This window comes from Flavobacterium chilense (assembly GCF_001602525.1).
In the GTDB taxonomy this organism is placed as follows: Bacteria; Bacteroidota; Bacteroidia; order Flavobacteriales; family Flavobacteriaceae; genus Flavobacterium; species Flavobacterium chilense.
On the sequence record NZ_LSYT01000005.1, the window covers coordinates 57672 to 288357 of the forward strand.

A 230686-nucleotide genomic window follows, 5' to 3' on the forward strand; every position below is an offset into this window, starting at 1 on the left:
TTAAATCTGAATATTTTCCAGATTTCCTCATTATCTTTTTCATCAAACAGCCTTAGATTTTTGGTAATCGAAACATATTTCATTTTACCGTTTTCTCGATACCAATAGCCAAATTCTTTGTATGAACCAGAGTAAATACGATCTCCTTCGATTAAAATCGAACGAATAATGGTTTTATTAGGAAGTGAGTATTTTTCCCATACTACGCCATCATATCGCAATAAATAATGATTGTTAGCAAAATACATGGCTTTATCATTACCCTGAGCCACGTTCCAGATTTGATTATCGCCCTGATAATCTGATTTATTATAGTTTTCTACGAAAGGAAGTAATTCTTGTGCCTGGATCTGTAAAGCGATGAAAAAGAAGAAAACTGATTTTAAAAGTATCGATTTCAAGATATTTAGATTTATGTATCAAAGGTACTGACAAATATTTAATCTTAAAGCATAAAAAAACTCCTCGATGGAGGAGTTTTTTTATGCTTTATATGCATTTAAAGTTCACTATGCAACAAATGGTAAACCTGATTGGCAATTTCGTATTCTTCGTCTGTTGGTATAACTAAAACTTTTGTTCTTGAATCCGGCTTATTGATTTCTCTGATTTGTTTAGAGCGAATTTGGTTTTTATCATCGTCTACACCAATTCCGAAATATTCCATATCTGTGCAAACCAATTTTCGCATGTATGATGAATTTTCTCCTATTCCGGCTGTAAAAACAATAGCATCTAAACCGTTTAATGCTGCAGTATAAGCTCCGATCGTTTTTTTGATTCTGTAAGCGTTCATTAATAAAGCCAACTGGCAATCGGCATTTCCTTTTTCTGCTTCTGATTCAATATCACGTAAATCGCTATAGCCCGTAAGTCCAAGCATTCCGCTTTGTTTCAACAAAATCGCATTTACTTCATCAGGCGTATAGCCTAAATTTTTAATCATATAAAAAACAATAGACTGATCAATATCGCCAGAACGTGTACCCATTATTAACCCATTTGAAGGCGAAAAACCCATTGTGGTGTCTATACACTTTCCGTCTTTAATAGCTGCCATACTGCAACCGTTTCCTAAATGAATGGTTATAATTTTAGAATTATGCTCTAAAAAGTCAATTGCTTTTTCAGAAACATATTTGTGGCTTGTACCATGAAAACCATAAACACGCACTTTATTTTCGGTCAGAAGGTAGTTTGGAATGGCATATTTATATGCTATCTCAGGCATGGTCTGATGAAAAGCGGTATCAAAAACAGCAATTTGCTCAGCTGAACTAAAAATTTCCTCTGCCACATTAATTCCTTCTAAATTGGCGGGATTATGCAAAGGCGCCAATTCAAAAAGTTGTTTGATTTTTGCTTTTACTTTTTCGTCAATTTTTACTGTATTACTAAAATCACTACCGCCATGTACTACACGATGTCCAACTGCTGCAATTTCTGAAGTTGATTTTATAACGCCTTTTTCTGCATCTAAAAGCAGATTGGCTACTTTTTGCAATCCAACTTTATGAGTTGGGATAGGCAGCGTTTCTTCAATTGTATTCGATGCTGTCTTAAATGATACATTCGAAGTTTCCAGTCCAATTCTGTCGATCATACCTGAACAAATCACTTCGTTTGTTGGCATGACCATTAATTGATATTTTATTGATGAACTTCCTGAGTTTATTATTAATATTTTCATTTCTTTTTAAGTTGCTAAGGTTCTGAGATGCTAAGATTCTAAGGCTCGTAGTTTTATTTTTAATTGAATATTGCTGGGATTAGCACGCTGAAGATGCGTATTTTCTTCGTAAAGACATGGATTAAAACGGATCTTTTTTTTCCAAAATAAAATCCGTGTAAATCTGCGTTTTCGCATAGCGAATCAGTCTCATCCGCGTTCTATTTTTAATTTTTAATTCTAAAATTTTAATTGACTAAAGTCCCTGTGCCTGAATTGCTGTAATGACAACTGTATTGATAATATCATCTACAGTACAACCACGGCTTAAATCGTTTACAGGTTTGTTTAACCCCTGCAACATTGGTCCAATAGCCAAAGCACCGGTTTCTCTTTGTACTGCTTTGTATGTATTGTTTCCGGTATTTAAATCAGGAAAAATAAGTACACTCGCCTGCCCTGCTACTTCAGAATCCGGCATTTTGCTTTTTCCAACGGCACGATCTACCGCAGCATCGTACTGAATTGGTCCTTCGATTTTTAAATCCGGACGTTTTTGTTTTACAATTTCTGTGGCTGTACGTACTTTTTCAACCTCATCTCCTTTTCCGGATGATCCTGAAGAATACGAAAGCATTGCTATTTTAGGTTCAATTCCGAAAGCTGAACTGGAATCAGCTGATGAAATCGCGATTTCTGCCAATTGTTCTGCTGTTGGGTTTGGATTAATCGCACAGTCTCCAAATACCGAAACACGATCTTCTAAACACATAAAGAATACGGATGAAACTACAGATGAATTTGGTTTTGTTTTAATGAATTGTAATGCAGGTAAAATAGTATGTTGTGTGGTATGGGCTGCACCAGAAACCATTCCGTCAGCGTGGCCTTTGTACACCATCATTGTACCGAAATACGAAACGTCTTCCATTAAATCTCTTGCCATGGTTATGCTCACATTTTTTGCCTTTCGAAGCTCATAATAGGTATTTGCATAATCTTCGTAATCTTTTGATTCAATTGGATTGATAATATTTACTTTAGAAAAATCTAATGAAATTCCTAATTCAGCAACCTTGCTTTCAATTTGTTTTTTGTCTCCAATAATTGAAATATCAACAACATCCATTGACAGAAGCCTTGAAGCTGCAATAATGATCCTGTCATCATTTCCTTCCGGCAGAACAATATGTTTACGATGCTGTCTGGCTCTTTTAACCATGTTGTACTGAAACATTTTTGGCGTCATACCTTCGGCTACAAAAGTGATCAGACGTTCTGATAAATCATCTATTTGCACATATTTTTCAAAAGTACTGATCGATGTTTCTATTTTATGGGTATTGTTGGCATAAATCTCAGATTTTATCGCACCAATTCTGTTGGTAATATGATAGGTTCCACCATCAACAGCAATTATGGGAACAATAGCAGAAAGTCCTTCGATAAGCTTTAAAATACTCTCCTCAGGCACAATATTACCTGTTAGGATAATTCCTGATATTGTGGGATAATTAGCCGATTCATTGGCTTGTAAAGCGCCTAAAATAATATCCGAACGATCACCCGGAGTAATCACCAGTGCATTATCATGCAAATGAACCAAATAGTTATGCAATTGCATTGCTCCAACGCTAAAATGCCCGATTTCATTGTTCAGATAATTTTCTCCAAACAAAACCTTGGCATCGAGTTCATTTACGATTTCCTGCATGGTTGGATTGTTTAAACTCGAAATCAGCGGAATTGTATTGATCAATACGCTTTCAGGTAAACTTTTCTGAAGACTTTTAGTCACCAGTTCTATATTTTCGGGCTGTACTTTATTGGCAAAAACAGATAAAACTTCAACCTCTTTTACCTTAAATGAATCATAAACCAAATACAGGCTGTCAACTAATTCTTCTAATGTTTTTCCTACTCCGGAACCAATAATAATGGTTGGAATTCCTAGGTTTTTTGCAATCAAAACATTCAAATCTAATTCGATCGAAGTTCCCTCGCCTGTAAAGCTCGTACCTTCGACCAAAACAAAATCAAAACGTTCTTCGAGTTTTTTATATTTCTCAATAATTAAGTCTAAAACTTCGCCTATTTTTCCTTTATTTTTCTTTTTGATCAATTTGCTTTTTGTGATCGCAAAGGCATCTTCAAATTTAATATCAAGATTAAAATAAGAGAGAACTGTCTCGATATGATTATCTAATTCTCCGTCAACAAAATCCTCCACTATAGGTCTAAAATATCCTACTCTTGCCGTTTTTCCAATCAGAATGCTCATCAAACCGAGTGTAATAATCGATTTTCCGCTATTTTGATCGCTGGTGGCAATATATATCGCTTTACTCATAATTTATATTTTGAAACTAAACAAATGTCGTGTAAATAGTATTTTTTATAGATAAAGAAACGTTAAAACCAACGTCTTTTTTTGAAATAGATAATTAAAGCTATCACCAGAAAAATCATCGCAATCATAACACTGTGATAGCCATATTTATATTTAAGTTCAGGCATATTCTCAAAGTTCATTCCGTACACTCCCACAATAAAAGTAAGCGGAATAAATATGGCGGAGATAATGGTAAGTGTCTTCATAATCTCATTCATTTTTCGGCTTTGTTCCGAGAAATAAAAGTTAGAAGCACTTTCTAATGAACTCATATCTGATTCGATTTGCTCTAAAAGTTCTAAACTTTTTTGATGCAGACGAATGAAAAAATTAAAGGTATCTTTTTGAATTAGATTGCTTGTATCATCATCTTTAATGGTTTTTAAATAATACAAGGAATCTCTAAGCGGAACTATGGAGCGCTTTAGGAAATTAAAATTATCACGATGATTTTCAATTTTTTCCAGTATTACAGGATCGGCACCTTTTTTCGTTAAATTAATTAACTCTTCAAGTTTCTCCTCTTCATCTTCAATTGTAATATAAAAGTTTTCGATTATCGCATCTAATAACAGATAGAGTAAATAATCTACTTTTTTGGTTCTTACGATGCCGGCATGTGTACGAAGTCGCTCGCGAATATGAGTAAAGAAATCGCTTCGTTTTTCCTGAAACGAGAACAAGATTCCGTCTTTCAGAATAAAACTAATTTGTTCAACACTAATATTATCGGAATATTCAGAGGGCAACAGCGATTTTATATTAAAAAATAAAATATCCTTTTGCTCTTCAAGTTTAGTTCGTTTGGTAGTATTTAAAATATCGGCTAATAAAAAATCATCTAACTTAAAATGTTCACCAATTGTTTTAAGCAAACCAATATCGTTTAAGCCATGAACATTGAGCCAGTTATTCTTTGTGTAATCAAAACAAGAATTTAATGCTGCTACTGTAAACTTATCATATTCAACAACATCGTTATCATCATATACAAAAAGCTGCATCTCTGTTTCATGCTCTTTATGTGTTCCTGTATACTCTAAAGTAATATGTTGCAGCTTACGTCCTTTCTTGTATTTTATCTTTCTCATTCAAAAATATTTACAATAGTAATATTACGAAAAAGAATCCGAAAAGGAAATGACAATTGTCATTTTGTGACTCACATCAGTATAAAAAAAGCACAAAAAAAAGACGCACAATTATGTACGTCTTTTAAAACATTAAATGCTAATACAATAATTATGGTGTTGTAATAACTTTATATGACAAGTTGGTAAATACACCATTTTTTACCTCAACAATATTTGGAGTTACTACTTTAGTTTGTAATGTTCCAACTTTCTCTGAAGTAAAGCTAAAAGTTCCTGAAACCGTTTTTTTGTCAGCATCCATAGAAGTTATGGTTATTTTTCCGGTTTTAACGAAATGCTCAGTATATGTATTTCCATCAATTAAATAAGTATTTATGAACAATGCATCCATATCATCATTATCTTCATCAAAACTATAAGCTTTAAGTGGCATCACATCAGTTGTTGTAAGCGAGCTCACACACGCTAATGACAACATTTGGGAATTGTCCTGAATATTGATATCAAAACGCTGTTGGTTTTCGCTTTTTACTTTTATTAAAGTGACACTGTTCACTTTTGTTGCGTTCCATGCTGTACCATTTATAGTAGCCGAAGCGGAGTTATTACTATTGTTATCAATGCCGTCATCGCTGCTGCATCCTGCAAATAAAATGGTTAGAAAGACTAACCCAAGGTTTAAGATTTTTTTCATTGGTGGTATTTGTTTTACGTTAATTTTTATCAAAACTAAAATAAAACCAAATCATAACTTTGCGGAAAACCTCATTTTGGGCATTTTTCATACAAATCCTTTTAGACATCCACCTTTTAAGCTGATTTACAGTAAGTTATTTTAAAAATAAGCACAAAAAAACCGAGTCATTTCTGACTCGGTTTTCTATCTTAATACTTTGTACTAATTACTTAATACTAAAGAATTATTTTACCTCTTCGAATTCAACGTCTTCAACATTGTCTCCAGATTGCTCTTGTTGTGGAGCAGCTTGTTGACCTTGTTCACCACCTTGAGCGTACATTGCTTCTGTAGCTGTTTTCCAAGCTGCATTTACATTGTCTAATCCTTTTTGGATTGCATCAAGATCTTGAGATTGGTGAGCCATTCTCAATTCAGTTAAAGCATATTCGATAGCTGTTTTGTGCTCATCTGTCAATTTATCTCCCAATTCTTTCAATTGACTTTCAGTTTGGAAAATAGTACTGTCAGCTTCGTTCAATTTCTCAGCTCTTTCTTTTGCGATTCTGTCAGCATCAGCATTAGCTTCAGCATCTTTTTTCATTTTTTCGATTTCTTCAGCTGTTAAACCAGAAGAAGCTTCGATACGGATATCGTGAGATTTTCCAGTTCCTTTATCAGTTGCAGAAACTTTGATGATACCATTAGCATCGATATCGAAAGTTACTTCGATTTGAGGAACTCCTCTTGGTGCTGGTGGAATACCATCTAAGTGGAAACGACCGATAGTTTTGTTATCAGCAGCCATTGCTCTTTCTCCTTGTAATACGTGGATTTCAACAGATGGTTGAGAATCAGCAGCAGTAGAGAATACTTGAGATTTTTTAGTTGGGATAGTTGTGTTAGACTCGATTAATTTAGTCAATACACCACCCATAGTTTCGATACCTAAAGAAAGAGGTGTTACGTCAAGTAACAATACATCTTTTACATCTCCAGATAAAACTCCACCTTGAATAGCAGCTCCAATAGCAACAACCTCATCAGGGTTAACACCTTTAGATGCTTTTTTACCGAAGAATTTTTCAACTTCGTCAGCGATTCTTGGCATACGAGTAGAACCTCCAACAAGGATTACTTCGTCGATATCAGATGTAGATAAACCTGCATCTTTTAATGCTTTAGCAACTGGCTCCATAGAACGTTTTACTAAAGTATCAGATAATTGCTCAAATTTAGCTCTTGATAATTTTTTCACTAAGTGTTTTGGTCCAGAAGCAGTAGCAGTTACGTATGGTAAGTTGATTTCTGTTTCAGCAGAAGATGATAATTCAATCTTAGCTTTCTCAGCAGCTTCTTTCAAACGTTGTAATGACATTGGATCTAAACGCAAATCAATACCTTCTTCAGTTTTGAATTCGTCAGCTAACCAGTCAATAATAACCTGGTCAAAATCATCACCACCTAAGTGAGTATCACCATTTGTAGATAATACTTCGAATACACCGTCTCCTAATTCAAGAACAGAGATATCAAAAGTACCTCCACCTAAATCGTAAACAGCAATTTTTTGATCAGTTCCTTTTTTATCTAATCCGTAAGCAAGTGCAGCAGCAGTTGGCTCGTTGATGATACGCATAACTTTAAGACCAGCAATTTCACCAGCTTCTTTAGTAGCCTGACGTTGTGCATCGTTAAAGTAAGCAGGAACAGTAATAACTGCTTCAGTTACAGTTTGACCTAAATAGTCTTCAGCAGTTTTTTTCATTTTTTGAAGTGTCATTGCAGACAATTCCTGAGCAGTGTATAAACGACCGTCAATATCCACACGTGGAGTATTGTTGTCACCTTTTACAACACTGTAAGGAACTCTTTTTGCCTCATCCTGAGTTTCAGCAAAAGTGTGTCCCATAAAACGTTTAATAGAAGCAATCGTTTTTGTAGGATTCGTTACTGCTTGTCTTTTTGCAGGATCACCCACTTTAATTTCTCCACCTTCAACAAAAGCGATGATAGATGGTGTAGTTCTTTTTCCTTCTGCGTTAGGGATAACAACTGCTTCGTTACCTTCCATTACAGAAACACAAGAGTTCGTCGTACCTAAGTCAATTCCGATTATTTTACCCATTTTTTATATATTTAATTTTTGATTTAATTTTATAACTCAGGTGGCATAAGTCAATCTTTGTGCCAATATAAAAAACCAAAGTAAATTGTCAGTTTTCATATTGGCACACTAATAATCATCTGACAACATGACATTTTTAAGGACTGACATACGTGGCATATCAGTACTTTACATGTCATTCCTAAGGAGCTTCTTCCTGCTATACGCTATATCTTTTATGGCGAACCCCGCCATAAAAGGATACCGCTTCTATCAGGGCTAGAACAATCGTTGATATAATTATATCTTACATGTCATCAATAAACAAAAAAACATTATTGTCCTACTCTTTTTTACTTTATCAAATACATCAAAATTACATCTGTCTAAAACTATTACGTCAATGAAACATTTCATAAGAAAAAGATTATATTTGAAAAATCTTTAATAAAATTATTTATTAGAGTTGAGACTGATATTTTACTACTACTGATTTTATACAAATTTTGATATTTTTAATCTTTGCAGCCAGAACCGAATTAAACCAAATTATAATGAATAAACTAATTACATTATGTATATTGATTTTCTCAATGCAATCTTGTGAAAATAGCTCTAAAAGAAATGTGGATTCTTACCAAAAAAACGATAATACAGATGAACAAATTAAAGAAAAAGATCGAGCGATTACAAGAAGTCTGTCTGCAAAATTTGATAATGATAATTTAGTCGATGATTTTAAGATTGAAAAAAATGAGGATGAAATAGTTCAAAATGTACTTTCAATTTTTCTGTCTTCGCAGAAGAAAGAGATTAAAATTAACCTGATAAATAATAGCATTCTGTATAATAATAAAGAATCAATTTATTACACATTATTTACCGTAACCGAAAAAAAAATATGCATCGTTACTCTTAGATATGCCAATCAAAAATCAATCCCGAATATCTCGGGAGAAAAGAAAAATTTAATAGAAAAAATAAAGTACCGTTTTGATAATAAAAATCATAAAATCAGAGTGATTGGATATGAATTATCCTATCAGAGAAACACAAAATTCATTACAAAATCTTTCAACTTCATTACTGGAAAATACATAGCCATCCAAAAAGATAATGGAAAAAACTCTACTATGAGTGGCTGGGCAGCAGAACTTGAAAATGTTTATGCAGAAAATTGGGATTTTCCATTTTTACGTGATAAGATCTTTTGGTACGGAAACGAAATCGAATAATATCCATTGCAAAAAGATCTTTCGGTTTCCGATCTGGATGCAAATTTAATTAATAATAATTTTGTCTTATTACTTCTATTTTCCTCAGAATGTTATTCTTTAAGCTCTATTAATCTTAATAACAATACAATCAAATTCATTAACACTGAACCAGACTATAAAAAAGATCCTAAATGATAAGACGAACTGAATTATTTGTTAGGAAAACAGCATATATTTGAAAAACATTAAAAATATATTTGATAATGGAAATTGATAAAATTAGATGGCTAAATTATAAAGATCCGGATATAATATCAAAAGTTGACAAAATTATCTTTAAAAATCTGAATGAAAGCAAATTGCTGGTTTAAACAAAAATTAAAGCAATAATGGAAAACTACAGCATCATTATACTTATTCTGGCCATCGTTATAGGGCTATCTGCTTTTGCAGATAAAGTAAAATTACCATATCCTATCCTACTTGTTATTGTAGGCGTTGCAATTGGTTTTATACCTACCATGACCGAAATTCAGATCAATCCGGAGATAATTTTTCTAATCTTTCTGCCTCCATTATTATATGATGCTTCTTTTAATATCTCCCCAAAAGATTTCAAAACCAATATTAATACCATTAGTACACTTGCAATATCTTTAGTTTTTCTTACCACGCTTGGTATCGCAGTTGTAGCTCATTTTACAATTCCCGGAATGAGCTGGCCATTAGCATTTGTACTAGGCTCCATACTTTCTGCTACAGATGCCGTTGCAGCCATAAGCATCACAAAAGGGCTAAAAATATCGCATAAAACAATTACCATACTTGAAGGTGAAAGTTTAATCAATGATGCATCTGCTCTAGTAGCGTATCGTTTTGCAGTAGCCGCTGTAATGGGATCGGCTTTTATAATCTGGAAAGCTACTCTTGAATTTATACTGTTATTAGGAGGTGGTTTTTTAGTAGGTTTTGTTATGGCTAAAATTTTAAGCTTTATACTTACCAGAGTACATAAAAATGTAAATGTTACGATTAGTTTTATGCTCTTAATGCCCTTTGTTACTTATCTTGTAGCGGAGAATCTACAGGTTTCAGGAGTAATTGCAGTCGTTATTTTAGGATTAGCAATTGCGCGTTTCAGTAAAAAAATATTCCCGGAAAGTTTAAAAAACCAATCCAGAAACCTTTGGGACATTATCATCTTTTTATTAAACGGATTAATCTTTATCTTAATCGGACTCAACTTTCGTTACATCTTAAAAGATATTGACGATCATATGATCCTGCCGTATATTGGTTATGCCGTAATAATTACCATTGTCGCGCTATTGATTAGAATGGCGAGAATATTTCTTCAGAAAATTAATCTTCAAAAAGCATTTCAAAACACCAAACGAAAAAGAAAAGTAAGCGAACACGCGCTTTTAGATTTCAATAATAGTATTATTTTAAGCTGGTCCGGAATGCGTGGGATTGTTTCTCTTGCCATCGCCATTGGTATCCCAAAAGTTTTGGAAGACAGAACACCTTTTCCGGAACGAACCGTTATTATATTTATTTCCGTAGCTGTTGTTTTATTAACCCTTATCGGACAAGGACTTACTTTACCATGGATTGTTAAAAAATTAAGCATCGAAAAAGAAGAACAGTCGAAAATCTAAACATAAACCAATTACAAATACAGAAAAATCAAAAACATGAATAGCGAATTAAAAAGCCATTTTGACGAATTTGAAAAACCAGTTATAATCAGAAGAAAACTTCTGCCATGGTGGATTAAAACATTTTGCTGGATTTTTATGATTTTAGGCGTTTGTGCCATAAGCGCCTTAATTGGAAACTTATTTACATCAAATATTCAATTATCTCTTTATGGTTTTTCCAGTAATTATGCTTATTCAGGAACCGGACTTTTTATCATCGCAATTGCTGTATTCAAAGGTTTTGCTGCCTATTCACTTTGGTTTGAAAAACCTAATGCCATTTCGATAGGTAAAATTGATGCGATTTGCGGAATTGTAATTTGCCTGGCATCTATGTTTATTCATCCTTTTACCAGCGATGACGGTCACTTCCCGATTCGCTTAGAAATACTACTTCTGATTCCCTATTACATAAAATTAAACAAAATAGAGTACGAATGGGATAATCTGGAAAGCTTAGAATAGAACGTCCTCTATTTTTCAGGCAAATTTCATTTCGGCAATTTAATATGAATCAGACAAAGGTTATGAACCAGCTTTGTCAAACAAGACTTTGAATTTTCTCTTAAACAGTTTCCATTTTTATTCGTAATTTCGGTTTCTCATTAAAATTACAAATACAAAATGGCTTCATTTACTAAAGAATTATCTTTTCGCTGGTCAGATCTTGATCCAAATTTTCACGTTCGTCATAGCGCTTATTACGATTTTGGCGCACAACATCGTATCGAAATCCTAGAAGAACTGGGTTTAACTTTAAAAGTGATGCAAACAGAAGGTTTTGGACCTGTTTTGTTTAGAGAAGAATGCATCTTCAGAAAAGAACTAAAACTTTCTGACAAGATATTCATCCACACCAAAACTTCAAAAATGAAAGCCGATGCCTCACGTTGGTCTATCATTCACGAATTCAGAAAAGAAGATGATACCCTTTGTGCCGTTATTACAGTCGATGGTGCCTGGATGGACACAAAACTAAGAAAACTAGCTTCTCCAACACCTGAAATCGCGATACAGGCTTTGAGTATTTTTCCTAAAAGTGATGACTTTGTCGGACTTTAAAAATTAATCTGATTGGTTACAAATTATCAAATCCAAAAAACACATTTAAAACAATTGCTTTTTGGATTTTTTTAAAATAAAAGTTATGATCGATTATTTAAAAGACTTTAGAATTGGTATTTTCATTGCAATTATAGCCATAATTACAATTGTTTTGGGTGCGATTACAGACAAGGTACTTCGTTATCTTTTGTATCGTAAACAAACCAATAAAGAATATGACGCAACCGGATTCAGATTTCTAAAACACCTGATTATAACCATAATTTATATTTTAGGATTTGCCTTTGCTTTAATACAAATTCCGGAATTTAGAATTATTGGACATTCTTTTCTGGCCGGAGCTGGAGTTATTTCTCTGGTTGCCGGTCTTGCATCGCAACAAGCTTTAAGCAATATTGTAAGCGGAATATTTCTGGTGATTTTTAAACCTTTCCGAATTAACGATAAAATTACCATCAACAATTTTGTGGGTACAGTCGAAGACATCAATTTAAGACAAGTCGTCTTAAAAGACGCTGAAAATAACCGAATCATCATTCCAAATTCAGTAATTAGTGCCCAGATTATTGTCAACACCAATATGAACGACACAAAATGTTGTAAAGTAATCGAAATTGGCGTTGGATACGATTCAAATATCGAAAATGCCTTGGCAATCATTCAGGACGAAATCGCCAAACATCCTTTTTTTATTGACACACGAACAGCCGAAAATAAAAAGCAAAAAGTTCCATTAGTGATTGCACGTGTGGTAGCTTTGGCAGATTCAAGCGTACAATTAAAAGCATGGGCGTGGGCAAAAAATTCCACAGATGGTTTTGTCATGTATTGTGATTTACTACAAAGCATTAAAAAACGTTTCGACGAGGCAAAAATCGACATTCCTTATCCACAAAGAGTGGTCACAGTAAAAAATAATACAAATGAAACCTTCGGAAAGTAAACCAATCGAAACCCTGCATCTCTTCCCTATTCTGGATAGCTTGCTAATTGACCTTTTGAAATCATTAACCGAAGAAGAATGGAATGCGAAAACAGTTGCTAAAAAATGGACTGTAAAAGACATCTCTTCACATTTACTCGATGGAAATTTAAGAGGTTTATCGATTTCCAGAGATCAGTATTTTGGAGAAAAACCTGAAAACATAAACTCATACAGCGATTTGGTTGATTTTCTGAATCAGCTTAATATGACCTGGACAAATGCGACAAAAAGACTCAGTCCAAACGTCATCATTAGTTTATTAGAAACTACAGGAAAAGAATATTATGAGCATTTACAAACATTAAATCCTTTTGAAAATGCTATCTTTTCAGTTGCCTGGGCAGGTGAAGAAACGTCATTAAACTGGTTTCATATTGCGCGCGAGTACACTGAAAAATTTCTTCATCAGCAACAAATCAGGGATGCTGTTGGAAAACCAGCGCTTTTTACCAAAGATTTATTTTATCCCTTCATTCATACCTTTATGCAGGCTTTACCAAATGCATACAGAAATACAAATGCGAAAAACGGTACAGTTATAAGTTTAATTGTTACCACTTCAATTGGCGGACAATGGAGCATTATTAAAGAAGATGAAATCTGGAAATTTATCGATACTCCTGCCCAATCTGATGCCATCATAAAAATTGATCCAAATGATGCCTGGCTTTTATTTTCTAAAGGAATGACTTCTACAGATGCAAAAGAAAAAGTAGAAATCATTGGCGATACAACTCTCGCCGAAACAGCTTTGCATATTGTAGCCGTTATGGCATAAATCACATCTTAATTGTTTTTTCTGATAAATTTAAGGTTATAATTTTTGCTTTTAAAATGGTTTAGTTTTAATTTAGAGATCCCTAATAAATACCATTCAAAAATGAAAACCATAAAATTTATAATCTTACTACTTCCCTTTTTATGTTTTTCGCAACAGGAAAATATAAAGGCTCTCGATATCAATTTAACCAATTACGAATATCCTTTTCCTGTACAATTTTTAGAACTGAGCAATCAGCAGCAGAATCTTAAAATGGCGTACATGGATATTAAACCGGAAAAGTATAACAACAAAAATATTGTTTTACTTCACGGAAAAAACTTTAACGGAGCTTATTGGGAAACGACAATAAAAGCACTGAGAAAAGAAGGTTTCAGAGTAATAGTTCCCGATCAGATTGGTTTTGGAAAATCATCTAAACCAGATCATTTTCAATACACTTTTCAGCAATTTGCCCAAAATACCAAAAAATTACTGGATCATTTAGGAATAGAGAAAACAACTATTTTGGGACATTCTATGGGCGGAATGTTAGCTACAAGATTTGCCTTAATGTATCCGGAAACTACTGAAAAATTAGTGCTGGAAAATCCAATTGGTTTAGAAGACTGGAAACTCATTGTACCTTACAAACCAGTAGACTGGTGGTATGAATCAGAATTAAAACAAAACTATCAAAATATAAAAAGCTATCAGATGGCGAATTATTATGATGGAAAATGGAATGCTGATTTCCAGAAATGGGCAGAACTTGGCGCCGGATGGACATCGGCTCCTGATTATGCTAAAGTTGCCTGGAACTCTGCTTTGATGTACGACATGATTTTTACACAACCCGTTTTGTATGAATTCAAAAACATCAAAAGTCCAACCCTTTTAATTATCGGAACCAGAGATAAAACAGCCATTGGAAAACCTTTAGTATCAGAAGAAATTAGAAAAACAATGGGAAATTATTTAGAATTGGGAAAGAAAACTCAAAAAGCAATTCCAAACTCCAACTTAGTCGAAGTTCCTAATACCGGGCATTTGCCCCATATTGAATCTTTTGATCAATTTATAAAACCATTAATCGTATTTTTGAAATAATATTTTTTTTATGCCATCAATTTTGTGGCAAACTTTAACTTAAAAACTAAAACACATGTTTACAATTGAACAAATAAAAGAAGCGCATGCTAAAGTACAAAGCGGTGCAGATTTTCCAAATTATATACAAGATTTGATTATTTTGGGCGTAAAAGGTTATGATACCTTTGTACATAACGGCAACGTAGAATATTATGGAGTTAATAATTACAAAGTTTCATCTGACGAAAAATATGCTGAAATTGAGGTTGCTCCTGTCGCCAACAAAGAACGTTTTATTGAATTTTTAGTCATGCATCAGGATGGACAAACCGATTATTTGACATTTTGCAAACATGCCGCGCAATCCGGAATTGCAAAATGGCGTGTTGACATCATCGAAATGACCTGTACTTATTTTGACAAAGCAGATAACGAAATACTCATCGAGAAAATCCCTTCTTAATTTTTATCCAGCCAACCAATAACAGGGTAAATAACCACTATTTACCCACTTTTAACTTTTTTTACTGTGAAAACAATATTCGCTCTAGCCCTTTCTACCATTTTATTTGCCTGTAACTCCAACCAAAAGGATCATAAAATAAATCAACCAAAAAAAGAAACACCAACTGAAAAAGTTGCCGATAAAAAAAGCAAAAAAGATACTATTTATGAACTAATGTCTGCATACGACGATCCTAAAATGGCTAATCAAATAATTGATAATAAGAAAACATTAAAGGAGCTTTCGGACAAACAGGTATTTTTAGACATTCAGACAAAATTACTTCCAAAACTACCTATTGAACAACAAACTTTTTTTCAGGAAAACCCAGATTACGAATTAATTTCACTGGCAAAAGGAAGCCTGTTTGAAAAAAACAGCAACGACTTTGCTTTTATTGTTTATGATAAAAAGAAGAATAAAATTTCGATTCTGTTCTATAATGGTGTAACAGATAAATATGTTAAACTGCATGAAGACATAAAAGTCATAGACGGTTTTAGAACTGAAGTTTCCGACGACTATCCTAGTGGATCACCCGAATATCAATTTGCAAATGACTTTTTAATTTACGACCAAAGTCAACTTGAAAAAAGTACCAATACTTATTTAGAATATCCTCAAATTAAAATTACTGACATATCAAAAGACGAAGATTTTGTATTAAAGCACGGATCTTTTGCAAAAAAAGCTTCAAAAACAAATTTAGCCCATACATTTTGCATCGCCACAAGCAATGTTTACAGCAATTGGGATTGCTTGCAATACAACAAAACAAACAATACTTTTTTATATTTTTATACACAGGCTTTTGCAGATTAGTAATATTTAAAATGATTTAAAGAAAAAACAACCAAAGAGACCTAAATGTCAGATCAAATTTTGCTCCGTACCACTCCTAAAGATCTTTTACAATCAAAAGCTTCTTTTTTCAGAAAAATCATTCTGATGATCCTGTTTTCAATTTGTTTTTCAGGTTTTGCACAAAATAAAAAAGCAAATTCTAAATTTAAAGTAATTGCTTTTTATACAGCCAAAAACGACCAGGCTCATATCAGTTTTGTACATGAAGCAAATAAGTGGTTTCCAAAAATAGCACAGGAAAATCATTTTGAATATGATTCGACCAGCAATTGGGACAACCTGAATGCAAAGTTTTTAGCCCAATATAAAGTTGTTTTATTTTTAGACACCAGACCCGAAACACCAAACCAGCGGGAAGCTTTCCAGAAATATATGGAAAACGGAGGCGGCTTTATTGGGTTCCACTTTTCTGCCTTCGCATTAAATGGTTCTGCTTATACACAAAACTGGAATTGGTATCACAATACTTTTCTGGGTTCCGGTGAATATGGCAGCAATACCTGGCGACCAACATCGGCAGTTTTACGAATTGAAAGCCAACATCCTGTAACTAAAAACATCTCAAAAACATTCAAATCAGCACCAAACGAATGGTACAGATGGAGTAATGATTTGAGAAAAAATCCCGATATAAAAATACTTGTTGCGATTGATGACAGTAGTTTTCCGCTGGGAACAGGCCCAAAACCAAACGAAATCTGGCATGAAGGTTATTATCCGGTAGTCTGGACAAACAAGAATTATAAAATGCTTTATGTCAATATGGGACACAATGATATTGATTACGAAAACAAAACCAATAAAACCCTTTCGTATACTTTTGAAAATAAAGTACAAAGTCAGCTCATTGTCAATGCATTGCTTTGGATGGGAAATTCTAAAAAATAAATGTACTAAAAGATGTCAAATATACTTTCGCCAATTATAGATCCTGAAGACTTACTAAAAATAAAAGATTCTTCTGCAGTAGTTTTAATCGATGCCAGAGCCGGAATCAATGCTAACGAAAATTATCAAAAAGAACATCTTAAAGATGCTCGTTTTGTAGATTTAAATAAAGATTTAGCAACCGTCGAAAATCCGGTAAACGGCGGAAGACATCCTTTACCATCTTTAGAAAAATTTTCGAAAGTACTTGCTAAACTCGGGATTTCACCCAAAAGTCATGTCATCATTTATGACGATAAAAACGGGTCAAACGCTGCTGCCCGATTTTGGTGGATGCTCCGAGCCATAGAACATGAAAAAGTTCAGGTTTTAAACGGAGGTTTACAAGCTGCTATAAAAACCGGATATCCAACAAGCTCAGAAATCGAAAATTTTGAACCTGCTGAAAATTATTCAATTCCTGAATGGAAATTGGGTATAGCCGATATTAATGAAGTTGAAAGAGCCCGAAATAGCAACGAAAACATTGTAATTGATGTAAGAGACAAAAACAGATTTGATGGCTTAACAGAACCGCTTGATTTAATCGCAGGACATATTCCGGGCGCAATAAATATCCCGTTTAGTGAAAACTTAGACGAAAATGGATTTTATAAACCAGCAGAAGTTTTAGCAGAAAAATATTCAAAAATTACAGAAAATAAAAATTCTGAAAATATAATCGTGCATTGTGGTTCAGGCGTTACAGCCTGTCATACTTTGCTAGCGATGGATTATGCAGGACTTGCAATTCCAAAACTTTATGTAGGATCCTGGAGCGAATGGTCAAGAAACGATCGCGAATTGGCAACAAAATAAAACATTGTTTTTGATACTAACACATAGAAACATAATTTTTATGTGTGTAAATAAAGAATACAAAAAGAAACACGTTTCTTACACATAGCTATGTTTGTTTAAATAAGTGAAACGCCTATTTTAAAATTTACAAAAACTATGTTTCTATGTGTTAAGAATACCAACAACAGTTTTAAAATACAAATACAAAATGCAACATTGGGATATACTTTTATCAAATCAGGTAAATAAAAAAGCTTTTATAGAAACATTACTTTCCGGCGAAGCCAAAGGAGAATTAGCCGTTTTTAACAACCAAAAAGGAATTTTGTTCTCAGACATCGCCATCGAGAAATTTATCGAAAAAGAATACCAATATGATATCGTCGAAGCCGCTCCGGATTCACACAGACAACTGAGAACCTTTTCATCAGGCGAACGTAAAAAAGAGTTTTTAAAATATTGCATCAATCAAAATCCTGATTTTATCATTTTTGATAATCCCTTTGATCATTTAGATCAGGCTTCGCGTGTAACCCTGGCGCAATCTCTTGAAAAACTAACCAATACTATTGCCATTATCCAACTAGTCAATCGTGTTGTTGATGTTTTGGATTTTGTTCCCAATAAAGCCCAAATCAAAGACAATACATTCGAGTTACATCCTGTTTTAAAAACAGAAAATCACTTTAAAACCCTGAATACGTCAGCAATTCCAAAAGCGATAGAACCACATTCCTTCCACGAAAGTGTATTAATCAAAATGGATCATGTTTCTGTAAGTTATGACGACCGAAAAATTGTAGACAACATTTCATGGACTATAAAACAAGGCGAATTCTGGCAGTTAATTGGTCCAAACGGTTCCGGAAAAAGCACTATTTTATCCTTAATTACAGGAGATAACCCAAAAGGATTTGGGCAAAATTTATATTTATTCGGAAGAAAAAAAGGAACTGGCGAGAGCGTTTGGGACATCAAAAAACAAATTGGAATTTTCACTACTTCAATGACAGATCTGTTCCAAAAAGGACACACCTTAGAAGAAATGATACTTTCCGGCTTTTTTGACTCTATTGGTCTTTACATCGAACCAACCACTTTACAAAAACAAACTGTAGCCCAATGGCTTGAAGTAATTGAAATGAGTCATTTACGTAAAAAACGTTTTATCGATCTTTCAATCGGTCAGCAAAGAGTTGCCTTAATTGTTCGTGCCGTTCTTAAACATCCGCCATTATTGATTTTAGATGAACCTGTAGAAGGTTTAGACGACGAAAATGTCGATTTGGTTATTCAGTTAATCAATACCATAAAACAAGAAACAAATGTTAGTATTTTATACGTTTCGCATCGTATAGAATCCGGCCTTGCTCCTACTTCGGTTTTTGAACTTTTGCCAAATCCAACAGGATCAATTGGTAAAATAAAATACCACTCGGAGTTAAATTAAAAACAAAATGAAAATAAAATATATCCTGGTATTAGCATTACCTCTGCTCATTACTTCGTGTTGCAATACAATTTCGACAACAAAAACAGCATACAAAATAAGCGAAACCACTGCCCTGAAATCCAACTGGAATTTCAATTCTAAAGAATGGTTTCTCGAAAAAGACACCTTAACAGGAACCGGAGGTCCAATGCATTGGGGCGTAATCGAATCTAAAAAGAAGCTTCCGGCAAATTACGAAATCACGTTTAATGCAAACATGACCAAAGAGTCTTTGTTTGAAATCATGTTAAACATTGATAAAGAAAATTACATCAGGACTTACTTATATCAAATCGATCAGAATATTGTAATTGGTAAAGGTGTTTACCACAAAAACAGTGACGAATATGATAAACGAGGCGGTCCAACATTATTTAAAAAAGTAATGAAACTGGAAAATAACAAATGGTATTCGATAAAGATTAAGGTTCAAAACAACCAATTATACTTCTCAGTTGACAACACCAGCTTTTTAGAATGTTCAATCGAAAAAAGCAATTTAAGCCCAAAAGGAAAGCTAGGTTTCATCACAAACGGCGAAGTCAAAATAACTGACTTAACAATTAAAGCCATTCAATAAGTTTTAACCATTCAGGGATTAAGAAAATTAAGTTCAACGGTTAACTAACTTAATCTCTTAATAGTAAAATAAAAAAAGCTCCCAACAGGAGCTTTTTTTACTATAAAATTATCTAATTGACCAATTATCACATTATCTAATTAATTCTCTTCATCTTCAGTATTATGCGATTTCACATAATTACGCCATTTCTCTAAACAATCCTGAAAATCCTGAGGCAACTCCGTATCAAAACGCATCATTTCGCCTGTATTTGGATGCACAAAACCAAGTGTTTTAGCATGAAGCGCCTGACGAGGTAAAGCTTTAAAACAATTCTCTATAAACTGTTTGTATTTTGTAAACGTAGTTCCTTTCAAAATCAAATGACCACCGTAACGCTCGTCGTTAAACAACGGATGCCCAATGTGTTTCATGTGAGCACGAATCTGGTGTGTTCTTCCTGTTTCCAGTTTACAGGAAATCAAAGTCACATATCCAAAACGCTCCAAAACTTTATAATGGGTAATCGCAGGTTTTCCAATCTCAGGATCAGCAAAAACAGCCATTTGCATACGATCTTTCAAATGTCTGGCAAGGTTACCTTCAATCGTTCCTTCTTCTTCAGCAACATTTCCCCAAACCAGAGCGATATACTCACGTTCAGATGTTTTGGCCTCAAATTGTTTCGCCAGGTGTGTCATCGCAGCTTCAGTTTTTGCCACCACCAAAAGTCCGGATGTATCCTTATCAATTCGGTGTACCAATCCCGGGCGTTCGCTACTGTTCATTGGCAAATTATCAAAATGATGTGCCAAAGCATTTACCAAAGTTCCTGTATAGTTTCCGTGACCAGGATGCACCACCATTCCCGGCTCTTTATTAATCAGCAACAAAGCTTCATCTTCATAAACAATATTCAACGGAATATCTTCCGGAAGAATATGGTTTTCAAATGGCGGATGTGATAACATTACCGTTACTACATCAAATGGTTTAACCTTATAATTTGATTTTACCGGAATATCATTTACAAAGATATTTCCTTCAGTTGCAGCGTTCTGAATTTTATTTCGTGTTGCATTCTGAATCAAATTCATTAAATATTTGTCAATACGCAAAAGCGCCTGACCTTTAGGGACTTCAAATCTGAAATGTTCGAATAATTCGTCTTCCAGATCTAAATTTTCAATATTATTGCTCATCTTTTGGGGTTTCAGTAGTTGGTGCAGCTGTACTGTCTGCAGCCTGACCTTCATCTTCATAAGTTGCTTTTCCGTCTCCTAAAACCAAGTCGATTTTTGAAGCTTTCAACACACGATCTCCTACTTTTAAATTTCTTCCTTTATAACGCATTTCCAAAACCATATCTTTTCCAAGATTCGGAATATATGTAATCGTTCCTGCCTCAAGCCCTAAAGCTTTTAAAGTTGGAACCGCCTCACGATATGTTTTCTCAATCAAATCAGGGATTCTGACAGATGAAAAACCAGATGCATTAATTTTAATATATATTTTTCTTCCCACTTTAACCATCGTTCCCGGCAACGGATCCTGCTCAACAACGCTGTATTTTGGAAATTCACTTCTATAATCAACACTGTCCAAAAGCACATAATCTAAATCCAGTTCATCTAATTTTGCCTCCACTTGCTCTTCAGTTAGTTTAGCCAAATTTGGAACCGCAATTTCGTGTCCGTGATCAGTTGTAAAAGTCAACCAATGCATAAACAAATAACCCAAAACCGCAATAATAGCAGCCGCACTCAATACTTGTAAAAAAAACACCCGGCTAGTTAAATACTTACGTAAACTCATATATTTATTTTTAGTTGACGCAAAGATAAAGCTATTTCGTTTCAAAAAAAATGATAATTTTGTTTAAAACAAGAAAGCTTTTAATACAGGTTATGATAAGGAGCTGTTTCCTGCTGTCCGCTATATCTTTTATGGCGAACACCGCCACAAAAGGATGTCGCTCCCATCAGGGCTAAGAGTTCAGTTTTCATAAGATTATTTTCGGCACTATTTGTCAGACTGATTGAAGCCGAAGTTCTTCAAAGTGAATTTGAATTAGTGAAAATTCTAGGCAAAACCTTAAATAAATAAACGATTAAATAAATAAACATCATAAAATGAAAAACATAGCCATCATCATGGGCGGATATTCAAGCGAATATAAAATTTCGCTTATCAGCGGAAACGTTGTTTATCAATATCTTGACAAAACAAAATACAACGGGTTCCGTATTCACATTTTTAAAGAAAAGTGGGTATATGTAGACGAAAAAGATGCTGAATATGCAATCGATAAAAATGATTTCTCTGTAACGGTAAACGACCAGAAAATTACTTTTGACTGTGTTTTCAACGCCATTCACGGAACTCCGGGCGAAGACGGTTTAATGCAGGCTTATTTTGAATTATTAGATATTCCGCAATCGTCTTGCGATTATTATCAGGCAGCACTTACCTTCAATAAACGTGATTTACTATCTGTATTAAAACCATACGGAATCAAAACAGCGATTTCTTATTACCTGAACAAAGGCGATGTTATTAATACACAGGAAATTGTAAAAAAAGTAGGTTTACCATGTTTTGTAAAACCAAATAAAGCAGGTTCAAGCTTTGGAATTTCAAAAGTAAAAACCGAAGCCGAATTACCAATTGCCATCGAAGTAGCTTACAAAGAAGACAACGAAATTATCATCGAAAGTTTCCTTGACGGAACCGAAGTTTCTGTTGGAGTAATTAATTATCAGGGAGAAATCAAAGTATTACCAATTACAGAAATTGTTTCTGATAATGATTTCTTTGATTACGAAGCCAAATACGAAGGAAAATCACAAGAAATCACACCGGCAAGAATCTCAGACGAACTAACTCAAAAAGTAGCTGAAACTGCCAAACGTGCTTATGAAGTGCTAAAAATGAAAGGGTTCTCCAGAAGTGAATTTATCATCGTTAACAATGAACCACATATGTTAGAAATGAATACCATTCCGGGATTAACCACCGAAAGTTTGATTCCGCAGCAAGCAAAAGCAGCCGGAATTTCTCTGGAAGATTTATTCACCAATGCAATTGAACTAGCTCTTTCTTAAAGAGGCTAAGATACTAAGGTGCTAAGATTCTAAGATTTTAGCACCTTATTTTTTCAATTATAAAGTTAAACGAAGTCGAAGTTTACCTTTGAACCTAAAAAAACTTAGTCCTTTAGAATCTCAAAACCTTAGAAACTTTAAAGAAATGCGAAAAGCCATATTCCCGGGATCATTTGACCCTATTACACTTGGACATGAAGACATTATTAAAAGAGGAATTTCTCTTTTTGATGAAATTGTAATCGCAATTGGTGTCAATGCCGAAAAGAAATACATGTTTTCACTCGAAGAAAGAAAACGTTTCATCGAAGAAACCTTCAAAGACGAACCTAAAATTTCGGTTATCACTTACGAAGGTTTAACGATTGATTTAGCACATAAACAAAAAGCACATTTTATATTAAGAGGTTTGCGTAACCCCGCCGATTTTGAATTCGAAAAAGCCATAGCCCATACCAACAGACGTCTTTCTAAAATCGAAACTGTATTTCTGTTAACCGCTGCAAAAACATCTTATATCAGTTCAAGCATTGTTCGTGATGTATTGCGTAATGGCGGTGAGTACGAAATGCTGGTACCGGATGCGGTTAGGGTGAAGAAGTAATTCAAAAAGAATTATTGCTAAGAAAGAGACAAATTATATCTTTCAAAGTGATTCAGCTATTGTATTGAGATTGCTTCGTTCCTCGCAATGATAAAAAAACACCCTCAAAAATAACAAACTTGCACGCGAAGCAAATTATAAGTAATTTCGCATTTTTAAAACAAACAACAAATAATGAGTATCGAGAGAGAATTAAGCAAACGAAGCGGATCTAAATGTGAACTTTGCGGTAATGAAGAAAATTTAAAAGTTTATCAAGTTCTGCCAACTAAAAAAGGTGGAATTGATGAAGCTGTATTAGCCTGTAACACTTGTATTGATCAGATTGAAAACCCGGAAAAAACAGATTTAAATCACTGGAGATGTCTTAATGACAGCATGTGGAATGAAAACGTTGCGGTACAAGTCGTTGCCTGGAGAATGTTAAGCCGTATGCGTGCAGCAGGCTGGCCTCAGGAATTGCTGGACATGATGTATTTAGACGAAGATACCCTTGCATGGGCTCAAGCAACAGGAGAAGGCGAAGACGATGAAAACAAAATTATTCACCGTGATAGTAATGGAGTAATCTTAGAACACGGAGATTCTGTAGTTTTAATCAAAGATCTTAAAGTAAAAGGATCGAGTATGGTTGCCAAACAAGGAACTGCCGTACGTAACATCCGTTTAGACCACGAAAATGCCGAATATATTGAAGGAAAAGTAGACGGTCAACAAATTGTAATCATCACACAATACGTGAAGAAAATATAGTTTTTTTGAGGTACTAAGTTGCTAAGATTCTGAGGGGCTAAGTTTTTATTTTTTTTGCCAAAACTCTCAAGTTAACAAACCTGAAACCTGAAACTTTAAACAAAAAACTCAAACCTGAAACAATATAAAAAAGGCTATTCAAAATCTCGAATAGCCTTTTTTAATACGGTATTTTAAAGTAAATTATTTTTGGAATAATTTATTGATCTGATCTTTTACAAATGGCTCAGAAACGCTGCTTGTTGCAGAAGAAGCTTCTTTAGAAGAAACCATAAACTGAACTGTAGCTTTTTCAGGAATTACACTTCCTGTGTAGTGCAACCAAATATAGTTATTAGGCAATTCTAATTTGATATCATATAAAGGACTTGCAGAAAAACCATTAATAATGATATTGTAAAGACTTGTGTAATCATTGTTAACATTTTTGAATGTAAACTTTCTCAAACTTGAAGACTCATCATCATTCTGAATACTTGTATAATAAACAGTATATTCATCTCCAATTTTTTGAATATAGTTGTTATTTACTTTTCCTAATTTTTCAACCGGTACAGTTTCAATAACCTTAATTTGTGCAAAAGACACAACACTAAACAACAAAATGGCAATCGTAATAATTCTTTTCATAATTAATTTGGGGTTTATTATTTACCGGTACAAGAAACGCAGAAAATATGATAAATTAAAGCCTTATCCGTTAATTTATTAACAATAAATTAAGATTGCTCTTTGAAATCAATTTAAAACAACATTTATCCCCAAATAAAATACTGAAAATCAACAAAATAAGACTAGGTTAAACACATCAAATCTACCAAAGAATTTAGCTAAAATCAGCATTTAAAAAGCCTGTAAACATCATAAATTAACAGCTTTTTTATTACAATAAATACATCTTAACTTTCAAAAAATCGTCAGCTTAAACAAAGTTGTCATTCAAAAAAACTGAAATCCGAAACCTGAAGCAAAAAACTATCTCTCCTCCTCTTTCTTCACTACTTTACGGGCAACTTCAATTTTAAATTTCTTGCCTTTCATTTTTTCGTCTTTTACATTCTTAAGTAAATCTTTTACCTTATTGTATTTTACAGCAGCAAACGAAATAAAGTCTTTTACTTCTATCAAACCTAAATCGCCTTTTTCCAGTTTTCCTTTTTGAGAAAAGAACCCCACAATATCAATTTTATTCAGTTTTGTTTTCTTTCCGCCACTAATATAAATAGTTTGAAATTCTGGTGGCTTAGGCAAAGTAGTTGCGTTTTCGACCTGTAAAACCTCCATTCCGTAGTCAATATAATCCAGTTTTTTTTCACTTTCGTGAATAATAATATAAGCCGTTCCGGTAGCCTGCATACGCGCTGTACGACCATTACGGTGTGTAAACTCATCTTCTTTTAAAGGCAAATGATAATGAATAACATGTTTCATCTCGGGAATATCCAAACCACGGGCAGCCAAATCTGTTGTGATGAGGTAACTCATGCTTCCGTTTCTAAACTGAATCAAAGCACGTTCGCGCTCTTCCTGATCCATTCCGCCATGATAATAAGTAGCGTAAATTCCTTTTTCGTTTAAAGTATCACTGATTCTCTCCGCCGCATCACGGTGATTACAAAATATGATTGCCGATTGTGATTTCAGGGAACAAATCAAATTAAACAAACTTTCCAGTTTATCTTTTGCAGGCGAAACCACCATCTTCATCGAAAGATTCGTTTTTTCTTCTTCCTCAGGAATAAAATCTAAAACTGTCGGGTTTACTACTCGTGTATATTTCGGAATTTCAATATCAGAAGTTGCCGAAACCAAAACACGTTTGTTTAGTTTAGTGAGTTTTCCAATGATATAAGACATTTGCTCATGGAAACCCAATTGCAATGATTTATCGAATTCATCCAGAATTAAAGTCTGGATTTTATCTGTCCTGAAAGTTTCCCTGTCGATATGATCGGCGATTCTTCCGGGCGTTCCAATTAAAACAGCCGGAGGATTACTAAGGTTTTTAATTTCAGTATCGATCGAATGTCCGCCGTAACAAATATTTACCTTATAATCTGTACCCATTTTTTTCCAAACCTGTTCGATTTGTAAACCTAATTCGCGCGAAGGCACTAAAATTAAGCATTGAACCGAAAGAATTTCAGGTTGTAACAGTTCTAAAACAGGCAATAAAAAAGCCAGGGTTTTTCCTGAACCTGTAGGAGAAAGTAACAAAACATTATTATCGTTTAAAATTGCATCCTGAGCAACTTCCTGCATTTCGTTTAGGCTCTCAATTCCTAAGTTCGAAAGTATATTGTTGGAATGGTGTTTTTTATTCATTTTGCAAAAGTAGTCAAAATAGTTTTTGTTTCAGGTTTTGTTTGTTTCAGGTTCGAAATGAGAATAAAATCGTCTGAAAATTTAACTGCAGAGTGCGCAAAGTTATTTTAGGCAAGATTCTATAAAACAGAAAGTCCGCAAAGCTCTGGCTATAAACTTTGCGAACTTTGCGTAAACCTTTGTGTCTTTGCGGTTAAAAGACTTCTTTTAAAATCAATTTAAATTCGGCTATTTCATTTTCAGTCAATGGTTTCAAAGGGCTTCTTAAAAAACCGCCTTCTATTCCCTGAATTTTCAAACCTGCTTTTATAGTCCTTGGTAAACCTTTGCTGACAATAAATTTTAAAAGATTCAATTGTTTGTAAAAAACCTTCTGAGCTTCCTGTAAATCATTATCCTGAATCGCCTGATACAAATTCAGATTCAGTTCAGGAATCAAATTGGGAGCAGCTGTACACCATCCCGAAGCACCTGCCGAAAACGCAGCCAATGCCAACGGATTTGAACCATTATAAAAAGCAACCTCTTCGCCCAATTCTCTCTTCAAATAATGCATTCGCTGTACATCTCCCGTACTTTCTTTAATCATGGTCACATTCGGAATTTCTAAAAGCCTTTTTAGCAAAGCTGGCGACATATCTACTCCTCCCGTTGCCGGATTATTGTATGCCATGATGGGAATCGAAATTTGTCTGGCAACAGCATCATAATGCTTTACAATTTCATCATCCGTAAGTTTCCAGTAACTCATCGGGATAATCATAACCGCACTTGCTCCGGCTTTTTCAGCAAATTTGGCGTGATAAATAGTTTTATCAGTGGTTAAGTTTGAAACTCCCACCAAAACAGGAACCCTATTGTTGACTTGTTGCAAAGTTGCTTCTGTAATCGCTTCTTTTTCTTCATCTGTCAAATAAGGCATTACACCCGTACTTCCTAACGGAGCAACAGCATGAGAGCCGGAAACAACCAATCTTTCCAATAGTTTTTTATACAATAAAATATCAACTTTCTCTTCCTGATCAAACGGCGTAATCGGATAAGCAATAATACCTTTAAGTGTTGTATTCTTCATTTTTTAGCTATTAAACATTATAAATCCCTTCCTTCTTCTTCTCTTAAAGCAACACCCAGATTCTGAAGCTGAGGTGCATTTTCGCAGGCAATATATTTGGCTGATTCCTCGCTGCTCAGATTTTTATGTCTATGCCACGCCCAGCTCGGGATATAAACGGCATCACCCGCTTTCCATTCTACTTTTTGATCTTCAACTTCAGTATAACCATGCCCTTCAATTACGTATAAAACCGTCTCATAAGTATGTCGGTGTTTATTAGTCATTTGGTCCGGCAATAAACCTCCAATCGTCATGCTCACATTCTTACTCGGAAGATCAACAAAAAACACAGGATGTTTTCGTTCTGTAGAAAATTGAGAATGAACTCCCGCTTGTTCGACATTTTTGTGAATTAACTTTTCTGGCATAACAAATTTTGGTCTGGCAAATGTTTCGTGAAAATCTTTGGATGAAAATTGTTTTTTAGTTTCCATAATTTCTAAATTATTATTGTTTTGCATTATTGCGTTTCAAAATTATCTTAACTTTGGACTACCCTACTGACACAGTTTTAATTTAAACAACTAGACCAGATGTTACGACCTTGGCAATTAGAAATTCAGTTGAATACCAATTGTGATAAAGCAATTTATTTGCAAATCGCTGATGCTTTAATTGAAGCTATTAAAACAGGAATGCTTAACAGCGGAAATGCATTACCCGGAAGCCGACAGCTCGCAGGATTATTAAAAGTGAACCGAAATACTGTTATTGAAGCACTCGATGTTCTGATTGCCGAAGGCTGGCTGATTACCTTAGAAAGAAAAGGAACTTTTGTTGCCGATGTTTTACCGCTCACTACTAAAATCAAAAAACAAAATCAGATCCATAAACCAGTAGATGAAGCAATAAAACCACTTATTATTTTTGATGATGGAATTCCCGACAGCCGGATTGCTCCAATGAATGAACTAGCAAGAGCTTACAGACAGATTTTTAATCGAAAATCTCGTTGGCAGATTATGGGGTATAGCACTGAATTTGGAAATTTAGAATTCAGAAAAGCTATCGTTCAGATGCTGAATTTTAAAAGAGGAATGAATATTACGTCCGATCAAATTTGCATTACACGAGGGAGCCAGATGGCAATGTATTTAACTTCTTTTTGTTTGTTTGAAAAAGATGATTATGTAATGGTTGAAAATCCGGGCTATAAACCTGCATGGGAAACTTTTGAAAATGCCGGAGCTAAATTATTACCCATAAATGTTGACAAAGACGGCTTGATAATCGATGAGGTCAGGGCGTATTTAGAAAAATACAACAACATAAAAGCTATTTATGTAACACCACACCATCAGTTTCCAACCACTGTTACACTTAGTCTTAAAAGACGGTTACAGCTTATCGAATTGTCCAATCAATACAACTTTACAATTATTGAAGATGATTATGATAATGAATTTCATTTTGGGCAAAGACCTATTTTACCCATTTCAAGTTACAGTAATGCCAAAAACACGGTTTACATTGGAACCTTAAGTAAAATTGTCGCGCCAGCCTTAAGAATTGGTTATTTGGTTAGTAATACTGAAACAATTTTAAAAGTCGGAAAACATCGAAAAATGATCGATGTTCAGGGCGATAATATAATGGAAGAAGCTGTTCTACAACTCATAAACGAAGGCGAGATCAAAAGACACCTGAAAAGAACAACACTAATTTACAAAGCAAAAAGAGATTACTTTGAAACGATCTGCAATCAATATCTCAAAGACAAAACCACATTTATAAAACCCGAAGGCGGTTTGGCCTTTTGGATTGTTCCCAATTCGCCTGTAGATATTTTTGAAATTGCCGATAAATTACTTCTCAAAGGAATAAAAATCATGACTCCCGAAAAGTTCAGTTTCAATCAGCCCGTCTCAGGATTCAGATTAGGTTATGCCTCTTTAACAGAAAAACAAATCGAAGAAGGAATAATCGAGCTTGCTAAGTTGTTGTGAGTTTTGTTTGTTTTTTTGTTTCAGGTTTCAGGTTTCAGGTTGAAATGCGATTAAATTTTGCGTACAGTTTATCGCAAAGATGCAAAGGTTTACGCAAAGTTCACCAAGTCTGTCTTTAAAGCTTTGCGAACTTTGTGTTTTTATAAAATCCTGTATAGCAAAAAACTTAGTGTACTTTGCTGTTAATCTTTTTATCCCATTCAAAACCTTAAACCTGAAACAAACAAAAACCTGAAACAAAATTTAATTATATTTGATTCTTGCTATAAAACCAAAACCATGAAACTTCTTACCATTATCATTTCACTTTTCACACTCACCATTTTCGCTCAAAACAATAAAAAATACGACACTTTTTTTGAAAAAGGAAACGGAAACCAATCCGCAACTTATGCAGAAACTATAGCCTATTTTAAGATGTTGGCAAATGATTTTCCAACCATTCAGGTGAAAGAAATGGGATTAACAGATTCCGGAGAACCTTTGCACATGGTTACCTACAATCCTGACGCAGTATTTGACTTTGATAAAATTCAGAAAAATAAAGCAGTCCTTTTTGTCAATAACGGAATCCATGCCGGAGAACCTGACGGAATCGACGCTACGATGCAATTTTACCGTGATTTGGCAATTGGAAAAATTAAGGCACCAAAAAATACGGTTCTGGTTACTATTCCGGTTTATAATATTGGAGGTGCTTTAAACCGAAATTCGACTACAAGAGCGAATCAGGACGGACCTGAAATTTATGGTTTTAGGGGAAATGCCAGAAATTATGATCTGAATCGTGATTTAATGAAATCTGACACCCGAAATACAAAGAGTTTTGTCGAAATTTTTCAAAAAATAAATGCCGATGTTTTCATCGACAATCATGTCAGCAACGGATCTGATTATCAATACAAACTAACTTATATCATGACACAGCATAATAAGCTAGGAACCGTTTTGGGCGATTTTATGAATACCGAAATGATGCCGGCTTTAGTCAAAGATTTACAGAAAAAGAAAATCGAAACCACGCCTTATGTAGATTCGTTTAAAGATACTCCGGACAAAGGATTTGGTCAGTTTGTGGATAGTCCGAGATATACAACCGGTTATACGTCATTATTTAATACGATTGGTTTCGTGGTTGAAACACACATGCTGAAAAAATATGCTGAACGTGTAAAAATGACTTACGAATACATGAAATCGACTTTGGATTTTACTGATGCCAATTATCAAAAAATCAAGGAACTTCGAGTGAAGAACCTGGAACAATATCAGCCTAAAAAGCCCTATACTTTAAAATGGGAATTAGACAGTACAAAAGCCACCACATTTTCATTTCTAGGATACGAAGCCGGTTATAAAAAAAGCGAAGCCACAACCGGAAACCGCTTGTATTATGACCGAAACAAACCATACAAAAAAGATGTTCCTTATATCAAAGAATTTAAATCTGTAAAAGAAGTTGTGATTCCAACAGCTTATATTATTCCGCGTGGTTATTGGAATATTATAGATCTTTTAAAAAACAATAACATTTCGTTTCAACAAATTAAAAACGATACCATTATAGAGGTAGAAAGTTATAGAATTGCAGACTTTAAAACGGTTTCAAATGCTTACGAAGGGCATTATTTGCATTACAATACAACCCTAACTTCTAAAATGGTTAAAATGGCTTTCGCCAAAGGTGATTACCTAGTTCCAACAAATCAAAAAGGCGTGAAATATTTAGTAGAAGCTTTCGAACCCGAAGGTGTTGACTCTTTCTTTAACTGGAATTTCTTCGATCCTATTTTACAGCAAAAAGAACATTACTCAGAATATATTTTTGAAGATACCGCTGCAAAACTCCTAAAAGATAATCCAGCTTTAAAAGCAGAGTTAGAATCTAAAAAACAAACTGACGCTGTATTTGCTAAAAACCCGGAAGCCCAATTAGATTGGATTTACAAGCATTCTGTTTATTATGAAAAGGCGCATTTACAGTATCCTGTTTATCGAGTGCTTTAGTTTTATTATCGAAAAGTACACTAAGTTTTTTCTTTTGGCTATTTTGTAAAAACACTAAGATCGCAAAGCTTTACATAGAAATCTTTGTCAAAGTTTTGAACTTTAATAAAGACTAAAATCAAATTACTTTTTATTATTCCAATCATTAAATATCAAACAAAATGAATACTTCTTTTTATCTGGAACATTTTCAAAAAATCGCCAATCAAATCGATCAGGAGCTTTTGCTCCAAAAATCTATAGAAGTTGCAGTGGGTATTTATGTTGATTCGGTTTTTATCAAATTGTACAAAAAATCATGGGCAAGCAATCCAGAAGAAGCCTTAACAGCTGAGTCGAGAATTTTCTTTTCTGTTTGGGTTAATGATGCAACAATAGCCAAACAAAAAATAATGTACAATATTCATGCTTTAAAATTGAGGAAATTAAAAGGTTATTCTATTCAAAGCAGAAAGTTTGCCGAGGCTTTTAGAGAAGATTTTAAAGAATACGAACAAAAGTGGAAAAATGTAAGTGCTAATCATGGTCCGTTAACTTTAATGGAAGGCTGGATAAAATTAAATCCTGAAAACTTACAGGAAGAAGTTTTAAAACTTACTCATAATTTTTTAGAGATGGAGTATTTAATTGATAATACACTTAATCAGTTTAAACTAAGGATGTAAAAACGATTCATTTTAATTTGTATTTTCGTACAATATAGATTAACCAACTAACCCCTATTTTTATGTCATTTCAAGGATATTTAAAAACAATCAAAGAAAAAACAGGAAACGGACCGGCAGAGTTTAAAGCTTTAGCAGAGCAAAAAGGTTTTACAGCAGATGGAAAACTCAAATCTGAGGTAAAAGCCGGAGATATTGTAAACTGGCTTAAAGAAGATTTTGACTTGGGTCAGGGTCATGCAATGGCTATTTATGCGCTTCTTAAGGGAATCAAAGACGAGAACAGCAAGTAACACTAAAAGTTATTGATAGTCCAGCGTGAGGGATAGAAGCAAGCTACCGAAGTAGCGCGTATAGCCCGACAGCATTAAAAAAAAGACCCAATGAACGCAAAGTTGATTGGGTCTTTTTTTTAATGGTGGCACGTTATCAATATCAAAAATCAATGGCAAAAATCAATTTTGAAATAAGAATAATGTCAAAAATATTAATCCTGAAATTTGATATTGATTTTTGCAATTGACATTGCAATTGTTTTTTTATCTAATCATTATTTCAATTGATTCTCTTCTTCAAACAACAATTTTATATTCTCATAAGAGTTTTTTAAAGCATCTTTGATTTGTTCCGGATTTAACCAGGCAACCTTTTCGATACCTTCTTCAATTTGTCCTTGTGGAGTTCCTTCAAAATCTGAATACATTTCGAACCAATGCGTGATTTTGAGTTTGTATTTTCCGTTACGTTTAAAAATATGATACGTTTTTTGAAGCTTATTTGTAATTCGAAGCTTATTTACGCCAGTTTCCTCTTCGACCTCGCGCATAGCTGTTGCTTCAATTTCTTCTCCTTTTTCGATTCCGCCTTTCGGTAAATCCCATTTTCCGTTTCTGAAGATAAATAAAACTTCGCCTTTTTTATTATATACAAAGCCTCCACCCGCTTTACTTACAGGGATTTTGGCTTTTAATGTTTTCATAATTTCCTTTTCGTCAGGATGATACAGATAAGCTTTTTGTATTTTATTTTGAAATATTTTTACAATAAGCTGCTCAATATCAATACTCTCTAATAGGAATAGTTGAAAATTAGTCTCTTTTGAGATTTCATTTGTCAAAAAAAGTGGTTTGTCGTTCACAAAAACTTTATACATTTGTACTATGATTTTTAATAAAGATACTGCCGAAAAAACAGCCGAATTGCTTTTGCAAATAAATGCAATTAAATTGAATCCCGAAAATCCTTTTACATGGGCTTCTGGTTGGAAATCTCCTATTTACTGTGATAATAGGTTAATTCTTTCATTTCCGAGCATCCGAAACTACGTTCGTGATGAGTTTGCGAAAAACATTGAAAAACAATTTGGGAAACCTGATGTGATTGCCGGTGTTGCCACTGGAGCTATTGGAGTGGGGATTCTTGTTGCCGAAAGCCTTGGATTGCCTTTTGTATATGTACGTCCGGAAGCAAAAAAACACGGAAGACAAAATCAGGTAGAAGGTTTTTTACAAAAAGGACAAAATGTTGTTGTGGTCGAAGATTTAATTAGTACCGGAAACAGCAGTTTAATGGCTGTGGAAGCTTTACGCAATGAAGGTGCTAATATTAAAGGAATGGCAGCAATTTTTACATACGGATTTAATGTTGCCGAAGAAAACTTTAAAAATGCCAACATTGATTTGTATACTTTAAGTAATTATGAAAATTTACTGGACTTAGCAGTTCAAAAACAATATATCAGCGAAGATCAGCAATCTACTTTACTGGAATGGAACGGAAGTCCGTCTACCTGGGGAAAAGAAGAAGCGTAATTTTAGATTTTTATAAATTTAAACAGATGTCGCTTTACGAACTTTGCGTTATAAAATTTAGTAGATAAAAAACTTTGCGCCCTTTGCGGTTAAATTATAAAACAAAAAATAAAATATGAACTTAGAAAGTCCAAAAGTTACTGTTCAGAAATCAGCTCAGGATTTATTTGATTTATTGACTGATGTAAAGAATTTTGAAAAATTAATGCCGGATAACATCGCTAAATTTGAAGTAATTGGCGAAGATGCTTTTATTTTTGGATTGAAAGGTATGCCGGAAATTAAACTAAAAATGAAAGACAAAGTGGCTCCTAGTAAAATTGTTTTGGGAGCAGCAAGCGATAAACTTCCTTTTACTTTAGTTTCTAATATTGATAGCATTTCTGACTCAGAAAGTGCTGTTCAGCTATTCTTTGAAGGCGAATTCAATGCTATGATGGCCATGATGGTAAAAGGTCCAATCAGCAAGTTTATTGAAACTTTAGCTAATAACATGACAAAATTATAATTGCAACTTATTAGTTTTAAATTATAAAAAAAGTCCAATCATTAGATTGGACTTTTTTTATATCGCAAAAACATAAAAGAATAAGTTTCTTAAAATCCCCAAAACTTTCTGTCTTTATAAAAAACTCAGAACCTTAGAATCTTAGTCCCTTAGCGCCTCTCAATAAAGCATCTGAATCTCCTTAATATCAAATTCTGCAACAGAATCATCTTCCAGTAAAACCTGTAGTTTACCAATATTTGAAACACCCTGAATGATTCCCATAAAATTTTCTCCTGAAGATTTTGGATGAAGATTCTTAAAAGGCATTGGAACTCCTTTTCGGAATAATGAATTGAAATATTCTTTCCAGAAAACTTCCGAACTGCTTTCCCATAATCTGATTTTTTCGTTTACCCTTTTTACAACCATTGGCGGAAAACTGTCTTTGTCGAAAGTATTGCCTGAAATAACTGCCAATGAAGAGGCATTTGGTAATCCATCAAAATTAGTTTGGTTTACATTAAGTCCAAATCCAACAACTGACACGATCCTGCCATCACTTTTTATGGTATTTTCGATTAATATGCCACCAATTTTCTTGGTGTATGACATAATGTCGTTAGGCCATTTTATACTTAAATCAGGAATATTTAACGATTTTAAAACTTCAATTACACTTAAAGAAATAATAATGTTAAGGTTAAAAACCTGTTCATTATCAAAGACAAAATCCTTTACCAAGACACTCATAATTAAGTTTTTACCTGACTCAGACTGCCACTTTGCTCCCATTTGTCCTTTGCCTTTTGTCTGATTTTCAGCCGTTACCACTGTAAAATTATCAAGTTCATCCTGGCTTGCCAATGCCTTAAGAAAGTCGTTTGTCGAATCTATGGCATCGAGTTTGATTAGTTTCATTTAAGTAATTTAAATAACTTAATTTAATATTTTGTTAAGGTTCAAAAATAATCACAAAATTTGGTAACTTTACAAATTCATATAAAATAATTCATGGCGAAAAAGACTATTAATAATGATGTTCTATTGGCGAACATAATAAAAGGGATTGAAGAAGTAAAAGGAAATGATATCGACATTCTTGACTTAAGAGAGATAGACACAGCGGTTTGTGACTATTTTGTAATTTGCAACGGAAATTCAAATACCCAGGTTAACGCCATAGTAAACTCAATTCAAAAAACTGTATCGAAAGACCTTAAAGATAAACCCTGGCACGTAGAAGGAACCGATAACGCTGAGTGGGTCCTAATGGATTATGTGCATATCGTGGTACATGTTTTCCAGAAACACATTCGTGAATACTACAATATCGAGAGCCTTTGGGGTGATGCCAAAATAACTACAATCGAAAACAAATACTAAAGAAAATTTTTCTAATGGCTAAAGATAATAATCCAAATCCGAGTAAATTTAAAATAAGTCCCTGGTTAATATACACCGCAATACTTTTAGTTTTTTTATTTATTAGTTTTGCAACCGGAGGATCTAACTTAAGCGAGCCTGCACAATTAACTTCTTCTAAATTCAATACATTATTAGAAAAAGGACAAATTGAAAAAGTGATCGTTTACAATAAAGCAGAAGCTGAGGTATATTTAAATGCTGCTGCCCTTAAAGATCCTGCCAACAAAAAAGTAGCTAAAGATATTTTTGAAAGACCAAACAAAGGTCCTCACTATACTTTAGAGATTGGTAATGATCAGATTTTTCAAACTAAATTAGAAAAAGCAGTTGGCGAAGGCAAACTGAAAGATTTTAATTTCCTGCAAAAAAACAACTGGAGCGACATTTTAATCAGTCTTCTTCCAATCATCATCATTATAGGTGTATGGATTTTCATTATGCGTAAAATGTCAGGCGGAGCTGGTGGCGGTGGCGGACAAATTTTCAACATAGGAAAATCGAAAGCCAAATTGTTTGACGAAAAAACAGATATCAAAACAACATTTAAAGATGTTGCCGGTTTAGAAGGTGCTAAAGAAGAAATACAAGAGATTGTAGAATTCCTTAAAAACCCTGAAAAATATACAAACTTAGGAGGTAAAATCCCAAAAGGAGCTTTACTTGTAGGACCTCCGGGAACTGGTAAAACCTTATTAGCAAAAGCCGTTGCTGGCGAAGCACAGGTACCGTTTTTCTCTTTATCAGGTTCTGATTTCGTAGAAATGTTTGTTGGAGTTGGTGCTTCACGTGTTCGTGACCTATTCAAACAGGCAAAAGAAAAATCTCCTGCTATTATCTTCATCGACGAGATTGATGCTGTTGGTAGAGCAAGAGGAAAAAGTAACATGTCAGGCGGAAACGACGAAAGAGAAAACACTCTGAACCAATTACTAACAGAAATGGATGGTTTTGGTACAAACTCTAATGTAATTGTTTTAGCTGCAACCAACAGAGCTGATGTTCTTGACAAAGCTTTAATGCGTGCAGGTCGTTTTGACAGACAAATTTTTGTTGACTTACCGGACATTCGCGAAAGAGCAGAGATATTTGCAGTGCATTTAGCACCAATCAAAAAAGTCGAAGGTCTTGACCTTGATTTCTTAGCAAAGCAAACTCCTGGATTCTCTGGTGCTGATATTGCAAATGTTTGTAACGAAGCTGCCTTAATTGCTGCCCGTAACAACAAAACTGCCGTTGACAGACAAGATTTCCTTGATGCAGTTGACAGAATTATTGGTGGTCTTGAAAAGAAAAACAAAATCATTACTCCTGAAGAAAAAAGAGCAATCGCAATTCACGAAGCAGGTCACGCTACTGTAAGCTGGATGCTGGAACATGCTGCACCACTTATTAAAGTAACTATTGTACCTCGTGGACAAAGTTTAGGAGCTGCATGGTACCTACCAGAAGAAAGACAAATCGTGAGAACTGACCAAATGCTGGACGAAATGTGTGCTACGATGGGCGGAAGAGCTGCTGAAAAAGTAACTTTTGACAGAATTTCTACTGGTGCTTTAAGCGATTTAGAAAAAGTAACACGTCAGGCCCGTGCCATGGTAACCATTTACGGATTGAACGAAAAAATAGGAAACGTTACTTATTATGATTCAACAGGTCAGAGCGAATACAACTTCTCTAAACCATATTCTGACGAAACAGCTAAAATTATCGATGCTGAAATTTCAGAATTAATTGAAGGCCAATACCAAAGAGCGATTCAAATTCTGCAAGAGAACAAAGACAAACTAAATCAACTTGCTGATATATTGATCGAAAAAGAAGTTATTTTTAAAGATGACTTAGAGAACATTTTCGGAAAACGTACTTTTGATAAAAACTTAGAAGAAGTAGTTTCATAAATTACGCAATAAATATTCAATATTTTTTAAAATCTTAATTCAAAATGACCTTTTGAATTAAGATTTTTTTATCTTTGAACGTTTTCAATTAACATGTAAAGTATTTCATATAAAATGAATTTTTTCAAAAAAATATTTGGTTCAAGCGATGCTGCCTCTGATGAAGAGAACGAAAGCCAATATGGAGGAAATCCAATTCAGGATAGTCATCTTTCTATAGACGAAAGGTTCATTTTTAACTTTAAGAAAAATGGCGGAAAATTTTTGTATTGCGAAAACAAACAGGAAGTTGCAGAACAGTTTGAAAATATCTTAGAAGAGAATGATTGGTTTGAAAAGGAAGTTTTATGTTATGAGCCTGCTCTTTTTAGCTTATTAGAAGAGAATAAATTACTTTATATCTCCCCTCGAAATCCCGAATTTTTACTTGCTTCGTGCGAAAATTTAATTGCTGATGAAGGTTCTATCTTATTTTCATCAAAACAAATCAGACAAGACAAACCAAACGAATTACCCGCAAATATTGTTATTATTGCCACAACCAGCCAGATTCTTTCCATAAAAAGTGACGGACTTAGCGCCATTAAACGCAAATACGAAAGAGATTATCCAACTAATATCACCACAATAAAATATTTCGAAAAAGCAAAAGAAGAAGATTTCACACAATACGGAAGTGTTGCCAAGAATTTATATTTATTGCTTTTAGAAGACCTTTAAGATGAATGAAACACTCAAGAGGACCATTTCTGGTGCTGTTTATATTGCTTTACTACTAACATCTATTCTGTTTTCTACCGAAAGCTTTATTATTCTTTTTGGCATTTTTCTAATCATTACCATTTACGAATTTTCCAACTTAGTAAATCTTAATAAAATCTTTTCGATTCTGTTTGGCACTTTACTATATGCAGTAATTATACTGATTAGCCATTACAATAAACAAACAACCTCATATCTGAATGGATTGACTAAATCTAATTTGGATTTAGAAACCAATATCCAACAAATGGATTTGGTACTTCTGGGGATTACTTTAGTGGTATCAATCAAATGTATTTTGTTCTTGTTTTATGACTCTGTTCAAAAAGTAAGTACTTCTTCAAAATATTTATACCTCTTAGGCTATATTACGCTTCCTTTTATTTTTATTGTAAAAATCTCATTTGGAACTAATAGTTACAATCCTAAAATTATCCTTGGATTATTTATCCTGATCTGGACAAACGATACCTTTGCCTATCTTGTTGGTAAATCTATGGGAAAACACAAATTATTTGAACGCGTTTCTCCTAAAAAAACGGTAGAAGGTTTTCTGGGTGGAGCCATATTTGCCGCTTTTGCCGGATTTTTAATTTCAAAACTTTACATTCAGCCTAATCCCGCTTTTAGTAATAAATCTATTTTAATATGGACTATTATTGCTTTAATCGTGAGTGTTTTTGGAACGATTGGTGACCTGATCGAATCAAAATTTAAAAGAATTGCCGGAGTAAAAGACAGCGGTTCAATCATGCCCGGACACGGCGGTATTCTAGATCGATTAGATAGTGTTATATTTGTAGCACCAATTATATTTTTATTTTATCAAATTTTGTATTATGTTTCATAAAGAAGGAGCCCCATCCATTTTAATAGGTACTGTATTTGCAGTAGCTGTACTTTTAATTGCTGACAGATTCATTGATATTGCCTGGCTAAGAATGCTGGTTCAATTTGCCGGCCTACTAGTTCTTATCATTATTTTACAATTCTTTAGAAATCCTAAAAGAATTGCCATCAGAAACAGCGATCAGATTCTTGCTCCTGTTGACGGAAAAGTGGTAGTAATTGAAGAAGTTTACGAAGGTGAGTATTTTAAAGATAAACGTTTACAGGTTTCTATCTTTATGTCTCCAATAAACGTACACGTAACACGTTACGCAATGGACGGAATTATAAAATTCAGTAAATACCATCCGGGTAAATTTTTAGTAGCATGGCATCCAAAAGCAAGCGAAGAAAATGAAAGAACTACTGTAGTAATCGAAAACGAAACTTTCGGACAAATACTATACAGACAAATTGCAGGTGCTTTGGCACGCAGAATTGTAAATTATGCTCAGGAAGGTATGCAGGTTGTTCAGGGTACTGATGCCGGTTTTATAAAATTTGGTTCAAGAGTAGATTTATTTTTACCTTTAGGTACTCCAATTAATGTAGTATTAAACCAAAAAGCAATTGGAGGAAAAACCATTATCGCTACAAAAGCTTAATGATCGAAAAAGATTTAGATACTCGTTTTTCTGAGGCTGTCGAAACTGCTCTAAAAATGACCCAGGCCTCACTGCCACAAGATGTGCAGTTAAGACTTTATGCCTATTATAAACAAGCAACTTTTGGAACTGCAGTATACAATCAATCTGAAAATTTTGATTTAAGAGATGCTTTCAAAACAAATGCATGGATGCAGATAAGTCACATATCTATTGATGAAGCCAAAGAAAATTATATTGAAATCATTAATTCACTAACATCAAAATAACTAACATTATGAAGAAAAGCATTGTTCGTTTCAGCATTTTAGCTTCATTTTTTCTATTATTTTCTTGTAATGATAACAATAAGCTAACCGAAGTTGTAGAAGTCCCTTTACCTACTAAAGAGGAAAAAATAACCATTGGATCGCCAAATGATGTAAAAGCAGATCCGGGTTCTTTTGAGATGACAAAGCTTCCTTTTGCTTATGATGGTTTAGCTCCGGCAATAAAAACACTTACCTTAGAAACGCATTATTCGAAACATTATTTAACGTACACGAATAATTTTAATAAAGAAATTGTAAATACTGAATTTGAAAATTCGCCAATCGAAGACATCCTGAAGAAAATGGATCTTAGCAATGCTAAGCTTCGTCAGAATGCTGGTGGATACTATAATCATACGCTTTATTTCAACATCTTGACTCCAAAAGAAGAAACTCCAAAAGACACTCTTGCAGGTTCTATAAATAAAGAATTTGGTTCTTTTAACAATCTTACGAGTCAATTTAAAGCACAGGCAGAAAAACAGTTTGGTTCAGGCTGGGTTTGGCTGGTTGTTGACCGTTATGGAAAATTACAAATAACAACTACAGAAAATCAGGATAATCCTTTGATGAAAAACGCTTTAATTCCAGGCACACCTATTTTAGGTATTGATTTATGGGAACATGCTTATTATCTGGATTATCAAAACAGAAAAGGAAGTTATATTGATGCTTTTTACGAACATATCAATTGGGAAAAAGTAAACGAATATTACGTCGAGGCTTTAAAGAAAGTCAAGAAAGTATAAACAAAAAGCTGATACAAATTAAAGTATCAGCTTTTTTTATGGGTTATTCTTATTTTGAATTACCAAAAAATATCAGAACCTATAAATCCTATTTTAATTCATAAATAAACGATTCTGAAGGCAAAGTTTTAATTCTTGCCACTCCTACTCCATTTTCTATTTTTAACAACGTTTTATTCGCTTGATACAATTGATCCGTAAGTTGATATTCACCATCTTTTAAATTCCATTTTGCAATAACATCTGCCGGAATCTTCAACTCAAATTCGCTTGTTTTCTCAGAAGAAAAATTAGCAACAACAATCAGTTTTTGATTTTCGGACCAACGAACAAAAGAATAAATCAATTCATCATATCCGGCATTATTTTCACGATTTACACTTTGTATTTCCTGAAAACCTCCCATTAATGCCGGGCTGACAATTGAAAAATTCAATAACCGTTTGTAAAAATCACGAAGACTTTTCTCTGATTCAGAAAGCTGACCTCCATCAAACTTTCCATTGTTCATCCAACGCTGGTGATTTGGAACACCAATATAATCAAAAATCGAAGTTCTGGAGCGAGTACCAAAACCCGCATTTTCATTTCCAGGCTCTCCTACTTCCTGCCCAAAATAAACCATTGTTGGCGATGTGCTTAAAGTTGTTGAAACGACCATTAAAGGTTTTCCGCGTTCTGGTGTTCCGGCAAACTCAGGACTTGCTAAACGCTGTTCATCATGATTATCCAGAAAATGAAGCATGTGATGTTCAATATCCGCCATTCCTTTCTGAATATCTGAAAGCCCATCAGGAGATGATTTCCCACGAATAATATCTTTTAGTTTATCATAAGTTTCTACTTTATCGTATAAATAATCCATTTTTCCTAAATGAATATAATTACGATATTCTTTGGGATTATAAACTTCTGCCAGTAAAAAAGCGTTCGGGTTTTTCATTTTGATCGCAGAATTCATATAACTCCAAAATTCATACGGAACCATTTCGGCCATATCATAACGAAATCCATCAACACCTTTTGCGGTCCAGTATAATGCAATTGATTTAAATTTTTTCCAGGAATCCGGTACATCTTTGTCTTGCCAAAAAGCAAAATGTTCTTTGTAATCCTTTTGATCAAATCCAGCCGGAAGTTCAGGAAAATCTTTAGAACCATCAGGACGAACTCCGTAATTTACTTTTACAGTTTCATACCAGTCGTTTTGATCCGGTTTCATTTTTCGGGATCCGTTTCCTGTCCATTTTGCAGGATTTTCATCAAATACGCCGTCTACTAACGGATTTTTTTCTCCGTTTAACGGAATGTCTCCATCCGGAATTTCAAAGTGCGCTTTTGGAATATAATAGAAATTATTATCTCTTTTGTATTCAACATTCACATCATCATCTGCGCCAAAATCTTTTACTCCTTCAGGATTGCTTTTTCCTTCATATTTTCGGGCAATATGATTAGGCACAATGTCAATAATTAATTTTAGGCCTGCTTTATGCGTTCTGTCAATCAAAGCTTCAAATTCCTGCAGTCTCTTAGCCGGATTTACTGCTAAATCAGGATTTACATTATAATAATCTTTTACAGCGTAAGGAGAACCTGCGCGCCCTTTAACCACTTCAGGATCATTATCAGAAATTCCATAAGCTTTATAATCCCGAACCAAAGCATGATGCGGAACTCCAGTATACCAAATATAAGTTACCCCCAGATCTTTTATTTCATGAAGTGCTCTATCTGTAAAATCATTAAATTTTCCAACGCCATTTTCTTCAATTGTGCCCCAGGGTTTATTGGTTGTATTTTTATTTCCAAACAAACGGGTAAAAACCTGATATACTACAATTTTCTTTTCAGCGGTATTTTCCTTTTTAGCTGTATTCATTTTTAAATCTTTGGTTTTACATGCGCTAAACAGCATGGCTGCAGCCAATCCTGCAACAAAAACTTTTTTATTTACCATAATGCATTTATAAACTAATTCTTTTCCTGAATTAGAGATCAAATCACCATTCAGAAATCATTTTCTAAATTTAGGCTAAATTTTAAATTCATAAGAGACTAAAATCATCTTTGTCGCAATTGCGCTTTGAAAAACTCAACTACAACGAAAGAGTTCTGTATTTTGTTGATAATTTTAAAAAGTGGCAGAGGTTCAGAGTGACAAAGGTTCAAAGGTTTTCTACAGAACCTAAAACTTGAAATCTTTGCATTTTTGACTTTAAGCCTACAACGCTTTGTTAGACGTACTTTTGTACATCTCTATGATATACATTGTAAATAAAATTCATTTACAAAAACACTAACAAACCCTTTTAGCTTTGCCACTCTGAACCTTTTATCTAAAAACTATAATTTAATCCTAATAACATTATATGGTTGTAACCTTTTTCATAAATTTGACAAAAATTTAATCAATTGAAGAAATCACTCTTTTTCATATTTTATTGTTTGCTTTTTCTAAGCGTACAATCCACTTTTGCACAAAAACCGAAAACTATATTTGTTGAAAATGCAGACTTTCAGGAAATAAACGAAAATGAAGTTCCCGGCGCTTTGTTACTAATTGGAAACGTAAAAGTAAATCACGATGGCGTGGTTTTAACTTGTAATAAAGCTTACTATTTTCAAAAAGACAACTACCTTAAAGCTTTTGGAAATGTACAATTGGTACAAGGTGATACTTTATTTTTGAATAGTAAATATGCGGAATATAGCGGAAATCTGAAAAAAGCTTTTGCAACAGGTGATGCTGTAATGAGCTCACCGGATGCAACTTTAAAAACTGATACAATTAATTTTGATCGAAATGTTCAGCAGGTTTTTTATAACACTAAAGGTACAATTGTAAATAAAGACAATACATTGGTGAGTAAATCCGGAAGGTATTTTGTTGAAGAGAAAAAATTTCAATTTCTGACAGAAGTTACCATTACAAATCCAAAATATGTTATAAAATCAAATCATTTAGATTATTACAGCAATTCCGGACACACTTATTTATTTGGTCCTTCGACCATTACCAGTAAATCTAATTACATCTACACTGAAAAAGGTTTTTACGATACCAAGAAAAACCTGGCCCATTTTTTAAGAAAATCCTATATCAAATACGATGACCGGCTTATAGAAGGGGACAGTTTGTATTACAACCGGAATATTGAATTTGCCTCGGCGACCCGAAATGTAAAAATCACAGACTCGATTAATCGCGGAATTGTAAAAGGTCATTATGCCGAAATTTACAAACTAAAAGATTCGATGTTTGTAACCAAAAGAGCTGTAGCTATAAATCTTGTCGAAAAAGATTCCGTTTATATTCACGGACAAAAATTAATGGTTACGGGAAAAGAAGGCGAACGAATTTTGAGGGCGTATAAAAATGTACGTTTTTATAAAATCGATATGAGCGGAAAGTGCGATTCGATCCATTCGAATTCTAAAACTGCTTTAACCAAACTGATTGGAAACCCGATTTTATGGAATGGAGAAAGCCAGATCACCGGCGATATTATGCATTTAATTGGAGATAATAATACCAAAAAATTAGATTCCTTAAAAGTACTCAACAATACTTTTATAGTCTCGCGGGACACTCTTGGAACCGGATATAATCAGGTTAAGGGACTCAATTTATTTGGAAAATTCAAAGATGGAAAACTCCATAACGTTGATGTGATTAAAAACACCGAAGTCGTTTATTATATGCGGAATGATGACAATGAACTCATTGGAATCAATAAAAATGTGAGCAGTAAAATCAATCTTATTTTAGAAAATAATGATATCCAAACCATCACCTTTTTTAATAAAGTAGACGGAGATGTATACCCTGAAGCTGATTTACCTGAAAATGCCCGTAAACTAAAAGGCTTGCGTTGGCGTGGTGATGAACGAATAAAATCAAAAGATGATATTTTTACTGCCGAAGACAATGAACTCAATGACAAATTAATTCAGGAAGGAAAAGATGAAGAAGCTACGAACAAAAACGTTCCGATGAAAATAAGACAGGAAACCCTGAATTACGATAAAAAGAAACCTGCAGTAAAAACAAGTACAACGAAAACAAGCACCACAAAAGCAAACACGAAGACTAAGAAATAGTTTTCAGTTTCACTTTTTTGTGGCAAAATTAGTCGCAGTTTCAATCAGGGTTTACAGTTTAAAAACTTTGCAAGCTTTGCATTTTAATAATACAAACTTGATTTAAAACTTAGCCAACTTTGCATAAAACTTTGCGATCTTTGCGGATAAATTCAGTCTCAGTCTCAGTTTTTAGTTTCCAGTCAACCTGAAACCTGAAACTTTTAAAACAAACAACAGTGAATTCAGATTTTATAAAATACCAGGCACAAACTTCTCCTTATCCTTTAGGAATGGAAGTTTCACATGCTATTGGCTCTTACATTTATGATACCAGCGATAATAAATATTTAGATTTTGTTGCCGGAGTTTCGGCTTGCACACTCGGGCATCAGCATCCAAGAGTAAATCAGGCCATTAAAGATCAGCTGGACAAATATTCGCACGTTATGGTTTATGGTGAATATTCACAAAGTCCGGCAGTGCAATATTGCAAATTATTAGCTTCACTCCTGCCTGAATCTTTAAACAAAACCTATTTAGTCAATTCAGGTACAGAAGCAATTGAAGGTGCTTTAAAACTAGCCAAAAGAACAACAGGACGCAGTCAGCTTATTTCGTGTCACAATGCTTATCATGGCAATACAATGGGCTCAATGAGTGTAATGGGTTTTGAAGAACGCAAACAGGCTTTTCGCCCTTTGCTACCTGATGTTGATTTTATCACATTTAACAACGAAGAAGATTTACAAAAAATAACAACCAAAACAGCCGCAATACTTTTAGAAACGATTCAGGGCGGAGCTGGATTTATTCAGCCCCAGGATAATTTTCTACAAAAAGTACGTAAACGCTGTGATGAGGTTGGAGCCTTGATGATTGTAGACGAAATTCAGCCGGGATTTGGGAGAACCGGAAAACTTTTCGGCTTTCAAAACTACGATGTCATACCAGATATTGTCGTTATGGGAAAAGGAATGGGCGGCGGAATGCCGGTTGGTGCATTTACTGCATCTGCAGAAAAAATGGATCTTTTGACTGAAAACCCAAAATTGGGACATATAACTACTTTTGGAGGCCACCCTGTCATTGCGTCAGCCTGTTTGGCAACTTTGCAGGAATTAACTGAAACAAATCTAATGCAGGAAGCTTTAGACAAGGAAAAACTCTTCAGATCGCTTTTGGTACATCCTTTGATAAAGGAAGTTAGAGGAAAAGGATTAATGCTTGCCGCCATGACAGAAACAGCCGAAATAACCAATCAGGTTATTTTAAACTGTCAGGACAAAGGGCTTATTTTATTCTGGTTATTGTTTGAAGGATGCGCAATAAGAATAACACCGCCGTTAACCATTTCTGAAGAAGAAATAAAAGAAGGTTGTGCCATAATCTTAAATGTTATGGATGAAATCATGAAAAATAAATAAGCAAAGTAAAATTCAAAATTAATCTTTAAAAAATCAAAGATTATAACTAAAAACAGAATCGAAATTCTGTCCATATTGTTAATTAAATTGTTCACAACAATTAATTTCCATTCCTCACAACAATAATATGGTTGCCTAAATTTATAACAGGCTAATTTCAAATAAAGAGAGTATGCAATTAAGCAACGAAGAAGAAGATTATAACCTATCCCTATCCAAATTTGAGTCTATGTTAAAAACTAACAAAGTACTCTTTTTTGACTCTGAAGAATTTGAAGAAATTATTCTTCATTATTTAGACATAGGCAAGGCTAATTTAGCAAAAAAAGCCTTGAAACTTGCATTAGACCAGCACCCAAAATCTACAGGCTTAAAATTAGTACAAGTAGAAATGCTGGTTTACGACGACAAACTAGAAATCGCCGAGAAACTCTTAAATGAGTTATATGCAATCGAACCTAACAACGAGGAAATTTACATCCAGAAAGCCAATATTTGTTCTAAAAGAGATCAACACGAAAAAGCGGTAGAATTACTTAAAATTGCCCTGCAATATACTGATGACTATGCTGATGTGTACAACTTGATTGGAATGGAATATCTTTTTATGGATAACCTTGAGATGGCAAAAGACAGCTTCATCAAATGTCTTGAAGAAGATTTGGAAGATCAGTCTGCCTTGTATAACGTAGTGTACTGTTTTGAATTTTTAGATCAAAATCAGGAAGCGATCGTTTATCTTAATGATTACATCAATAAAAACCCATACAGCGAAATCGCCTGGCATCAGCTTGGGCGCCTGCATTATGGTGTAAAAGAATACGAAAATGCGATTCGCGCTTTTGATTATGCAACCCTGATTGACGATGAGTTTTTAGGGGCATTTATGGAAAAAGCAAAAGCTTACGAACGTTTGAAAAAGTACACTGAAGCTATCGAAAGCTACAATCGTACTATCGAACTTGACGATGCAACTTCTTATGCTTTATTGCGTATTGGAAAATGCTACGAAAAATTAGGTAATTCTATAAAAGCACTTCAATATTACAATCAGACTGTTCATGAAGATCCGCTTTTAGACAAAGGCTGGATTGCGATTACAGACTTTTACGTTCGTCAAAAAAACTTCCAGAAAGCATTATTCTTTGTCAATAAAGCTTTGGCTATCGACAATCAAAATCGATTGTACTGGAAACGTTATGCAACGATAAACAAACAAATGAACTTTTTTGAAGAAGCTGAATTTGGTTATAGAAAAGCCGTAGAATTTGGAGATTACGCCTTAGACACCTGGTTGTTTTGGGTAGATATTCTTCAGTTTCTGGGCGAATTTGAAACTGCAATTCAAACCTTACTTCAGGCTTCAGAATATTTTCCGGAAGAGAACGAAATCGAATATCGTTTAGCCGGATTGTATTTCATGATTCAGGACAATACCAAAGCAAAATTCCATTTAAGCAATGGTTTACGTTTAAACTTTGATAACTATATTTTAATCGAAGATTTATTTCCTGTAGTATGGTCAAAAAAAATGGTTAAAAATTATATTGAAAAACATAGAAAGTAATAATGATTGATATTTTAAGAAGACGTTTTGGCTTGTTAGGCCGCAATATTAGTTACTCATTTTCTAAAGGATATTTTACAGAAAAATTTAGTGATGAGGTTTTTGCCGGTAACAGCTACGAGAATTTTGACATTGCCGATATTAACCATTTAACAGGTTTACTTAAAAATAATCCTGATTTAAAAGGACTAAATGTTACAATTCCGTACAAAGAACAAGTAATTCCCTTCTTAGACAAACTTTCAAAAAAAGCAGCTTTAATTGGTGCTGTAAATACTATTAAGTTTACTAAAAATGGTAAATTAAAAGGTTACAACACCGATTATTATGGCTTCAAAAAATCATTAGAACCTTTATTGGAACCACATCATAAAAAAGCACTTATTCTGGGTACTGGCGGTGCATCAAAAGGTGTTGCTTTTGCCCTTGATGAACTTGGCATTTTATACACTTTTGTTTCAAGAGAAGCCAAAGAAAACATTATTGATTATAACTTAATCAATGCAACTACTTTTGATAACTTTCAAATTATCATTAATTGCACACCAGTTGGTACAAGTCCAAATACAGAAGCTTGTCCTGATCTTCCTTATGAGTTTTTTACAGAAAAGCATATTGCCTACGATCTAATATACAATCCGGCAGAAACTCAATTTTTAAAAAATGCAAAAGAAAGAGGTGCAGTAATCAAAAACGGATACGATATGCTTATCTTTCAGGCAGAAAAAGCATGGAAAATCTGGAATAAATAAAAACAAATCGTTAATCTAATTTTCGTAATTTAGACTACTCATTAATAAGTAGTTATGAATAAATTACATTTTTATTTATTAGCCTTTTTAATTCCTTATTCCATAATAGCTCAGGATACCTCAGAGCTTAAAACAAATCCTTATACCGAGGCAAGGTATCATTATTATTTAAAAACAATTTTACTCTTTAATGAGTATTTAGATACGCATTCCGGATCGTATAACACTACAGAACTTCGATTCTTACATCCTATCGCTAACAAAGCATGGAATCTAAGAGTCGATTTACCTTTAATATCAACCAATACTTCTTCTATTAACAAAACCGGAATTGGAGATATTGGAGTTGGCATAAGTTACATTCCTTATTTAAACAAAAACAAAGGACTTGCCTTTAGAGTCAGAGTGATTTCAAATTCGGCTGTAGATCCGGCATTAGGGACCGGAAAATGGGTTCTGGCTCCGGCAATATTTTATGGCGCTTATATAAAAGAAAAAAAGATACTCTGGATCGCTTCTTTAGAAAACCAGGCTAGCTTTGCCGGATCTGATAACAGACAAAACGTAAACACAACTGCATTCGAAAATTATTTCATGTACCTTCTTGGAAAAAACTGGATTGCAGCCGATGTTGCTTTTAGATATAATGCAACGGCAAAAAGTTACCCAAATAATGCTTTCATAGAATTTGGGAGAAAGATAACCAAAAACGATATGGCGTACCTTCATCCAAGTATAGGCTTTGGAGGTCATAAATCCTATAATTATGGTATAGAAGCCGGAATGTTGATTTTGTTTTAATTTAAAGTAAAATCAAAATTTAGAATTAACGATACCAATTTAATTTCAATTTTCTTAAAAGAGTATTGATTCTTAATTTGAATTTACTGCAACGAAAACAACTAAAAAATTCTGATCATAAGCCAAAATATAGACAATGAATAAGAATTTCATCGCAAAATAGCGTATAAACAAACGATTTATTTTGTATTTAGAAACACCTTTACTATCTTTCGCTCTGTTTAAAATAAAAACCTTATACATTTAAAATGTTAGAAGAAAAGAATGATAACCTGCAGGAAGCAGACGGAAAATTAGAAATCGAAATTACCGATTCTACACCAGATAATGCAATTGAAGCATCAGAATCTGAAACAGTTGCTGAAAATTTAACCTCAGAAACTGAAACTGAAGCAGAAAACACAGCTGAAGTTACAGAAACCAATCATCAAACTGCATTAGATGCCATAACAAATTCAAATGCCGAAGAAAGTGAAGATGAAACGCTAAAAGAGCGTCATGACATTCCTATGCAGGATTATGACACTTTCTCTATGGATGCATTAGTTGATGAGCTAAAAAAACTGGTTAATACAGATAAAGTAATGTCTGTAAAAGATCATATTGAAGAAATTAAAAAGTCATTTTTATTACAATACAACCATCTGATAGAGGAGAAAAAAGAAGAATTTAACGCTTCTAAAGAAGATCCAAATGAAGAATTTGAATATCATTCTCCGTTAAAATCTAAATTTGACGAATATTACAACGTTTTTAGAGAAAAAAGAAATGCTCATTTCAAGCATTTACAAACCAATCTAAAATCAAATTTAGATACCAGACTTGCCATAGTTGAAGAACTTAAAGAACTTATAAATCCGCAGGAAAATATTAAAGATACTCTTAAACATTTTAATGATTTAAGAGAAAGATGGAAGAATGCCGGAGCAATTCCAAAAGACAAATACAATCACGTTTGGAACAATTATCACTTTCATGTAGAGAATTTTTATGATTACCTGCATTTAGATCGTGAAGCAAGAGATTTAGATTTTAAATACAATCTGGATCAAAAACAAAAAATAATTGCCCGTGTTGAAGAGTTAGTAAACGAAGCAGACATTAGCAAAGCATTCCGCGAATTACAGGACTTACACAGAATCTGGAAAGAAGATATCGGACCGGTTTCTAAAGAACATCGTGATACGATCTGGAATAAATTTAGCGAACTCACTAAAAAAATCCATGATAAAAGAGAAGTTTTGTTTGAAAGCCAAAGAGCAAACGAACAACAAAATCTTGAAGTTAAAAAAGAAATCATTGCTAAAATTGAGGTTTTAGGTACTGAAAAAGTAAATTCACACTCGCAGTGGCTGATACAAATACAAAAAGTAGAAGCACTTAGAAACGAGTTTTTTGCTGCCGGAAAAGTTCCATCTGAAGTAAACGAAGAAACCTGGGCTGCATTTAAAGCTGCCGTTAGAAACTTTAATGCTTTTAAAAATTCTTTTTACAAAGACATAAAAAAGGATCAAAACGACAACCTGAACAAAAAAATGGCATTGGTTGCCAAAGCAAAAGAATTACAGGAAAGCACAGATTTTGGGGCTACTACTCCAATCATGAAGCAAATTCAGGAAGAATGGAAACAAATTGGACATGTGCCTAAAAAATATTCAGATAAAATCTGGAAAGAATTCAAAGATGCCTGCAACCATTATTTTGATAAACTAAAAGAACACAAATCTGAAGAAAACGTTGATGAGGTAGCTGCTTTTGACAATAAAAAAGCATACTTAGACATTCTAAGAGCTTATCAGCTTACTGGCGACCATAAGACAGATCTTGATGCCATAAAAGCACATATTGAAATCTGGAAAGGTTATGGAAAAGTACCTTTTTCAAGACGTCATATCGAAGGAAAATTCAATAAAATTTTGGATGCCCTTTTTGAAAAATTAAGCTTGAGTAAAAAAGAAACTGAAATGATGCGTTTCTCTAATCGTCTGGATTCATTATCTGATAGTAACGATACCCGAAAATTAGATAACGAAAAGATTTTCTTAATGCGTAAAATTGAAGAAGTTCAAAACGAGATTTTCCAGTTAGAGAACAATATCCAGTTTTTTACGAATACTAAAAATGCTAAAAAAGAAAACTCAATTGTCCTTGAGGTTCGCAAAAACATTGCAATCCACAAAGAAAGTCTTGAAGTTTGGAAAGACAAATTGAAACAATTACGTAACCTGGGACAAGAATAAAGTTCTAAGTTTCTACAATAAATTAAATAAGGTGTAATGAAAATATCATTGCACCTTTTTTGTTGGGATCATTTTACCGCAAAAATGCAAAGGTTTACACAAAGTTCGCAATGCTTTGTGTCGAAATAGCTTTGTGAACTTTGCGTTTTTTTTCATAAACACCTAAGCGATAAAAACCTTTGCATCTTTGCGGTAAAATCCACATCAACCTTTATCTCATTCCAACCTGAAACCTGAAACTTAACATTTCCTATTCAACTTCATAAAACAATTCTGTAAAATATTGATTATATTTGATTAACCACATCATCTTTTGATAATCCAAAAAACACACAAATTCAAATTATTAATCTTAATAACAACGAAAATGAAATTTACAAGAAAAGCAAATGCCAACTGGAAAGGAACCGGTATGGAGGGAACAGGAAAAATAAGCACTCAGAGCACAACATTAGACAATGCTCAATTATCATTTAAAACAAGATTTGCTGACGGAGTTGGGACAAATCCTGAAGAATTGGTTGCTGCAGCGCATTCTGGCTGTTTTACGATGCAATTAAGTTTTTTACTTAACGAGGGAGGTTTTACCGCAGATGATTTAAATACAGAAGCTACAGTAACTTTTGAAGATGGATCAATAACATTGATTCATTTAGATTTAAAAGGAAAAGTTCCTAATATCTCGGCAGAAGAATTCGAGAAGACAGCAGCAAAAGCAAAAGAAATTTGTCCAATTTCCAAGCTTTTAAATACCACAATTACATTATCAGCTGCTTTAGTTGATTAATAAGATACTTTTTAAGCAAAAAAAATCCCGCAAAAGCGGGATTTTTTTATATCAAAAATGAAATATTAATTCATTGTAGCTTTTAATGCTTTTGCCTCAGCAGTCATTTCTAACGCTTTATAAACTCCTAATAATGTTTTAGCAACATCTTCGTTTTTAGGATCTAATTCATTTGCTTTTTTAAGATAAGGAATTACTCCTTTAAAAACGTTTTCTCTTTGTGCTTTCAATACATCATAACGTTTCATATCTTTTGCAGAAGTACCCAATTTATTCATCTCATCGATAATTGGTTTTTCAGCTTCTAATTTTAAAGCTGCCAGGTTAAGATAAGCGTTTGCATAGCTTGGATTGATCTCGATTGCTTTTAGGTAATATTTCTCAGCATCAGCATTGTTTTTTGCATTTGCACTAAGAACTCCTAAGTTAAATACTAAATCAGCATTGTTTGGTTCTTTTTGTAAAGCCTCACCAACTAATTTTTTGTATGTTTCAAAATCTTTAGACTCTAAATACAAGTTAGCCTCAGTAAGAATCAAAGAAGTATCTTCCGGATTCGCTTTTCTAGCATCAGCGATTGCTTTTTTAGCATCTTCGCTACGTCCTTTTTGAACTAAAATTAAAGCTAAATTTTTGTAAATCTCACCTCTTTTAGAAGGAATTGGTTCTGTTTTAGGTTTTTCGTGAGTTCCTAATTTTACAGCTAAATCTCTTTCTTTAGCATTATTAAAACCATCTTCGTTTCCGGAAATTTTATTTACAGCTGTGTAGCTTGTTCCTTTTCCTGAAAAGTTCAATTTTTTTAACTCTTCATACATTGGTAAAGCAAGATCAAAATCCTGAGCGTTTACTGCTGTAGAAGCTGCATAATATAAATTGATTGTATCTTTTTTATCTAATAAATAAGCATCATACAATTTTTTTGCTCCTTCTACATGTTTGCTGGCCTGAGAATCTGCAATAGCAGAATTAATCAATTTTCCTTTAATTTCAGCAATTGAAGCTGCAGCCTGAGTAGAGTACTTTTGTTTTCCTGATGCGTTTTCAATGTCAATTAATTTTCTAAAAGTCTCAGCTGCAAGTGACAAGTTTTTCCCTTCTTCAACTTTTTTATTTGCTAAATCTAAATAAGAATTAGCCTGTACGAAATAGTACTGAGCTTGTTCAACATCTTTGGCATTTACTACCAGATTTTCAGCATCTTTTAATATAGCAAGCGCTCCTTGAGCATCACCATTTTTCAATGCTTTTTCAGCACTTTTAATCTGATCTTTTTGAGCAAAAGTAGCTACTGAAATCAATAATGCTGACGCAAGTATTACATATTTACTTTTCATAGTATTCAATTTGTATATTTAAATTATAAGTGGTTATTATTTTATTCTTCAGATTCCTCTTCTTCAGAGTCGTCTTCGTCTTCAATTTCTTCTTCAGAATCGTCATCATCGTCATCCTCCACAGGACCTTCGTCCTCAAGAACCTCTAAATCCGGTTTAACTCTTTCGATAACAGATTCAATAACATTACCATCTTCATCTACAACAACTTCTGCAACATCATCTTTCATAACTTTTGTTACAGCTGCAATAGAATCTTTACCTTTTAAATTAATCAATCGAACTCCTTGCGTTGCACGACCCATTACACGTAAATCTTCAATAGCCATTCTAATCGTTAATCCTGATTTATTAATAATCATCAAATCATCAGCATCTGTTACTGCATTGATCGAAATTAATTTTCCGGTTTTTTCAGTAATATTAAGCGTTTTAACTCCTTTTCCTCCACGATTCGTGATTCTGTAAACATCTTCTCCATCGTCATCCACTAATTTGGTACGTTTTCCGTATCCATTTTCAGTTACAACTAAGATCTGTGAATCATTAACATCTTCTTTCGCAACAGTAACCATACCGATTACTTCATCAGTATCATCTTTCAAAGTAATTCCACGAACTCCGGAAGCTGTTCTTCCCATCGGACGTGTTTTGGTTTCTTCAAAACGAACTAATTTACCTGATTTAACAGCTAAAATAATCTGGCTTTCTCCGTTAGTTAATTGCGCTCCCATTAATTCATCACCTTCTTTAATTGTGATCGCTGCAACTCCATTTACCCTTGGTTTAGAATATTTCTCTAAAGAAGTTTTCTTAACCTGACCTTGTTTAGTTACCATAACAAGGTTATGACTGTTGATATAATCTTTGTCTTTTAAGTCCTGAGTACAAATAAAAGCTTTTACTTTATCATCACTTTCAATATTCACCAGGTTCTGAATTGCTCTACCTTTTGCAGTTTTACTTCCTTCCGGAATTTCATAAACACGCATCCAGAAACATTTTCCTTTTTGTGTAAAGAACATCATATATTGATGGTTGGTCGCAACGAACATATGCTCAAGGAAATCCTGATCTCTTGTTCCTGCACTTTTTTGACCAACTCCACCTCTGTTTTGAGTTTTATATTCTGTAAGGTTTGTACGTTTGATGTAACCAGCGTGCGAAATTGTAATAACTACATTCTCATCAGCAATTAAATCTTCGATACTCACATCTCCACCAGAATATTCGATTTTAGAACGACGCTCATCTCCGTATTTCTCGCGAATTTCTTCAAGCTCTTCTTTAATTAAGTTAGTTCTCAAATTTACATCTGCTAATAAAGCTTTCAAATGCTCAATTAACTTCATTAATTCTTCAAACTCTGCTCTTAACTTATCTTGTTCCAGACCTGTTAACTGACGTAAACGCATCTCAACAATAGCACGAGCCTGAATATCTGATAAACTAAATCTTTCGATTAATTTCTCACGGGCTTCTTCTGTATTTTTAGAACCTCTGATGATCGCAATTACTTCATCAATATTGTCAGAAGCAATAATTAAACCTTCTAAAATATGAGCTCTTTCTTCTGCTTTACGCAATTCAAACTGCGTTCTTCTTACTACTACATCATGACGGTGCTCAATAAAATAGTGAATCATATCTTTTAGATTCAACATTTGTGGGCGGCCTTTTACCAATGCAATATTGTTTACACTGAAAGAGGATTGTAATGAAGTAAATTTATATAAAGTATTCAAAACTACGTTTGGCGTAGCATCACGTTTCAGGATGTAAACGATACGCATACCATTTCTATCTGATTCGTCACGAATATTCGCAATACCTTCAATTTTTTTATCGTTTACCAAATCAGCCGTACGTTTGATCATTTCGGCTTTATTCACCTGATACGGAATCTCGGTAACAATAATACATTCTCTTCCGTCAACTTCTTCAAAACCAACTTTTGCACGCATGACAATACGTCCTCTACCTGTTTTAAAAGCTTCACGAACACCTTCATAACCATATATTACACCACCGGTTGGAAAATCGGGAGCTTTAATATGTGTCATTAATTCGTCTACTTCAATATCGTTATTATCAAGATATGCTAATGTACCATTAATAACCTCAGTTAAATTGTGTGGTGGCATATTGGTTGCCATACCTACTGCAATACCTGTCGCTCCGTTTACTAATAAAGTTGGAACTCTTGTAGGCATTACTTTTGGTTCATATAAGGTATCGTCAAAGTTAAGTTGAAAGTCAACTGTTTCTTTTTCGATATCTGCCATAATATCTTCTGAGATTTTACGCATTCTGGCCTCAGTATAACGCATTGCTGCCGGACTGTCTCCATCGACAGATCCAAAGTTACCCTGACCATCAACTAATAAATATCGCATACTCCACTCCTGAGCCATACGAACCATTGCATCATAAACAGAGGTATCACCGTGCGGGTGATATTTACCCAAAACCTCCCCTACGATTCTTGCAGATTTTTTGTGGGCTGATCTTGACGTTACACCTAAATCATACATTCCGTAAAGAACTCTTCGATGCACTGGTTTCAAGCCATCTCTAACATCAGGAAGCGCTCTCGATACGATTACTGACATCGAATAATCGATGTAAGCTGATTTCATTTCATCTTCAATGTTAATAGGAATTAACCTTTCTCCTTCAGACATAAGTTGTTATGTTTAAATAATTATATTAGTTTCAAAGCGTGCCAAGATACGTTTTTTTCGAATTTTTTCAGCTATTTCCTTACACTTATTTCAATGATTTATTAACAACTTTATTTTTATTTTTAGTTAATAAATTAAGCGTTTTTTAACGCTTTTATTGTTATTTTTTTTGTCTATTAGCTGACAGTAGTTCTCAATGGGTACGGTTTTTGTTTTTCAAACTGTAATTCACTAAATTTACAATACCAATTATATATTATGGATGATAATTTTTCACCAAGAGTAAAAGATGTTATTACATACAGTAAAGAAGAAGCCCTTCGTTTAGGACACGACTTTATTGGTACTGAACATCTAATGCTGGGTATTTTAAGAGATGGTAACGGAAAAGCTATTCATATACTTAATAACCTAGCAGTCGATTTAGATCATTTACGCAGGAAAGTAGAAATACTGAGTCCAGCCAACCAGAGCGTTGAGGTAAATGCCGAAAAGAAAAATCTCCATCTTACGCGCCAGGCCGAAAGGGCACTAAAGACTACTTTTCTTGAAGCTAAAGTATTTCAAAGCTCGTCGATTAGCACAGCTCACCTGCTTTTATGCATCTTACGAAACGAAAACGATCCAACAACCAAGCTATTGAATAAGCTAAAAATAGATTATGATGTAGCTAAAGAACAATATTTAAATATGACTCCAAACGAAGAAGAATTCTTAGAAAACTTGCCAAGAAACGAATCGTATAATGACGATTCAGGACAAGATGACAGTCTAAAAGAAAGTAGTTTCAATAATCCAGCCAATAAGTCAAACAAAAAATCGAAGACTCCGGTTTTAGATAATTTTGGGAGAGATTTAACAGAAATGGCGGAAGAAGGAAAACTTGATCCTGTTGTAGGACGCGAAAAAGAAATTGAACGTGTTTCTCAGATTTTAAGCCGAAGAAAAAAGAACAACCCACTTCTTATTGGAGAACCAGGAGTTGGTAAATCTGCTATTGCAGAAGGTCTCGCACTTCGTATCATACAAAAGAAAGTATCCCGTATCCTTTTTCACAAACGTGTTGTAACGCTGGATTTGGCAAGTTTAGTTGCTGGAACAAAATACAGAGGACAGTTTGAAGAAAGAATGAAAGCCGTAATGAACGAGCTGGAGAAAAACGACGATATCATTCTTTTTATTGACGAAATTCACACTATCGTAGGTGCTGGCGGAGCAACAGGTTCACTTGATGCTTCAAACATGTTTAAACCTGCTTTAGCAAGAGGCGAAATACAATGTATTGGTGCTACAACACTTGACGAGTACAGACAATATATTGAAAAAGACGGCGCACTCGAAAGACGTTTCCAAAAAGTAATTGTAGAGCCAACTTCTGTTGAGGAAACAATCGCTATTTTGAACAACGTTAAAGACAAATACGAAGATCACCATAATGTTACCTATACTCAGGAAGCCATTGAAGCTTGTGTTAAATTAACGAACAGATATATGTCTGAGCGTTTCTTACCAGACAAAGCGATTGATGCTATGGATGAGGCGGGATCACGTGTACACATCACTAATATTGACGTCCCAAAACAGATTTTAGATTTGGAACGTCAGTTAGAAGAAGTTCGCGAAATGAAAAATATGGTAGTTAAAAAACAAAAATATGAAGAAGCTGCCAAACTTCGCGACGATGAAAAACGTATTGAAAAAGATTTAGCCGTTGCTCAGGAACAATGGGAAGAAGACTCTAAAAACAACAGAATTGAAGTTACAGAAGATAATGTAGCCGATGTTGTTTCGATGATGACCGGAATTCCTGTAAACAGAATTGCACAAACAGAAAGCAACAAATTAGCTCAATTACCTGAATTAATTCAGAATAAAGTAATTGGTCAAAATGAAGCAGTTCTTAAAATTGCACGTTCTATTCAGCGTAACAGAGCCGGACTTAAAGATCCTAACAAACCAATTGGTTCGTTCATTTTCTTAGGTCAGACCGGGGTTGGTAAAACACAATTAGCAAAAGTATTAGCAAAAGAATTATTCGATTCTGAAGATGCGTTAGTTCGTATCGACATGAGTGAATACATGGAAAAATTTGCAATCTCTCGTTTAGTTGGAGCGCCTCCGGGATACGTAGGTTACGAAGAAGGCGGACAGTTGACTGAAAAAGTTCGCAGAAAACCATATTGTGTTGTTCTTTTAGACGAGATCGAAAAAGCGCATCCGGATGTGTTTAATATGATGTTACAAGTTCTTGATGATGGATATCTAACAGATAGTTTAGGTCGCAAAATCGACTTTAAAAACACTATCATTATCATGACATCCAACGTTGGAGCACGTCAGTTAAAAGATTTTGGACAAGGTGTTGGATTTGGAACTGCTGCAAAAGTAGCTCAGGCCGATGAAAACTCAAAAAGCATTATCGAAAATGCATTGAAAAAAACTTTTGCTCCTGAATTCTTAAACAGAATTGATGATGTAATTGTATTTAACAGTCTTGAAAAAGCAGATATTGATTTAATTATCGAAATCGAACTTAAAAAACTGTATTTACGTATCGCTGAATTAGGTTATAAATTAAGCTTAACCGATAAAGCAAAAGCTTTTATTGCAGACAAAGGTTTCGACAAACAATTTGGTGCAAGACCGCTAAAAAGAGCTATTCAGAAATATGTTGAAGATTTACTGGCAGAAGAAATCATCACTTCAAAAATACATTCAGGTGATGAAATCTTAATGGATTTAAAAGATGATTCTCAAGAACTATCAGTAGAAATTCACAAAGCCGAAGAGCCTACAAATCAATAAAATGATTTAAAATTATAACAGAATTAATATACCCGTTACGTTTTCATAACATAACGGGTATTTTTTTTGAGTAATTTACTATCTTTAGTAAAAGCAAATAGCTATTTTTGAATATTAAATTTTATAATACAAAACAACGTATGCTTCAAAACAAAGTCATTTTAGGTAGCGAAGAATGGTGCTCATTTCCAGAACTTGGAATCCCGACAATCAAGGCCCGAGTAGATTCCGGAGCCAAAACTTCGGCGATGCACGCTATAAACATAGCTCCTTTTATAAAAAATGATGCTAATTGGGTTAAATTTGACATTAATCCAATTCAGAATAATATTAAAACCATCATTCATTGCGAAGCTCCGTTGGTGGATAAAAGAATTGTAAAAAGTTCAAGTGGTTTTAGAGAACATCGCTACGTAATTCAGACGCATTTAAAAATTGGTGATGTAAAATGGCCAATCGAAATGACTTTGACCAATCGTGACTCAATGGGTTTCAGAATGCTTTTAGGACGTGAGGCCATGAGCGGACGTGTACTGGTTGATCCTGAAGAAAAATATTTACTGGGACAACCTACAACTGAAGCTTTAAAAGAATTATACCAAAACTCTGAAAAAGCTACTTCCGGTTTGCGTATTGGACTTTTAGCCAGTAATCCTGAATTATACAGTAATAAAAGAATCATGGAAGCAGGTGAAATGCGTGGTCATGAAATGCATTTTTTGAACATCAAAGAATGCTACATGAAACTGGATGCCAAAACTCCGGAAATTCATTATCGCGGCGGAAAAATATTAAATCAATTTGACGCTATTATCCCTAGAATCCGACCAAGCATCACCTTTTACGGTTGTGCTTTAACACGTCAGTTTGAAGCTTTAAAGGTTTTCGTTTTAAATTCGGCTACAGCCATAACACAATCGAGAGATAAATTATATTCTCTTCAATTGCTTTTAAACAGCGGAATTGATATTCCAACAACTGGTTTTGCCAATTCTCCCCTTGATACTGACAACTTAATCAAAATGGTTGGCGGCTCACCTTTAATTGTAAAATTACTGGAAGGAACACAAGGAAAAGGAGTTGTTCTTGCCGAAACTAAAAAAGCAGCAGAAAGTGTTATTAATGCTTTTAAAAGCTTAAATGCCAATATCTTAGTTCAGGAGTTTATTAAAGAAGCTAACGGAAAAGATATTCGTTGTTTTGTAATTGACGGAAAAGTAGTGGCTGCCATTCAGCGTGAAGCGATGCCGGGAGAATTCAGAGCAAATATTCACCTTGGCGGAACAGCATCTGTCATAAAAGTTACTGCCGAAGAAAAAAAGATTGCCATAAAAGCCGCAAAAGCAATGGATTTAAAAGTGGCTGGTGTTGATATTATTCGTTCTTCAAAAGGACCATTATTACTTGAAGTAAATTCTTCTCCTGGTCTTGAAGGAATCGAAGGCGCTACAAATAAAGATGTTGCCGGAGAAATGATCAAAGCTATTGAGAAGAATTTCAAACTTTGTTAAATTCATTTAAACTTAATATCCCATAAATAATTTAGCAGCTTTGTCAAAGTTTAAAACTTTGACAAAGCTTTTTTATTTAACTTTAATAAAACAAAAGAATAAAAATGATGCAATTTCCCTATTTAGATATCATATTAAGAAGTGTTGCTGTTTATTTTTTCATGACAATAGCACTTCGTGTTTTCGGAAAAAAAGAACTTTCGCAATTAAACACTGCCGATATTATTCTGATTTTATTGATTAGTAACTCCGTTCAAAATGCTATGGTTGGTCCTGACACAAGTCTTTCAGGAGGTCTGGTTGCGGCACTGGTTTTATTCGTTATTAATTTTGCCATCAAAAAATTAACTCATAAATATAAAATACTAAACGATTTACTTCTAGACAAACCCGAAATCTTAATTCATGACGGCAAACTGGATTTTAAAAGTTTAAGTAAATTAGACATTTCAGACGAAGAACTAAAAGAAGCCATGCGCGAACATGGTTTAGAATATTTTAAAGATGTTAAACTGGCTATGCTCGAAATAGACGGAACTATCAGCATCATTTCTGAAGACAAAAAGAGTCTAAAACAAACCAACTACAAGCGAAAACACAATCGCAAAAACCTGCAAAAGCAGTTCTAAAACAAACAAACCATTAAAAATCAAAACATTAAAAGCTTGTATTAAAAAACTTAGCTATATACTTTGTTATACTATGTATTTTGTTATACATTAGCAACATGAACGAAACATTTGTAACAAACTGGAAATCGCAGGTAAAGAAAGGTACACTAACTTTCATTATTCTGAATGTGCTCAAAAACAATGAGTATTACGGTTATGAACTTATCGAACAAATAAGAAAGCATACCGAAATAGAAATTGCAGAAGGAACGCTTTATCCTTTAATGAATCGGTTAAAAACAGAAGAATTGGTCGATTCGAAATGGGTTGAACAGGAAACAGGAATTCCCCGAAAGTATTACTCGCTAACTGAAGCCGGAATTGAAACACTGAATCAGATGAATATCTATTGGGAAAATCTTGAGAAATCAATTAAAAAAATCATTCAATGAGAATAGAAGATCTAAAATTTGAACAAAAAGCTTCACAGCGAATTTATAACGATTATATGAAGCGCATTAGAAAAGTAACGGCTTCATTATCAAAAATAAACCAGGATGATATTTACATGGAATTCAATAGCCATATTTTTGAAGCGATCCAGCACAAAAAAGAAACCAACGAAATAGATGCTCTTTTAGATATTATAGAAAAACTGGGCATTCCGGAAGAAGTCTTAAAACCACTTGTAGCCGATAAAAAACTGGAACAGGCAACCAGAACATTCAACCCGGTTCATGTTTTTAAGGCATTAATCTTAAACTTCACCAATGGTATTTCATATATCCTTTTCTTTATTTTATACCTGTTTTTGTTTGGTTTCGTATTCCTGATTTTTGCTAAAATCGTCAATCCGTCCCTGGTTGGTTTATATGTTAACAAACAATCCCTTTCTGTAGTGGTTCTTGGAATGATGAATCCAGAAAGTCAAATTAAAAACCAGACAACAGAAATACTTGGAAACTGGTTTATTCCGGCAATGTTATTTTCTATCGTATTCTTTTATTTCCTTATCACCCTATTACTAAAATTCAAAAAATCAATCAACCAAAAAACACCATTATGAAAAAAATTATTACCGGTTTATTTGCTCTTATTGCTACGAGCGCGTTTTCACAAACATTCAATACTGTACGTCTTGACAGCTTGTTTATGCTATTGGAGAAAAACAATAAATTTATGGGCAGTATTGCGATTTCTGAAAACGGAAAAACTGTTTACACCAAATCAATTGGATATGATGATGTTGCGGCTTCAGAAAAATCAAATATAAACACCAAATACAGAATAGGATCTATCTCTAAAACATTTACTGCCACTCTTGTTTTTAAAGCTATAGAAGAAAAGAAAATCAATCTGGATCAAACTATCGACAAGTATTTTCCAACAATAAAAAATGCTACAAAAATCACTATCAGTAATTTATTAAACCACAGAAGCGGTATTCATGATTTTACAAATGATAGTGATTACTTAAAATGGAATACTCAGTTTCAGCCCAGAGCAAAAATGATTGAGCGCATTAATGCCGGAGAAGCTGCATTTGAACCTGATACAAAAGGCCAATACAGCAACTCTAATTATATATTATTATCTTATATACTTGAAGATGTCTACAAGAAGCCATTTAGCGAAATTCTGAGTCAAAAAATTGCAAGACCTTTAAATCTAAAAAACACTTATTTGGGCGGGAAAATTAGTCTGGCAAATAATGAATGTTATTCTTATACCCTTTCCGGAAAATGGGAAAAAGAAAATGAGACAGACATATCTATTCCGCTTGGAGCCGGAGGCATTGTTTCTAATCCAACTGATTTAAATCTTTTTATTGAAGGTCTTTTTGCCGGAAAAATTATTTCTGCAGAACATTTAAATCAAATGAAAACGGTTAAAGAGAAATTTGGTATGGGAATTTTTGAATTTCCGTTTTTCGAAACAAAAAGCTACGGTCATACTGGAGGAATTGATGGTTTCAGAGCTGTTGTAAGCTATTTCCCGACTGAAAAAATAGCATTAGCAATAACCTCCAACGGATTAGGTTATGATTACAACAACATCTTATTATGCGCTTTAAGCTCTTATTTTAACAAGCCATATAAAATGCCTTCTTTTAGTAATATTTCAGTTTCAGCAGCAACTCTTGATGCTTATTCAGGAATTTATGCCAGTTCACAAGTTCCGTTAAAAATTAATATCTCTAAAAAAGACAATACACTGATTGCACAAGCAAACGGACAACCCTCTTTTCCTTTAGAATCTACTACTGTAAATAGTTTCAAATTTGATCCGGCCGGAATTGTTTTAGAATTTAATGCCGAGAAAAAAGAGATGCTTTTAAAACAAGGCGGAAAAGAATATCTTTTTCAAAAAGAATAAAAAATAGGATTTTAAAGAACATAAAAAAAGCTGATTTCTTAATACGGAATCAGCTTTTTATTTTAATTGTCTACATTGATTGCTTTTATACTAGTGTTCGTTAAACCAAATGGTTTTAATCTATGATTAAGATTAACAAGAATATAATCTTCTTCCACAAGGTATTTTTCAGCAATGCGTTTGTAATATTTCAAAAGTTTACGATCTTCTACTCCATCTAAAGCCTGCAAAACGATATGCACAACCCTATTCGAATTATCGTTCAAACCATCAATAAAAACATCCAGATAATCAGCTTTATTCTCCAATTGTCCAAGCGAATAATAAGCGCTAACTCTTATATTTTCATTATCATTAGAGGCAAAAGGAACAACAATATCTCCGTAATCCAGATTCATTTCTTCCAGCAAATAGGTACAAAACACAAATGTTTTCTCGTCATTTATCTGATCAATGTTAGCTTTAATAATTTCCAGCCAATCAGAGCTTTTATCTTTGGCATACCAGAATACAAATTGAAAAACATCTAACAGGCTTTCTTTTGTAAATTCAACCAGATAAGGATATACTTTTGCATAATCAAACTTGGTAAGGATCTGAAGCAATACTTTTCGAATTTCACCTGAATTTAATTTATATTGTTCCTCAAGTATATCAATCGTTTCTGAATTCAGTTTTTCTTTTTTCAAGAATGCATATAAACATTCCATTTTTACTTCTTCATCTTTTGCAGAAAGATAGCCTTTTAAAATATGTTTTGGAGTTCCTCCCAATGTATAACTAAACAATTTCTCCTGATTTTCTTTTACATCCTCAGGTATAATTTCATCAAGCCATCTCTCATACCAATCCAAAAAATTCAATTCAGAAACAAAATATGGTTTCTGCCTGTCAATATCAACATTTACAATCCTTCCTTTAAAATCTCCATTCAAAACCAATGCCGAATAATATGTACAACCCTGACTACTAAGCGGTAAAATGCCCGAAAAGATCTTTCCTGATTCACTATCATAATCTTCATCAGAAATAGTATCACTCTCAATATTTTCAGTAAGTTCTTTCCAAAATTCAGCGCTCATTTTTGGATACAACTTACAATCTTCTTTTAAAAACTGTTTTGGATTCTCAACAAATTCGTTAAGATTTTTTCCAAACGGAAATATTCCATAACAAGGTCCTGCAGCAGAATTTTGATACGATATTCCTCCATTACCAATATGCAATAAAAATGCTTTATAAGCTTCCGGAAGCATTACATTATATTCATTTTCGAAATCTAAAATCTGATCATTATTTACTGTTTCCCCTAAAAAATATTGATGACTTTCTGCTCCAAATGTCTTTAAATCTTTATCGGCTTCTTTTGCAATAATTAATTTATGTTTAATTCTTTCTATTTGATTTAATTCTTCCATTCTCTAACCTTAATGCTTATTTTTTTATAGTAAATGTAAACACATTATCTCTTTAAACAACCAATATTTTCAAACAAAAAAGCCGGTTTCAATAAAGAAACCGGCTTTTGTTTATGTTTTAAAAATGTGATTTTACTTCTCACATCTTATAAATGTCATTTTATTATGAGATAAACACACTTAAAATAAAATATACTAAACCTGCTAGTAATGCTGAAATTGGAATAGTTAAAATCCATGCCCAGATTAAACTTACTGTTACTCCCCAACGAACTGCAGATACACGTTTTGTCAATCCAACTCCAATAATAGAACCTGTAATCGTGTGCGTTGTACTTACCGGAATTTTTAAATGCTCTGTAAAATAAAGTGTTAAGGCTCCGGCCGTTTCAGCAGCAACTCCTTCAAACGAAGTTACTTTTGTGATTTTAGAACCCATTGTTTTTACAATTTTCCATCCACCACTTAAAGTTCCTGCCGCAATAGCAGAATAACAAGCTAATGGAATCCAGCCCGGCATTACTCCTTTTATTCCTAAATCATCGTTTGGTAAAACAACATCCAACCAGGAATCCATATGAACACCAGGATTTGTGTTGATATAAACTGCAACAGCAGCTGCAATAATACCCATTACTTTTTGAGAATCGTTTCCACCGTGACCTAAACTGAAAGCTGCAGAAGATAATAATTGCATTTTCTTCAAAGCTGCATCTGCCTGATGAAGATTTAAACTACTGAATATTAAACAAAAAGCACTTACAGTTAAGATAATAAAAGCAACTAAAAACCATTTAATATTATGTGCATCAAAAGCTACACTCCAAAAATGAGATTCGAATCTTGGTTTTTCAATCTGTGCATAAGGCACCATTAAAGAACTAACGAACCAAACTGTTGCAATCATTAGTGCAACTGTAAATATCTTAGGATAGATACTTTTACGGGAAGCATTTAACAACCAAATCGAAATTAGATAAGAAGCTAAAGCCCCTAATAATGGTGCTAAAACAATAAAGGCAATAATGATAATAACCCCGGAAGGCATTCCGCCATCTTTTCCGGCTTTATACCAGCTTACAATTTGATACCAGTAATGCGTCGCTCCGTCTGTACCTACATAACCTGAAAAGCCATGTACCGCAATAGCGTGAGCTACTGCTGCTCCTGCAAAACCACCAATTAAAGTATGTGATGAACTTGAAGGAATTCCTAGCCACCAGGTTAATAAATTCCAGCAAATTGCCGCAATCACACCGGCAAGAATTACAACCAGGTTAATTTCCATGGTGTGCGCTGTTTTAGCAACAGTATCCGCAACACCAAATCCGAAAACCCAATAAGCCAAAAAGTTAAAAAATGCTGCCCAAAGAACCGCCTGAAAAGGCGTTAGAACCTTTGTAGCAACAACAGTCGCTATAGCATTTGCCGCATCATGAAAACCATTGATGTAATCAAAAATTAAGGCTAATACTATAATTAATATAAGTAGCGTCATAAAGTTATAACTTCAGAATGAAAAATTGAATTAAGAATGTTTTACAGAAATAGATTCCAGTATATTCGCAACACTCTTACATTTGTCTGTTGCTGATTCTAAAACAGATAATACCTCTTTATATTTGATAATATTTTTAGCATCTGTTTCGTTTTCAAAAATTTCAAAAACTGCTTTGTTATAAACGTTATCAGACTTGTTTTCTAATTTATTAATTCTCGAACAAGCATCTTTAATGACTTTGAAATTTTTTAAATTTCTCAATTCTTTTACTGCACTGTCAATATTTTGACAAGCTTCAAGGTTGATTTCTGTCATCTTTCTGATCGATTTTGTAATCTTATCAACCTGATACAGTCTCATACGGCTAGATGCACCATGAAGGTAATCTGCAACGTTGTCAATTGAAGTAATTAACGTATGAATATCTTCTCTGTCAAATGGAGTAATAAAATTTCTGCTCAACTCCAGGTTAGTCTGACGGGTAATGTCTTCTCCTTTTTGCTCTAATTCGTCAATTTTTTGAAAAAGAATTTCTCTTTCTTTTAATGGTAAATTTACAGCTTCGTGTAAGTTAGAAGCCAGTTCAATTAAATTGCTTGAAGCCTCTTCAAAAAGTGGAAAGAATTTCTTGTCTTTCGGCACTAAAAATTGGAAAATACTGTTTATTGACATTTTTATATTTTTGATAGTGCAAAATTACTTCAATAATATTTTGCAATGTTAAGCCATTGTTAACAAATCGTTTTCAATTTGGAAACTGTCAAGGAATTGAACGGTTTTCTCAATGTCGTAATGCAAAATTCTATCTTCCTTAACCAGAGGAACTACCTCTCTGTAACTGCTTAAAAACATCTCGATAAAGTCACTCGATTTCAAAGGTTCTCTGTAAGCAATTGCCTGCGAAGCATTCAATAATTCGATAGCCAGAATACGTTCTAAATTATCCAGAACACGCAACGCTTTTGTGGCTCCGTTTGCTCCCATACTTACGTGATCTTCCTGTCCGTTACTCGAAACAATACTGTCCACACTTGAAGGTGTTGCCAGTTGTTTATTTTGACTTGCAATACTTGCAGCAGTATATTGCGGAATCATAAATCCTGAATTCAATCCCGGATTATCGACTAAAAATGCCGGAAGATTACGCAATCCTGAGATAAGCTGATAGGTTCTTCTTTCTGAAATACTTCCTAATTCAGCCAAAGCAATTGCCATAAAATCTAAAGCTAAAGCCAAAGGTTGTCCGTGGAAATTACCTCCGGAAATAATCTGATCTGCTTCTATAAATATATTAGGGTTATCAGTAACCGAATTAATCTCTGTTTTGAATACTTTTCGAACATAATCGATCGCATCTTTTGAAGCACCGTGAACCTGAGGCATGCAACGGAAAGAATACGGGTCCTGTACATGTTTTTTCTCCTGGGCAATAATTTCGCTACCATCCAGAAATTCAGTAATACGCTGTGCGGTAACAATTTGTCCTTTGTGCGGACGTATGTAATGAATCAATTCGTTAAAAGGCTCTATTCTTCCATCAAAACCTTCTAATGAAATGGTTCCGATTAAATCTGCCAGATAAGAATATTTGTAGGCTTTTATTAAAATATGAGCTCCATAAGCACTCATAAACTGTGTCCCGTTTAACAAAGCCAAACCTTCTTTTGATTGTAAAACGATTGGTTCCCAGTTAAAATGTTTTAAAACTTCGGCAGAAGCTGTTTTTTTTCCTTCAAATAAAACCTCTCCTTCTCCCAGTAACGGTAAAGACAAATGTGCTAAAGGTGCTAAATCTCCAGAAGCTCCCAAAGAACCCTGAGTATAGATTACAGGTAAAATATCATTGTTGTAAAAATCAACCAAACGATTTACAGTTTGCAACTGAACTCCCGAATGTCCGTAACTTAAAGATTGAATTTTAAGCAACAACATCAGCTTTACAATCTCAGCAGGAACCTCTTCTCCTGTTCCGCAAGCATGAGATTTTACCAGGTTCTCCTGAAGTTGTGATAAATTTTCGTTAGAGATTTTCACATTACAAAGTGATCCAAATCCAGTATTTATGCCATAAATAGGCTCAGAATGTGAAGCCATTTTTTTATCTAAATAATCACGGCATTTTTGAACATTTACTTTAGCTTCTTCTGATAATTCAAGTATTTTTTGATTTACTATAATTTCTTGTAAAGCTTCTAAATTTAAGGTTTCAGTACTTATATAATGGATTTCTCTCATGTTGTTTGTGGTTTTAAACGTCAAAATTCAACAAATCAATATTAAAAAGCAACATTTCTTCACAATAATTAAAATTTGCATCATTTGGATTCTTAACTTTTATGCATTTCATAATCCTTATCATACAAAAAACCAGCTGTTTAATTTGATAAAAAAAATTGCTTTGAATTTTTACTCCGGAAAAAGTTAAAAAACACTTTCCTAGTTAACAGATAGATTAAATTAGTCTTTTTTTGAATCTTTTTTATAAAAAATCAAATACGATTATTCTTTCAGACATTAACAAAAAAAGTCTTAAATATAGGAATAAGACATCTTTAGAGTTCTAATTTTAGCAAATACTCAATATTGAATTATTCAAATTTAAATTATTAAAATATTCGTAAAAAGGATTTTAGGGTTTTTAACTTTTATAAAAAACTGTACTTTTGAAACATCAAAAATGAAAAGTAACAGCACAAAATATCATTCTACAATAACAACTCAAACCGGAGTTGCAATTGCTGCTACCATTATTTCTACTACAACAACTACTACCCCTTAGGGGTATACATTTTTACATATAATCCGGGTTATCTATACTTTTTTCTAAAAAGAAGAAAGGTATTGGATAGATGAAAACATTTGCATAAAAAGAAAAAAATATCACAATGAAAATATTAAAATTTGGCGGAACTTCCGTTGCCAATGCTCAAAATATAAAACTCGTTCTCGAAATTATAAATCAAAAATCTAAGCAGGATAAATTAGTTGTAGTTGTTTCTGCTTTAAGCAAAGTCACTGATTTACTGCAACTCGCAGCAGCAAAAGCAGCGGCAAACGACGAAAGCTTTAGAGAAATTGTAGCCGAAATCGAAAAAAAACACCTTGACACTTTAAAGGAACTTATTCCGGTAAGTGAACAAAGCAGTTTGTTAAGTCATGTAAAAAGAATCATCAATCATTTAGAAACTTTGTTAGACGGCTGTTTCCTTTTAGGAGAATTATCTCCAAGAACTGCCGATACTATTTTAAGTTTTGGTGAACTACTTTCTTCTTACATCATCGCACAGGCATATCAGCAAATTGACAAAGATGTTGTTTACAAAGACAGCCGTGAATTAATTAAAACCAATAATAATTTTGGAAAAGCGGTCGTAAACTTTGAAATTTCAAACCAATTGATTCAGGAATATTTTGCTGAAAATCAATCAAAACTTACTATTCTACCAGGATTTATAGCGCAGACTCTTGACGGAATCACTTCGACTTTAGGACGAGGAGGTTCTGATTATACTGCTGCAATTATTGCCGGAGCTATTGATGCAGAGCAATTGGAAATCTGGACAGATGTGAACGGAATGTTTACTGCAAACCCAAAAATTGTAAAACAAGCGCAGCCTATTGCCACTATTTCGTATCAGGAAGCAATGGAATTATCGCATTTTGGCGCCAAAGTATTGTATCCGCCAACTATTCAGCCTGTTTTAAGAAAAAACATTCCTATTTTAATCAAAAATACTTTTGAACCGGAAGCCGAAGGAACTTTAATTTCCAGTCATGTTTCATCAAAAGACACAGTTGTAAAAGGAATTAGCCATATCGATAATATTTCGTTAGTTACGCTTGAAGGTCCCGGGATGATTGGAGTTTCAGGCTCATCAAAACGTTTGTTTGAGGTATTATCTCAGGAAAAAATCAATGTCATTTTTATTACTCAGGCTTCTTCTGAACACTCCATTTGTATCGGAATTTTAAATTCGGATGCCGATAATGCCGAAGCTGCGATCAATAAAGCTTTTGAAATCGAAATTTCGCAAAACAAAATAGATCCTTGTATTGTTGAAAAAGATCTTTGCATTATTGCGCTGGTTGGTGAAAACATGAAAAATCATCAGGGTTTAAGCGGAAGAATGTTTAGTACTTTAGGGAAAAACAACGTAAACATTCGCGCCATTGCACAAGGTGCTTCTGAAAGAAATATCTCGACTGTAATTAACGAAAGAGACGTTAAAAAAGCATTGAATACATTGCACGAAAACTTCTTTGAAGAAAACACCAAACAGCTCAATTTATTTGTAATGGGAGTTGGAAATGTGGGCGAAAAATTCATCGAGCAAATACACAACCAAAGAAAGTTTTTAAAAGACAATTTAAAAATCAATGTTCGTGTCATTGCCTTATCGAATTCCAGAAAAATGCTTTTCGACGAAGACGGAATTTCTCTAAAAGACTGGCAGTCGACTTTAGACAAGGGTGAAGAAGCAATTGCAACAGAGTTCATCGCACGTGCAAAAGAATTGAACTTACGTAATAGTATTTTTGTTGATATTACAGCAAACTCTAGCGTTTCTGAAATGTATGAGAAGTTCTTAAAACAAAGTATTGCCGTTGTTACCTGCAATAAAATTGCCTGTTCATCTGCTTACGACAATTATAAAAAACTAAAAAACTTATCACGTCAGTACAATGCTCCGTTTTTGTTTGAAACAAATGTTGGTGCAGGATTACCGATTATTGATACCGTAAAAAACTTAATTGCTTCTGGTGATAAAGTGCATAAAATCCAGGCGGTTTTATCCGGAAGTCTGAATTTCATTTTCAACAATTTCGATAAAAACAATTCTTTTCACGATGTAGTAAGAGAAGCCGGAGTTCAGGGATTCACAGAACCAGATCCGAAAATTGATTTAAGCGGAATCGACGTAGCGCGTAAAATCCTGATTCTGATTCGCGAAAGCGGTTACGAAATGGACATCGACGCCATCGCAAACGAATCATTCCTGCCTGCAGAATGTTTAGCGACAACAAACAACGAAGACTTTTTTGCTTCGTTAATCAAACATGCTTCTCATTTTGAAGGTATTTACAGTGAAGCTTTAGTAAAAGATTCAAGATTGAAATACGTAGCGCAATTCGAAAACGGAAAAGCCAGTGTTGGTCTTCAATTCATTCCAAAAGATCATCCTTTTTACAATCTGGAAGGAAAAGACAATATCGTCTTGTTCTACACAGATCGTTACGTAGATCAGCCTTTATTGATCAAAGGAGCCGGAGCCGGTGCAGCTGTGACTGCTTCAGGAATTTTTGCAGATGTAATTCGAATTGGTAATGTATAGCCGCTAAGGCACTAAGACGCTAAGTTTCTAAGTTTTTTTTATACTTAGTATCTTAGAAACTTAGCATCTCAGAAACTATAAAAATAAACTTTGTGACTTTGTGCCTTCGTGGCAAAACCAACCAGAAATGAAAGAAATAAAACTATTTTGCCCGGCAACTATCGCCAACCTCTCGTGCGGATTTGACGTACTCGGGCTTTGCCTGGACAATGCGGGCGATGAAATGATTGTTCGAAAAGTCGATCAAAAAGGAGTTAGAATCACTAAAATTGTTGGTGCCGATTTACCTCTGGAAACCGAGAAAAACGTTTCGGGAGTTGCAGCTTTAGCAATGCTTGAAACTTTAGGTGACTTGGATTTTGGCTTCGAAATCGAAATTTACAAACACATTAAAGCCGGAAGCGGAATCGGGAGCAGTGCTGCAAGTTCTGCCGGAGCAGTTTTCGGAATTAATGAATTATTAGGCAGACCTTATTCCCGTAAAGATTTGGTACAATTTGCGATGCAGGGCGAAAAATTAGCCAGCGGAAACGCTCATGCCGATAACGTTGCTCCTGCCCTTTTAGGCGGATTTACTTTGGTAAGAAGTTATGCGCCGCTTGATATTATCAGAATTGACAGCCCGGAAGAATTGTACGCAACAGTAGTTCATCCGCAAATTGAATTAAAAACATCTGATGCACGTTCGGTTTTAAAACAAAATGTTTCGCTAAAAAGCGCTATTATGCAATGGGGAAATGTAGGCGGATTAGTTGCCGGATTGTATACAAAAGATTACGATTTGATCGGAAGATCACTTCATGATGAAATCGTTGAACCTTTAAGAAGCGTTTTGATTCCCGGTTTTGATTTAATCAAACAAACGGCTTACGAAAACGGCGCTTTAGGTTCCGGAATTTCAGGTTCTGGCCCGTCGATTTTTGCTTTAAGCAGAGGAAAAAACACCGCCGACCAAATCGCAAAAGCCATGAGCGACGTTTACGAAAAGATGAATTTACCGTATGAAATTCACGTTTCGAAGATTAACCCTGATGGAGTGCGTATTTTGTAAAATGTGAAATGTATTAAGTAAAAAGAATTAAGCATTAAGACAAAGCTTGTCAGGCTGAGCGGAGTCGAAGCCCCGCAAAGTATGACACGTAAAGTTTGTCATTTCGACGTAAGGAGAAATCTCCACAAGAAGCTCGACAAAGTACAGACACAAAGCATAAACATAGACATATCGTTTGTCATTTCGAGGAACGAGAAATCACATTAGTTTGTTGACAAAGATTTGGATTAACGTTGCGGAGTTACTTGCGAAGATTTCTCCTCCGTCGAAATGACAAGAAAACCGAATAATTATTATTGAAATTAAAAAAAGCAATATTTAAATAATTACAGGCTTCGTTCACACAAGGCAAAAAGCTTAGAGCCTACTGCCTAAAGCCTAAAGCAATAAAAAAAATGAAATACTACAGTTTAAACCATAATGCCCCAAAAGTTTCTTTTCAGGAAGCTGTAATACAAGGATTAGCGAGTGATAAAGGATTATATTTCCCGGAAAGCATAACACCGCTTGATCCTTCTTTTTTTGATAAAATTGAAAGTTTAAGTCATGAACACATTGCTTTTGAAGCCATAAAACAATTTGTTGGCGACGAAATACCGGCAGATAAATTAAAAGAAATCATTGCTGATACTTTGGTTTTTGATTTTCCGGTTGTGAAAGTCGAAGACGGAATCTATTCGTTAGAATTATTTCACGGTCCAACAATGGCTTTTAAAGACGTTGGAGCACGTTTTATGTCACGTTGTCTGGGATATTTCAACAAAGACAAAAAAGATGCTAAGAACACCGTTTTAGTAGCTACTTCCGGAGATACAGGCGGAGCTGTTGCCAGCGGATTTTTAGGCGTTGACGGTGTAGATGTTGTCATTTTATATCCGTCAGGAAAAGTAAGCGACATTCAGGAAAAACAATTAACGACTTTAGGACAAAACATTAAAGCCCTTGAAGTGGATGGCGTTTTTGACGATTGTCAGGATATGGTAAAAAAAGCGTTTTTAGATGACACTTTAGCGCATAAAAACCTGACTTCGGCGAATTCTATTAATATTGCGCGCTGGTTACCCCAAATGTTCTATTTTTTCTTTGCTTACAAAGCGTTGAAAAGCCAAAACAAACCTTTAGTTTTCTCATGCCCAAGCGGAAACTTCGGAAATATCTGTGCCGGAATTATGACAAAAAAATTAGGTTTGCCAATTGAACATTTTGTAGCGTCTACAAACGTAAACGATACGGTACCAAGATTCTTAGAAAACGGAAAATACGACCCGAAACCTTCTAAAGCCACAATCTCTAACGCCATGGACGTTGGAAACCCAAGCAACTTTATCAGAATTCAGGAATTATACAACAATGACCTAAAAGCTTTCGAAAAAGATTTTTCTTCTTATAGTTATACCGATGAAGAAACGCTTGAAGCTCTAAAGAAAATTTATAACACAGACGGTTACATCGCAGAACCACACGGCGCTGTTGGTTATTTAGGTCTCAAAAAAGAACTAGAAAAACACCCAAATGCTATTGGAGTTTTCTTAGAGACTGCACATCCTATTAAATTCTTAGATGTTGTTGAACCAGCTTTAGGAATTACACTTCCTATTCCTGCTCAAATTGAGAGTGTTTTAGATAAGGAAAAAGTGAGTGTTAAAATTAAAACTTATGAGGAGTTGAAGAGTTTTTTAGGGTAATATTTATAGAACATCAGAGATAAAACGACTAATTCAAGATTGGTCGTTTTTTTTATTTAAAAAAAGGGTTCTAAAATTCCAAAATTTGCCTCTTTTAATTTAGTAGAAATTTTTCCTACTAAATATTTTTATATCTTAGCATACTCAACAACTTACATATCAACAAATCATTAATCAATTAAACTTACTAAGTAAATAATGAAATCAGAATCGATTACTGTCGAAAAAATTATAAAGAATGCCAAAATAAATAATCTTAAAGAACTTGATTTGAGGTATACAAATGAAGAATTTGATGAAATCCCTTCTGAATTATTTAATTTAACTAATCTTGAAAGTTTGATATTAGGTAACAAATTTAATCTTAAATCTATTCCTAAAGAGCTAATTAAATTAAAAAAATTAAAACGATTAGAAATAAGCGGAACTTTCGAGGAATTTCCTTTAATTCTATCAAACCTAACCAATTTAGCCTCACTAACTTTAATAAGTAATTCTCTAAAAATTATTCCAAAAGAAATAGAAAGCTGGACTACAATCACCTATTTAAACTTAGGCCAATGTATAAATATTCAACAAATAAATGGACTTCCTTCAAACTTAACTTACATTTATCTAAATGGAAAAAGTCAAAATAAAATCCCTGAATCTATATATACCTTAAAATACCTCAATAAAATTGTATTAGCAAGCTTTAAATTAAAAGCAATACCTAGAAAAATTTTTGAACTACAAAATATAAGATCTTTCTTGTTCAGTGATAGTAATCTAACATCTTTGCCAAAAGAAATTTTAAATTTTAAACATTTGCATGAGCTATGGCTAGATGGTAATAAATTTAAAAAATTTCCTGAAATTCTTTTTGAAATTCCAAAACTGCGAAGACTAATTTTAAAAGATAATTTACTTGAAAAATTACCTGATGAATTATACAAACTATATAACTTACATTTTTTAGATTTAGGATCTAATAATTTTAAAACATTTCCAGTTCAAGTTTTTAGTCTTAAAAATTTAACCGAGCTGAAGTTTGGAAATTATATGCATCACAATAGCACATCAAAAAACACCTTCACCTCCATTCCTATAGAATTATTAAAGCTTGAAAAAATTAAAATACTTAATTTATTTCAAATTGAAATAGATAATATTCCTATTGAAATTATCAAGGAAGGTATTGAGGCTATAAAAAACTATCTCAAATCAAAACTTGAAGCAGATGAAGAGGAATATTTATATGAAGCAAAAATGGTTGTTGTTGGTAGAGGTGACGTTGGCAAATCTGTACTAACGAAGAAATTAACGATTCCAAATTACTCATTATCCGAAAGCACAACAACTAAAGGCATAGATATATTAAAAAATCCTTGGGAGTTTAAAATGGATGGTCTAAAAAACAGCTCAAATTTTCGATTTAATATCTGGGATTTCGGTGGTCAAGAAAAATATGATGCTACACATCAACTTTTTATCACTAATCGATCCGTATATTTATTTTTAACCGAAGCTAGGGCCGAAAGTAATTATCAAGATATTTTTTATTGGTTAAATACAATACGTCTTTTAAGTTATAATAGCCCAATTATTGTTATTTTAAGTAAATGTGATGAAAGGAAGAAAATTTTACCTCAAAACATTTATAAGGAACAATTTCCTAATATAGTTAATTTTATTGATGTAAGTTGTGCGGATGGATATGAATATTCTATTGAAAATTTAAAAGCTTCTATCGCGGATGCGGTAACTTTATTACCACAAACAAAATTGACACTATCTAATCACTGGATAAATATTAGAAAAAAGCTAGAACAACTTTCTCAAAATCATGATTATATAGATTATTCAGAATATTTGGAAATATGTAAAAATAATAAGCTAGATAAAAAACGTGCCGATTTTCTTAGTGAATATTTGAATGATTTAGGCGTAATTATTCATCATAAACATGATCTACTCCTTAAGAAGACCGTCTTTATTAATACTGATTGGTGTGTAGACGGAATGTACAAAGTTCTTGATAATGAATTTGTGTTTCAAAATAAGGGTAAATTTACAAATGATGATTTAGAAAAAATTTGGGAAGATGATCGTTTCGCAAATAAACAACCTGAATTGATACGCCTAATGCAAGATTATGGTCTTTGTTTTGAAATATCTGACAAAAGCGCATATATAGCACCCGATTTATTATTGCCTGATATGCCTGAAGAATTAGATTGGATAATCACAGACAATCTTTTATTCGAATATCAATATACATTTATGCCAACTGGTATGATTAGTCGGTTCATTGTTAAAGCTCATAACTTCATCAAAAATAATTTATTCTGGAAATATGGCGTAATACTAAAATATGATGATACTGAAGCATTAGTTCAAGAAGATTATATAAATAGTAAAATAAAAATTTCTTTACGCGGAAATAATAAAAAAGGATTGCTTTCTGCTATAAAAATGTTTGTTGAAGAGGTTCACAAAGACTTTGATAAAGATAACAAATTAGTCTTTGAAGAAATGATTCCTTGTAATTGCCCAAGTTGTATTACAAGTCCAATACCTCATTTTTATAAATTCAATGTTTTAAAAAAATTTGAACAAAAACCAATTTTAGAAATACCTTGTGAAAAAAGTAGTGAAATTGTAAAAATTAAAAACTTGATAAATGATGTACAACTCCAAAGCATTGAAAATCAAATTATAACCAATAAAGATCTTCAAGATTTTATTGTTTCTTTATTGAATAACGTTTTAGACAAAGAAATCAAATTAAAACAAGGAAATATAAACTTTTGGAGAGATCAGAAATGTTCAATTCCAAAAGATGAAGTTGAAGTACAACCATATATTAGTAATACTTTAGATACGTTATGCAAAATTAAAGGAATAAATCTAGCCAGAGAAATAAAAGAAGGCAATGGAAATGTTGATATAGTATTTTCTTACAATAATATATTTGGTGAAATATTGAAAGTTTGTGTTGAAATTAAAAAAGCACATCATTCAGACATTGAAAATGCAATTAAAAATCAACTTCCAGTTTATTTAGATAGTGCTGGTACAAATGCAGGGATTTACATAGTCATTTGGTACAAAGGAACTGAGTTCAATCAACCTACAAAATACAAAACAGAAGATGAATTGATGTCTCTTATTCAGGTTAACAATCCTGACCCAGAAAATATTTTTGTAAAAATTCTTAACTGTTCTAAACAAATTTCTCCTTCAAAAATTAAAGGCAAAAAATAAAAATATCTTTTTTACTTGATTCAATTATTATGATGGGTTGATCTATAAACAAAAAGTATTATAGCTAGCATCAGCTAGTGAACACAAATAATAAAAGAGATCTTAAGATCTCTTTTATTATTATTATAGTCTAAAAAACATTATTTCCCGTTCAATAATTTCTCCAAATACTCCACTTTATCTTTTTCAGCTTGCACCAAACGTTCATAAAGTTCTACAACTTTATCTAAAGGATTAAAAGTACAATTGCAATTGTAAACTGCACTTTGATCTTGAAAAGTATTTCCAATAATATTAAAAACCGCTTCTTCCGAAAAGTTTTTAATTGCTTCAACAGAAACTCCAAGAACATTTGCGATCTCAATTAATCTTTGTTCTTCGACAGTTTCGCTGTTTTCAATAGCCGAAATCGTCTGCTGACTTATTCCTAAAGCATACGCCAGTGCGTCCTGTTTCATATCTTTAAGCTCTCTGATACGGCTTATATTTCTGCCGATATGTTTTGGTTTTATTGCTGTACTCATAATTCAAAGATATTTAAAATTCTTAAACGAAAATAAATTTCGGTAAAAAACAAGTTGTTTTTTGTAAGATACTCTTTTCATAATTGCTATAAGTTGCTAAATTCGGCTTTAGCCAAAAACATAAAAGGTTACACTAAAGCCATTTTCTAATATAATTTTGTTTCTGCAGCCAAAATACAAGGTTATTCAAAAAATCAAAAATCTGTTTATTAAGCATTTTCATAAAATAGTCTCCTCTCTAATACATACTAAAAACCATCACTTATTATTTTTTTATATCTTTAAAAACTCTAAATATTTACCAGTTTAGAACATTTAAACACCATCATTAAAACAACACTCTATTTCTATGAAAAAAACTTTAATTTCATTTCTTTTAGTTGGATTTTTTACTTCATATGCTCAGGAGACAAAACCAAAAGCCGCCGATAAACCTCCGGTTGCAAAAGAAGAAAGTTCTGCTGCTAACCTTACTTTCAATCCGGATTCTCAAGTCATCACCAATCATACCACCACAATAAAAGGACAAAAAGTTGCTTATAAGGCAACAACAGGTACAATGCCGGTTTGGGACGAAGACGGAAAAGCAATTGCCGGATTATTCTACACCTATTATGAGCGTTCTGATGTAAAAGACAGAGATTCACGTCCTTTGGTTATTTCATTTAATGGCGGTCCCGGTTCTGCTTCGGTTTGGATGCAGATCGCTTATACAGGACCAAATTTGTTAAATATTGATGACGAGGGATATCCTGTACAACCTTACGGAATAAAGGAAAATCCTTATTCTATCTTAGATGTTGCTGATATCGTTTTTGTAAACCCTGTCAACACAGCTTACTCAAGACCTACCAGCAAAGAAATCCCTACTACAAAATTCTTTGGCGTAAATGCCGACATTAAATACCTTGCCGATTGGATTAATGGTTTTGTAACCCGTTCTAATCGTTGGGCTTCACCTAAATACCTGATTGGTGAAAGTTATGGTACAACCCGTGTTTCGGGATTGGCGCTTCAATTACAAAATAGTCAATGGATGTATCTTAACGGAGTGATTTTGGTCTCTCCTACTGATTTAGGAATAACCCGCGGAGTTGTTTCTGATGCTGCTCTTAAATTACCTTATTTTGCAGCCACAGCCTGGTATCACAAAATGCTTAGTCCTGATCTGCAAAATAAAGATTTAACGGCTATGTTACCCGAGGTTGAAGATTTTACTGTAAACGAACTTCTTCCTGCGCTGACCAAAGGAGGATCTCTGGAGGAACAAAAAAGAAAGGAAATTGCGGCTAAAATGGCACGTTATTCCGGCATTTCGGAGAAAGTTATCCTGCAAAACAATTTAGATGTTCCTTATGATTATTTTTGGAAAGAACTCTTACGGGATAAAGGCTACACAATAGGAAGACTTGATTCAAGATACAAAGGAATTGACCGTAAAGATTCTGGTGAAAGCCCTGATTTTAATGCTGAACTTACGTCCTGGCTGCACTCGTTTACACCAGCCATTAATATGTATGTACGCAATAATCTTAATTACAAAACGGACTTTAAATACAATATGTTTGGTCCTGTACATCCTTGGGACAGATCGAATGATAAAACAGGAGAAAACCTGAGACAAGCCATGGCACAAAATCCATATTTGCATGTCATGGTGCAATCAGGATATTATGATGGTGCCTGCGATTACTTTAACTCTAAATACAATTTATGGCAAATGGATCCAGGCGGAAAACTAGCCGATAGAATGTCATGGAAAGGTTACAGAAGCGGTCATATGATGTATTTGAGAAAAGCTGACTTAGAAGCTGCAAATGAAGACATCAGAACATTCATAAAACAATCATTACCTAAAGCGGGAGAACCTGCAAAATATTAAATCTGATTTCCAATCACAAAGAAGCTAAATTACAACTATTACAATTCATGATCTCAAAAGCAACATTAGCCGATATTCCTGCTTTGAATATCTTAATCAATTCAGCATACAGAGGCGAAACCTCAAAAAAAGGCTGGACTACCGAAGCGCATTTATTAGAAGGCAAAAGAACGAACGAAGAAGAATTAACCCAAACGCTTCTTAAACCTGAAAATACCATTCTGAAATTCACAGAAAATGATACAATTATTGGTTCGGTTTTATTGGTTGAGAAAGAAAAACAGCTGTATTTAGGAATGTTAACTGTTTCTCCTGAACTTCAAAATAACGGTATGGGTAAAAAGCTTTTGGTTGAAGCCGAAAATCATGCTAAATCCTTAGGTTTATCCAGTATTATTATGTCTGTTATTTCGGTTCGTGAAGAGCTTATTGCCTGGTACAAACGCCACGGTTATGTCGATACAGGCAAAAGAGAAGCTTTTCCGGAAAGTGACATTCATATTACAATTTCAGATGAGCCATTGGAGTTCATTTTTCTGGAGAAGCAACTTTAGCTTTTTACCGCAAAGAGTCACAAAGAATTACGCAAAGGCTCACAAAGGTTTTTACAGCTGTAATCCTTTATAGTCTCGCAAAGTTGCAAAGACGCAAAGAAAAATCAAACTTTGCGTCTTTGCGACTTTGCGAGATTCTTTTTTTTCTAAAAGGCTTAGCAACTTCTCTTAATTTTCGATAAAAATTCGTGTGAAACGCCAAGATAAGACGATAAATTTCTGTTATTGATTTTATCTGCTTTATGCGAATAACGTGCTATAAACTCCAGATATCTTTGTTTAGACGTTTTATTTAAAACATCGATAAGCCTTTGCTGAATAGCAATATTAGCCTTTTCAACCATAAGTATATGAAACTGGATTAACTTGGGCACCTGTTCAAACAAAAGGGCTTTATTGGTTTTGCTGATCACCAAAATCTCACTTTCTTCTATTGCTTTTATATTGTACGTTGTTGGCTTTTGATGATAGAAACTTTCGAGGTCACAAATCCATTCGTTTTCGAAAGAGAAAAAAATAACACTTTCGGTACCGTTATCATTTAAAATATAGGTTTTAAAAGTACCCTTTAAAATAAATCCTTCGTAAGAACTATTTGAATCCTGAATTTGCAGGAATTCATTTTTTTTAAGTTTAATAAATTTTACTTTTTCAACCACAAAATTCCATTCCTCATCTGTTAACGGAATTTTGCGTTCAATGCTTGATCGTAGGTCTTTATACATGTGGTTTTTACTTTTTATTCTTACTCAGGGGCGTAAGTAGGTGAATGAATGAAAAATAATGTAATCGATTACGTAAAAATATACTTTTTTGTAATGTAACGGTTATTAAAAACACAATTAATAGTAAATTATTTTCAAAACATTGAACTTGTTCAACTTTTTTCATACTAATTATAAGCAGATTTGCACTATTAACTATTTAACCAAACTTAATTATTATGAAATTTAAATCGACTTGGAGAGTGTTAGCCTTAACACTTGTATTAGGATTTGCAAGCTGCAACTCCGAAGAAATTGCTTCTTCTCAAACCACTGAGAATGCTATTGTTGAAACCGTAACGCCTTCGTCCGGCAATATGACCGCGAAAGTTGGCAATTGCTCTGAAGTTCCGGGATGGGCTTCGCAAAACGGAAGTACAACCGGAGGAGGAACTTCTGCCGAAACAGTTGTTACAACTTATGCCCAACTGAAAACAGCAATTGAAAGCAGTACCGTAAAAGTGATCAAAGTTACAGGTACTATTACCATTACAGCAAGACTGACTTTACAGGATCAAAGCAGTAAAACTATTTATGGTGCGAGCGGTGCAAAATTAGTTTCGAACGATCAGACAAAAGATGGTTCCGGTATTATCAACATTAAAAGATGTACGAATTTAATCATCAGAAATCTAATTTTTGAAGGTCCGGGAGCTTACGACACAGATGGCTGGGACAATGCGGTTCTGGACAATTGTCAAAATGTATGGGTAGACCATTGCGAATTTAGAGATGGTGTTGACGGAAACTTTGACATTAAAAACCAATCTGATTATGTAACGGTTTCGTACACTAAATTTGGTTACTTAAAAGCTCCAAAAGCAGGAGGTTCAGGCGGAACAGATGACCACAGATTTTCGAACTTAATTGGTTCAAGTGATGGTGCAACTGCAGATCGTGGCAAACTGAGAATTACATTTGCCCGTTGCTGGTGGGCTCCTGGCTGTAAAGAAAGAATGCCAAGAGTACGTTTTGGAAAAGTACACTTAATCAACAACTATTTTAATAGTACGGTAAGCAATAAATGTATCGCAGCAGGGTTTGAAGCTAATCTTCGTGTAGAAAACAATGTTTTTGAAGGTGTAAAAACGCCTATCGATTTAATGACAGGTTATACAGCTGTTACAGCAGTTGGAAACGTATTTACCAACACAACAGGAAACACAGCCGGAAGCAATACTGCTTTTACTCCTCCGTATTCTATTGTAACTCTGGCAGCTTCTGCTGTTAAAGCTGATATTACAGCCGGAGCAGGTGCTACTTTTACTGGTAATACTTGTGGATCGTTTTAGTAAAATATAAGAGTTAGTTTTTTTTTGACCATATAAGTCATTTAAGTCTTAAGCTTTAAGAATTCTTAAATGATTTATATGGTTGTTTTTTTACTTTCCAAAGAAATCTTTTGAATCTTTGTTTATCCCTATGAACCTTTAAAGAACTAATTCTTCAAACAATCTTTGAATTGTTTTTTCTAAATCTTCGCACAAACCCGGATGTGGCCTTGATGTTTGTATTGCAGAACTGCGAATGGCTGTTAACCATCTAAAACGCTCCGGAATATCGAACTCAGCAATTGGACCGCCGTCTTTGGCTCCCTTTGTGATTTTTTCTAATGAAGTTAAATTACATTCTAATTGTTCGATGTCAAAATCGGCAGAAAGGGCCTGGATTTTTTCTTTATTGAGATGAAAAAGTACTTTTATAAATTTGGCTTTTTTACAAAACAAAATGATTCCGATATTTAGGAATTCTTCGCGCTCCACTCTTGGAACCACACGAATTACGGCATACTCATATAAGTGACTATCTTGCATTTTGAGCCTGATTTACAAAGATTTCGGAATTGTTTAATCTTGTTTGCAAAAACTGTAAGTATACATTTCGCAAAGCTTCGGGTGTTTCATCGGTATCTTCCCATTGCAGCCATTCCAGCGGAATTGTATTTACAATTTCCTCGAGAATTTCATTGGTTAAAATCGCTTTGAACTCAGTATCTACTTCTTTTAGCAGTGAAGCCTGAGGCAATAAAACGTGATCTTTTATCAATGCAAACGGACTTTTTGCATGCTGCTCCCAATTGTTCCAGGAATGATGAAAATACAAACACGCGCCATGATCAATCAGCCATAATTCTTTGTGCCAAATAAGCATATTGGTATTCTTAAAAGTTCGGTCAACATTGGTAATATAAGCATCCAGCCATACGATTTGCGATGCTAATTTAGCATCAACGATAGTTACAACAGGATCAAAAGTAATGGCTCCCGACAAAAAATGAAGTGCCAGATTTAATCCCTGACTTCCTTGTAGTAAATCCTGAATTTCTTCATCGGCTTCGGTTCTTCCAAAAGCTTCATCGAGATTGGCAAAAACCAGTTCCGGAAGTTGTAGTTTTAGGGCTTTTGCAATTTGTCCGCCTACTAATTCGGCTATTAAAGCTTTTACACCGTGTCCGGCTCCTTTAAATTTTAAGACGTATTTAAAATCATCATCGGCTTCAGCCAAAGCGGGTAAAGAACCGCCTTCACGCAATGGTGATATATATCGTGTAACGTTTACCGTTCTAAGATCAAAATTGTTTTTCATAAGCAGCATTTACTGGAATACAAACTTACTAATTTAGATTGTTAGATTGTTAGACTTCTTAGATTATTGGATTTCTTAGACTTCTTAGATTGATAGATTGTTGGATTATTGGATTATTGGACTGTTGGATTATTGGATTTCTTAGATTATTGGATTGTTTAGATTGTTGGATTGTTAGATTTTGCTTATTTAACGGTAATGATCACACAGATTATGAGATTTTAAAACTATCGCCATTTTGTAATCCTGAACGAAGTCGAAGGATGTAACAACCGGATCGAGGGCTTCGACTCCGCTCAGCCTGACATTGGGTATTCAGATAAAATTATGATAAGTACGACCTGAATTACCTCATTACCTCATTACCTCATTACCTCATTACCTCATTATCTCATTATCTCATTATCTCATTATCTCATTATCTAAGAAGTCTAACAATCTAAGCAGTCTAATAATCTAATAATCCAACAATCCAATAATCTAACAATCTAATTCTAAAAAAGCCTTTCCCAGATTCTCTATAATATCTGAAGCTATAAACGACTGATAACCTGTTTGTGGCAAAGCAATATCGGCGGTTAATCCGTGGAGGAAAACGCCTAGTTTTACGGCATATTTGGGTTCGTAACCCTGCGCGATAAAACTTGTTATGATTCCTGTTAGCGTGTCTCCGCTTCCGGCTGTCGCCAATGCAGCGTTTCCGGTTGTGTTTTCGTAGATTTCGCTTTTATTAATGATATAAGTTGGCGCGCCTTTCATAACGATAATAACTTTGTATTTTTCAGAAAAAGCAATTGTTTTTTGAAATTTTTCAGATTCTGAATTCCATTTTCCTATTAAGCGTTCCAGTTCTTTTGGATGAGGTGTCAGAATAGTATTTTCGGGAACCAATTCTAGCCAGGATAAATTTTGTGCTAAAATATTCAATGCATCGGCATCGAGAACCAAAGGTGTTTTATTGATTCTTAAAAATTCGAACAATGCTTTTTGTGTGCCTAACTCCTGCCCTATTCCCGGACCAATTGCAATTGCCTGCGGAATTAAAGGAAGGTGTATATTGGTAATAAAATTGGTGTTTTCATCGGTAATAACCATTACTTCGGGAATCGAGATTTGCAGGATCTGATAGCCGCACTTGGGTGTAAAAGTAGTTACAAGCCCGCAACCGGATTTTAAACAGGATTTTGAAGCTAAAACGGCTGCGCCTATTTTGCCATAACTTCCGGCAATAATCACGGCATGTCCCTGAAGTCCTTTATGTGTGTGAGGATTTACAGGTTTGTAAAATTTCAGAATATCTTCTTTCGTGATTAAAAACGGCTCTTTCATGGCATTAATTTATGAATTAAAGTTACATAAAAAATGAAGAAGAAAATAGTTCTGGTTACGTTAAATGCCTAGCCCTGATAGCAGCGGTATCCTTTTTGTTTTTTCTTTAAAAACAAAAAGATATAGCGGATAGCAGGAAATAGCTCCTAATTGTTGCGAAATTTATAATTTAGACTATAAAAAATTGATATTTTTTAAATAAATTTGCGACACAATTTTATAAAACAACACAATGAAAAATACTGCGCTTACGCACATACATGAGAGTTTGGGAGCGAAAATGCTTCCGTTTGCCGGTTATAATATGCCTATTACTTACGAAGGTGTAAATGCTGAACACGAAACAGTTCGTAATAGTGTGGGCGTTTTTGACGTTTCGCATATGGGTGAATTTTTGTTAACAGGTCCAAATGCTTTGGCTTTGATTCAGAAAGTGACTTCGAATGATGCTTCGACTTTGACTATTGGAAGAGCACAATATTCGTGCTTACCAAACAATGAAGGCGGAATCGTTGACGATTTGATTGTGTATAAAATGAAAGATGAAGAGTATTTACTGGTTGTAAATGCTTCGAATATTGAAAAAGACTGGAACTGGATTTCATCTCACAATGATTTGGGTGTTGAAATGAGAAACTTATCTGATGATTATTCTTTATTGGCTATTCAGGGACCAAAAGCGGTTGAAGCTATGCAGGCTTTATCGTCTATAGATTTATCTGCAATTGCTTATTATCATTTTGAAGTGGCTGATTTTGCCGGTTTCAATGATGTAATTATATCAGCTACTGGTTATACCGGTTCTGGCGGATTTGAAATTTATTGCAAAAATGCTGATGCTGAAGCGATCTGGAATAAGGTTTTTGAAGCTGGTGCTGCTTACGGAATTAAACCTATTGGTCTTGCTGCCCGTGATACATTACGTCTTGAAATGGGATTCTGCTTATACGGAAACGATATTAACGATACTACTTCTCCGCTTGAAGCAGGTTTAGGATGGATTACAAAATTTACTAAGGATTTTACTAATTCTGAAAACCTGAAAAAACAAAAAGAAGAAGGTGTTACTAAAAAATTGGTAGCTTTTGAAATGCAGGAACGTGCTGTACCAAGACACGATTACGAAATTGTAGATGCTTCGGGAGCTGTTATTGGTGTGGTAACATCTGGAACAATGTCACCTTCTATGAATAAAGGTATTGGTTTAGGATACGTTACGGTAAACAATAGCGCGGTTGACAGTGATATTTTTATCAGAATTAGAAAAAATGATGTTCCTGCAAAAGTGGTAAAATTACCTTTTTACAAGAAATAGTTTTTATAAAACATATTTAGAATGCGTTACCTAAAAGAGTAACGCATTTTTTTTGCAGTAAACTCAATACAAGAATTAATTACCAGCTGAATTTCTTACTAAAAAGAAATTATTCTGATGTAAGAAATTTTACAAAAATTGTAACTTTTTATCAAAAAATAAAATGTAATTTTAGACTAAACGAAGATTTTCGATTTATGAAAAAAATATTACTGGTATTGATATTAGGTACAAATGTCCTGTTTAGTCAAAATAGTGACAACACCTGCGACATAATAAATAAAATAAATGCCCTTATCCAGGCAGACCATATTCGACCAAAACCGGTGGACGATAGTTTATCGATTTTTGTTTTTGATAATCTGATGAACGAACTGGATCCTTCACGAAATATATTTTTTAAAACAGAATACGACGAACTGGTTGATAAATATCGTACCAATCTCGACGATTTGATTCTTAGTGACCATTGCGATTTTCTAACCGATATTACTGATAAATATAAAAATGGTCTTTTGAGAACTAAAGCTGTTCTGGAAAAAATCCAGAAAGAGCCAATCGATTATAATAAAAATGATACTATCCGATTTTATAAAAAATCATTTCCTTTTTATCTGAAAAAAGAAGATGTAGAGAAAGTATGGCTCAAAAAAATACGTTATCAGATTCTGGATGAAATTGCCGAAACTAGTGATAACCTGGATTCTATAAAAGCGAATTTTAAGTCTATTGAATTCAAAGCAAAAAATCTGGTTCTTTCGAATGAAATATGCCGAATTAATACACTTTTAGAAACAAATGTCAAGCAGGAAGAAAAGGTATACAATTTCTTTTGTACCTATTTTGACCCGCATACGGCTTATTTTAGTGATGATTCTAAAACAAGTTTCGTAGCCTCTTTATCAAAAGAGCATTTGTCTTTAGGAATGACTGTAAATCTAAACGAGAAAAACGAAATTATTGTAGCCGAGCTTGATCCTAATGGTCCTGCCTATCAAACAGGACAAATAAAAAAAGGCGATCAGATTGTGTCTATATCCAATCAAAAAGAAACTTTGCAGGTTTCGTGCGCCTCACTGGAAACTATTTCGACCATGATTTTGTCTGAATCTAATAAGAATATCACACTTACGCTAAAGCGAAACGCAGGCAAGACATTTGATGTTTTCATCGAGAAAAAAGTAATGAAAGATGAAGACAATTCTGTTTTTAGTTTCATTGTGGGGAAAGACAGCAAAATTGGGTATATTAAAATCCCTAGTTTTTATGCTGATTTAGATGGAAACACCCGAAAAGGCTGTGCTGATGATGTTGCCCGCGAAGTTTTGAAACTGGAAAAAGATAATATTCAAGGTCTTGTAATTGATTTGATCGATAATGGTGGAGGATCGATGGAGGAAGCTATAAAACTAGCCGGAATGTTTATCGATTATGGCCCTCTTTCTATTGTTGTAGATAACACGCAAAGTAAATCGGTTATTAATGATCCTTATAAAGGTCTTATTTATAAAGGTCCGATCGTGATTTTGGTAAACAGCAATACAGCTTCGGCAAGTGAGTTTTTCTCTTCTATATTACAAGATTACAATCGTGCTTTATTAATAGGAAGCAATACACTCGGCAAAGCAACCATGCAAACCATTCTTTCGCTTGACGAAACTAAAAATACTGATTTCTTAAAAATTACAATCAACAAATTTTACAGGGTTACAGGAAAGAGTCATCAGTATATTGGTGTAAAACCGGATGTTGTTTTACCTGAATTTTATGAAAGTGTTTATCAAAAAGAAAGTGATTTTCCTACTGCGATAAAAAACGACAGTTTAGAACCTTTTTTAAAGTTTAAACCTTACGTAAAAAGAAGTCTTATTGATAAACTGGCGAAAAACAGTACTGCCAGATTATCTGATAATTACTTTTTTAATAACATCAAAAAAATCAATTTAAAAATCGATCAGTTGGTAAACACACCTAAAGCGGAACTTCCGATGACTCTTGATGCAGTTTTTAATCAGAAAAAAACAATAAATGCCCTTTGGACTGAGATCAATACTTTTAATGATGAAAATAACCCGCTGGATGTCTACAATTCTAGTGTAAATCAGTTTTTACTGGGTTCGTATCCAAATGATAAAACGATAAATCAATACCAGATTGATAATCTAAAAACGAATCCGTACCTAAACGAAGCTGTAAATATCATTAATGAGTTTAATGCTTCGAAATAGATTTCAGGTTTGAAATGAGAATAAAAAATAAAATGCAAAGTCTTTTAATCTAAAGTATATTGATAAATGCAAAGAACACAAAGCTTTGCGAACTTTACTTTTTCTATAGCGTTTTAATTGAGAACTAGCTTTGTGTGCTTTGCAGTAAAACGTATACAAACCTATCTTCATTTTAAAAACGGAAACCTAAAACATAAAACTTTTTAACATCTAACTTCTAACCAACGCTAAAAAAAGAATAAAATTGATTTTGGAAAAATAAGGAATAACCGTATTTTTGCATCACAAAACTAAAAATTAGAAATGGGAAGAGCGTTCGAATTTAGAAAAGGAAGAAAAATGAAACGTTGGTCAGCAATGGCTAAAACATTTACCCGAATTGGTAAAGACATCGTTATGGCTGTTAAAGAAGGCGGACCTAACCCAGATGCCAACTCTAGATTAAGAGCTGTAATACAAAATGCAAAAGCCGCTAACATGCCGAAAGACAATGTGGAGCGTGCAATAAAAAATGCAAGTAATAAAGATACTGCCAACTATAAAGAAATTTTGTTTGAAGGATATGCCCCTCACGGAATTGCTATCCTGATCGAAACAGCATCTGACAATAATAACAGAACTGTAGCAAACATTCGCAGCTACTTTAACAAATGCAACGGAACAATGGGAACTCAGGGTTCTGTTGAATTTATGTTTGACCATACTTGCAACTTCAGAATTGCAAATAATGGTCTTGACGCTGAGGAATTAGAGTTAGAGTTAATTGATTTTGGTGCCGAGGAAGTTTTTGAAGACGAAGACGGAATCTTAATCTACGCTCCTTTTGGAAGCTTTGGTGCTTTACAGAAAGAATTAGAAAACAGAGGTCTTGAAATTTTATCTTCTGGTTTTGAGCGTATTCCACAAATCACAAAAGAACTTACTGAAGCTCAAATCGCTGATGTTGAAAAACTAATCGAAAAAATTGAAGAAGATGATGACGTAATGAACGTTTATCATACGATGAAAGAAGAGTAATATTTTTCTTTTTATATTATAAAAAAAAACTCCAGAGAGATCTGGAGTTTTTTTTGCTATAATGTGGAATCCCGTAAAGATAAAAATAAGGAATGTTTTAAGTTTGGCAGATTAATTTGGAGCTGGGAATAATATAAAATTTAACAGGAATGTTATAATAACTTTTTATAAACAATTTTTTTCCTATTAATTTTTTTTTATATTGGCTCTCTAAATGCCCAACCAAAACCTACAAAAAATTGAAAAAAACTACTCTTAGATTACGCTTACTCGTATACATTTTAGTTTTATTTACGACCAGTTTCAACTGTTTTTCAAGCACTTATACAGATACGATAAGTAATTCGAAAAAACTTTCACTTAGTAAGAATAATACTCCAAAGCCTAATTTTCTTCCTGAGAATAATTTCTTCAATTTTATTCAAAATTCTGAAAGTGAGTTTACGAATGAATACCTAAGAAAGAATTTTCCTATTGCAGAACAAACTTCTGATGACTTACAAAAAGCAATAGCTACTTGTCTCAAAATAGATGAAAATGGTAACCTTACTGACAATCTCGAACCTAAAAGTCTGTCGCAGTTACCTTTGGGTATAAAAAAGACAATTGGCGGTATTCAATATCTTTTAGGAATTAGTAATGCAAAATTTACCCCTGAATATACAGAGCTAACGGCTTTTGTCAGAATCATTATACCACAACACGGAGCTGACGGAAAACCAAAGGAATTATTTTTTGGGGCAAACAACATCAAATTGAGTCATAAAGGTGGTTTAGTTGGTGATACTAATTTGATCTTACTTGGTGATGTACCTATTAAAATAAACGGCGAAAACTTATTATTGATCCTCAAAGGAGGAATGGATATGAAGACAGGTGCCGTTGCTAACAAAACCTATGTAACTATCGATTGTAATGGTTTTAAGGAACTTGGAATAACAGCTGATGTACAATTTTCAAGAAATATTCTGGAGCCGGTAGACAATAATTATGTAGCTCTCCCTTCTCCTGCTCTTGTTACCGGAAACTTTAAAACTATTGTTTCAAACTGGAACGATATTTTGGTCGAAATATCATTACCTAAGTTTCAGTTAACATCTAAAAAAGGTTTTTGCTTTGAATTAAATAACGCTGTAATCGATTTTAGTGATTTACAGAACTCTAAAAGTGTAAAATGGCCACCGGATTATGCTGCAAAATATTTAGTACCCGGAAATGAAAATCTTTGGCGTGGTCTTTATGTACAATCTCTTAAAATAGTTTTACCTGAAGAGTTTAAGAAAAAAGAAAGCAAGGAAAGGATTCGCTTTGAAGCGACAGATTTATTAATTGACCGTATGGGAGTTTCCGGAACATTTTCGGGAAATAATCTAATAGGTATTGATGAAGGAAACGCATCAGGATGGCAAATGTCTCTTGATAATATAAGTATAACCTTAGTTGCCAATTCTTTAACATCTGCCAGTTTTGGCGGGGATATTCTTCTACCTCTTTCAGAAAAATCAGCAAATTGTAATGCCGGTGCGAGATCAGAGTTAGCGTATAAAGCATTAATAGATCCCGTTAATAATGAATATGTTTTAAATGCACAGGTAACAAACGGTTTATGTTTTCAGGCCTTTAAGGCAAATGCTATTATAGAAAAAAACTCTTATATAGAGTTAAAAGTCAAGGATGGTAACTTTTTACCAAAAGCAGTTCTGTACGGTACGCTATCCTTAAAAGCCAGTAACAAACCAATTACGGCTGCTGAAGCCCAATCCGGAACGAATGCAGAAACTAAAGAAACTGTTGACTTTAAAGGAATTATATTTCAGAATTTAACCCTGCAAACAGTATCTCCATACTTAAGTGCAGATTATTTTGGATATAAAAATATTCAGGGTAAAGATGCCACTGTTAGTAATTTTCCGGTAACGATTAATGAAATTGCTTTAATTACCAGTCCTGAAAGCGCTAGTTTAAAGGTTGATCTTGCTATTAATATGATGGAAAATCAATTTAATGGGCAGACTAAATTTTATGTGGTTGGGAAATTTGGTAAAGATCAGGGAATTCAGAAATGGAAATATGACCATCTTAAATTTGAAGAAATTTCAATTACAGCCGATTTAGGCGGAATGAAATTAAAAGGTAGCATTGCCATAATGGATAATGATCCTGTTTATGGTAAAGGCTTTAAAGGATCCTTAAGTTGCGATTTTACTGGTGGTATTAAAGTAGAAGCCAATGCTATTTTTGGATCTACAACGTTTAGATATTGGTATGTTGATGCGATGGTAGATAATTTAAACATCCCTGCAGGAGCTATTACATTTAAAGGCTTTGGCGGAGGTGCTTACTATCGAATGAAAAAAGATGGTTTCAGCAACCGATTTGCTGCTTCAGGATCAAATTATGTACCCGATATCGATTCAGGATTAGGAGTAAAAGCCATAATCAAATTTGCCGGTACCGCTACTGCAAATGCATTTTGGGGCGGATGTGGTTTTGAAATTGCCTTTAATAGCAATTCTGGTATAAACAGAATTAGTATTTATGGTGAAGGTCACGTAATGCAAACTTTTGTAATACCTGGTGCAGAGGCATTAACGGGTGCTTTAAAAGCAGTAACCGAAAATGAGTCCCTTCTTTCTAAAGTAGCATTAGAAGCCTTAAAAACAACAAACCTATCAAAAGCTGCTGAACAATTATATCCAAATGATGTAAAAAACTCAATGGGAATTAATGCCTTTGCTGCTATTGAATATGACTTTAGAGCAAAAACATTACACGGATCTTTTGACTTATACATTGATACTCCGGGTGGTTTTATAAAAGGTCGTGCGTCAGGAAACCGTGCAGGATGGGCAGTATTACATTTTGGTCCGGACAAATGGTACATCCATATGGGAAAACCAACAGACAGATTAGGAATAAAACTTGCCGTTGGTCCTATAGAAGTTGAAGCCGGAGGTTACTTTATGCTTGGAGATGAAATTCCTGGAAGTCCTCCACCACCAGATATTGTTGCGCAATTACTGGGTGTAGATGTTGCAAAACTGAACTACATGCGAGATGAAAACAGCGTTGCTTCGGGTAAAGGTTTTGCTTTTGGTGCAGATTTTAGCCTTAAAACAGGAAATTTAAGCTTTTTGATGTTCTATGCCAATTTCCAGGCAGGATTTGGATTCGATATTATGGTAAAAGATTATGGTGAAGCTGCTTGTAAAGGCTCAGGTCAAATTGGTATTGATGGCTGGTATGCAAACGGACAATCGTATGCCTACATGCAGGGAGAACTTGGTATTAATATAAAATTGTTCTTTATAAAAAAGAAAATATCAATCATAAAAGGCGGAGGTGCTGTTTTATTACAGGCAAAATTACCTAATCCATTATGGATTCGGGGTTATATGGCCGGCTATTTTAATCTATTAGGAGGTGCTATAAAAGGAAGTTTCAGGTTTAAATTGGAATTTGGTAAGCAATGTGAATTTATAAGCAATAATCCTTTGCAGGGCTTAAAAGCAATTGCTGACATCACTCCTGCTGAAGGAACTAAAGGTGTTGATGTATTTACGCTTCCGCAAGTTGGCTTTAATATGCCTGTCGAAAAAGTCTTTACTCTTGAAGATGATACGGGGGTAAAAAGTTATATGCTTAAACTTGAAGAATATAGTATTAAGAAAGATGGAATTTCTATTCCCGGTACTTTAAGCTGGAATGATACCAAAGATTTAGTGACTTTTACTTCTTCGGATGTATTACCTCCAAGTTCAAGTCTTACCGTAAATGTAAAATTAAGTTTCCAGGAGAGAGTAAATGGAAACTGGAAAACTATATACGATCAGGGACAAATTGCTATGGAAAGTGAAACCAAAAATTTCACAACAGGTGTTGCGCCAAGTAATATTCCTGTCAATAATATTGCTTATTGTTACCCTGTTTTTGATCAAAAATACGTTTATCAAAATGAATCAAAACAAGCTTACATTGTTTTAAAACAAGGACAGCCATATTTATTTGATTTAAAAGATGGTCAATCACAAAAGGCGTTTTATAAAACGGCAGATAAAACCGCTACAGCAACTTTACGTTATGATAGTTCACTAAAAAAAGTTCTTGTTGACCTACCGGTTTTACAAACTTCTAAAGCGTACAATCTTAGTTTAAAAACACTGGCGACCAAAACTGATGCAAATGGAAATCTATCTGAAAACTATCAAAAACAAGAATCAGAAGATACGAACATCGATATTAAGAATAACGAATTAGCTGAAACTATTACTGCCGGAAGTGATATTGAACTTTTGCAATATAATTTTAATACAAGTCAATACAATACTTTTCAGGAAAAAATGAGTGCTAAAAAAGCACGAAATACTTATATCGAAATTATTTATCCAGATGTACATGCCTTACATGCAGAAAATGCTCCAACAGAACCTTTTGATGAAATCGAAATAATTGGTAATGATAAGACTTTAAACATTCCATTAGTCAATGTTGAAGCAATGTTAGATGATAATTATTATAAAAATTATATCTATCCGTTGCTCTATAAAGGATATCCTCTGGAATCTGGTTTAAGTTTTAGCAGAGACACCAACATCTTAGGGGTTCCTCCAACAAAAGGAATCGAGCTTTTGACCTGGTATCAATCTGATCTGGCAAATAATCCAAATAGTTCTTATTTAAGAGAAAGACTGCCTTATCGCTATAATCAGCCATATTATTATAAGACTGATTTTGTCGATTTACAATACAAAGTAGTTAATAAATACCTGAATAGCTCAAATACAGCCATGATTGAAAGATACGATTATATTATAAATGGAATTTTTCCTATGATACAGGATGGAAAATATACCGTTAAACTAAACTATACATTACCTGGCGGACAAGCAGGTACAAGTTCAATTTTTACATTCAATAAATCAAATTAGCATGAAGCTTAAATTTTTAATTATTCTTGTTCTTTCAATAATTAGTAATGGTTATTCACAACAAAAAAGTACTAAAGATACTGTCTCAACTGAAAAAAAGATTGGGATAGAAGTTATAGCAAGAGTTCAAAAAGACAAAATTTTATTGCGATGGGCTGTAAATGATCCGCTAGCCTGGAAAAAACTTAATACTTATGGTTATTTGTTAGAGAGATTTACTGTAACCAGGGATAATAAAACGCTATCAAAGCCTGAACGAGTTATTTTATCTCAGATTTGTAAACCAGAACCTGTTGAAAAATGGGAAAAACTAATTGACGAAAATGATAATGCTGCCATTGTTGCACAAGCAATTTATGGTGAATCTTTTACTGTTGGAGGTGCTGATAACATAGAATCTATAGTAAATATCTCGGAAGAAAATGAACAAAGATTCACATTTGCATTGTTTTCAGCTGATAAAGACTTTGAGATTGCAAAAAAAGCAGGTTTAGGTTTTGAGGATAAAACGGTCAAACAAAATGAAAAATATGCTTATAGAATTTCTTCAAATGTACCGCAAAAAGAAATGAATATCGTTTATGGAGGTGTATTTGTAGGGCTAAAAGATTATGAGCCTCTGCCTAAACCTATGGATTTTACTGCTCATTTTACTGATAGCAGTACGATGTTGAGCTGGAATTTTAAAATATTATCTCACGTTTATGGAAGTTACTTTGTTGAAAGATCTACAGACAAGAAAAATTTTAAAAGAATCACAGATAAACCTTATACAAGTTTGAGTCAGCAAAACGCAAACAATAAACAAATTTTTTATGTTGATTCGATATCAAATAATATACAATACAGTTATAGAATTCAGGGTATTTCTCCATTTGGTGAATTAGGTCCGTATTCTGAAGTAGTTTCAGGAAAGGCAAAATCAATTTTAAAATATGTTCCTCATCTTACGGTTAAGGAATTTAAAGATGATACAACCGTAAATTTGATTTGGGAATTTCCTGAGGAAGGAAATAACGAAATTTCTGGTTTTGAACTTAATCGTTCTGATCAGGATGATGCTAATTATAAGACCGTTGTTAAAAACATTTCACCTAAATCCCGTAATGTAGTTTATGACAAATTATCTTCTACCAATTATTTTACACTGACCGCTATTGGAAAAAACGGAAGTAACAGGGTCTCTTTTCCAATGCTTGTACAGCCCGTTGATTCAATTCCGCCAGCAAAACCTATTGGACTTAAAGGTGTAATTGATAGTTTAGGAGTGGTAAAATTAACCTGGGATAAAAACAAAGAAAAAGATCTGTTGGGTTATCGAATTTACAAAGCCAATAATCCTGATGAAGAATATAGCCAGCTCACCATAAGTCCAAACGAAACAAACGCTTTTGAAGATAAAGTGGTTATAAAAACATTAAACAGCAAAGTATACTATAAAGTCATTGCTGTTGATTATCGTTATAACATGTCTGCTTTTTCAGATCCATTAATATTAAAAAAACCTGATGTAATACCTCCTGCTTCTCCTGCATTCACGAAATATGATATAAAAGATGGTCTTATATTTCTTGAATGGGCAAATAGTTCAAGCGAAGATGTAGCTGTTCATCAATTGTATCGAAAAGAAAATGGACAGCAAGATTGGTCTCTGATTTTTGAAACAAAAAATAAAGAAGAAAAATTTCAGGACAAAAATGTAAAAGACGGAACAGCTTATAAATATGCCATTTTTGCAAAAGATGAAAGCAGCCTTATTTCTAATCCTTCACCAGAATTAAATTTATTTGTACCAAAATATTCTGTAATGCCTGCAATTAAAGGCTTTTTTGCACAGGCAAATAAAACTACCAATACAATTGATTTGTCTTGGGAATATTCTAATACAGAAGTAGAAAGCTTTGAAATTTATAAAGCTTCTGATAAAGATGCTTTACAATTAATACAGATTGTAACTGGAAAAACAAAACGTTTATCTGATCCTACAGTTACCATCAATACTAATTATAAATACGGAATTAGAGCCGTATTTAAAGACGGAAGAGCATCAAAAATGGATTTTTATACTTTGAAATTTTAAGAATGATTGGTTTTTATTTTTTCTTAACCGAAATTAATAAATATCTATTTATAAGTCCATATAATATGCCTGTTGAAAAAGAAGGTAAACATAATGTTATAATTATGGGCAGTAATGATTGTGTAGAGAAATAATTATATGAAGAGAATTTTACTATTGTTTATTATTTTATTGTCGGTTAACAGCTTTGGGCAACTAACCTATAGAGTTAATCTGGAAGCCGGATCTCTTGGTTGTGGGTGTTCTTCTCCGGGTGCCGAAAATTTCTATGCATATGATGCAAGTAATAACCTTATACCATCTATTAATTTTAATGCAGATAATTATCCCAGCATTAGTTTTGAAACACTCATAAAACCATCTAAAATAATACAAGTTTTGGGATGTGAACCTACTGGAGACGATTTTTGTTATCCTTTTCCTTACAATGAGATTTCTCAAGTTATTTTGGATAATGCCAGTAGTTGCGAATATAAAAGTGCCAGCCAGCCTTTTGGTCTTAGAGTGAATGTTCAGGCTATTGGAAATATAAATAATACAGGCTGCGTTACAAGCAATCTTACCTGCTCAGGCAGCATTGAAAGATGGGAAGTAAGAAAACCAGGAAGTAATGTTTATGAAGTTATACCAAATTCTAATGTAAATACCTTAACTAAAACTTATAATCAAATTTATTCTGATAATTCAGGAATAAATAAAACCACTTATTTCAGAGCCAAATTTACCGGGACTCAGGTGTATACCTATCATCCCTTTATATTTGTTTTTTGCTCTCCAAATTTAAATAATACATCAGATCCTAATATTACCTTTTGCAATTATAGCAATGGCGAGGTTATATTCACTTTTAGCAGACCTTTAGAAGTTGGTGAGAAATATCTATTTTCCCGTAACCCAGTAGGTCAAGACATCATAACATCTTCATATTCTGATGATGTTACAAATGTTGAGAAAATCTCAGCCACTGTCTTTAAATGGAAAAATATACCTCCCGGAAAATACGAATTTAAATATCAAACACAGTTTGAAAACAATACACCATCTAGTGTTGGCCCGACCACATTTTTTACCATAACACCAAAAGAAAAATTAAATTTTACGCTTACAGCAATACAGCCATTGTGCAATAACAGTAATGGCTCAATTCAAGTTTCAGCAACAGGTGGAACACCACCATATTATTATATTTTAGATAATGAAACGAATAAAAACTCATTTACAAGTCCGTACATGATACCAATTACAAGAGAAGGAAATCATAGCGTGATAGTTGTAGATAGTCGTGATTGCATTGAAAAATAGACCGATAAAAATTAAATCGATATGAAAAAAATTACATTCTTAATTCTGTTATTTTCGAGTATAGCCAGTTTTTCGCAAGAACAAGTTATGCTTGATATTGATCTTCTCTTAACTAATAATGGTAATGGGAACTTAAGAGTATCAAATAGTTCAGGTCAGACTTTATATGATAGTTATGGAGCTGGTGTAGATAATTATGGTATGATTATTAATTTATCGATAGCTAATTTTCCTTTAACTATTAATTGGAGACCTGGTATTTATGCAGGATGTACAATTCCGCAAAACTTTACTTATACTTATAGTGATTATGTAGCCGGAACTATATTGTCAGGTGGTTGTGCCCCAGAGTACTTTTACATAAAATCACCTTATATAAACCAATTGACACCTTCAACATCTACTGTAGGCGTATGTGAAAATATTACCTTACAATCAGGTAATCGTCATTATTACAGCACAGATGGCACTACCTGGAATTCATGTTCATATAAATTTACTCCGGCAAGCATACTGGGGTCAGGTTTCAGGGGAAGTTTGAAAATTAAATCAGACATTGATTCCTTTCATGCCGTTCCTAAAGTAACGATGCAGTCAAAAGTGATTACTTACACTGTTATTGGCTGTTCTCCTGAACTAGATGGCCAACCCATAGCTGATAAAACTAAATGCAAATATGAAAGTTCCGGAAGTGTAACTTTAAAATTTAAAACAGAACTTAAAGATGGCGATAAATTTCTTTTTAACATCTTTAAAAATGGAATTTTCGACAAAAGTACATTTGTAACAAAAGATCAAATCATCAATTTGACATATACATGGTCAGGTTTAGCCGAAGGATCCTATTTCATAAAATACCAATCTCAAACTACTACAGATTCTAATACAATTGTTGGAGCCACTGCAATTACAACAGATCCTTTTGTTGTTGGAAGCCCAGATCCGTTAACCTTTACCATAACACAATTACAGCCGAAATGTCATGATGAACAAGGTGCTGTACAAATTTCCGCTTCAGGAGGAACGTCTCCTTATTATTATATGATTGATAGTGAAACACTGTTACAAAAACATCCGTTAACGGCTAATCCCATTCAATTATCAGAAGGTCCTCATAAGATTACAGTTGTTGACAGTAATTCCTGTATAGAAAAATAAAAAACCAAATATTCAAGCATCATTATGAAAAAACATTACTTATTATTATTGTTCTTTATGAGTTTATTTGGTTATTCCCAACAAGCTGATATAAATGGAGCAAAATCTGTTACAATTATTAATCCACCTGCATTAGTTCCTATTACAGGGAATGTCACCAATGTAACGGGAGCAGGATTATCTGACGGAACTATTTCCCTGAACACTATTTCGGGGGGAACACCCGGATATACTGTTAATTGGTCTAACATTACCAATCCGCTACAACCTGTAAATATAAATGCTCTTAAAGCAGGAACATACAGAGTGAAAGTAAATGATGCTAATGGTTGTTTCTTTTTAGAAAAAGACTTTACAGTATATCAACCGGATCAAATTGAAGTCATTATTAATCAACCAGCCAAGATCACTTGTTTTGGAAATAACGGAAGTTTAACTGCACAAGCTAAAGGCGGTTATCCTTATGGTGGATCTCCAAATTATACGTATAGCTGGTTCAAATGTGATAATATAAATGGTGATAATCCGGTGCCTGTTAATGGTACAGGCCCACAATTACTTAACGTAAAAGCTGGTTTCTATATGGTACATGTAATAGATAACCAAAACGCTACTATTGCAAAAGACATAAAAGAATTAACTCAAAATCCAAAAATATTAGTTAATGAAGTTATTACTCCCATTAGCTGTCGTGGGGCTGCTACAGGAGCTATCAATCTAACGCCTTCTGGAGGTACACCAAACACAACCTATACAGTGGTGTGGAGTGATAATACTTCTATAAGATCTTTCGAACGTACCGGATTAACAGCAGGAACTTACAGGTATACCATAACAGATGATCAGGTATCAGGATGCTCAACAGTACTAACTACTGTTACAGTTAGCGAGCCTGCGCTTGATTTAAACGTTACATACACCTCTAAACAACCAACACTAACAAATAATAATGGTCAAATCATATTAAATGCTACAGGCGGAATTCTTCCTGGCGGAAATAATAGCTATACCTACCAATGGTCTAAAGTTGGTGACCCTACATTTTCACCAGGAAATGTAAGTCAGAAAACCGATTTAGCAAATGGTACATATAATATTAATGTCACATCATCTTCAGGATGTACTTTTCCTGTCATAACAATAAAATTAGAAGCCTTAAACCTGGAATTTGTACAACAAGTTAATGTAAAATGTTTTGGTGATGCTACAGGTCTAATAGCAGTAAAAGGAATTGGAGGTACCATAACATCAGATTATGATTATACATGGTTTAAAAATGGAGCTCCAATTGCAGAAAAAACTTCAACGTTAACCGGAATTACTTCCGGAACTTTTCGTGTAGAAATAAGAGATAGTAAAGGCGATATGGTAGAAGAAACATATAACATTACCCAACCTGCTGCACCTTTATTAGTTTCCAGTTCTTTACAACAAAATGTTTCTTGTAAAAATGGTAGTAACGGTAAGATCTCAACCATTGTTTCTGGAGGAACAATTGGAAGTGGCTATAAATATTTATGGAGTAATGGAAGTACACAACCAACAGCAGACAACCTAATCGCCGGAAAATATTCACTAACTGTAACAGATGCAAATGGTTGTCAGGCTTTTTTAACTGATATTGAAATCACAGAGCCTCTTACAATAACAATTCCTGCAGCAACTATAACACATGTAGCAATTTTTGGTGAAAGTACCGGAGCTATTACACTTGGAAATGTAACTGGTGGAAATGGTGGTTATAATTACAACTGGTCTTCGAGCACTTATCCTTCATTTACAAGTAGTACAAAAGATATATCCGGATTAAAAACAGGCTCATACACATTATTAGTGACGGATAGTAAATCATGCACAGCAACGCAAACTTTTATTGTCAATCAAAATTCTTTATTGGAAGTTGAAATCACAGAATCAAAATTCATCAAATGTTATGGCAATACCAACGGAGAATTAACTGCAGTTGTTAAAGGAGGAGTTACGCCATACAAATACGTGTGGACAAAAAACGGAACTGTTATTCCGGGAGAAAATACTGCGAAAATTTCGAACCTTGGTTTCGGCTTTTATAGCGTTTATGTAACCGACAACGCCAACCCAAGCGGGCCTTTTGCTTTGGCACAACAACTAAATTACGAATTAAAACAACCAAATGAATTAAAAGTAACTGCATTGAGCCAAACAAATGTTTTATGTTATGGTGCCGCAACAGGAGCAATCAATATCAATATTACAGGAGGAACCGGGCCTTACACACAGCAATGGACTAAAAATGGTATCGCTTATTCTGTAGGAGCCGATTTATCAGATCTTGAAACAGGTACATACAATGTTATTGTTACTGACAGAACAGATCATGGCTGTACCGCAACACTTGCGCAGGCTATTGTGATTACTCAACCCACTGCACCATTAAAAATCGAAAGTGTAACCCCAGTTAATCTAACTGGTTTTGAGACTAATAATGGTAGTATATCCGTAACTGTTTCAGGAGGTAAGCCCAATTATAACTATCAGTGGACCAAAGATACTAATCCTGCTATAATTGGTTCAGGTCCTTCGATAACAGGTTTAAGTATTGGAATTTATCATTTGATAGTAAAAGATGATAATGGATGTACTTTACCACAAGCAGATTATGAAATTACTCAACCTGCTAAATTTGAAATCGTTAGCATAACCCAAACTTCAAATACAAATATTGCCTGTTTTGGAGATACATCTGCAGAATTCAATGCTGTAGTTACCGGTGGTGTTAAAGAATATACTTTTGAATGGTTAAATACAACTAACGGAGTAAAACATGCTTCATCAGAAAATATCTCGCCAACCTCAACCGTATCAAAAGCATCAAATTTACCCGCAGGTAATTATGTAATTACAGTAAAAGATGCTAAAAATAATATTCTTTTTGGTACCAATACTTTTACCATTTTACAACCGGATAAATTAGCTTTTACTTATACCAAAACAAATGTATCATGCTTTCAGGGAAGTAACGGAAGTATAAAACTAAATATTACTGGCGGAACTAAATTTGCAGATATTACAAAACCATATACGATTATTTCAAGTGGAATAATTGATTCGCAAAACGGAATTATTTCAGGACTCACCCAGGGAACTTATACCGTAAAAATAATTGATGCAAATGGTTGTCAAACCGCTGAGCAGACTATTATAATTACTGAACCTGCAAATTCTGTATTTATAAACAATCAGACTATTACTCCAACTACTGGTTTTGGTTTATCTACAGGAAAAATTGTGATTACTGTTGCAGGCGGAACCGCAGGGTATTCATACCAATGGAAAAATAGCTTAGGTTTTACTGTTGGTACAAATAGTCCTGTTTTAAATAATATTCCAGCCGGAACTTATACTGTTTTGGTTACAGATGCAAATTCTTGTACTACTACAAATAGTTATACTGTAGAACAACCTACAAAACCGCTTTTAACAGAAACTCACATACAAGCAAGATGTAATGGTTTACTAGGTTCGTTAGATGCTCTTGCAACCGGAGGAGCTACTTTTGGTCAAAATCAATCTAACAGAATTTATACTTATAAGTTAAAAAATAAAACTACAAATGCTGTAATTACAATTGTTGGTAATGAAGCTAAATTTGAAAATATTTCAGATGGAGATTATACGCTTACTGCTACAGATGTGGGAGGAGTTGATTCTAATAATATTGATGTTACCTTCAAACAACCTACACCAATCATAGTAAATCTCGACTCAAAATTGAACGTAAGTTGTTTTGATGGTCAGGATGGTTCAATTATTATATCAGTTACAGGAGGAACACCTTTTATAATTAACAATGCACCTGTTTATAATTATCAATGGAAAAAGAAAAATAAAGCAACCAATATCTACGAAAACTTTACACCAAGTGCATTAAATGCATTAACCGAAGGTACTTATGCCGTTGAAGTTCGTGATGCCAATTATAATTCTGCTGATGCCAGTCATTGTGTTGGTATTTTAGATGAAATTATAATTACTCAGCCAGCAGATTTTGGTTTTGACATAGATAAAATTACCTATATTAATCCATCTGCACAAAATGGAAATGATGGTGCCTTACATTTTGAAATCAAAGGTGGAAAAACAAATTATGAATATAAGCTTTACACTAAAAATGCACAAGGAAACGAAACAATCTTAAAAACCATTTCAAATACATCAGCTAAAATGGTTGATTTTACAGATCTTATTAAAGATCATTATTATGTATCTGTTCAGGATGATACAGGTTGTACCAAATATACCGATTTTGATTTTACTGATAACCCACTTACCATTACCATTAGCCAAACTCAGGATATGACTTGTTTCGAATCTAATGATGCTATAATAAAAGCAACTGTAAACGGAGGTTTTGGTGTCAAAAAAATATCCTGGTATCTAAACAATGTTTTATTACCTAATGAAAACAATACAGAACTGCTAAATGCAAAAATAGGAACTTATTATGCTGTTGTAAAAGACTCTAAAACAATTGAAGTTACCACTGCCCCTATAACTATTACTCAACCTGATCTTGTAACTTTTACAACTATTCAGGAACCTGTAAAATGTCTTGGCGATAATAATGGTAGTATATCAATTACAGCAGCCGGAGGAAATGGAACTTACAAATATCGTTATTTCCAGAACGGAACTTTAATTAAAGACTGGACAAGTTTTGTAAGTGGGGCAAAAACCATTATAACTGATTTAGCAGATGGTGAATATACACTTCAGGTACAAGACACTCAACAATGTAAAAGCACTGATGCAACTGTAAAAATTACATCACCAACTGCTTTAACCATTAGTAATGTTGTATCAGTTCCTGCAACAGGAAAAGGATTAAGTAATGGTTCTATTACCATAACAGCTCAGGGATCAAACGGAAATTACACTTACAAATGGTTCAAAAGCGATGCTACAAATCTTAACCAAACAGCTCCAACAGCGGCTAATTTAGCAGCAGGGAAATATTATGTAATTATAACAGATGCTAAAAATTGTAGCTTAACATCTGAATTATTAGAAGTAACTGAACCTGCACTTTTAGAAACTAATATAGAGGTGCAAAACGTTATTTTATGTAACGGTGATAAAAACGGAAGTTTAAAACCAACAACAATTGGCGGATTTTTAAAACCCGGAGAAAGCTATACCTACCAATGGTTTGAAAATGGTAATGCAACCCCATTGACTGCGAGTACTATCCTGAGCGGAATAGGAAAAGGTTCATATTATACGATAGTAACAGACTCAAACGGAAATAAAGCTAAAAGTAAAGTCCTTATTATAGCCGAACCTTTAATTTTAGATAATACCTTAACCTCAGATTACATGATTTGTGGTGATGCAAATGACTGGACTATTAATGCAACACCATCCGGAGGAACTCTTCCGTATAATTATGTATGGAATACAGGAGCAAAAACTGCTACTATTCAAAATGTTCCTCCAGGTAATTATTCAGTATTAGTAACAGATAATCATGGCTGTACCATTACAAAAATCATTACTATTGTTGCGCCTGTTCATTTGGCAACATCCGAAGTAATAAAAATACCAACTTGTTATGCTGGCTCTGATGCTACAATTACATTAACATCTTCAGGAGGAAAAGCACCTTACACTTATTTATGGAATACAGGCGAAAAATCGAATGTATTAAGCAATGCTTCAGCCGGTGATTATAATGTAATGGTTACTGATAGCAAAGGCTGTATGATCAATCATACTTATACTATTGTAAATCCGCCTAAAGATATTATCAATCTTGGCGAAGATGTAACCTTATGTTTTGATCAGACTTTAACTATCAATGCAACTATTGACGATGTTAAAGCTACTTATGCATGGACTTCAGACAAAGGATTCAAAAGCAACAAAGCGATGATCACCGTTTCTCAACCTGCAAATTATACGGTAATTGTTACCAACAAATTAGGTTGTGAGGCTACAGATACTATCAAAATATCAAGCCAGAGTACTGCTATTAGTGCTGAATTCGCTGTTTCCAGTCAGGTATTTAAAAATGAGAAATTTATACTTGTTGATATTAGTAATCCTGCTGCCGATGAAATCGAATGGATTTTACCAGCCAATGCCACTATAGTTTCTAAAAATAAAGATTTTGCTGAGATAAGTTTTAATGAGGCTGGTCAATATGATGTTACCATGAATACTAAAAAAGGAGATTGTACTGCTTATCAAACCAAAACAATATTAGTTACTGAAGGTGAATTTGAAGAGAATAATCCGGATGAGGTTTCGAAAAAATTTGATTTAAAAATTTATCCAAATCCATCAAAAGGAACTTTCACAGTAGATGTATTACTAGATAAAGTAATGCCGGCGCATGTTAAGGTTTTTAATTTGAATAACAATATGCTTATTGATTCAAAAACTCAGGATGGCAAAGATAATTACCTGTTCAACTTTAGTTTTAACGGACTTCCTTCAGGGGTTTATTTCGTACTATTTGAGTCGCAGCAAGGAAGTAAATTGAGAAAAATTATCATTCAATAAACTTTAGTCAAGTAAGTAAAAATTATCAATTTCAAATAATAAATGAAAATCAGATTGAAAATAAACTCTGATTTTCATGCCTCTAAAGAATGGTTTTAAAAAAAATAATTTTAATTACAATATTGCTTTTTATAAGTACTTTGGGGTTTTCGCAAAACTTTAATGTTCAGGAACTAGGTAAAGCAAAATTGATAAATGTAAGTGGCGGCGCATCTGCTAATACTGTTTTCTATTCCGGAAATGCTGCAAGAGAACCTTTTAGCTATTTCTTGAACGGAAACATCAATTTCAACATTGCAAATTTGTACAATGTTCCATTTTCATTTTCTTATACGAATCAAAAATTCGGTTATAATAAACCCGTTTTAATGAATCGTTTAAGCATACATCCATCATATAAATGGATCACTGCCCATATTGGCGATGTTAGCATGAGTTTCTCTCCTTATACTTTAAGCGGTCATCAGTTTACAGGTTTTGGAGTTGATTTAACTCCACAGGGAAAATTTAAGATTAGTGCAATGTATGGGCGATTAATAAAAAGTAGCGAATATGACTCAGCTTATCCGGATATTTTGCCAGCATATAAGAGGTTTGGTTATGGTTTTAAAACATCATATGCGTTAGAAAAAATAAATTTAGGCCTTACTTTATTCAAAGCCAAAGACCAGATCAATTCCTTAAACAATCCTGTCCCATTTGAGCTGGATGTAACTCCAAAAGAAAATACTGCGATTAGTTTTGAAACAACATTTAAACTTTTTCAGAAATTACAAGTCTCTACAGAATATGCAAACAGTAGTATTACTGAAGATTTAAGAGTCACAGAAGGTGGAAAAGCACAAGGAATTTCTTCTTTTCTGATGGGCAGAAATAGTACAACTACAAGTTATGATGCTTTTAAGGGGCAATTAATTTATCCTGCCGGAAAAGGAACATTAGGACTTGGATATGAAAGAATTGATCCAAATTACCGAACTTTTGGTGGTTATTATTTTAATAATGATTTAGAAAATATTACCGTTAATGCAACACAAAACCTTTACAAAGACAAAGTTTCTCTTGCTGTAAATCTTGGACTCCAAAAGGATAATTTAGATAAGCAAAAAGAAAGTCAGATGAAACGTTTAGTATCTTCTGTTAATGCTGATTTCAGACCTAACCAGAAATTAAACCTCAATTTTAATTATTCTAATTTTCAATCCTATACCAACAGCCGTAATCAGTTTGATTATATCAATCAGGTTTCTAATTATGATTATCTCGATACTTTAAATTTTAGACAAGTCAATCAAAATATCGGGCTTACCGTAAATTATTTATTAAAAAATGATAAAAAACTGAAAAAAGCCATTAGTGCTAATTTTACAATGCAAGATGCCCAAAATCAACAACAAGGGCGAACTGTTCCTGGTGGGGCTTCTACTTATTATAACTCAGCACTTACCTATTCTCTTGGTTATCCGGAAAAAGATTTAAGTTTTAACGGTTCCCTAAACAATACCTATGGAAAAACAGATTCTGGTAAAAGCCTCATCATTGGTCCTACAATAGGAGTTACAAAGTTATTTTTTGATAAAAAATTAAATACCTCTGCCTCTACTAGCTATAACACCAGTTATAGCAATGGTGATAAGCAAAATGACATTTTCAATTTTAGACTTAACGGATCTTATATTTATCTCCAAAAACACAATTTCAACATGAGTATGATTTCTTTGTTTAATAATTCCGCTGGGCGTAAAAACAATGATCTAACAGCTACTCTGTCCTATGCTTATTCTTTTGATAAAATAAAAATGCGTCCAAAAAGAGAGCCAAGGATTGAAGATGATATGAAATTAAATCCGGCAAATCCTGTTCTGAAAATAAACCTTAACGGAAAAGTCTTTGAAGGCACAAGGGACGAAATTACAGCACAATTAAAAGATATGCAGTTGGCATTAAGCCCAATTCCAACAGAAGAAAGTAACAATTTAGAACATTTATTAACATTAGCTACCCTGGCTCCTGATGATAAAGACTTTAAAGAAAAAGTGTTAGATTATCTGGAAGCTTACAACATAGAAGCTAAGAATCTGAAGAGTTATAACGAATATATCATAGAAGCAGCTCAAAAGCTTGAAAAAGAAATGAAGAACAAAGATGAAAGTCTTGAAAATGCTTATGTAATGGCCATTGGAAGAGTAAACAGCCATAAATTACATGGCGTAAACGAAACTGAGATTACTGATAAAACTGCTTATAAATCGTATTTAAAATTAGTTGAAAGAAGCAACAATAACCGTGATCAGTTAATGCATCACAGATGGATGTTAAAAGAAATTTCAACATTGTCAAAAATATCCACAGCTGAAATTCAACAAAATCAAAATATAGCTGATTTTAGTAAAGAAGAAGTTCAGGAAGCTTTTAAATTAATAAAAGATAAAAAATCCGATGCTGAAATAACAGATGCGATAGAATTAAAGATGATTCCGTTTTATCATGAATTAGCCGTCAAAAATGCTACAATTGATGAAATTGATCTTAAACATATTCAAAAATAAAGTAGTAAGATACTAACCCAACAAAAAATGGATAAACCTCAATTACCCAAAATGCTAAAAAAATTATACTTATACCTATTATTGTTATGTTCCTTAGCAGGGTTTAGAAGCTATGCGCAGACATTTCCTATCTCGGTCACAACCCAAATCACACAGCCCTCACCTATTTATCTGACTAAATATGCTGATGCAGCTACTATAAACAGCCCTATAAAAATTCAGTTAACTTTAAACGATTTAACCATTTCAAATCGTCAGGTAAGGTTAAAGATTTATTTTCAGGGTAATGGGATTTCATTTAATACTAATGATTTTGTGGTAGGTGCAAAACCATTGTATCTCGAAGGAGGATTTCCGCTTCAGTTAACCAATGTTGACCTGGCTCCATATTTTGAATATCAAAACCTGTTAGGAGTCAATCAAAATCAATATGCACAACCCTTACCAGAAGGTATTTACAATATATATGTAGAAGTATACGATTTTGCGACAGGAAAAAAACTGTCTAAAAAAACAGGTTCAACAACCATTATTTTTCAGAATGAACCTCCTTTTTTAAACCTGCCTTTGAACAATGCTTCGATTATGCAGCAAAATATTCAAAATATTGTTTTTAGCTGGACACCACGAAGCATCAATGTTAGTAATGTAGAATACGAATTTTCATTGGTAGAAATTTGGGATAATTATACTCCGGTTCAAAATGCATTTGCTTATTCGCCTCCATTGTATACCACTACGACCAAAATGACAACTTTGCAATATGGTATAAACGAACCTCAACTTATTCCAGGCAAAAAATATGCATGGCGTATAAAAGCAAAAGCAATTTTAGGAGCCGAAGAAATTGGTGTATTCAAAAATAATGGATATACAGAAATTTTTGCTTTTACCTACGAAATGTTTTGTACTGCTCCGCTGGCTATTACAACTTCCGGCGTTAGTCAGGATCAGGCTAAAATAACATGGAGCGGTAATATAGATAATTTTGACTATCAGGTAAATTATCGTGAAAAAAATGCCGGTTCAGAATGGTATAAAGCCGTAACTCCCAGAGAAAATATTACCCTTAGTAATTTAAAACCTAATACAACATACGAGTATACTGTAGGGTCATCCTGTGATGTAGGTAAATATATTCACAGTACAATTAATGAATTTACAACCATTGCAAAAGATGAAATTACATTTGCCGGTTGTGGTATAAAACCAGATCCAAATGATTTGGCTAATAAAACTCCTTTGCCTAATCTTTATCCTAATGATGTAGTTACAGCAGGAGATTTTCCAATTGTTGTATCAAAAGCGACAGGAAGCAATGGTAGCTTTACTGGAGAAGGCTATGTAACCCTTCCTTTTTTAGAGAAATTCAAAAAACTAATTGATGCTGCTGATGCTCTTGGAGGCGATAAAACCAATATAGGAAAATTTTCCCGTATTAGAATTACCTTCAACAACATTGGTGTTAATACCGACTTTAAATTAATCTCCGGAGAAATTGTTGCGAGTTATGATCCTGCCTGGACTGGTGTTGGAGATTTAGATGGTGTGGTAAATGATGCATTTGGAGACGCAGGAAATGTTGTTAATCATCAATATGATTTATCTATAAAGTCTGTTGTAAAAAATCCTGATGGCACTATAACAGTTACCAGCACTACAGGAGTAACCTCCGTAATAGACAAAACGGTAAATGATATTATTATTACAGATAAAGATGGTAAACAATTTACTGTTCCTGCTAATGCTACAGCCGGAAATATAGAACAAACCGGACAACTGGCTCCAGGCGGAATACCAACTCCTAAAAACACAAACGGAATGGGATCCGGAGGTGATGTCGCTGAAATTTCTTCACCAGATGTCAAAGTAACTTTCTCTCAGGGAGATGGAAAATATTCTTTTGATACTGCTCCATTAGCTGATAATGGAAGTCTGGGTAAAACTTATCAGGCAATTCCACAAAAAAATGGTGGAACATACAAAGTAAATTACAAAGCTATTTCAGACAGTCCAAATTCGACTGATGTTGTAGTGGCTACAGTTGATTTCAAGAACGGAAAAACAAAGAAAGACCTTGTCTTTAAAACACAAAACGGTACTGCTATCGACAGTACTAAAATTGTTTGGAAAGACAATGTTGCCACTCTTACGCTGAAAAAAACTTTAGATTTTGCAAAAGAAACTATCATTGCAACAGTAAAACCTGTAGCACCAAAAGATACTAAAGAAACTGCTGGCAAATATGATATTGCAGGAACAATTGATTTGTGGCATTTAACAAATAAAAAAGTAAATGTGACCTTGGTAAGTGTTAATAACGCAACAATACCAAATGATGCGCAAAAACAATTAAACGCAATTTATGAACCTGCCGGAATAACTTTTGAGGTTAACACGATCAATGTCAGTTTAGATAATAGCTGGGGAGATAGTATTGAGACGAGTGATAGTGACTTATTAAATACTTACACACCAGAACAGCAACAAATAACAGCAAATTTAAAGATACAATTAGGATCAAATTATAAAAAAGATACCTATTATGTTATTTATACTGATGCACCATCTAACAAATCAAACCTGCTTGGCTTTATGCCTCTTAAGCGTCAATATGGTTTTATCTTTAATAAAAACAATACTGTTCGCACACTAGCGCACGAATTAGGGCATGGTGTTTTTGGCTTACAACATCCTTTTACCCAATTCAATACTTCTACAACAACAGACCTATTAATGGATTATGGTACTGGAGTTGTATTAAGCCATAATGACTGGCAGGTTCTTCATGCGCCAGGATTGCAATTGTACCCGTTTATTCAAGGGGACAGTGATGGGGAACATGTTGAAGTAAGTAACATGGAAAATTTATATACCAACTTTAAAAATACTGATGGCTCACTTACTTTTTTAACACCAGCAGGAAAGCCATTTACTATTAAAGAGAAGATAAGTAGTGTTGGTTTTTCTTACTTTGACGATAACTGGTCTACAGACAGAACTAGTTTTGAAGATACGGTTTTACCTATTGGTACATTAAAAAGATTCACTTTAACTAATGGTAAAACATACTCAATAGCTCATCCTGTAAAAGATGATAATAAAATAGATATTGTAGGATATGCTGAATTGGACAAAAATGGACAGGCAATCCAAAATACATTGTACATAGATAAAACAAGTTCTGTCTTAAAAACTAGAAATATTATTGTAGGTATTCCTGCAATTGAAAAAGGTCAGCTTATCTTTAAAGTTCAAAAAATAAATAATTATAAAAATTCAGATATACCAAAAGACAATTATGGTAGTGGACCTCAAGAAAGTGTCTACTTTTTAAATACTTATATTAAAGAACTTAAACAAGGTATAAATATTTCGAGTTCAATAAGTCCATTGGATATAAATGAACTTTATTTCATAAGTGAATTCAGTAGTGATTTATACGGAATGAATGCACTTCATGCCATTCGTATTGCTTATTTTTTACGTAATAATCCAGATTTAATTAATTGTTTAGGTTATGCACAAAATCAAATAGGAAAAGATGTAACCTTACGATTTAATCAAGAAATGAGAGATGGTTTACGTTCATCACTCTCAAAAAATCAGGGAACGACAAGAGTTTCTATCCCTGTTTTTTATGCAGACATATCAAATAATGTTAAAAAAGACATTTTTACATCAACAAAGTATTTAGCTAGTCTAGACGCTATTCTTCACACATATTATAATGAGCTTAAAAACAAAGGAAACGTTTCAATTGATTTATCGTTAAGTGACTTATCAGAAGTAATTGATGGTCTGGGTAGAGAATGTCTATTAAGTAATATTCCTATTGAAAAAAGGGTAGAGTTTTTAAAGCAATACAAAACCTGGAAAATTTCAGGCTCAAAAGAAGATATGCTTCTTGAATTATTAATAAATATCAGACCAAGTGATATTCCTCAATTGCTGACTAACTTAGCAGATAATAATTATGAATTATTAAGAGGTTTATATAATGATATGAATGATAAAGAAGATTATTATACTTTATTATCAGTCATATCTACTTATGTAGCAGAACAAAAAAAGAATACTCCTGAAGCAATCAGTTTACAAGGAGATTGGAAAGCAGGAGCAGAAAAATATGTGTATGTCTGCAAAGATGCAATGCATATTTTGACGTGTAACGTTGAGATAACTGAATTTAACAAAGCTAATGGAAAAGTTATAATTAAATTTCAGGATTTCTCAAATACATTTAATGATAAACCTGTTTTTAAAACAGTAGAGGTAGATCCCTTTGATTTGATTCGAGTTAAATTTGAAAATGATTTTGACATCAAAGGCACTAATGGTAAAGAAATAAAAGAGGGACAAGATGCAATAGTACCTGCAATTTATCTTTATTGGATAATGAAACAACAACAGGATAAAACAATAAGTGTACAAGTTAGAATTGCCCTAGACATTTTGGCAATTATTCCAGCAGTATTTAGTGCAAATCCAGAGTTAGTTGTATTAGTTGATGCTGCAGTTGCTACTACTGATATAGCTTTCCAACTTTCTTCAGATGCTATTAAAAGTTCTGACAATCAAGCTTTAAATAATTTGGTTGATGGTTGGGATGACATTTATAAAGTATATTCTTTAGGACGTTTAGTATCCTCAGCTCCAGCTATATTAAAAGGCGGAAAAGACTTAGGAAAAGTAGTATTTAATAGAGAAAACTTAAATAAAACTATAACAAGAGCAAAAGCTATACCAAGCGAATTAAATAATATAAGTAAGGTCTTTTATAAATTTTACAAAGCCATAAAAAATAGTGAAAGTATAACAATCGTTGCTACGAAGAAACAAATTTTAGAAAATACTATTTATGGCGCATATGTCGAGATAACTTTAGCAGAAAAATGTACTGCTCTGGATGAATTTAAATTATTATTTCAAAATAATAAAATAATCGTTGGTGTTAATTCAAAAATGGCAAATGGTACAAGTTACGCTCAAGGTGTTAGTGTAGCAAGTGTTACAGAAACCAATGGAGCTTTAATTTTATCTGAGTTAAGAACTTTACCTTCAACTTATACTGGAAGTACTAAAGTTGTAGAAACTATTAAAAATGTTAGTATTGCCGGAAAAGGGGTGCAAACCATTGAAATTATCACTACAGATATTGGTCAGTTTTATGCAAGACAACTTTTGGCTGCTTCACAAGATAGTAACTTCATTGCATCTATAGAAAAGAATTACCCAACTACTTTTAGCAAAATTAAAAATGATATTACTTTAAAAAACAAGTTTGAAACAGATTTCAAAAACGCAAATACTTCTGTTTTAACTGAAATTGAAGATATTGCTCATTTTGATGATGATTACAATTCTTTTGTAACATTATGGAAATCTACAAGTAGTACTGAATTATTAAATTATGTCAAAGATTTAGATAAATTTAAAGCATGGTGGTATCCAAATAAAGCAAAAGTAAATAATGAATTTTTCATTAATCTAAAAGCTTATGAAGAATCATTAAACGCAGGATATTTACAAACTTTACATCTAGAAAAAATATCAAGTAATGTTAGAGGTCAGTACTGGAATTATTATAAACAAAGTCAATGGGATAAACTTGAAGCATTAGCAAAAGAATATAAAATAAATTTTGATGCTAAAAGTAATGCATTATGGCCACCTGCAAACGGTGGATATGGCCCATTAGTTAAAAGGGTACCAAATGAGAATGAAGTATTTGACAGATATGGAGGCTCTTTTGGAGATCTGCCAGATGGAACACCAAATTTAGGAGGAGCCTACACAAGCCCAATGTTTAATGGAAAACCTTATGATTTTGATGGAAGGGCTCTAAATATGGAAAAAGAAAAATACGATTTTTACTATAAAATAATAATCAAAGATCCATCAAAATTCGAAATTGAAACCAATAGGGCAATTCCATGGTTTGGAAAAGTTGGTAAGGCAGAACAATCTCGATTTATAATAAAAGATAAAGATCCTGTATCTGGTTATGCAAAAACATGGTCACAATTGGCACAAGAAGGCTCTGTTGAAATACAAGTTATAGAATCCCCAAGCGGAAAATATTCAACATGGGTTGGAAAAGGAAGAACGATATCTAAGACTATTACAAGTGGTGGTAATACTTTGAGTGAATTAAAAAGTTTAGGGTTTACAGATGATATTGCTAATAAAATTATTGCCAAAAATAAATCATTAAATTTGTCAGAAGCAGAAGTAAAAACACTTATGCAGGATTTAAAAAACAACTCTACGTTAATGAAAACAGTTAATCAAAACCCTGAAAATGGTATTGAAGCCTGGAAGATATTTACGGATAATAAAAAAGCCCTTTGCGACTAGACATGATACAAATAAAACAAATCGAACATTTAAGTTTCTATAAAACAGTAAATAAAAGAATAGAGCTTAAATATATGGGCTGGGAAGAACCTAATAGAGGCCAGGAACTTGTATATTATTCCCTATTAATTGATGGTAAAGATAAAACCGAGGAATTATTTTCAGCAAAAACCATTCAATGTTTATTGAATGAAAAAATTGAAATAGAACATCCAACCAAAAACTTTGCTTTCATTCCGTGTATCGATTTTTATTTACTCAACACTTTAGATTATACAAAAAAAAGTTTGAAAGTCTACTTTAGAGAAAACGGAAATACCACTATAGATAGTTTGGTAGGAAGTTTTTTTTATCCTGAAAAACACTTACTGATTAATAAAAGAAGCTTAGTTTTAACCGATTTGTTAACTCTGGAAATTGAAAAAATAAAATTTGATAGCAATATTGATATAGAATGGGCATATTTAATTAATTCAAGGCAAATTCAAGTTATTCAGTCATTTTCTAATTCCTGTTTTATTTATGATTTAGACGAAGAAAAAATTATAGATAAAAAAAGTATTGTCAATGAGCTACTTTATCCAAATATTTTCAGATGGATTTACAGAGGGCAGGATTATGATACAAATCAAGTAGAAATGGAACTACTTCAAAAAGCAAATAACAAATTTACAAGTACTTACTTTAAAATGAACTAAATGAAAAATATAATAAAAAGATTGTTTTTTTATTTAATACTGTTATCAAATCTAATCATAAATGCTGGACCTGGGGATCCCTGTCCTCTGGCAGTATTAGTAAATGATTTATCTACTTCCAGTGCTGACTTCAAAGTCCTAATTAAAGAAACTAATGGTTTTAATGCATGGTTAATTCTAAACAATGAAGCTTCATCATTACGAACCAATATTGAAGAACTTACTTTAGTATCTAAAAATCTAGATAACATTAATAAAGTTGGAGGATATGTGAAGTGGAAATCTCTAAGCGGAGTTGGTGAGAAATTTGATAATTTACTTAAAAACACAAGTTATAATTCCATTTATGAACCTTTAAAAAATGGTTCACATATCCGTAAATATGCAAACTACAATATTTCAATTGCAGAAGAAGCTGCATATAAGTTATTTATTCAGGATAATTATTATTCTAATTTTAATAAGGCTTTAAGTGGCGTAATTTCTATGACTCCAGAATACACTGAAATGAAAGATTTAATGCTTTCTGCATATTCTAAGTTTCCAAAACAAATAGGTATAAATGTTTTTAGGGGTGCTGGTGCATCAGAATCTAATTTTGCAAAAAAATTAGTAAAAGGTCAAAAGTTTAATTTTGAAGGACGCTTTACCTCTAGTTCATTAGATGATTATACCGCAGATATATTTAGACGTGGTAATAAAGGAGATGTAATTTGGGAAATAGAATCAAAGACAGGAGTAGACTTAAAATTAATTAATGGCTCTGAATCCGAAATATTATTTAAACCATTCGCACAATTTGAAGTCGTGGATATACTTCCAAGCACAACAACTCCCAATGTTTTTATTTATAAAATTAAAGAGCTATAAATATGTGTAACTGGGAAGAAATAAAAAGTAAATATATTTTATTAGCAGATGACATCAATAAATTTAAAGATGAATTTAAATGGTTAGATAAAAACTATTCATTAACAATAGATGATGTGGATGAAAATTGGAATAATCTTACTAACACTCAAAAACAAATTAAGCGCTTGTATTGGTCTAAAATGGCTAGAAAAACAGATTCTTACAATAAACAAGGTTTTAATTATGAAGAAAGTATAATTGATTTATATGAATCAAGTATATCTTGTCTTAATAAATTAAATTCTAATAAAGTAGAAAATATTCATTCTGTTAGATTAAAAGCTCACTTATGTCTACTCCAAAAAAATATTAATAGATATAAAGATTCCAGAAAAATAGATAGTTTTAATTATGAGCAATTAAAATCAGTTATATATGATTGTTTAAATTCTAATTTAGAAAAATATTTTATTGAAAATATAAATATTTTATATTTAGAAAATAAATTAGAAACTATACATCATATAATTTCTAATAAAAAATTCTAAAATTTAAAGATGAGTGAAGAAATTTTTCAATAAAAAAAATTAAAGTAATTTCTTTTTTTTAACTTAAAAAAGCATTTTGAAATTTTAGAGAGCTTTTTCATTATTATTTTTTGATTGCATATTACAAAAGCTCATTTCTTTTTGATTGAGTTTAAATTTCTAATCTACTTTTTCGCAGCCCCATTAGTCACTTTTATCAAATAAGTTCCTTCTGGCAAATCACCAATGTTCGAAGCGTTCGTTCCTATTATCTTTCGTCCCTGAGAGAAAACCTCAACCGTTTTAGAGCCAACATTTGTTTCTGTTACAGATCCGGTCGATACTTTAGTAGCCATTACAGCTTTTACTGGTGCAACTGCTTCTTTTTTAATAGTATTTGAAGAAACTGTTGTTTCGACTACAGTATTAACAGCTGGTTTCGAACTGTTGTAAGATTCCATAACCTGCTCATCTGTCATTGCAACACTATAGATTTTAAGATCGTCTACATCTGCATTAAGCCCGGTTGTAGTATTCATGGCTCCCAATCTCAATATATAGCCTTTTGTTGAGCGCTGGATGCCATCAACTGTTTTCAATAATTCGCCATTACGGTATATTTTAGAGGTGTTTCCGTCGTAAGTAATACTGTATTGATACCAAACATCTTTTGTAAGAGGAACCGATACAATAGCATTGTTTGTATCTCCCCAGCCAACCAAACTTAAATCTGAGTTACCAGAAGATACAGGTTGCTGTAATAAACCAAAATACTGTGTATTTACCGCACTTCCATAGCCTAAAATATAATTTACCGAATTAATGGTATTAAATTTTACCCAAATAGATATTGATCTCGGTTTATTTCCCTGAGCAAGATCTCCAACCACACCCTGCAAAACTTTATTCGTGATTCGTAAAGCTCCTTTAGCAGTACCCATCCTGTCGTTTACAAAATTAGCTGTTCCTAAAAAGGATATCGTATTATCTATATTGTTTAAATTTCCGTTGAAATTAAATTCCTGAACCGGATTTTGAGCATTCGTATTTAAAAAACTTACAAACAGTAATGTCAGTAATAATTTCTTCATATCTACAGATTTAATCGATTTTAAGATGATGTCATTTATAATAATACCAAACTATATTTCTCTAATAGCCAGAAGTCAAAACTGATAAAGCAAGAGACTTAAAAAGCTAGATAATAATTAAAATTGATAACTTTATTTTATCAATTATTTTAATTTATAATTTATTTATTTTTGTTAAAACTATAAATTTAATTCAAAGACACCAAACACTTTTCTCAAATAAATACAGTATTATTATTTAAATAAAAGAAAATCAACACTAAGCTACATAAGCATGAATCATTTGTAAAAACATCTTTACAAAAAATTAATTTTCATCTTATATAAAAAAGTGATTATAATCTAAAAACAAAAAACCTTCTAAATTAACTCCAGAAGGCTTTTTCACTATTCAAAAAATTGGCTTGTTTACCAAAAACTAAACAACATGAGAAAATAAAAACTAATTATTAACCTTATTTTTAATTTGAAGTCATTTTTTTAGGAGCGGCTTTTGTTATTTTCAACAAATATGTTCCTTCCAGCAGCTGATTAATATTTAAAGCGTTGCTGCTTCCCAAAACTTTCTGTCCTTGCGAAAACACTTCAACATTTTTAGCCACTGTATTTACATCATCAGTTGTAATAATTGTATTTGATGTATTGGTTTTAGCTACTGGTTTTGTTTTAATTGTGGTTGCTTTCTTTTCTACTTTCAAAGCAGTAGTTTCTGCTATCGCAATAAGAGGTTTTGAACTATTATAATAAGCCTTAACCTGTTCGTTTGTCAAAGCAACATCATAAATCTTTAAATCATCTATATCTGCATTAATCCCTACTGTTGTATTTATCTCTCCCAGTCTAAAGATATTGCCCTTGGTAGAACGTGAAATTCCGTCAACAGATTTTAACAATTCACCATTTCGATATATTTTAGAGGCTTTTCCATCGTAAGTTATTGTATATTGATACCAAACCTCTTTAGCAAGCGGAGCCGAAACAATAACATCGTTAGAAGCTCCCCAACCAGCCAGACTTAAGTCTGAATTAGATAAAGTTGTACCTTGTTGCAATAATCCGCAATATTGAGCATTATAAGCGATCCCGTAACCCCATATATAATTGGCAGATGCAATATCATTAAACTTAACCCAGATACTTACAGATCTTGCGCTATTGCCCTGAGGAAGATTCTCAACCACAGCTTCCATAGCCTTGTTTGCAAGACGTTGAGCCCCATTGACAGCTCCTGTTCTGTCTGCCACAAAATTATTAGTTCCAATAAACGAAGTGGTATTAGCCGTATTATTTAAAGTCCCGTTGAAATTAAACTCCTGAATTGGATTTTGAGCATTAACATTCAAATAACTTACAAACATTAAAGTGAGTAGAAATTTTTTCATAATAGTAGATTTAGGATATTAAAACATTGTGTCATTTTAACATAGCTAAACTAGATTATTATGCTTTTGAGCGGAAATTTACTCGATAACGAACCTAAATAATCGTTAAAATAACCAAAATCGATCATTTTAAACTATTAATTACATTTATTTATACAAACACAGATTTTACTAAAAAGATGAATTAAACATAAGTGAAATAAAAATTTATTGCGTAGTTATACATTTTTTAACAATTAATACAAAACATCTGGATCATGTTTTTTCAAAAAAAACACCTAGACAAATGATAATAAGCTATTTAAGAAATAAAAAAAGCTCCATTCGTAAAACGAATGGAGCTTTTATATCTAAAAAAGTAGTTAAGCTACTTTACAAATTCAATTTTCTGAACTTCTTCTTCATTGACACTGTCAAAGAAACCTTGTTCGTTCATCCAGTCATCGCTAAATACTTTACTCATGTAACGAGAACCGTGATCAGGGAAAATAGCAATAATATTACTATCTTTTGTAAACTCTCCTTCTTCTGCATATTGTTTAATTGCCTGCATTACTGCCCCGGAAGTATATCCAACAAATAATCCTTCTTTTCTGGTAATTTCTCTGGCAGAGTGTGCACTTTCCTCATCTGTCACTTTCATGAACTTATCGATAATATCGAAATCAGTAGCAGATGGAATCAGGTTTTTACCTAAACCTTCTATTCGATACGGATAAATTTCTTTACTGTCGAATTCTCTTGTTTCGTGGTATTTCTTCAAAACAGACCCGAAAGCATCTACACCCAGAATTCTAATATTTGGATTTTGCTCTTTTAAGAATTTTGCAGTTCCTGAGATTGTTCCTCCTGTTCCGCTACAAGCAATAAGATGTGTTATTTTTCCTTTTGTTTGTTCCCAGATTTCTGGTCCTGTAGTGTTATAATGGGCATCAACATTTAATTGATTAAAATATTGATTGATGTAAACAGATCCTTTTGTTTCTTCGTGTAAACGTTTAGCAACATTATAATAAGATCTTTCATCATCTGCTGAAACGTGAGCCGGACAAACATAAACTTTTGCTCCTAAACTCCTCAACATGTCAATTTTATCTTTGGATGATTTTGAACTTACAGCCAAAATACAATTATAACCTTTTATAATACTTACCATTGCTAAACTAAAACCTGTATTACCGGATGTAGTTTCGATGATGGTATCACCTGGCGATAGAATTCCTCTTTTCTCAGCCTCTTCAATAATATATAACGCTATTCTATCTTTTGAGGAATGTCCCGGATTAAAAGCTTCTACCTTTGCGTAGAAATTACCTTCTAACTCTTCGGTGATTTTATTTAGCTTAATAAGTGGGGTATTACCTATTAACTCTAAAACATTATTATAAGCGTTTATTTCTTCTTTCATAAAAAAATAGTTAATCAAAGGTATTTTTAAATAACCTTGATAGGTTGCAAATTTAACAAAAAATTTCTAATTAGCTTTTAATTTTTTCTAAATCTAATAAAAAACTAAATTCTTTTGCTAAGTCTTTTAGGGCCTCAAAACGCCCTGAAGCGCCGCCATGACCGGCATCCATGTTGGTATCTAAAAATAATTGATTCTCATTTGTTTTTAGATTTCTCAACTTAGCGACCCACTTGGCTGGCTCCCAATATTGTACCTGCGAATCGTGTAATCCGGTAGAAACATACATATTAGGATAATTTTGTGCTTTTACGTTATCATACGGTGAATACGATAACATATAGTCATAATATTTTTTATTGTTTGGGTTTCCCCATTCATCATATTCTCCGGTTGTTAACGGAATACTGTCATCCAGCATTGTTGTTATTACATCTACAAAAGGTACCTGAGCGATAACACCATTATATAATTCCGGAGCTTCATTTACAATCACTCCCATTAAAAGTCCTCCTGCAGATCCTCCTTCAGCATATAAATGTTCAGGAGATGTATATTTTTCGTTTATTACAAATTTAGAGCAATCAATGAAATCTGTAAAGGTATTTTTCTTTTTTAACAGTTTTCCGTCTTCATACCATTGTCTTCCTAAATCTTCTCCTCCTCTAATATGTGCGATAGCATAAACAAAACCGCGGTCTAAGAGCGAAAGTCTTGTCGAAGAGAAATAAGCATCCATGGTTATTCCGTATGAACCGTAAGCATACAAAAGCAACGGATTTTTACCCGTTTTTTGTAATCCTTTACGATAAATCATCGAAACAGGCACCTTTACTCCATCTCTGGCTGTTGCCCAAACACGCTCTTCGATATAATTTTCTTTATCAAATTTACCTCCCAAAACCTGCTGCTCTTTTAAGATCTCTTTGGCTTTAGTTTTCATATTAAAATCGATAATAGAAGATGGTGTTGCCAGCGATTGATAGCTGTAACGCAAAACATCTGTATCGAAATCGATGTTTGTTGTAGTATAAGCATTGTACGTTTCGCTGCCAAAAGGGAGATAATAATCAGCATCACCATTCCATGGCATAATACGAATATGATTTAATCCGTTTGAGCGTTCTTCGACAACTAAGTAATTTTTAAAAATTTCGATATCTTCTAATAAAACATCTTCGCGGTGCGGAATAAGGTCTACCCAGTTTTTCTTTCCTGTTTTATTTTCAGGCGTTTTCATCAACTTAAAATTGGTCGCCTTATCTTTATTTGTCAGGATATAAAAAGAGTCCTCATAATGCGAAATACTGTATTCTAAACCACGAACACGAGGCTGAAATACTTCAAACTCTCCATCTGGGTTATCTGAGTTCAGAATTCTGTATTCAGTAGTCAGCGTGCTTCCTGAGCTTATAACGATATATTTTCTTGATTTTTCTTTACTGACTGAAACATTAAAAGTATCATCGGTTTCATTATAAACCAAAACATCATCTTTTGAATCTGCATTTAATTTATGTCTGAAAATTTTATCAGCTCTTAAAGTAACTTCATCCTGTTTGGTATAGAAAACAGTTTTATTATCATTTGCCCAAACAGATCCTCCAGTAGCATTTTCTATTTTATCTGCTAAAATCTCTCCTGTTTCCAGATTTTTAAACTGAATGGTATAAATTCTTCTTCCCACAATATCAATCCCAAAACTGGCAAATTTATTGTCGGGACTTATACTTAAACCGCCTAATTTAAAATAAGCATGCCCTTTTGCCATTTCATTGCAATTGAACATGATTTCTTCATCTGCCGAAAGGCTTCCTTTTTTTCTTGAAAATATAGGATAATCCTGTCCTGTTTCAAAACGTGTTATATAAAAATAACCATTATAGAAATAAGGCACTGATGAATCATCTTCTTTGATTCTGCCTTTCATTTCTTCATACAAATTTTCCTGAAGACCTTTTGTATGCGAAGTCATACTCTGGTAATAAGAGTTTTCCTGATTTAGATAATCAATAACCTCAGGATTCTCGCGGTCATTCAACCAAAAATAATTATCAACTCTGGTTTCTTTATGTTTTTTTAATGTTTTTGGAATTTCTTTGGCTTTTGGAGCCGATATATCGTTTTGCATTGATTGAGCATTAGTTTTTAAATACGAAGGTGCAAAAATACTACAAAGACAACAGAACCAAATTAATTTTTTCATAAAATATTCTATTGATATGATACAGCAATATACTAATTTTGTATGAAATAATTTAAAAATCAACAAAAATGGATTTAATGGGAATGATGGGTAAACTTAAAGAAACCCAACAAAAAATTGAAGATACTAAAAAGCGTTTGGATACTGTTTTAATAGACGAACAAAGCGCTGACGGATTATTAAAAATAACCTTAACTGCAAATAGAAAAGTAAAATCAATCTCTATTGATGACTCTTTACTAGAAGATAAAGAACAGCTGGAAGATTACTTAATTGTAACTTTAAATAAAGCAATCGAAAAAGCAACAAGTGTAAACGAAAGAGAACTTGACGCTGTTGCAAAAATGGACATGCCAATGATTCCGGGAATGGATAATTTGTTTAAATAAGATTCAAAGTCTCATAGTTGCAAAGGTTCAAAGGTTTTATTTTGTAAACTTTGAATTTCCCGAATAAAAAAAGATGCATAGTGATGCATCTTTTTTTATTTAACCTTTGCAACTTTGAACCTTCTTCCTAAAACTTCGAAAGTGTTTCAATCACATAAGTATGCATAACTTCTTTGTAATCTAAATGCGTTACAATTCGGAGTTTGTTATGTCCCATCGAACTGATCAAGATATTTTTTTGTTTTAATTTTTCCATCAAAAGCTTATCACTATATCCTTCTGCAAGCGAAAAAATCAAAATATTAGTTTCTACAGGTTCAATTTCCGCAATCCAGGGTTTTGTACTTAAAACAGCCGCAATTTCTTTAGCTCTTCTGTGATCTTCCGCCAGCCTTTCGATATTGTTCGCCAAAGCATACAATCCGGCTGCTGCCAAATAGCCAACCTGACGCATTCCGCCGCCCAGTATCTTTCTGATTCTCAATGCTCTGTGAATATCAACCTTACTTCCCAGCAAAACAGAACCTATTGGAGCACCTAAACCTTTAGACAAACAAACTGAAATCGTATCGAAAATAGCCCCAAATTCTTTTGGATTTTGTCTTTTGGCTACTAATGCATTCCAAATTCTGGCTCCATCCAAATGAAATTTCAGATTATTAGCATCACAAACTTTTTTTATCTCTCTTAAATCTTCTAATTCATAACAAGCACCGCCACCTTTATTGGTTGTATTCTCAACACAAACCAAACTGGTCAGCGGACTATGATAAAACTCAGGATCATTAATTGCTGCTGCTACCTGACTTGCAGTAATCATTCCGCGATTTCCGTCTAATAAACAGCAGGAAACACCACTATTAAACGAAACTCCTCCTCCTTCATAATGATAAACATGTGCATATTTGTCGGCAATTAACTGCTCTCCGGGTTGTGTATGTAATTTTATAGCGGTTTGATTAGCCATTGTTCCGGACGGAAAAAAAAGTCCGGCTTCCATTCCAAAAAACTCAGCTACTCTGGTTTCCAGTTCGATAACTGTTGGATCCTGTCTGTATACATCATCGCCAACATGAGCGTTAAACATATACTGCAACATTTCGTATGTAGGTTTAGTAATGGTATCGCTAATTAAATTTATTTCCATATTCTAAAAAGGTATATCTTTTTTGTACAGCAAAATTACGTATTACTAACAGTTATTCTTGGCAAGTTTTGCTAAAATTTAACTTGTGAATACTATAGAACCAAATTAACGTAATATTTACAAAAAACATATAAAAGTACTATTAATATTCTAAAATTGATTTATATTTCTATAAACCAATTGATTAAACTAAAAATTTTATCTTCAATTTACTCCTTAATAAAAAGGGATATTTCTGATTATCAGCTATAAAATATATTCTTAAAATTAGTCTCAGAAAAAATAAAAAGAGCCTAATTTAATTTTTTAAGCCAGTATCATTTAACAACCTTAATTTCAAAATATAATCCTGAAAAATGCTTTACAGCTAAATCATAATTAATTCCTGTTAATCCTAATAAATTTTAATACCGGATTCTAAAAACTATATGTTATTTTTGTACAGCGAAATGGTGTTTTTTAACCATCGCAAAATCAACAAAAAAACATATAAAAACTATTATTAATTTATGACAACAGCCGAACAAATAAAAGGTATTGTGGAGCGCCTTGGTGCGTTGAGGAGGTATCTTTGACGTTGATGCCAAGCTAATCGAAATTGCCAACGAAGAAGAAAAGACTTTTGCACCTGATTTTTGGAACAATCCCAAAGAAGCAGAAAACACAGTAAAGAATCTTCGAAACAAGAAAAAATGGATTGAAGATTATGACAAAGCAGTCTCACTTACAGATGAACTGCAACTGGCTTATGATTTCTACAAAGAAGGCGAACTTACTCCTGAAGAATTAGACGAGCAATACAATGTAACACAAACGCATATTGAAAATATCGAATTCAAAAATATGCTTTCTGATGAAGGAGACAGCTTAAGTGCCGTTCTTCAAATTACTGCCGGAGCCGGCGGAACCGAAAGTTGCGATTGGGCAGGAATGCTAATGCGTATGTATATGATGTGGGGAGAAAGTTATGGCTATAAAATAAAAGAGCTAAACTTTCAGGCAGGTGATGTTGCCGGAATTAAAACGGTTACTTTAGAATTTGAAGGAGACTACTCTTTTGGATATTTAAAAGGAGAAAACGGTGTACATCGTCTCGTTCGAATTTCCCCTTTTGACAGTAATGCCAAACGTCATACCTCATTTGCCTCCGTTTATGTTTATCCGCTTGTTGATGACAGTATCGAAATTGACATTAATCCTGCTGATATCGAAATTACAACTTCTCGTTCTAGTGGTGCCGGAGGACAAAATGTGAATAAAGTTGAAACAAAAGTTCAATTGGTACACAAACCAACCGGAATCCAGATTCAATGTTCTGAAACAAGATCTCAGCAAGACAACAGACAGCGTGCTATGCAAATGCTTCGTTCTCAACTATACGAAATCGAATTAAAGAAACAACAGGCACAACGTGCTGATATTGAAGCCGGAAAAATGAAAATCGAATGGGGTTCGCAAATACGTAATTATGTAATGCAACCTTATAAATTAGTAAAAGATGTTCGTACCGGTTATGAAACCAGCGATGTTGATGGTGTTATGAACGGAAATATTGATCCGTTCTTAAAAGCATTCTTAATGATGATGGGACAAAAAGAGGAAGAATAAGCAAATGAATAAATATCTCAAGGGTTGTTTGGTTTTTATTGGAATCTGCCTTGGTATATACTTGCAATACTAACAAGTTTATTCTTGTGGTCCTAGCATAGTAACAGAAAAGATGCCGAAGTAGACAGCGTCAAATTTTCAAAAGAATGTGATTCTGTCAAATATATTACCGAACAACCTGAGATTAAGCTTTCCGGATTTAAGGAAAATGAAATTAATATCCTTACCTTTCAGCTACTTCGAAATGGGAAGTTTATTAATAAAATTGTAATTAAAGATGGTTTTAAAAAAGGAACGGATGTTTATTCAAGTCCATCAATTACAATTCCATATCAAAAGTTCTTAAAAACAGATACTATTGTTGTAACTACAAAAAACAAATTACAATATTACATTTCCGGTTATCATCATTACCCTTATTTACATTACGGAATGTTTGGTTATGTAGGTTCTCATGACTGTCGATTTTCTGATGATAATGTGATCATCAATAATAATGCATCAGGTAATGCAACTTTATCCCGAATTGAAGGTTGGGTAAATCCCGAAATAGGAAAACAGATTCGAAAAATTAATGCCATAGATAATGAATATCAAGAATTCTCAAAACAAAGCCCTATAAAAATAAAAGACGCTGAGAAGATTTTTATGGATAACCGAAAAAACAAAACCTTGCTTTCTCTTTATTCTTATGGTATTGAAATTACTCCGGAAAACAGTTACTATATTTTTGGAGAAGAAGTAGAATCAAAAAAAAATCAAATTGACATAGTAAAAATAAACGCAAAAAATGGTGCCTGTAAGCGCTATACAAATTATCCTTTCGAAAACTAAGTTTTAAATTAAAGTTAGTATCTTTATTACTATACAAAAGCAACAATTATGATAAAATGGGCAGATGTAATTCATTTTACAAATAAAGGAAATCCAATTCCTGACAAAAGAGTAGAAAAAACAGAAGAAGAATGGAAACAGCTTTTAACTCCTGAAGAATATCAGGTAACACGTTTAAAAGGTACAGAAAGATCATTTAGTTCTGAACTTTGCAGTTTATTCGACCCTGGATTGTACGAATGTAAATGTTGTGGTACTTTGCTTTTTGATGCAAGCGAAAAATTTGAATCAGGAACAGGCTGGCCTTCTTTTACACAACCACTAAAAGAAAATGCTATTGGGTATCATGCCGACAAATCATACGGAATGATTCGGGTTGAGGTGGTCTGCAATACCTGTGATGCACATTTAGGACATGTTTTTCCAGACGGACCTGGACCAAGCGGTTTACGTTATTGCATTAATGCCATATCATTATCAAAAATAAAAGAGCAATAAAAATTCAAAAGCGATTCACTTTTACAAAGAATCGCTTTTTTTATGTTAGTTCAACTATAAAGAGCAGCTCTGGCAGATAATTTCAAAAGCAAGAATTATTTTAAACATAAGATAAAACCTATCAATTATAACAGCTTTGAAAATCACTTTGAAAAAAAATCTCAAAAAAAACAATTGCAAATCTTTATTTCATTCCTTTTCTTCAAAAAATTATCAAAATTTTTCCAAAAATAAATATCTCGTAAATAGAGGAAACCAAAACCTACAAAACATTATACATTTTCATTTCTTAATTACATCCCCAATTTAGAACTCCTGTTACTATAAAAGAAGTTGAAATGAAGCAAGATAGGATTGTAAAACACGTCTGCAACACATTATATAAAATGTTAAAGAAAACACGTTGAGAACCTTACAAATAACAGGATCAAAAGCAAATTAAAAACGATTAAGACTGCTATTAATTTAAAAACAATCAAAAATTTAATAGATTTAATGTTAAATTTGTAATATTTAAACTATTATTTAAAATACTATTTAAAAAACTTCAAAATAAGATTAGGTAATTTAAATCTAATTGATTTTATTTGGTGCGAAATAACCCCTAAATCAATTCAATTAAATCAAATTCATTCAATGAAATCCTATTCAATTCAAGAAATTAATGAAGTTATTAACGGCGTAATTTACGGTACAACTTCCCAAAGTATAACAGCAACAGAACAATTAGAAAAAGCGACCACTTCTGAAATTTCATTTATAGGAAATAAAAAATATGAAAAATTCTGGGAAGGATCAAAAGCTTCAATTGCAGTTGTTAACGAAGACATTTCTATTGAACCAGGAGATAATCGTGCTTTTATAAAAGTAAAGAATGCCGATTTGGCGATGTCTCAAATCCTGGCATTGTTTGCTCCGCCTACTCCAATATTTCACAACAATATACATAAATCAGCAAATGTCGACGAGACAGCAATTATAGGCGAAGGCGCAAGAATTGGTGCCGGTTGCTATATAGGTCCAAAAGTCGAAATTGGTGCCAATGTTACTATATATCCAAATGTTACTATTTTAGACGAATGTACTATAGGAAAAAATACTATAATCTGGTCAGGAACTGTAGTTCGTGAACGTTGTCATATTGGTAATGATTGTATTATTCATCCAAATGCAACAATAGGTGCTGATGGTTTCGGATTTCGTCCATGTAGCGAAAAAGGCTTAGTAAAAATTCCACAAATTGGTAATGTAATTATAGGAAACGGAGTTGAAATTGGAGCTAATTCCTGTGTTGATCGCGGAAAATTTAGTTCAACTGTTCTTGGTGATGGATGCAAAATTGATAATTTAGTTCAAATTGGTCATAACAGTAAACTGGGTAAATTTTGCATCATGGCTGGAAACAGTGGTTTAGCCGGTTCAGTAACTTTAGGAAATGGTGTTATCATTGGCGGAAGTGCTTCTATAAAAGACCATACTACTATAGGTGATGGGGCTGTTATTGGGGCAGGTTCAGGTGTAACCGGAGATGTACCTGCAGGAAAAACAATGTTAGGATATCCGGCTGTTGAAGCACGTGATGCTTTAAAACAATGGGCAATCCTAAAACGAATGGTTTGCGATTCTAAAAAATAAAATCAAATACATAATATATAAAAAACAGGAGCTTGCTTCTGTTTTTTTTTGCCTGAAACTCACTGAAAAACTCTTAAATACTCTTTGTTTCCAAAATACTAACTTCAAATTATAAAGCCATTTTTATTTTATGAGAACAATGTATTTTATTATGGGAATTTCAATTGATTTTGTAAATTAGCCAACACTATTTTGAAAAAACAACAATATATCATGGATTTAAACTTCAATAAAAACGAAGATCACAATAAATTATTACTTTCTGACTTAATTCAAAAATTTGCCAAAGTAAAATTAGGCGGAGGTGAAAAACGAATTCAAAAACTACATGCAGAAGGCAAAATGACAGCCCGTGAAAGGATTGCATATTTACTGGATGAAGATTCTAAAAGTATTGAAATTGGAGGATTTGCCGGAGACGGAATGTATGCAGAACATGGTGGTTGCCCATCAGGTGGTGTTGTTATCAAAATAGGATATATACGAGGTAAACAATGTATTGTAGTTGCCAATGATGCTACTGTAAAAGCTGGCGCCTGGTTTCCTATAACGGGGAAGAAAAACCTTCGCGCACAAGAAATCGCAATGGAAAACAGATTGCCTATTATTTATTTAGTAGACAGTGCCGGTGTTTATCTGCCTATGCAGGATGAAATATTCCCTGACAAAGAGCACTTTGGCCGAATCTTTAGAAACAATGCACAAATGAGCAGTATGGGAATCACACAAATTGCTGCTGTAATGGGTAGTTGTGTTGCCGGTGGAGCTTATTTGCCTATTATGAGTGATGAGGCTCTGATTGTAGACAAAACCGGAAGTATTTTTCTTGCCGGAAGTTATTTGGTAAAAGCAGCCATTGGAGAAACTATTGATAATGAAACTTTAGGCGGCGCGACAACACATTGTGAAATCTCCGGAGTTACTGATTATAAAGCAAAAGACGACAAAGATGCTTTAGATAAAATTAAAAATATTGTAGATAAAATAGGCGATTACGACAAAGCAGGCTACAGTCGAATTAAAGCAGAAAAACCTGCTTTGGAACCAAAAGATATTTACGGAATTTTGCCAAAAGCCAGAAATGAGCAATATGATATGATGGAAATTATCAATCGTTTGGTTGATAATTCAGAATTTGAAGCTTACAAAGATGGTTACGGACAAACCATTATTACTGGTTATGCCAGAATTGATGGCTGGGCTGTTGGTATTGTAGCCAATCAGCGAAAAGTAGTTAAAACCAAAAAAGGTGAAATGCAGTTTGGTGGGGTTATTTATTCTGACAGTGCAGATAAAGCAACCCGTTTTATTGCCAATTGTAATCAGAAAAAAATTCCTTTGGTGTTTTTACAGGATGTTACCGGCTTTATGGTAGGATCAAAATCTGAACATGGCGGGATTATAAAAGACGGCGCTAAAATGGTTAATGCTGTTAGTAACTCTGTAGTTCCAAAATTTACCGTGATTGTTGGTAATTCTTATGGCGCAGGAAATTATGCCATGTGTGGAAAAGCATATGATCCAAGATTAATTTTTGCTTGGCCAAGTGCAGAACTTGCCGTTATGGGCGGAACTCAGGCAGCAAAAGTTTTGGCACAAATTGAAGCTTCTTCGCTTAAAGCGAAAGGAGAAATTATAGACGAGGCCAAAGAAAGTGAGCTATTTGCTAAAATAAAAGCCAGATACGATGAGCAGACTTCTCCTTATTATGCTGCTGCACGATTATGGACAGATGCTATAATTGATCCTTTAGATACCCGCAAATGGATCTCTATGGGAATTGAGGCTGCAAATCATGCTCCAATTCAAAAAGCATTCAATCTGGGGGTTATTCAGGTTTAGCTTTTCAGAAATTCTCAACATACTGTTAAATAAAAAGTAAAAAACTTATTTTCAAGCACTTAAAAAAACATATATCATTAAAAATTAGTAACTTTATGTATAATTTTTAATAACGTAGTATCATGGAAAATGTAAAAAGCTTGAATAAATGGGCAAATGCGCACACTTATTTACCTGTAGATTTAGTACGTATTGTATTGGGTATTTTTTTATTTATGAAAGGTGTTTCGTTTGTAACTAACGCCCAATATTTACATGATTTAATTTCTCCAATTGATCAGTACGGAGGCGGAATGTTTCTTTTACATTATATCGCCCCGGCTCACATGATTGGCGGAATTATGATTGTTTTTGGACTGCTTACCCGTTGGGCAATTGCCGCTCAATTACCAATTCTTTTTGGGGCTGTTCTTATAAATTTTATGGGACACATGCACTCTGAAAGCCTAATTCTGGCAATTGTAGTACTATTAGTTTGTGTTTTCTTTTTATTTTACGGAAGTGGCAAACATTCAGCTGATTATTATTTCAAAATGCAACAATAACCTTGTTTTATCCTCAACCATAATTATTAAATGTTGAGGATAAAATAATAACTACAATTTAAAAGTTAATTAATTCTTTAAAATTTCTTTAATTGTCTTTTATGAATTAAATTCGCGACCATGAATTGGATTCGTAAAACGATTATTTTTGTATCACTTTTGATCATTGCCTTTTTTGCCTGTCAGGTAAACGAAGTTGCTGTGCAAAAAATCGAAACTGAAAAAAGCGATACCAATTTCTCAATTGACCATTCCGATTCTCTGGCTTTTATACAACCTCAGTCAGGATATCAGCTTGTAGGTAACATCAAATCAAGTCAGCCAGGTTTAATTAAATGGTTCGAGTCTTTATTACTTATTGTACCTCAGCATCAGGCAATAACTTCAATATCAAACTTTGCAAATCAATTTGCAACACAGAGCAAAAAGGTTCTTTTAATGCTCTACCCCTTCCATTTTTTCTGGTAGTAATTTCATGAAATTCTGATGGAAAGAAATTATATTCTTTCACCACAATAGACTGCTTTTAGCTTAAAGGCAGCTTATTATTTTATTTCATAATAATCTATCAAATTTTAAAACAAAATGGAAACAAGTGTAACCATTATTGGTATTGTGATTGCGATCATAGTAGCCATTCCTGTTTATTTTTCTGCACGATCGAGCGCTGCAAGCAAATCAAGAATTTTAAATATCAAAAAGAAATTCAATCCAACACATCCGGAAAATTTCGATTTAACAGAATCGCAAAGCAATAAAACGCTTACGATAGACCAAAAAGACAGAAGATTTATCTTGATGAATTTTAATCCAAATCAGCAAGAATCAACATATTTAGATTTAAAAAGTGTTTCTTCAGCCAAATTAGTTTTGACTACTGAAAGTCCTTCAGACACGATTGTCAAGATTGATTTTGAATTTCAGGACAGAGAAACCCCTAAAAAAATTACAATCCCATTCTATGATTTCGATGATGACCGCATTAAACAAATAAGCGCTTATCAGGATCATATGTTTGCTAAAAAATGGCTTAAAATCATTCAGGATTCTATTTAATGTTAGTTATTTAATTCAAGTAAAAGAGGCTCATTTTGGGTCTCTTTTTTTATTACATGATATTTGTCATTTTATATCGTCAATCGATACTCTAATTTTGATTTGTCCAAAAATGCACTTTTATGAAAATATCACTTACTCAAAAATACAATGTTCCCGGTCCAAGATACACAAGTTATCCAACCGTTCCGTATTGGAATGAAAGTGAATTTACAGAACAAAAATGGATCAGTTCATTCCAAAAGGCATTTTCTGAAAGTAATTCCCAAAACGGAATCAGCTTATACATACACCTCCCTTTTTGCGAAAGTATGTGTACTTTTTGTGGTTGTAATAAGCGTATTACAAAAAATCATTCTGTCGAGGAAACCTATATAAAAGCACTTATAAAAGAGTGGAGCTTATATTGTAAAGTTCTTTCGGAAAGACCTTTAATAAAAGAAATACATCTTGGAGGCGGAACTCCTACTTTTTTCTCAAAAGAAAATTTAGAGCAATTAATAAATGGTATTTTTTCTTTTGCCAATAAAGCTGAAAATTATGAATTTAGCTTTGAAGGACATCCAAATAATACAACTTACGAACAGCTAAAAAAATTATATGATCTTGGCTTTCGCCGAGTAAGTTTTGGTGTTCAGGATTATGCAGAAAAGGTTCAAAAAGCAATCAATCGTATACAGCCTTTTCATAATGTTGCCAAAGTTACTTTTTGGGCTAAAGAAATTGGATACAAATCTATTGGGCACGATATCATATTTGGATTACCGTTTCAGACACTTGCAGATGTAATTGATACAGTTGAAAAGACAAATTCATTAAAACCGGATAGGCTGGCATTTTACAGCTATGCGCGTGTACCATGGATTAAAGGAAATGGTCAGCGTGGGTTTAATGATGAAAATCTTCCAAAAGACGCAGAAAAAAGAAAACTTTACGAAATTGGAAAACAAATGCTCTCCAAAAATGGCTATCATGAAATTGGAATGGATCATTTTGCTTTAGAATCTGACAGCTTGTTTAAAGCCGCTCAAACTCAAAAATTACATCGAAACTTTATGGGATACAGCGCCTCAAAAACACAATTAATGATTGGTTTAGGTGTTTCTTCTATTAGTGACAGCTGGTATAGTTTTGCTCAAAACACAAAGAGCCTGGAAGATTATTATCAGTTATTAGAATGGGATAAACTGCCTGTTGTAAAAGGTCATATTCTAAACAATGAAGATCTAATTATAAGAAAACATATTCTGAACCTGACTTGTGAATTTGAAACTTCCTGGAGTGATGAAATGCTTTACTTTAAAGAGATTTCGGATGTATTGGCAGATCTTGAAGAAATCGAAAAAGACGGATTGATAGTTATAGCAGAAAACAAAATAAGAATCACAGAAGCCGGAAGACCTTTTGTACGCAACATTTGTATGGCTTTTGATTTACATCTAAAAAGAAAATCTCCCGAAACTAATCTGTTTTCTATGACGGTTTAATGACAGTTAGGAGACGACTGAACAAACAAACTCATATTAGCCGGAGAAACATAAGGAATTCCCAAACCTAAACCTCTCAAAATAAATAAAACCCCAATTACTACCGCAACATAAGGAATTGCCTTTTGAATTTTATTTCGAAATGGCAATTTCAACAACGAATGAATATAAACTACTATTGTCATTAACGGAATCGTTCCTAATCCGTACAATAACATGTAGAGTACGCCAAAACCGGCACTTTGCATGGCTATTGCACCAAATAAGGCTACATAGACCATTCCGCATGGCAGGAAACCGTTTAACAAGCCTATTGTAAAAAGCGATTTATAACTTTTCTTTTTAAACTGACTGCCTAAAGTTGATTTTATATTGGAGATTACCTTGTAAACAGGTTTTGAGAAATTATATTTAGCGAATATTTTTTCGGGTATTAAAACAACAAGTATCATTCCAATACCAATAAAGATTGACATTTTTTGTTGCATTCCAGCCAAAAAGAAGCCTCTTCCCAACAGTCCGAATATTAAACCAATTATAGAATAAGCGGTTAATCTTCCTAAATGATAAGTAATAATCTGAGTTACTTTTTTAACTTCATTTTGATGATCAACCGGAAGCATCATAGCAATTGGGCCACACATTCCAACACAATGCAGGCTGCTGATAAGACCCAATATAAAAGCCGAGATTAACATTTTTATTAATTTACGTAAATAACTTCTTTAGTTAAGAATTTTTTGCCCTCATATTGCCATTCCATATTAACATCCCAACGTCCTTTGATTAGTTTTTTCTGAGGTATCATTAATGACGAATTGGTTAAAGCAATCTGAGTATCAAAATCAAATTTTTTATTTGATGGACGGTATAATAAAATATTCCCTTGTACTTTATCGCTTTCAAAAGATGCAGGAAAAGTCACTTTTACACCATCATTCTCCCATTTAATTGAAGGTTTATGCTGTAAATCGTGCGCATTTTGAATTCTAGCCATTTCGTCCTGAAAATGAGAATCATGTTTGTAATATTCTTCTACAACTAAATCATTGTCATATTTGGTATTTGACTGTACTTCAAAAACAAAATATAAAATAAAGCTCATAAAGAGTGCAAATGCAATGACTATTCCGGTTCCCCAATTAATTTTCATATCTGTAAATTTTACTTGTTAGTAGTCAGGATATATAATCGCTTTTTAGTTATTCATTTTTGTTTTGCAAAAGTTTTATTAGCGGCGATTTTATCATGTATTTTTTTTAATTAAAACTTCGTGGTCCTAAGAAATTTGTAGTTGTAGTTTCAAGAAGTTCTTTGCCATTATAAACGCCAATTTTCACATTGGTTTTATCACTTTCTAACAGAACTTCTTTTATTTCTATAAATAATGTTCCTTGTGAGATACCTTCTTTTGCTACTTTAAAATGTTGTTTTCCAACATTTTTTATTTCACCTTTTTGATTGATTAATTCAAAATGAATGTCGTTATAATCTTTCATTGTTTTGTTGACAATTTTATACGTATAAACGTTACTGATTTTGTCTCCTTTATGCTGAAAAAGCTGTCCCGGTAATCGTAAAATAACAGCCTGAACATCTGTTCTAAGAAATAACATTCCAATAAAAACACTCAGTAAAATAAATAGAACTGCTGTATAGCCTTTCATTCTTGTGGTAAACTTAAAAGGTTCTTTTTTCGCAATTTCATCTTCAGAAGCGTAGCGAATAAGTCCTTTTGGTAATCCTACCGTTTCCATTATATGGTCACATTCATCAATACAGGCAGTACAATTTGTACATTCCAACTGAGTTCCGTTTCTAATATCGATTCCCATTGGACAAACATGAACACACTGAAGGCAATCAATACAATCTCCTTTTCCTGTTATGGCTCTGTCTTCTTTTTTATTGAATTTAGCTCGTCCTTTTTCTTTTTCGCCACGTACAAAATCATACGCCACATTAATTGATTTATTATCTAAAAGAACGCCTTGTAATCTTCCGTAAGGACATGCAATAATACAAACCTGCTCACGAAACCATACAAAAACAAAATAAAAAACTCCTGTAAAAATAAGAAGTGCAGTAAAATTACTTGCCTGTTCAACAGGACCTTGCTCTACCATTAAAAACAATGCATCACTACCTACTAAATAAGCCAGAAAAACATTGGCGATCCCAAAAGAAATCAGGAAGAAAATTGTCCACTTAATAAGTCTCTTTCTAATTTTCTCCGCATTCCATTCCTGTCTGGCTAAACGGGATTGCGCGCCACGGTCTCCATCAATCCAGTATTCGATTCGGCGAAAAACCATTTCGAGAAAAATAGTTTGCGGACATATCCATCCGCAAAAAATCCTTCCAAAAACAACGGTAAATAAAATTACAAAGACAACGCCAACAAGCATTGAAATTACAAATAGGTAGAAATCCTGGGGCCAAAAAGGAAATCCAAAAATATTAAATCGACGTTCTAATATATTGAACATCATAAATTGGTTTCCGTTTACTTTAATAAAAGGATTTACGATTAAAATGGTCAGCAAAATATAGCTGACCATTTTTCGGTAATTATAAAACTTACCAGACGGTTTCTTGGGAAAAATAAATTTTCTGTTACCACCTTCATCTATAGTTCCAATGGTATCTCTAAAAGCTTCGTCTGGTAAATTTGACATGATATTCTAATTATTTTTTAACTTCTGTGGTATCTTTTTCTGTTTTTGCAGCTCCGTCTTTTTTAGGAGCGCTGTCATCGACCCAAATTTCACCTTCAGGTGCTTTTGGATCTTTTGGGTTACTACCCTGCAATGACAAAATGTAACTGGCAACTTTCTGAATTTCTTTTGGCTTCATACCATTTGTTTTCCAGGAAACCATTCCTTTGCCGTCACGTCCTCCGTTCGTAATGGTGTGAAATATATTTTTAATTCCTCCACCTAAAATCCAATGGTCATCTGTTAGGTTTGGCCCAATCTGACCTCCGGCATCTGCTCTGTGGCAAGCTGCACAGTTCGTCATGAAAATTTCCTTTCCTGCTGCTAAACTTGGTGCATCTGTTAACAAAACAACTGTTTTTTCATCCATCAAATCAGGGGCAGTTTTAAGATATTCTTCGACTTCTATCTTTGCCTTCGCCATATCTTTTTTAAGTTCTGTTTCCTGATCATCTCCACCAAATAACTCATAACTTGCTACATAGACTACACCAAAAATGATACAGATGTAGAATAAATAAACCCACCATGGTGGTAAATTATTATCAAGCTCTTTGATACCATCATAATCATGATCCATCAAAAGATCTCCTTCTTTTTCTATTGGTTCTGTTTTGGTAAGCTTGTGCATAAGGTTTTTAAACCAGGCACTTTCTTTTAGGCTTAAAGTATTTTCATATTCTAATTTTGCCTTTTCTTCTGGTGACAATAACTGATACATCACTCTATTTACTGCACTAAGTGTAACTTCAATAGCAATTAAGATAAACAGGAAGACAAACAAAAAGACAGATACCATTGGATATTTTATAAAAGCCGGTCTGTCGCCCGAGTCAATAAAATATTCCATCAAAGCAAAAACGATGAAAAAAATCAACGGTACTCTAACATATACTGGGAAAAACTTTTTCATTTTATCTATCTTTTGAAATTATAATACTTCCTTCTTCTAAAGGGATCTGGCTCATTTCATCAATTTTGTCTTTTTTATAAGAGAATACCCAAAAGCCTAATCCTACGAAAAAGAAAAAGAAAATCAAGAGAGAAATAATCGGGTAAACTTCTATACCCGATATGGTTTCCATGTTGTGTTTTATTTGTTCAAACATAATGCTGTTATTTAGAAGTTTCTTTTACCTTAATATCAGTACCAAGCCTTTGTATATAAGCAATCAAAGCCACAATCTCTCTTTCGTTCATTGGTACGAATTTTTCACCTTTTGCTGCTGCTTTTTTCTTACTGTCTTCATAACTCTTCACATAATCAGGATCGTTTTCTAAGCTTTTTTCTATCTTAAGCGCCTGAGTTCTTAAGGTTTTTTGTGCATTTGTAACTTCATCCTGAGTATAAGGAACTCCAAGTGATATCATAGCCTGCATTTTTTTCTCTGTCAATGAAAGATCCATTGGTTTATTATCAAACAACCATTTGTATCCTGGCATTATTGATCCTGCAGAAGTACTTTGCGGATTCCACATATGATTAAAGTGCCAGTTATCATTATACTTACCACCTACTCTTAATAAATCCGGGCCTGTACGTTTTGATCCCCATAAGAATGGATGATCGTATACAAATTCTCCTGCTTTAGATTGTGGTCCGTAACGTTCTACTTCACTTCTAAACGGACGAACTGATTGTGAGTGACAACCAACACAGCCTTCTCTGATATATAAATCACGTCCTTCAAGCTCTAACGGTGTATATGGTTTTACACTTGAAATGGTTGGGATATTAGATTTGACCATAATGGTTGGTACAATTTGAATAATACCTCCAATTAAAATAGCAATGGTAGCTAAAATGGTTAACTGAATTGGTTTTCTTTCTAACCATGAATGGAATTTTTCTCCACTTAATCTTGTACTGTTTATTTTTTGTAAAGCCGGTGCCTGAGCCAACTCGTCTTCGATAGTATTTCCTGCTCTTACGGTCATAATAATATTATAAACCAGTGTTAGCATTCCAATCAGATATAAAGTACCACCAATAGCTCTCATCCAGTACATTGGCATAATAGCTGTTACTGTTTCAAGGAAGTTACCATACGTTAAGGTACCATCAGGGTTAAATTGTTTCCACATTGTAGCTTGCTGAAAACCTGCTACGTACAACGGAATTGTATATATAATAATTCCTAAAGTACCAATCCAGAAGTGAAAGTTGGCTAATTTTTTAGAGAATAATGTAGATTTTGTCATTCTTGGTATCAACCAATAAATCATACCAAAAGACATAAATCCGTTCCAGGCCAATGCTCCAACGTGAACGTGAGCAATAATCCAGTCTGTATAGTGCGCAATAGCATTTACATTTTTCAGAGAAAGCATTGGTCCTTCAAAAGTTGCCATTCCGTAACCTGTGATCGCTACTACGAAGAATTTTAAAACCGGTTCTTCACGAACTTTGTCCCATGCACCTCTTAAAGTTAAAAGCCCGTTGATCATACCTCCCCATGATGGAGCAATCAGCATTACAGAAAATGCAACTCCTAAATTCTGAGCCCAGTTTGGTAAAGCAGAATATAATAAGTGGTGTGGTCCTGCCCAGATATAAATAAAGATTAAAGACCAAAAGTGAATAATAGATAATCTATAAGAATATATAGGACGGTTGGCTACTTTTGGAATAAAGTAATACATTAATCCCAAAAACGGTGTTGTTAAGAAAAATGCTACTGCATTATGTCCGTACCACCATTGCACCAATGCATCCTGAACTCCTGCATATACAGAATAACTTTTTAAAGCAGAAACCGGTATTTCTATATTATTAAAAATATGCAATACTGCAACCGTAACAAATGTTGCAATGTAAAACCAAATTGCTACATACAAATGTCTTTCTCTACGACGCAACATGGTACCAATCATGTTGATTCCCATTACCACCCAAATAAGTGCAATAGCAATATCAATTGGCCATTCTAACTCGGCATACTCTTTTGATGAAGTATATCCTAATGGCAATGTAATTGCAGCTGCGACAATAATAAGCTGCCATCCCCAAAAATGTAAATTACTTAAAAAGTCACTAAACATTCTGGCTTTTAGTAATCGCTGCAGCGAATAATACATACCCGCAAAAAAGGCATTTCCAACAAAGGCAAAAATTACCGCATTGGTGTGTAAAGGTCTTAATCGACCATAACTAAGCCATGAAATCCCATCTGTCATGTTGGGAAAAAGGTACATAACCGCTAAGGTTAGCCCCACTAACATACCCACTACTCCAAAAAGGATAGTGGCGTAAATGAATTTTTTTACAATTTTGTTGTCGTAGTAAAACTGTTCCATTTCCATAATTATACTTGTTTTTCTTCGGTTGGTGAATTATTATTCTGGGGAGTAATTTTGGTTTCATCGTCAAAAAGCATTCTGACTGATGGCGTATAATCATCATCATATTGTCCTGATTTAACAGCTACAATAAAGGCGATAAAGAACCCTATTGCTACGAAAATACTTACTGAAATTAATAGATAAATAACACTCATACCTTAATTTTATGTTAACAAAATTACTAGTTTAGAGGCGGGGAAAATATGATAATTATCATACTAAAAGACTAATGTTAAATTTAAAGAAAAATACTTTTAAATTATTTATAATCGTTTTAAATTGCTGTTACTGAAATAGTTAGACATTAAAGTAACAAAACTAACAATAGTAATTGTACTTAACGGCATTATAATAGCCGCAACTAACGGAAGCAGGTTTCCTGTAACAGCAAAAGTGAGCCCAACTACGTTATAAAGCAATGATAAAACAAAACTCATTTTAATGATTGTAATAGACTTATGAGACAATTTTAAAAAATAGTCCAATCGTGAAAATTCGCTCGCATCGAGTATAGCATCACAAGCCGGAGAGAATACATTTACGTTTTCTGAAATCGAAATCCCCACATTACTTTGTGCCAGTGCGCCGGCATCATTTAAGCCATCTCCAACCATCATTACATTCTGGCCTTTTTCCTGAAGCTTTTTAATAAACTCCAGTTTTTGCTCAGGTTTTTGATTAAACACGAGTTCAGTTCCTGCTGGTAAAATTGTTTCCAGATTCGTTCGCTCTCCATCATTATCTCCTGAAAGTACTTTTATCTGGTAGTTTTTACTTAATGACAAAAATAACGTTGCAAGACCATCTCTATATTGGTTCTGAAAGCTAAATCTTCCATAATAAATATCATTGATCTTAATATGAAGTGCGGTTTTTTCGATTTCTGAAGAATTCAGTTCCGGACTTTCAACAAATGAAGCCGAACCTATTTTAATTGTTTTATCTTCAAAAGAAGCTAAAATTCCTTTTCCTGTTATTTCCTGAAAATCATCTATTTTAATTCTTTTTGATTCCGGCAGAAAATCATATAACATTCGGCTTAAAGGATGATTTGAAGCACGAAGTACGTTTTTTATCAATACATAATCTTCTTCTGAAAGCGCTTCACCTTCGTAGGTAATATTCGATTTTTTATTGGTTGTAATCGTTCCTGTTTTATCAAAAACAATGGTATCAACTTTTGCCAATTGTTCTATAACCAGAGCGTTTTTAAGATACATTTTTTGTTTTCCCATAATTCTCAGGATATTCCCAAATGTAAAAGGAGCCGTAAGTGCAAGTGCACAAGGGCATGCTACTATTAAAACAGCTGTAAAAACATTAAAAGCAGTATTTGCATCAATAAATATCCAATACCCAAATCCTGCTAAAGCAATTAGCAATAATATAGGTGTAAAATAACGACTGATTTTATCGGTAATTGTTTTGTGTTTTTGCTCTACATTTTTCTGAAAAATCTCATTACTCCATAATTGGGTCAGATAACTTTGTGATACAGAATGCAGGACTTCCATTTCGATTACTTTACCAATTTGCTTTCCGCCGGCGAATAATTTATCACCGGATTTTTTGGTAATCGGAACTGCTTCTCCGGTTACAAAACTATAATCAATCTCTGCTTTTTCACTAATTAAAATACCATCAACCGGAATTAACTCCTGATTTCTAATTAACAATCTGTCGCCTTTTAAAACATCATAAATAGGAACACTTTCTTCTGAAGTATTAGAATTGATTCGGGTAACTGCGATTGGAAAATAGGATTTAAAGTCTCTTTCAAAACTTAAAAAGCTATAGGTTTTAATTTGAAACATTTTTCCAAGAAGCATAAAGAAAACCAATCCTGCTAAGCTGTCAAAAAAACCGGATCCGTAGTTCATGACAATATCAAAAGTACTTCGAATAAACATTACAACAATTCCTAAAGCGATAGGAATGTCAATATTCAGCATTTTGGATTTTATACTTTTATAGGCTGAAACATAATAGCCACTGGCTGAATACAAAAAACTTGGTAATGCTAAAATAAAAATCAACCATCTAAAAAAGGGTTTGTAGTTATCAAGCCAAAACTCTTTGATCTCAAAGTATTCAGGAAAGGATAACAGCATAATATTTCCAAAACAAAAAAACGCAACACCAAGTTTATAGGTTAAACTTCTGTCTACTTTATTTTTTCCGGTTTCGTAGTTTTCTAAACTTATATAGGGTTCATAACCTATTGAACTTAATAAATAAGCAATTGATTTTAGAGATACAGTATCTGAATTGTAAGTAATTCGAACTTTCTTTTCCGGAAAATTAACTTGTGATATGCTTATTCCTGGTTGCAGGCGATTAAGATTCTCCAGAATCCAAATACAGGAACTACAATGAATATGCGGAATATTTAAGGAAACTATTGCAGTATTGCCTTCCTGAAATTCCAAAACTTTTGATAGGATAGTTTCATTTTCAAGAAAGTCATATTTTCCTTTTATGTCTTGAGGAGTAGCACCTGGTGATTTTTCAAAATCATAGTAACAGGTCAAATCATTGAGACTAAAAATTTCATAAACTGTTTTACAACCGGTACAACAAAACTTTTTTTCATCAAAATTGATTTCTTCATCTTTTGGAATGGTTAATCCACAATGAAAACAACTCTGCTCACTCATAATTTGTTTTTTTAATCCGACAAATATTCAAAATATGCAGCGATTATAACTATGACATTTATCATGTTGTAATGAAATCGAATTCTAATTTAAGCAAATAAAGCAGTCAGATTACATTATTATGTTTTTTCTGTATTTTTTAAGCAATAAAACTACCTCCGAACCGCAATATTGGTTAATTTTGCACTAAATTACTTTTGCTATGAATAAATGTGATCAATGTATCGTAAGACAGCTTTCTTCATTAAAAGCACTTAACAAAGATGAGGTTATAAAACTGGCTAATAGCAAAACAACTTATACAATAAAAAAAGGCGAAGCTATTTTTGAAGAAGGTGAAGTTACCAATGGTGTTTTTTGCGTTAAAGACGGAGTTGGAAAACTTTCTAAATTAAGTGCTAACGGAAAAGATCAAATCGTAAAACTGGTGAAATCCGGAGAGCTTTTGGGACAACGTTCCATGATTAGCAATGAGCCTGCAAATTTATCTGCAAAAGCAATTGCTGATATGGAAGTTTGCTTTATTCCGAAATCTGAAATCATCCATTTTTTTAATAACAACAATCAATTCTCTTTGAATTTGATGCAGTCTGTTTGTGAAGATTTGAAAGAATCTGAAAACGATAAAATTGCGTTAGTTCAAAAAACAGTAAAACAACGTCTGGCAGAAACTTTATTACATCTGGACGATGCTTTTGGTGAAAACGAGGATAAAACTTTAAAAGTCCAGCTAACCCGTGAAGAATTAGCCGGAATTATTGGCACTGCCACAGAAAGTTGCATCAGATTATTGTCTGATTTCAACAAACTGGGTCTGATTGAATTAGTGGGTAAAAAAATTAAGCTAAAAGATATAAAAGCACTCAAAAAATTAGCTGAATAATTACAGCTTTTTAGCTTCGTTCCAGAATACATCCATTTCGGCAAGGGTCATATCCATTAAAGGCTTTCCTAATTCTCCAGCTTTACTTTCCAGATACTGAAAACGTTTTATGAATTTTTTATTGGTGCGTTCTAAAGCATCTTCAGGGTTTACGTTCAAAAATCGGGCGTAATTAATCATCGAGAATAAAACATCACCAAATTCAGCTTCTATTTTATCCTGATCACCTGCCTTTACTTCGACTTGCAGCTCTTCGAGTTCCTCCTGAACTTTATCCCAAACTTGTTGCGGTTCTTCCCAATCAAACCCAACACCTTTTACTTTATCCTGAATTCGGCTTGCTTTTACCAATGCCGGTAAACTTCTTGGAACCCCTTCTAAAACTGATTTTTTGCCTTCTTTGAGTTTTAACTTTTCCCAGTTTTGTTTTACTTCTTCTTCATCTTTTACTTTTGTATCGCTGTAAATATGAGGATGACGGTGAATTAATTTATCACAGATTTCATTACAAACATCTGCCATATCAAAATCGTTTGTTTCAGAGCCTATTTTGGCGTAAAAAACGATATGCAGCAGCAAATCACCTAATTCTTTTTTGACTTCATTTAAATCATTATCCAAAATGGCATCTCCTAATTCATACGTTTCTTCAATGGTAAGATGCCTAAGGGTTTGCAGCGTTTGCTTTTTATCCCACGGACATTGTTCACGAAGTTCATCCATGATAATTAATAATCTTTCGAAGGCTTTTAGCTGAAGTTCTTTACTCATTTTTTATTTTTTTTAGGTTGTCACCGAATAGTGTAAAAGTAAAAAATCCTGCTAAGAAAATATCTTAACAGGATTATTATATTTTGAATGTAGCAACCTACTATTCTTCTTTTTTAGCTTTTGCTTTTTTAGCAGCCGGAGCTTTTTTTGGTTTTTCCTCAGCAATCGGAGCTTCTTCTGTAGTTTCTGCAGCAGCCGGAGCTAAATCAGTAACTAAACCTTTTGCCTGAAGCGTGTTGTACCAGTTTAATACTTTTTTAATATCTGAAGGATATACTCTTTCTTCATCATATTCTGGTAAGATTTCTTTAAAATAAGCTGTTAAAGTAGCATTATCTTCTTTATGTGAAATAGCTTGTCCTTTATTTTCTTTAGTTGCAATACGTTGCATTACTTCAGTAAGAGGTTTTTCGCCTTCGTAAGTATAAATTGAAATCTCTGATAATAAACTTACATTACTTTTTAAGTTTACTGTAATTTTTTTTCCATCTAATAATGATTCTGCCACAAAACCTGTACGAGTTTGCACTTTCAATACATATAAACCTGGTTTCCCAGAAATGGCTAAAATTTTCTCTAAATTCATGTTTATTAAAATTAGTATTAAGAATTTGATTTATTATGTTTTGTTGATTCTAAAATAGATTTAGAATTCTTATCTCCCTTTTTTAGCTGCCGCAAATTTCATTCTGTATTCCTGAGAGGTTTTACCTTCAGTAATATTTTTTAATTTCTTTTGAATTAAACGTTTTTTCAAAGATGAAATTTTGTCTGTAAATAAAACTCCTTCGATATGATCGTATTCGTGTTGAATAACTCTTGCAATTAAACCGTCAAAAACTTCTGTTTTCATTACAAAATCTTCCTCACAATATTCAATTGTAACGATTGGTTTTCTATATACATCTTCTCTAACATCAGGAATACTTAAGCATCCTTCGTTAAAACTCCACTCCTCGCCTTCTTCTTTTACAATTTTAGCATTGATAAAAGTTTTCTTAAAACCTTTTAAATCTTTTTGCTCTTCAGAAGGTAAATCTTCGTCATCACTAAAAGGAGTTGTATCAATAACAAACAAACGGATTGGCATACCTACCTGCGGTGCGGCAAGTCCTACGCCGTAAGCGTTATACATGGTTTCATACATGTTTGCTATTGTTTCTTTTAAGTTTGGATAGTCTGGCGTAATTGCCTCACCTACTTTTCTTAAAACAGGATCACCATATCCTACAATTGGTAAAATCATTTGTGTTATTTTAATGTATTATCTACTGAAAATCCTGAATTTCGTTCTCCTAATTCAGCTGGCAAAAATAGTAAAAAATAGTCAATGAATAATTCTAAAGCTATATTATATATCATTTTTTGCATTCAGCTTAAAATCTCAGCTATAATTATGCCAAATTAATTCGTACAATTCGTACTTTTGTTTATAAACCTCACTATATGTTTGATCGCATCTCAAAATTTACTAACAGTACTTCTTTTTTAAACGCCTCTAAAGTAACTATCGCTTCTGTTGTTCCTGTTTTAATTTTGAATTTTTTAGGGCATTTTGAAATAGGTTTTACTATTGCTCTGGGTGCTTTTTATACTTATCCCAGTGATATTCCGAGTTCGTTAAGCCATAAAATAAAAGGATTAATTGTTGCTTCTTTTATAGTTTCTGGCGTTAACTTATTAGTCAATTTTGCCTATCCATACCCGTTTTTATTTTATCCGTTTCTGGGTTTTTTACTTTTTTTGTGTTCTATGATTTCTGTTTACGGACAACGTGCTACTTTGGTTTCGTTCTCTGCTTTACTTTCAATTTCATTATCATTTGGGCATTTACATGAAGGCTGGGAAGCTTTTCAGTATTCCGGTTTTATTTTTATTGGAGGGATTTTATATTTGATTGTTTCACTAGTATTTCATTTTGTACAACCTTATAAATATGTAGAGTTACAAATTGCAGAAGGCATAAAGCTAACGGCAAAATATCTAAAATTAAGAGGTGATTTATGGAGTCCGGAAGCGAATCGTGAAAAAATCATTGAGAAACAACTGGCTATTCAAGTTGATCTTAATCTGATTCATGAAGATTTAAGAAAGATGCTCATTGGCAATCAAAACTCATCCGGAACAACAAGTCAAAACCGAAAAATGCTTTTGGTTTTTATTACTTTGGTTGAAATTCAGGAATTAGCTTTATACACTTCATTTGATCATAATAAACTACATGAAAAGTTTGCCAAACATCCTGAAGTACTTCGCACGTATCAAAATGTAGCCTACAAATTAGCCTCCACTTTAAAGAAGCTTTCTAAAAACGTACATCATATCGCGGTTTATGTAGATAAAAATGACTTGAAAAATGAATTAGACGCACTTGAATTTGCCATTTTTGATTATGAAAAAAGTTTAGGTAAAGACGAAGCCGCAGAAGGCGTTCTGATGCTTACCAACATGCTAAAATATGCTAAAAATCAGGTAGGCAAAATCAAAATCATTCAGCGTGCTTTATCGCTTGCTATGCAATCTTATAAATTAAAAGACAAAGACAAGGAGTTAGAAAAATTCTTAACACCACAATATTATCCGTTACGAACATTGATTGAAAATTTAAGTTATTCTTCTTCTATTTTCAGACATTCGATCCGGTTGACCATTACCATTTTGATAGGTTTTATTATTGGACAGCTTTTACCTTTTCAAAATGTTTACTGGATTTTATTAACTATCGTTGTCATCATGCGACCAGGTTATGGTTTAACCAAAGAACGATCTTATAACAGGATTTTCGGTACTGTTTTAGGAGGATTACTGGCTTTTGGAATTGTGTCGGTTATTCAGAATCACGTTGCATTAAGTATATTATCCATTGTTTGTATGCTTCTTGGAATCTCATTTACACAAATTAATTATAAAATAAGCGCCACTTTTGTCACGATGTATGTGGTTTTTATTTATGGAATTTTAACTCCGGATGTTGTTGAGGTTATTCAGTTTCGCGTTTTAGATACTTTAGCCGGAGCTACTCTGGCCTTTTTAGCCAATCAGTTTTTATGGCCCGCATGGGAATTTATCAATACGCCAATTCATATCGAGAACTCTATTCGCGCCAATCGAAATTACCTTAAAGAAATTGCGGATTTCTATAATAAAAAAGGAGAAGTTCCAACCTCATACCGACTGGCAAGAAAAAACGCGTTTGTTGAAATTGGAAATTTAATGACTTCTTTTCAGCGTATGATGCAGGAACCAAAATCGAAACAAAAAACACTTCCGTTAGTAAACAAACTGGTGGTTTTAAATCATTCTATTTTATCAGCTTTAGCTTCTTTATCGACTTACATTCAATCTCACCAAACCACATCAGCATCAGAATCATTTAATTATATTATAAAAACAATCTTAGCCAATTTAGACCATTCTATTGCTATTTTGCGAAATGAGTCTATTATCACAGATACATTTTTCGATAAGGAAGATGTGACTTTGCAGTTCGAAGAACTAAAACGTGTTAATTTTACGCGTTTGGCAACAGATGAGGATTTAGATAAAGAAACACGTCAGGCCAAAATGCAGGAAGCTCAAATGGTTATCGAGCAATTAATCTGGATGAGCAATCTGGCAGAAAAGATTCTAAAAATCACGAAAGAATTTAAAGAAACCAGTCAGGATTAAAAACAATTGCTGTTATTGACAAGCTATTTTTTTGTCTTTAACAATAATATATACTCCTGGAAAATTTTATAAAAAAAGGGCTTAGTTTTGATAAAAAACTAAGCCCTTATATTTTTTCCAGATTATTATTAATTATTCAGCTTTAAAACTTCAGAAGTATGTTTTCTAAGCTCTGCTAAAAACTCTGGTTTATCATTTAAAGTTTGTCCGTAAGAAGGGATCATGTTTTTCATTTTTGCTTCCCATTCCGGTGTTTTAATCTGACTTGTAAAACATCTGCTAATTAAATCTACCATAATAGCAACTGCAGTTGATGCCCCGGGAGAAGCTCCTAATAAAACTGCCAAAGTACCGTCATGTGTATTAATTACTTCTGTACCAAATTCTAAAACTCCGCCTTCTTTTTCATCTTTTTTGATGACTTGTACACGTTGTCCCGCTCTTTCTAATTTCCAGTCTTTAGATCGTGCTGTAGGCAAATATTCACGCAAAGCTTTCATTCTGTCTTTTGGTGACTGACGAACCTGTTCAATTAAATATTTGGTAAGTGGAATATTGTGATATCCCGCCGAAAGCATTGGGATCAAATTGTTTGCTTTTATAGATAATGGTAAATCTAAATAAGAACCATTTTTTAAGAAACGTGTTGAAAATCCGGCAAAAGGACCAAAAAGAAGTGCTTTTTCTCCATCAATTACACGGGTATCTATATGAGGAACAGACATTGGAGGTGCTCCAACGCTTGCTTTTCCGTAAACTTTAGCCTGATGTTTTGCAATTACTTCAGGGTTTGTACATTTTAGCCATTGACCACTTACCGGGAAACCTCCATAACCATTTCCTTCAGGAACATTTGCTTTTTCTAATAATGGCAATGATCCTCCACCAGCTCCAATGAATACAAACTTGGTATATGCTTTTCGTTTTTGACCTGTAGCTAAATCTGTAATTTTAATTCTCCAGGATTTATCTTCACGTTGTTTCAGTTTTGTTACTTCATGATTAAAGTACAAAGAAACACCGTCTAATTTTTCCAGGTAATTAAACATACTTCTGGTCAGCGCTCCAAAATTCACATCGGTACCAATTTCCATGTGAGTTGCGGCCAATGCTTCGTTAGGTTCTCTGCCTTCCATAACAAGTGGCATCCATTTTTTTAATTGCTCAAAATCTGAACTAAATTCCATTTGAGAAAAAATCGGATTACTTTGTAATGCTTCGAATCTCTTTTTTAGATACTCAACATTTTTTTCTCCCCAAACAAAACTCATATGAGGAACACTTTTTATAAAATTATCAGGAGATGGCACTTTATTTTGTTGCACTAAATAAGACCAGAATTGACGCGAGATCTCGAATGATTCTGCTATACTTATTGCTTTTTTGGGATCAATACTTCCGTCAGCCTTTTCCGGAGTGTAATTTAACTCACAAAAAGCTGAATGTCCTGTTCCTGCATTATTCCAGGCATCTGAGCTTTCGGCAGCAGCAACATCTAATCTTTCGTAAATTTCAATTTTTATATCAGGTTGTAATTCTTTTAAAATTACCCCAAGGGTAGCACTCATAATTCCCGCTCCAATGAGTACTACTTCACTATTAGAACGTATTGTTTCGTTAGGCATGACTGTATTATTTTTAAAGTGCAAAGGTACTTTTTATAATTGCAAAAAAAAACTAAAATTGCATGATAAAAGTTATGTTTTTCTAAAAAAGAATCTGAATTACAATGAATAAATATAATTTTTAAAATCGTTTTGAAGAAAGATAATCCTGAAGCATGATTGTTGCCGAAATTTCGTCGATCAAACCTTTATTTTGTCGTTGCTTTTTACTCAATCCGCTATCAATCATAGTCTGAAAAGCCATTTTTGAAGTAAAACGCTCATCTACTCGCACTACTTTCATATCCGGAAAGATATTCGAAAAATGAGTTACAAAACCTTTAATAACCGATGCACTTTCTGAAGGCTGTCCATTCATTTGCTTTGGCTCCCCAATTAAGACTGCTTCGACTTTTTCTTTCGTAAAATAATCTTTCAAAAAGTCTATTAAGGTGGTAGTTGGAATCGTTGTTAAACCTGATGCGATAATTTGCATTTCGTCTGTAACCGCAATTCCGGTTCGTTTTTGTCCGTAATCTATAGAGAGGATTCTTGGCATTTTTTTAGATTTTATATCAAAACAAAATTTCAACACTTATTATATATAATGACATATAATACATTTAAGAATGCAAAGATAAACTTTTTGTGCCGCATACTATTAAGTTTCGATATTACAAGAAAGACCTCTTTGTAATTCATATAAAAAAATCCGTTCTGAAAATTCAAAACGGATTTACCCAACTATTTAAAACTAATAAAAAATACAATAAACTTATCTATTAAATAATCTTCTAAAAAATCCTCTTTCCTCCTCTTCATCATCTTCCTGTGCTTCATAATTCGCAAACTTTGATTGCGCTTTCTCATGTTCGTATATTAACTCCTTAATATATTCTACATAAGTTCTCTTTTTTTCCTCTAAAAATCCAATCAGATATTTTTCACTAAACTCTACTCCGCTTGCAGCTTCGATCTGAAGTAGTTTTTTATATAAAGGCTCAATATGCATCGCAATAACTTCTTGCGGAACTGCTTGCCTTCTTCCAAAATAATTTACAATAACACCATGTTCATCACGTGCAATCTCAAAATCTGTAATCACCCAATAGTATCTTCCTGACTTGGCTAAGTTTTTTACAATAGCATGAAAGTTTTTTCCATTTTTAAGATTTTCCCACAATACTTTAAAAATCACCTTTGGCATATCCGGATGACGAATAATATTATGTGGTTGCCCCATTAACTCGTAATCTTCATAACCACAAACATCAACAAAAACTTCATTGGCATATTCGATAATACCAAAAGCATTTGTTTTACTCATAATTACTTGCGTTTTATCCCATGTAACTTCTTTATCAATAACTGTCACTGGAGTTCGAAGTTGATTTTCTTGATTCATTTCTTGTTGATTATATTTTATGATTTGGAATTGGTAATACTAAATTCTGATTCATCAGATTTAATCCGGCAAAAGTATTGAGAAGAAAAAATTCAAAACCTGACTTTTGTCATATTTTGATATAAAAAAAACTTTTAGTGGCTTGTTATTAAAATTAAGTTTCTTATTGAATTATTTTTATTTATCAAATTAAAAACAAAAAGTTACATTTATAACTTTTTCAAGTCCCTTAACTTTTTTGCTTTTCTACAAATACGTTATCTTTGCCAAAAATTAAAACTTATGAATTCTTTACAGACTATAATTGAACAAGCTTGGGAAAACAGAGCTTTATTACAAGAAAAAGCGACAACTGATGCTATCAGAGAAGTTATCGAATTGGTTGACGCAGGAAAATTACGTGTTGCTGAACCAGTTGGTGATAAGTGGCAGGTAAACGAATGGGTAAAGAAAGCTGTTGTTATGTATTTCCCAATTCAAAAAATGGAAACATGGGAGTCTGGTATTTTCGAATATCACGATAAAATGTTACTAAAAAGAGGTTATGCTGAAAAAGGAATTCGTGTAGTACCAAATGCAGTAGCACGTTACGGAGCTTATATTTCCAGTGGTGTTATTTTAATGCCTAGTTATGTAAATATTGGTGCTTATGTAGACGAAGGTACAATGGTTGACACTTGGGCGACTGTAGGTAGTTGCGCACAGATTGGTAAAAATGTTCACTTAAGTGGTGGTGTTGGAATTGGTGGTGTATTAGAACCACTACAAGCTGCTCCGGTAATTATCGAAGACGGTGCTTTTATTGGTTCTCGTTGTATTGTTGTAGAAGGCGTTCATGTTGGTAAAGAAGCCGTTCTTGGTGCTAATGTTTGTTTAACTGCTTCAACAAAAATTATTGATGTAACTGGTGATGAGCCTGTTGAAATGAAAGGTTTTGTTCCTGCACGTTCTGTAGTAATCCCTGGAAGTTATACCAAAAAGTTTGCTGCCGGAGAGTTTCAGGTTCCATGTGCTTTAATTATTGGTACCCGCAAACCATCTACAGATTTAAAAACTTCATTGAATAATGCGCTTCGTGAATACGACGTTGCAGTATAAGTTTAAATAAAAACGAATTAAAAATCCAAATTCCGATCACTATCAATTGGAATTTGGACTTTTTTTGCTTCAATTTGTAATCTTATAAAAGATTCCTTTTTTCTCTATGAAGATACTTGTGATTCAGCAAAAAATGATTGGCGATGTTTTGATTAGCAGTATTATCTGCAATAATTTACGCGCTGCTTATCCGGATGCTCAAATAGATTATTTGGTTTATGCCTCTACAGCTCCTGTTTTAGAAGGAAATTCAAATATTAGTAATATTATTTTATTTGAAGAAAAACACCGTAAAAGCAAAAAGGAATTACTCCGTTTAGGACTTCAGATCAGAAATGAAAAGTACGATTTATTAATTGATGCCTATTCAAAATTAGAAAGCTGGATATTGGTTTTATTAAGTAATGCCAAACGAAAAATATCTTATAAAAAGCCAGGCAGAAACTTCCTTTATACTAACAATGTACCTTTTGAACCTTTTCGTAAGACAAATTTAGGCTTGGCAATTGAAAGAAGACTTTCACTTTTAGGACCATTAGATTTAAAAATAAAAATTGATCCAATTCCGAAGTTATTTGTTTCTGAAAAAGAAAATCAGGAAGCTATCGCATTTTTTGAAAAACATAATGTTCAAAAAGATCGCAAAACAGTAATGATTAGTCTTTTAGGAAGCGAGAAATTAAAGACATATCCTTTAGATTACATGGCAAAAGTAGTCGATTATTTCGCTGATAATGCTAATGTAAATATCCTATTTAACTATTTTCCAAAGCAATTAGAAGAGGCTAAAACTGTTTTTAATGCCTGCAAACCTTCTACTCAGGAAAAAATTTATTTTGATTTACTGGGAGGTGATTTGCGATCTTTTATAGGTATAATGAATCAGTGTGACTTAATTATTGGTAATGATGGCGGAGCAATAAACATGGCGAAAGCGTTGGAAAAACCTTCATTTATAATTTTTTCTCCATGGATCGAAAAGAAGATCTGGGCTACTTTTGAAGACGAAATTCACCATCTATCGGTACATCTGAAAGATTATCGTTCTGACTTATTCGAACAAAAAACCGAAAAAATGCTTAAAAAAGAATCTCTGTCTTTATATCAGGAATTTAAACCTGATTTCTTTAAAGAGAAAATCAAACAATTTTTAGATCAAAATATCTAGTATTTAAAACAGATACTATTATATAATAAGGAGTAATAATGAAGAACAGAAATTAAGAAACTGTTCCTCATTATTTATTCTTAAGCTCATTATTTGCTTTCGGGTATTTTAAAAAGTTAATCTTTTGAAGCAACAGTAGCATATTGCAAATAAAATATATCCATTTGAGTAAAGAGAAACAAAATATTGTACAAATAAGGCTTGAATGATCCAGTTCTCCTAATACCTTCATGAATCTTAATAGCATATCCTGCTTCTTTGTACATTCGTTTTATGCTTTTTCCTGTAAAAAATCGCATATGAGTAAAATCCATTACGCCATGTTGTTCATACTTCCAGTCTTTTTTTAGCAAAAACATAGTCATTTGATTATGATAACGAATATTAGGAATTGAGCTAATAACAACACCTTTATCTGAAAGCTTCTTTTTAATTTCCTTCAATAAAGCATAAGGATCATACATATGTTCCAGAACATCATTAAAGTAAATTGCATCAAAATAATTATCAGGCAGATCATCAATGAAATCTTCGCACATTCCAACAAAAACCTTATCTAAAACTTCTTTAGCTTTAGCTCCTTCTTCAGGCATCATCTCAATACCCCAAACCTCTTTATTGCTTTTTTCTTTAATTAGAACTCCAAAACAGCCATTTCCACAACCTACTTCTAATATTTTTGTAGCGTTTTCAGGTAAGTATTTTAGCATTTCATAACGAACTTTGCTGTAATAATGTCCCGGTTTATTATCGTAATTCATCTATATATTTTTTCTAAATATATAAAATCAGAAATAAATAAAACTATTTTTTGATGTTTTGAGATCAGAAAATCTTCTCAAATGAAAGTTTTTTCAGTAAAATCAACAGAGAATTAGACTACTACGACTTCCAGAATTTAAGTTTCTTTTTAAGTCTTTTCTTTTTAGCAAATTCTTCCTGAAAGTGAGTTGTTGCAAACCACATGGATTCAAATATCTCATTTTCAGATTTATCAGTATAAAGTTTTGCATATTCATTACTCATTACTTCAATCATATCTTTTCTTGGTGTTAAACGTCTGAAATTATTCATGCGTTGTTCGAAAGTCATGTTATGATGAAAATTCATTCGATTCAAGTCGACCAAAAAGAATTCATATTGAGCCTCACTTACTTTTTTAATCAAAGTATTTCCGGGAGAATGATCTAAAAACTCCACTCCTTTTTGATGTAGCTCAAAGGTAAATCTTGTAAATTGTCGTAATATATTGTTATGATCAGGATAATCAGGGATTTCAACTAATTCTCTATATGTTAATTCTGTTACTAAATGTTCACTGACATAGTAGCTATCTTTTAAGCCTAAAAAATTAAAATTCTCATAATATGCAATTGGAGCAGGAGTTCCGATTCCTTTTTCTAATAAGATTGTAGCATATTCAAACGAACGTTTTGCTTTTGATTTTCTAAAATATTTGTACGCTACCTTATTAATAATATTTGGAATCTTAAACGATTTAATATTGAATGTCTTTCCATTCCAATCAAACAATTTAATTTTATTGCGGTCTCCGTTTCCAAAAAGTTCACCGGAATTTTTAAAATTCTGAATAAGTGAGAGAACCGCATTGTACTCCTTTTTACTTTTATCTTCCGTAAAATTTTCTTTATTATTAGAGATAATTAATTTATAAGCCATGTTTTTTTATGATTAAATCTATCTGTAAACCCCAATAAAATCAGCGTTTTTCTCTCTGTAGATATTTTTTTTATTTTTTTTTATTTCCGGATTAAACCTTTGACAACAAAATTAGTCTAATATCTAATAAAACTTCATTGTTGACTAAATTTTTATTTACTGATACTCTTATTTACCGCCCTAAATCGGAATATCAAGATACAATGAAGCAGGAAAAAATGAGAATTAATTTAAACTAAAAAACCCTACTTAATGATTATAATATTACATAATTACATCATGCATTTATTACTGAATGTGGAAATTATATAATTTATAAAAAATAGGTTTAACTAATTTTACACCAACATGAATAAATCTACCATGCACATTACCTTGATTAGTTTTGATAACTGGGGGCTAAACAAAAACATAGCAACAGCACTTAAAGAACAAGGACATCATGTAACTCACATTGATTTTAATTCTTTTAAGTACAAATACCCAACGCCTTTTCATAAAGTGTACAATTTTTTTTCAAAACACATTTTAAACAGAAATTTGAAAAACTTGTATTATGGCAAGGAAATTATCAAACAATTAAAACAAAACGAACAAATTCAGGATGCAATTTTAACTATTAAAGGAGACTTTATCGATCCTAAAAGTATTATTGAATTTAAAAAATACACCAAAAAATCGATTGGTTATTTTAATGATAACAGTTTTCGCTGTCCAAAAATAGCTCGTGTCTTTAAATATTTTGATGAAGCTTATTCCTTTGAAAAAGAAGATTGTGAAAAATTTGGTTTAAAATTTATGCCAAACTGGATTTACAATTCTGATACTGCTTCAAATACTGAAAATTCATTTGATTTTGATGTTTTTAACATTAGTTCGGTTGACAGACGCTTACCTATTTTAACTGGCGTTGCCAAAGAATTAAAAGCTAAAAATATTAATTTCAAATTTTTAATTTTTGATAAAAAACATGAACCCACAAGTGACAACATTAGTTATATCAATCAACAAATACCGTTAACAGAAGTAAACAATTATATACATCGTTCAAAAGTATTGCTAGATATTAACCGAATTGGTCAAAGCGGTTTAACTTTTAGGGTTTTTGAAAGTCTTGGTTTAGAGAAAAAACTAATTACAACAAATCCCGACATTAAAAATTACGATTTTTACAATCCCAATAATATTCTGATTATTGATGAGAAAAATCCAGTTATTCCAAAGGGTTTCTTTGAAAATGAATATGAAAAAATACCCGATTCTATTTTGAATAAATACACTATAGAAGGCTGGATCGAAAATACAATTATGAGAAATGTTTCTTAAGATATCTTTTTAAAAAGCGCATCAGATAAGGTTTTTACTAGTTTACCCTCAAATTTGAATTAGTAAAAACCAAATCTTTATTTAGAATAATTTCTTTCTGCCCAGCTTTACTTTCTTTTTAAAAGTCTCAAACGAATCTTTGCCCCTAATATCAATACGCTGTATTTTATAAATATCTGTCATTGGAAATATGTTGATTCTGTTTCCAATTCTTAGTCCGTATTTAATACCGTATTTTTTTAACAACTCAAAAAACTGAGCTTGTTCTGGTCCTTTTTTTCTGTAATAACCTCCATAAGTATAAGCTAAAGCAGGAAATACATTTAGTTCTTCTCTGGTAATTACTTCCTGACAAAGCTGCAAATCTTTTTCTATTTCATTTAATGATAAATGGGCATAATTATCATGTTTAAAGGTATGATAGCCTAATTCAATATGAGAAGAAATAGCCAATAATTGCTCTTTATTCATCAACTGCATATTGTCATTATCATTAATAAATTTTCCGCTCCAGTCGATTCTCTTACCAATTCTTCCTAGAACCATAAAACAGACTGCTTTAAAATTATACTCTTTTAACAAAGGATACAATTCAGTATAATTATCTAAAAAACCATCATCAAAGGTTAACACTACTGATTTTTCAGGCAATTCCTGCTTATTGTTTTTTATAGCATCAACTTCTGAAAGCCATAAAGTTGTATAATTATTCTTTTTCAGGTATTCAAATTGCTCAATTATGTTTTCCTTTTTAATAGTAATTTGATCTTCAAAACCATTTGTAGAAATAGAATGATATTCTAGAATTCTTAATTTGTTTTTAGCAGGATAAAATAACTTAAACTGAGCATTTATTACAATCAAAAAAACAAGTAATAAAATAAATAAAACTGAAAAAATATAGATCATAAACGTTTTTTAAAATGCATTATAAACAACTACATTATTAGGAACTTCGTTGACAACAACATCATTTGCAACTGCAAAAACTTTAGACCCAATAATCAAACGAGTCGAAGTACTCATCAAAAAGTCGTATCCTTTCTGTATGAATTTCTCCTTCATTAATTCATCATCGATTAGAGTTTCAACTTTGTCTGCAAAATCAATCGCATTTCCAACTTCTGCCAGTAAACCTGTTTCATTATCCAATAAAACAGTTGGTATTCCTCCTGCTTTTGCTGCTACAACCGGAACTTTACACGCATAACTTTCTAAGATTACTCCTCCTGTTGCTTCGTTTTTGGAAGTAAATAAAAATAAATCCAGTTCAGGAAGGCATTTTTGTATGTCTTTTCTAAAACCTGCAAAAATAATTTCATTTTCCAATCCTTTTGATGAAACATAATCTTTTATTTCCTGCTCCATCGAACCTTCGCCAATTAAAACATATTTTGCCTTAAGTCCTCTTTTATACAATTCTTCGACAGTATTTACCCAGGTAAAATGATCTTTTACTTTACAAAAAGCAGATACGTTCCCAACAATTTTATGGTCTAAAGGAATATTAAATTCCTGATGTAAAAACCCATTTTTTGCATTGTTCACAAATTTATCTGTATCAACAACACTACCAATAACAGTTAGTTTTGTGTGATCTTTTACAGATAGTTTAAGAATTTCTGCTACAGGATCTGATATGCAAACAATTTTCCTGATTAACTTATAATTGTATTTGTATTTTCTGAAGAAATTAGTCCCTACATTTTTTATCAGAGTTCTAAAAAGAACCATTGGCACTTTTAGACCAAAAAAAACGGATGACAAAACTGCAGTAGTATGTGCCTTACTGTTATGAAGAAATAAAACAGCAGGATCAAATTTTTCAATTTCTTTTTTGAAGTTTTTCGCAAAGCCAAGACTGTACTCAGACTTAAAATCTAATCCTAAAACTTCCAACTTTTTTTGAGTTGCAACCTTAAAAATTTCCGAATCTTTTGGGCAAATAATCAGTTGTTCGTTTACAGAACTATTATCTCTTAAAGATTCAAAAATATCTATTATCATCTGCTCATGTCCCCTCCAGACTTTTGAAGCAGTAAAATGTACTAAGCGCATATTTATAAGATCATTTTAATTTTGCGAATGTACTAGTTTTTTGGATTCTAATTTATTATATCACAAAATTTTAGCTTAAAAATACCTTAAGAACAAAATGACCACAACTAAACCCCGAAAACTTCAAAAATCCAATTCTCTAATTTGTACTTTTTAACAATGTCAGAATCTACTTCTACATACTCTGTTTTAAAGAACTCAACGGGTATATCAACATTATCCTCTGATACAACAAAAATATTATTTGGATGGTAGAAATCATAATTTACAACATCCTGATTGTTAGTAATTAGCTTTTTACTATAGCCTAAAGCCTCAAAAATTCTAAAACTTAAACCATTTTGTTTCTTTTTTTGTAAGTCAATTAATACTAAGCTAGTTGCAATATGATCTTTTACTTCACTAATGGGCAAATATTTCTTTGACATTGTGATTGTATCATGCACAAAAGGCTTGTCTTTTTTTACGATAAAGAGAAACGAAATCTTATTTTGGGTTAAATAATGTGCGATTTTTTCCAGAAAAGGAAAACGTTGATCAAAAGACGAAATATTAAATGCCAGGTTTTCTATTTCTTTCTTTTCAATTTTATCATCATAAATATAATTAGTTAAGAATTTAAAATTGTAATCTGCAACATCTTTTTTATCATAACTAAAAATAGTATCAAAAAACGATAATGTTTTTTTTTGATCTACAAAATTTTCAATTCCATCAAAGAAAAAACTAGTCATTTTTATTGTATTTTCTCTTAGAAAAATCAAGGCTTCTTTCTCTAATTTATCAGGTCGTATAATCAAAACCTGATCAAATTTTTTATCACCTGAAAGCGTTTTTTTTATAAAATCTGTTCTGTTTTTTTCTTTCAATCCTGAAAAAGAAAACAGTTTTAAAATTGCATTACTAACTCTTGAAAGTTTATTTTTATACTTAAAAGGTATGGAATCTATATTAATATAAATTAAATCAACATTTTCATAACTCTTTAATTTGTTGACTAAGAAATCTATATATCCAAATGAATGGGTAGCTATTATAGCTATCTTTTTATTATCTGCCATTATCCTTATCTTTGTAATTAAATTTATTTTAAACAAAAATAGAAATATCTCAAATAATTCCTAATTATATAATGAACGAAGAAATAATAAAAGCATACGAAGTCATCAAAGAAGGCGGAATCATTCTTTATCCAACTGATACGGTTTGGGGAATTGGTTGTGATGCGACTAATCCGGAAGCTGTTGCCAAAATATACAAACTCAAACAACGTGCAGAAACACAAAGTATGATTGTTTTGATGAATGGCGAAAAAATGATGTACAATGTATTTAAAGATATACCGGAAGTAGCCTGGCAAATTTTAGATTTATCTGAAAAACCAACAACATTAATTCTGGACGGACCAAGAAATGTCGCTCCAAACATCATTGCGGCAGATAATTCTCTTGGAATTCGTTTAGTAAAAGAGCCATTTTGTTTTAAATTATTAGAGCGAATGAAAAAGCCTTTGGTTTCTACTTCGGCCAACATCTCAGGACAACCTACACCTATTGCTTTTAAAGATATTAATCCGGAAATTGTTAACGGTGTTGATTATGTCGTAAATTTATACCACGACAGAGTTGCTGGAAAACCATCGACTATTATAAAGTTAACGAAGGATTCTCAGGTAAAAGTCATTAGAAAATAGTTTTTTTTCGCTTTAGGTTTCAAGTTATTACAAAACCTTTGTTCTTTTGTAACCCTGAACCTTTGAATCTCTAAATAGTTTTCAAACTTTCTATCAACCAATCAATATCTTCTTTGGTATTGTAATGACTAAATGAAATTCGGAGATTTGGTAATTTTAAATCTGTCTCCGATAACATTTCTTTTAAAACGTGCGAAGGTTTTATACTTCCGGACTGACAGGCACTTCCTCTCGAAACCGCAATTCCTTTCATATCCAAACTAAACAAAAGCATAGATGTTTTGTCTGCAGAAAAGGGCAAAATGATATTGATAATATTATAAAAATCATCTTTTTTTCCGTTGATTCTATACCCTGGAAAATGAACTTCAAGTTGATCGATCAAATACATTTTTAAGTCTGTAATATAGCTTCTCTCCTGCTCTAAATTCTCATACGAAAGAGATAAAGCTTTGGCCATTCCGGCAATTTGATGCACAGCTTCTGTTCCGGCACGAAGCCCTTTTTCCTGTTCTCCTCCAAAAATCAAGGGTTGTAAACCGGAATTTTTTCGAATAAAAGCAAACCCAACTCCTTTAGGTCCATGAAATTTATGTGCACTTGCTACAATAAAATCAACTGGGGTATTTTGCAGATCAATTTCTGTTTTGCCAACTGACTGAATCGTATCCGAGTGAAACAAAGCGTTATATTGCTTACAGACAACCCCAACTCTATTTAGATCTAAAACAGTTCCGGTTTCATTGTTTACATGCATTAAGCTCACAATTGTTTTCTTTTCTTCGGCCAATAAATTTGACAAATGGGTTAAATCAATACTTCCATCTGTGTTTATATTTACATAATCAACTTGAATATTATAATCTGCCTCTAATGCCAATGCAGTATAAAGCACTGCATGATGCTCTATTTTCGTGGTAATAATACGCTCAATTTTAAGATCTTCAACTGCTGATCTAAGAATCCAATTATCTGCTTCGGTCCCGCCTGAAGTAAAAATAATTTCTTGCGCTGTACAATTTAAATGCTTAGCAATACTTTTTCTGGAAAGTTCTAAAATTGTCTTGCCATTTCGTCCATAGCTGTGTGTCGAAGACGGATTACCAAAATCTTCTGTCATTACTTTTGTCATCTCCTGAATAACTTCAGGGCGCATAGCAGTTGTAGAGGCGTTATCGAGGTATACTTTTTTCATTGCTGCAAAGTTAAGAAATATCAATTGTCTAATCTTAAATATCATTTGCGAAATTTTTCACTATTTTTGACGTCAAATAAAATTACGATGAAAAAATATGCATGCCTTCTATTCTTTGCGCTTTTATTAAACGGTTGCGATGATGGTGATCTAACAGTCGATTCAGTTAATTTTGATAGTGTTACACCGCAAAGTTGTGATACAATTAACAGGCTAATCTATAAATTAAAAAGTCAGGAATCATTACTATTACAACTCCCTCCTAATAGTATTAAAAATGATGTTACAGTACCTGGAACTCCTATAATTTATAATATTGATTCTAACGGAAACGGATCTTATCGTTTTCTATACAGAGCTTATGATGGTACAGTAGCGACTGCCAATATTTGTGGTACAATACCACCTAAAACCCCAAATGTTACTCAGGAATGGGTTGCGATTTCAGGACAGATAGTAATTATAAGTACGCAGGATTTTGAAACGGATGCCACGACTGGAGCAACCAAAATTACAGGATACACCCATAATATCAATTTAAAAAACGTGACATTTTCAAAACCTTCCGGTATAGATCAGGTTCAGGAAGATTTTCCTTTTGGAAATTTCACAACAAAATTACTTAATCCTGTAGCAATTAGTTTTACAGATACAAATGCCGGATATTGTGAGATTGCTAAGAAAATTTACAACGATAACGGAACCTCTGCAGTCATCATTAAAAACTTCGATGATACGTTAATTAAAAACGAAGTTACTCCTCCAGGTCAACCAAGAACCCGTGTAATTAATGCAACTGCTACAACAAATAATGTCACTTATGAAACTTATGCAGGTACTTTACCGGATAAAACAAGTGATTATTTTTGTGCAGGTCAGACTTCCAGTCCTCCTGTAAATTCGACCTGGGTAGCTAACACAGGATCAAGTACAAATCAAACCGGAATTATAGAAGTTACTACAACGGAAGAGACCAATGTATTTAGACACAAAGTGGTTCTTAGAAGCACAACATTCCAAAAAGGAAATAGTACTTTTACGCCTGGAACTACATTCCTGATAGGAACATTTACAACTTCTAAATAATTCCTTTTTATTAAGTTATAGAGAATTAAAATCACTTTTAAAATTCTTACAAAAAAACATCCATTTTTCATTCTGGTTTCCTATTGAAATTAGTCTTGAAAAATGGATGTTTTTTTATGCTTTAATATAGAGCTGTTTTTATACAAAAAAAACAGCTTATTTATTGTTTTGTCTAAAATAAACTTCAGTAGCTCCCAAGCCATATTTTTGATAATTGGCATCCTGAAAATCGATTCCGTCATAACGTCCTAATAAAAAATCAAGTTCGGCTTTTAGAATTCCTTCACCAACACCATGAATAAAAACAATTTTAGGAATACGATTTTTGATCGCAAATTCAATATGTCTTTTTGCTGTTTCCGTTTGCAAAGTCAGAATATCATAATTTGACATTCCGCGTTTATTTGGAACCAGTTTTTCTATATGCAAATCAAATTCAGGAGCGGCAATTTCGCGTTTATCCTTCTTTTCTTTCACAAAACTTCGTGGTTTTGGCTCTGTTTTTTCTTTTGAAATCTCATCTAAATTAATTCTTTTAATAGATTTCATTAAATCACTGGATTCTTGCACTTTAATTAATTCATTGACAAAAAATGTCATCATAAATCCATCTTCAGTTTCGATCAAAACTTCTTTGTTTTTCACCGAAACTACTGTTCCGTTTATAGCTTCGTCTAAGACAGAAACCTTATCTCCTTTAATCAACATCCTGCTCCTCTTTATCTTGGTTCTTACTCGGTGTTTTTGCACTTAACTGCATCATTCCAAACATGAAAACTGCAATTGCAATTACTGTTATATAAATATTTTTTTCTGGCGAAACCTGCTCATATAATGCAACTGAGATCGCAAGAATCATTATTAAAATTTTAAATGTTTTCATCTTATTTTAGTATTTGGAGATTCAAAAGTATAAAACTTTAAAATAGCAGTTCAATATTCCTGAAATGATCTTGATGATTTTTGCTTTTAAATTTCAAAAAACAGGGGCTTAAAAAATTAAAAAACATGACTATTATTTGCTTTCAGATATTGTTTACCATTCAAACCAAAAAGCTGTTCTTCAGTATTTAAAATTCTTACTTTTCAGCATACTGTTTCAGATTCTTTCAGAACATTATTCAACGACCATTTTCCTCCCTTTTTTTTGATTTCTTTGTTTCAGACAGATTAAAAAATTATTAGATATTTTCCCCGAAGAAATATCATGTTACAGGTTTTACAATATCACTTTTAATTTTCTTTTTTAGAGAATTATTTTTTAATCTGATTCAAAATATCATTCATCATTTCAATTTGAACTTTTTGAATTTCGATTAATTCCTGTTGTTGATGCATAATCAAATGATCAATTTTATCATGAATCATTCTAATCTCTAATTCTGATTTTAGGTTGATCATATAATCTTTTTTGGCACGATTTCGATCTTTTTCTTCCTGGCGATTTTGACTCATCATAATTACCGGAGCTTGTAAGGCAGCAATACACGACAAGATCAAATTAAGCAAAATAAACGGATAGGGATCAAATCCTTTGTTAACCAAAATATATACATTGGAACCAATCCAGATTACAATAAACACAACAAAAGAAATTATGAATGTCCAGCTTCCTCCAAAATCTGCCACCTGATCTGCTACTCTTTGTCCAAAGTTTCTGGATTCCGGTTCATCTTCAACAATAGAAACAATTGACTTATCTTCTTTAAGTGAAGAAATTACGTTTTTTTCAAGATCAGAAAGCGCGCCGATTTCAGTTGATAAATAGTTCGAAATATATTTTTGACGGTACACATTCAACTCTTTGACTGCAATACAATCTTCATCACTAAAAGTTGGATGATCTGCAATGATTAACCCCAGAATAGGATCATGTATGGATTTTCCATAAATTTTCTCGCTCTTTGGAAAGGAAAGATCAGAAATAGCACTTTTAAAAGTCGAATTATTTTTCATTTTTGTAAATTTTACTGGCTAATTTACACAATTAACTCCTTAAGAATTATATAAAAATACAACTCTTTGCATTTCTTTTATTTATCACAAATACAATTCTCAAAAGAAAATTTCTTTGTAAAATTCGTGCCCTTATTTACAAAAAACGCCTTACTTTTAACGTTTCAAAAAATCCACTCAATTATACAATTGTGACAAAAGACACTATCATACAAAACATACAGGCTCTAAAAAGCCATTCTAATATAAACTACGGGATCAAAACCAAAACAGAAGATTTTACCGAGAAGCTTTTTTATACACTATTTGATTCTAATGCCGCTTTAAGCGAAAGTATTGATGAACTGGAAATTCGCTTTAAAGAAATTGCCGTTTTAGCCTGCAAAAAGCCACAAAATTTATGCGAATCGATTTGGGATCGCTTTTTGGAAAAACTACCCGGAGTTCTTGAAAAATTAAATCAGGACGCAGAATATATACTTAAAAATGATCCGGCATCAAACAGTATCGACGAAGTTTATTTGGGATATCCTGGTTTTTACGCCATTGCAATTTACAGATTAAGCCATGAACTTTACAAATTAGATTTACTGCTTTTTTCGAGGTTAATGAGCGAATATGCGCATCGTATTACAGGAACAGATATCCATGCGGGCGCAGATATTGCCTCTCCTTTTTTTATTGATCATGCTACCGGAATTGTTATTGGAGAAACAACAGTCATTAAAAAACATGTGAAGATTTATCAGGGAGTAACTTTAGGTGCTTTGAGCGTTAGCAAGGAAATGAAAAATGCAAAAAGACATCCAACTGTAGAAGCAAATGTATGTATTTATGCTAATGCAACCATTTTGGGAGGTGAAACCGTTATTGGAAAAAATAGTATTGTGGGAGGAAATGCCTGGATTACCAAATCGATTCCGGCAGAATCGATTGTACTGAATACCACTACAACAGAAGTTAAAATAAAAGAAAAAAAATAAAATGGGTCCACAGAAATTGTTAAACCTAATTGGGAATACTCCTTTGATGGAAACGGTCAATTTGGTTAAAAATAAAAACGTAAAACTTTTACTGAAACTTGAAGGAAATAATCCTGGCGGAAGCGTAAAGGACAGAGCGGCATATAATATGATTGCTTCGGCACTTGAAAGGGGCGAAATTAAAAAAGGAGACAAGTTAATTGAAGCCACTAGTGGCAACACAGGAATTGCGCTTGCCATGATTGCTCAGCTGTTTCAAATTGAAATAGAATTGGTCTTACCTGAAGATTCTACAAAAGAGCGAACCCAAACCATGCGTGCTTATGGCGCTACAGTTATTTTAACGCCCGCTAGCGAAGGAATTATTGGTTCGCGTGACTATGCCGACAAAAAAGTGGCCGAAGGCGGTTATTTAATGCTAAATCAATTTGCTAATGATGACAACTGGAAGGCACATTATAAAACTACTGGTCCGGAAATCTGGAATGACACAGACGGAACGGTAACCCACTTCGTTTCTGCAATGGGAACAACAGGAACAATCATTGGAACTTCGACTTACTTAAAAGAAAAAAATCCGGCAGTTCAGATTATAGGTGCACAACCAAGCGACGGATCTCAAATTCCGGGAATACGTAAATGGCCACAAGAATATTTACCTAAAATATTTGATCCTTCAAAAGTAGATACTGTTGTAGATGTTAGTGAAGAAGAAGCCAGAGAAATGACCAAAAGATTAGCACTCGAAGAAGGCGTTTTTGCCGGAATGAGCAGCGGAGGCTCTGTAGCTGTAGCACTAAAAATTGCAGAAAAATTAGAATCCGGAGTTGTTGTAGCTGTGATTTGTGATCGCGGTGATCGCTATTTGTCTTCGGATTTATTTGATTGAAAAAGGTTCAAAGTAGCAAAGGTTCAGAGGTACAAAGTTTCTTTACCTCTTCAAAAAACCTTTGCCACTTTGAACCCCAGAACCTTTGAACCTCAAAAAAATGATTTACAGAAAATTAGGAAAAACAAACTTTAATATATCAGAAATCTCACTTGGTACCTGGCAGGTTGGCGGAAAATGGGGATCGGGATTTAATGACAAAACTGCTGACGAACTTATCAATACCGCAATCGACAATGGCGTAAATTTTATTGATACTGCCGATGTTTATGAAAACGGTTTAAGTGAAACTGCTGTTGGACGAGTAGTTCGCTCACGATCTGAACGTATTTATGTAGCTACAAAATGTGGCCGACATATTAATCCGCATGTTAGTGAAGGATATCAGCCAAAAGTGCTTCAGAAATTTGTAGAAGACAGCTTAAAAAGAATGGGATTAGAAACATTAGATCTTATTCAGTTACACTGTCCTCCTACTGAAGTTTTTTATCGTCCTGAAATTTTTGAACTGTTCGATCGTTTAAAAGATCAGGGTAAAATTTTAAATCTGGGTGTTAGTGTCGAAAAAGTGGAAGAAGCTTTAAAAGCAATCGAATATTCGAATGTTACAACAGTCCAGATTATTTTTAACCTGTTTCGTCAGCGTCCTTCGCAATTGTTTTTCTCTGAAGCGAGAAAGAAAGATATCGGAATTATTGCCAGAGTTCCTTTGGCAAGCGGACTTTTAACCGGTAAATTTGATTTAAAAACCACTTTTGACGCACAAGATCACCGAAACTTTAATCGCAATGGAGATGCTTTTGATAAAGGCGAAACTTTTTCAGGCATCAATTATGAATTAGGTTTAAAAGCAGTTGAAAAACTAAAAGCATTATTCCCTGAAACAACCAATCTTGCCCCTATTGCTTTACAGTGGATTTTAAGTTTTGAGGATATCAGCTGTATTATTCCGGGTGCTTCTACATCAAATCATGTATTATCAAATCTGTCTGTTTATGACTTACCTAAATTAAGTCCTGAAAAAATAACAGCAATGAATGAAATTTACGAAGAATACATCAAACCTTCTGTACATCAGCTTTGGTAAATATTTTTATAAAAAACTTCTAAGATGTAAATTCTCAATAAATTTCAACATTTTAGAAGTTTTAATTTTAAAAAAAATCTTACAGCTTTACGCAACCTTTTCTATATTAGCACATCTATATAATAAAACTAACTTAAAATTATTCGCCATGAAAAAAGTAAGCTTTATATTATTTGTTCTATCATTAACAATCGTTGGTTGCAGCAATGATGAAAGTACACGGGAAGAAGAGTCAGCAAGACTTGATAAAATGTACAAAGAAATTGTCGAATATTCTCAAGTTAACTCCAAGCCCTGCACTAATCCAGACGAATGGACCTTTATGAAATTGGGTGCTTCTACCTGTTCTGGATACATTGTATATGGCAAAAAAATTGATGTTACTGCTTTTCAGAAAAAAATTGATCAATATATCAATGCCCGGGGAAAGTACGATGCAAAATGGGGGATTGTTTATGATTGCATGATGATGCCTCCTCCAACAGGCGTAAAATGTGTCGATGAGAAACCAACTTTAATCTATTAGTTTCAATACAGCAAATTAACAATACAACATTTAAAAGGTTATTAAGGTTATAAAAATCTTAGTAACCTTAATTTTACACATCAAACTCAATTCTAAACTCAGCACCTTTATTTTTACCTTCACTTGTTGCGCTTAGCCTTCCTTTGTTTTTTTCGATGATTTTTTTACATAAATACAACCCAATACCGGTCGACGATTCATTGGCTGTTCCTAATCGGCTCATTTTGGTGAATTTTTTAAACAACTCATCAATCTGATTTTTATCAAATCCAATTCCGCGATCTGTAACTGTTATTATAAATTTAGAATTTTCATTGTAAACCCTAACTTTAATTTCACTGTCAAAATAAGAGAACTTTACAGCATTACTGATTAAATTCACGATAACCTGAACCAGCAACCCTTCATCAATTCGAAGTTTTGCTTCGATTAACTCCAGATTTAAAGTCAATTTGATATTCTTGTCGATCAAACGCTGCTCTACCTGTTCATTTATAAAAGGTAATATATTAGGAAAAGATATCATTCGCATCTCCAGATTCCCTTTTACAACACGATCCTGTTCCTGCAATAACTTGATAAAATTTTCAATATAACGAAATTGTAAATTGGTCGATTCGCAAATTAATTCTGCCAGCTGTCGAATAGATTCTGATGGATTTTCGCTTATAATTAAATTCGCCAGACCTTGTGGATTTCCTGCAAAATTTTTCAAATCATGAGACAGCATATAAATCAAATCCTGTTTTTCATTTATAAAACTCTCTGATTCATAAATAGATTCCTGAATATTACAAAGCAATAAACCGGCTTCATCTGTATATTCTGTAGGCAAAATAGATAATTTTCGGTTGTTTCTGTAATCATCCAAAGACTTTGAAGCAAGAGAAATGGGTTTGATTAACTGATTTAAAACGACAAGTGTAATTAAAGTCGCCAGCAAAGTCATAACCAGGGAAAAAATCAGGATTGAAGTAGGCGAAACACTATGATTGTAGTAAAGGACAAAAAATAAGATCCCGATCAAAGGAATATGGATTCCTATAAAAGCAACAAATAAAAATTTGAAGGCATAACTTTTTTTCAAAAAGCCAATTTGTGAAAGATTATGATACAACTTCATAAAAACATAACAATCTATAGATTAAGAATAGCAGATTTAGGCGAATTGCTAGTAACAAAGTTAAGTTTTAAAGTCAATTAAAATAATAAATTAAACAATTTGATAAAATATTTTGAAATTTAAATTTGAAAAAGTTTACAAACCCTTATTTTTGCGCTATGGGAAGAAAAAATACAGACAAAATTGTCTTTCATCAAATACAGGTTCTTGATGCCGGAGCAAAAGGAGTATCAGTAGCAAAGGCTCCTGATGGAAAAGTAATCTTTATTCCGAACGTGGTTCCGGGTGATGTAGTTGACGTACAAACGTTCAAAAAAAGAAAAGCCTATTATGAAGGCAAAGCCGTAAAATTTCACGAATTATCAGAGCATCGTATTGATCCAATTTGCGATCACTTTGGCGTTTGTGGCGGATGTAAATGGCAAAATATGAAATACAGCCAACAGTTGTATTACAAACAAAACGAAGTAAAAAATCATTTACAGCGTATAGGAAAAGTTGAGCTTCCGGAATTTGAAACTATTTTAGGTTCTGAAAAGCAGTTTTTCTACAGAAACAAAATGGAGTTTTCGTTTTCTAACAGTCGTTGGTTAACTGAAAAAGAAATTGGCAGCACTGAAGATTTAGGAAACAGAAATGCCTTAGGATTCCACATTCCTAAAATGTGGGATAAAATTTTAGACATTAACAAATGTCACTTACAGGAAGATCCCTCGAATGCTATCAGAAATGAAATCAGGGCCTTTGCTAACGATCATAACCTGGCATTCTTTAATCCAAGAGAACATTCGGGATTACTAAGAACCTTAATGATTCGTACTGCTTCAACTGGCGAAATCATGGTTTTAATTCAGTTTTTTGAAGATGACAAAGAAAATCGGGAATTGGTTTTAGATCATCTTTACGAAAAATTCCCTCAAATTACATCGTTACAATATGTCGTAAATGCAAAACAAAACGATACAATTTACGATCAGGACATTAAATTATACAAAGGAAGAGATTACATTCTGGAAGAAATGGAAGGTTTAAAATTTAGCATTAACGCTAAATCTTTTTACCAGACCAACTCTGATCAGGCTTATGAATTGTATAAAATAACACGTGACTTTGCAGGACTTTCAGGCAACGAAACTGTTTATGATTTATATACCGGAACCGGAACTATTGCACAATTCGTATCTAAAAAAGCCAAAAAAGTAATTGGAGTAGAAAGTGTTCCTGAAGCTATTTTAGATGCCAAAGCAAATGCAGAACGCAATAATATTACAAATTGCGAGTTTTTTGTAGGTGACATGAAAGTAGTTTTTAACGAAAGCTTTATTGCTCAGCACGGAAAACCTGATGTTATTATTACAGATCCGCCAAGAGACGGTATGCATGCGGCAGTTATTGACCAGATTTTGAAAATTGCTCCTAAAAAAGTAGTTTATGTAAGTTGTAATTCAGCAACACAAGCACGTGACTTAGCTTTAATGGACGAAAAATATAAAGTAACACGAGTAAGACCAGTTGATATGTTTCCACAAACGCATCATGTCGAAAATGTTGTACTTTTAGAACTTCGCTAATAAAATTTAAATGAAAAAAATAATCTCTCTTTTATTAATATTCACTTTTGGTTTATCAAGCTGTGAGAAAGATGATATTTGCGATGCAAATACGCCAACCACTCCCCGTCTTGTCATTTCATTTTTTGAGAACCGTACTCCTTTAGTACCCAAAAATGTAATTAATTTAAAAGTAGTGGGTAAAGACAGTCCGGGTGGACAAGGTATTATTTTTAATGCAAGTGGAGATGATACGACGAAGTATTTAACAAATGCGAATAAAATCTCTATCCCGTTAAAAACAGATACAGATTCAACAACCTATAGTTTTACTTATGACTCAGGAAATCCTAATGCTGCAGCGGTAAACACAGATGTTATTACATTTTATTACACACGTCAGAATGTTTATGTATCAAGAGCCTGCGGATTTAAAACCATTTTCACCTTAAATCCATCTTCTACAGATCCTTTCTCTGCTCCTTTTATACAAACAGATCCAGCTGGTGACGGCATTTGGATGACAAGACTTATCCTTCAGACTTATAACATTGATAGCGAAAATGAAGCACATATTAAAGTATACTTTTAGCCTTTCCTTATTGTTTTCAATGTTTTTGACTAATGCTCAGGAAACATCAACAAAAACAGTAGCAAAACCAGCTCAGCCAAAACCAAAAACTGAGGCTGCAAAACCGGCAATTCAGGAAGTTAAACCAGACAGCATTAAAACAGATCGTTATGGTCTTCGTGTGGGTGTTGACTTGTATAAACTGACACGTGGTTTATATGACAAAAATTACAAAGGCATTGAGGTTACAGGAGATTTTCGTCTAACAAAGAAATACTATCTGGCTGCAGAACTTGGTTTTGAAGATAAAACAACTGACGATGACCGTTTAAATTCGACTGCAACAGGAACTTATATTAAAGGAGGATTTGATTACAATATGTATCAAAACTGGCTTGATATGGAAAACCTGATCACAATAGGTATGCGAGGTGGTTTTAGCACATTTAGCCAACAATTAAACAGCTACAAGATTTACAACCCAAATCCGTATTGGGGAGAGCAACCAGCAATTGTTGACGGTCACAAATATACCGGACTCACAGCGGGCTGGATTGAAGTTACCGGAGGCGTAAAAGCAAAAATTTTCAATAATGTATTTGTAGGTTTTGGTGTTCAGCTGAAATTATTAGTCATGAACCAAAAACCTTCAGGATTCGATAATCTTTACATCCCGGGTTTCAACAGAACATATGATGGTAGTTTTGGAATAGGATTCAATTATACCGTTTCTTACTTCATTCCGCTTTACAAGAAAAAAACCATTATACCGGTATTAACAAAACCTGCTCCTAAAAAGTAATTCAACAAAATGAAAAGAATACTTGTCTTTTTTATCTTTAGCCAAATTGCTTTTGCTCAAAAGACAAGTGTTAAAACATTTTTACATTTCTCCGGTAAAATAGATAAATATCCTATCGAAATGACTATTGAATTTTCGCAAGGAAAAGATTCTGTTTCTGGAGAATATTATTACTCAAAAAAAGGAAAAGGCATATCTATTTCCTTAAAAGGAATTCTAAATAGCAACGAAATAAGACTTACCGAAACTACTTATGTTCCGTCTAAAGAAGGAAACATTCCTAAAAAGACAGGCAGTTTTTCTCTAAAGCTTACTAGTAATTATGAATTAAACGGTATTTGGCAAAATGATAAAAAAGACAAACGATTTGATGCATCGCTTAGCTGTATCGAGAATTTAACAGCATTTAATCCTAAAAATTACAGCTACAAGCTAAACTCTTATAAAGGAAAAGCTGAAAACACCACTAATGAACCCGCCGATTATTACTTAATCGACCGACTGGATATTTACAATTCAAAAGAAAAAACACAAACGCTTTCCGGTTTCAAAAATGTCTTATACGGTAATAATGGCGAAGTTGAACTGGAAGACATTAATTTTGACGGGCTTTTAGATATCAAAATTCCGATTTATTTTCCTGAACGAACAAAATATGACGGCAGCTTTCTTTATTTTGTTTATGATAAAGCGAAAAATCAATTCATCAGAAACAGTAAACTTGAAAAATTAGAGTATTTGTCTTTTGATCAGAAAAACAAAGAATTTGTCCGATCTGAAGCCGACGGAAGCGGTAATGAGTCTGATCGGTATTATAAATGGTTAAACAATAATTTTTACCTTATCAGAGAAGTCAAATCCTTTGAGGATAGTAATAAAACCTTTTATACTGAATATCAAATCAGGAACAATAAATCAGTAAAAATTAAAGAGTATCAAAAATAAAAAAGCCATGATTTAAATTATAAATCATAGCTTTTTTTATTTGTATTGTAATATTTATTTCTACGATTAAGACAATTGAAACTCAACTACTGCATTTGAATGTATCAAAGCGGTATCAAAAACAGGAACAGCAATGTCTCCCGGTTTTATAACTAAAGGAATTTCGGTACAACCTAAAATAATACCTTCTGCACCTTCTTCTATTAATTGATTTGCAATTTCCAGATAACGTTTCTTTGTAGCATCAGTGACAATGCCTTTTCCTAATTCTTCAAAAATAGTGGTATGAATAAAATCACGATCTTCATCATTTTTAGGAATAATCGCTTCGATTCCTTTCTCAACAAGTTTATCCTTAAAAAAATCAAGTTCCATTGTAAACTTAGTTCCCAACAGTCCTACTTTTTTCATTTCCTGTTTCTGAATTTCTACAGCAGTTACAGTTGCAATATGAATAATTGGTAAACCTATTGCCTTTTCAAGTCGGTCGGCAATAAAATGCATCGTGTTTGCACATAGAACAATCGCTTCTGCTCCACCCGATTTTAAAAACTGGCATCCTTTTAAAAGCATATTAAAAGTCGAATCCCAATCGTTGTTTTCATTATTCTTTTTTATATCAGCATAATTAAAAGAGTATAGCAGACATTCTGAGAAGTTAAGTCCACCCAGTTTTTCATTTATACCTTCATTTATAAGTTTGTAATAATCAGCCGTAGAAACCCAGCTAATACCTCCTATAAGTCCAATTATCCTCATATAAGTTCGAATTAATTATCCAATTTCTCTAATTCCTTTTATAAAAATCCATTTCATGAAAAGCTTTTCACCATCCTTGGTTTTCGCTGCCTGAAACTTAGGAGAGATTAAAGTCGCTACTATAAATGCCGTTACCGGAATCCATAACCCTGTTAATCCGGTATACACTGCCACTAAATATCTGCCTGCAATAAACAAGATTGCAAAACATCCTAATTGATATAAAAAAGCTCTTACTTGTAGTTTTGTCATTTTTTTTCTTTTTAAGTTTCAAAGCGGCAAAGGCTCAGAGGTACAAAGGCCATCACTTTACGCTTGTAAAACTATATTTCCTTGCTGCTTTTATTCTATTTGAAATTTTATTCTTTTTTATAAACTCAACATTACAAAAACTCGCCGCAACAAAGTTTTAAAATCTCTGTCACTCTGAACCTTTGCCGCTTTGAACCTATCTACTCAGAAACCTGAAATTTCGTTCTCTTACTTCCTTCGTACATTTCGTATTTTACCAAACGTGCTTCAAGACTTCCGTTAAAAAGTTTGATTTTACGTGAAGGTTTTAATCCTACAAATTTCAATGCTTCAAGATTTGCAGTAATAAACCAGGCATTTGTACCCGGATAATTTTTCTTTAAAGTATCACCAATATTTTTGTAGAATTCTTCCATGTGAATATCCAGACGTTCATCATACGGCGGATTAAAAACGATATGCAATTTCCCTTCGACTGCTTTTTCTGTATCAAAAAAGTTGTTTTCTTCGATCGTTACATAATCATCCAGATTGGCATTTCTAATATTATCTTTGGCTTTGTTTACAGCACTTGGTGCTTTGTCAAAACCTTTTATGGTATAATGAAATTCTTTTGTTTTTTTCATCAGACTGTTTACAATCTCATCAAACAAATCATTATCCCAGTCTTTCCATTTTTCAAAAGCAAATTCCTTACGATTAATATTTGCCGGAATATTACAGGCAATCATAGCGGCTTCTGCCAGGAAAGTCCCTGAACCACACATTGGATCCAGAAAATGACTTTGTCCTTCCCAACCTGATAACAGTAAAATTCCTGCTGCCAAAACTTCATTAATTGGTGCAATATTCGTAGCAGTTCTGTAACCACGCTGATGCAGTGAGTTTCCGGATGTATCTAAAGCAACCGAAACCTGATCTTTATCGATATGAACATTAATTCTTAAATCAGGAAAAGCTTTATCTATGCTTGGTCGTTGTCCTGTTCTTTCTCTAAACTGATCGACAATAGCATCTTTACATTTTTGAGAAACAAATTCAGAATGATTAAAATAAGTCGAATGTACTGTTGCATCAATCACAAAAGTCTGATTAGCATTGAGCAGCTTAGACCAGTTTATTCCTGAGATTCCTTTGTATAATGCCTGTTCATTATTGGCTCTGAACGAATAAATAGGTTTTAAAACTTTAAGAGCAGTTCGCAACGATAAATTGGCTTTGTACATAAAACCTTTATCGCCTTTAAAACTTACCATTCTCACTCCTTTTTCGACATCCTGAGCTCCAAGAGTACGCAATTCTTTTTCTAATATTTCTTCAAAACCAAAAAAACATTTGGCTATCATTCTAAAATTTTCTTCCATCTTTATTTTAAATTAAAAAACAATCTATTTTAAGATGCGTTGTTATACTTCTCTTCAGGTATCGTCACGAAATAGTTATTTTTCGGCAAAAATACACTAAATTTGCGGGACTTTGAATTAATTGAAATAGAATAAATGTCTGAAGCACCAAACTCATCAACACCAAATCAGGAGCGTAATACCGAAAATTGGTTTACTTCATGGTTTGACACTCCTTATTATCACATTCTTTATAAAGACCGAAACTATCGCGAAGCTCAGATTTTTATGGATAATCTGACACATTATCTTAATCTGCCTGAAAAAGCAAAGGTTCTTGATTTAGCATGCGGAAAAGGACGCCATTCTATTTATTTAAATCAATTGGGATTTAATGTTTTAGGTGCCGATTTATCAGAAAACAGTATTGCCGAAGCCAGTAAAAACAGTAACGATACCCTGCATTTTAAAGTGCACGATATGCGTGAACCTTTCGAAGAAAAATTCGATGCTATTTTTAATTTGTTTACCAGTTTTGGTTATTTCGAAAACGACGACGATAATCTGACCACATTAAAAGCAATCAAAGAAAGCTTATCTGAATACGGATTTGCCGTGATTGACTTCATGAACGTAACGAATGTAATCGAAACTCTTGTTCCTGAAGAAGTAAAAACTGTCGACGGGATCGATTTTAAAATTAAGAGATATGTTCAGGACGGACATATTTTTAAAGAAATAGATTTTGAAGATCAGGGACATCAATATCATTTTACCGAAAAAGTAAAAGCTTTAACACTAAAAGACTTTGAAGAATTAATGGCAGAAGCCGGTATTTTTCTATTAGATATTTTTGGAGATTACAAACTCAAAAAATTTCACAAAACCGAAAGCGAGAGATTAATCATGATTTTTAAGTAAATTGGTTAATAGTTTAATTGTGTAACCGTTTCAATCGGTGAACAAAAAAAACAGTTAAACGATTAAACGAATCAACGATTAAACAAATACAAATGAACTATCTATTACCCCTATTTTCTGTACTTTTAGGTTATGCTGTAGCTTTGTTTTTTAAACCAAAAAGCAAAACCAATCTAAAATTATTACTCGCTTTTAGCGGTTCATTTTTGTTATCGTTAACCGTCATGCATTTGCTGCCGGAAGTTTACGAAACACACAACCACCATATTGGTATTTTTATCATGGTCGGGATATTATTCCAGATCATACTTGAGTTCTTCTCCAAAGGAGCTGAACACGGACATGTTCACGGACATGCACAAATGAGTCAGATTCCGTGGCTGCTTTTTATCAGTTTGTGTATTCATGCCTTTCTGGAAGGTTTTCCTGTAAGTCATCATCATGATTTAGCACTCGGAATTGCTATTCATCACCTGCCAATTGCAGTAATTCTGACCACATTTTTTATCAATGCAAACCTGAATAAAAAAGCTATTTTTATTTTCATGCTTACCTTTGCGATTATGACACCGCTTGGTACAATTGCATCTGAATATTTACCTTCGCTAAACGAATACTATACTGAAATCACTGCTGTTGTCATTGGTATTTTATTTCATATTTCGTCTACTATTATCTTTGAAAGCAGCGAAGGACATAAATTTAATGTTGCCAAAGTTTCTATGATTATACTTGGGATTGTATTGGCATTCTTTTTATAATCAGGGCGTGACCACATTTACAAAAGGCGCTGTTTAACAAACCGCTTATGCGCGCCTTTCGCAAATACGGTCGGGCTATCCGTACTACTTCGGTAGTTTACTCCTATCCCTCACGCAAAAAACAAGAACTTTACTCATTCAAAAAAACTGTAAGGACACCTATTTTTATTACCCTTTTTCAAACCTCAATTATCCAATTGATTAGTTATCTAACTTAAAAAATTACCTCGCTCTGTTTTTCTCCTCTTCATTTCCAAAACTACGCTGGTTAACATTGATTTTTTTATTTCCAAAATTATAAACCACAGATAAACGTGCAAATCGGTTGCTTTCGTTTTGACTATAAACCTGCTTTACACCATTTACAATAGACACATCATCTTTTAAGTAAGATGTATTAAAAATATCGTTTATCAAAAAAGCAATCTGCATTGCTTTGCTCAACAAATCTTGTTTAAAACCAATATTTAAACCTGATGTATAACCTGTATTGTACAAACCGCTTTTATAAGGCGTAGTATAATTAAAATCTATTTGGAGTTTGCTGGTTTTGCTCAATGAAAAAGTATTATTGGTCGAGAAATTTACTTCAGGACTATTTGCCGGTATTGCATTAATATCTTTTGTAAACTTAATTTTTGATCCTAAAAAATACAACGAGTTTTCGCTCTGCCACCAGTCTGCAAAATTAGCCGAGTATGTTTCTCCAATTCCATAATTAATACCATTAAAATAATTCTCTCTTGATACAACCTGTGTTTGTGTTTCCGGATTTGCAGTAAATATTACGCCATAACCATCTGTAATTGCATTTAAAAAAACATTCGTTCTCAATACTTTTTTATACGAATGCGAAAACTCAAAATTGTCACTAAAAGAAGGTTTCAAAAACGGATTTCCCTCAGAATAACTATTACTGCTAATATATACACGAAACGGATTTAATAAGCTAAAACCTGGTCTGCGGATTCTTCTTCCATAATTTAAACTAAAACTATTGTTTTCGTTTTTCTGATAAGAAGCATAAAAGGTTGGAAATAATTTCAGATAATTGTTTACGGTTTCCTGGTTCATATTTTTCGAAAAACCATTTGTCTGCGTATTTTCCAATCGCAATCCTGCCTGAAGATTCCATTTCTCATTGATTTTTTTATCTGCACTAATATAAACTGCCTGATTATTTTCGATGTATTTAAATTGGTTGGTTTGGTTAACATCCAGTTCCGGAGTTCCGGTAATGGTATTAAAGAAAACAACATCGCTATTGCTTTTTGTAAAACTCACTTTGGCACCATAAGATAAGTTTAGTTCCTGAAGCGGATGTTCCATATCAGCCTTAAAACTCAAATTATCAATAGCCTGATTTGAAGTATTTCGCCCTGATTGATTGACATCGATAAAAGTTCCGTCTGAAGCATAATTGTTTGCAATAAAATCCCTGCCGAATTTTGAATCATAATCAAAGTAATCTATATCAAATGATAATTTTCGGTTGAGCGAATCGAGTTTAGTAATCAAATGTAAATTATACGTCTGATTGCCTGATTTTCTGTCTAAAAAACTCTCATTGATTATATAGCGCTCTAATACGTTTTGAGTATTGTAGGTATTAATTCTAATATCTGAGTCAAAATCCGGATTGCTTTTATCTTTTAAAAATTGAAAACCAATGGTCGTTTTTTCTGAAAAATCATAATCTAAAGCTATTTTTCCTGAAACGTTTTCTTCATTCAATTTTGTAATTATATCCATTTCCGTAGGTCCTTGAGTAAAATGCATATCCAGATTTTCAGTAATATTTTTATACCCCGCTTTTCCATTAACACTGGCCGAAAACCTAAACTTGTCTTTACTGTAAAAGAAATTATTTCTTAAAGCATAAATTCCATATTTACTTTGATCATAAGAAGCTGTGGTTGTATTTTTCCAGGAATTACGAGCGCCTCTTTTCATTACAATATTAATCAGTCCGCCAGTTCCGTCTGCCTCATATTTAGAGGAAGGATTACTTATTATCTCGATGTTTTTAATATCACTTGCCGAAATAGATTTCAGGAAATTATTCAGTTCCTCTCCGGTTAATTCGATCATTCTTCCATCCATCATCACACGAGAAGCACCTTTTCCTAATATAGTAATAACATTATTTTGCACCACAACTCCAGGTGCAGTATTTATTGCACTAAAAGCATCTCCGGCAACATTTGTTATGTTGTTTTCAAGATTGTAAACCAAACGATCTGTTTTTTGTTCAATCGTATTTTTTCGGGACTGAATAACCACTTCTCCTAAACTTGTCGCGTTTTCCTTCAAGAGAATTAAACCTAAATTGGTATCTTTTTCGATCATAATCTCTTTCTCAAATTCAGAATATCCCATCGGACTAATTTTTACTTTATAAAATCCTTTGCTCAGAATCACTTCGAAACTGCCATCTTCCTTTGTTGTCGTTCCGTTTATAATCTTTCCTTCCTGATTTGATATTACAACATCAGTCCAGGCTACTGATGTTTTTTCATCAGAAACTTTTCCATTTAACTTAAAGGTTTGTGCTAAACAAAAGAGAGGTAATAATAAAAAAATAAAAAGGTTAACTTTTTTCATGATTTCTAATTTTAAATTGGTTCGTTTAATTTGAAGCAAAATTGCCTTAGAAATTTTCGATACGCGACCGACAAAAAAAAGTCGAACCAATTTCTATTGAAGAAATCAGTTCGACTTTATTAAACCAGAAGTACGACTTTTTACAAAACGTTAATTATGAAGCGTTTCGATAAGCTGTAGGCGTTAAATTTGTATATTTTTTAAAAGAAGTATTAAATGAAGATTTTGAATTAAAACCTACTTCGTATAGAATTTCTAAAACAGTCAAATCGCTTTTTAAAGGATTTTTTAGAATACTCATTGCTTTTTGAATACGATATTCGTTTACAAAATCAAAAAAATGCTGATCCATATGATGATTAATCAAAATAGATAAATCCCGAACCGGAATATCAATTTGATTGGAGAGTTCCTGAATCGTAAGCGACGGATCAAGAAAAGGTTCTTTCTCTTCCATATACTGTTTCAATGTCGAAATTTGATTCGTAATGATCTCGTTTTGAATACCTTTCATCTCAGTAACCTCTTCATTTTTTTTAGGAAGAATTTCTCTTGCCAATAACAATTTAGAATCGATACCTCTAAAAAGTTCAGGATAATTTAAGGCTTTCAAAACAAACCAGCAGGTTACTGTTAAAACCAAAAATTGTAACAGGAAATTAGACCAAATCCATAAAAAATCAATATCAGCATATCTCACAATATTCTTAATGATCGATAAGTAATACAAAACAAAGAGCACAATCGCTATTTGAAACAACCACTTAAAAATAGAAGTTCTGGGGTTAGTATAATTTTCCTGATATATTTCTCTATATTTCTTTAAAGCCAAAAATACTCCTATACTATATAATACGGTTTGGAGACCTAATACAAAAAACAAAAAGGACATCTCCGGCGATTGATCACGGTGGGCGTAAAATAGTGTTTTTTCTACATCATTTAAAAGGTAAAGCCTTGATAAAAAAAATGCATTTGTGATTATAAACGGAATAATATGCAACAGGTGTTTAAACTTTAAGCGAAAATCTGCAAAACAAACTGACAATACATACAAATAAAAAGCAGGCAATATCAGAGCACAAATAGTCCATCTGAAAAACTCCAGATTAAAATGATTTCTAATGAAGTTATCATCAATAAAAATTCCACTATTATCAATAGCAAAAAATATCAGATACAAAGCAAAGAGCCCATTTGCTAATTTATTTTTTGTTTGCACAGTGAGCAGAAAGAAGGCCAGCAATAAGGAAACAAAAACTGATATCACGGCCATACCAGTTAAAAAGCTTATTATATTCATTCCTTTTTTTAATTATTTAACAAATATAATATTTTAGATCTTTTAATATCGTTTATAGAAAGTAATCGTCGTGTGATAATGATACGAAAAAAAAGATTTTTAATCTTCGTTACTTTACATTCTAAATTTCGGGATTGCAATAAAAAAGATTAATTTTGAACCGGCTTAATTAACAAGAGAAAATGGCATTTACCAAAACCACTGAACAATCTTCAAAATACGAACATTTAGAGAAAATGTCTCTGCATGAATTACTTACCAACATCAATCAGGAAGATAAAACCGTTCCAAATGCAGTCGAAAAAGCAATACCACAAATTGAAGCATTAGTTACCCAAATAGTTGCTAAACTCCAGCTGGGCGGACGATTGTTTTATATTGGAGCCGGAACATCCGGCCGATTAGGTGTCGTTGATGCCTCAGAATGCCCTCCTACTTTTGGTGTTCCTTTTGATTTGGTAAACGGAATCATCGCCGGAGGTGATACTGCTATTCGTCGCGCTGTAGAAAATGCAGAAGATAATGCTACACAAGCCTGGATCGACTTACAAAACAATAATATTGGTGCAAATGATGTTGTGATTGGTATCGCAGCTTCCGGAACAACTCCGTATGTTATTGGTGGTTTAGAAACCTGTAATCAAAATAATATCCTGACAGGTTGTATTACTAATAATGCAGGAAGTCCGTTGGCACTAACTGCTCAATTTCCTATTGAAGTTGTTGTAGGTCCTGAATTTATTACAGGAAGTTCAAGAATGAAAGCCGGAACTGCCCAAAAATTAGTTTTGAATATGATTTCGACAGCTGCCATGATTCAGATTGGAAAAGTAAGAGGCAATAAAATGGTCGATATGCAGCTAAGCAATGTAAAGTTGATAGATCGTGGTGTAAAGATGATCATGGGAGAAATTCCGGTTTCTTATGATGAAGCCTCAGAATTATTAAAAAAATATGGCAGTGTAAGAAACGCTGTTGATAATTATAACAAGTAAAAATGTTTCGGCATTGTTTGTACAAAGAATGTAAAGTTTTAGGCAGAGTTTGAAACTTGAAACAAAAAAACCTGAAACAAAATTAAAATATGGCAACAAATAAAGAATTACTGGGAAAAGGAATTAAATACTTATCAGGTTCACTGCCTCTATTATTTATTGGTCCTTCTTTAATATATAATGCTTTCATGAATCAGCATACCAACTGGCATTATCTGGTTTTAGGAATTGGAATTGTGGCTTGTCTAAGTGCCATGTTTTTAATTTTTTACGGATTAAAAATCATTATGAAAGGGTTATTTAATGACTAACACTCTGATTTAATTACAACTAATTCTTTTAAATCTCCCTATACAAGCAAAGTTATGGAAAGTCTAATTCACATTCAGAAAACCTTCGAGAAAGTCATTTACATTGATAAAAAAATAAACAATCGGGAGTTTGAAGATTGTGTTTTTAAAAACTGTGATTTCTCAAATAGCAATTTTGCTTATAATACTTTTTTAGATTGCGAATTTATCGACTGCAATTTGTCAATGACAAGTTTGTCAGGTACAAATCTAAAAAATGTGACTTTTAAAAACTGTAAGCTTTTAGGAATTGCCTTTAACGAATGCGACGATTTTTTATTTCAGGTTTATTTTGAAGAATGTGCACTTGATTATGCGGCATTCTCTAACAAAAAAATGCCAAAGACCAAATTTATCAATTCATCATTACGAGATGTCGCTTTTATTGGCTGCAACCTGACCAGTTCATTATTTGATAATTGCAATTTAGAAGGCGCTATTTTTAACGACACTCAATTAGCCAGTGTTGATTTCAGGACAGCTTATAATTATAAAATCGATCCGGAATTTAACCCAATGCGAAAAGCACAGTTTTCTACTCAGGGAATCGTTGGGCTTTTAGATAAATACGATATTAAAATTGTTTAAAAATCCGGGCATTAATAATGATACAAAATGCTGTAAATTTCACAAATTCACCCCAATTAAAGTTATAATTATTTTCATTGAAATATAGAATTTGTGCAAATTCGTAGCGAACAATAACATATTTCCGTAGCGGAAAGTACTCTAAAATTGTATGTTTTATGGAAGCAAATGAATCTTATTTAGAAAGCGTTAAAAAGCAATTTTTATATTACAAAATGCTTGGCGAAAAAGCAATAGCGCAATTACAGCCTGAACAGCTTTTTATATCTGTAAACGATGATACCAATAGTATTGCGACTATAATTAAACATATTTCTGGCAATATGCTGTCGAGATGGACAGATTTCCTGACTTCTGATGGTGAAAAAGAATGGCGAAACCGTGATGCTGAATTTGAAAACGACTTACGATCAAAAGAAGAAGTGTTAGTGGTTTGGAATAAAGGATGGGATTGCTTTGAAAATGCTTTGAATGGCTTAAAACCGGAACAGCTTTCAGACATTATTTATATCCGTAATGAAGGTCATACCGTAATCGAAGCTATAAGTCGTCAACTGGCACATTATCCTTATCATATTGGGCAAATTGTTTTTTATGCCAAACAGCTTAAAAATGGTTCCTGGGACAGTTTATCGATCCCGAAAAATAAATCAGGAAATTACAATGCCGAAAAGTTTGCTAAGGAAAAAGAAATTAAGAACTTTACGGATGATGAATTAGAAAGACTGAAATAATTCTTGTCAGGCTGAGCAAAGTCGAAGCCCTTTTAAGAACGAAATTGTTCGGGTCTGCTGAGGATCACATGAAAAACATTTGTACTTTCTAGCCCTGATTGCAATGAAAATCCTTTTTATTTTTTTCTTTAAAAAATAAAAAGATTGTAATGAAAAGCAGGATTAGCTCCTAAAAAAAACAACTTATTTAAAATGAAAAAAATACTATTCTTATTTCCGATACTGGCTTTGGTATCCTGCTACAATGCTGAACACAATTGTAAAGATTTTAAAAACGGAAAATTCAAGTTTGAGTTTGAAGTAAATGGCGTAAAAAAAACTACCGTTTTTGAGCGCAAAGATGGTATTGAAATTGAAACTTTTGATGGAAAAACGGATACCTCAACTGTACGCTGGGTAAGTGATTGCGAATATATTCTGCAAAAGAAACACCCAAAAAATATGGCCGAAGAAAAAGCTATTAGCATGAAGATTTTAACTACTTCTAAGGATTCATATACTTTTGAATTTGGTATGGTAGGTTCTGATCAGAAACAACGTGGTACGGTTGTAAAAGTGGAGTAATTAATCTAACGAAACAATTTTTGGTATGGAAGTTTTTTTGAATCCCGATGCATGGATCGCTTTATTGACGCTGACTTTTCTTGAAATTGTTTTAGGAATTGATAATATCATTTTTATTTCGATTGTAACTGGAAAATTACCTGAGGAAGATCGCAAAAAGGCAACAAGAATTGGTTTGTTTCTCGCTATGTTTATGCGAATTGCTTTATTGATGGGGATTTCATATTTAATTGCTATGAAAGCTACATTATTTAGTATTAACTGGGGCTGGTTTGAAGGCGATTTTACCGGACAGGCTTTGATTTTGTTTTTGGGAGGTTTATTTTTAATTTATAAAAGTACCAAAGAAATTAGTGAAAAGGTAGATCATAAAGGTGATGAAGAAAAGACTATAGAAACGGCTGCCAAAAAATCATTTTCGAATGTTATTTTACAAATTTTACTGATCGATTTAATCTTTTCTGTCGATTCTATCTTAACAGCAGTTGGTATGACAAATGGTGTTCCTGGTGCATTGACGATTATGATTACAGCAGTTATTATATCGGTTATGGTAATGATGTTATTTGCTGTTCCGGTTGGAAATTTCGTGAATAAAAACCCTTCTATTCAAATATTAGGACTTTCATTTTTGATCCTGATAGGATTTATGCTAATTACTGAAAGCATGCATTTATCGAATGCTTCGCTTGCCGGGGAGCATATTGGCGCGGTACCTAAAGGTTATTTGTATTTTGCGATTTCTTTTTCGCTGGCGGTAGAATTTATCAATATGCGAATCCGAAAAAAACAATCATAAATTTAAAAGTTCCTTTTTGGAACTTTTTTTTATCCTGCACTTCAGGCAAATAAAAGTTCATGTTTTAAGGCAAATTAAAAAAAGTTTAAAGGTGTTTCTTTTACATTTCTATTTTAAGTCTTACTTTAGAACCAAATCTAACGTATGAAAAATACCATTTCGCAAAGGGTTGCCGACTTTTTAAAAGGCTTCCCTCCTTTTAGCTTTTTACATCAAAAAGATTTAGAAAAATTATCTGAACAGATTTCTATTGTTTATAAAGATAAAGACGCTGTGATTTTTGCCGAAAACGATAAAACCCATGATTCATTTTATGTCGTTCACAAAGGAGCTGTCGCACTCAAAAAAAGTACAAAAAACACTGTTTTGGATATGTGTGATGAGGGAGATATTTTTGGATTACGTCCGTTATTAGCTCAGGAAAACTACATCATGGAAGCTGTTGCGCACGAAGAAACCATATTATATGCTATTCCCATTTCGGTTTTTAAACCTTATGCGCTTGAAAACAGAAATGTTGGTAATTTCCTGATTGAAAGTTACGCCTCAAACACCAGAAATCCGTACTCTGATATTCATAAAGATAAATTATACGGAGATGATGCACTAAATGACAATCTCCATTCCAGTAATCATTCTTTTGATCTGGCTCCAATTAAATATTCAAAGAAAATTGTGACTTGTAGCCCGTCAACAACAGTTCGCGATATTGCCAAGATCATGAATCAGAAAAAAGTGGGTGCCATATTAATTGTTGATGAAATGCTGCCTATTGGTATTTTAACAGACAAAGACCTTCGTAATAAAATTGTCACAGGAGATTATCCCATTACCACAACTGCGGAAACTATTATGACAAAACCTGTTATTACGTATCCCAAAAAAATGACGGTTACCGAAGCACAGATGGCCATGATGAAAAGTAATATCAGTCATTTATGTTTAACAAAAGATGGTACTGTAAACACAAAAGCAGTTGGAATTTTATCGAAACACGATGTAATGGTTGCGCTCGGGAACAATCCGGCTGTTTTAATAAAGGCTTTAAAACGAACTAAAAAAATCAAGGAAATAAAGCCAATTCGCAACCAGATTATGCAATTATTACAAGGTTATCTGGATCAAAATATTCCGATGACGCTGATTACAAAGATCATTACAGAGCTTAATGAGGCTTGTACGAATCGTGTTATTGAAATTTGTCTGGATAAAATGAGCAGTCCCCCTCCCGTAAAATTTGCGTGGCTGGCACTTGGCAGCCAGGGACGAGGCGAACAAATGCTTCATACAGATCAGGACAATGCGATTGTTTATGAAAATGTATCGGAAGTTTTTAAAGACGAAACAAAAATCTATTTCCTAAAATTTGCTGCCCTTGTCAACAAAGGTCTTTTTGATATTGGTTACGATTACTGTCCTGCCGAAATGATGGCTTCGAATCCAAAATGGTGTATGAGTCTGGACGAATGGAAAAGTCAGGTAAAACACTGGATAACAAATCCCGGAAAAAATGAAGTATTACTTTCTTTTATATTTTTTGATTATAGCCTCACGTATGGAGATACTGAAATTGTAAATGAACTTTCGGAATTTATATTTGAAAACGTAAAAGCAAATCCTGTTTTTTACGTTCATTTGGTTAGTGGTGCCTTGCAAAGTCCTTCGCCAACCGGTTTTTTCAGGCAATTTTTAGTAGAACAGGACGGAGCCAATAAAGATCATTTTGATATTAAAAGAAGAGCTTTAATGCCCTTAACGGATGCTGCACGTGTATTGATCCTGTCCCATTCGGTTAAATCGATTAGCAATACTGCAGAACGATTCGAAAAACTGGCAGAGTTAGAGCCCAATAACAGCGAATTGTATTTATCCTGTTCTTATTCGTTTAAAGCGTTACTGAAATTCAGAACCAAACAAGGACTTTTACATCACGATTCAGGACAATTTATTGCACTTGAAACGTTATCAAAAATGGAAAAAATTAAACTAAAAAGAACATTTAAAACGATTAAAGAGCTTCAGGAATTAATTTCGGTCCGTTTTAATATTTCAAATCTGGTATAATGAAGAGTTTACTTAATTTCTGGAAAAAAGAAGAAGAACCTTTTGATGAAAATACCACAATCGAAGAAACCCGTTTTGTGGTTTTAGATACCGAAACCACTGGTTTTGATTATGATCACGACCGGATATTATGTATTGGTGCTTTGGTTCTACAAAACGGAACAATCGCAATACAAAATAGTTTTGAAGTTTATATCGAACAGGATCATTACGACAAATCGACAGCACAGATTCATGGTATCTTAAAAGATTTGCTTGTTAAACGTCCAAGCGAATTAGAGGTTTTACAGCAGTTTCTGGATTTTTTGGAAGATTCGATAATCATAGCACATCATACTATTTTTGATATTACGATGATCAATAAAGCTTTAGAAAGAAACGAACTCCCGCAATTAACAAACAAAACTTTAGATACAGCTTATTTGTATAAAAAGACTTTAATTAAATCGCATTTGTTTGAACGAAAAGATCATTACACACTGGATGATCTTGCTGATAAATTTGATATTTCAAAAAAAGACCGTCATACCGCCTTGGGTGATGCGTACATTACTGCAATTGCTTTTTTGAAAATTGTAAAAAAGCTAAAAGAGAAAAAACATGTTAATCTGAATTCGCTTTTTAAATAAAAAATGCTGAAATATAATGTATTCTTAGCATTGCTTTATCCCAAATTATAAACAAAAAATCCATTCGTCCCCAAGCGAATGGATTTTTGCATTATATAGCATTCTTTAACTTTATTCTACTTTACAATCTACTTTAGTCAAGGTATTTTTTTGATCAAATTTCAGCTTTGTTTTGTCTTTAAAAGATACTTTATTGTTTGTGGTAACTACATCTCCATAACCTTCAATAAGAGTTCCTTCTCTTTGCAAAAAAGCCACTTCTCTTACAGAAGAAACTCCTTCAGACATAAAGGTATAATCTGCAATTAAAGTATCACCTTTCATGTTTCCAACAATAGTTCCTTCATTTTTGTCTTTTCCGGAAATGTCATAATGCAATTTCCCATTCACTTCCTGATGCGAATTAACATTAAAACTCAATTCAATAGTGCTGTTATTTGCTTTTGAAGCGTAGCACTGATTTCCGGCAGGTTCTGCAATCTCAGCTTCTTTTGGCGGATTTGGAGTAATTTGTACCGGTTCAGTAGTGGTCGTTTTTTTACATGAAATAAAAACGGTTAAAATAAGGGTCGATATTGCTAATAGTTTTTTCATAATTTGTCTTTTTATTTTGTGATTATGATATAAAGTTAGCCTAAATAAAAAAAAATCCATTCCTGATAAGAATGGATTTTTTTATATAATTCCCATATTGGGAATCTATTTCTAAAAGACCTTACGAAACGTCTACTGTTGTACGTTCTGCAATTTCTTTGTAAGTTCCGTTTACTAATTTCTCACGAATTGCTTCAAAAGCACTCAATGTTTCATCAATATCAGCCAAAGTATGAGAAGCAGTAGGGATCATTCTTAACAAAATAATTCCTTTTGGAATAACCGGATATACTACAATAGAAAGGAAAATACCATAATTTTCTCTTAAATCATTTACCATAACCATTGCTTCCGGAATACTTCCTTCTAAGTATACTGGTGTGATACAAGTATTTGTATCTCCAATATTAAATCCTTTTTCTCTTAAACCATTTTGTAATGCATTTACATTCTCCCAAAGTTTATCTTTGATTTCAGATGAATTACGCAATAATTCCAAACGTTTTAATGACCCAATTGTCTGAATCATTGGCAACGCTTTTGCAAACATTTGCGAACGTAAATTATATTTTAAGTAATCAATAACGGTTTTATCTGCTGCTACAAAAGCACCAATATTTGCCATAGATTTTGCAAAAGTAGAGAAGTACACATCGATATCATCTTGTACTCCCTGCTCCTCACCTGCTCCGGCACCTGTTTTTCCAAGTGTACCAAAACCGTGTGCATCATCTACTAATAAACGGAAATTGTATTTTTGTTTCATCGCAACAATTTCTTTCAATTTTCCTTGTTGCCCACGCATTCCAAAAACACCTTCGGTAATAAATAAAATACCACCACCTGTTTCTAATGCCATTTTAGTAGCACGTTGCAGGTTTTTCTCCATACTTTCAAGATCATTGTGTTTGTATGTAAAACGTTTACCCATGTGTAAACGAACACCATCAATAATACAAGCATGAGAATCGACATCATAAACAATAATGTCGTTTTTAGTCACCAAGGCATCGATAATAGATACCATTCCCTGGTAACCAAAATTTAATAAATAAGCTGATTCTTTCATTACAAAAGCAGCCAGTTCTTCTTCTAATTGTTCGTGGTATTTTGTATGTCCTGACATCATACGAGCTCCCATTGGATAAGCTGCACCAAATTGTATTGCTGCATCTGTATCTGCCTGGCGAACTTCAGGATGATTAGCCAAGCCGAGGTAATCATTCAAACTCCAGTTTAGAATATTTTTTCCGTGAAATGTCATTCTTGGTCCCAACTCTCCTTCTAATTTCGGGAAAACATAGTAACCTTCTGCTTGTGAAGCCCATTTTCCTAAAGGTCCTTTATTGTCCTGAATTCTTTCGAATAAATCTTTTACCATAATATATAGTGTAGTAATAATTTTATTTTATACAGGGTGCAAAAATAATGATTATTATTCTAAAATTGGGTGAGCCATTTATTTTTCTTAAAAAATATTGTAAATACTGATCTTCAAAAGAATTCCCTTTACTTATCTAAAATTTTTAACAAGATTAAACTTTAGATAAAAACCTAAATCAGTATAAATAAAGGTTATATTTCGACATCAAAACCTCAATTTTTGCTTAAATATAAAGATAGAAAAAAGATGTTTTGCATTAAAAAAACACTAAAACCCAAAAAGGGATTAAAATTCTATTTATTTTTTATTCAGCAATTAATACACTTTTCAAAACATAGATCTACTAACTGATCCTTATAGATATATCCATATCTACAACAAAAGATAGTTTTATTTTTAGTATCTTTTTACAAAGAAACTGTTATTTATAACCAGAATAATTTACAGAACAATCACCACTTATTCTATATCTGATTCTTAATAAAACCAATTTTAGTTTTACCTTTGAAAGTACTAATTTTCTAACACCTAAATAATGGCCTTAAGCACCTCAAAAGATTTAAAATTAGCTGTTCTTATTGATGCCGATAATGTACCTTACAGTAATGTGAAAGGTATGATGGAAGAAATAACAAAATTTGGAACGCCAACTACCAAACGAATTTATGCCGATTGGACTAAACCAAATTCTAACGGATGGAAAGGTGTTTTACTCGAACACGCCATTACTCCTATTCAACAATACAGTTATACTGTTGGGAAAAATTCATCCGATTCTGCTTTAATTATTGATGCCATGGATTTGCTTTATTCCGGAAAATTAGACGGATTTTGCATTGTTTCCAGCGACAGCGATTTTACCCGTTTAGCAATCAGATTAAGAGAATCCGGTATGAAAGTGATCGGTATTGGAGAAAAGAAAACTCCCAATTCTTTTATTGTTGCCTGTGACAGGTTTATTTATATTGAGGTTTTAGACGGGGCAATCCAGAAGAAAAAACCCAAAACAGTTACTGCTGCAGATGCTAAAAAACCTGTTGAAAAACCTGCCGAAAAAGCACTACACAAAATTGATGCTCCTACCATAGAACTTATCGAAGCTACGATTGAAGATATTGAAGACGATGATGGCTGGGCATTTCTTGGCGATGTTGGAAATCTTATTGTAAAGAAGAAACCCGAATTTGACCCTAGAAATTATGGCTTTTCTAAGCTTACGCCAATGCTAAAATCATTGACTGATATTCTTGAAATTGACGAAAGAGAATCAGACAAAAAAGGAATCAAACACGTATATGTTCGTTTAAGATTCAACTAATTATCAAATTATTACTTTTTATTTTTTAAAAACATGAGAAAAAAATTCTTTATCTACGGATTCTTATTGTTTCTAATTGTTCTGGCAATTTACCTTTACACCAAACGTGGTTTTTTACTCGTAATTATTCTTCCAATATTATTGGTTATTGGAGTTTATAATACGATTCAGAAAAAGCATGCTATTCTGAGAAACTTTCCGGTTCTGGGCTATTTCAGGTATTTATTTGAAATGATCGCTCCTGAAATTCAGCAATATTTTATCGAAAGATCAACTGACGGAAAGCCATTTTCACGAAATCAACGTTCGTTAGTGTACCAAAGAGCTAAAAATATTGATTCGAGCACACCTTTTGGAACACAACAAAACCTGAATCATGATAGTTACGAAGGTATAAAACATTCTATTTTTCCGGCAAAAGTAAACGAAGAATTACCTCGTGTATTAGTAGGTGGAAAAGACTGTAAACAACCTTATCTCGCTTCTTTATTTAACGTTTCTGCTATGAGTTTTGGTTCGCTTAGCGAAAATGCCGTTCGTGCCATAAACATTGGTGCTCAAAAAGGAAACTTCTATCAAAATACCGGAGAAGGTGGTCTGACTGAATTTCATCTTGCCGGAGGTGGCGACATTACCTGGCAAATTGGTACCGGATATTTTGGATGCCGTGACGCCGAAGGAAACTTCAGTCCTGAAAAATTCTCAGAAAAAGCCAATCTTCCTAACGTTAAAATGATCGAAATTAAGCTTTCGCAAGGTGCAAAACCAGGTCACGGTGGTGTACTTCCTGCAGCTAAAAATACGGAGCAAATTGCTAAGATCAGAGGTGTTGAACCACATACAATGATTCTTTCTCCTCCGGGTCATCATGCTTTTTCAGACACTAAAGGGCTTATTCGTTTTATTGCTCAATTGCGGGAATTATCAAACGGAAAACCAATTGGATTTAAGCTTTGTATTGGAAACACAACCGAATTTGAGGCTATTTGTCACGAAATGATTGCAGAAGATACTTATCCTGATTTTATAACCGTTGATGGAGCCGAAGGCGGAACCGGAGCTGCTCCGTTAGAATTTGCCGATGGCGTTGGAATGCCTTTTGAACCAGCCTTAATTTTTGTCAATAAAACATTAATCAGTTTAAATATTCGTGACAAAATGCGCATTATTGGAAGCGGAAAAATTATTTCCGGTTATTCTATTCTGCATGCAGTTGCATTAGGTGCTGATATGTGCAACAGTGCGAGAGGTTTTATGTTCTCATTGGGCTGTATTCAGGCTCTGCGTTGTCATAATAACGAATGCCCGACAGGAGTTGCCACTCAAAACAAAATGCTCATGAAAGGTTTAGTGGTTACTGACAAATCTGATCGTGTGTATCATTTTCATAAAAATACTTTACATTCTGCCAATGAACTTCTTGCGGCAGCAGGCAAGAAAAGCTTTGCCGATGTAGACATTAATATTTTCATGCGTGGTGATGAATTTGCCAATTTATCTGATCTTTACTTTCCGGATATCCTGACAAATGTTACCAAACACTAAAAAATAAAAAGCCTCTTTTAGATTGTAAAAGAGGCTTTTTTTTGATTTATATTTATTAAAAAATCTTTTTACTTTATTGAATCAAAGCTTAGCTGTTTCTTTATTTTGTACAGTAGCTGCTCCTTTTTCTAAAATAGCCAATTCTTCTTTATTGACTAATTGTTGAGCTAGAATAGCATTATTATAGGCTAAAAAATAAACATCAAAAGTTACACCTTCTTCAATTAAAGCCGTAGAGATCTGATCATTTTTAATCATTTCTTTCAGCAAATCCGGAAATGATTCTTTATAAGCTAATTTATTAGAATCGTTTTCTTCCAGATTAGTTTCAATCCTTATTTCAATTTTATTGTCATTTAAAAATGCTTTGGCTGATGTACTTGTAATTCCGTGCCCTTTTATCGAAGACGAATTGTTATAAGTAGTTACATGTTCCTGAATTTTTTGCTTGGTATTTTTACAACTTACCAGCAACGCTAAAACAGCAAAAGCAAATGCGATTTGGGTAATTTTTTTCATAATTTTTTTGGTTTTTGGTTAATTTTTAACTCAAACATAACAAACTTAAAACACAAAAACAACTTAAACTCATAAAAACACAAAATGTAATTATTTGACTACAAATCAATTACAGCGAAATTAAATGCAAAAACAAAAACCGAATAAAAAAGTCAATCTCAGCTTCAAACAACTAAAAAAGCCTCTTTAAAAATAATTATAGAGGCTTTTTTATTAAGAGATACGAACGTTTCCGTTACTTTAACAACTCTGGTATTGATTCTTTATTTATGATCTGTTTCACCAAAACAGTATTATCATCAGCCAGAAAATAAGCATCAAACTGCACACCTTCTTCTACCAAATCTTTAGGAATTTGATTTTTACGAATCATATCTTTCAACAGATTAGGAAAGGATGTATTGGCAGCCACTTTATTCGGTTCGTTTTGCTCAAGATTGGTTTCAAATCGCAGTTCAATTTTATCATCATTGATATACCCACGGGCAGTTGTAAGCGTTACGTTTTCAGCCTTAAAGCCCGAAGCAGCCGCATTATAAGAAACAACATATTCCTGAAGCTTTTGCTTGGCATTTTTACAGTTTACCAGCATAAATACAATCATAATTGCAAATGAAATTTGAGCTATTCTCTTCATCATAATAAATTTATTTTAGTTTTTGAAGTCTTAAAAGTGCTTCTAAATAATAATAGTCAGCATAATTTATAGAACAGTCAATTTCGCTTCCGGCTGGCTTGTGCCCGGTCGAATGCAGCAAAAATGCCGAATTGGTATCACGACTTTGATAATGTTCTGAAAGCGAAACGATCATCTTTTTAGACTTTTGTAAATATTCTTTTTTCAAATTTACATCTTTTGTATAAGAACTCAACTCTAAAAGTGCCGAAGATACAATTGCCGCAGCAGAAGCATCTCTTGGCTCATTTGGAATTCCCGGCGCATTAAAATCCCAATATGGTATTAAGTCTTCGGTAGTTAACCGGTCCAAATAAACACGTGTCAGTTTATGGGCAAAATCGAGAAATTTAGGATCTTTTGTTTCGCGATAAACCATCGTAAAACCATAAATAGCCCAAGCTTGTCCCCTTGCCCACATACTATCATCACTATATCCTTGAGCGGTTATTCCTTTTATCTTTTTACCTGTATTATAATCGTAAATAATAACATGATACGATGAATTATCTGGACGAAAATGATTGTTCATTGTCGTTTCGGCATGTTTTACCGCAATATCATAAAGCTTTTTATTTCCTCCGTTTTTAGAAGCCCAAAACAGCAATTCTAAATTCATCATATTATCTATAATCGTATTGTGTCCGCCATATTTATTATGCGGCCACGATAATATTGTTCCCACTTTTGGATTAAAAAGAGTCGCCAGCGTATCAGCCGTTTTTAAAATAATTTCTTTGTATTCCGGATTCTTTGTTAATCGATATCCGTTTCCGAAACTATTAAAAATCTGAAAACCGAGATCATGATCAGCAGCTTTACTAACTGATAAAGGGGTCAAGAACCGACTGAATTTATCTGCTTCCTTTTCCCATTTTTTATCTCCGGTGGCTTCATACAAATACCATAATTCTCCAGGCCAGAAACCGCTTGTCCAGTCTTTGTAACTTACAAATTTCCAGTCTTTGCTTCCGTTAGGAATTGTTCTTGGTGAAGTTCCGTCATTTGGAATCACTTTTAATGTTTTTGAAGCTTGTTCTGCGCAATAATTCAGTTGCTTTTTAATGTTAAACGAATTGTTTTTTTGAGAATAGCTTTGTGTTGCTACAAGAAACAAAGCTAATATCAAGGTGATAAATCCTGAATTCATGTGGTTAATTTTGATAGAAAGTTTATAGAACCGATAAATTTATAAAATAAGAAGACTCTATCTAAATCTTTGTATTTTTGTTTACCTAAAAAAGTACTAATTTTTACCAATACAACTAAACTTGAATAAATCCAGAATTTATTATTCGATCCTTTTTCTTTTGGTTATTTTCCTTGGAATTCTCTCCAGAAAAATTTCATTTATTCCATTATGTACAGGTGATTTTCTTTATGCTGTAATGATCTATCTTTTGATTAGAATCGTATTCATCAGCAAAACATTTTTTCAAATTCTGATTTTAGCTTTATTAACCTGTTATGCAATTGAGTTCTTTCAGCTTTATCAGGCAGAATGGATCATTGAGTTGAGACAAACTCTTTTTGGAAGATATGTTTTAGGGCAAGGCTTTTTATGGTCTGATATTTTAGCATATACTTTTGGTGCAGCCTCAGCTTACATCACAGAAAGAATAATTTTAAAAGACAACATCAATCAAACGTCTGCGTAATTTTATCAATATTCAAACTATTCGCCATTGCTGTAAATATTTGATAGTAGACTGATTTATTATCATACAGTTCATCATGTGTTCCTTTCTCGACACACCTTCCCTGCTCGAGAACTATTATATTGGAGGCATCAATAATTTGAGAAATACTATGCGAAATAATAATTACTGTTCTGTCTTTTTTTATGGCATCCAATGATTTTTTTATCTGCTCTGTCGCAATAGCATCTAAACTCGCAGTAGGTTCATCCAAGAAAATAATAGGCGGATTTTTCAAAAATAATCTCGCAATTGCGATACGCTGTTGTTGTCCTCCTGAAAGCAAATGCGCATCAGAATCATATCCTTTAGGCAATTGCATGATCTGATCATGAATATAAGCCTGTTGAGCAGCCTCTATAATCTCAGAGTGTGAAGCTTCTGGTTTTCCGTAAAGAATATTTTCGGCAATTGTACCTTTAAAAATGTGATTTTTCTGCAAAACCAATCCAATATTTTTACGCAGGAAATCAGTATTGTAATCATTCAGATCGACTCCATCCAAAAAAATCTGACCTGATGAAGGCAGATAAAATTTATCCAGCAAATTAATAATAGTGCTTTTTCCGGCCCCGCTTAATCCAACCAAAGCACTTGTTTCGTTTGGTTTTATGGTAAAATTAATATTATAAAGCGCCTGAGTTCCGTTTGGATAAACAAAATCGACGTTTTTAACTTCAATAAGTCCTACGATTTTTTCCGGAATATAATCTCCACTCGTTTCTTTTTCATGATCAGATTCCAGAATATCAAAAAATCCTTCAGAATATATTAAAGCATCGTTTACTTCATCATAAATACGGTGCAACTGTCTGATAGGAGACGAAACATTGTTGAACAACATAATATGAAACATAATTGCTCCAATTGTCATCGTATTATTCAAAACAAAATAAGCGGTAAGAATAATGATAATAACCACACCTATTTGTTCAATAAATCCTTTTACACTTTCAAAAATAAAACTGGTTTTTCTGGTCGCCAGCTGATTTTCGGTCATTTCGTATTGAATATCCTGATGGCGTTCTGCTTCCATCGGCTCTCTTACAAAGGATTTAATTACCGTTATAGATTCGATTAAACTAATAATTCCGTTATTTTTAGTTTCACGGTAATTTCGCATTCTTCTTCTAAATCCGCTTAGCTTAGTCGCTTGTAACTGACTAACATAAAAATAAATCGGGATAATACACAAACTTACTAACCCTACATAAACATTGGCATAAAACATCAATACCAAAGCCACAAATGCATTGGCAAACAACGGAAGAATATCAATAAAAAAATTCTGAACGAGTCTGGTCAGACTACTAATACCCAAATCGATTCTGGTTTGCAGTTTTCCGCTTTCGTTTTCACCTGAAGTATAAAACTCCATTCGATAACTCAGAATTTTTTCGACAATAGCCTGAGAAATATCTCTTGTAATAAAAATTCGAAGCTTTTCTCCGTAAAATTTCTGTCCAAATTGCACCACAGAATACACGAGTTCTTTCGAAAGCAAAACAATACTAATAATCCCCAATAAATGAAATCCTTTTGATAAAGGTTCATGAGCTACCATCAGGTTACTGATTGAATCAACTGTATATTTTAGTATTAAGGCATTTACCTGTGCAGCAAACGAACCTAAAAATGTAAGCAGTAATGTGGCAATTACCATTTTTTTGTAAGGTTTTACAAAAGGAGTTATTTTTTTATACAGGACTGATAATTGCATTTATTTCTATTTTTAATCCTATATCAAATATAAGAATTCTAAATTTGTGTTTTAAAGATAGTATTAAACATTATAAATTTATATACCATGCAACTTGTATTCGCTTCTAACAATATCAATAAAATTAAAGAAATTCAAAGCATCCTAAACGGATCTATACAATTATTAAGTCTTGAAGATATTGGCTGCTACGAAGATATCCCTGAAACAGCAGATACGATTGAAGGAAATGCAATTTTGAAAGCAAACTATGTAACAGAAAAATTTGGTTACGATTGTTTTGCAGATGATACAGGCTTAGAAGTTCATGCCTTAAACGGAGAACCTGGTGTTTATTCAGCAAGATATGCGGGAGAACAACGCAATGCTGATGATAATATGAATAAGCTTTTGGATGCTTTATCAGCGAAAGAAGATCGCAGCGCCCAGTTCAAGACCGTTATTGCTTTAAACCTAAAAGGCGAACAGCATCTTTTTACCGGAATTGTAAAGGGAGAAATTACTTTAAGCAAAACCGGAGATCATGGTTTTGGTTATGATCCGGTTTTTAAACCTGAAAATTACACGGAAACATTTGCAGAATTAGCTGCTGAAATTAAAAATAAAATTGGTCATCGCGGAAAGGCAACCCAGCAACTGATTGATTATCTGAACTCCACTAAATAATTGTTTAAAATACAACATTTTAGACTAGAAAATTGATATTTCACGACGTTTTTTTTCTCAAATTTTTTCAGTTGGTTTTAAAAATGATTTTACATATCGTGTAACTTTTTGAAAATCAAATCATAAGAAATACATAATTCTTAAAACAGCATTAGTTTATCTGAATAATTAACAGTAATTTTGCACCCTATTTTAAAAACACATATGAATAAATTTGAACAATTAGGATTGAATGAATCGTTACTGAAGGCGATTTTAGATCTAGGATTTGAAAATCCGTCAGAGGTACAGGAAAAGGCGATTCCCCTATTATTGGAAAAAGACACGGATATGGTTGCGTTGGCTCAAACAGGGACAGGGAAAACGGCAGCTTTCGGTTTTCCGCTAATTCAAAAAATTGATGCCGACAACAGAAATACACAAGCATTAGTTTTATCGCCAACACGCGAGCTTTGTTTACAGATTACTAACGAACTTAAAAACTACTCTAAATACGAAAAAGGTATTAATGTGGTAGCAGTTTACGGAGGAGCTAGTATTACAGAGCAGGCAAGAGAAATAAAAAGAGGGGCACAGATTATTGTGGCTACTCCGGGAAGAATGCAAGACATGATCAACAGAGGTCTGGTTAACATTAAAAATATAGATTACTGTATTCTTGATGAGGCTGACGAAATGTTGAACATGGGATTCTATGAGGATATCGTATCTATTTTATCAGATACTCCAGACGAAAAAAGCACATGGTTGTTTTCTGCAACAATGCCACAGGAAGTTGCCAGAATTGCAAAACAATTCATGAGCGAGCCTGTTGAAATTACTGTTGGAGCTAAAAACTCAGGTTCTGCAACAGTTTCTCACGAATTTTATTTAGTAAATGCACGTGACCGTTACGAAGCTTTAAAACGTTTAGCCGATGCTAACCCGGATATCTTTTCTGTGGTTTTCTGTCGTACAAAAAGAGACACTCAGGCTATTGCCGAGAAATTAATAGAAGACGGATATAGCGCTGCTGCGTTGCACGGAGATTTATCTCAGGCACAACGTGATGGTGTAATGAAATCTTTCCGTGGAAGACAAATTCAGATGCTTGTTGCTACTGACGTTGCTGCACGTGGTATTGACGTTGATAACGTAACTCACGTTGTTAACTACCAGTTACCTGACGAAATCGAAACGTACAACCACCGTTCAGGACGTACAGGTAGAGCAGGAAAATTAGGTACTTCTATTGTAATCGTTACAAAAAGTGAGTTACGTAAAATTTCTTCTATCGAAAGAATTATCAAGCAAAAATTTGTTGAGAAATCTATTCCATCAGGAATTGAAATCTGCGAAATTCAATTATTGCACTTAGCAAACAAAATTAAAGATACTGAGGTTGATCACGAAATTGACAACTATTTACCAGCAATCAATAATGTCCTTGAAGGTTTATCTAAAGAAGAACTAATTAAGAAAATGGTTTCGGTAGAATTTAACCGTTTCATTACTTACTACAAAAAGAATAGAGATATCTCTACTCAATCTTCTGGAGAAAGACGTGAAAGAAATGATTCTGAGCCAAGAGAATTCAACAACAACGGAGCAGTTCGTTATTTTGTAAACATTGGTTCAAGAGACAATTTCGACTGGATGTCGCTTAAAGATTACTTAAAAGAAACATTAGATTTAGGTCGTGATGATGTTTTCAAAGTAGATGTAAAAGAAGGTTTCTCTTTCTTTAACACAGATCCTGAGCACACTGATAAAGTAATGGACATTTTAAACAACGTTCAGTTAGAAGGACGTCGTATTAATGTTGAAATTTCTAAAAATGACGGTGGCGGTAGACGTGATCACAACAATCGTGGTGGCGGACGTAGTTCAGGACCAAGAAGAGAAGGAAACTTTACTCCAAGACGTGAAGGTTCTGGTGGCGGATTCAGAAGCGACAGAAACTCAGCTCCAAGACGTGAAGGTTCTGGAGGAGGTTTTAGAAGCGACAGAAATGCTGCTCCAAGAGAAGGTGGTTTCAGAAGAAACGAAGGAGGTTCAGACAGAGCTCCAAGACGTTCTGAAAGCTTTGGTGATTCACCAAGACCAAGAAGACCAAGAAGAGATTAATACCCTCTGTTAATTTTCTTATAATTATATTCGAAGACTGCGAAATATTTAATCCTGATTTACTACTTTTAGTGCTTTAAATCAGGATATGAAATATTTCGCAGTTTTCTTTTTCACATTACTATCAGCCGTTGGTTTTGCACAAGACACCGAGTCCAGTGCGCCACAGAGAGTTTCAGGTTATATTATTAATGATAATACTAAACAACCTCTTCCAAACGTAAATATTATTAACACCAATAAAGTACGCGGTGCAAAATCTGATGCTAAAGGGTATTTTGAAATCGATGTTCAACTGAACGATACTATTCACTTTTCGATTCTAGGATTTCAATCTCTACGAATCAGAGTAACAAATGACTGGATAAAAAACAAAGTAACCAGAATTCAGCTTACCGAAAAAGCAATCGCACTTGAAGAAGTTGTTATTACCCCTTTTAACTTAACCGGATATCTTGAGGTTGACTCTAAATTAATTCCAACTAAAGAAAATTATCGTTACAGTATTTCAGGCCTTACTCAGGGTTATGAGGCAGGTGAATATTCACCAAATGCTTTTGGAAAAGTTTTAGGATCTATTTTTAATCCCGCCGATGTCCTCTACGGTTTCTTTGGTAAAAACGGACGGGAACTCAAGAAACTTAAAGAAATGCGAAAGGATGATACGGTGAGAAACCTACTGGAATCTAAATATGACCGTGAAACTATTTCAGTTCTATTAGGAATCAGCAAAGACGAAATTCCTGAAATTTTACAACGCTGTAACTATTCTGATTCATTTATTCAAACCGCAAATGACTTACAGATCATGGACGCTATCAGCGGATGTTACGAACAATATAAAGTCTTAAAACGTAATTAAAAACACGTTTACATCAATACCTAAATCCTCAGTTTTTAAAATTGGGGATTTTTTTTATTTAAAAAACTACATAATACCCTCTTGCAAATTATAGTACTTTACCACAAAGTATAGGTTTTAGCATTTTTTTTGATTAAATTAGACTCTTACTACTCTAAAAATTAGTCTTCAACTATAATTTCCAATCGCTCTCATGACAGATATAACTCAAAAAGTTTTAAATTTTATTGATCTTCATAAAGGCGAAGAGAATAAAAAATCAGTTATAGAAAATATAACAGGTGCTATATCTTTTAGAGGCTCAAATATTTGGATTTTGGCTTGTGCCATTATAATTGCTTCTGTTGGCTTAAATGTTAATTCGACAGCTGTAATTATTGGAGCAATGTTGATTTCTCCATTAATGGGTCCAATTGTTGGCGCCGGCTTTGGTTTAGGAATGTATGATTTTGAGCTTTTAAAAAAATCAATAAAAAACCTGGTTATTGCAACAGTTGTAAGCCTGGCCACTTCAACTATATACTTCTATATTAGCCCTTTTAAAGAAGCGCAATCTGAATTACTAGCCAGAACTTCTCCCAATATTTACGATATTTTAATTGCCTTTTTCGGAGGTTTGGTTGGTGTAATTGCTGTAACACGTGTAGAAAAAGGAAATCCTATTCCTGGTGTAGCTATTGCAACTGCCTTGATGCCCCCACTTTGCACTGCAGGTTATGGATTGGCACTTGGAAATTATCTTTACTTTTTTGGAGCCTTATATCTCTACACTATTAATTGTGTTTTTATTTGTATTGCTACTTTTGTAATTGTAAAGTTTTTAAACTACCCTATTGCACAACAACTGAACCTAAAGCATCAAAAACGAGTAAAATATGGTATCACAATATTGATTTTACTTTTAATCTTACCCAGTATTTATTTTGCCTATCAGTTATACGTTCAAAAAAATTACACTACAAAAACAGAGGTTTTTATCCAAAAAGAATTTCTGGACAAAGATTATCCAGTCATTTACAAGAAAATCAGATACAATACAGATCCAAAAAGAATTGAATTGGCTTTTTTAACCAAAAAATTCAGTGATACAGCAATCATTAATCTCAATAAAAAACTGCCTAATTATGGTCTTCTAAATACGAAATTAATTATCAGACAGGATACTGTAAATTTGAGAAATGACATCATGAATCAAATCAATAGCAATCAGAGTATTGTAGATCAAAAAGATATTTTAATCAATAATTTACGCAACCAATTAGCGCAATATCAATTCAATAACAATCAGATCAGTAATGAAGCCAAAATACTTTTCCCTGCTATTACCTCTCTCACTATTGGAAACTATACTACAGAAAACGAAACAAATAAATCAAAAGTTATTCCGGTAATTCTTTTTCAAAGCAAGAAAAAGGTTGATTTGGAAATGAAACAAAAAATGAAAATGTGGCTAAAGGAAAGACTTGAAAAAGATTCAATTGAAGTATATCAGCAAAATAATTAATACAAACCCAAAAATAGAACCTATATTTACTTTAAAAATAATTTAACTATTACTAAATCAAAATATTATGGCAAAGGGTCAGGACGCTAAAAAAACAGCAAAAAAAGAACCGTTAAAAACGGCTAAAGAAAAGAAAGAAGAAAAACGGGAAAAGAAAAATAGTCCAAAGAGAGATTAAAAAATAGTGATCAGAGATCCGCTTTTTAGCTTTCAGATTCACAAAGAAATAAAAGTAGTGTTCAGTTTTTTGGTTATCAGTAAATTTGATAACTAAAAAACTGAACACTGAATAACCTTATTTAACCGGAATATTTGAAAGAATCTCCAATACAAATTTCCAATATTTTTGAGCCGAAGATATACTTGCTCTTTCATCAGGAGAATGTGCTCCATGAATTGTTGGTCCAAAAGAAATCATATCCATATCCGGATAATTTGTCCCTAAAATTCCACATTCTAAACCTGCGTGACAAGCTACAACTTTTGGTTTTTCATTATTTTGTTTCTCATAAATCCCAACCAAAGTATCTAAGATTTCAGAATTTACATTTGGAGTCCATCCCGGATAAGAACCAGAAAGTTCTACTTCGCAGCCTACCAATTCAAAAGCAGATCTCAACGCATTTGCGAGGTCATATTTTGAAGTTTCAACAGAAGAACGTGTTAAACATCCAATTGATATTTCACCGTCTTTTACAATAACTCTGGCAATATTATTTGAAGTTTCAACTAAGTCAGCCATATCAGCGCTCATTCTGTAAACACCATTATGTGCTGCATAAATTGCTCTGATAATTCCTTCCTGAACACCTAAATCCATTACTTTTTCAGGCAAATCGCATTTTACGATTTCAATAGTAAGATTTGGTTCAGTAGTTTTATATTCAGCTTTAATATCGTTGATGATTTCCTGCATATCAAAAATATAAGCCTCATCAAACATTTCAGAAATGATTACTTTCGCAACACTTTCTCTAGGAATTGCATTTCTTAAACTTCCACCATTAATCTCAACAACCTGTAAACCAAAGTTTTCAAATGCATCAAATAATAAACGGTTCATGATTTTATTAGCATTTCCTAAACCTTTATGAATATCCATTCCCGAATGACCTCCATTAAGCCCTTTTACGGTAATAATATGCCCTACAGATCCTTCCGGAACTTCTTCTTCATGATACGTTCTTGTAGCCGTTACATCAATTCCTCCGGCACAGCCAATATCAATTTCATCATCTTCTTCTGTATCCAGATTTAATAAAATCTGACCTTGCAGAATTCCGCCTTTAAGGTTTAATGCTCCGGTCATTCCGGTTTCTTCGTCAATTGTAAACAAAGCTTCGATTGCGGGATGCGGAATATCTTTACTTTCTAAAATAGCCATTATTGTTGCAACTCCTAATCCGTTGTCAGCTCCTAAAGTTGTGCCACGCGCACGAACCCAGTCACCATCAACATACATATCGATTCCCTGAGTATCGAAATCAAAAATAGTGTCTGCATTTTTTTGGTGCACCATATCAAGGTGTCCCTGCATTACAATTGCTTTTCGGTTTTCCATTCCCGGTGTTGCCGGTTTTCTGATAATTACATTTCGAATCTCGTCTTCAAAAGTTTCCAAACCTAAGCTGTTTCCAAAGTTTTTCATGAACTCGATTACACGTTCTTCTTTCTTTGACGGACGCGGAACTGCGTTCAGATCAGCAAACTTATTCCATAGTGCTTTTGGTTCCAGATTTCTTATTTCCTGACTCATTATATTTTGTTTGAAGTTTAACAATTAAGAATGTCAAAGTTACAAAGTTTATATTTTTTTTCGCCACGAATTTCACGAATTAGCATCAATCATTTTGAAATTAAAAACCAATTTCACGAATACTTCTCAATTTTGTATCATTACGAATTCCAGATTAGTGAAAATTGATAGAATTCATTACTAACTTTTTCTTATCGGTTAATATTGTATTTATATTTACGTATTCAAAAATTAAATTGTGAAGTCAAAATATATCTTACCGCTATTACTTCTTTTACAAATCATTGTTTTAAGAATCCTTCCTTATTTTCCGGAATTCATAGAACGTTTTTACAGCAACGGATTGTATTTGAATATCTCTCATTTTTCAAGAATATTATTTGGTAAAATCCCATTTTCAGTTGGCGATTGTATGTATAGTATCCTGATTTTATTTTTAATCAGATGGTTTTGGCTAACTAGAAAATCATGGAGGACAAACTGGAAAAATAATCTTTTACAAGTATTAAGCGTACTATCTGTTTTTTACTTTTTCTTTCATTTGCTTTGGGCTTTCAATTATTATCGCGAACCACTTTTCGAAAAAATGAAAATTGAAAAAGAATACACAGATGCTCAATTATTAGCTTTTACAAAAAAGCTCATTGTTAAAACCAATGCAATTCAGTTTCAGATTACTAAAAATGACAGTTCTAAAGTTGTTTTTCCCTACACTCAAAAACAAGCTTTTCAGATGGATTTAAACGGATATGAAAATCTATCAAAAGAACATCCTTATTTTAAATACGAAATTTTAAGTGTCAAGAAATCATTATTCAGCCTGCCTTTAACTTATATGGGCTTTGGTGGTTATTTAAATCCGTTTACAAATGAGGCACAGGTAAATGATTTGATGCCTATGTATAATTTTCCAGTTACCACGTGTCATGAAATGGCACATCAAATGGGTTATGCCAGCGAAAGCGAATGCAATTTTATTGGTGTTTTAGCTGCCGTAAAAAACGATAATTTATATTATCAGTATTCAGGATATAGTTTTGCTTTGCGTTATTGTTTAGGGATCTGGCAGGTCAAAAATGAAAAAATATTTGAGCAATTAAAAAAACAAACTCATATTGGAATTTTAAAGAATTACCAGGAAAGTCAGGATTTCTGGAAACAATATGATACTTTTATAGATGAAGGTTTTCGCATTTTTTATGATAATTTCTTAAAGACCAACAATCAAAAAGACGGAATGGACAGTTACAGCAAATTTATTGACCTGATGCTGAATTATTATAAAACCAGAAAATTATAGCTTTATAACAAGCTTAGATCACATGAATAAAGATAAATCCTGAATGATCTTTTTTAAATTATGATAAAAAAATAAAAAACTACTGTAACAAAATATATTGCAATACTACTAATACTAATATGAGCGAAAATCTAGAACAGTCATTTGTTGCGCAATTGCAGGCAAATCAGAATATAATCCACAAGATTTGTAGATTATATACTGCCGGCGAAGATGCACATAAAGACTTGTTTCAGGAGATTACAATTCAGCTCTGGAAAGCATATCCTAAATTTAGGGGCGACAGTAAATTTTCAACCTGGACGTATCGCGTTGCTTTAAATACCGCCATTACCTTATACCGAAAAACAAAACGTACCGTATCTACAGTAGAATACGAAAGTCATCAGCATTTTGTAAAAGATGTTGATTACAATTATGAAGAGGAAGAACAGATTAAATTGATGTATAAAGCCGTTTATCAGCTTAATGACATTGAAAAAGCATTAGTTTTTATGTATTTAGAAGACAAAGATTATCAAGAAATAGCAGAGACCTTGGGGATCAGCGAAGTGAATGCTCGTGTGAAAATGAACAGAATTAAAGGGAAACTTAAAAAAATACTAAATCCTTAAAAATTATTATGAAAGAACTGGATTTATTAAAAAAAGACTGGAAAAAGAACTCGGATTCTTTTCAACAAATTTCTGAAAAAGAGATTTATAAAATGATTCATAAAAAATCATCTTCAATTGTAAAATGGATTTTGATTATTAGCATTTTAGAAATTTCTTTTTGGACTTTTTCTAACTTATTTATCAATACTGATGATTTATTAAAAAAAATGAATCATCCTGAGATTGTATTGACCCTTGAGTTTTTAACTTACTTTAATTATATCGTTGTACTGATTTTTGTGGTTATTTTTTATAAAAACTATAAAACCATTTCAACAACTGTTGCCACAAAATCATTGATGAGTGCCATTTTACGAACCCGAAAAACGGTTCAGTATTATGTATGGTATAATCTTGGAATGATTGTTATTACAGCAATATTAAGTTATTTTATCGCTTTTGTTTATAATCCTGACATGGACTTTTTAAGGGAAAAACTAGCCCTAAACGGAAAAGCAGTGTTTTTTACTGTAGGAATCCTAATCCTGATTATACTAGGCTTATTCGGAATCTTCTGGTGTATTTACAGATTACTATACGGAACACTGTTACGCAGATTATATGCGAACTATAAAGAATTGAAGAAGATCGATTTTTAGGACAAGATACAAAGGCTCTGAGGAACAGAGGTGCAAAGTTTTTTTTTTATAAAGTGCTGATATTCTGAGATATTAAGGTTCTAAGTTTTTGGAGCCTCAACAAAAAAATCTAAAATCAAAAATCTACGATCTAATAATCCCATCTTCTGAGTTTGTTAAGCTCTTCCTGAACTTTGATCTCTTCGGCTGGAATCACTTTTAAAAACGATGGATGTTGCTCAATAGCATATTCTACTTTTTCAACTATTTCATCGATAGTATCATTTTCGTAATCAATATCAAGTGGCTCTTTGATGATGAAAGATTGCAGGATACCTTTTTTCTTCATTCGCAATCCCTTTTTATCAAATGAACGACGGAAACCGTCAATAACAATAGGAATTACGATTGGTTTGTGCTGTTTGATAATATGTGCAGTTCCTTTACGAACAGGTTTAAACGATTTTGTTGTGCCTTGCGGAAATGTAATTACCCAGCCATCTTCAAGCGCAATTCTGATGTTTTCGGTATCGTTAGGATTAACCTCTCTTTTTTCGGTAACATCAACACCTTTTGCCCGCCAGGTTCTTTCTACAGTAATTGCTCCTACATAGGCTAAAATTCTAGGTAATAAACCAGCCTGCATGGTTTCTTTTGCAGCTACATAATAAATATTCATTTTAGGTTGCCACAGATAACCAATATTCTTAATATTATCCTGACGTCCGCTTAAACTTGCATTAAATACATGAAACATAGCCACAACATCAGCAAAATAAGTCTGGTGATTGGATATAAACAATACATTAGTATCAGGCAATGTTTTAATAATCTCAGATCCTTCAATCTGCAAATCATTAAACCCTCTGTATCTTCGGTGTGTCATAGCACCCAAAATACGGATTAACCATTTCTTGATGAATAATATATGTCCAAAAGGATTTCGTTTAAACAATCCCATAGCTGTTTATTGTATTTTTTTGTTAGCACGCAAACATACAAAAATTATTCTTTGAGCAATAGTAATAAACAATTTCAAAAATAAATTGTTATCCTAATGAATATCAAATTGTTAATTTTGAGTTATTACACATTTGCTTCAAAAGTCATTTTCAAAACATCTCTCAATTCACTTAAAATCATAGCTGTCGCTCCCCAAACGATATGATTCTGGATATTAAATGCCGGAACTAAAATATTATTTCCGTAAGAAGTTGACAATGTGGCCTCGGTAATAATTTCATCATTTAAAAACACTGAAAGCGGCAATTCGATTATATCCGCTACTTCTCTTATATCCGGATAAAAAGAAAGTTCTTCTTTCGATATTCCTAAAAACGGATGTACCAGAAAATTACTTGGCGGAATATACATTGGCGTAAAATGCCTGATTACTTCTATTTTCTCTGGCGCAACACCTACTTCTTCCTGTGTTTCTCTTAAAGCTGTTTCCTGATAATCTGCATCTGAGCTTTCATATTTTCCTCCCGGAAAAGCAATTTGCGACGAATGAACTCCATTATAAGCATTTCGAACAATTAAAATCAAATGCGTTTTTTCATTTTTAGGATAAAGCAGCATCATTACAGCTGCAATTCTGGGGTTTTCAATTTTTAAATCAGGGTTTTTCAAAGCTGCAATTCGTTCCTTCGGAGCCATTTTTATATGCGAAGCAACTGCCGGCAGCTCAACTGGAATTAAATTAGGAACATATTGTAAAAAATCTTGAAAATCCATATTCAAAGTTTATTTTTGTATTTTCAAATAAAATATAAATATAGTCCAGAAAACGCGGTTCTACAAGTTTTCTAAAATCAAAGCCATAAAAATGTACAGCAGAGAAGAATCACAAAGATTAAAAAGAGAGTTTTGGGTGGCTTTCGCCGAAAAATATCCACGTAAATGGGTACTTTATGATACCAAGATTAAAGATTTCTCTTTTAAGTTTTATGTAGACAATAAAAAAGCACAGGTTTTAATTGATATTGAACAGAGAAGTGATGAAAAAAGAATTGCTTATTTCGAGAAATTAGAAGCTTTAAAAAGTATTCTGGAAGAAGAATTTATCAAAGATCTGGTCTTCGAAAAAAACTATACGCTCGAAAGCGGCAAGACTATTAGCCGAATCTGGGTCGAAAAATTAGGCGTTGGTTTCAGCAATCGCAATAACTGGGATGCTATTTTTGATTTTTTCAACGAAAACATGCATGCTTTGGAAATGTTTTATTTAGAGTATGATGAGTTCATTAAAGATATTGAATCTTAAAGAAAGATACTAAGGTGCTGAGACGTTAAGGTTCTAAGGCTTTTAAATAATAAACCCGACAGTTTTTAAACGCTGTCGGGTTTTTCATTTAAACACTAAATATATTATAAACGATAATATGGTTGTCGTAATTGATGTAAAGTTGCTTACGATAATCTTGTTTTTTGCGGGTAATAATAGAAAGTTTACATTCTTTACCATCGTTGTCTTTGCACATAAACGAGTACACAATATCAGTATCATTTTCTTCACGTTCGATATAATCCAGGATATTAAACAGTTGAATTTCCTGCGAGTAGACCACAATTCTATGTTTGTTGGTATCGAGAATTACAGATAAATTGACCAAATCAAGATTGGACCATTCACCCCATTTTCCTCTTTCATTTTTCTCTAAAACACTAAACCCTGATGTCCTGAATTTATAAGACTGACTATAAGTTTGCTGGAAACCTAGTCCTAAAAAAAGCAACAGCGTAAAAGTGCGTATAAAATTCATCATATTTTTCTAGCAGGTAATTAAAACTCAAATTTAGCCTTTTCCTGGCGGGCAATTTCAAATTCAGCAATCATTTCCTGAACAATTTTTTCTACGGGTAAAATTTCATGAATTAAACCTGCTATTTGTCCAATCTCGAGTTCACCTTCTTCAAGATCTCCCTCAAACATTCCTTTTTTGGCTCTTGCTCTGCCTAAAAGCTGTACTAAATCTTCTTTTGAAGGGCATTTTTCATATAATTCCTGAACGTCCTGATAGAATTTATTCTTCACCAAACGAACAGGAGCTAATTCTTTCAATGTCAAATGAGTATCTCCTTCTTTAACTTTAACTATAGTTTCTTTAAAATTATTGTGTGCAGATGATTCTATAGACGCTGCAAAACGACTTCCAACCTGTACACCATCAGCGCCAAGTATCATCGTAGCAAGCATTCCTCTTCCAGTGGCGATTCCTCCTGCAGCAATAATCGGAATCTGAACTTTTTCTTTCACCATTGGGATCAGAGCTAAAGTTGTGGTTTCATCACGTCCGTTGTGTCCGCCTGCTTCAAAACCTTCAGCAACGATTGCATCCACTCCTGCTTCCTGTGCTTTTAAAGCAAAAATGCTGCTACTTACAACATGCACGACTGTAATTCCTTTTTCTTTTAAGAAAGAAGTCCAGGTTTTAGGGTTTCCTGCTGATGTAAAAACAATTTTTACTCCTTCTTCGATCACAATATTCATGATTTCTTCGATATTGGGATACAACATTGGAATATTAACACCAAAAGGTTTGTCTGTAACTTTTTTACATTTCTGAATGTGCTCACGCAAAATTTCCGGATACATTGAACCTGCACCAATTAAACCTAAACCTCCGGCATTACTTACGGCAGAAGCCAGTTTATATCCGCTGTTCCAAATCATTCCTCCCTGAATAATTGGATATTTTATATTAAAAAGCTGGGTAATTTTATTCATTCAAAAATGCTGTTATTGTTTGATTAGCTTTCCTGTTTTGTGTAAATCGTCAGAATCAAAAGTATAAAAATAGAGTCCGCTTTTTAGATTTTCAACAGAAAGAACCGGGTTTTGATTTGTTATTTGTTTTTCGATTACTTTTTGTCCTAAAATGGAGTAAACCGAAACTGAAGCTGTATTATTTTCAAACAGAAATGAAACTGTTGTTTGTGCAGGATTAGGATATATTGAAAAAAGAGATTTTGAAGCCTCAAAAGTTGCTGTACCTAAAGTTGATCCAAAATTTGGAATTCCATAACCATAATTATTATTAGGGGCACTATACCTATCTGCAGACTGAAGAACCATTTGTCTGATTTCTTTATTTGTTTTTGATGGAAACGCCTGCCATAGACAAGCAATCATTCCTGCCATGATCGGGCATGAAAAAGATGTTCCGTCTGCTACTCCAATATTTCCGGCAGTATCTGAAACAACTGCAGAACTTCCTAAAGCCATGACGTCCGGCTTTACTCTTCCATCATAACTTGGACCTATAGAACTAAAACCGGTTTTTGTTTTTGAAGCTGTAACTGCTCCAACAGTAATTACCGAAACTGCATCGGCAGGACCACCAATATGAGGTTCAGAAGTAGCTCCTTCATTTCCTGCTGATGCCACCACAATAATCCCTTTACTAAAAGCAATTTCAGCACCTCGCGAAATAAAATTCGTTGAGCCATTCATGTCGCTATAATTATGACTATAATTCGGATTATCAAATTTAAAATATCCCAATGATGTGGTAATAATATCAACTCCTAAAGCATCTGCTTTTTCAGCTGCTTCAACCCAATATGATTCTTCAACAGGATTTTCGGTAGGATCATATTCCGTAATAAACAAATAGTAAGAAGCATCAGGAGCAGTGCCTATCAAAGCATTTTCTTTATATCCGCCCATCGTTGAGAGTACCATTGTTCCGTGATCATCGCCTGTGAAGAAATTTTCATTTCTATTGACAAAATCATAACCGCCTAAGATTTGATTATTATCAATGAGTTTTTTAAAGGGTTGTGCCGTATTTACACCCGGAAAACCGGCATCTAAAACTGCTATTATTTTACCTGAACCGGTTTTATTTTGTTGATGCAAAACCTGTCCGTTAAGCATTTGGATTTGATTTGCAGAAGTTCCATAAGCATAATTGATTGTAGTTTTAAGCTTATCTTTTGTTTGGGCAGTCTGATTTTCTGAAACTTTTTTTGAGGAAACATTTAAAGTTCTATTGGCAAAAACTACTTTATCGACAAATGATAATGTTTTTAATGCCAAAATATTAGCTTCAGTTCCACGGATATGAAGTGCATTCAACCATTTCGATTGCGCCATTACAGTTATTCCTATGCTTAATTTTACCTGATTTATATAGGTATCTTCTACAGGAACATCTGTAAGATCCAAAGCAATATTTTGATTCGTTCTGCGATCTAATGCTCGTTGCGAAAGCATTGTTGCAGGATTATCCAAAAAGGTTTGCGCATTGGGTTTGTCTTTAAAATAAACCCATCCATCTTCTTGCGAAAACATCGCAGCCGAAAAAACCAATAAAAGAAATGTAAAATAGTATTTCATAGTTTACTTTTTTAAAAGACAAAGTCTCCGTAAAAAAGTATAAAGCTAAGAAATTACTCCCGAACCAACTAATTCATTTTCTAAATACCAGGCAACAAACTGACCTTCAGTAATGGCTGATTGCGCTTCTTCAAACTGAACATACATTCCGTCTTCAAATTGGTGTAAAGTTGCTTTTTGCAAAGGCTGACGGTAACGAATTCTCGCCATTACTTCCATCGTCTGACCTGTTTTTAAAGCTAAATCAGCACGAACCCAGTGCACTTCAGAGTTTCCAACGAATAATGCTTTTTTAAACAATCCCGGATGATTGCTTGTTAAACCTGTATAAATAGTATTAGTATCAACATCTGTAGCGATCACAAATAACGGGTCTGTAGTTCCGCCAACGTTAAGCCCTTTTCTTTGTCCGTTTGTAAAATAATGTGCTCCCTGATGTTTCCCTAACACTTTTCCCATTGTTGGAAGATAGTGCGGTTTTTGGGCCTCAATTTTCAATTCTTCTTCTAAAGATAATCCAGCTTGTTTTTCAACATTATAAATTGGATCATTTTTATCAATCTGAATTATTTGTCCTTCTTTGGGTTGCAATTTTTGTTGTAAAAATTCCGGCAAACGAACTTTACCAATAAAACATAATCCTTGCGAATCTTTCTTTTCGGCAGTAACCAATTCCATTTCAGCCGCTATTTCGCGTACTTCCGGTTTTGTTAATGCTCCAATTGGAAACAATGCTTTAGATAATTGTTCTTGTGACAGCTGACATAAAAAATAAGACTGATCTTTGTTAACGTCATTTCCGGCAATCAATTGATATACCGTTTTTCCATCCACTTCAATTTCGCTTTTTTGACAATAATGACCTGTTGCTACATAATCAGCACCAAGACTTAAAGCAATTTTCATGAAAACATCAAATTTGATTTCGCGGTTACAAAGTACGTCAGGATTTGGAGTTCTCCCTTTTTCGTATTCATTGAACATATAGTCAACGATTTTTTCTTTGTATTCTTCGCTTAAATCTACAGTCTGAAACGGTATGCCAAGTTTTTCAGCTACTAATAAAGCATCATTACTATCTTCTAACCACGGACATTCATTAGAAATAGTAACCGAATCATCATGCCAGTTTTTCATAAAAAGGCCAATAACTTCGTATCCTTGTTGTTGCAATAAATAGGCTGCAACACTCGAATCTACTCCACCGGAAAGTCCAACAACTACACGTTTCATTCTAAATCGTTTATATTTTTACAAGGGTGCAAAGATAAGCCCTATTTTTGATAATTGTGGTAGTTTTGATTAGTTTATATAATGACGTTGTAGATAAAACTTATTATTAAAAAATAATTTGGTTTTTAAAACGGCTATTAATTCATTTTAGGTTTTGAATCGGCTTTATAGCTCTCCTTTGGATCACTCATATTAACTTCTTTGATCAATTTACCTTTTAAGTAAAATTGCCACATATTGGCTTTTTTTCCGTTTACAAATTTTCCTTTTGAAGCCACTACTCCATCTGCATCATAAAAAACGGCATCACCATTGTATTCGTTATTTTTATAAGTTGTTTGTTCAAGGATCGTTCCGTTTTGTCCATATTTTTTATAAACTCCTTCTTTAGAACCATTTACATAGTTTATTTCTTCGGCAATTTTAGCATTTGGATAATAAACCGTTCTAAGGCCTTCTAATTTACCATTTTTATAGTTTTCAAGTGTCATTACTACTTTTGAAGCTTTATGATAATATTTCCATTCCCCTTCACGGGCTTTACCAATCTCTTTTCCTTCACTTACTTTATTTTTATTCTGATCATAAAAAATAGTGTATGAACTTCCGTCATTAGCTGTAAAATCACGAGTTGCTATAACATCTCCTTTTTTGGTATCATCAAAAAATTTAAATATTCCGGTTTCTTTTCCATGATCAAAAGTTCCTTCGTAACGAGGACGTTTGGACACTTCGTAAGTCCCTTTCCAGACTCCGTCTTTTTTTCCGCTAGCGTCTGTTTTATTAAAATCCTGTGCACTTACCAAAAAGGTGTTTAAGAAAAGTAACCCTATAATTATTCTTTTATAAATCATTTTTATTTCATTTTAAACTTTAACGAAACTGAGCTTAATAAAGTATGTTGCTAAAATAAAAAAATCCCGATGAATCGGGATTTTTTTATTTTATTATTTCTTTTTATTCTGAGCTTTTGCAGCTTCTTGTTGTTCCATTACTTCCTGAAGACGTTGCTGAAACTTGCTTTGCTTTTTAGGCTCTTTTAATTTATTCTCTTGTATCTGAGCATGAATTTTATCTGTATCTACAATGTAGTTTTTAATTACAAACATAATTCCAATAGTAATTAAGTTAGATATAAAGTTGTATAAACTCAAACCTGCACCATAACTATTAAAGAAAATTAACATCATTAATGGCGAAACATAAATCATGATTTTCATCATTTTTGCCATATCCGGCATACCTTCTTGCTGAGGCGCTGCCATTTGCTGATCTCCTGAAGTCATTTTCATGTAGAAGAAAATCGCAACTGCTGCCAAAATTGGGAACAAACTAATATGATCTCCATATAACGGAATGTGGAATGGTAATTTTACAACAGCATCAAATGATGATAAATCGTCTGCCCAAAGAAATCCTTTTTGTCTTAACTCAAAAGCTGATGGGAAGAACTGGAATGACGCATACATAAACGGAAGCTGAATCAATGCCGGAATACATCCTGCCATTGGGTTTACTCCTGCTTTGTTGTACAGTTTCATTGTTTCCTGTTGTTTTTTCATTGGGTCTTTTTTGAATTTTTCTCCCAACTCTGTAATCTCCGGACGTAAAACTTTCATTTTTGCCTGAGACAGGAATGACTTATAGGTAATTGGCGACATTGCCAATTTGATGATAATCGTAAAAATGATAATCGCAATTCCTAATGACAATCCAATTGTCGAACTTAAGAACCCGAATAACGGAATAAAGATCCATTTGTTGATCCAACCGAAAATTCCCCAACCTAATGGAATAATTTTCTCGAAATTTTTATCGTACGATTTTAAAATTTTATAATCAGCTGGTCCAAAATACCAGTTCATTTTGTAATCAACTTCTCCGTTTGTAAAAGCCAAAGGAACTGTTGCTTTAAATTGTTTGGTAAAAACAGTATCTATTTTTTCATCCTTAACTAAATTATCTGATTGTAATTTCGATTTTTCGAATGGTTTATCAGTAGATAAGATAGTAGTAAAAAAGTGTTGTTTGAAAGCTACATAACTTACTTTTTCAGGAGTTTCTTCTTTTCCTGTACCGTTTGGACTTACAGAACTATATTTTTCATCTCCATACTCATACTCAATTTGAGCATAACGGTTTTCATAAGAAACACTTTTTTCGTTTCTGTATGTTTTTAAGTCCCAAACTAAATCTAATGGTTTAGACGAATTTAAAACTTTGTTTAATCCTTGAGAACGAACATCAAAACCTACTAAATAATCGTTTGCTTTTAATACATATTTGTATTCTAAAAACTCATTAGCTCCGGCTTTCAAACGCATTGTCAGTATTTGATCAGCACCGTTTTTAGTTAATGTTGGTTCAAAAAACAGGTCTTTAGAATTTAAAGTTCTGTTATCTGTTGTTTGCAGCTGAATATTCAGATGAGAGTTATTGTCTTTAATCAATTCTACTAATTGACCTGAGTTTTTCTCAAACTTTTTAAACTCTTTTAAAGTAGCTTCAACTATATAACCTCCTTTATTAGCAATTTTTAGTTTTATCTTTTCGTTTTCGATAGTTGTAAAACCTTCTTTAGCAGAAGGAAGTGTAGCTGAATAAGCAAAACCTCCTAATGTTTTTTGCAATTGTGCCAATTGAACTGTATCACCAGGAGTTCCTGTAGCAGCAACTGGTAAAACAGCCGTTTTAGCTTTTTCAGCTTTCGCCTGAGCTTCTTGTTTGGCAACTAATTCTTTCTTGGCTTTTTCAGCAGCAATTTCTTTATCAGAAGGCTGATTTTGGTACATTATCCAAATCAAAATTCCGAATATCAATACAAAACCAATGATTGAATTAAGGTCTAATTTTTTTTCTTCCATTATTTTAAAAAAAGTTATTCGTTTGAGGTTATTAGTTATCCGTTTAAGTTAAAAGTTACACCTCTTGGAATGAATTATTATTTTTTATGCGCATTTACTGCAGCAGCCACAAAATTTACGAAAATTGGATGTGGGTTTGCTACTGTACTTTTATACTCCGGATGGTATTGTACTCCAATAAAAAACGGATGGTTTTCAAGCTCTACAATTTCTACTAAACCTGTGTCCGGATTTACTCCTGAAGCTTTTAAACCGGCTTTTTGTAATTCATCAGCATATTTATTATTGTACTCATAACGGTGACGGTGACGTTCTGAAATGGTAGTTTCTCCATAAATTTTATGCGCTAATGTGTTAGGTTTAATATCACATTTCCAGGCTCCAAGACGCATTGTTCCGCCTTTATCGGTTACTGTTTTTTGTTCTTCCATTAAATTCACAACCGGATGAGCCGTTTTCTCGTTCATCTCTGTAGAATTGGCATCAGCATAACCTAAAATATTTCTTGAATATTCGATCACTGACATTTGCATTCCTAAACAAATTCCGAAAAACGGAATGTTGTTTTCACGTGCATAACGAACTGCTTCGATTTTTCCTTCAATACCTCTTTCTCCAAATCCCGGAGCAACCAAAACTCCGTCAAGGTGTGATAATTTCTCTTCGATATTATCACTATTAATGTGCTCTGAGTGAATAGAAATCACATTAACTTTTGTTTCATTTGCAGCACCTGCATGAATAAACGCCTCTAAAATAGATTTGTAACAATCCTGCATCTCTACATATTTTCCAATCAAACCAATATTTACGGTATGTTTTGGATTTTTTAATCTGCGTAAAAAAGTATTCCAGGTTTTTAAGTCCGGAGCAGCTTTTTTAGGTAAATCTAATTTTTTCAAAGCTACCACATCTAATCCTTCTTCAAGCATTAAATTTGGAACTTCATATATGGTTGAAGCATCAATTGACTGAATAACAGCTTCTTTCTTAACATTACAAAACAAAGCCAGCTTTTGACGTAGTTCCTGAGACAATTCATGCTCTGTTCTACAAACCAAAATATCTGCTTTGATTCCGCTTTCCATCAAAGTTTTTACAGAGTGTTGGGTAGGTTTTGTTTTTAACTCACCTGCAGCAGCCAAATAAGGAACTAATGTTAAATGAATAACGATTCCGTTATTTTCACCTAATTCCCATACTAACTGACGAACTGACTCTATATAAGGTAATGATTCAATATCACCAACTGTTCCTCCAATTTCAGTAATTACAATATCATAATCGCCGGATTTCCCAAGCAATTGCATTCTGTCTTTGATTTCGTTAGTAATATGAGGAACAACCTGAACTGTTTTTCCTAAAAATTCTCCTCTTCTTTCTTTTTCAATAACCGAAAGATAAACTCTTCCTGTAGTAACGTTATTAGCCTGAGAAGTAGGAACATTTAAGAAACGCTCATAGTGACCTAAATCTAAATCTGTTTCAGCACCATCATCTGTTACATAACATTCTCCATGCTCATACGGATTCAAAGTACCCGGATCCACGTTTATATACGGATCAAATTTTTGAATAGTTGTACGATATCCTCTTCCTTGTAACAATTTTGCTAAAGATGCCGCGATAATTCCTTTTCCTAATGAAGAAGTCACACCGCCTGTAACAAAAATATATTTTGTTTGATTCATTCTGTTGTTGTTTGTATTGTAGTTGTGTAAAAAACTTGGCAAAAGTACAAATTTAATTAGATAATTTATCAATTAGATAATGAGATAATTTGCAAATTTTTAAATAGAACGATTACATCATTTCGTAATCGATAATTTTAACTTTTAATTAGATATTTTTTTGAATAATCTGCTTAATAAGTTTCGATTTTTTATATCATTACTAAGTTGTAGAATGAGAATATAAAGAATAACCCGCTACAGCATATGTCTACTGTTACTACTTTTTTAAAATTAGATAAGCGAACTATTTTATTGATGCTAAAACGGGCGATCAATTGAATAAGAAAAAATAATAAGACTTTTATACTATAAGGATTTAGTACAATTGCCTGACTAAAGTTAAATCTTAATATTTGAGAAAATGCTCTGGTGAGACCACGGCTTTTACAATAACTTAATGGCATTCCTTCGCAAGACGAGCGGAAACCAAAACTTAAATAAGGAAGCATAAAGCTATAAAAAAAGATAAACATGATTATTACAATAAAAATCATGTTTATCTTTTTATAGGAATCTATTTCGTAAGAAGTTTTTCTTTCCACAAAAGAGATTTATTATTTTGTTTCTTCTACTTTTACTTTTACAGTATCGGTTTCTATTTCGACTGCATTATTTAAAGAATCCTGAGCTTTTGCTGACTCAACATTTGCAGAATCGATCGCTTTTTTAATTTCATCTGTATGAGTTGCAACTGCTGATCCAATAGTACCTACAATAACCAACATCCAAATAATAACAAATGCTGTTGCTACGATTCCTAAAATCAAACCTGCTTTAGGCATTGTAGTAGAAGCATTTCCTTTTTTTGCCTGAGACAATGCAATTGCTCCAAAAATAATAGCAAGAACTCCAAAAAGTATTGCGATGAAACCAAAGCAAGGTATAAATGCCGCTATAGCAGCTACTATTCCTAATACTAAAGCTGCAATACCCATTCCCTGGCCTGCATTTGGTGTGTGTAAATCGTTTTCCATAAAGTTTTTTAGTGTTAATTTTTACAAAAATATAAAAACACTTAAGCGAACAGGAAAGAATATGTTAAAGTTATTAACAAATAAATTAAAGAGAGATTTCTTGTTATTGGAAAAACTTTGATTTGTAATTTTTATATTATCGATACCGATTATTAGTAAAGCATCGAAAAAATCCCTGAATATATTTCTCTAATCCCAAAAAGACAGAGCTCCAAAAATAGCCCCAAAAACTAACGTAAGAATTATTGAAAATACCAATGCAACGATACCTAAAATCAGGCTTATTTTAGGCAATACTTTTGGTGCATTTGCTGTTATTGCTTTATTTAATCCAATCGCAGCAAAAATTATGGTAAGCAGTGAGGTAATTATTGCAACTATATTTATGCAAGGTATAAAAGCAACTATAATAGAAATTATTCCTAATACTAAAGCTGCGATGCTGATGTTTTCACCGGCATTTGATCGTTGTAATTTTTTTTCCATTTATTTCCAATCTTAATTACTACAATAATTTATGATATTACTCTTTAGTGTTTTGAATTAATTCTTTTACAGATAACTTCATTACTATCTCAATTTTATCTTACCAAAGATTTGAGAATATCCAGAAAGATTAACATCATCATAATTGATAATAGTGTCGCCACAATACCTAAAATCAAACCTATTTGAGGTAATGTTTTTGAAGTATTTGCTTTTTTTGCATGAGATAAACCAATGGCTCCAAAAACGATAGCCAGAATCCCGCCAATTAATGCAAGAGCATCAAAACAAGGGATAAAAGAAGCTATACACGATATTACTCCTAATACTACAGCTGCAATACTAATGCCTTCACCTGAATTTGACTGTCGTAAATTATCTTTCATGCATTATATTGATTTGATTATTTTAAAGGTGTTGGATATTGTTTTTTGATGTTTCGTATCAATTCTTCTAATCCATTTAATTTTAGCTCGTAGATTAATTGCAATTGCTGACCTAACTCTCCTTTAGGAAAACCTTTGTTGTGATACCAAACTACATAATATTCAGGAAGATCAATTAAATAACGTCCTTCGTATTTCCCGAAAGGCATTTTGGTATGGGCTAATTTTATAAGAAGTTTTTTGTCTTGTTCCATTTTTTTAAGAAGAAAGAAGCAAGATTAAAGAATATAAACTCATTCTTCTTTCTTGCTTCTTGTTAGCACAAAGCTATTCTAATTTTTTATTTTTTTACTACAGATTAAAAGAATTAAAATGATTTTCTACTCTGTGTGTTTATTACCAGATAGTAACAGGTTTAAATAATTTCGCCACGAATTCATGAATTAGTTTTTAATATAATTCATGAATTCGTGGCGAATATTAAAATTTAGAGACTGAGTTATTCAGAACCTTAACAACTTAGTAATGCCATCTCACAAAGGCTTCCATTGCCGCATAAGTTGCCAAACCTAATTGTTGGTATAAAGCGGCTGTTTCTGCATTTCGGTCTTCGGCTCTTTGCCAAAATTCTCTTGCGTCAGTTCCCTGAAAAACAACTCCGTCTTTTTGAGATTGATGTTTGAAAATTCCGTGACGTTTTGCCAACACCTGATCCGGGCTCATTGGCACTGCCATTTCGACTTCGTCAATTCCCCATTCCTGCCATGCTCCTCGATACAACCATAACCAGCAATCATCCATAAATGATTTTGGTTTTAAAGCTTTTACTGCTTCAAAAATAGCATCCAGACATACTTTATGCGTTCCGTGTGGATCTGCTAAATCTCCTGCAGCATAGATTTGATGTGGTTTAATTTTTTCTATTAAATCCATTGTTAGTTGAATATCCTCTGGTCCGATTGGTTTTTTCTCAATTGTTCCGGTTTCATAAAATGGTAATTCCATAAAATGAATCTGATCATCATTTAAACCAACAAAATGACTGGTTGCTCTTGCTTCTCCTTTTCTGATTAATCCTTTAATGTAACGAACTTCTGGAATATCAATTTCACTATTCTTTTTGTTCTCTAAAAAGGTTTGTGCTTTTTGATAGATATTATCTGCTTCAGCACTTTTGATTCCGAATTTTTCATTGTAATCAATTACGAATCTTGCAAAACGCAACGCTTCATCATCCGCTACAGCGATATTTCCAGAGGTTTGATACGCTACGTGAACTTCATGGCCCTGCTCCTGCAAACGCATAAAAGTTCCTCCCATACTGATAATATCATCATCCGGATGCGGACTAAAAATCAATACACGTTTTTTTGCAGGTTCTGCTCTTTCAGGACGATTGGTGTCATCAGAATTGGGTTTTCCTCCCGGCCAGCCTGTAATTGTATTTTGTAATTTATTGAATATTTTAATATTGATGTCGTAAGCCGGACCTGAATCTGCCAATAAATCGCTCATTCCGTTTTCGATATAATCAGCATCGGTAAGCATTAAAATTGGTTTTTTAAGATCTAGTGCCAATCCTAAAACTGCTTTTCTGATTAATTTATCTGTCCAGATAATTTTCTCTACTAACCATGGTTTGTTAATTCTGGTTAGTTTTGAGGAAGCTTCTTTATCTAAAACAAAAACAGCATTGTTATGCTCCTGCAAAAATGAAGCTGGAACCCTGTTTGTAACTTCATCTTCAACAGATTTTTTTACAATATTTGATTTTCCTTCTCCCCAGGCCAATAAAATAACCTGTTTGGCTTCCATAATTTTTTTAACTCCAAGGGTAATAGCGGTTCTTGGCGTATTGCTTAATCCAAAGAAATCTTTACTTGCTGCTACTCTTGTAATATGATCCAGCGCCACTAAACGTGTTTTTGAATTTTGAAGAGATCCGGATTCGTTAAAACCTATATGTCCGTTTCCTCCAATTCCCAGGATTTGTAAATCGATTCCGCCCAAAGCTTCAATTTTAGCTTCATAATTATGGCAATAATCCGCGATTTGTTCTTTGGTTAAAAGTCCGTCTGGTACATGAGCGTTTTCAGGTAAAATATCGACATGATCAAACAACAATTCTTTCATGAAACGAACATAACTGTTGATTGAATTAGGTTCCATTGGATAATATTCATCCAGATTAAAACTGATTACGTTTTTAAAACTCAAGCCTTCTTCTTTATGCAAACGAACTAGTTCTGCATATAATCCTTTTGGAGAAGAACCGGTTGCCAAGCCCAGAATACATGGTTTATTTTCTTTTTGCTTGGATTGAATTAAAGCTGCAATTTCCTGCGCTACGGCTTTTGAAGCATCGCCGGAATTTTCGAAAACAACGGTATTGATGTTTTCAAATCGTTTTTCAAAACCTGTCGCTTTGTCTATTTTACTTTTTAACATGATATAGTTTTTTTTAATTCCTCTCTTAAATTTTCCAACTTCGGTATTTATGACCTTTTATAGCATAAAAAAGAATCATGGCATACGATGGCAATAACATTAAATAAGCAATCTGATTTCCGCTTTTTGAAGTTTCAACCGTTCCGTTTGCGATATTTAATGCGTTTATATTTTCTGTGATCAATCCGTAGAACAAAGGAAATATTGCTCCTCCAATAATTCCCATAATCAAAATTGCACTTCCTATTTTTGTATATCCTCCTAAATCTTCTAATGCCATTGGCCATATTGCGGGCCAGCATAATGCATTTGCTAATCCTAATAATGCTACTAAAAGTATTACAACCGGCAAACTTGGAATACCGGGTAACTGAACCGTTATTTTTGGCGAAATCAATACGATTACCAATACTAAGATTAAACCTAAAATTCCGGATGCTTTTAAAGCCGTTACCTGCGAAATATATTTTGGGATTAATGTGATTCCTAAAATATATCCTACTACCATTGCCGACATGGTGAAAGAAGTCAATTTTAAATAAAAATTTCCTTCGGTTCCATATACTCCTAATTCTTTTCCGAAAGCTCCAATCGAATCTCCGGCTAAAACTTCGGCAGCTAAATACAGCATTAAAGTAATTACTCCTAAAACCAATTGCGGGCGTCTGAAAGCATTTCTGACTTGTTTAAAAATGCTTAAATGTGATACATTTCCACCTTCATCCAAATCGATTTCAGGAAGCGGGGAAAGCTTTACCAGCAACGCCAAAACCATTATAATCAATCCCATATAAAGGTAAGGTCTTTGCAATTGTAATGCAAGAGAATTTAAAGCATTTGATTTTGAAACTGAATCCAATAATGCGATTTTATCTGCGGTAAACTCCTGCATATTTGACAACACTAAAGCCGTTAAGATAAGCGGCGCTAAAAATCCTGCAAGTTTATTGGCAATTCCCAGAACACTAATCCTGGCAGCAGCACTTTCTCTTGGACCAATAACTACTACATAAGGATTTGATGCTGTTTGTAAAATCGCCAAACCGGTTCCCATTACAAATAAAGCTATTAAAAACAATAAAAAAGTTCGGCTTTCGGCAGCCGGATAAAACATAAAAGCACCGGCAGCAATGATTAATAAGCCTAATGAAATACCATTTTTATACCCTACTTTTTCAATTACCCATGATGATGGAACTGCCATGACAAAATAGGCAATATAAAAAGCAAATGTTACAAAATACGCCTGAGAAGAGGTTAACTCACACGCTAATTGAAAAAATGGAATTAACGGTCCGTTGAGCCAGGTTACAAAACCCAGAATAAAAAATAATGCAGTTAAGATTATCATCGGAATAATGGTACTCCTTTTCTCTATATGTAATGCACTTTCAATGTTTGACATAATACTTTTGGTTGATTGTTAATAGATTAGTTATTTTTTATCCATCTAAAATAACATCAACACTTTTGTAATTATTTTGCAATTTTTACGCAAATATATGCGTATTTTTTGCAATTCAAAGCAAAAGTACTTTAATAAGTTGTACTTATCCGTAAATTAGATATCAAATTTTTGTTAATTTTTTTAAACGTTCCAGTCTAAAACCGGATAGTATTGTTGCAAATATTTTTTAACATCAGCAATATCTTCTTTAGCTGTTAAATCCGGAACATGTTCTGAAAACGGAATTCCTAATGTAGTATTGGGATGTTCTTTTACGGCGTTTAAAAGCACGGTTGGTAATTCTTTTTCATCTCTTTCAGGATGAACAGGACAATTTTTAAGATGTGTGTACAAAGTACTTCCGTTAAACTTGAAAGCGTTCATACTCACTCTTATTTTACCTTCAATATCTTTGTAATCAGCTAAAACTTCAGGCGAAGGCTTTTCGAGAATATCCAGTAATTGATTGTTTAAATCTAATTTAGCAATTGCAAAACGTGAAATTCTTTCTGAAGGAAATTCTAAAGCATCACGGTCATAAGCAATAAAAGCATTTGGACTACTGGTTTCTCTCAATGCCAATAATGCTGCTGCCGAATATAAATTATCGCTGTTACAAACCGAATATTGTTGGGAATTTAGCTCCGGAAATTGCTCAACTGCCTGAAACAAAGCGTCGGCAGTACCAAATGGCTTTACTCTTCCTTCCGGAATATATTGTACTGCAAATGAGATATTAAGTCCATGAAAATCATTATTGGTATTTTGATTTCCGTAGAACTCTTTAAAAAGTTCGCCTTGTTCTCCAATAATAATATAGATATTTTTATATCCTGCTTTTTTAGCATTCAGTAAAAGATAATCTAACAGAGGTCTTCCGCTTGTTCCTACTCCAATCAGTCCTTTGCTTCTTTCGTTTGCCTGAGCTATTTCTTCTGCAGATAAATTATCTGTAACGGTTTCTTTTTTCATGCGGGATGATGCTCCGCCCGCCAAAATAACTAAATTATTATGCATGTTTTGCTTTTTAAATTTCAATGTTTTCAATAATTCGCACACCCGGATCTACATCTACGGCATAAGCTTCCAGAGCTCCTGCTTCTAAAATAGCAGCTATAACCTGATCTTCTTTTGCAGGATCAGCAATCACAACAATACTTCCGCCACCTCCTGAACCTACAATTTTGGCTCCGTAAGCTCCTGCTTTTAAGGCTGCGTTGATCATATTATCAATTAAGGGAACTGTAATTTTTAATAAATCACGCAAAACTTCATGATGCTGATTCATTAATGCTCCAATTTTTTTAAGATCTAAAACAGGCTTTTCAAATTCTTTTAAAGCTTCTTTGGTGTAATGATAATTTTTTAAGGCTGCTTCAAAAAACGGAATCAATCGATCCGGCAAACAATTTCTATATTTATCAATATCTTCAATTTGAGAGGTATTAAGATCAAATTCAGGAAAATTTTGTTTGACAATACCTATCGACATCAAGGCATTTCCTTTTATTTCACCAATTAAGCCAATGGTTTCTTTTGGAACTCCGGAAACTCCGGTGATTAACCCTTTTAGTCCCGTTCCGATAATTTCGTATGAAAAAGGCTCTTTGGTATTGATATACACAATATTGCCTACACCAATACTAAAATGATCCATCATTCCGCCCGGTTCTCCGTGTTCCAAAACTTCAGATTCATATCCTATTTTTGAAATGAATTCAGGCGTAACTTCCTGATCGACTCCAAAAGCTTCAATCAAAAAGCGAATCCATGCCATTAATAAAGCGGATGAGCTTGACGTTCCTGAATTAATTGGAATATTTCCTGTGATGGTTATATTATATCCCACTTTTGGCACACAACCATATCTGCGTAATACACGCATTGACGAAGCAAAATAATCACGGGATTCTAAAGTTTCAAAAGTAGCATCGATAGGAATCTTGCGAACTTCGTTGATATCGACCATATTCAGAACAAAAGTTCTGGTATCATTTTGTTCGGCGGTTAATTTTATATCTCGATCGATTGCACAGGCAATAACCGGCAATCCTAAATAATCCTGATGATCTCCAAAGAGACATGTCCGGCCTGGGGCTAATGAAGTAATTTTTTTCACTTAAAATTTTTATAATAAAACATTGCAAAACAATAAATTACAATGTAAACAGGTTAAGAATTTAATTTATTTTTTTGGTTTTGATTCTACGAAACTATATATTATATTTCTATTAAACAAGAAAAAATCTAAAAATGTGCTCGAACACACTAAATAAATGTTCTCGAGCACACTAAATAATTCTTTGACCATTTTTAAATAATTAAATCAAAGTTTCTATATTTGCTCGTATGGATAAAAAGTACACAATTAAGGATATAGCAAAAATGGCGGGAGTTTCTAAAGGGACTGTTGACAGGGTTTTGCATAATAGAGGAAAAGTATCTGCAACAGCGCTTGAAAAGATAAACGAAGTTTTAAACGTTATTAATTATGAGCCTAACTTAATTGCCAGAAATTTAAAAAACACAAAAATTTACCGTATTTGTGTTTTACTTCCAGATCCTAAAATTGACCCGTACTGGCTTCCTTGTGTGAACGGAATTCAGGAAGCAATGACGGAGTTTAAAGCCTACAGCATTGTTATTGAAACGCATTATTTTAATCCTGAAAGCACCAAATCGTTTTTAAACACCCACGAAACCATTATCAGTCAATCGCCTGATGCTGTTTTAATTGCTCCATTATTTCATAAAGAAACCCTGGAGATTGTAAAACAATACGACGAACTGGGTATTATAGTAAATACTTTCAACAATCAAATTGAAGGCGAGTCTATTAAAGGTTTTGTTGGACAGGATTTATACAAAAGCGGCCGTGTAGCAGCCAGTTTAATGAACCTGATTTTAACTGAAGGTCATATTGCAATTATCCATATTGATGAAAGCCTTAAAAATGCGCTTCACATGCAGGAAAAAGAAAAGGGTTTTAGAAACTACTTCGATGAAAAAAAGATTGCCGGTTTTTCTTTAACTACTTTAAAATTAAAACATCCGAACGTTGAAACTAAGTTTTCGGCATTTTTGGACGAAAATCCAAACCTGAAGGGAATTTTCATCACGACTTCAAAAGCATATCAGATTGCCTCTCTTCTGGCTCCATTAAAAGATAAAAAAATTGCATTGATTGGTTACGATTTAGTCGAGAAAAATGTAAACTTCCTCAATCAGGGATTGGTTCACTTTTTAATTCATCAAAATCAAAAAAGACAGGCTTATTTAGGAATCAGTACTTTGGTAGAGCATTTCTTATTCCGCAAGGATATTCCCGAAACTATTTTGTTGCCTATTGATATTATCAATGTAGAAAATGCTTCATTTTATGTTTCTTAGCTTGTAGTTACAAAGGTACAGAGAAGCAAAGGTACAAAGGATCTTTTTCGACTAAATCCTGGAGGCTAAAAAACACAAACTATTATTAGATTTTTTGAGCCATAACAGGCACAAAGATTTGACAGATATAATAATTTATACTGAATCTTTTTTTTATCTCATTCACGTTAAGACTCTGAACTTTTACCCTTTGAGCCTTTGCACCTTTGAGCCTTTGCACCTTTGAAAACCTTTCGATACCTTTTCTACACCAGCTTAAACTTACCAAAAGAAGAAGCAATATGAAAATTAGGCGTTTCGGTATTTGGATTAATCCACGAGATCCAGGTTGGCTCGTATTGCAGGTTTTGAACCAGAGAAAATTTTGCCCTGAAAACTCCTGCCTCGATGGTATTATTCTCAATTAAATTTAAATCTTTCAGGGATTGAAGGCTAATGCTGCCAGAAACTATAAAAGATGTTTGGTCTCTTGAGGTTTCTACTTTCAGCTCTTTTTCAGGCCATTTCCAGTCAAAATCAAAATCTTTGTTCGGATAAGCTTTAAAATCCATTATTCGTCCAGATGTATCAATTTCCAGACAGTAATACGGATTTAAATTTTCATTAGTTCTAAAAAACAATTCTACCCGATCTGAATTTCCTATACTATCAAAACTATCATCTTTTTGATCGAGATAAATATCAGTGTCAAAGACCCTAAAATTAAAGTAGAAATTTTCATGATCAGAAAGTGCCCTGAATTCAATTTTTGAAAGTGAATCATTATTCCAGGGAGAACAAAAATCGGTTAGACAATTTGCTTTTTCGAAAAATTTCAGACTTGATTTTTCATTCGGAATTTGCTCTTTTGTACCAATTGAATTTACATGATATTCTTTCACAATCTGACTCTTAAATTTTGTTAATTTTTATTTTTTGAAATTTTGAAAAATGACACAAAAAAGGTTTTGAAATTTCTTCATTTTTACCTCTTACGAATGTAAATAAAAAATTGGTTATTTATTACCTAAAAACAATCCTTCAAAATTTACTTTTATTAGTAAGAAAAGCAATAATAAAAGCTTTATTATTTATTACCAATTTCACTTATGATTTACGAAATTCTTAAAAAATCAAAGCAACAGCCTTCATTATTATTGCAAATAATATTTTCCTCAGAAAGAATGATAAAATTCAAAACTCTTTTTTGTCTCAAATATTTTATAATAATGGCACGAATTTAAGTCAAAAAAAACGATTCACACAATTTTATGTGCTCGAGAACATTAATTTTGTGTGTTCGAGCACATTTTTTATGTTTTTTCTTGTTTAATAAAAATATAATCAATAGTTTCGTCACATATTAATCTTAAAACTAAGTTAATTGAAGAAATTTTTAGAGGTTTTTGAGCTCTCAAAAGCGAATAAAAAAAGAAGAAATAAGCCGAAAAAAGATTGAAAACAGAGTGTTTATAATTTTCCAAAAAACACTCTTTTAAGAGACCAGTTAGAAATCAAAAAAAATTAATTCAGCAAAAAAAGAAATCTAAAACTTACAAACAAAAAAAAAGCAAATTAACATTAACCAAACCCAATTTAAGTATGAAATTATTAACCCAAAAAAAACCTAGAGATTTTCGGATTAACGTTCTGGCGAATAAAGAAATTAAACTCACAGTTCTTTCGCTACTAGTTTTTACATTTCAGACTACAGTTGCTTCTGAAATAAAAACATCTGAAAATAATTATACAGTCTTGTTTTTTGAAAAAACAATAAAAGGTACTGTAACAGATCAAAATGGTATGCCGCTTCCTGGTGCAAACGTAGTTGTAAAAGGATCTTCTAAAGGTGTTCAAACGGATGTTGACGGAAGTTTTGCGATTACTGTTGCCGATAATGTCACTAAACTTGTCATTACTTATATTGGTATGGAAGATCAGGAAGTGACAATAGGAAATACTCCGCTAAAGATTGTGATGAAAGAGGCCGGACAAAAATTAGAAGAAGTAGTAATTGGATACGGAAAAGCTAAGAAAAAAGACATTACCGGTTCTGTAACTTCAGTTGGCAAAGACAACTTAAATTTAGGTGGTACAGTTGCCAATGTTGGTCAGGCTTTGCAAGGTCGTGCTTCCGGAGTTCAGGTACAACAAAACAGTTATGCTCCCGGAGCTTCTCCAACCATAGTTATCAGAGGAGGAAACTCAATTACAACCTCAAATGCACCATTGTATGTAGTCGATGGGTTTATTACCAGCACTGGTGCATCTATCAGTCCAAATGATATCGAAAGCATTCAGATTCTTAAAGATGCTGCTTCTACGGCAATTTACGGTTCAAGAGGAGGAAATGGTGTAATTATGATTACAACCAAAAAAGGAAAATCGGGTAAAATGCAGATTGAAGGTGAAATTTCAGATGGTTTTCAAAATATTATTAAAGAACCATCATTACTTACCGGACAACAATATGCTTCTATCCAAAATGCTATTGCTGCTGAAAATGGGAGACCTGCAGTTTTTCCATCAAGTTTTCCAATTGCCAATACTAATTGGTTTAAAGCTGCAACGCGTCCTGGTGAAGTACTCAACAGAACGATAACTTTTAGCGGAAGCGATAAAACATCGAAATTTTTCTTATCCGGAAATTATCTAAAACAAACCGGGGCAATGGAAAATACCGATTATACAAGATATAGTGTTCGTATTGGAACTGAGAAAAAATTTACGGATAAAGTAACTGTGGGAGCCAATGTATATGGTGCTGCAAGCGATGGGCATAACAGTGATTTTGGTGATAATATTTTATCTCCTATGTTTTCTATTCAGACTGCACCACCAGCTATTCCTATTTATAATGCTGACGGTACGTACTACAAATACCAGGGAAAAGATAATGCCTTGGCACTTTTACTGGAACCAACAGATCATATCATAAACCGATTGGTGAATGGAAATATGTTTATGGATTATGAAATCATCAAAAACTTAACTTATCACTTTGGAGCCGGTGCAGAATGGCAGGAGAATATCGAAGGAAAATATACGCCAAGAACATTAGTTGCAGGAGCAGCACTAAACGGTACAGGATCTGAAGAAAACAAAACGTATTTTAGATGGAGTACAGAACAATATTTAACGTATAAATTCAATTTAAAAGA

At 33.2% G+C, this 230686-nt stretch carries 195 protein-coding genes (2 of these 195 only partly in view); 110 read left to right on the forward strand and 85 right to left on the reverse strand.

What is annotated here, in order from left to right; translation table 11 throughout:
• From A4F88_RS12955 to dnaK, 6 genes are all read right to left on the reverse strand, one after another.
• Positions 1 to 401, reverse strand: partial view of a helix-turn-helix and ligand-binding sensor domain-containing protein gene (locus A4F88_RS12955; RefSeq protein ID WP_068843038.1) — the beginning only. It extends 2344 nt beyond the left edge of the window; 401 of the gene's 2745 nt are visible here — the first part of the coding sequence; the start codon lies at positions 399 to 401; its stop codon lies off the left edge, out of view.
• A gap of 98 nt (positions 402 to 499) precedes the next feature.
• On the reverse strand, positions 500 to 1690 hold the full coding sequence (locus tag A4F88_RS12960; RefSeq protein ID WP_068843039.1) for an acetate/propionate family kinase: 1191 nt from the start codon (positions 1688 to 1690) through the stop codon (positions 500 to 502).
• A 235-nt stretch (positions 1691 to 1925) separates the two neighbouring features.
• Entirely contained in the window at positions 1926 to 4019 is a 2094-nt protein-coding gene (gene pta / locus A4F88_RS12965) for a phosphate acetyltransferase (RefSeq protein WP_068843040.1), read from the reverse strand.
• A 62-nt stretch (positions 4020 to 4081) separates the two neighbouring features.
• Positions 4082 to 5152, reverse strand: a complete 1071-nt coding sequence (gene corA, locus A4F88_RS12970; RefSeq protein ID WP_068843041.1) for a magnesium/cobalt transporter CorA — start codon at positions 5150 to 5152, stop codon at positions 4082 to 4084.
• A 151-nt stretch (positions 5153 to 5303) separates the two neighbouring features.
• Positions 5304 to 5849: a DUF6252 domain-containing protein gene (locus tag A4F88_RS12975; RefSeq protein WP_068843042.1), complete on the reverse strand. Its 546-nt coding sequence runs from the start codon at positions 5847 to 5849 to the stop codon at positions 5304 to 5306.
• Positions 5850 to 6075: 226 nt separating this feature from the next.
• Complete coding sequence (dnaK, locus tag A4F88_RS12980) at positions 6076 to 7959, reverse strand: molecular chaperone DnaK (RefSeq protein WP_068843043.1); 1884 nt, start codon at positions 7957 to 7959, stop codon at positions 6076 to 6078.
• Positions 7960 to 8492: 533 nt separating this feature from the next.
• Here dnaK and A4F88_RS12985 point away from each other — a divergent pair.
• The 13 genes from A4F88_RS12985 to A4F88_RS13045 all read left to right on the forward strand — a co-directional run bounded on the left by A4F88_RS12985 (position 8493) and on the right by A4F88_RS13045 (position 19929).
• On the forward strand, positions 8493 to 9173 hold the full coding sequence (locus A4F88_RS12985) for a hypothetical protein (protein WP_068843044.1): 681 nt from the start codon (positions 8493 to 8495) through the stop codon (positions 9171 to 9173).
• Between the two features lie 371 nt (positions 9174 to 9544).
• Entirely contained in the window at positions 9545 to 10816 is a 1272-nt protein-coding gene (locus A4F88_RS12990) for a Na+/H+ antiporter (RefSeq protein WP_068843045.1), read from the forward strand.
• Positions 10817 to 10852: 36 nt separating this feature from the next.
• A complete protein-coding gene (locus A4F88_RS12995; protein WP_082815768.1) occupies positions 10853 to 11323 on the forward strand; it encodes a hypothetical protein in 471 nt (156 codons plus the stop codon).
• Between the two features lie 159 nt (positions 11324 to 11482).
• A complete protein-coding gene (locus A4F88_RS13000) occupies positions 11483 to 11920 on the forward strand; it encodes an acyl-CoA thioesterase (RefSeq protein WP_068843047.1) in 438 nt (145 codons plus the stop codon).
• Between the two features lie 85 nt (positions 11921 to 12005).
• Complete coding sequence (locus tag A4F88_RS13005; protein WP_068843048.1) at positions 12006 to 12866, forward strand: mechanosensitive ion channel family protein; 861 nt, start codon at positions 12006 to 12008, stop codon at positions 12864 to 12866.
• Positions 12847 to 13686 (forward strand): maleylpyruvate isomerase N-terminal domain-containing protein, encoded by an 840-nt coding sequence (locus A4F88_RS13010; RefSeq protein ID WP_068843049.1) that lies wholly within the window; start codon positions 12847 to 12849, stop codon positions 13684 to 13686. The genes A4F88_RS13005 and A4F88_RS13010 overlap by 20 nt, the downstream gene beginning before the upstream one ends.
• A 102-nt stretch (positions 13687 to 13788) precedes the next feature.
• The gene (locus tag A4F88_RS13015; RefSeq protein WP_143154977.1) at positions 13789 to 14778 is read left to right on the forward strand and encodes an alpha/beta fold hydrolase; all 990 of its coding nucleotides are present in this window, start codon (positions 13789 to 13791) and stop codon (positions 14776 to 14778) included.
• 55 nt (positions 14779 to 14833) lie between these two features.
• Positions 14834 to 15223 (forward strand): DUF1398 domain-containing protein, encoded by a 390-nt coding sequence (locus tag A4F88_RS13020; RefSeq protein WP_068843050.1) that lies wholly within the window; start codon positions 14834 to 14836, stop codon positions 15221 to 15223.
• Positions 15224 to 15289: 66 nt separating this feature from the next.
• A complete protein-coding gene (locus tag A4F88_RS13025; RefSeq protein ID WP_068843051.1) occupies positions 15290 to 16087 on the forward strand; it encodes a hypothetical protein in 798 nt (265 codons plus the stop codon).
• Between the two features lie 45 nt (positions 16088 to 16132).
• A complete protein-coding gene (locus A4F88_RS13030; protein WP_245179106.1) occupies positions 16133 to 17017 on the forward strand; it encodes a ThuA domain-containing protein in 885 nt (294 codons plus the stop codon).
• A gap of 12 nt (positions 17018 to 17029) precedes the next feature.
• Complete coding sequence (locus A4F88_RS13035; protein WP_068843052.1) at positions 17030 to 17875, forward strand: sulfurtransferase; 846 nt, start codon at positions 17030 to 17032, stop codon at positions 17873 to 17875.
• Between the two features lie 190 nt (positions 17876 to 18065).
• Complete coding sequence (locus A4F88_RS13040) at positions 18066 to 19307, forward strand: ATP-binding cassette domain-containing protein (RefSeq protein WP_068843302.1); 1242 nt, start codon at positions 18066 to 18068, stop codon at positions 19305 to 19307.
• A 7-nt stretch (positions 19308 to 19314) separates the two neighbouring features.
• The gene (locus A4F88_RS13045) at positions 19315 to 19929 is read left to right on the forward strand and encodes a hypothetical protein (protein ID WP_068843053.1); all 615 of its coding nucleotides are present in this window, start codon (positions 19315 to 19317) and stop codon (positions 19927 to 19929) included.
• Between the two features lie 140 nt (positions 19930 to 20069).
• Here the strand turns inward: A4F88_RS13045 and A4F88_RS13050 are convergent, their stop codons facing one another.
• A complete protein-coding gene (locus A4F88_RS13050) occupies positions 20070 to 21113 on the reverse strand; it encodes an RluA family pseudouridine synthase (RefSeq protein ID WP_068843054.1) in 1044 nt (347 codons plus the stop codon).
• Positions 21103 to 21726, reverse strand: a complete 624-nt coding sequence (locus A4F88_RS13055; RefSeq protein ID WP_068843055.1) for a PASTA domain-containing protein — start codon at positions 21724 to 21726, stop codon at positions 21103 to 21105. Before A4F88_RS13055 ends, A4F88_RS13050 begins: the two co-directional genes overlap by 11 nt.
• A gap of 317 nt (positions 21727 to 22043) precedes the next feature.
• Here A4F88_RS13055 and A4F88_RS13060 point away from each other — a divergent pair, with 317 nt between their 5' ends.
• The 3 genes from A4F88_RS13060 (at position 22044) to A4F88_RS13070 (ending at position 24372) form a co-directional block, all read left to right on the forward strand.
• On the forward strand, positions 22044 to 23015 hold the full coding sequence (locus tag A4F88_RS13060; RefSeq protein ID WP_068843056.1) for a D-alanine--D-alanine ligase: 972 nt from the start codon (positions 22044 to 22046) through the stop codon (positions 23013 to 23015).
• A gap of 145 nt (positions 23016 to 23160) precedes the next feature.
• On the forward strand, positions 23161 to 23619 hold the full coding sequence (coaD, locus tag A4F88_RS13065; protein ID WP_068843303.1) for a pantetheine-phosphate adenylyltransferase: 459 nt from the start codon (positions 23161 to 23163) through the stop codon (positions 23617 to 23619).
• A 174-nt stretch (positions 23620 to 23793) separates the two neighbouring features.
• On the forward strand, positions 23794 to 24372 hold the full coding sequence (locus A4F88_RS13070) for a PhnA domain-containing protein (protein ID WP_068843057.1): 579 nt from the start codon (positions 23794 to 23796) through the stop codon (positions 24370 to 24372).
• Positions 24373 to 24555: 183 nt separating this feature from the next.
• On the opposite strand, the gene A4F88_RS13075 is transcribed toward A4F88_RS13070, so the two are convergent.
• The 4 genes from A4F88_RS13075 to A4F88_RS13090 all read right to left on the reverse strand — a co-directional run bounded on the left by A4F88_RS13075 (position 24556) and on the right by A4F88_RS13090 (position 28248).
• Entirely contained in the window at positions 24556 to 25002 is a 447-nt protein-coding gene (locus A4F88_RS13075; RefSeq protein WP_068843058.1) for a hypothetical protein, read from the reverse strand.
• Positions 25003 to 25347: 345 nt separating this feature from the next.
• Complete coding sequence (locus tag A4F88_RS13080; protein ID WP_068843059.1) at positions 25348 to 26697, reverse strand: DEAD/DEAH box helicase; 1350 nt, start codon at positions 26695 to 26697, stop codon at positions 25348 to 25350.
• Between the two features lie 193 nt (positions 26698 to 26890).
• The gene (locus A4F88_RS13085; RefSeq protein WP_068843060.1) at positions 26891 to 27772 is read right to left on the reverse strand and encodes a dihydrodipicolinate synthase family protein; all 882 of its coding nucleotides are present in this window, start codon (positions 27770 to 27772) and stop codon (positions 26891 to 26893) included.
• A 17-nt stretch (positions 27773 to 27789) separates the two neighbouring features.
• A complete protein-coding gene (locus tag A4F88_RS13090; protein WP_245179108.1) occupies positions 27790 to 28248 on the reverse strand; it encodes a cupin domain-containing protein in 459 nt (152 codons plus the stop codon).
• 99 nt (positions 28249 to 28347) lie between these two features.
• Here A4F88_RS13090 and pdxR point away from each other — a divergent pair, with 99 nt between their 5' ends.
• The 4 genes from pdxR to A4F88_RS13110 all read left to right on the forward strand — a co-directional run bounded on the left by pdxR (position 28348) and on the right by A4F88_RS13110 (position 32725).
• Positions 28348 to 29760: a MocR-like pyridoxine biosynthesis transcription factor PdxR gene (gene pdxR / locus A4F88_RS13095; RefSeq protein WP_068843062.1), complete on the forward strand. Its 1413-nt coding sequence runs from the start codon at positions 28348 to 28350 to the stop codon at positions 29758 to 29760.
• A 279-nt stretch (positions 29761 to 30039) separates the two neighbouring features.
• Complete coding sequence (locus tag A4F88_RS13100; RefSeq protein WP_068843063.1) at positions 30040 to 31767, forward strand: M14 family metallopeptidase; 1728 nt, start codon at positions 30040 to 30042, stop codon at positions 31765 to 31767.
• Between the two features lie 161 nt (positions 31768 to 31928).
• Positions 31929 to 32432: a hypothetical protein gene (locus tag A4F88_RS13105; protein WP_068843064.1), complete on the forward strand. Its 504-nt coding sequence runs from the start codon at positions 31929 to 31931 to the stop codon at positions 32430 to 32432.
• A 62-nt stretch (positions 32433 to 32494) separates the two neighbouring features.
• Positions 32495 to 32725 (forward strand): DUF4287 domain-containing protein, encoded by a 231-nt coding sequence (locus tag A4F88_RS13110; protein ID WP_068843065.1) that lies wholly within the window; start codon positions 32495 to 32497, stop codon positions 32723 to 32725.
• Positions 32726 to 32982: 257 nt separating this feature from the next.
• Here the strand turns inward: A4F88_RS13110 and A4F88_RS13115 are convergent, their stop codons facing one another.
• Positions 32983 to 33585, reverse strand: a complete 603-nt coding sequence (locus tag A4F88_RS13115) for an NUDIX hydrolase (RefSeq protein ID WP_068843066.1) — start codon at positions 33583 to 33585, stop codon at positions 32983 to 32985.
• Between the two features lie 7 nt (positions 33586 to 33592).
• Between A4F88_RS13115 and pyrE the strand changes: the two genes are divergently transcribed.
• A complete protein-coding gene (pyrE, locus tag A4F88_RS13120) occupies positions 33593 to 34243 on the forward strand; it encodes an orotate phosphoribosyltransferase (protein ID WP_068843067.1) in 651 nt (216 codons plus the stop codon).
• Positions 34244 to 34358: 115 nt separating this feature from the next.
• Positions 34359 to 34751 carry an orotate phosphoribosyltransferase gene (locus A4F88_RS13125; protein WP_068843068.1) on the forward strand — a complete coding sequence of 131 codons (393 nt, stop codon included), beginning with the start codon at positions 34359 to 34361 and terminating at the stop codon, positions 34749 to 34751.
• Between the two features lie 159 nt (positions 34752 to 34910).
• On the opposite strand, the gene A4F88_RS13130 is transcribed toward A4F88_RS13125, so the two are convergent.
• Positions 34911 to 35651, reverse strand: a complete 741-nt coding sequence (locus A4F88_RS13130) for a biotin--[acetyl-CoA-carboxylase] ligase (RefSeq protein WP_068843069.1) — start codon at positions 35649 to 35651, stop codon at positions 34911 to 34913.
• Positions 35652 to 35744: 93 nt separating this feature from the next.
• Between A4F88_RS13130 and rsfS the strand changes: the two genes are divergently transcribed.
• The 7 genes from rsfS to A4F88_RS13165 all read left to right on the forward strand — a co-directional run bounded on the left by rsfS (position 35745) and on the right by A4F88_RS13165 (position 41371).
• A complete protein-coding gene (rsfS, locus tag A4F88_RS13135; RefSeq protein WP_042564267.1) occupies positions 35745 to 36116 on the forward strand; it encodes a ribosome silencing factor in 372 nt (123 codons plus the stop codon).
• 14 nt (positions 36117 to 36130) lie between these two features.
• The gene (gene ftsH / locus A4F88_RS13140; RefSeq protein WP_068843070.1) at positions 36131 to 38056 is read left to right on the forward strand and encodes an ATP-dependent zinc metalloprotease FtsH; all 1926 of its coding nucleotides are present in this window, start codon (positions 36131 to 36133) and stop codon (positions 38054 to 38056) included.
• A 114-nt stretch (positions 38057 to 38170) separates the two neighbouring features.
• Entirely contained in the window at positions 38171 to 38776 is a 606-nt protein-coding gene (locus A4F88_RS13145) for a lactate utilization protein B/C (RefSeq protein ID WP_068843071.1), read from the forward strand.
• A gap of 1 nt (position 38777) precedes the next feature.
• On the forward strand, positions 38778 to 39668 hold the full coding sequence (locus tag A4F88_RS13150) for a phosphatidate cytidylyltransferase (protein WP_068843072.1): 891 nt from the start codon (positions 38778 to 38780) through the stop codon (positions 39666 to 39668).
• Positions 39658 to 40311, forward strand: a complete 654-nt coding sequence (locus A4F88_RS13155; RefSeq protein ID WP_068843073.1) for a phosphatidylserine decarboxylase family protein — start codon at positions 39658 to 39660, stop codon at positions 40309 to 40311. The genes A4F88_RS13150 and A4F88_RS13155 overlap by 11 nt, the downstream gene beginning before the upstream one ends.
• On the forward strand, positions 40311 to 40580 hold the full coding sequence (locus tag A4F88_RS13160; protein ID WP_068843074.1) for an acyl-CoA-binding protein: 270 nt from the start codon (positions 40311 to 40313) through the stop codon (positions 40578 to 40580). The genes A4F88_RS13155 and A4F88_RS13160 overlap by 1 nt, the downstream gene beginning before the upstream one ends.
• An 8-nt stretch (positions 40581 to 40588) precedes the next feature.
• Complete coding sequence (locus A4F88_RS13165; RefSeq protein WP_068843075.1) at positions 40589 to 41371, forward strand: superoxide dismutase; 783 nt, start codon at positions 40589 to 40591, stop codon at positions 41369 to 41371.
• Between the two features lie 88 nt (positions 41372 to 41459).
• On the opposite strand, the gene A4F88_RS13170 is transcribed toward A4F88_RS13165, so the two are convergent.
• Positions 41460 to 43331: an alpha-amylase family glycosyl hydrolase gene (locus tag A4F88_RS13170; RefSeq protein ID WP_068843076.1), complete on the reverse strand. Its 1872-nt coding sequence runs from the start codon at positions 43329 to 43331 to the stop codon at positions 41460 to 41462.
• 455 nt (positions 43332 to 43786) lie between these two features.
• On the opposite strand from A4F88_RS13170, the gene A4F88_RS13175 reads away from it, so the two are divergent.
• From A4F88_RS13175 to A4F88_RS13205, 7 genes are all read left to right on the forward strand, one after another.
• Positions 43787 to 45475 carry an OstA-like protein gene (locus A4F88_RS13175; protein ID WP_245179110.1) on the forward strand — a complete coding sequence of 563 codons (1689 nt, stop codon included), beginning with the start codon at positions 43787 to 43789 and terminating at the stop codon, positions 45473 to 45475.
• Positions 45476 to 45693: 218 nt separating this feature from the next.
• A complete protein-coding gene (locus A4F88_RS13180) occupies positions 45694 to 46881 on the forward strand; it encodes an aspartate aminotransferase family protein (protein ID WP_068843078.1) in 1188 nt (395 codons plus the stop codon).
• Positions 46882 to 47053: 172 nt separating this feature from the next.
• A complete protein-coding gene (locus A4F88_RS13185) occupies positions 47054 to 48448 on the forward strand; it encodes a tetratricopeptide repeat protein (protein ID WP_068843079.1) in 1395 nt (464 codons plus the stop codon).
• Between the two features lie 2 nt (positions 48449 to 48450).
• A complete protein-coding gene (locus tag A4F88_RS13190) occupies positions 48451 to 49200 on the forward strand; it encodes a shikimate dehydrogenase family protein (protein WP_068843080.1) in 750 nt (249 codons plus the stop codon).
• Positions 49201 to 49254: 54 nt separating this feature from the next.
• Positions 49255 to 50001 (forward strand): lipid A phosphoethanolamine transferase, encoded by a 747-nt coding sequence (locus A4F88_RS13195; RefSeq protein ID WP_068843081.1) that lies wholly within the window; start codon positions 49255 to 49257, stop codon positions 49999 to 50001.
• A 248-nt stretch (positions 50002 to 50249) separates the two neighbouring features.
• Positions 50250 to 52241, forward strand: coding sequence for a DUF349 domain-containing protein (locus A4F88_RS13200; protein WP_068843082.1), 1992 nt, complete (start codon positions 50250 to 50252; stop codon positions 52239 to 52241).
• Between the two features lie 367 nt (positions 52242 to 52608).
• The gene (locus tag A4F88_RS13205; protein WP_068843083.1) at positions 52609 to 53028 is read left to right on the forward strand and encodes an OsmC family protein; all 420 of its coding nucleotides are present in this window, start codon (positions 52609 to 52611) and stop codon (positions 53026 to 53028) included.
• A 65-nt stretch (positions 53029 to 53093) separates the two neighbouring features.
• On the opposite strand, the gene A4F88_RS13210 is transcribed toward A4F88_RS13205, so the two are convergent.
• Positions 53094 to 54365, reverse strand: coding sequence for a tetratricopeptide repeat protein (locus A4F88_RS13210; RefSeq protein ID WP_068843084.1), 1272 nt, complete (start codon positions 54363 to 54365; stop codon positions 53094 to 53096).
• Between the two features lie 41 nt (positions 54366 to 54406).
• On the reverse strand, positions 54407 to 57049 hold the full coding sequence (gyrA, locus tag A4F88_RS13215) for a DNA gyrase subunit A (protein ID WP_068843085.1): 2643 nt from the start codon (positions 57047 to 57049) through the stop codon (positions 54407 to 54409).
• Positions 57050 to 57307: 258 nt separating this feature from the next.
• Here gyrA and A4F88_RS13220 point away from each other — a divergent pair, with 258 nt between their 5' ends.
• From A4F88_RS13220 to A4F88_RS13245, 6 genes are all read left to right on the forward strand, one after another.
• A complete protein-coding gene (locus A4F88_RS13220; RefSeq protein WP_068843086.1) occupies positions 57308 to 59854 on the forward strand; it encodes an ATP-dependent Clp protease ATP-binding subunit in 2547 nt (848 codons plus the stop codon).
• Between the two features lie 140 nt (positions 59855 to 59994).
• A complete protein-coding gene (rimK, locus tag A4F88_RS13225; protein WP_068843087.1) occupies positions 59995 to 61365 on the forward strand; it encodes a 30S ribosomal protein S6--L-glutamate ligase in 1371 nt (456 codons plus the stop codon).
• 107 nt (positions 61366 to 61472) lie between these two features.
• A complete protein-coding gene (locus tag A4F88_RS13230) occupies positions 61473 to 61994 on the forward strand; it encodes a DUF421 domain-containing protein (RefSeq protein WP_068843304.1) in 522 nt (173 codons plus the stop codon).
• A gap of 98 nt (positions 61995 to 62092) precedes the next feature.
• Positions 62093 to 62428 carry a PadR family transcriptional regulator gene (locus tag A4F88_RS13235; protein WP_068843088.1) on the forward strand — a complete coding sequence of 112 codons (336 nt, stop codon included), beginning with the start codon at positions 62093 to 62095 and terminating at the stop codon, positions 62426 to 62428.
• Positions 62425 to 63042: a hypothetical protein gene (locus A4F88_RS13240; protein ID WP_068843089.1), complete on the forward strand. Its 618-nt coding sequence runs from the start codon at positions 62425 to 62427 to the stop codon at positions 63040 to 63042. Before A4F88_RS13235 ends, A4F88_RS13240 begins: the two co-directional genes overlap by 4 nt.
• Positions 63039 to 64352, forward strand: a complete 1314-nt coding sequence (locus tag A4F88_RS13245; protein ID WP_178368474.1) for a serine hydrolase domain-containing protein — start codon at positions 63039 to 63041, stop codon at positions 64350 to 64352. Before A4F88_RS13240 ends, A4F88_RS13245 begins: the two co-directional genes overlap by 4 nt.
• A gap of 62 nt (positions 64353 to 64414) precedes the next feature.
• On the opposite strand, the gene A4F88_RS13250 is transcribed toward A4F88_RS13245, so the two are convergent.
• From A4F88_RS13250 to hutH, 4 genes are all read right to left on the reverse strand, one after another.
• Positions 64415 to 65770: an SMI1/KNR4 family protein gene (locus A4F88_RS13250; protein WP_068843091.1), complete on the reverse strand. Its 1356-nt coding sequence runs from the start codon at positions 65768 to 65770 to the stop codon at positions 64415 to 64417.
• 163 nt (positions 65771 to 65933) lie between these two features.
• Positions 65934 to 67268: an inorganic phosphate transporter gene (locus A4F88_RS13255; RefSeq protein WP_068843092.1), complete on the reverse strand. Its 1335-nt coding sequence runs from the start codon at positions 67266 to 67268 to the stop codon at positions 65934 to 65936.
• A 30-nt stretch (positions 67269 to 67298) separates the two neighbouring features.
• Positions 67299 to 67943 carry a DUF47 domain-containing protein gene (locus tag A4F88_RS13260; protein ID WP_068843093.1) on the reverse strand — a complete coding sequence of 215 codons (645 nt, stop codon included), beginning with the start codon at positions 67941 to 67943 and terminating at the stop codon, positions 67299 to 67301.
• Positions 67944 to 67991: 48 nt separating this feature from the next.
• Positions 67992 to 69506 carry a histidine ammonia-lyase gene (gene hutH, locus A4F88_RS13265; RefSeq protein ID WP_068843094.1) on the reverse strand — a complete coding sequence of 505 codons (1515 nt, stop codon included), beginning with the start codon at positions 69504 to 69506 and terminating at the stop codon, positions 67992 to 67994.
• A gap of 650 nt (positions 69507 to 70156) precedes the next feature.
• Between hutH and thrA the strand changes: the two genes are divergently transcribed.
• The 4 genes from thrA (at position 70157) to A4F88_RS13290 (ending at position 78586) form a co-directional block, all read left to right on the forward strand.
• Positions 70157 to 72604 carry a bifunctional aspartate kinase/homoserine dehydrogenase I gene (thrA, locus tag A4F88_RS13275; RefSeq protein WP_068843096.1) on the forward strand — a complete coding sequence of 816 codons (2448 nt, stop codon included), beginning with the start codon at positions 70157 to 70159 and terminating at the stop codon, positions 72602 to 72604.
• 127 nt (positions 72605 to 72731) lie between these two features.
• On the forward strand, positions 72732 to 73655 hold the full coding sequence (locus tag A4F88_RS13280) for a homoserine kinase (RefSeq protein WP_068843097.1): 924 nt from the start codon (positions 72732 to 72734) through the stop codon (positions 73653 to 73655).
• 395 nt (positions 73656 to 74050) lie between these two features.
• Entirely contained in the window at positions 74051 to 75340 is a 1290-nt protein-coding gene (gene thrC, locus A4F88_RS13285; protein WP_068843098.1) for a threonine synthase, read from the forward strand.
• 198 nt (positions 75341 to 75538) lie between these two features.
• A complete protein-coding gene (locus tag A4F88_RS13290) occupies positions 75539 to 78586 on the forward strand; it encodes a COR domain-containing protein (protein ID WP_068843099.1) in 3048 nt (1015 codons plus the stop codon).
• 140 nt (positions 78587 to 78726) lie between these two features.
• On the opposite strand, the gene A4F88_RS13295 is transcribed toward A4F88_RS13290, so the two are convergent.
• Positions 78727 to 79110, reverse strand: coding sequence for a helix-turn-helix domain-containing protein (locus A4F88_RS13295; protein ID WP_068843100.1), 384 nt, complete (start codon positions 79108 to 79110; stop codon positions 78727 to 78729).
• A gap of 349 nt (positions 79111 to 79459) precedes the next feature.
• On the opposite strand from A4F88_RS13295, the gene A4F88_RS13300 reads away from it, so the two are divergent.
• Together A4F88_RS13300 and A4F88_RS13305 are read left to right on the forward strand one after the other, a co-directional pair.
• Positions 79460 to 80992, forward strand: a complete 1533-nt coding sequence (locus A4F88_RS13300) for a S10 family peptidase (RefSeq protein WP_068843101.1) — start codon at positions 79460 to 79462, stop codon at positions 80990 to 80992.
• Positions 80993 to 81039: 47 nt separating this feature from the next.
• Positions 81040 to 81546, forward strand: coding sequence for a GNAT family N-acetyltransferase (locus A4F88_RS13305; protein WP_068843102.1), 507 nt, complete (start codon positions 81040 to 81042; stop codon positions 81544 to 81546).
• A gap of 155 nt (positions 81547 to 81701) precedes the next feature.
• Here the strand turns inward: A4F88_RS13305 and A4F88_RS13310 are convergent, their stop codons facing one another.
• Positions 81702 to 82271 (reverse strand): Crp/Fnr family transcriptional regulator, encoded by a 570-nt coding sequence (locus tag A4F88_RS13310; RefSeq protein ID WP_068843103.1) that lies wholly within the window; start codon positions 82269 to 82271, stop codon positions 81702 to 81704.
• A 218-nt stretch (positions 82272 to 82489) separates the two neighbouring features.
• Here A4F88_RS13310 and A4F88_RS13315 point away from each other — a divergent pair, with 218 nt between their 5' ends.
• The gene (locus A4F88_RS13315) at positions 82490 to 83602 is read left to right on the forward strand and encodes a pectate lyase family protein (protein WP_068843104.1); all 1113 of its coding nucleotides are present in this window, start codon (positions 82490 to 82492) and stop codon (positions 83600 to 83602) included.
• Between the two features lie 138 nt (positions 83603 to 83740).
• On the opposite strand, the gene A4F88_RS13320 is transcribed toward A4F88_RS13315, so the two are convergent.
• The 3 genes from A4F88_RS13320 to A4F88_RS13330 form a co-directional block, all read right to left on the reverse strand.
• Positions 83741 to 84124 carry a DUF3037 domain-containing protein gene (locus A4F88_RS13320; protein WP_068843105.1) on the reverse strand — a complete coding sequence of 128 codons (384 nt, stop codon included), beginning with the start codon at positions 84122 to 84124 and terminating at the stop codon, positions 83741 to 83743.
• Positions 84114 to 84896, reverse strand: coding sequence for a HipA family kinase (locus A4F88_RS13325; RefSeq protein ID WP_068843106.1), 783 nt, complete (start codon positions 84894 to 84896; stop codon positions 84114 to 84116). Before A4F88_RS13325 ends, A4F88_RS13320 begins: the two co-directional genes overlap by 11 nt.
• Before the next feature lie 480 nt (positions 84897 to 85376).
• Positions 85377 to 86225, reverse strand: a complete 849-nt coding sequence (locus A4F88_RS13330; protein ID WP_068843107.1) for an NAD(P)H-hydrate dehydratase — start codon at positions 86223 to 86225, stop codon at positions 85377 to 85379.
• A 232-nt stretch (positions 86226 to 86457) separates the two neighbouring features.
• Between A4F88_RS13330 and gcvT the strand changes: the two genes are divergently transcribed.
• The 13 genes from gcvT (at position 86458) to A4F88_RS13395 (ending at position 117803) form a co-directional block, all read left to right on the forward strand.
• Positions 86458 to 87540 (forward strand): glycine cleavage system aminomethyltransferase GcvT, encoded by a 1083-nt coding sequence (gene gcvT / locus A4F88_RS13335; protein WP_068843108.1) that lies wholly within the window; start codon positions 86458 to 86460, stop codon positions 87538 to 87540.
• Positions 87541 to 87737: 197 nt separating this feature from the next.
• Entirely contained in the window at positions 87738 to 89768 is a 2031-nt protein-coding gene (locus tag A4F88_RS13340) for a S41 family peptidase (RefSeq protein WP_068843109.1), read from the forward strand.
• Between the two features lie 303 nt (positions 89769 to 90071).
• A complete protein-coding gene (locus tag A4F88_RS13345; RefSeq protein WP_026729302.1) occupies positions 90072 to 90785 on the forward strand; it encodes a YebC/PmpR family DNA-binding transcriptional regulator in 714 nt (237 codons plus the stop codon).
• A 239-nt stretch (positions 90786 to 91024) separates the two neighbouring features.
• Entirely contained in the window at positions 91025 to 95713 is a 4689-nt protein-coding gene (locus A4F88_RS13350; protein WP_068843110.1) for a hypothetical protein, read from the forward strand.
• 1 nt (position 95714) lies between these two features.
• Complete coding sequence (locus A4F88_RS13355) at positions 95715 to 97793, forward strand: fibronectin type III domain-containing protein (RefSeq protein ID WP_068843111.1); 2079 nt, start codon at positions 95715 to 95717, stop codon at positions 97791 to 97793.
• 138 nt (positions 97794 to 97931) lie between these two features.
• The gene (locus A4F88_RS13360; RefSeq protein WP_068843112.1) at positions 97932 to 99095 is read left to right on the forward strand and encodes a SprB repeat-containing protein; all 1164 of its coding nucleotides are present in this window, start codon (positions 97932 to 97934) and stop codon (positions 99093 to 99095) included.
• Between the two features lie 21 nt (positions 99096 to 99116).
• Positions 99117 to 100253, forward strand: a complete 1137-nt coding sequence (locus A4F88_RS13365) for a hypothetical protein (protein ID WP_068843113.1) — start codon at positions 99117 to 99119, stop codon at positions 100251 to 100253.
• Between the two features lie 24 nt (positions 100254 to 100277).
• Entirely contained in the window at positions 100278 to 106796 is a 6519-nt protein-coding gene (locus A4F88_RS13370; protein ID WP_082815769.1) for a T9SS type A sorting domain-containing protein, read from the forward strand.
• Between the two features lie 89 nt (positions 106797 to 106885).
• Complete coding sequence (locus tag A4F88_RS13375) at positions 106886 to 109345, forward strand: TonB-dependent receptor (RefSeq protein ID WP_068843115.1); 2460 nt, start codon at positions 106886 to 106888, stop codon at positions 109343 to 109345.
• A 27-nt stretch (positions 109346 to 109372) separates the two neighbouring features.
• Entirely contained in the window at positions 109373 to 115705 is a 6333-nt protein-coding gene (locus A4F88_RS13380; RefSeq protein WP_068843116.1) for a fibronectin type III domain-containing protein, read from the forward strand.
• Positions 115706 to 115707: 2 nt separating this feature from the next.
• Positions 115708 to 116403: a hypothetical protein gene (locus A4F88_RS13385; protein ID WP_068843117.1), complete on the forward strand. Its 696-nt coding sequence runs from the start codon at positions 115708 to 115710 to the stop codon at positions 116401 to 116403.
• Positions 116404 to 117273: an ADP-ribosyltransferase domain-containing protein gene (locus A4F88_RS13390; RefSeq protein WP_068843118.1), complete on the forward strand. Its 870-nt coding sequence runs from the start codon at positions 116404 to 116406 to the stop codon at positions 117271 to 117273.
• Positions 117274 to 117275: 2 nt separating this feature from the next.
• The gene (locus A4F88_RS13395; protein ID WP_068843119.1) at positions 117276 to 117803 is read left to right on the forward strand and encodes a hypothetical protein; all 528 of its coding nucleotides are present in this window, start codon (positions 117276 to 117278) and stop codon (positions 117801 to 117803) included.
• A 164-nt stretch (positions 117804 to 117967) separates the two neighbouring features.
• On the opposite strand, the gene A4F88_RS13400 is transcribed toward A4F88_RS13395, so the two are convergent.
• The 4 genes from A4F88_RS13400 to A4F88_RS13415 form a co-directional block, all read right to left on the reverse strand.
• Positions 117968 to 118873, reverse strand: coding sequence for a LamG domain-containing protein (locus A4F88_RS13400; protein ID WP_068843120.1), 906 nt, complete (start codon positions 118871 to 118873; stop codon positions 117968 to 117970).
• A 461-nt stretch (positions 118874 to 119334) separates the two neighbouring features.
• On the reverse strand, positions 119335 to 120255 hold the full coding sequence (locus A4F88_RS13405) for a LamG domain-containing protein (RefSeq protein WP_068843121.1): 921 nt from the start codon (positions 120253 to 120255) through the stop codon (positions 119335 to 119337).
• A gap of 367 nt (positions 120256 to 120622) precedes the next feature.
• A complete protein-coding gene (gene capA, locus A4F88_RS13410; RefSeq protein ID WP_068843122.1) occupies positions 120623 to 121663 on the reverse strand; it encodes a cysteate synthase in 1041 nt (346 codons plus the stop codon).
• Between the two features lie 70 nt (positions 121664 to 121733).
• Positions 121734 to 123869, reverse strand: a complete 2136-nt coding sequence (locus A4F88_RS13415; protein ID WP_068843123.1) for a S9 family peptidase — start codon at positions 123867 to 123869, stop codon at positions 121734 to 121736.
• A gap of 68 nt (positions 123870 to 123937) precedes the next feature.
• Here A4F88_RS13415 and A4F88_RS13420 point away from each other — a divergent pair, with 68 nt between their 5' ends.
• Positions 123938 to 124258, forward strand: a complete 321-nt coding sequence (locus A4F88_RS13420; protein WP_017498214.1) for a YbaB/EbfC family nucleoid-associated protein — start codon at positions 123938 to 123940, stop codon at positions 124256 to 124258.
• Positions 124259 to 124385: 127 nt separating this feature from the next.
• On the opposite strand, the gene A4F88_RS13425 is transcribed toward A4F88_RS13420, so the two are convergent.
• The gene (locus A4F88_RS13425; protein ID WP_068843124.1) at positions 124386 to 125405 is read right to left on the reverse strand and encodes a threonine aldolase family protein; all 1020 of its coding nucleotides are present in this window, start codon (positions 125403 to 125405) and stop codon (positions 124386 to 124388) included.
• 509 nt (positions 125406 to 125914) lie between these two features.
• Here A4F88_RS13425 and prfB point away from each other — a divergent pair.
• From prfB to hemN, 9 genes are all read left to right on the forward strand, one after another.
• Positions 125915 to 127013, forward strand: a protein-coding gene (gene prfB / locus A4F88_RS13430) for a peptide chain release factor 2 (protein ID WP_143154974.1) whose coding sequence is annotated in 2 segments (ribosomal slippage) — positions 125915 to 125977 and positions 125979 to 127013 — 1098 coding nt in all. Because the reading frame shifts where the segments join, the coding sequence is not laid out codon by codon here.
• 432 nt (positions 127014 to 127445) lie between these two features.
• Positions 127446 to 127847: a hypothetical protein gene (locus tag A4F88_RS25675; protein WP_209442828.1), complete on the forward strand. Its 402-nt coding sequence runs from the start codon at positions 127446 to 127448 to the stop codon at positions 127845 to 127847.
• A 48-nt stretch (positions 127848 to 127895) separates the two neighbouring features.
• A complete protein-coding gene (gene msrB / locus A4F88_RS13440) occupies positions 127896 to 128345 on the forward strand; it encodes a peptide-methionine (R)-S-oxide reductase MsrB (RefSeq protein ID WP_068843126.1) in 450 nt (149 codons plus the stop codon).
• A gap of 636 nt (positions 128346 to 128981) precedes the next feature.
• Positions 128982 to 129980: a UDP-3-O-(3-hydroxymyristoyl)glucosamine N-acyltransferase gene (gene lpxD / locus A4F88_RS13445; protein ID WP_068843127.1), complete on the forward strand. Its 999-nt coding sequence runs from the start codon at positions 128982 to 128984 to the stop codon at positions 129978 to 129980.
• A gap of 213 nt (positions 129981 to 130193) precedes the next feature.
• A complete protein-coding gene (locus tag A4F88_RS13450) occupies positions 130194 to 131822 on the forward strand; it encodes an acyl-CoA carboxylase subunit beta (RefSeq protein ID WP_068843128.1) in 1629 nt (542 codons plus the stop codon).
• Positions 131823 to 131944: 122 nt separating this feature from the next.
• Positions 131945 to 132367 carry a DoxX family protein gene (locus A4F88_RS13455; protein WP_068843129.1) on the forward strand — a complete coding sequence of 141 codons (423 nt, stop codon included), beginning with the start codon at positions 131945 to 131947 and terminating at the stop codon, positions 132365 to 132367.
• 120 nt (positions 132368 to 132487) lie between these two features.
• Complete coding sequence (locus tag A4F88_RS13460) at positions 132488 to 132835, forward strand: hypothetical protein (RefSeq protein ID WP_068843130.1); 348 nt, start codon at positions 132488 to 132490, stop codon at positions 132833 to 132835.
• Positions 132836 to 132952: 117 nt separating this feature from the next.
• On the forward strand, positions 132953 to 133423 hold the full coding sequence (locus tag A4F88_RS13465) for a hypothetical protein (protein WP_068843131.1): 471 nt from the start codon (positions 132953 to 132955) through the stop codon (positions 133421 to 133423).
• Positions 133424 to 133545: 122 nt separating this feature from the next.
• Entirely contained in the window at positions 133546 to 134910 is a 1365-nt protein-coding gene (gene hemN, locus A4F88_RS13470; RefSeq protein WP_068843132.1) for an oxygen-independent coproporphyrinogen III oxidase, read from the forward strand.
• On the opposite strand, the gene A4F88_RS13475 is transcribed toward hemN, so the two are convergent.
• The 8 genes from A4F88_RS13475 to A4F88_RS13510 all read right to left on the reverse strand — a co-directional run bounded on the left by A4F88_RS13475 (position 134907) and on the right by A4F88_RS13510 (position 143626).
• A complete protein-coding gene (locus A4F88_RS13475; RefSeq protein ID WP_068843133.1) occupies positions 134907 to 135608 on the reverse strand; it encodes a sulfite exporter TauE/SafE family protein in 702 nt (233 codons plus the stop codon). The genes hemN and A4F88_RS13475 overlap by 4 nt on opposite strands.
• A 5-nt stretch (positions 135609 to 135613) precedes the next feature.
• Positions 135614 to 136063, reverse strand: coding sequence for a FixH family protein (locus A4F88_RS13480; protein ID WP_068843134.1), 450 nt, complete (start codon positions 136061 to 136063; stop codon positions 135614 to 135616).
• A gap of 106 nt (positions 136064 to 136169) precedes the next feature.
• The gene (gene ccoG / locus A4F88_RS13485; RefSeq protein WP_068843135.1) at positions 136170 to 137588 is read right to left on the reverse strand and encodes a cytochrome c oxidase accessory protein CcoG; all 1419 of its coding nucleotides are present in this window, start codon (positions 137586 to 137588) and stop codon (positions 136170 to 136172) included.
• A gap of 10 nt (positions 137589 to 137598) precedes the next feature.
• Complete coding sequence (locus A4F88_RS13490) at positions 137599 to 138540, reverse strand: cbb3-type cytochrome c oxidase N-terminal domain-containing protein (protein ID WP_068843136.1); 942 nt, start codon at positions 138538 to 138540, stop codon at positions 137599 to 137601.
• Position 138541: 1 nt separating this feature from the next.
• Positions 138542 to 138736: a CcoQ/FixQ family Cbb3-type cytochrome c oxidase assembly chaperone gene (locus A4F88_RS13495; RefSeq protein ID WP_068843137.1), complete on the reverse strand. Its 195-nt coding sequence runs from the start codon at positions 138734 to 138736 to the stop codon at positions 138542 to 138544.
• Positions 138737 to 138743: 7 nt separating this feature from the next.
• On the reverse strand, positions 138744 to 140930 hold the full coding sequence (ccoN, locus tag A4F88_RS13500; protein WP_068843138.1) for a cytochrome-c oxidase, cbb3-type subunit I: 2187 nt from the start codon (positions 140928 to 140930) through the stop codon (positions 138744 to 138746).
• A gap of 2 nt (positions 140931 to 140932) precedes the next feature.
• Positions 140933 to 141124, reverse strand: coding sequence for a cbb3-type cytochrome oxidase assembly protein CcoS (gene ccoS, locus A4F88_RS13505; RefSeq protein ID WP_041517968.1), 192 nt, complete (start codon positions 141122 to 141124; stop codon positions 140933 to 140935).
• A 108-nt stretch (positions 141125 to 141232) separates the two neighbouring features.
• Positions 141233 to 143626, reverse strand: coding sequence for a heavy metal translocating P-type ATPase (locus tag A4F88_RS13510; RefSeq protein ID WP_068843139.1), 2394 nt, complete (start codon positions 143624 to 143626; stop codon positions 141233 to 141235).
• Positions 143627 to 143828: 202 nt separating this feature from the next.
• Between A4F88_RS13510 and A4F88_RS13515 the strand changes: the two genes are divergently transcribed.
• Positions 143829 to 144509 carry a Crp/Fnr family transcriptional regulator gene (locus tag A4F88_RS13515; protein WP_068843140.1) on the forward strand — a complete coding sequence of 227 codons (681 nt, stop codon included), beginning with the start codon at positions 143829 to 143831 and terminating at the stop codon, positions 144507 to 144509.
• On the opposite strand, the gene mazG is transcribed toward A4F88_RS13515, so the two are convergent.
• From mazG to def, 3 genes are all read right to left on the reverse strand, one after another.
• Complete coding sequence (gene mazG / locus A4F88_RS13520) at positions 144510 to 145280, reverse strand: nucleoside triphosphate pyrophosphohydrolase (RefSeq protein WP_068843141.1); 771 nt, start codon at positions 145278 to 145280, stop codon at positions 144510 to 144512.
• 100 nt (positions 145281 to 145380) lie between these two features.
• Positions 145381 to 145866 (reverse strand): DUF5606 family protein, encoded by a 486-nt coding sequence (locus A4F88_RS13525; protein ID WP_068843142.1) that lies wholly within the window; start codon positions 145864 to 145866, stop codon positions 145381 to 145383.
• 69 nt (positions 145867 to 145935) lie between these two features.
• A complete protein-coding gene (gene def / locus A4F88_RS13530; protein ID WP_068843143.1) occupies positions 145936 to 146526 on the reverse strand; it encodes a peptide deformylase in 591 nt (196 codons plus the stop codon).
• 200 nt (positions 146527 to 146726) lie between these two features.
• On the opposite strand from def, the gene A4F88_RS13535 reads away from it, so the two are divergent.
• Positions 146727 to 148949 (forward strand): FUSC family protein, encoded by a 2223-nt coding sequence (locus tag A4F88_RS13535; RefSeq protein WP_068843144.1) that lies wholly within the window; start codon positions 146727 to 146729, stop codon positions 148947 to 148949.
• A gap of 128 nt (positions 148950 to 149077) precedes the next feature.
• Here A4F88_RS13535 and A4F88_RS13540 read toward each other — a convergent pair whose 3' ends face one another.
• The 3 genes from A4F88_RS13540 to A4F88_RS13550 form a co-directional block, all read right to left on the reverse strand.
• The gene (locus A4F88_RS13540) at positions 149078 to 150574 is read right to left on the reverse strand and encodes a malate:quinone oxidoreductase (RefSeq protein WP_068843145.1); all 1497 of its coding nucleotides are present in this window, start codon (positions 150572 to 150574) and stop codon (positions 149078 to 149080) included.
• 121 nt (positions 150575 to 150695) lie between these two features.
• Entirely contained in the window at positions 150696 to 151112 is a 417-nt protein-coding gene (ruvX, locus tag A4F88_RS13545; protein WP_068843146.1) for a Holliday junction resolvase RuvX, read from the reverse strand.
• Positions 151113 to 151328: 216 nt separating this feature from the next.
• Positions 151329 to 151958, reverse strand: a complete 630-nt coding sequence (locus tag A4F88_RS13550; protein ID WP_068843147.1) for a PAS domain-containing protein — start codon at positions 151956 to 151958, stop codon at positions 151329 to 151331.
• A gap of 282 nt (positions 151959 to 152240) precedes the next feature.
• On the opposite strand from A4F88_RS13550, the gene A4F88_RS13555 reads away from it, so the two are divergent.
• On the forward strand, positions 152241 to 153056 hold the full coding sequence (locus A4F88_RS13555) for a 2,3,4,5-tetrahydropyridine-2,6-dicarboxylate N-succinyltransferase (protein ID WP_068843148.1): 816 nt from the start codon (positions 152241 to 152243) through the stop codon (positions 153054 to 153056).
• A gap of 106 nt (positions 153057 to 153162) precedes the next feature.
• Entirely contained in the window at positions 153163 to 154224 is a 1062-nt protein-coding gene (locus A4F88_RS13560; RefSeq protein ID WP_068843149.1) for a glycosyltransferase family 9 protein, read from the forward strand.
• Between the two features lie 116 nt (positions 154225 to 154340).
• On the opposite strand, the gene A4F88_RS13565 is transcribed toward A4F88_RS13560, so the two are convergent.
• Positions 154341 to 154985: a class I SAM-dependent methyltransferase gene (locus tag A4F88_RS13565; RefSeq protein WP_068843150.1), complete on the reverse strand. Its 645-nt coding sequence runs from the start codon at positions 154983 to 154985 to the stop codon at positions 154341 to 154343.
• Positions 154986 to 155106: 121 nt separating this feature from the next.
• Positions 155107 to 155904 carry a Kdo domain containing protein gene (locus A4F88_RS13570; protein ID WP_143154973.1) on the reverse strand — a complete coding sequence of 266 codons (798 nt, stop codon included), beginning with the start codon at positions 155902 to 155904 and terminating at the stop codon, positions 155107 to 155109.
• A 348-nt stretch (positions 155905 to 156252) separates the two neighbouring features.
• On the opposite strand from A4F88_RS13570, the gene A4F88_RS13575 reads away from it, so the two are divergent.
• Positions 156253 to 157230, forward strand: coding sequence for a WaaS/CpsH family glycosyltransferase (locus A4F88_RS13575; protein WP_068843151.1), 978 nt, complete (start codon positions 156253 to 156255; stop codon positions 157228 to 157230).
• Between the two features lie 81 nt (positions 157231 to 157311).
• Here A4F88_RS13575 and A4F88_RS13580 read toward each other — a convergent pair whose 3' ends face one another.
• The 3 genes from A4F88_RS13580 to A4F88_RS13590 form a co-directional block, all read right to left on the reverse strand.
• On the reverse strand, positions 157312 to 158139 hold the full coding sequence (locus tag A4F88_RS13580; protein ID WP_082815771.1) for a polysaccharide deacetylase family protein: 828 nt from the start codon (positions 158137 to 158139) through the stop codon (positions 157312 to 157314).
• Positions 158140 to 158148: 9 nt separating this feature from the next.
• A complete protein-coding gene (locus A4F88_RS13585) occupies positions 158149 to 159288 on the reverse strand; it encodes a glycosyltransferase (protein WP_068843152.1) in 1140 nt (379 codons plus the stop codon).
• Between the two features lie 107 nt (positions 159289 to 159395).
• Positions 159396 to 160349: a WaaS/CpsH family glycosyltransferase gene (locus A4F88_RS13590; RefSeq protein ID WP_068843153.1), complete on the reverse strand. Its 954-nt coding sequence runs from the start codon at positions 160347 to 160349 to the stop codon at positions 159396 to 159398.
• Positions 160350 to 160420: 71 nt separating this feature from the next.
• Between A4F88_RS13590 and A4F88_RS13595 the strand changes: the two genes are divergently transcribed.
• On the forward strand, positions 160421 to 160981 hold the full coding sequence (locus A4F88_RS13595) for an L-threonylcarbamoyladenylate synthase (protein WP_068843154.1): 561 nt from the start codon (positions 160421 to 160423) through the stop codon (positions 160979 to 160981).
• A gap of 70 nt (positions 160982 to 161051) precedes the next feature.
• On the opposite strand, the gene A4F88_RS13600 is transcribed toward A4F88_RS13595, so the two are convergent.
• On the reverse strand, positions 161052 to 162176 hold the full coding sequence (locus tag A4F88_RS13600) for a cysteine desulfurase family protein (RefSeq protein ID WP_068843155.1): 1125 nt from the start codon (positions 162174 to 162176) through the stop codon (positions 161052 to 161054).
• Positions 162177 to 162263: 87 nt separating this feature from the next.
• Here A4F88_RS13600 and A4F88_RS13605 point away from each other — a divergent pair, with 87 nt between their 5' ends.
• The gene (locus tag A4F88_RS13605) at positions 162264 to 163262 is read left to right on the forward strand and encodes a hypothetical protein (protein ID WP_068843156.1); all 999 of its coding nucleotides are present in this window, start codon (positions 162264 to 162266) and stop codon (positions 163260 to 163262) included.
• Between the two features lie 156 nt (positions 163263 to 163418).
• On the opposite strand, the gene A4F88_RS13610 is transcribed toward A4F88_RS13605, so the two are convergent.
• The 3 genes from A4F88_RS13610 to A4F88_RS13620 form a co-directional block, all read right to left on the reverse strand.
• Entirely contained in the window at positions 163419 to 163970 is a 552-nt protein-coding gene (locus A4F88_RS13610; RefSeq protein WP_068843157.1) for a Smr/MutS family protein, read from the reverse strand.
• Positions 163960 to 164145, reverse strand: coding sequence for a hypothetical protein (locus A4F88_RS13615; protein ID WP_068843158.1), 186 nt, complete (start codon positions 164143 to 164145; stop codon positions 163960 to 163962). The genes A4F88_RS13610 and A4F88_RS13615 overlap by 11 nt, the downstream gene beginning before the upstream one ends.
• Positions 164146 to 164516: 371 nt before the next feature.
• The gene (locus tag A4F88_RS13620) at positions 164517 to 165218 is read right to left on the reverse strand and encodes a DUF1003 domain-containing protein (protein WP_068843159.1); all 702 of its coding nucleotides are present in this window, start codon (positions 165216 to 165218) and stop codon (positions 164517 to 164519) included.
• 191 nt (positions 165219 to 165409) lie between these two features.
• Here A4F88_RS13620 and A4F88_RS13625 point away from each other — a divergent pair, with 191 nt between their 5' ends.
• From A4F88_RS13625 to A4F88_RS13640, 4 genes are all read left to right on the forward strand, one after another.
• A complete protein-coding gene (locus A4F88_RS13625) occupies positions 165410 to 166201 on the forward strand; it encodes a serine O-acetyltransferase (protein WP_068843160.1) in 792 nt (263 codons plus the stop codon).
• Between the two features lies 1 nt (position 166202).
• Complete coding sequence (cysM, locus tag A4F88_RS13630; RefSeq protein ID WP_068843161.1) at positions 166203 to 167090, forward strand: cysteine synthase CysM; 888 nt, start codon at positions 166203 to 166205, stop codon at positions 167088 to 167090.
• A 100-nt stretch (positions 167091 to 167190) separates the two neighbouring features.
• On the forward strand, positions 167191 to 168177 hold the full coding sequence (locus A4F88_RS13635; protein ID WP_068843162.1) for an aldo/keto reductase: 987 nt from the start codon (positions 167191 to 167193) through the stop codon (positions 168175 to 168177).
• 148 nt (positions 168178 to 168325) lie between these two features.
• Positions 168326 to 168703 (forward strand): hypothetical protein, encoded by a 378-nt coding sequence (locus A4F88_RS13640; protein ID WP_143154972.1) that lies wholly within the window; start codon positions 168326 to 168328, stop codon positions 168701 to 168703.
• Between the two features lie 73 nt (positions 168704 to 168776).
• On the opposite strand, the gene A4F88_RS13645 is transcribed toward A4F88_RS13640, so the two are convergent.
• Positions 168777 to 169790 carry a sensor histidine kinase gene (locus A4F88_RS13645; RefSeq protein ID WP_245179113.1) on the reverse strand — a complete coding sequence of 338 codons (1014 nt, stop codon included), beginning with the start codon at positions 169788 to 169790 and terminating at the stop codon, positions 168777 to 168779.
• 194 nt (positions 169791 to 169984) lie between these two features.
• Here A4F88_RS13645 and rlmD point away from each other — a divergent pair, with 194 nt between their 5' ends.
• The 4 genes from rlmD to A4F88_RS13665 are packed head-to-tail and all read left to right on the forward strand — an operon-like array spanning position 169985 to position 173694.
• A complete protein-coding gene (gene rlmD, locus A4F88_RS13650; RefSeq protein ID WP_068843165.1) occupies positions 169985 to 171397 on the forward strand; it encodes a 23S rRNA (uracil(1939)-C(5))-methyltransferase RlmD in 1413 nt (470 codons plus the stop codon).
• 10 nt (positions 171398 to 171407) lie between these two features.
• Positions 171408 to 171968, forward strand: coding sequence for a DUF6452 family protein (locus tag A4F88_RS13655; protein WP_068843166.1), 561 nt, complete (start codon positions 171408 to 171410; stop codon positions 171966 to 171968).
• Positions 171940 to 172749 (forward strand): DUF6048 family protein, encoded by an 810-nt coding sequence (locus A4F88_RS13660; RefSeq protein ID WP_068843167.1) that lies wholly within the window; start codon positions 171940 to 171942, stop codon positions 172747 to 172749. Before A4F88_RS13655 ends, A4F88_RS13660 begins: the two co-directional genes overlap by 29 nt.
• Positions 172750 to 172758: 9 nt before the next feature.
• Entirely contained in the window at positions 172759 to 173694 is a 936-nt protein-coding gene (locus A4F88_RS13665) for an XAC2610-related protein (protein ID WP_068843168.1), read from the forward strand.
• A gap of 66 nt (positions 173695 to 173760) precedes the next feature.
• Here the strand turns inward: A4F88_RS13665 and A4F88_RS13670 are convergent, their stop codons facing one another.
• The 3 genes from A4F88_RS13670 to A4F88_RS13680 all read right to left on the reverse strand — a co-directional run bounded on the left by A4F88_RS13670 (position 173761) and on the right by A4F88_RS13680 (position 176069).
• Entirely contained in the window at positions 173761 to 174453 is a 693-nt protein-coding gene (locus A4F88_RS13670) for an aspartate/glutamate racemase family protein (RefSeq protein ID WP_068843169.1), read from the reverse strand.
• Between the two features lie 15 nt (positions 174454 to 174468).
• The gene (locus A4F88_RS13675) at positions 174469 to 174705 is read right to left on the reverse strand and encodes a hypothetical protein (RefSeq protein ID WP_068843170.1); all 237 of its coding nucleotides are present in this window, start codon (positions 174703 to 174705) and stop codon (positions 174469 to 174471) included.
• Between the two features lie 200 nt (positions 174706 to 174905).
• The gene (locus A4F88_RS13680; RefSeq protein WP_068843171.1) at positions 174906 to 176069 is read right to left on the reverse strand and encodes a THUMP domain-containing class I SAM-dependent RNA methyltransferase; all 1164 of its coding nucleotides are present in this window, start codon (positions 176067 to 176069) and stop codon (positions 174906 to 174908) included.
• A gap of 135 nt (positions 176070 to 176204) precedes the next feature.
• Here A4F88_RS13680 and A4F88_RS13685 point away from each other — a divergent pair, with 135 nt between their 5' ends.
• Positions 176205 to 176969, forward strand: a complete 765-nt coding sequence (locus A4F88_RS13685; RefSeq protein WP_068843172.1) for a class I SAM-dependent DNA methyltransferase — start codon at positions 176205 to 176207, stop codon at positions 176967 to 176969.
• Between the two features lie 92 nt (positions 176970 to 177061).
• Positions 177062 to 177730, forward strand: coding sequence for a ZIP family metal transporter (locus A4F88_RS13690; protein WP_068843173.1), 669 nt, complete (start codon positions 177062 to 177064; stop codon positions 177728 to 177730).
• A gap of 222 nt (positions 177731 to 177952) precedes the next feature.
• On the opposite strand, the gene A4F88_RS13695 is transcribed toward A4F88_RS13690, so the two are convergent.
• Positions 177953 to 180334, reverse strand: a complete 2382-nt coding sequence (locus A4F88_RS13695; RefSeq protein WP_068843174.1) for a TonB-dependent receptor — start codon at positions 180332 to 180334, stop codon at positions 177953 to 177955.
• A gap of 154 nt (positions 180335 to 180488) precedes the next feature.
• Positions 180489 to 181637, reverse strand: a complete 1149-nt coding sequence (locus tag A4F88_RS13700; protein ID WP_068843175.1) for a helix-turn-helix domain-containing protein — start codon at positions 181635 to 181637, stop codon at positions 180489 to 180491.
• Positions 181638 to 181819: 182 nt separating this feature from the next.
• Here A4F88_RS13700 and murQ point away from each other — a divergent pair, with 182 nt between their 5' ends.
• The 8 genes from murQ to A4F88_RS13740 all read left to right on the forward strand — a co-directional run bounded on the left by murQ (position 181820) and on the right by A4F88_RS13740 (position 188360).
• Positions 181820 to 182632, forward strand: coding sequence for an N-acetylmuramic acid 6-phosphate etherase (gene murQ / locus A4F88_RS13705; RefSeq protein ID WP_068843176.1), 813 nt, complete (start codon positions 181820 to 181822; stop codon positions 182630 to 182632).
• 89 nt (positions 182633 to 182721) lie between these two features.
• Entirely contained in the window at positions 182722 to 182943 is a 222-nt protein-coding gene (locus A4F88_RS13710; protein WP_017498392.1) for a DUF6095 family protein, read from the forward strand.
• Positions 182944 to 182997: 54 nt separating this feature from the next.
• Complete coding sequence (locus tag A4F88_RS13715) at positions 182998 to 183570, forward strand: pentapeptide repeat-containing protein (RefSeq protein WP_068843177.1); 573 nt, start codon at positions 182998 to 183000, stop codon at positions 183568 to 183570.
• Between the two features lie 158 nt (positions 183571 to 183728).
• On the forward strand, positions 183729 to 184304 hold the full coding sequence (locus A4F88_RS13720; RefSeq protein ID WP_068843178.1) for a DUF1572 family protein: 576 nt from the start codon (positions 183729 to 183731) through the stop codon (positions 184302 to 184304).
• 192 nt (positions 184305 to 184496) lie between these two features.
• Complete coding sequence (locus tag A4F88_RS13725; RefSeq protein ID WP_068843179.1) at positions 184497 to 184868, forward strand: DNA topoisomerase IV; 372 nt, start codon at positions 184497 to 184499, stop codon at positions 184866 to 184868.
• A gap of 25 nt (positions 184869 to 184893) precedes the next feature.
• Positions 184894 to 185667 (forward strand): TerC family protein, encoded by a 774-nt coding sequence (locus tag A4F88_RS13730; protein WP_068843180.1) that lies wholly within the window; start codon positions 184894 to 184896, stop codon positions 185665 to 185667.
• Positions 185668 to 185811: 144 nt separating this feature from the next.
• Positions 185812 to 187731: a DUF294 nucleotidyltransferase-like domain-containing protein gene (locus A4F88_RS13735; protein WP_068843181.1), complete on the forward strand. Its 1920-nt coding sequence runs from the start codon at positions 185812 to 185814 to the stop codon at positions 187729 to 187731.
• Entirely contained in the window at positions 187731 to 188360 is a 630-nt protein-coding gene (locus A4F88_RS13740) for a 3'-5' exonuclease (protein ID WP_068843182.1), read from the forward strand. Before A4F88_RS13735 ends, A4F88_RS13740 begins: the two co-directional genes overlap by 1 nt.
• A gap of 111 nt (positions 188361 to 188471) precedes the next feature.
• Here the strand turns inward: A4F88_RS13740 and A4F88_RS13745 are convergent, their stop codons facing one another.
• A complete protein-coding gene (locus A4F88_RS13745) occupies positions 188472 to 188954 on the reverse strand; it encodes a hypothetical protein (protein WP_068843183.1) in 483 nt (160 codons plus the stop codon).
• A 121-nt stretch (positions 188955 to 189075) separates the two neighbouring features.
• The gene (gene capB, locus A4F88_RS13750) at positions 189076 to 190335 is read right to left on the reverse strand and encodes a cysteate-C-fatty acyltransferase (protein ID WP_068843184.1); all 1260 of its coding nucleotides are present in this window, start codon (positions 190333 to 190335) and stop codon (positions 189076 to 189078) included.
• Positions 190336 to 190873: 538 nt separating this feature from the next.
• On the opposite strand from capB, the gene A4F88_RS13755 reads away from it, so the two are divergent.
• Together A4F88_RS13755 and A4F88_RS13760 are read left to right on the forward strand one after the other, a co-directional pair.
• Complete coding sequence (locus A4F88_RS13755; RefSeq protein ID WP_068843185.1) at positions 190874 to 191656, forward strand: NYN domain-containing protein; 783 nt, start codon at positions 190874 to 190876, stop codon at positions 191654 to 191656.
• A gap of 33 nt (positions 191657 to 191689) precedes the next feature.
• Positions 191690 to 193201, forward strand: a complete 1512-nt coding sequence (locus A4F88_RS13760) for an FMN-binding glutamate synthase family protein (RefSeq protein ID WP_068843186.1) — start codon at positions 191690 to 191692, stop codon at positions 193199 to 193201.
• 81 nt (positions 193202 to 193282) lie between these two features.
• Here A4F88_RS13760 and A4F88_RS13765 read toward each other — a convergent pair whose 3' ends face one another.
• The 3 genes from A4F88_RS13765 to A4F88_RS13775 all read right to left on the reverse strand — a co-directional run bounded on the left by A4F88_RS13765 (position 193283) and on the right by A4F88_RS13775 (position 195546).
• Positions 193283 to 193720: a hypothetical protein gene (locus A4F88_RS13765; protein WP_068843187.1), complete on the reverse strand. Its 438-nt coding sequence runs from the start codon at positions 193718 to 193720 to the stop codon at positions 193283 to 193285.
• A 235-nt stretch (positions 193721 to 193955) separates the two neighbouring features.
• Positions 193956 to 194360, reverse strand: a complete 405-nt coding sequence (locus A4F88_RS13770; protein ID WP_068843188.1) for a hypothetical protein — start codon at positions 194358 to 194360, stop codon at positions 193956 to 193958.
• Between the two features lie 7 nt (positions 194361 to 194367).
• Entirely contained in the window at positions 194368 to 195546 is a 1179-nt protein-coding gene (locus tag A4F88_RS13775; protein WP_068843189.1) for a glycoside hydrolase family 88 protein, read from the reverse strand.
• 121 nt (positions 195547 to 195667) lie between these two features.
• On the opposite strand from A4F88_RS13775, the gene A4F88_RS13780 reads away from it, so the two are divergent.
• Entirely contained in the window at positions 195668 to 196054 is a 387-nt protein-coding gene (locus tag A4F88_RS13780; RefSeq protein ID WP_068843190.1) for a ribosomal maturation YjgA family protein, read from the forward strand.
• Here A4F88_RS13780 and A4F88_RS13785 read toward each other — a convergent pair.
• Positions 196035 to 197813 carry an ABC transporter ATP-binding protein gene (locus A4F88_RS13785; protein WP_068843191.1) on the reverse strand — a complete coding sequence of 593 codons (1779 nt, stop codon included), beginning with the start codon at positions 197811 to 197813 and terminating at the stop codon, positions 196035 to 196037. The genes A4F88_RS13780 and A4F88_RS13785 overlap by 20 nt on opposite strands.
• 87 nt (positions 197814 to 197900) lie before the next feature.
• Here A4F88_RS13785 and A4F88_RS13790 point away from each other — a divergent pair, with 87 nt between their 5' ends.
• From A4F88_RS13790 to A4F88_RS13805, 4 genes are all read left to right on the forward strand, one after another.
• Complete coding sequence (locus A4F88_RS13790) at positions 197901 to 198479, forward strand: non-canonical purine NTP diphosphatase (protein ID WP_068843192.1); 579 nt, start codon at positions 197901 to 197903, stop codon at positions 198477 to 198479.
• A gap of 204 nt (positions 198480 to 198683) precedes the next feature.
• Positions 198684 to 200585 (forward strand): DEAD/DEAH box helicase, encoded by a 1902-nt coding sequence (locus tag A4F88_RS13795; protein WP_068843193.1) that lies wholly within the window; start codon positions 198684 to 198686, stop codon positions 200583 to 200585.
• An 88-nt stretch (positions 200586 to 200673) separates the two neighbouring features.
• The gene (locus tag A4F88_RS13800) at positions 200674 to 201447 is read left to right on the forward strand and encodes a carboxypeptidase-like regulatory domain-containing protein (RefSeq protein WP_068843194.1); all 774 of its coding nucleotides are present in this window, start codon (positions 200674 to 200676) and stop codon (positions 201445 to 201447) included.
• 193 nt (positions 201448 to 201640) lie between these two features.
• On the forward strand, positions 201641 to 202951 hold the full coding sequence (locus tag A4F88_RS13805) for a DUF389 domain-containing protein (RefSeq protein WP_082815772.1): 1311 nt from the start codon (positions 201641 to 201643) through the stop codon (positions 202949 to 202951).
• A 295-nt stretch (positions 202952 to 203246) separates the two neighbouring features.
• Here A4F88_RS13805 and A4F88_RS13810 read toward each other — a convergent pair whose 3' ends face one another.
• Positions 203247 to 204707: an aminoacyl-histidine dipeptidase gene (locus A4F88_RS13810; RefSeq protein ID WP_068843195.1), complete on the reverse strand. Its 1461-nt coding sequence runs from the start codon at positions 204705 to 204707 to the stop codon at positions 203247 to 203249.
• A 238-nt stretch (positions 204708 to 204945) separates the two neighbouring features.
• Here A4F88_RS13810 and A4F88_RS13815 point away from each other — a divergent pair, with 238 nt between their 5' ends.
• The 3 genes from A4F88_RS13815 (at position 204946) to A4F88_RS13825 (ending at position 207262) form a co-directional block, all read left to right on the forward strand.
• On the forward strand, positions 204946 to 206007 hold the full coding sequence (locus A4F88_RS13815; RefSeq protein WP_068843196.1) for a DUF3810 domain-containing protein: 1062 nt from the start codon (positions 204946 to 204948) through the stop codon (positions 206005 to 206007).
• A 119-nt stretch (positions 206008 to 206126) separates the two neighbouring features.
• Entirely contained in the window at positions 206127 to 206621 is a 495-nt protein-coding gene (locus A4F88_RS13820; RefSeq protein ID WP_068843197.1) for an RNA polymerase sigma factor, read from the forward strand.
• 8 nt (positions 206622 to 206629) lie between these two features.
• Positions 206630 to 207262: a hypothetical protein gene (locus A4F88_RS13825; protein ID WP_068843198.1), complete on the forward strand. Its 633-nt coding sequence runs from the start codon at positions 206630 to 206632 to the stop codon at positions 207260 to 207262.
• Positions 207263 to 207392: 130 nt separating this feature from the next.
• On the opposite strand, the gene A4F88_RS13830 is transcribed toward A4F88_RS13825, so the two are convergent.
• Together A4F88_RS13830 and A4F88_RS13835 are read right to left on the reverse strand one after the other, a co-directional pair.
• Complete coding sequence (locus A4F88_RS13830) at positions 207393 to 208202, reverse strand: lysophospholipid acyltransferase family protein (protein WP_068843199.1); 810 nt, start codon at positions 208200 to 208202, stop codon at positions 207393 to 207395.
• A gap of 125 nt (positions 208203 to 208327) precedes the next feature.
• On the reverse strand, positions 208328 to 208978 hold the full coding sequence (locus A4F88_RS13835) for an NUDIX hydrolase (protein WP_068843200.1): 651 nt from the start codon (positions 208976 to 208978) through the stop codon (positions 208328 to 208330).
• Positions 208979 to 209069: 91 nt separating this feature from the next.
• On the opposite strand from A4F88_RS13835, the gene A4F88_RS13840 reads away from it, so the two are divergent.
• Positions 209070 to 209507, forward strand: a complete 438-nt coding sequence (locus A4F88_RS13840; protein ID WP_068843201.1) for a DUF4268 domain-containing protein — start codon at positions 209070 to 209072, stop codon at positions 209505 to 209507.
• 88 nt (positions 209508 to 209595) lie between these two features.
• On the opposite strand, the gene A4F88_RS13845 is transcribed toward A4F88_RS13840, so the two are convergent.
• The 15 genes from A4F88_RS13845 to A4F88_RS13915 all read right to left on the reverse strand — a co-directional run bounded on the left by A4F88_RS13845 (position 209596) and on the right by A4F88_RS13915 (position 226275).
• Positions 209596 to 210006: a hypothetical protein gene (locus A4F88_RS13845; protein WP_068843308.1), complete on the reverse strand. Its 411-nt coding sequence runs from the start codon at positions 210004 to 210006 to the stop codon at positions 209596 to 209598.
• A gap of 20 nt (positions 210007 to 210026) precedes the next feature.
• Positions 210027 to 210971, reverse strand: a complete 945-nt coding sequence (locus A4F88_RS13850; protein ID WP_068843202.1) for an NAD(P)H-dependent flavin oxidoreductase — start codon at positions 210969 to 210971, stop codon at positions 210027 to 210029.
• A gap of 12 nt (positions 210972 to 210983) precedes the next feature.
• Positions 210984 to 212585, reverse strand: coding sequence for a S8 family serine peptidase (locus A4F88_RS13855; RefSeq protein WP_068843203.1), 1602 nt, complete (start codon positions 212583 to 212585; stop codon positions 210984 to 210986).
• A 45-nt stretch (positions 212586 to 212630) separates the two neighbouring features.
• Positions 212631 to 213818: a tRNA 2-thiouridine(34) synthase MnmA gene (mnmA, locus tag A4F88_RS13860; RefSeq protein WP_068843204.1), complete on the reverse strand. Its 1188-nt coding sequence runs from the start codon at positions 213816 to 213818 to the stop codon at positions 212631 to 212633.
• A gap of 137 nt (positions 213819 to 213955) precedes the next feature.
• Positions 213956 to 214672, reverse strand: coding sequence for a toxin-antitoxin system YwqK family antitoxin (locus A4F88_RS13865; RefSeq protein ID WP_068843205.1), 717 nt, complete (start codon positions 214670 to 214672; stop codon positions 213956 to 213958).
• Positions 214673 to 214765: 93 nt separating this feature from the next.
• Positions 214766 to 216682: a membrane protein insertase YidC gene (yidC, locus tag A4F88_RS13870; RefSeq protein WP_068843206.1), complete on the reverse strand. Its 1917-nt coding sequence runs from the start codon at positions 216680 to 216682 to the stop codon at positions 214766 to 214768.
• A 77-nt stretch (positions 216683 to 216759) separates the two neighbouring features.
• The gene (locus A4F88_RS13875) at positions 216760 to 218373 is read right to left on the reverse strand and encodes a CTP synthase (protein ID WP_068843309.1); all 1614 of its coding nucleotides are present in this window, start codon (positions 218371 to 218373) and stop codon (positions 216760 to 216762) included.
• A 596-nt stretch (positions 218374 to 218969) separates the two neighbouring features.
• Entirely contained in the window at positions 218970 to 219389 is a 420-nt protein-coding gene (locus A4F88_RS13880) for a DUF4190 domain-containing protein (RefSeq protein WP_068843207.1), read from the reverse strand.
• A 189-nt stretch (positions 219390 to 219578) separates the two neighbouring features.
• A complete protein-coding gene (locus tag A4F88_RS13885) occupies positions 219579 to 219875 on the reverse strand; it encodes a hypothetical protein (protein WP_068843208.1) in 297 nt (98 codons plus the stop codon).
• Between the two features lie 95 nt (positions 219876 to 219970).
• Positions 219971 to 220261, reverse strand: coding sequence for a hypothetical protein (locus A4F88_RS13890; RefSeq protein ID WP_068843209.1), 291 nt, complete (start codon positions 220259 to 220261; stop codon positions 219971 to 219973).
• A gap of 17 nt (positions 220262 to 220278) precedes the next feature.
• The gene (locus A4F88_RS13895; protein ID WP_068843210.1) at positions 220279 to 220515 is read right to left on the reverse strand and encodes a DUF3820 family protein; all 237 of its coding nucleotides are present in this window, start codon (positions 220513 to 220515) and stop codon (positions 220279 to 220281) included.
• Between the two features lie 265 nt (positions 220516 to 220780).
• Positions 220781 to 222709, reverse strand: a complete 1929-nt coding sequence (gene nagB, locus A4F88_RS13900) for a glucosamine-6-phosphate deaminase (RefSeq protein ID WP_068843211.1) — start codon at positions 222707 to 222709, stop codon at positions 220781 to 220783.
• A 25-nt stretch (positions 222710 to 222734) separates the two neighbouring features.
• Positions 222735 to 224114, reverse strand: a complete 1380-nt coding sequence (locus tag A4F88_RS13905; RefSeq protein WP_068843212.1) for a sugar MFS transporter — start codon at positions 224112 to 224114, stop codon at positions 222735 to 222737.
• A 183-nt stretch (positions 224115 to 224297) separates the two neighbouring features.
• On the reverse strand, positions 224298 to 225173 hold the full coding sequence (locus A4F88_RS13910) for a sugar phosphate nucleotidyltransferase (protein WP_068843310.1): 876 nt from the start codon (positions 225171 to 225173) through the stop codon (positions 224298 to 224300).
• Positions 225174 to 225183: 10 nt separating this feature from the next.
• Positions 225184 to 226275, reverse strand: coding sequence for a mevalonate kinase family protein (locus A4F88_RS13915; RefSeq protein WP_068843213.1), 1092 nt, complete (start codon positions 226273 to 226275; stop codon positions 225184 to 225186).
• A gap of 230 nt (positions 226276 to 226505) precedes the next feature.
• On the opposite strand from A4F88_RS13915, the gene A4F88_RS13920 reads away from it, so the two are divergent.
• A complete protein-coding gene (locus A4F88_RS13920) occupies positions 226506 to 227546 on the forward strand; it encodes a LacI family DNA-binding transcriptional regulator (RefSeq protein WP_068843214.1) in 1041 nt (346 codons plus the stop codon).
• A 245-nt stretch (positions 227547 to 227791) separates the two neighbouring features.
• Here the strand turns inward: A4F88_RS13920 and A4F88_RS13925 are convergent, their stop codons facing one another.
• Positions 227792 to 228427, reverse strand: a complete 636-nt coding sequence (locus A4F88_RS13925) for a sugar-binding protein (RefSeq protein WP_068843215.1) — start codon at positions 228425 to 228427, stop codon at positions 227792 to 227794.
• A gap of 700 nt (positions 228428 to 229127) precedes the next feature.
• On the opposite strand from A4F88_RS13925, the gene A4F88_RS13930 reads away from it, so the two are divergent.
• Positions 229128 to 230686, forward strand: partial view of a SusC/RagA family TonB-linked outer membrane protein gene (locus A4F88_RS13930; protein WP_068843216.1) — the 5' portion only. 1540 nt of this gene lie beyond the right edge of the window; the window shows 1559 of its 3099 coding nt (coding positions 1–1559); the start codon lies at positions 229128 to 229130; its stop codon lies beyond the right edge, outside the window.

Coding starts and splice junctions, on each gene's coding strand:
- A4F88_RS12960 (WP_068843039.1), bottom strand. CDS start 1,690: ATGAAAATATTAATAATAAACTCAGGAAGTTCATCAATAAAATATCAA.
- pta (WP_068843040.1), bottom strand. CDS start 4,019: ATGAGTAAAGCGATATATATTGCCACCAGCGATCAAAATAGCGGAAAA.
- corA (WP_068843041.1), bottom strand. CDS start 5,152: ATGAGAAAGATAAAATACAAGAAAGGACGTAAGCTGCAACATATTACT.
- A4F88_RS12975 (WP_068843042.1), bottom strand. CDS start 5,849: ATGAAAAAAATCTTAAACCTTGGGTTAGTCTTTCTAACCATTTTATTT.
- dnaK (WP_068843043.1), bottom strand. CDS start 7,959: ATGGGTAAAATAATCGGAATTGACTTAGGTACGACGAACTCTTGTGTT.
- A4F88_RS12985 (WP_068843044.1), top strand. CDS start 8,493: ATGAATAAACTAATTACATTATGTATATTGATTTTCTCAATGCAATCT.
- A4F88_RS12990 (WP_068843045.1), top strand. CDS start 9,545: ATGGAAAACTACAGCATCATTATACTTATTCTGGCCATCGTTATAGGG.
- A4F88_RS12995 (WP_082815768.1), top strand. CDS start 10,853: ATGAATAGCGAATTAAAAAGCCATTTTGACGAATTTGAAAAACCAGTT.
- A4F88_RS13000 (WP_068843047.1), top strand. CDS start 11,483: ATGGCTTCATTTACTAAAGAATTATCTTTTCGCTGGTCAGATCTTGAT.
- A4F88_RS13005 (WP_068843048.1), top strand. CDS start 12,006: ATGATCGATTATTTAAAAGACTTTAGAATTGGTATTTTCATTGCAATT.
- A4F88_RS13010 (WP_068843049.1), top strand. CDS start 12,847: ATGAAACCTTCGGAAAGTAAACCAATCGAAACCCTGCATCTCTTCCCT.
- A4F88_RS13015 (WP_143154977.1), top strand. CDS start 13,789: ATGAAAACCATAAAATTTATAATCTTACTACTTCCCTTTTTATGTTTT.
- A4F88_RS13020 (WP_068843050.1), top strand. CDS start 14,834: ATGTTTACAATTGAACAAATAAAAGAAGCGCATGCTAAAGTACAAAGC.
- A4F88_RS13030 (WP_245179106.1), top strand. CDS start 16,133: ATGTCAGATCAAATTTTGCTCCGTACCACTCCTAAAGATCTTTTACAA.
- A4F88_RS13035 (WP_068843052.1), top strand. CDS start 17,030: ATGTCAAATATACTTTCGCCAATTATAGATCCTGAAGACTTACTAAAA.
- A4F88_RS13040 (WP_068843302.1), top strand. CDS start 18,066: ATGCAACATTGGGATATACTTTTATCAAATCAGGTAAATAAAAAAGCT.
- A4F88_RS13045 (WP_068843053.1), top strand. CDS start 19,315: ATGAAAATAAAATATATCCTGGTATTAGCATTACCTCTGCTCATTACT.
- A4F88_RS13050 (WP_068843054.1), bottom strand. CDS start 21,113: ATGAGCAATAATATTGAAAATTTAGATCTGGAAGACGAATTATTCGAA.
- A4F88_RS13055 (WP_068843055.1), bottom strand. CDS start 21,726: ATGAGTTTACGTAAGTATTTAACTAGCCGGGTGTTTTTTTTACAAGTA.
- A4F88_RS13060 (WP_068843056.1), top strand. CDS start 22,044: ATGAAAAACATAGCCATCATCATGGGCGGATATTCAAGCGAATATAAA.
- coaD (WP_068843303.1), top strand. CDS start 23,161: ATGCGAAAAGCCATATTCCCGGGATCATTTGACCCTATTACACTTGGA.
- A4F88_RS13070 (WP_068843057.1), top strand. CDS start 23,794: ATGAGTATCGAGAGAGAATTAAGCAAACGAAGCGGATCTAAATGTGAA.
- A4F88_RS13075 (WP_068843058.1), bottom strand. CDS start 25,002: ATGAAAAGAATTATTACGATTGCCATTTTGTTGTTTAGTGTTGTGTCT.
- A4F88_RS13080 (WP_068843059.1), bottom strand. CDS start 26,697: ATGAATAAAAAACACCATTCCAACAATATACTTTCGAACTTAGGAATT.
- A4F88_RS13085 (WP_068843060.1), bottom strand. CDS start 27,772: ATGAAGAATACAACACTTAAAGGTATTATTGCTTATCCGATTACGCCG.
- A4F88_RS13090 (WP_245179108.1), bottom strand. CDS start 28,248: ATGGAAACTAAAAAACAATTTTCATCCAAAGATTTTCACGAAACATTT.
- pdxR (WP_068843062.1), top strand. CDS start 28,348: ATGTTACGACCTTGGCAATTAGAAATTCAGTTGAATACCAATTGTGAT.
- A4F88_RS13100 (WP_068843063.1), top strand. CDS start 30,040: ATGAAACTTCTTACCATTATCATTTCACTTTTCACACTCACCATTTTC.
- A4F88_RS13105 (WP_068843064.1), top strand. CDS start 31,929: ATGAATACTTCTTTTTATCTGGAACATTTTCAAAAAATCGCCAATCAA.
- A4F88_RS13110 (WP_068843065.1), top strand. CDS start 32,495: ATGTCATTTCAAGGATATTTAAAAACAATCAAAGAAAAAACAGGAAAC.
- A4F88_RS13115 (WP_068843066.1), bottom strand. CDS start 33,585: ATGTATAAAGTTTTTGTGAACGACAAACCACTTTTTTTGACAAATGAA.
- pyrE (WP_068843067.1), top strand. CDS start 33,593: ATGATTTTTAATAAAGATACTGCCGAAAAAACAGCCGAATTGCTTTTG.
- A4F88_RS13125 (WP_068843068.1), top strand. CDS start 34,359: ATGAACTTAGAAAGTCCAAAAGTTACTGTTCAGAAATCAGCTCAGGAT.
- A4F88_RS13130 (WP_068843069.1), bottom strand. CDS start 35,651: ATGAAACTAATCAAACTCGATGCCATAGATTCGACAAACGACTTTCTT.
- rsfS (WP_042564267.1), top strand. CDS start 35,745: ATGGCGAAAAAGACTATTAATAATGATGTTCTATTGGCGAACATAATA.
- ftsH (WP_068843070.1), top strand. CDS start 36,131: ATGGCTAAAGATAATAATCCAAATCCGAGTAAATTTAAAATAAGTCCC.
- A4F88_RS13145 (WP_068843071.1), top strand. CDS start 38,171: ATGAATTTTTTCAAAAAAATATTTGGTTCAAGCGATGCTGCCTCTGAT.
- A4F88_RS13150 (WP_068843072.1), top strand. CDS start 38,778: ATGAATGAAACACTCAAGAGGACCATTTCTGGTGCTGTTTATATTGCT.
- A4F88_RS13155 (WP_068843073.1), top strand. CDS start 39,658: ATGTTTCATAAAGAAGGAGCCCCATCCATTTTAATAGGTACTGTATTT.
- A4F88_RS13160 (WP_068843074.1), top strand. CDS start 40,311: ATGATCGAAAAAGATTTAGATACTCGTTTTTCTGAGGCTGTCGAAACT.
- A4F88_RS13165 (WP_068843075.1), top strand. CDS start 40,589: ATGAAGAAAAGCATTGTTCGTTTCAGCATTTTAGCTTCATTTTTTCTA.
- A4F88_RS13170 (WP_068843076.1), bottom strand. CDS start 43,331: ATGGTAAATAAAAAAGTTTTTGTTGCAGGATTGGCTGCAGCCATGCTG.
- A4F88_RS13185 (WP_068843079.1), top strand. CDS start 47,054: ATGCAATTAAGCAACGAAGAAGAAGATTATAACCTATCCCTATCCAAA.
- A4F88_RS13190 (WP_068843080.1), top strand. CDS start 48,451: ATGATTGATATTTTAAGAAGACGTTTTGGCTTGTTAGGCCGCAATATT.
- A4F88_RS13195 (WP_068843081.1), top strand. CDS start 49,255: ATGAATAAATTACATTTTTATTTATTAGCCTTTTTAATTCCTTATTCC.
- A4F88_RS13200 (WP_068843082.1), top strand. CDS start 50,250: ATGTTAGAAGAAAAGAATGATAACCTGCAGGAAGCAGACGGAAAATTA.
- A4F88_RS13205 (WP_068843083.1), top strand. CDS start 52,609: ATGAAATTTACAAGAAAAGCAAATGCCAACTGGAAAGGAACCGGTATG.
- A4F88_RS13210 (WP_068843084.1), bottom strand. CDS start 54,365: ATGAAAAGTAAATATGTAATACTTGCGTCAGCATTATTGATTTCAGTA.
- gyrA (WP_068843085.1), bottom strand. CDS start 57,049: ATGTCTGAAGGAGAAAGGTTAATTCCTATTAACATTGAAGATGAAATG.
- A4F88_RS13220 (WP_068843086.1), top strand. CDS start 57,308: ATGGATGATAATTTTTCACCAAGAGTAAAAGATGTTATTACATACAGT.
- rimK (WP_068843087.1), top strand. CDS start 59,995: ATGCTTCAAAACAAAGTCATTTTAGGTAGCGAAGAATGGTGCTCATTT.
- A4F88_RS13230 (WP_068843304.1), top strand. CDS start 61,473: ATGCAATTTCCCTATTTAGATATCATATTAAGAAGTGTTGCTGTTTAT.
- A4F88_RS13235 (WP_068843088.1), top strand. CDS start 62,093: ATGAACGAAACATTTGTAACAAACTGGAAATCGCAGGTAAAGAAAGGT.
- A4F88_RS13240 (WP_068843089.1), top strand. CDS start 62,425: ATGAGAATAGAAGATCTAAAATTTGAACAAAAAGCTTCACAGCGAATT.
- A4F88_RS13245 (WP_178368474.1), top strand. CDS start 63,039: ATGAAAAAAATTATTACCGGTTTATTTGCTCTTATTGCTACGAGCGCG.
- A4F88_RS13250 (WP_068843091.1), bottom strand. CDS start 65,770: ATGGAAGAATTAAATCAAATAGAAAGAATTAAACATAAATTAATTATT.
- A4F88_RS13255 (WP_068843092.1), bottom strand. CDS start 67,268: ATGACGCTACTTATATTAATTATAGTATTAGCCTTAATTTTTGATTAC.
- A4F88_RS13260 (WP_068843093.1), bottom strand. CDS start 67,943: ATGTCAATAAACAGTATTTTCCAATTTTTAGTGCCGAAAGACAAGAAA.
- hutH (WP_068843094.1), bottom strand. CDS start 69,506: ATGAGAGAAATCCATTATATAAGTACTGAAACCTTAAATTTAGAAGCT.
- thrA (WP_068843096.1), top strand. CDS start 70,157: ATGAAAATATTAAAATTTGGCGGAACTTCCGTTGCCAATGCTCAAAAT.
- A4F88_RS13280 (WP_068843097.1), top strand. CDS start 72,732: ATGAAAGAAATAAAACTATTTTGCCCGGCAACTATCGCCAACCTCTCG.
- thrC (WP_068843098.1), top strand. CDS start 74,051: ATGAAATACTACAGTTTAAACCATAATGCCCCAAAAGTTTCTTTTCAG.
- A4F88_RS13290 (WP_068843099.1), top strand. CDS start 75,539: ATGAAATCAGAATCGATTACTGTCGAAAAAATTATAAAGAATGCCAAA.
- A4F88_RS13295 (WP_068843100.1), bottom strand. CDS start 79,110: ATGAGTACAGCAATAAAACCAAAACATATCGGCAGAAATATAAGCCGT.
- A4F88_RS13300 (WP_068843101.1), top strand. CDS start 79,460: ATGAAAAAAACTTTAATTTCATTTCTTTTAGTTGGATTTTTTACTTCA.
- A4F88_RS13305 (WP_068843102.1), top strand. CDS start 81,040: ATGATCTCAAAAGCAACATTAGCCGATATTCCTGCTTTGAATATCTTA.
- A4F88_RS13310 (WP_068843103.1), bottom strand. CDS start 82,271: ATGTATAAAGACCTACGATCAAGCATTGAACGCAAAATTCCGTTAACA.
- A4F88_RS13315 (WP_068843104.1), top strand. CDS start 82,490: ATGAAATTTAAATCGACTTGGAGAGTGTTAGCCTTAACACTTGTATTA.
- A4F88_RS13320 (WP_068843105.1), bottom strand. CDS start 84,124: ATGCAAGATAGTCACTTATATGAGTATGCCGTAATTCGTGTGGTTCCA.
- A4F88_RS13325 (WP_068843106.1), bottom strand. CDS start 84,896: ATGAAAAACAATTTTGATCTTAGAACGGTAAACGTTACACGATATATA.
- A4F88_RS13330 (WP_068843107.1), bottom strand. CDS start 86,225: ATGAAAGAGCCGTTTTTAATCACGAAAGAAGATATTCTGAAATTTTAC.
- gcvT (WP_068843108.1), top strand. CDS start 86,458: ATGAAAAATACTGCGCTTACGCACATACATGAGAGTTTGGGAGCGAAA.
- A4F88_RS13340 (WP_068843109.1), top strand. CDS start 87,738: ATGAAAAAAATATTACTGGTATTGATATTAGGTACAAATGTCCTGTTT.
- A4F88_RS13345 (WP_026729302.1), top strand. CDS start 90,072: ATGGGAAGAGCGTTCGAATTTAGAAAAGGAAGAAAAATGAAACGTTGG.
- A4F88_RS13355 (WP_068843111.1), top strand. CDS start 95,715: ATGAAGCTTAAATTTTTAATTATTCTTGTTCTTTCAATAATTAGTAAT.
- A4F88_RS13360 (WP_068843112.1), top strand. CDS start 97,932: ATGAAGAGAATTTTACTATTGTTTATTATTTTATTGTCGGTTAACAGC.
- A4F88_RS13365 (WP_068843113.1), top strand. CDS start 99,117: ATGAAAAAAATTACATTCTTAATTCTGTTATTTTCGAGTATAGCCAGT.
- A4F88_RS13370 (WP_082815769.1), top strand. CDS start 100,278: ATGAAAAAACATTACTTATTATTATTGTTCTTTATGAGTTTATTTGGT.
- A4F88_RS13375 (WP_068843115.1), top strand. CDS start 106,886: ATGGTTTTAAAAAAAATAATTTTAATTACAATATTGCTTTTTATAAGT.
- A4F88_RS13380 (WP_068843116.1), top strand. CDS start 109,373: ATGGATAAACCTCAATTACCCAAAATGCTAAAAAAATTATACTTATAC.
- A4F88_RS13385 (WP_068843117.1), top strand. CDS start 115,708: ATGATACAAATAAAACAAATCGAACATTTAAGTTTCTATAAAACAGTA.
- A4F88_RS13390 (WP_068843118.1), top strand. CDS start 116,404: ATGAAAAATATAATAAAAAGATTGTTTTTTTATTTAATACTGTTATCA.
- A4F88_RS13395 (WP_068843119.1), top strand. CDS start 117,276: ATGTGTAACTGGGAAGAAATAAAAAGTAAATATATTTTATTAGCAGAT.
- A4F88_RS13400 (WP_068843120.1), bottom strand. CDS start 118,873: ATGAAGAAATTATTACTGACATTACTGTTTGTAAGTTTTTTAAATACG.
- A4F88_RS13405 (WP_068843121.1), bottom strand. CDS start 120,255: ATGAAAAAATTTCTACTCACTTTAATGTTTGTAAGTTATTTGAATGTT.
- capA (WP_068843122.1), bottom strand. CDS start 121,663: ATGAAAGAAGAAATAAACGCTTATAATAATGTTTTAGAGTTAATAGGT.
- A4F88_RS13415 (WP_068843123.1), bottom strand. CDS start 123,869: ATGAAAAAATTAATTTGGTTCTGTTGTCTTTGTAGTATTTTTGCACCT.
- A4F88_RS13420 (WP_017498214.1), top strand. CDS start 123,938: ATGGATTTAATGGGAATGATGGGTAAACTTAAAGAAACCCAACAAAAA.
- A4F88_RS13425 (WP_068843124.1), bottom strand. CDS start 125,405: ATGGAAATAAATTTAATTAGCGATACCATTACTAAACCTACATACGAA.
- A4F88_RS25675 (WP_209442828.1), top strand. CDS start 127,446: ATGTTTGGTTATGTAGGTTCTCATGACTGTCGATTTTCTGATGATAAT.
- msrB (WP_068843126.1), top strand. CDS start 127,896: ATGATAAAATGGGCAGATGTAATTCATTTTACAAATAAAGGAAATCCA.
- lpxD (WP_068843127.1), top strand. CDS start 128,982: ATGAAATCCTATTCAATTCAAGAAATTAATGAAGTTATTAACGGCGTA.
- A4F88_RS13450 (WP_068843128.1), top strand. CDS start 130,194: ATGGATTTAAACTTCAATAAAAACGAAGATCACAATAAATTATTACTT.
- A4F88_RS13455 (WP_068843129.1), top strand. CDS start 131,945: ATGGAAAATGTAAAAAGCTTGAATAAATGGGCAAATGCGCACACTTAT.
- A4F88_RS13460 (WP_068843130.1), top strand. CDS start 132,488: ATGAATTGGATTCGTAAAACGATTATTTTTGTATCACTTTTGATCATT.
- A4F88_RS13465 (WP_068843131.1), top strand. CDS start 132,953: ATGGAAACAAGTGTAACCATTATTGGTATTGTGATTGCGATCATAGTA.
- hemN (WP_068843132.1), top strand. CDS start 133,546: ATGAAAATATCACTTACTCAAAAATACAATGTTCCCGGTCCAAGATAC.
- A4F88_RS13475 (WP_068843133.1), bottom strand. CDS start 135,608: ATGTTAATCTCGGCTTTTATATTGGGTCTTATCAGCAGCCTGCATTGT.
- A4F88_RS13480 (WP_068843134.1), bottom strand. CDS start 136,063: ATGAAAATTAATTGGGGAACCGGAATAGTCATTGCATTTGCACTCTTT.
- ccoG (WP_068843135.1), bottom strand. CDS start 137,588: ATGTCAAATTTACCAGACGAAGCTTTTAGAGATACCATTGGAACTATA.
- A4F88_RS13490 (WP_068843136.1), bottom strand. CDS start 138,540: ATGAAAAAGTTTTTCCCAGTATATGTTAGAGTACCGTTGATTTTTTTC.
- A4F88_RS13495 (WP_068843137.1), bottom strand. CDS start 138,736: ATGTTTGAACAAATAAAACACAACATGGAAACCATATCGGGTATAGAA.
- ccoN (WP_068843138.1), bottom strand. CDS start 140,930: ATGGAAATGGAACAGTTTTACTACGACAACAAAATTGTAAAAAAATTC.
- ccoS (WP_041517968.1), bottom strand. CDS start 141,124: ATGAGTGTTATTTATCTATTAATTTCAGTAAGTATTTTCGTAGCAATA.
- A4F88_RS13510 (WP_068843139.1), bottom strand. CDS start 143,626: ATGAGTGAGCAGAGTTGTTTTCATTGTGGATTAACCATTCCAAAAGAT.
- A4F88_RS13515 (WP_068843140.1), top strand. CDS start 143,829: ATGAATAAATGTGATCAATGTATCGTAAGACAGCTTTCTTCATTAAAA.
- mazG (WP_068843141.1), bottom strand. CDS start 145,280: ATGAGTAAAGAACTTCAGCTAAAAGCCTTCGAAAGATTATTAATTATC.
- A4F88_RS13525 (WP_068843142.1), bottom strand. CDS start 145,866: ATGAATTTAGAGAAAATTTTAGCCATTTCTGGGAAACCAGGTTTATAT.
- def (WP_068843143.1), bottom strand. CDS start 146,526: ATGATTTTACCAATTGTAGGATATGGTGATCCTGTTTTAAGAAAAGTA.
- A4F88_RS13535 (WP_068843144.1), top strand. CDS start 146,727: ATGTTTGATCGCATCTCAAAATTTACTAACAGTACTTCTTTTTTAAAC.
- A4F88_RS13540 (WP_068843145.1), bottom strand. CDS start 150,574: ATGCCTAACGAAACAATACGTTCTAATAGTGAAGTAGTACTCATTGGA.
- ruvX (WP_068843146.1), bottom strand. CDS start 151,112: ATGCCAAGAATCCTCTCTATAGATTACGGACAAAAACGAACCGGAATT.
- A4F88_RS13550 (WP_068843147.1), bottom strand. CDS start 151,958: ATGAATCAAGAAAATCAACTTCGAACTCCAGTGACAGTTATTGATAAA.
- A4F88_RS13555 (WP_068843148.1), top strand. CDS start 152,241: ATGAATTCTTTACAGACTATAATTGAACAAGCTTGGGAAAACAGAGCT.
- A4F88_RS13560 (WP_068843149.1), top strand. CDS start 153,163: ATGAAGATACTTGTGATTCAGCAAAAAATGATTGGCGATGTTTTGATT.
- A4F88_RS13565 (WP_068843150.1), bottom strand. CDS start 154,985: ATGAATTACGATAATAAACCGGGACATTATTACAGCAAAGTTCGTTAT.
- A4F88_RS13570 (WP_143154973.1), bottom strand. CDS start 155,904: ATGGCTTATAAATTAATTATCTCTAATAATAAAGAAAATTTTACGGAA.
- A4F88_RS13575 (WP_068843151.1), top strand. CDS start 156,253: ATGAATAAATCTACCATGCACATTACCTTGATTAGTTTTGATAACTGG.
- A4F88_RS13580 (WP_082815771.1), bottom strand. CDS start 158,139: ATGATCTATATTTTTTCAGTTTTATTTATTTTATTACTTGTTTTTTTG.
- A4F88_RS13585 (WP_068843152.1), bottom strand. CDS start 159,288: ATGCGCTTAGTACATTTTACTGCTTCAAAAGTCTGGAGGGGACATGAG.
- A4F88_RS13590 (WP_068843153.1), bottom strand. CDS start 160,349: ATGGCAGATAATAAAAAGATAGCTATAATAGCTACCCATTCATTTGGA.
- A4F88_RS13595 (WP_068843154.1), top strand. CDS start 160,421: ATGAACGAAGAAATAATAAAAGCATACGAAGTCATCAAAGAAGGCGGA.
- A4F88_RS13600 (WP_068843155.1), bottom strand. CDS start 162,176: ATGAAAAAAGTATACCTCGATAACGCCTCTACAACTGCTATGCGCCCT.
- A4F88_RS13605 (WP_068843156.1), top strand. CDS start 162,264: ATGAAAAAATATGCATGCCTTCTATTCTTTGCGCTTTTATTAAACGGT.
- A4F88_RS13610 (WP_068843157.1), bottom strand. CDS start 163,970: ATGTTGATTAAAGGAGATAAGGTTTCTGTCTTAGACGAAGCTATAAAC.
- A4F88_RS13615 (WP_068843158.1), bottom strand. CDS start 164,145: ATGAAAACATTTAAAATTTTAATAATGATTCTTGCGATCTCAGTTGCA.
- A4F88_RS13620 (WP_068843159.1), bottom strand. CDS start 165,218: ATGAAAAATAATTCGACTTTTAAAAGTGCTATTTCTGATCTTTCCTTT.
- cysM (WP_068843161.1), top strand. CDS start 166,203: ATGGGTCCACAGAAATTGTTAAACCTAATTGGGAATACTCCTTTGATG.
- A4F88_RS13635 (WP_068843162.1), top strand. CDS start 167,191: ATGATTTACAGAAAATTAGGAAAAACAAACTTTAATATATCAGAAATC.
- A4F88_RS13640 (WP_143154972.1), top strand. CDS start 168,326: ATGAAAAAAGTAAGCTTTATATTATTTGTTCTATCATTAACAATCGTT.
- rlmD (WP_068843165.1), top strand. CDS start 169,985: ATGGGAAGAAAAAATACAGACAAAATTGTCTTTCATCAAATACAGGTT.
- A4F88_RS13655 (WP_068843166.1), top strand. CDS start 171,408: ATGAAAAAAATAATCTCTCTTTTATTAATATTCACTTTTGGTTTATCA.
- A4F88_RS13660 (WP_068843167.1), top strand. CDS start 171,940: ATGAAGCACATATTAAAGTATACTTTTAGCCTTTCCTTATTGTTTTCA.
- A4F88_RS13665 (WP_068843168.1), top strand. CDS start 172,759: ATGAAAAGAATACTTGTCTTTTTTATCTTTAGCCAAATTGCTTTTGCT.
- A4F88_RS13670 (WP_068843169.1), bottom strand. CDS start 174,453: ATGAGGATAATTGGACTTATAGGAGGTATTAGCTGGGTTTCTACGGCT.
- A4F88_RS13675 (WP_068843170.1), bottom strand. CDS start 174,705: ATGACAAAACTACAAGTAAGAGCTTTTTTATATCAATTAGGATGTTTT.
- A4F88_RS13680 (WP_068843171.1), bottom strand. CDS start 176,069: ATGGAAGAAAATTTTAGAATGATAGCCAAATGTTTTTTTGGTTTTGAA.
- A4F88_RS13685 (WP_068843172.1), top strand. CDS start 176,205: ATGTCTGAAGCACCAAACTCATCAACACCAAATCAGGAGCGTAATACC.
- A4F88_RS13690 (WP_068843173.1), top strand. CDS start 177,062: ATGAACTATCTATTACCCCTATTTTCTGTACTTTTAGGTTATGCTGTA.
- A4F88_RS13695 (WP_068843174.1), bottom strand. CDS start 180,334: ATGAAAAAAGTTAACCTTTTTATTTTTTTATTATTACCTCTCTTTTGT.
- A4F88_RS13700 (WP_068843175.1), bottom strand. CDS start 181,637: ATGAATATAATAAGCTTTTTAACTGGTATGGCCGTGATATCAGTTTTT.
- murQ (WP_068843176.1), top strand. CDS start 181,820: ATGGCATTTACCAAAACCACTGAACAATCTTCAAAATACGAACATTTA.
- A4F88_RS13710 (WP_017498392.1), top strand. CDS start 182,722: ATGGCAACAAATAAAGAATTACTGGGAAAAGGAATTAAATACTTATCA.
- A4F88_RS13715 (WP_068843177.1), top strand. CDS start 182,998: ATGGAAAGTCTAATTCACATTCAGAAAACCTTCGAGAAAGTCATTTAC.
- A4F88_RS13720 (WP_068843178.1), top strand. CDS start 183,729: ATGGAAGCAAATGAATCTTATTTAGAAAGCGTTAAAAAGCAATTTTTA.
- A4F88_RS13725 (WP_068843179.1), top strand. CDS start 184,497: ATGAAAAAAATACTATTCTTATTTCCGATACTGGCTTTGGTATCCTGC.
- A4F88_RS13730 (WP_068843180.1), top strand. CDS start 184,894: ATGGAAGTTTTTTTGAATCCCGATGCATGGATCGCTTTATTGACGCTG.
- A4F88_RS13735 (WP_068843181.1), top strand. CDS start 185,812: ATGAAAAATACCATTTCGCAAAGGGTTGCCGACTTTTTAAAAGGCTTC.
- A4F88_RS13740 (WP_068843182.1), top strand. CDS start 187,731: ATGAAGAGTTTACTTAATTTCTGGAAAAAAGAAGAAGAACCTTTTGAT.
- A4F88_RS13745 (WP_068843183.1), bottom strand. CDS start 188,954: ATGAAAAAACTATTAGCAATATCGACCCTTATTTTAACCGTTTTTATT.
- capB (WP_068843184.1), bottom strand. CDS start 190,335: ATGGTAAAAGATTTATTCGAAAGAATTCAGGACAATAAAGGACCTTTA.
- A4F88_RS13755 (WP_068843185.1), top strand. CDS start 190,874: ATGGCCTTAAGCACCTCAAAAGATTTAAAATTAGCTGTTCTTATTGAT.
- A4F88_RS13760 (WP_068843186.1), top strand. CDS start 191,690: ATGAGAAAAAAATTCTTTATCTACGGATTCTTATTGTTTCTAATTGTT.
- A4F88_RS13765 (WP_068843187.1), bottom strand. CDS start 193,720: ATGAAAAAAATTACCCAAATCGCATTTGCTTTTGCTGTTTTAGCGTTG.
- A4F88_RS13770 (WP_068843188.1), bottom strand. CDS start 194,360: ATGATGAAGAGAATAGCTCAAATTTCATTTGCAATTATGATTGTATTT.
- A4F88_RS13775 (WP_068843189.1), bottom strand. CDS start 195,546: ATGAATTCAGGATTTATCACCTTGATATTAGCTTTGTTTCTTGTAGCA.
- A4F88_RS13785 (WP_068843191.1), bottom strand. CDS start 197,813: ATGCAATTATCAGTCCTGTATAAAAAAATAACTCCTTTTGTAAAACCT.
- A4F88_RS13790 (WP_068843192.1), top strand. CDS start 197,901: ATGCAACTTGTATTCGCTTCTAACAATATCAATAAAATTAAAGAAATT.
- A4F88_RS13795 (WP_068843193.1), top strand. CDS start 198,684: ATGAATAAATTTGAACAATTAGGATTGAATGAATCGTTACTGAAGGCG.
- A4F88_RS13800 (WP_068843194.1), top strand. CDS start 200,674: ATGAAATATTTCGCAGTTTTCTTTTTCACATTACTATCAGCCGTTGGT.
- A4F88_RS13805 (WP_082815772.1), top strand. CDS start 201,641: ATGACAGATATAACTCAAAAAGTTTTAAATTTTATTGATCTTCATAAA.
- A4F88_RS13810 (WP_068843195.1), bottom strand. CDS start 204,707: ATGAGTCAGGAAATAAGAAATCTGGAACCAAAAGCACTATGGAATAAG.
- A4F88_RS13820 (WP_068843197.1), top strand. CDS start 206,127: ATGAGCGAAAATCTAGAACAGTCATTTGTTGCGCAATTGCAGGCAAAT.
- A4F88_RS13825 (WP_068843198.1), top strand. CDS start 206,630: ATGAAAGAACTGGATTTATTAAAAAAAGACTGGAAAAAGAACTCGGAT.
- A4F88_RS13830 (WP_068843199.1), bottom strand. CDS start 208,202: ATGGGATTGTTTAAACGAAATCCTTTTGGACATATATTATTCATCAAG.
- A4F88_RS13835 (WP_068843200.1), bottom strand. CDS start 208,978: ATGGATTTTCAAGATTTTTTACAATATGTTCCTAATTTAATTCCAGTT.
- A4F88_RS13840 (WP_068843201.1), top strand. CDS start 209,070: ATGTACAGCAGAGAAGAATCACAAAGATTAAAAAGAGAGTTTTGGGTG.
- A4F88_RS13845 (WP_068843308.1), bottom strand. CDS start 210,006: ATGAATTTTATACGCACTTTTACGCTGTTGCTTTTTTTAGGACTAGGT.
- A4F88_RS13850 (WP_068843202.1), bottom strand. CDS start 210,971: ATGAATAAAATTACCCAGCTTTTTAATATAAAATATCCAATTATTCAG.
- A4F88_RS13855 (WP_068843203.1), bottom strand. CDS start 212,585: ATGAAATACTATTTTACATTTCTTTTATTGGTTTTTTCGGCTGCGATG.
- mnmA (WP_068843204.1), bottom strand. CDS start 213,818: ATGAAACGTGTAGTTGTTGGACTTTCCGGTGGAGTAGATTCGAGTGTT.
- A4F88_RS13865 (WP_068843205.1), bottom strand. CDS start 214,672: ATGATTTATAAAAGAATAATTATAGGGTTACTTTTCTTAAACACCTTT.
- yidC (WP_068843206.1), bottom strand. CDS start 216,682: ATGGAAGAAAAAAAATTAGACCTTAATTCAATCATTGGTTTTGTATTG.
- A4F88_RS13875 (WP_068843309.1), bottom strand. CDS start 218,373: ATGAATCAAACAAAATATATTTTTGTTACAGGCGGTGTGACTTCTTCA.
- A4F88_RS13880 (WP_068843207.1), bottom strand. CDS start 219,389: ATGGAAAACGATTTACACACACCAAATGCAGGCCAGGGAATGGGTATT.
- A4F88_RS13885 (WP_068843208.1), bottom strand. CDS start 219,875: ATGGAAAAAAAATTACAACGATCAAATGCCGGTGAAAACATCAGCATC.
- A4F88_RS13890 (WP_068843209.1), bottom strand. CDS start 220,261: ATGAAAGATAATTTACGACAGTCAAATTCAGGTGAAGGCATTAGTATT.
- A4F88_RS13895 (WP_068843210.1), bottom strand. CDS start 220,515: ATGGAACAAGACAAAAAACTTCTTATAAAATTAGCCCATACCAAAATG.
- nagB (WP_068843211.1), bottom strand. CDS start 222,709: ATGTTAAAAAGTAAAATAGACAAAGCGACAGGTTTTGAAAAACGATTT.
- A4F88_RS13905 (WP_068843212.1), bottom strand. CDS start 224,114: ATGTCAAACATTGAAAGTGCATTACATATAGAGAAAAGGAGTACCATT.
- A4F88_RS13910 (WP_068843310.1), bottom strand. CDS start 225,173: ATGCATAATAATTTAGTTATTTTGGCGGGCGGAGCATCATCCCGCATG.
- A4F88_RS13920 (WP_068843214.1), top strand. CDS start 226,506: ATGGATAAAAAGTACACAATTAAGGATATAGCAAAAATGGCGGGAGTT.